Below are 230,686 nucleotides of genomic sequence, written 5' to 3'. Positions count from 1 at the left end.
CACTATTTCCTAAGTCCTTTACATTGTAGGCTATAATAAAATATGAAAGGGCAATAAGCGCTAAACCTAAAGCTTGTTTAAAGGGAGAAATAGGTTCTTTTCCTTTGGCTCTAAGATTATCCCACATCAAACTGAATGGGACAGCTAATATAACTACAAATAAACCATTGAAGATTTGTACCATTGAAGCCGGCATTTGCCAACCGAATAAGAATGTTCTGTCGGTCTGATTCGATGCAATGAAAGTCAATGAAGAACCTGCTTGTTCAAATGCTGCCCAGAAAAAAATGATGAAAAATGATACGATATAAATTACCCAGATTCTTTGTCTCTCCACCTTATTTTCTGCAGAGCTCATAATGAGGAATGCCAAGGAGATACCGGCAGAATAGATGAAAGGATAAATAATTCCTTTAATCAATTGTCCCATTTCTACAGAACTGAATCCGAATTCACCTACCAATATATATCTGAATACAAAAAACAGTGCAACAAATATTAAACCGGTAATACCCAAAGACGCTCCTGAAAACTTGGCAGTCTGAGTTTCTCCTTCTTCGAAATCTGCACTTGTGTTATGTTTTGGCAATCCGCCGATAGGTCTTCCTTCCGGCGTTACCACATATTTATTTTTTAGGAAAAAGAATATAAGAGTACCCAAAATCATTGCTATTGCGGCAAGAAGGTATCCCCATTTAAAAACATAAGGGTCTTGTTTACCATCAACTACAACGTCTGCAATCATAGGAACAAAATACTGACTCAATAATGCTCCGATGTTAATTCCCATATAAAATATAGTAAATGCAGAGTCTAATTTTGTTTTCTCACTAGGTGGATAAAGACTTCCAACCATTGAAGAAATATTTGGTTTGAAAAATCCGTTTCCAAATATAATTACAAGAAGTCCTAGCCAAAATACACTCTTTGATAAATCAAGATTACCATCAAAGGTACTTGCACTATAGAATAATAATAATTGGCCAATAGCCATTAAACTACCTCCTAAAATAATACAGTATCTGTTACCTAGAAATCTATCCGAAATAAAACCACCTAATAAGGGAGTAAGGTAACATAATGCAAGAAATCCACCATAAATGATAGAAGCATTTGATTCACCTAACATTAAAGCGTGAACCATAAATAGACTGAGAATAGCCCTCATTCCATAAAAGTTGAAACGCTCCCACATCTCTGTGCTGAAAAGAACCCACAAACCTTTCGGGTGTCCTTTTTGCTGAACTGTATCCATATTTATTGTTAATTTTTGTTAAGACTAGCAAATATAGTTTTTTTTGAGTTTTTTACAAGGTTTTAATTTTATTTTAAATAAAAAAGCTGTAGAATCTTTCTACAGCTTAATATTTTGTATTGAAAAAATAAATCAATGTCCTTTTTCCTTCATGATCTTATTCAGCCTCTTAAGCATGGAAAGGCCTAAAAAGGTAGCAAAGATCAACAAGGCAAAATTCACAAGGAAGTAGTTCATTTTATTATCATAGCTGTACCATGTACTTGCCAGAATACCGGAAAGCTTATTCCCTACAGAGTTAGCAAGGAAAAATCCTCCCATCATCAGAGCTGTAATTCTTGCCGGAGAAAGCTTTGAAACAAAAGAAAGTCCCATTGGAGAAAGGCATAGTTCTCCGATTGTGATCACTCCATAACTGGCCACCAGCCACCACGGAGATACTTTTACAGCACCGTTATCACCGGCCATTACCGCCAGAACCATTACTAAACAGGATATTCCTGAAATGAATAATCCTAAAACAATTTTTGTAGGCGTTAGAGGTTCTTTTCCTTTTCTTCTTAACAAAGCCCAAAAACCTACTACAACCGGCGTCAGGGCGATCACCCAAAATGGATTGATGGACTGGAACAATTCAGTATTGTATAAATAAACCTCTTTTTCAGGGTTTTTCTCTAATTCCGAGCGCTGTTCAGGAGAAAGATTTCTAAAATAGATATCTTTTCCCATAGTTTTAATGGTTTTTCCATCTTTATCCTTCTGAGATTGATATTGATCATCATAAACAGGAACTTCTTTATCCCCATAGCCTTTTCCGTCTACCATATAAATACTTTCCAAAGGTTTTTCTAAGGCTGCGGGAACACTTCTGTCCGTATAATAATTGGCCCATCTTGTTAAAGCTGTTCCGTTTTGCTTGAAAACCGCCCAGAAAAACATGCTGACCAAAAAAATGGAAAGTAAAGCACCGATAGATGCTTTTTCATCGGGTTTGGCTTTGAAATAAAGAGAAACATAGAAATAAATAACCGGAATACATGCAAAAATGAAGGCATCCGTATTATCACTTCCTATAATATTACCCGGGATAAACCAGCCGATTGCCCCGGCAATGATTGCAGGTAAGAAAACTTTCATCAAAATCTCAGAAAGCTTGGTATCACCTTCCTGTACAGGTTTCATCTGTGCAGCGTGAATGTAATGCTTTCTACCGATCGTGAAAATAACAAGTCCTATCAGCATCCCGACTCCGGCAGTGATGAATGCTTCTCCCCAACCGAATTTATTACGCATGAAAGCTGCGATGATATTGCATATGAAAGCTCCGATGTTGATCCCCATATAGAAAATATTATACCCGGAATCTTTGTTGGCTTTATAAGGCTCTTCTGAATAAAGGTTTCCTAACAGGGTAGAAATGGTAGGTTTAAAGAAACCATTCCCGATTATAATTAATGCTAAAGAAGTATAGAATAATGGAAGTTCTTTGAAAACACCCATCCCAATATATCCGGCAGCCATTAAAAAACCGCCTAAATAAATAGATTTGATATAACCTAAAACCCTGTCTGCCAAAAATCCTCCGATAAAAGGAGTGAGATAAGTAAGGGCAATATACGTCCCGAAAATATCATCGGCTGTTTTATCCGGAAGGCCAAGGCCTCCTTTCATGCCCGTGGGTTCTATCACATAAAGGACAAAAATTCCGAGAATCAAATAGTATCCGAAACGTTCCCACATCTCGGTAAAAAACAGGTAAGGCAATCCTTTAGGATGTTTAGTCTTCATATTTTCAAATTTCAAATCTCCCAAAAATAGGTTTTTAATTTTAATTCATAAAATAAATTATATCTTGTACTTATGATTAATAAAATGAATATAAAAATCCCCTGCAGTAGAGACTATGCAAGGGATATATTAGTTTTAATTTCAAATTATAAATTTTCCAGAATAAAATCTGTCATTTTTTGATATAACTGAGGTCTGGTATTTCCACCATAAATACTATGGTTTTTATCAGGGTAAGCCATAAATTCAAACTGTTTTTTATTTTGGATCAGAGCTTCTGAGAACTGCATAGAATTCTGGAAATGTACATTGTCATCAGCAGTTCCATGGATCATCAGGAATTTACCTTTCAATAAGCCTGCAAACTCTGTCGGTGAATTTTTATCATAGCCGTCAGTATTTTCCTGTGGTGTTCTCATAAATCTTTCGGTATAAACCGTGTCATAAAACCTCCAGTTGGTTACCGGAGCAACGGCAATTCCTGCTTTGAAAAAATCGGCACCTTTTGTCATGGCCAGGCTCGCCATATAGCCGCCATAGCTCCATCCAAAGATCCCTATCCTGCTTTTATCGATATATGGCTGGTTCCCTAACCATTTTGCAGCGGTAATCTGGTCTTCAATCTCATATTTTCCCAGGTTCATATAGGTTACCTTCTTGTATCTGGCTCCTTTATAGCCTGTACCGCGCCCGTCTACACAGGCTACGATATATCCCTTCTGAACGAGATGGTTGAACCATAATGCATTGCCGTTATCCCAGGAGTTTGAAACCTGCTGTGAACCAGGTCCTGAATATTGGAACATGAATAGCGGATACTTTTTATTGGGATCAAAGTTTTTAGGCTTCATGATCCATGCATTCATCTGGTCACCAGTCTCATTGGGAATTGTGATGAATTCTTTCACTGCAAAATTATCTGCCTGAAGTTTTTTCAGCTGGTCGTTATTATTCTGAAGTTCTTTTAAGATTTTTCCATTACTGTCTTTTAAAACAAAGTTATAAGGTTGAGCCGCTGTAGATGATGTTTCTATGAAGTAGTTATAGTTTTTGCTGAAGCTGGCGGAATTATTCCCCTCGGCATTGGAGATCAGCTGAGATTTCCCGTTTTCAATATTGATCTTGGAAACGACCTTATTGATACTCCCTTTTTCAGTGGTCTGAACGTAGATCTCTTTGGATTTTGGATTGTAGCCATAATAGTCGGTTATTTCCCAATTTCCTTTGGTAACCTGTTTTTTCAGCTTGCCTTCTTTGTCATACCAGTACAAATGGCGGTTTCCATCTCTTTCAGAAGCCCAAAGGAAAGAATTATCTTCTAGGAATTCCAGAGTAGGGCTGTCCATATCTACCCATTTGTCATCAGTTTCGGTAAATAGTTTCTGAACCGCTCCTGTTTTGGTGTTGACTTTCAGGACATCCGATGCATTCTGTATTCTTTCAGAGGTGATCAGAACAATTTCATCAGGCTTTGTTGTCTGGAAGACATTAGGGATATAATAATTTTTAAAAGAACTTAAATCCAATGATATTGTTTTCCCTAAATCCAGACGGTATAACTGTGCTGAAACCATTGCATTTTTTTCTCCTGCTTTTGGATATTTGAAACGCATTTCAGCAGGATAGAGCAATTTTCCGTAAACAGGAATATACACTTCAGGAACTTCGCTTTCATCCGATTTTACAAAAACAATTGCATCGGAATTTTCTGTCCATTCATATTGTCGCGCATGTCCGAATTCTTCTTCATATACCCAGTCTGCCAATCCGTTGATGATAGAATTTTTTCTTCCGTCATTAGTGATCTGATTAATCTTTCCTGAATTCAGGTCCTGATAAAACAGATTGTTATCGACAATGAAAGCTACTTTCGTTGCATCTGGAGAAAATCTGGGTTCCTGAACGGCTTTTCCGTCATTAAGATTGATTATTTTACCTGTTTTCAGATCCTTAACGTCAAATTTTCCTAAAAAAGAGTGCCGGTAAACAGGCTCACTCTCTTTCAGAAGTAGGATTTTAGATTCATCATCAGAAAACTCGTAGCTTTCAAACTGTCCATCAACAATATTTCCTTCTTTTTGGAAAGTTTTATAAGAATATTTTGCAATTCCGCCCTGTTCTATTACCAGGTAATTTTCACCGTTTTTCATAGAAGTAATCCCGGCAATGCCTTTTCCGCGGTAATATCCCGAATATATTTTATCTAAAGTAATTTCCTGTGCTGTTAAGCTTTGAAAAACAGCAGCAATGGTAAAAGTGAATAGGAATTTTTTCATTTCTCAATTTATAAAGATCTCAAAGATATAAAATATTTAAAAAGACGGATGCAATTGTTATGTGAAGCATAAAATATGAAATTAATATTTTGATTAAAATATATCAAATAATTGTGAATTTGTTAAATAATTTAATCAAAAATCGTTTTTTTAAGTATAATAATTATTTTTTTTATTCAAATTAATTATTGTATGATGCGGATTTTTTTTACTTTTGTATAAACACTTGATGATTATGGTTCTGGATTACAATTTTAAAAAGGTATTCTGTTTTTTCTTCTTTACGGGGTTCTCATTTTATTTTGCTCAGGTAGGTATGTACTCAACCCCTGAGATCGACAGTCTTCAGAAAAAGGAGTTTTCGAGGCTGCAGGATATTGGGGATTTTAAAGGAATAGTAATACAGGAACAGGAACTGATCCGGAAATCCGGAGAACTTCATTATACTAAGGGAGAGATCACGGGCTATCTGAATATAGCAAGTTCATTGGTTGTTCTGAACAGAAACAAGGAAAGTATGTATTTTCTTGAAATGGCAGAACGCAAATTGAATAGCTACAACGATGCTAATCTCAGAACCAGGCTGAATATTGTGTATGGTAAAAATTATTCAGCATTGGGCTTAAAAAGGCAATCCAATGAAAGATTGAACAGGGCCATACGGTTTGTCGGAAAGATTTCAGATCCTGAAGAAAGAAAAAAACGGCTGTATCTTATCTATACATGGAAAAGAACGAATTTTGTTAAAATGCAGATGATGGACTCTGTGCTCAGAATGGAGCGCAAGAGTTTGCAGCTATCACCCAATCCTGAGCTTTATGCCGAAATTGCTGAGAGAAATCTGTATGATAAAAAACCGGATTCTGCGGAGTATTATCTTGGCAAAGCTTTATCCTCATGCCAAAAATGCCCTGTAAGACAGAAAGCCTCTGTATTAATGTCTTTTGGTAAACTATATATTGAAAAAAAAGAATATGAAAAAGCACTTCAATATTTTTTTGAATCATTAGCAATTTCCCGGAAAGCAGGATTCAAGAAGATGGATCGGGATGCTTACAAGCTGATCTTTGAAACCTACAAGTTAATAGATAACGCACAAGGGGAAAATGAATATTTAAGAAAGTATACGATCTTAAATGACAGCCTTAATAAAGTTGAAAAAGAAATTTTAAGCATTCCTGTAGAGAAATTACTGAATGAGCAGGCCGAAAATGAGAAGAAAAGCAAAAATAATCTTTATTATATGATCATAGGGATTATACTGGGGGGCGTAGCAATAGTTATAATCATTTTCAATATCTATAAAAGAAGTCAGAAAGAAAAGGATATTCTCATTGATCAAAAAGAAAAAGAAACGGATACTCTGAAGAAAAAGTTAGATACAGTATATGAGGAAGTTGTACAGCTTGCAGTGAATGGGGATCCGTTGTTTATTACAAAATTTAAAGAGACCTATCCTGAATTTTATAATAACCTCATTCATAAGTATCCCCAGCTTACTGCCAACGATATAAGATTCTGTGCAATGATGAAGCTAAATTTCTCTAATAAAGAAATTGCGCAATATGGCAATATGTCCATACGTACAGTGGAATCAAAAAAGTACCGGTTACGCAAAAAAATGAAGATAGAATCTGATATTGATTTTAGCAGTTGGATGTCCTCATTAGAGCATTAGAGTACGAAATTTTTTTCTGTCACAATCTTTGAATTATTTGTAAAATTTGATTGGTAATCTTTAGTTAATAGTAATGGTTAAAAATTTACATTGTTCCTTAAAGAAAGTATGCTTTTTTATCTGTCTGATTTTTGTCACGAATCTGGATGCACAAATATATAGCATTGCGGAAATAGACAGCCTGCAAAAAAAAGAATATGAACGGCTGATGAATATAGGAGATTACAAAGGAGTAACCCTGTTGGAGCAGAAGCTTATCAATTATTCTAAGAAGCTGAATTATAGTAAGGGTGAGATAAGGGGATATATTAATCTGGCCGGATCATTATTAGCATTAAACAGGAATAAAGAAAGTCTACATATTCTTGAAAAAGCAGATGAAAAGCTTAAAGCGCTCAATGACAATGAACTAAAAGCCCGGCTATATGATGTGTATGGAAGAAATTATTATTTTTTAGGGCTGCACCGGCAGGCTGTTAAAAGCTTTGATAGGTCCCTGAAGTTCGCCTATAAGATTAAAGACAGGCAGGAAAGCGAAAGACGTAAGCAAAATGTTTATGACTGGAAAAGATCAAGTTTCAGTTACCTGGGGATGATGGATTCCGTATACAGTAATGAACGTAAATGCATGTTGTCTCCAAGGCCTATGTTATATATAGTTATAGCAGAAAGGCATCTGAGCGCAGAAAATATAGATTCAGCAGAATATTATATTAATAAAGCAAACGATCTCGTATTGGCCAGAAAAGCCCCGCTGGAGGGAAAGGCTAATGTATTAAGGGCATACGGTGAATTATACATAGCCAGAAAAGAATATAAAAAAGCGTTGGAATATCTTTTGGAGTCACTGACTATTACACAAAAAATGGGTAACAGAAGAAGAGACCTGGAAGCTTATAAACTTATTGCCGAAGTGTACAGATATTTAAATGATGTTCAGAATGAGAATAAATACCTGATAAAATATTCCACATTGAATGACAGCATTGTCCGGATTGAAAAAAGTATCCTTGATATGCCAATAGAAAAACTACTGAGCGAACAGGCTGAAGATGAGAAGGTAAATAAAAAGAACCTTTACAATATGGTGATAAGTATTATTCTGGCCTGTACTGCAATGATTATGATACTCCTTAACATTTATAAAGGAAATCAGAAAAAGAAGAATTTATTGATTGATCAAAAAGAAAAAGAAACGGATATTCTCAGGAGAAAATTAAATACCACATATGAAGAAGTAGTGCAGCTTGCCATAAACGGAGATCCCTCATTGATGACAAAGTTTAAAGAAACATATTCTGATTTTTATAATAATCTTACCCTCCGATATCCCGGTCTTACTCACAATGACCTGAAATTCTGTGCATTTATAAGGCTTGGATTCTCCAATAAAGAGATCGCACAATACGCTGGTATGTCAATACGCACCGTAGAATCAAAGAAATACAGGCTCCGTAAAAAGATGGATCTACCACCTGACACTGATTTTAATAGCTGGGTACTGTCATTATAATTAAAAGGCTTTCCAATATCATTTTATGAATGACAATATTTATAAGAATTTACCCATAAAAACACTCATAAGTGAGTGTTTTTTATTTTTTTGTAAAAGAATAATTTAATCATAGCGGAGTTTTTGGTATTATTTCTTGTTTCATAAATGAATATATATTGCAGACAAGCGGATCCGAAATTTATTATAGGAGTCCTACTTCCGTAACCTAAAGTTCTATTAAGTTGGTAAAACCCGGATTTTCTGATAAACAAGTTATATTAGTAAAAATATGTACGCTGATGCCATAAAAACACTATCAATTAGCTTTCATATTTTATGACTGCATTTATACTGCGTTTTTTGTTCAGTGTGTTGAAATTCAATTAATTGCGTGTTTGCAGTGTATATGCAGTGAGTGTATTTTTAATTCTACGCATTAGATTTGCTCCCGATTTTGTAGCAGTTAGTATGTTTGGTTTTGTTGCCGGATATCTGATGATCACAAAATAAAGTAAACACTAATTAAGGATTAAAAAAATTCAAATGAAAAAAATTATTACCCTTTTAGGACTTGCTTCTTGCGGAGTCTTTTTTGCTCAGACTGGTAATGTAGGGATTAATACTTCTGTCCCTCAAAAAACTTTACATATTAATGGATCTGTACAGTTGACTAATGAATTCAATGTAGGAGGAACGGCATCAACAGCAGGAAGTGCAGGGTCAGCAGGACAATTTTTACAATCAAATGGTCCGGGTGTAGCCCCTTCATGGACAAGCTATACAGGTTCAGGTACATTGATTTTGGTAAATGGAACTCCTACTGTAGCTCAGGAAATAACAGTCCAGATGACAGCCAACTATACAACTACAAGTACTTCTACGCCACAAGCAATAGGAAATCTTAATAATGAAATCATAGATAATCAGAATCGGTATGTTGGTACTGCTGCTACCAATTCTTTCACAGTAGGTGCTAACGGGACTTATCAGGTTACAATAAATGCACAACTGAGTACGACCCAATTTGATAATCCTGTAGTAGGTATTTGGGATAATACAACCAATGCTTGGGTAGCTAGAGTAAATGACCAATTTATGGCCGATACGGGAGATTTACAAACATATACTCTTATTACTTCTATAGCCATGTTGGCTTCTCATACCTATTCATTTAGGGTTACTAATACCAGTTTTGTTACTGTAAGAGCATTTAGCTCCGGTACTACAGGATCAGGACCAGTAACCCAAGTAACATTGAGACGTTTAAATTAATCGTGGTTATTTAAAAAACATACAAAATATGGTAAATACTATAGATGATACTAAAAAAGTAGACTAAAAGATAAATGTGAACTTGACGAAAGTGCTCTTACCAAAATACTGGTGAACGCAGTAAAAGAGCAGCAGCAGCAAATTGCACAATTAAGAAAAGAAATTGACGCATTGAAGAAGGAGAAATGAGATTCTAAACACACAAGTAATGAAAGATAGGTATAGCTCTTCATAGAGCTGTACCGATTCTAAATTCCGGATCAACTTTAAAATTATACGGCCATGAAAAATTTATTTGTTATTTCAGCTTTAGTGACATTTTCGTGTTTTTTATATGCTCAAACAGGAAATGTTGGTATAAATACAGTTTTACCGGGGAGTACCCTTACAGTAAGTGGTTCCATTGCAGGACGATATAGAAATGTATCGACATCCACGGCGCTGGGGGCAGGTGATTTTTATACTGCTTACACAGGATCGGCAATAGGAACATTTACTTTACCTGCGGCAATAGCGGCAGCTCCTGCTTCCGGAAATATATTGGGAAGGGTTTATTACATTAAGAATGTAGGTGCAGCTAATCTTACTATAGCAGCCAGCGGATCTGAACTTATAGATAATCAGTCCGGTGCGGGAGTTTCCAATGTATCTCTTACACCGGGAGGATATATCATGTTAATCAGCAAAGGGACTGCCAGTGGAACCACTTGGGAAGTAGCACTTCTGATTAATAAAGCGACTCCTACCATAGCGGCTTTGGGAGCTTCGGATACACATACTTATACAGGAGCAGCTTTTACAAATTTTAATAACGGTATTCCTCAGATAGTACCTTTTTCAGTTGGAGATATCATTGTTAATCAAGGAGGCTCTGCTGTGTGGAATGATGCAGGAGATTACTGGGAAATAAAGGAATCCGGGATTTATAAAATAGAAGGTTACGCTTATTTTGGAAGTGGTGGTACTGTTTCCGGTACAAATGCTTTCACGGGTATTAACCTTAATATTACTAAGAATGGTACTGCAATTACGGACATTATTGGAGGAAATAGGGCAAATCTGGACAATGAGACGGCATCGCTGGGAAATTCCCCAATCAATGTCAATTGTATAGTTCACCTTAATACTGGTGATAAGATATATCTTACCATGAACTGGGCAGCATATAATAAACCAACAACAAACGTAGAAATTAATTCGCCTGCCTCTTTATCTGAAAGCAGGAATTTTTCCTTGTTACAGCTATCGGCAACCCCCTGATAAAAATTAAATTCTAAATTCCGCCAGGAATTTAAGGATGATATTTCAAAACATAATTATAGTTTAAAAATGAAAAAAAATACAATTGTTCTCTTTACTGTTTTGTTACCTTTCTTTGCATTTACCCAAGTGGGCATTAACCAGAGTAGTCCTTCTGCAGCTTTAGATATAGTTTCTAAAGGAAATACTTCTTCAACCAAAGCTTTGGAAATCAACAATTCTTTGGGAACGGAGATTTTTACCATTTTAGATAATGGAAATGTAGGTATTAACGTACCCAATCCTACGGCTAAATTCCATACGAACGGGAGCGTCAGGTATGAAAATCTCCCGGTAGTTTCTGGAAATATAACCCCTATGGCCATAAAAGATGACGGAACAGTAGGAACATATGTGCCCGAACCTACCAAATATTTATATATGGAGCTCGCTTCAACTACTGCAACTTCCTCATTTCCTCTGTCTGACACTAATAATTATACTAATATTCCACTGACTTTAGCTGAATCGGTAACCAATACTATCGGCGCAACATTCGGAACAGATGCTTCTGCAACATTGGATGCTTCAACGCTTTCTTATACCAATGTCAGGCATATATCGTTTCCCAATCCGGGTGTATATAAAATAAACCTGAATTATTATACTTCATGTTCCGGGTCACCTGCGGATACCACTGGTACCATACTTGGAGTTGGAACCGTTCTTTTTAAAGCAGCAGCAGGAAGTACCAATTATATAAGGCAAGCCGTCGTACGATATAACGGATTACCCCGAAGAAATGATTCGGGAACCTTAGCAACCAACCCATATAATTTTGCATTGCCGCACACCGTATTCCTAATTTTTGAAACGACAACGGCCAATGAAAAAGTAGCATTATTTGTTAATTTCGGCTTTGGAGATACTTTTCCTTCGAATGTATGCTCATTCGCAACTCCTCCGGGCCTTAGTAATAAAGTAACAATGAATATTTCTAAATTATAGTCTGAACTATTATGAAAAAGGTAATATTTATATTTTTTATTATGGTTTGTACCAGCATATCAGGCCAGGTGGGTATTAATACGGCTGTTCCCTCTGCTGCATTTGATATCGTTTCTAAAGGAAATACTTCTGCGACCAAAGCTCTCGAAATTAACAACTCGGATAATCAGAAGTTATTGGAAATGCTGGATAACGGAAATATGGGAATTAATTTAGGAGCATCTGGTCCAACTGACAGGTTTCATGTAAAAACGGATGTGAAACATCAGAATCTGCCGGTATTATCTCCTCCTTACAGTCCGTTAGGGGCTGATGCTTCAGGGGCTGCAAAAGTAAAGCTTACGGATATAAAATATTTTTATTATAAGAGGACCACAGGTTTTGGCAATTTTTCCCTATCCAATACCAATACTTATACCAGTATACCATTTATCAACGGAACGGATGTTAGAGGAAATACCGTTGGTTTTGGGTTTGGTTCTGAGCCTTCGGGTACGGTTAACGGGCGGGCTGTTAGTAATCTGAACTATCTGATTATTCCTGAGCCGGGGGTGTATCTTTTTGAGATGTATCAGACAGCCCGGTGTGACAGTGTTCCCACCTCTCAGTCAAATACGGGGCAGATCGAACTCAATACTGTTTTTGCAGCAGCAAATGCAGGAAGCTCAGTATACACAACCAATACGATCTTCAGGGATTATCTTGTTGCTAGGAGAAATGCTTCCGGATCAGTGAGCAGTTCCAGATATGCCTATGCTAATCCGCAAAAACTGGTGGTAGCATATCAAAGTACTTCTATGAATGAAAAGGTTGCTTTACTCATCAATTATGTAGGAGGAGATAGCTACGCTGCACAGGATTGTTATATGAATAAGCCCAATAGTAGTGACAATTACGGATATTTAATCGTTACCAAGCTTTAAAGATAAAAATTCAATGTTCCCTGTCATTTTAATTTTCTTCCGGCCATGATAATATTAAGTTTAAATAATAGATCACTTAAAATTATGGAAAATGTCTTATGATGGCATAAAATAAATTCTAAAAACATAAATACACAATGAAAAAAAGATTAATTCTTCTTGGGACTATTTTTGTCTCATTCTTCTCCTTTGCTCAAGTGGGAATCAATACCTCTTCCCCCAATACAGATGCTGCTTTGGATGTGGTATCCAATACCAAAGGTATTCTCAATACCCGTATTGCTTTAAGCTCTACCTCCAGTCCTTCTCCCTTAAGTGCACATGTAGCGGGGATGATGGTCTATAATACGGCATCTGTTTCAGATGTTACCCCCGGATTGTACTATAATGACGGTTCCAAATGGGTAAGAGCCGGCGGATCCTCAGCTTCAAATCCGCCCCTTAATGTTATCTACCAGAATGGCAGTTATACCGCATTGCCTACAGATGATATCATTCTGTACACCAATAACACGGTAGGAACCCGTCTCACCCTTCCCACCACAGGAGTAGCGGTAGGCAAAAAGATCTATGTTTCCCTTATTGGTTCAGAAGATGTTCTGCTCACCCCTGTTCCAAGAGAAACAGCTAACCAATACCTGATCAGCGGGCAGTCCAACATATTGATGTACACCGGTGATGCCACCTCCCCATGGTCCATTATATCAGGCTATTAACTAATAACAAAAGAACACAATACATTAAATTTAAGAAAAGATGAAAAAAGAGATCAGACAGATCATGATGATCGGTGCAATCGTATGGGGTAGTGCAGCCCACTCCCAGATAAGGATTGCCAACAGCACCACCAATCTTGCAGTCACAGGCAGCTCAGCCTTTATAGATGCTTCCTCCAATGCTACCTACAATAGCTCTTCCAATACAGGCAAAGGCTTATTATACCCAAGAGTAGACCTTACCACTTTCACTTCTTTCGGAGGAGCCCCGATAGGCCTTCCTACCTCTTTCCCGAGCTATTATGACGGATTTGTCGTATACAATACCAATACAGGCGGAGTAGCAGGAGTAGGGACAACAGAAGGAACCTTAACCTCCGGTTTCTGGTATTATGATAACAAATCGAGAGACATCAACGGAGGTACGTGGAAGCCGTTTATTCCATCATCCGGTACCATCTCCATTACCAATGTACTGACCAGTACAGGTAATACGGCTACCTCCACGGTGAACGGAATATCCTCCTCCGCACCCATAGTCAACAGCAATGCACTTTCCTTATCAGGGAATAACCTAACCAGCACTGTGAACGGAGTAGCATCTACTGTAAATTTGGCTTCTCTTATTACCTCGGGTACCACTAACACACTGATAAGCGGAGGAGTGGGCAACAATACCCTTACTTCCACTGTGAACGGAGTGGCAGCAAGCACTACAGCGGTGAAGACAGTAGGTAATACAGTTTCCGGAAATACCTTATCAACCACAGTCAACGGAGTATCCGGCACTACCGTTCCCATTATTAATAGTAATACCCTTTCCTTATCAGGTAGCAGTTTGACCAGTAGCGTGAATGGGGTGGCAAGCGGAGCCATTAATCTGTCTCCTGCTATCACAGCGGCTACAACGAATGTACTGAGCAGTTCAGGGAATACCATGACCTCTACGGTCAACGGGATATCCCGTACAGCCCCCATCATTAATAGTGTAAGCAATACCGTTTCAGGAAACACTCTCATCACTAGAGTAAATGGAGTGCCTTCAAGCTCCGTTACCCTTCCGCAGAGTGTTAATATTTACAATTCTGATGGAACACTGACCGAAGACAGGATTGTTTCTACCGATAATAGAATGTTATGGTTCCAAACAAATGCAAATAATCATATTGCCTTTGATGTTAATGCAACTCTCTCAGGATATACCCGACTGATTACCAGAGGAAGTTCCAGTTCTTTGGTGAGAGCTTTGGTTAATTCAAATCGTACGTTGGATATGGAGCTTCTGGCTGGAGGAGCTTCCAGATTATTGTCTACCGGCAGTTCAGAATTGTTTATTGGAACCAATACCTCTTCCGGGCCATTGATATTTGGGGTTGGAACAAATAGGGCCACACTAGATACCAATGGAAACTTTGGTATTGGAACCGTTTCTCCAGAAGCTAAACTGGATGTTCGTGGTGGCGGTATAGTTTCGGGGCGTTTAGGAGTGGGAGTTACTGATCCTTTAAGTAAGCTGGATGTTGACGGTAATGCAAGATTCCGTAGTGTGCCCAGTGGTAATTTGGGAGATACCGACCGGTATTTAGGGATCACAAGTTCCGGAACATTGAAGAAATTTGATATGGATTTACCTTCCTTTGCATTGTATGCTACAAGCACGCAATCTGTATTGAGAAATGCAGACGATGTAAGCAGGCCTTTGGCGATTCAAAATACAAGAAAAATCAATACTGATTATATAGAAAGAGTAGATTCTAACACATTCAGGGTAAAGAAAGGAGGAATATATACCATTGAGGTATGGGGGAAATTTAGTAATATTCCATCTATTAATAATGCTGATGATGGTGCGAATGCACGTTTAGGAGTTACTTTAAAGCTGTCGGTAGGGGGAGATGCTGTTCAGCTGATAGGCTCAAGATGGAAAGAGGGTGAAGGTACAACTAATGTTACCAGAACAGTAATTCTTAATGCTAATGAACAGATAAGCATTGAAAGTGTCCTTTCAAGAAGTAACGGCCAATATAGAGAAACACCAGGTTCCAGCATATTCATAACTTATCTGCCTCTATAATATTCTAAGGTATAAATTTAAAAACTCTTATATGCAATTCAAGAACATTCACATAGGCTCTATAATTAAGCAGAGAGTTACGGAATATGAAATAGGAATGTCCCGTATCTGTAATTTTTTAAAATGTAAAGAGGAAGACGTGAAAATAATGTACCATACAGAAAGCCTGGATTCCGCTCTGCTTTTGCGGTGGAGTAAACTACTTGGATATGATTTTTTCAGGGTTTATTCCCAGCATCTGATCTTATATTCACCCCAGGTAAACATTAAAAGTACAGATGCTTCTCAAAATCATCAGATACATATTCCTCAGTTCAGGAAAAATATCTATACCAAAGAATTGATTGATTTTATTTTAGAATTACTGGAAAATGGAGAAAAAACCAAACAGGAAATCATCGATGAATACAAAATTCCTAAAACTACCTTGTATAAATGGGCCAGCAAATACAAAAAATAATTTCCTGCTTATAGATGGTGCGTGCTTTTATAGCCTCAGTTCTACTGCATCTGTACTTCATATTAAGCAGATTACCCTTTAAAATAGGGATTTCAGAGAATGAAGAGTAATTGAAGTAATGTAATATTCAGATTTGCATTTTACATTTGTCAATAGAATAATACAACCTATGCCTATAAAATACCATAATTTTTATAGTAAAAAAATGAACCGGTATAGTCCGGGAATATTCGGGCTATATTTTCTAATTTTTATTTAAAGATTAAATTTTTAAAATAACTTATACAATGAGCATACAGATACAAAAAGCAGCATCTCCCGATTACAAACGTATTTATCATGATATCATTATAAAAAAATATCCGGATAAGAAAGATAAATGCCAACTGCTACTTGAAAAGCAGGATCTGTCGGCATTAGATATCATTAAACTTAATTCTCTGATATTCGGAAAAACCAACAGGGAATTTAATCAAAGGTATAAATCGTACAGTCGTTCCGCCATTCGGGAAATACTAAAATATCAGGCAGAAAACAATCTCAATAATACTCAGTTGGCCCACCATTTTAAGCTGAGCAGGAATACGGTGACAAAATGGAAAAGACTGCTATTAGGATAACGGCCCTTTGAAACAGCCTGTTATTTTCCTGTTTGATATTATTTTTACTCATAATAAGCAATTGGCAAAAAAATTGAATCCATAATATTATAATCAAATTAAAATAATAATTATGGAAACGAATGCTTACAACCAGAAACTGAACCGTTACGTTTTAAATGATCAGATTATTTATACAGGTTTTGCGAGTTTTAAGGATGCTGAAGAATGTGCCCAAAAGAAGGGAGGAGTATTGGTGGAAGTTGCCTTTAAAGATGGTAATGATAATCCCCAGATAACCCAGGAAGCCGGTCTTATTGAAAAAGAGCTTCATTATTATGTAGATGCGGGTGAAGAATATAAATTTATTCACTCATCTGATCCGGGCTTCAGAAAATATGCAGATGAACTACAAAAGATAAAATCAAGAGAGCGGCAGGATAGCCCGGACGAAAGGTATTTTGCCAATTTTGAGATCGAAAATGCAGAAGACCCGATTGTAGTGATTAAAAATGACCACTTTGAGTCGGTAACTTCAAGAGAGCGTTCAAAATATTTGAAGCATGCCAAAGTTTACGAACTAGGGGTATCCCTGCCCAAATCTTAAAAAATCTTATCATGAGCAAAACAAAATATTCACAAAAAGCTCAGGACAAAATAGGAAAAGTAATGCACGAGTTCAAAGAAGGGAAGTTAAAATCCTCTTCTGGAAAGAAAGTGAAAAGTAGAAAACAGGCAATAGCCATTGGCATTTCCGAAGCCAGGGAAGCCGGTTTGAAAGTGCCTGAAAAGAAAAATAACTAGTTTTTGTATGCCTGAATTAATTAAGCGATTAATTGACAGGACATGAAAAAAATATACCTGTGCTAAATTTCCAAAATATGTGAAGTGGTACTAGGTAATGATAATAAAACATTTTTGAGAGATATTAATTTTAGTAAGTAAAAGTGAAAAAACAATTAAAAAATCCATACAAGTAATTTTGTATGGATTTTAAGTTAATAAACTCTAAAGAGTTATCTCCTTAAGATCAAGGACGAAAAAGATTGTAATTCTGTTTCCAATCCTTGTCAACATCATCAAAAATTCATTTAAATCTATTATCTAACTTTAATTAAAATATAATTTTCAATTATGATATCTGTAGTCATGGCTTCCAAAACGACCAAACAGAACCATTGAATACAGCGAGCTGATGCGCACTGTTATCATATACCATCATTCCTGCACTAGGGCTTATAATATTCAGGTGCGGGCTCGCGACTTTAGGCAATATCATGGCTTTATCGGTATCTGTGAGGACAAGAATTCCCGGGGTAGTATCAGAACCTCCGTTTTTACCTATGGTAACTCTTGCAGTACTGTTTTCCATAAGATTATTCTGGAGGTTCGTATCTGCTTCTCCTGTATTGTTTACACTCAGGTCAAACCATGAGCCTGCTTTTTTATATTTAATTTTTTTGTCACTGGTGTCAAAGATGATAGTTCCATTGACGGCCCCCGTTAGTGCAGAAGCAGATGTTACCCACGGAAGCAGCAGGCCTCTGTTATCATTTCCAAATTCTAAAGATACAGAAATGCTGGTTATGTTATCATTTCCAATCACTACTTGGGAATGAGTGTGAATTATTGCGAAAGCGAATAATATGAAAAATATTCTTTTCATTTTTTATGTGTTTTTTTAAATTGGTTAGAACTAATTATTCGGGGCATGTTTGTGTATTAAAACACTTCCAGCCGAATGTGCTGCCTCCGTCTGTTGTGGTATAAATTTTCAGACAGGCTGCTTCTTCATCATATACCATCATCCCTTCTACAGGGTTTGCGATAGCTGTTACCTGTGCTGTAGAAGGAATTCTGTTAATCACAAAACCTTTGGTTTTAGCCTCTAGCGCAGTCCATGCTCCCTTGCGTACCATCGGCCAGTTATCATTAGTGGCACCTGCTCTTCCTAATGCGGTAATGCCGTGCTTTGTGTCTAAAACAGTACCTGTAGTAGCAGCTGGTCTGTAACAATAACCGGGGCTGGAATCCTCTGATAAAGATATGCTCAAATTAACACTATCTCCAAGGTTACCGGTATAGTCCCAAAGCATTGGAAATGGAGATCTACCATCCCCTCTTATGTATACTTTTAATGTAAGGCTCGTAATTCCGGAACCGCTTACCTTAACAGAACCCGAACCACATCTGTCTGTTCCTGTATTATATATGCTTGAAGCATTATTTAATATTTGATTGGTATTTACCGATAATGCATTGGAACCGGACAATTTCGTGAATGTGACCGGAACATTTGAATTGTCCAAATCAAATTCTGCAGAAAATCCTAATTCCGTTCCCACTGTGGCATAGCTATATCCGCCCATACCTGCTATATGCAGGATAGGATCTTTAACAGGCCTGTTAAATGTAATAACAAGGTTTGCCATATGGTAACGGCCATTGGTAGGGAGGTTTGCGTATCTTAGAGGTCGTGTAGCAGCAGTTAAAGCTATTCCTCTGTTCTCAACTATATCAATACCTGTACCTGGCGTGGAATTGGCTGATGTAAACCATGAAGCCTGGGGTAAGCCAAAATCGTCAAGGTTATCATAAATATTGCTGCTAGCCCCTTGTGACCACCCTATATTAACAGGCCGGCCGGTTGGTATTCCTGAATGTGTAAACTGTTGGTTGGTAATTTGGAAAGTGGCAGTGATTTCTGGTGTATAGGCTTCAAATGTATTCCCTGAAGGGTTATTTATATTTTTTAAAAACTGTATCGTAGTTTCGGCTATAGGTCCGTTACCTGTGGGATTTCCATCTCCGTTTATTTTAGCAAACTCCAATACATTCTGTGCAGAAAGCTGGATGCTGAATAGCTGCATTATTAAGCAGACTATAAGCATATTTTTTATTTTGGAAAAAATATTAGTATTTATCATTATTTTATTCATCATTAGTGTTAGTAAATTGATTGTTTGATACGTAAATTGTATACCTAAACAGGAGGGGGAGACCTTATTTTAAAATTTTTATAAAAAATACGATTGTAGATAGTATTTCTCTCACTAAATAACTTTATAGTGTGATAGTGGATGGATAAAGAAAATAAAGAAGTAAAAAAAGAATAGCCCGGCTTCCTATGCAGTAGAAAACTTTTTGAAAATAAATAAAGTATATTATATATTTGCTTCATTATAATAAGCTTAATGACAGAACAAATTTTGATTTTCTCCCGTTAATAATCAGAGTATTATTCAAATTAAAGTGCAGCACAAAATTTTCACTAACTGTATTCTTATCAGAAAACTGTGCAAAGCAAAAAAAACATTTCTTTTGCAACAAAAAAAGAGCCCCTCAACGAGCCCTCTTTAATGTGTAATGCATTGGTATTCAAAGTTATATGTATTGTTGATTTTGCAGCCATACCAGAAAATCTTCTTCAGGTGCAAGATTTAGTTTTTTTCTTAGATTGTATCTGTTATTCTCAATTGTTTTAATTGCTTTAAATGTGTATGTGGCAATTTCTTTAGTTGTAAAGCCAAGATAAACATAAGCACAAAAAGTAAGTTCAGAGGTTTTAAGTTCGGGGCAATGGGCCAGCAACTTAGTTTGAAACTCCGGATATACTTCCTGGAACCTTGTCCAGAAATGAGGGTGGTTTTCTTTAGCTAACTGAATAATTTCATCAAAAGATTCATTTACTTTTTGCTTTAAAGTCTGGGTTTCCTCCTCTTTTATCTGTAAAAGCTTTTCAGAATCGTATTCAATTTTTCTCCTTTTTCTTTTTTCCTTAAAATAGTACCATGCTAAAAGTATAATGATTGGTATAAACAAGAGCAGGAAAATATACATGTGGCGGGTAGAAGTTCTTTTTTCTTTTTGTTCCTCTTCTACAATTAATTTTAAAGCATAAGACGTATTCTTTTTATTTTCCGACAATTGAAGTTCAGTTTTCTCAGCATATATTTTTAAATATTCTTTCTCTTTCTCTATTTGTCCTAAGTTATGATAACTATCTGCAATATCCTTATAAATGTAAGTAGAATATTCTTCATCCTGAGGATATGTTTTGAGCATTTCCAGAGATGTCAGGTAATATGTCAGAGACTTTTTATATTCTTTCTTAAAATAATAAAAACTTCCCAAAGCTTCATAATGTTGGAACAAAGGATATTGAGGATCATATTTTTTTATCAGTTTTATACTTTGGTCAATGTATGACCATGCAGAATCAAATTTTTTTTCTTCCACAAAACCTTGGGATATTTGGAGATATGAAAGAGAAAGCTCTTCATAAAGATCCTTTTCCGGGCATTTTTTTAGAATAGAGATCGACTTGTTGCAATATTTATAGAGTGAATCGTAGGATTTATTTTCCATACCGTATGATGTGCCAATGAGCTCATAGGCCATTGATAATTGCCGGACAAATGAAGCATCCGTAGTATTGTCTGGAACTAATTTAATAATTTCTCCGTATTCTTTTCTGGCAAACTCATAAAGCCCTAAGCCAGTATATATGTAGCCTTTTCGATTATGCAGGTTTATTTTAAAAATAGTTTTTGATTGCGTAAATTTTTCCTTTTGGGCCTTATCGGCATAGGAAAGGCTCTCTTTGTATAAACCAAGGTTTGAATAGATAGATGAAAGCTCCACATATGCCTCTGCGAGCATTTCAGAACTTGAACTCTTTTGGGCGATCTCAAGAGCTTTTGTAGCATAATTCAGTGATTGGATATATTTATAATCCTGATAGCTGTCCTGTGTTTTTGTAATATAATATTTAAACTGGTCTTTTTCCTTTTTTTGACTATAAATATAAATAGTATAAAAAAAGAATATCAAAAAGTAATATTTGCTTAATTTTATACTCATATGATTATGATTTACCAGATTGCCGGGCATTAAAGACTTTGGACAAACCCTCCGGATCACTGGGCATATTTCTACCTTAGATTTTGTAAAAATATAACATCTTTTATTGTATATTCATATAAATATTGAAAACTTTATAGGTAATAGAAAAATTTTTCCCAAAGAATATTCTTTGGGAAAAATTTTTCTAAACTTTCATAAGAGTATATGATCATTTGATGTAAAATCGGCTCAACATCAAACAATTTTTAAAAGATTTCTACTATCTTTTATAATTATAAAGCACGTTATAATATCCATCCGCCATCCTGTCACTGTTGAATTGGTCTTTAACATCATTCATGGCAGTGTACTGTATTTTTCTCCATTTTTTTGGATTGTCGTAGTATGCAGGAAGTATTTCGTTCTCGAGGATCTCATATAATTTGTTAAGATCATAATTGTCCTGCTCGTAAATGCTCATGTTCATATAATCAGCTTTAGGGACTACAAAAGAATTTTCGCCGTGTTTTGCAAACTCAGGGATCCATCCGTCATCGGTCGAAAGATTTACAGAACCGTTCATCGCAGCCGTCATACCGGAAGTACCTGATGCTTCCCGTGGAACCCTTGGATTGTTTAACCACAGGTCTGAACCCTGTTTCAGAGATTTACTCAGAGAAAGTTCATAGCCCGTTAAAACAGCCATGTTTTTATGATTTTTACTTTCTTCAACTAAAGTGTTGAAAGTGGAGATCGCAGAATAATCCATCGGATAAGGCTTTCCTGCCCAGATAATCTGTACCGGATATTTTGGATGGTTCAATAGCCTGTGGAACCTTTCTTTATCATGTAAAAGGAGATCGGCACGCTTATAGCCGGCAAACCTTCTTGCCCAGACGATCGTGAAAACATTCGGATCGAATAAATTTCCGGTCTGGTCGGCAACTATTTTGAAAAGTCTCTTTTTTAAATGCTTTTTTCGGTAATCGAAGACCGTTTCATCATTTTCGTCCTTAGCATTGTAAAGAGGTTTATCTGACCAGTATTTGAATTCCTGTGCATTGGTAATAGAAGTGATCTCACAGATTCCCTGATATTTGCTCCACATGGTTCTGGAAACCACTCCGTGAAGCTGGGAAACCCCATTGGCAATTCTTGCCATTTTCAGGGCGCAAAGAGAATGATTGAAACGGTCATCATCTGCCCCTTCAATACGTTTTACCTCTTCCATGCTGAAGCCGGAAAAATAAGACATGTCATAGCATAGCCTTAAATTATGCTTCTCATTTCCTGCCTCTTCAGGAGTATGGGTAGTGAAAACCAACTTTTCCTTTACCTTGTTAATATCCCCGTTATACTTTTTCAGTAAATGGAATGCTGCAGGAAGGCCGTGAGCTTCGTTCAGGTGATAGATATCCCTTTCGATATTCATTTCATCCAGCAGTTTTGCCCCTCCTTTTCCTAACAGGATATATTGTGCCAGCTTGGTAGATTCATTGGCATCATAAAGCTTATGGCAAATTGTTTTTGAAATATGATCGTTTTCCGGAACATCCGTAGAAAGGAAAAACATAGGAGCCGTATTGAAAATTTCAGGATCCAGATACCACACCTTTACCCAAACCGGGGCGCTGTGAATCTCGATCTGAAACTTTATTCCCGTGTCTTCAAGAAAGCTGTACATTTTTCTCGTCCATACAGGCTGTAAGGTCTGATCATGATTCCTTGCCTGATCATAATACCCGAATTTCCACAAAATACCTATTCCTATAAGGTCCTGTTTCAGGTTATAAGCACTTCTCATATGAGATCCTGCTAAAAACCCTAACCCCCCCGAATATATTTTTAATACCTGCTCAAGCGCAAATTCCATAGAAAAATAAGCTACTTTTTTAGAGTATTGTGGATCTACGCTATAAGGTATTTTAAAATTTTTAAAATCCATAAATCACAGTTTTATTATTTGAAGGGGCAAAGGTATTAATTATGAAAATAAACTTTACATTAATTATTTAATAAATTATTTTTAAAAATATGCACCGAATGTTTTTTTTGATTACCTTTAAATGTAAATTTTTGATTATCAAAAACTTCACAGGCAATTTGTGCGAGTTATTTGTTACTTAACATAATAAAAAAGTTATGAAAAAGGTATTTTCAGATGAAGATTTGGTCAAGAATCTAAGCTTATATTACCTGAACAGGCATTTGAAAAAAAAGCCCATAGAGAGGTATCATCGTACCATAGATGAATCTCCGCTTCATGACCGGGAGAAGTACAAGAAAAAATCTGAAATTCTGCTGCTCAATTCTTTTATGCATCATTTCCCTGAAGTTAAATTTGAAAACCTTACCTGTGAAAGCCCCGACTTTATTGCCCAGTTCAACAATAAAAAAATAGGAATAGAACTTACTGAAGTGATCAACCATTTAGAAATGAAGAAAGTTGAAAGCTGCTTAAATAAAATTTTCCGTCAGGCAGAAATAGTTTTAGAACAAGAAGACACTACGAAATATCGTGGTGTTTATTTTTTAGAATTCCACTCCAATATTAGATTTGATCATCCGGAAAGCCAGCAGGAAATTATTCTTTCGATCTGTAAAAGTATCAAAAAAAATAAACCGTCCGGATGTATAAAAAGCATCAGAAAATCCTTTCACAGAAGGAATGTCTTTATTACCCATGAATATAGTATGAATTTGTTCGATGAGCTTTGCTCCGAGAAGATCCTGGAACTGATAGAGAAAAAGAATGAAAAATTCCCTTATTATGACACTTCTGTAGATGAATGCTGGCTGGTGATTGTTTCCGATATGAATTCCCTGGCCTCACGATATACCTTTATACAGGATAAGGAACATTTGAACGAAGTGAAAAGCCCTTTTCACAAGATCTTTCATCTGGAAAACCTTTGCGGGAATATTACAAGCATAAAATGATCCGTAAAACCCTGCCATCTACTTGTCATTCTGAACGAAGCGAAAGCGTAGTGAAGAATCTCAATTATTTTAAACGCAAAGGCCGCAAAAATCTTAATAGAAATGATTTCTACAACGATTAAGTTTAATATTAATAAAAAGGTTATATGGATTCCTGACTGTACTTATGCTTCGTTCAGAATGACAATTGTAAAGAATCAAAATAGAATTTTTCAATTCAAATAAACCCAATTTTATCTTTACATTTGAAATAAAACTATATGAAAATGAAAGACCTGTTTATCAAACGTTTCGAATATTACAAATCTCTGGGAGACAAAACCTTTGAGCAGCTTTCCGATGAGCAGATCTTCTGGCAGTATAATGAAGAAAGTAATTCAATTGCCGTTATTGTAAAACATATTGCCGGAAATATGCTGTCAAGATGGACAAACTTCTTAACGGAGGATGGGGAGAAATCCTGGCGCAACAGGGATGAGGAATTTATCAATACATTCACCACAAGGCATGAGATACTGGATTATTGGGAGAAAGGCTGGAAATGTCTTTTTGATGCTTTGCAGCAGATCCATGATGAAAATATGTATTCTATAATTTATATCAGGGATGAAGCTCATTCCGTTATGGACGCGGTGCTTCGCCAGCTGGCTCATTATCCGTATCATATAGGGCAGATTATTTACATTGCTAAAATGATGAAAAATAATGACTGGAAAACACTTTCTATAGCCAGAAACAGATCAGGGAAATTCAACTCCGCAATGGAAAACAAATTTTCTGGAAAAACAGGCTCAAATTCTTCGCCGGTATGTTTTCAGAACAGTCCTGAAGTGAGGGATGAATACAGGCAATAGAATCAATCGATTTAGTATTGTTATTAAAATCACTATCTTTGCACCCAGAAAAATTCAGGATAATACATGGCTCATTTTCACAGGACTGCCGCATTTCATACCCTTGGCTGCAAATTAAATTTTGCGGAAACATCTACTATTGCCCGTCAATTGACAGATGCCGGTTATGATAAGGTAAACTTTGATGATAAAGCGGATATTTATGTGATCAATACCTGCTCTGTAACTGAAAATGCAGACCGTGAATGCAAACTTCACGTAAAAAGAGCCGTGAAGGCCAATCCTGAAGGTCTGGTGGTTATTGTAGGATGCTATGCACAGCTGAAACCTGAAGAGATCTCACAGATCGAAGGTGTAGACCTTGTTCTTGGCGCTAAAGAAAAATTCAATATCCTGAGCTATCTTGATGATCTGGAAAAATCTGGAAGTGAAGGGATTGTTCATTCCTGCGAAATTGAAGAGACCGATTTCTTTATCGGAAGCTACTCAATAGGGGACAGGACCAGGGCTTTCCTGAAAGTTCAGGATGGTTGCGACTATAAATGTACGTATTGTACGATTCCATTGGCAAGAGGGATTTCACGTTCGGATACCATTGAAAATGTATTAAAAAATGCTACGGAGATAGCAGGAAAAGATATTAAGGAAATTGTTCTTACCGGAGTCAATATCGGAGATTACGGAAAAGGAGAGTTCGGAAATAAAAGGCATGAGCATACCTTTTTAGACCTGATCTCTGAATTGGATAAAGTAAACGGTATTGAAAGGATACGTATTTCTTCCATTGAGCCCAACCTCCTGAAAGACGAAAGTATTGAATTGGTTTCCAAAAGCAGAAGCTTTGTTCCGCATTTTCATATTCCTTTACAGTCCGGAAGTGACGACCTGCTGAAAAAAATGAAGCGCCGTTACCTGACAAAATTGTATAATGACAGGGTAAAAAAGATCCACGAAGTGATGCCTGATGCAGCTATTGGTGTTGACGTTATTGTAGGCTTCCCGGGAGAAACGGAAGAGAGATTCCTGGAAACATACAATTTCCTTAATGAGCTGCCAATTACTTATTTACACGTTTTCACCTATTCCGAGAGAGAAAATACGGAAGCAGCTGAAATGGATGGAATAGTTCCTGTATCCGAAAGAAAAAAACGTAACAAAATGCTGAGGATTCTTTCTGAGAAAAAGAAAATGGCATTCTACCAGACCCAGTTAGGAAAGACACTTCCCGTACTTTGGGAACACGAAAATAAAGACGGAAAAATGTTTGGCTTTACGGAAAACTATGTAAGGGTTCAGAAAGATTTTGATGAAAATTCTGTCAATACCATAGAATTCTTAAAACTTGATAAAATAGAAGCTGACGGTACGATTTCCGTATTGAATTCTTTTGAGAGTTTTCTGGAAAGAGCATAGTTGAATTGAAAATTCCGATTCGAATTTAATTTAAAGTGCAGCTTTTCTATTCGTTGTCGTGATTCGTTTCTTTTGTCGGTTTAGTGAATTTTATTCTTTCACCGGTCCAAACTTTCAGGTTGCCTGATGCGTCCATAAACGAAAATTCAACTTCGTAATTATTATTGTCATCAAATTTAAATGCTCCTGAACACATCCCATGTCCAACTCTTATCTCCTTTCCATCAGGTTCAATGTAATAAGTAGTTTCTTTTCCTGTTTTTAAATTCTTTACTGTTGTCTTAACAATTATGTCTGATTTGTCTTTTGCCGGGTTACTAAAAACAACATGAGTAGACGGGCCACAACCATAATGAACAAGTGTTTTTTTTAATTCTTTTGGTTTTTCCGGAATTTGTGGTTTTTCAGTATCATTTTCAGCAGTTACCTTATAGGTTACAGGCTCATATTTGTGGGTTGCTGCATTGTATTTATTGAAGTCTTCGTATTCAGGTAAATTGTCAATATACATTGTATATTCAAGTCCTGCTTCCAGTTTTGTTTCCGGTTTCAATACGGCTTGAGTCAAATAAAATTCTCCAACACAGATTTCAGTAACCAACAGTTTTATTTTTTTAGAACCACTTTTTAAATAAATGTTATGTTTCTTGTTAAGCCCTAAAATCACGTTTTGACTTTCTGCATAACCATCAAGGATGAAAACAGAGTTCTGCTTGATGGTTTCTCTACTTGGAAATATCCAAAGTCCTGTTCCTGCACAATCAGCGTAAACAGTTGCTGTGCAAAAAAATGTAATTATTAATGTTAATAATGGTTTCATAAAGTGATGCATAACGGTTTGATTGACAGTGTGTAAAGTAGCTTAATTATTTTTTTCGTTTATCAACTTCAATGGCAATAAATTCCGGCAAATAACTGGGAGTACATCCTTTTGAGACCATTTCATCTTTGTAAAGGCCCGTTTTCTCGCCCAATGAAATACAGCGTGTCCGATATTGTTCATCATAAACACCAATCCAGCCGGTAGTAAAATTCATGGCCCATTGAACCTCCGGCTCTTCCTTCATAATATGGGCTTCTATTGCAGAAAGCAGATTTGCGGTATTGTCGGGAGGTGCCTGCCCAACCCATCTTAATCTACCCTGGTAATACCAGAAAACCCGTCTTTGAAGAGGGAAAGGGCTATTTTCCCATGATCCGATGAGTGCAATGGTCTTTTTATCTTTCGTGAGCTGATTAGCCATTAACCAATCCATCAATTGATTCCGTTCATCAAAAGAGTGAGCCTGCATATCCTTGCCAAGCTTATCAATCACGTCTTGTAAAAGCACCTTGTTGTCCATAATTAATATGGCTAATTGCCTGGGTAGGAATTCTCCTGTCGACCATAGTTCCATAGCCAGATCATGATCTTTTTTAATATCCTTTGCCATTGTCCGCAAGTCGCCTAGTTTGGTTTTATTATCGATCCGGCTGAGGATATTTTCTGCTTTTGAGGAGAGTTTCATATCAGTTTTGGGGCTTATTTTAGTACAATGGAACTAATTTAATGAAAAATAAAATACAGGATTGAAAGCAATGGTGGTAAAACCGGAGAGAATTGTTAATTTAAATTTCAATTCTTTATTTTGTGTTGTATTAGGGAATAGTTTCTTATTAGCAACAATCCCAATTAAACCACGCCTGGCCAAAATCTTTTTCTTTTAAACTTTTTAGGCTGATGAATAAATTTCCAACACCTGAATCACCAAACATAATTTCATCATCAGTATCTATTTGTAACAGTAAAATTTCTTCATCTTTATCTTTTTCGTAGTCCCTTGGATCCCCTTGTGTGAAATAGGCATATCCGCCAATCTTATGTCCTGTTCCGTCAAGAAGATGATCCATTTCTTCTTTTTGTTCGTCCGTCAGGTCTTCTTGAAAATCATAATAATATTTACCATTAAAGTTCATATCAAACCTCAGATCTTCATATCCTCCATAATCAATGGCTTTTGTAAAAGCCAATGTATGCTCACAATATACCGGGCTTTCTTCATACAGTTTCTCCGTTAAGAAAGAGAAATCTGTCTGGTATTCATTTTCTATGGTTGAGTGAAAAAGAATTTTATAGTCGGTCATATCATACCACTCCGTAGGGGATATGAAAAATTGTAAAATCCCTTCAGTCGGATAATTTTCGAGTTGAGGCATTTCCGCAAAGTTGATTTGTGCTAAAAGTATCATAGGATTTCCCAGCTCATCTTTTGGGTATTCTGATGTGATCGGCAAATAAGGCTTTCCTAAAAACTTACTTTGGGTAAATGTTAAGTTTTCGTCTTTACTGATTGGTGTTGCCTTTATCTTGATGCATTCAAGCCTGAACTTTTCAAGTTCATTTTTAAATTCGGCTAAAAAAGATGGTATCATTACTTTGGTAATTGGTTTCTGGTAAATATAGAAGTTTTTTCACAGAAAATTGAAGCTAAAAGGCGGATTATTACGAATATTCAATCGAAGATTCGTACTTCACCTACCTATAGCGACTTTTTGTGAGCCAGGTTTACTTTTCTTATTTTGATTTTAAGTATTCCAATGATTCAGGACCTTTCAGTATGGAGAAAACAGCACCCGCCACTCCAACAAATACTAATAAAAGCAAGTATCCTAAAATAGTCAATCCCAAAACTCCTATTACCCTAAAAATAATGGATTTCAATGACCGAGCCTTATAAAATTCTCTGAAAAACCAAACCAGTATTAGGGGGATCAGTAAAGCTGAAAGCTGTGTTATGGTAAAAAAGGCATTAGGCGAATGCCTGAAAATAAACATAATAGGATACACTAAAATAATACTGACCAATGTGTAAAATGACAAAATGTAAGCATTCATCACCACATGTTCATAATAATTATGCCCCCATTTTCTAAAAGCAATTTTGGTTGTCAGAGCAAAAAAAGGTACAAGTAAAAGCATTAATATAGAATTGTAGCTTGACATGAGCGACATCATATCGTTCATAAAATTTGAGTTGAGGTGCTGCTGCGAAAAGTATGCACTCATCACTTCTTTTAAGTTCAGAATCTTGTAGGAAATAAAAGTAGCAATTCCACTCAAAACAAATACAAGCAGAATAGGTTTGTAATGGTTTACCCTGTTTCCGTCAATATATTCTTTTGCTGTTTTTCCCGGATTTTTGAGAATGTTTTTTACAGAATACAAAAAACCTTTGTTGGTATGAAGAATTGTATATTGAATTTCATCCCAAATATATTTTTTGTCGATTCGTTTATATTTTTTCTGTCCGCAGTGACTACAAAAACTTGCTGTAATTGTTTCATTGCAATTCTGACAATTTTCCGCCATTCTTTACTTTAAATTACGAGATTTTAATTCCTTTTCTAATGTTTTGTCTTTTTTGATGTGGCTGAATGCAAGATAAGCAAAAAACAAAGGGAAAAATGTAAAAAATCCAATACCGTTTTTTACTGTGCTATATACTGCAACCCCTATCAAAAATCCAATAAGAAATCCATTGATTATATTTTTCGATTTCGCCTTTTTTTGTTCCTGCAATAATTCCTCGTCGCTTAATTCTGTCCAGTCTTTTTGTTCCATTTGTTTAATTGCGATTAATGTTTTTTATGTGATTGTGTAGAAGTTTCTATTATTTTGCTTTTGGGTTGGCCTCGGAGTAAAAATTTCAAGTTTGTATACAGTGTTAATGGTTAGGATTAATCTTCTACAAGTAAAATTTTTATCTTAGGATAGGCAACATTCTTAAAATCTTTATCTATTAATTTTTCTAATGAATCTTTAAAAAGTTTTGCTTCTTTATATATTTCAATGGACTCATCATTCTTTTCTTCTGTTTTGTAAAACCTTGTAAGTGCTGTAAAAATATTTGGAAATTCAATAATGGTTATTGAATTTTCTTCTTTATTATAATTGAAATCTAAAACAAAATTATACTCGGAGATTTTTAGGTTAATTGGATTTTTAATTTTCCTTTCATCTGTTGTTTTTATTGATAAAGGAATTCTTATTTCAATAGTAATTTTGTCAAGTGCAAAAGTGTGTTCTACACTGTCAATATTAATTATTATATTTTGTTCTGAAATTATTGATGCTATTACCTTATTCAGAAAATTGTGATAATATGTCCATGCCAGAATTTTCGCAAATCGTCTGTTTATTCTCTTTAAACCTCGAATTTGAAAATAAAATGCAAAAATAGTTATAGGAAAACATATTGCACCCATTATAAACCCAATAAGTTCAATCATATATTTAATTTGTTGTAAAATGGTGATTAGTAAAGTAACCAAATATACAAAAGTTTTAGAAAAATATAGTACTTAATATAAAATGCCAGTTGGATTTTTAACGGCTTGAACCACCCTAAAATCCTCTGCAATTTCTATCTTTGATAAAAATTATGACAGATGAGAGATAAATTTTTATTTTGGGGAGCTATTATTTTGGTGGTTGCCTGGGCAATTGCTTTTTTGATCAGGGCGGATTGGTGGATTCCTGTTTTGCTTACGATCATTTATGCAATTGGAATTTATAATGTGACACAATCAAGGCATGCTATTTTAAGGAACTTCCCGGTGGTGGGGTATTTCAGGTACTTTTTTGAAAGCATTTCCCCGGAAATGCAGCAGTATTTCATCGAAAGGGAAACAGACGGGAAGCCGTTCCCAAGAAACCAGCGTTCCGCTGTATACAGACGCTCCAAAAACCTGAGTGATACAGTAGCTTTCGGAACCCAACTGGAAGTTAATCATAGAAAATATGAAGGGATCAAGCATTCCATTTATGCCAAATCACCTATGGAAGAACTTCCGAGAGTATGGGTAGGAGGAGAGCAGTGCACTCAGCCTTATCATGCTTCTTTATTCAATATTTCGGCTATGAGTTTCGGATCGTTGAGTGACAGGGCTCAGATCTCATTGAACCGGGGAGCCAAAAAAGGAAATTTTTATCATAATACCGGAGAAGGAGGGATCTCGCCTTACCATATGGAAGGTGGTGACCTTTGCTGGCAGATTGGAACAGGATATTTCGGGTGCAGAGATAACGAAGGGAAATTTAATGCCGAATTGTTTGCAAAATATGCTACCCTTCCCAATGTGAAAATGGTAGAGATTAAATTATCGCAGGGAGCAAAACCGGGGCACGGAGGTGTTTTACCGGGTGTGAAAAATACCCCTGAGATTGCAAAGATCCGCCATGTAACCCCCGGAATGACTATTATCTCACCGCCATCACATTCCTCTTTTTCAGATGCGGTGGGATTATTAAGATTTGTGCAGCAACTTAGAGAACTTTCCGGAGGTAAACCTGTAGGATTTAAACTTTGTATTGGCGATACTAAAGAATTTGAAGATATCTGTGTCCAGATGAATGTATTGAAGATCTACCCGGATTTTATCACCGTTGATGGGGCAGAAGGAGGAACCGGAGCAGCACCGCCGGAATTTTCAGACGGGGTGGGAATGCCCTTGGAGCCGGCCCTCATCTTTGTGAACAGAACTCTTAAAAACTATAATTTAAGAGATAAACTAAGAGTGATAGCCAGCGGGAAGGTTCTTACAAGCCTCGATATCTTACGGGCGATAGCCATGGGAGCAGATATGTGCAACAATGCAAGAGGGTTTATGTTTTCGTTAGGCTGCATTCAGGCTTTAAGATGTAATTCGAATAACTGCCCTACGGGAGTGGCGACTCAGGATAAAATGCTCATTAAAGGCCTTGATGTAACAGATAAAAGCGAAAGGGTATATCATTTTCATAAAAATACCCTTCATACCTGTAATGAATTGATTGCAGCAGCAGGAAGAAGCTCTTATGATGAAGTGGATGCCACCATGTTTATGAGAGGAGACGAATTCGACCATCTTTCGGATCTGTATTTCCCGGATATTTTAGGGAATGTGAAACAACAGGCAAAATACTAGCTACCATAAAAAAGCCGCTTCATTTGAAGCGGCTTTTTGTTATCTGTTTTTGATTTAATACTGGTCTGCAGGTCTTGTTTCTGTTTTATACACCTGGAAGTTAAATACAAAAGTTCTGTTTCTGAAAGAATAACCCGTATAATTATAATGGGCATCTCTTGCGAAAGCCGCTCTGGATGGTACAATGATCACCCCTTGTAAATTATAGGCAGCTCCATTGTCAAGGTTAAAAGCTTTGAATTTCTGTAAAGCTTCCTGAAAACCTTCTATCTCATAATAGCTTCTTTGCTTTGCGGCATCCGTTGAAGCATTGGTTAATACTTTTTCCTTCACATAATAGTACATAGGGTCTACAGCCGGAGAACCTGTACCATCAATAGTATTGAAAAAATCCACACTTGAAGCAAACGCTACATTTCCGTTAGTATTGGCCGCTACGTAGGTTTTGGATTTCATCATTACCCTGATCACATCTTTAGCAGCTATGGGAGTTCCCGGAGTAGTAGGGTCAATATCCACAGGCTGTGCACCCGGTCTTACAATATATATAACACCTGATGATAAGGTTATCGGATTAAGCTGGGACAATTTTTTTTCATTATCATCAGAGGTATCCGAACTGCTGAAAGCTTTTATATTTCCCTGAGCATCCAGATAGTTATCATTCATGAATTTCTGAATGGACTGATTGTCGTAATCGTTTTGTACTGCCACATCTTCAGGCTCCTGGTATACTTCTTCCTCGTCATTATCTTTCTTACAGGCAGAAAAACACAGTGATCCTGCAAGGATATATAAAAATATTTTTTTCATTTCAAAAAACTTTAATTACTTTACAAATAATATAACGGCAAAAGTATAAAAAAATATGAGAATAGATAAATTTTTATGGAGTATTCGTTTTTATAAGACGAGAAGCATTGCATCTGAAGAGATTAAAAAGAACAGAGTTTCTATAGCGGATTCTGTAGTAAAATCTTCTAAGGAAGTGAAGGAGGGCGATGTGATTAAGATCCGTAAAAATCAGATCGACTATAAAATTAAAGTGATACAGATCCCGAAAAGCAGGATAGGAGCCAAACTGGTTTCGCTTCATATCAGGGATGTAACGGATAAAGAACAGTATGAGCTACTGAAATTACGCAGGATGTCCCAGGACTATTACAGGAACAAAGGCGAAGGAAGACCAACCAAAAAAGACAGAAGGGATATGGATGATTATGTAGAGAACGATATCGAATCGGATTTTACGGATTGGGATGATTTTTTTGGTGAAAATGATGAGGCGAATGAAAAGGAAGGTGACCTATAAATATAATTTTTCAATGATCTCGTTCACGATATCCTCAGGGGTACGCAGATCCGTATTCACACTGAATTGTGCCTTGTTGTAAAATATATTTCTTTCGAATAAATGTTTGGCAACAAATTCAGGAAGGTTTTCATCCGGGATATTGGCAATTAGCGGTCTTTTCTCCTTTTGCTTTGAAAGCCTTTCCGATAACGTATTCACGGAAGCCTTTAGAAAAACACTTTTGGAATTATGATTAATGATCTCCATATTATTATAATAGACAGGAGTTCCGCCGCCAAGGCTTAATATGATATTTTCCTGGGTTGCCAGGATTTCTTCCAAAGTTTCCCTTTCCAGCTTTCTAAAGTAGATTTCACCCTTTTTTTCGAAAATTTCCGGGATGGTTAGCTTGTTTCTTCTGGAAATCTCTTTATCAAGGTCAATCAATTTAAAATTCAATTTTTCGCTTAAAATTTTGGAAATGTGTGATTTGCCACTTCCCATATATCCGACCAGTGAAATTATCATGATAAAAATTTAAACAAATTTGCGAAAAAGTTTTGAGAAAATAAAAAAAGTCATATCTTTGCACCACTTAAAACGGAGGACATTATTTCAATGAAAACCGTTTGTACAAGTGGCCGACCTGGTAGCTCAGCTGGTAGAGCAATACACTTTTAATGTATGGGTCCTGGGTTCGAATCCCAGCCAGGTCACAAGCAAAAAATTCATAAGCAATTATGTTTTTTTTTGCCTGCGTGGTGAAATTGGTAGACACGCCATCTTGAGGGGGTGGTTTCCTAAGGATGTGCTGGTTCGAGTCCAGTCGCAGGCACTGCAGAAAAAATTATAATTAAATGGTGATAAATTAAAAAATAATTTTATATTTATCATTATTAATTGTGAGACCGACCTGGTAGCTCAGCTGGTAGAGCAATACACTTTTAATGTATGGGTCCTGGGTTCGAATCCCAGCCAGGTCACGAGTTTACTGAAAAGTAAATTTTTTTCATATTAATATTTTGTGATTTGGTGTTTCAAAGGCTTCCTCAGGAAGCCTTTGATTTTTTATTTACCCGGAATTTAATCCAGATGCATATTGTCGATTAATCTTACACCATCCACCATTACTACTATGAAGGCTCTATAGGTCTTGCCTGTATAAAAGAAATCTGTTTCCTTTAAAGTATCTTCGTCGGCAATCAGGAAATATTCTAATTTCATACCCTTCTGATGGTCAAAAATATCCGTAACCCGGTCTTTGATCTCAGGAATGGTGATGACCCTGAACCAGTCATTCACTTTTTTTAAAGTCTCATAAATAATCTTTGAAGCTTCTCTTCTGTCCTCATGCAGCCTTTGGTTTCTTGAACTTAATGCCAGTCCGTTCTCTGCCCTGTATATCGGGACACCTGCTATTTTTACCGGAAGTTTTGTTTTTTCAACCAGTTTTTTGATGATAGCGAGCTGTTGGAAGTCTTTTTCCCCGAAATAAGCACTATCCGGCTTTACCTGTCTGAAAAGCTCTTCTACTACTGTTCCCACACCGTCAAAATGCCCCGGTCTGGATTTTCCTTCCATTTCGTTTTCCAGGCCATCGAAATCATAATGCCTGCTTTCTGTTTTCTCGGGATAAATATCGGTGACCTCGGGAATATAAACAGCATCTACCAATCCGGAGTTTTTCAGGATCAGAATGTCACGGTCTACATCACGGGGATACTTTTCCAGGTCTTCAGCATTGTTAAACTGGGTAGGATTTACAAAAATGGAAGAAATGACAAGATCGTTTTCCTTTCTGGCCATTTCGTAAAGAGACAGGTGTCCTTTGTGTAATGCACCCATAGTAGGGGCAAAACCTATTTTTTTTCCCATTTCCTTCTGTCTTTCAACAAAGTCTTGGAGCGTTTTTTTATTTTTTAGAACTTCCATAGTTTATTTTAATAGCAATTCAAAAATACTAAAAATATCATATAATACGGTGTGCATTTGATAATTTGGGCATGGGAATTATCGTAAAAAAATGTTAATTAAAATAATGTTGGATGTTTTTTTGTAATTTTGCACATTAAAGCATTTTTACAAAAATTAGATAGAAGTTTATGCCGAATCAAAAAATACTGTACATTACTACAGAGATGTATCCCTATCAGGAAGATACCAATATGGCTGCAGTGGTAAACAAAATGGCGCTTAAGATGCACAATGAAGGCAATGATGTAAGAGTTTTTATGCCAAGATTTGGACAAATAAGCGAGCGAAAATTCCAGCTTCATGAGGTGATCCGCCTTTCCGGGATGAATATTATTATTAATGACCTGGATCAGCCTCTGATCATCAAAGTAGCCTCTCTTCCGGGAGAAAGACTTCAGGTTTACTTTATAGATAACGAAGAATATTTTAAAAGAAAACAATACTATTTTGATGATGAAGGCAAGCCTTTCGACGATAATGACGAAAGAGCGATTTTCTTTGCCAGAGGAGTCATTGAAACCATCAAGAAACTTAACTGGGTTCCGGATGTGATCCACCTGAACGGATGGATGTCTTCATTTGTTCCTATTTACCTTAAAACATATTACGAATCCGATACCTATTTCAAGGATGCCAAAATAGTGCTTTCCCTGTATAATGAGAAAGATGTTGCCCTTGATAAAAACATAAGTGATAAATTACAGTTTGATAATATTTCTGGATTAAAAGCGTTAGATAATCCGAGTATTCAGAACTTTGTAATTGAAAGCATGAACTATGTGGATACTGTAGTAAAAGGAGATGAATTCCTGAACGGAGATCTGGACAAAGCGTTCAATGAGATCACCACTCCGAAATCGGAATATCTTGATGTAGATTCTATAAACCAACTTTATTAAAAAACACTTTAATGACTTATACTATTAAAAGAACTTTCGCCATCCTTTTCCTGGCGATTTTTGGAAGTGTACTGCTTTATAATTGCGAACCGGACCCGGATTCTTTGGGAGAACAGTTGTTTTTGGATGGGGCTGCGCAAGGTAATGAAACTTCTTATGATGTAATAGCTTATAATATTTATAACAAGGACAGCATCAGAAGTGATGCTTCCAAATTAGGAGGAGGTGTTCTGGGAGCTTTCAATGAAGGGCAGTTCGGAATGCAAAAAGCTTCCTATTTCACTCAGTTAAGATTGTCTACCTATGATCCTGATTTTGGAACCAATGCAGAAGTAGATTCTGTAGTGCTGGCGATAAAACCTACTGCTTTTCAGTATGCTCAGGATACTGTAACCACAACTACGGACGAAAACTATATTTTTCCTGATGGTAATGTAGCTGCTAAAAAAGTAGTGAACTCTTACCCGATCAAAAAATATGGAAAGGCAAAAATAGGAGGTACCGTACCTCAGTTTACCATTAAGGTGCATGAAGTTACAGAGTTCCTGAACGGATCAAGTGATGTTGCTTATTCAAATACAGCTTATACCATTGGGCAGGAATTAGGCTCAAAAGTATTTAACGGGAATGTTACGGCAGTAACGATCACTAAGGATTCGGATAACAGCTCTCTGTTCTCATCTGCTGCAGGGATCAGAATTCCCCTTTCTTCCAGCTTTTTTAAGTCTAAGATCATCAATATGAAAGGGAAACCGGAACTTAAGGATGTATCCAATTTCATCAGATATTTCAGAGGTCTGAAGATCTCGGTTGTGGAAAATGACGGATATCTATTCCAGTTTTCTCCTAATGATCTGGAGCTGACGATGTATTATAGATATGACAAAACAGAAAACGGGGTTACTACAAGACCTCAGGTAAAATATACATTCCCTTTGGGATCAGGAAATGCACATATTGGGCATTACGAGTATGACAGAACAGGGGCCCAATTCCTGAATTATGTTTCAGGAAATACCGATACAGGAGACCAGAAATTATATGCACAGGGTATGGGGGGGCCTTCTATTGGGATTAAGTATAAGAAAGAAGAAATCGATAAACTTAGACAATTATATCAGACTGAAAAAGTAGCTATTATCAGTGCCAAAATCAGAATTTATACCGACTTGGATAACTGGAAGAATAAGTATACGAAGCCAGTCGATTTTACTTTTGTACAAAAAGATAAGGACAGCAACGGTAAAGAAACAACTAATTTTACAACAGACCTGCTCAATTTATCAGGCTCAATAAATTTTGCAATGTATAAATTATATAATTTGGACAAAGATCAGGCTTCATATGAGTTTACAGTTACAAAATCAGTTAAAGATATTGTAGAAGGAGGTGAAAATTATGCCAACAAATATTTTAAAATTGATTTGGGTAGCTTCTTGACGACGACGACAGGTGCTTTGGTAGGATATCAGTATACATCAAGGAATTTTGCAAGAGACAGAGCTGTTTTTGTAGGCTCTGATCCTAATAATGTGAAAAAGATACAACTAATAGTTACTTACGGTAAAAAATAAAATTAAAACACAGATAATAATATATGTGCGGAATAGTAGGATATACAGGATTTCAAGACGCTTACGATATTGTAATTAATGGTCTTAGAAGATTAGAATATAGAGGATATGACAGTGCCGGAATTGTTCTGGAAAGTACTAACAATAAATTTGAGGTTGAAAAAACCAAAGGTAAAGTAGATGATCTTGTCAATATCTCCGAACAGCTTAAAGGGACTGCCAAGATAGGAATGGGACATACAAGATGGGCTACTCACGGAGTCCCAAGCGACAGAAATTCCCATCCTCATGTATCCAATAATGGTAAAATAGCGATTGTTCACAACGGGATCATCGAAAATTATGACACCATCAAAACAATGCTTACGGAGAAGGGCTATACTTTCAAGTCCGAAACAGATACGGAAGTATTGGTTAACCTTATCCAGTATTTTACGGATATAAACACTGAAACCGATTTCCCTACAGCAGTAAGATACGCCCTTAATGAAGTGTATGGCGCTTATGCCATTACAGTGATGCACGAAGATTATCCGGGAGTACTGGTAGTAGGAAGATTGGGTTCTCCTTTAGCAATAGGAATTGGAGATAAAGAATATTTTATAGCATCTGATGCGTCTCCGTTCGTAGAATTCACAAAAGAGGCTATTTATCTGGAGGAGGGCCATATGGCTACTATTTCACTGGAAAAAGGAGTAGATATAAGAACCATTAATGATAACTCTAAGATAGAGGCAGAAATTCAGGAACTGAAATTAAGCCTTGAGCAAATAGAAAAAGGAGGGTATGAGCATTTCATGCTGAAGGAAATCTTTGAACAGCCAAAATCTATTCATGATACCATGAGAGGAAGGCTTCTGGTGGACGAAGGAGTCATTAAAATGGCCGGGATCTGGGATCATGTAGAACGGTTTAAAAATGCAAACAGGATCATCATTATTGCCTGCGGAACCTCATGGCATGCAGGTCTTATCGGGGAATATCTTATCGAAGAATATGCAAGGATTCCTGTAGAAGTAGAGTATGCTTCAGAATTCAGATACAGAAACCCGATTATTACGGATAAAGATGTTGTTATTGCTATTTCTCAGTCAGGAGAGACTGCGGATACCATGGCAGCCCTGAAATTAGCTAAAGAAAAAGGAGCATTCATATACGGGATATGCAATGTGGTAGATTCTTCTATTGCAAGGATCACAGACGCAGGTTCATACACCCATGCCGGTCCTGAAATAGGGGTTGCTTCCACAAAAGCATTTACGGCTCAGCTGACCATTCTTACCCTGATCGCATTTAAATTAGGGAAACATAACGGAACATTGGGGAATGCAGAATTTATGAGCCTTATTGCAGAGCTTGATGCTATTCCTAAAAGAGTAGAGGAAGTTTTAGGAACCACCCATGAGCTGGTTCAGAATATTGCAAAAGATTTCGTGAATGCGACCAATTTCCTTTATTTAGGCCGTGGATATAATTATCCTGCCGCATTGGAAGGAGCCTTAAAACTGAAAGAAATTTCCTATATCCATGCAGAAGGATATCCGGCTGCAGAAATGAAGCATGGCCCTATTGCCCTGATTGATGAAAATATGCCTATTGTGATTATCGCACCTAAAAAAGGGCATTATGATAAAATTGTAAGCAATGTTCAGGAGATCAAAGCCAGAAAAGGAAAAGTGATTGCCGTGGTAAACAAAGGAGATCAGCAGGTAAGCTCAATGGCAGATTACGTTATTGAAATTCCTGAGACCTCAGAATGCTTCTCTCCTATTGTTGCATCCGTACCTTTACAGCTGTTGGCTTACTACATTGCTGTGTATAGAGGAGCCAACGTAGATCAGCCGAGAAACTTGGCAAAATCTGTAACCGTGGAATAAAAAAAAACTTGTTAATAAAATAAATTTAGATTTATTTCGTTATTTCAAAAAAAATCTTAAAAGTTTCTTAAAAAAATTATATATTTACGGCTTAATTATAAAAATTAACATGAAAAGGATATTTCTTTTATTATTGTCTGCGTCGGTAGCATCGGTATCTTGTTCAGGTGGTGGTAACTCTTCTGTAGGGAAGCCAGGAACAAAAGGAGAATTGATACCAAGAGAAAAAACAAAATCATTTGTTGCGGAAAGGCCATATGGTATGATTAGCATTCCTGGAGGTTCATTCATTGCAGGTTTGGCAGATCAGGATCTTACCAACAGTCCTGAGAAAACATCACTGAAAACTGTGACTGTTTCTTCCTTCTTTATGGATGAAGCGGAAACTACTAATGCGGAATACAAGGTATTTATCAATTACGTAAGAGATTCCATTGCGAGAACTTTACTTGCCGAAGCAGCCGGAGAAGGCGGAGAAGGTGGAGGTAGGGGCACAGGCATAGGAGATTATGCATACCTTGCTAAAAAAGAAGAAAATTTAACACCTTATCAGGAATATTTAGAAGGTCAGGGTGGCCGTGAAGAAGGTGGCTATGATCCAAATAAGAAACTGGACTGGAAAATCCCTTTACACTGGAATACTTCCAAGTATCCGGATGTGGAATATGCAGAAGTTTTGGAATCCATGTACTTACCTGCATCTTCCAGAGTGGGAAGCGAAAGGATTTTAGATGTAAGTAAATTGAAATACACTTACCAGTGGGGAGATATGGAGACGGCACTTGCTGAAAACGAAAGAGGGGTAAACTATCTTAAGAGTGAAAGCATTGCGATCTATCCTGATACAACAGTGTGGGTAAAAGATTTCCATTTTGCTTATAATGAACCTTTGTTCGAACAATATTTCTGGCATAAAGCTTATAAAGATTATCCTGTTGTTGGGGTAACCTGGGATCAGGCAAGAGCTTATTGTAACTTCAGATCAAAACTTAAGAGTGATTATAACGAAAGCTTAAGAAAGAAAAAACAAAGACCAATGCAATTCCGTCTTCCTACAGAAATGGAATGGGAGTATGCAGCAAGAGGAGGTATGCAGAATGCTACTTATCCTTGGGGAGGTCCTTACCTGATGGATGACAGAGGATGTTACCTGGCAAACTTCAAGCCTAAGAGAGGTAATTATATGGAAGACGATAAAAAGGGCACTTATACATATACAGCTCCAGTAAAGAAATTTAAGAAAAACGGATTTGGATTATTTGATATGGCAGGAAACGTTTCTGAATGGACAGAATCTGCTTATAACAATTCTTCATATGGATTCTCTTCTACATTAAATCCGTCTACTAAGGACAAAACAGATACTAAAAAGTCTGTAAGGGGTGGTTCTTGGAAAGATATAGGCTATATGCTTATGACAGGAGCAAGAGACTGGGAAAGAAAAGATTCTGCAAGAAGCTATATCGGATTTAGAACGGTACAGGATATCCCTGAAGCGGCTGTTAAACCAAAAAGAGTTAACAGATAATCAGATCAGACCATTTATTTTCAATAACAATTTTATTTAACATTAAAAAAAACTAAATATATGTTTAAGACTAAAGATGCTTGGATGAATTTCTTTTATTCGTTCGGTGCTGCAATTGTAATTCTTGGAGCTTGGCTTAAAATTACTCACATTAACCTGGGACCTATTACAGGTAACGTTGCTCTTACTGTGGGACTTATTACTGAAGCTATTATCTTTATCATTTTTGCTTTTGACCCTCCGAAATCAGAGGAATCTTATGCATGGGAAAATGTTTATCCTGAACTATTAGATAAGCATGCAAACCCAAACCCATTACATTCTAATGTCTCTTCTAAAAATAATATTGATCATTTTGCTGAATTGGAAAATTCATTGGCAGGAAAATTAGATAAAATGCTTGCAGATGCAAAGTTGGATGTTCAGTTGTTTGAAAGACTAAGAACAGGTATCGATAAGTTTTCAAGCTCTGTTGACCAGATTAATCAGACTGTTGATGTTTCAGCATCTACCCATAAATATAACGATCAATTGAATAAAGCAGCTCAGCACATGGAAAGCATGAATGCTTTATATACAATGCAGATAGAAAACGGTAAAAAACAGACTGAATTTGCTAATAAATATGTAGCAGATATGCAGAAGTCTGTTGAACAATCTGAAAAATTCAATCAGGAGTTGCTAGGTTTAACATCTAATTTGAACAACTTAAACAGAGTTTATGGCGGTATGTTAACTGCAATGAAGTCTTAATTCCCAACCATTTCTAAAAATTTAACTACTTAATCAAAAACAAAAGAAAAGAGAATGGCACAAGGAAAACAGACTCCACGTCAGAAGATGATCAACCTCATGTATTTGGTGTTCATCGCTATGATGGCCCTAAATATTGATGCGGAAATCATCAGATCATATTATGACTCTACGGTATCATTAAGAGAAACCCGTTTGTTAACAGAAAAGAAGAATGAGGATATTTTTGAGAAAACCTTAGAGGCTAAGGCTCAACAGGTACCGGATACCTATGCTCAGCCTTGGGAACAGTATAAAATATTGAAGCAGAAGATCAATGATTTAGTTTCTCATGCAGAACAGATCAAAGATAAACTGAAAAAAGAATCTGAGTTTATAGAAAAAGATCCGGCGACCGGAAAACCTATAGATGTTAGTGAGAACTTCTCAGCACTTAACAATAATGAAGGTGCAACAGAATATTTCTTCAAAGAAGGAGACGAAAATTCACCTTCAAAAGGAGCAAATGATCTGAAAGCTAAGATTGATGCTGTAAGAGATTATATTAATACTACCTTTGGAAAAAATCCTCAATTACAGGATTTGGTGAACAGAGCCAACAAATCTCTGATCGCTGAATATCCTAAAGGTAAATCACCTAATGAAAAAACCTGGTTTCAGAATAAATTCTATCATCAGCCTTTGATTGGGGCTATCTCTAACTTGGAGATCATCCAAAATGATGCCAGAAATGTACAGTCTGATGCCTTAGCAATGTTATTGCAGGAAAAAGTGGATGCCAGCATCAAATTCAGCAGCTATGAACCGATTGTTTCAGGACCTGTGGATATTCAGGCAGGACAGCAGGCTGAAGTTAAAGTAATGCTAGGGACTTATTCCAATAGTAATAAAATTAATATTACCGGCGTTAGCAAAGTAGAAAACGGAAAAGGTATTATCCCGATTTCCGGAACCGGTGAAGGAAAGCGTACCTTAAGTGGTAATATTACCTTAACTGATGCTTCAGGAAAACCTCAGACATTCCCTTGGACGCATACTTATAATGTAATTGCAGGTCCGCAGTTAGTGAAACTTCAGCAAGGATTAATATTATCTGCAGATAAGATGAATGTAATGTACAGAGGACTTGAAAACCCTGTTACAGGATCAATCTTAGGTGCTGATAATTCTAAGCTGTCATTATCCGCTCCGGGAGCATCTGTAAGAAGTACAGGGCCAGGAAAATGGATTGTTACTCCTACTACAGGGACTACAGTTAAGTTAACATTATCAGGAACAGATCCTAAAGGTAAAACAATTTCTCAGGTATTTGAATATAGAATTAAAGGAGTACCTGCACCACAAGGACAGATGAGAGGACAGAATGTATTGGGAATGCCGGCAACATCAATACCTAACCAAACGGTACAAGCGGCGATCCCGGATTTCGATTTCCCTGTATCATTTACAGTTAACCAGTTCATGGTTAAGGTTCCTGGAAGGGCAGCATTGCTGATCAAAGGGAATACCTTAAGTGAAGCAGGCGGATTAATGAGAAACTTAAGATCAGGTGATGTAGTATATGTATTTGATATCAAAGCTACAGCTACAGGTTTAGGTAACCAGCAAATTAAGAATATAACTCCTGTTGTTATTAATGTTCAATAAGGTTTAATAAGTTAAAATAACATTATGAAAAAATATATAAGCAGTCTTTTAGTATTAGTTTCGGGATTCATGTTTTCCCAGACCATCCTGAATGCTTCATCCCCTGAAGAATTCAGAAGGATGAGAGATGAGAAAAAACAGAAGGTTGGAGATACTATTATAGATAATACGGTTAAACCTTTGGAGTATGGGTTTGTTGAAGAGAAAGACGTTCTGAAGAGTATGTTTGTGTGGGAGATCATTGACATGAATGATAAAATCAACCAGCCTTTCTACTATGATAATCCGGATGGTTTACTTTCTACACCTACAAGATCGTTATATCAGTTATTACTGGATGCAGCCGTTACAGGTAAGATTCAGGAAGTATACGATGATGAGAATTTTGTAACGAAACTTACACCTGATGGTATCCAAAAAAGATTAGAAAGTGTAAGAGTTTCTGATGCAGCAATAGATATCCTTAACTCCGGAAGACAATTAACAGAGCAGGAGAAAAAAGAATATACAGATATTTATCAGACGACTACAGATAAAGTTAAAGTTCTTAAAATAATGGGTATGTGGTTTGTGGATAAAAGAGATGGTCAGATGAAGTACAGACCGCTTGGTATTGCTGCAATGGGACCGGATCCAGCTGTTCAGGGAAGAACGGGACCAGATGGTCAGCCTTTAGCAGGTGCAGATGAGCTTATTGATCTTTTCTGGATTTATTATCCTACAGCAAGAGATATCTTGGCCAATAACTATGTATTCAATAAAAAGAATTCATCTGCAGACCTTTCATTTGATGATTTAATCAATGCAAGAAGATTTTCTTCCATTATTTATAAGTCAACAACCGGTTTAGGAGATGGGACTATCAGAGATTATATTCCAAGAAATGCTGAAGAGCAGCTAGAAGAAAGCGATAGAATTAAAGAGCAGATTCTTCAAATGGAAAATGATATGTGGAATTACTAAATTTCACTTGATATTTATACAAAACCTGAGTATTTTTACTCAGGTTTTTTTATTATGGAAAATGTAGATTATATAATAGTAGGGGATGGCTATGCCGCACTTTTCTTTGCCCATCAGCTAATAAAGAATGAAAAATCCTTTGTTATTTTTTCAGAAGGAAGAAAAAGTGCTTCACAGGTATCTGCGGGGATTATCAATCCTGTAGTGTTGAAGAAATTTACAACATTCTGGAAAGCTCAGGAGCAGATAGATCATCTTAAAACAACGCTTGATGAAATAGAAGTTTATACAGGAAAAAACTATTTGATTGATGCCCCCATCCACAGGATATTTCATGATGAGAACGAACAGCATCTATGGCTGAAAAAATCTGAAAATGAAGATTTGAAAGAATTTTTGAGCAAAGAATTCAGGAAGTTGGATATCATTAAAAATGACTTTGGTTCCGGAAAAGTAGATCAGTCTGCCAGGTTGGATGTAGCAGGTTTTTTTAATGATCTGTTCAGACATTTTGAAGACCATTCAAAATGGGTCAGAGAAAAATTCAATTATGCCCTCTTAAATGTTTCCGGATCGTCTTACAAGAATTTTACATTTAAAAATATTATTTTTTGTGAAGGAATGGGAGTAAAAGAGAATCCGTTTTTTTCAGATATCCAGGTTAACCCGAATAAAGGTCATCATATAAAGCTAAGGCTTTCAAAAGCAATTCCTGATGATATTACCATTAAAAAGAAACACTTTTTATTTCCTGTTAATAATGATCTTCATTTTTATGGAGGTACCTATGACAGGGAGCAGCTGCATCATCACATTGATGATTCGGCGGTTGAGCAATTGGTAAATGGGCTATCAGGATTCTATCCATATGATTTTGAAATAGGTGAAGTTAATTTTGGCTTCCGGCCTACAGTTAAAGATAGAAGGCCTATCATAGGAAAGCATCCCGATTACTCATGTTTACACGTGTTCAATGGTTTAGGAGCCAGAGGAATTTTGAATGGGTGTTATTTCTCTAAAAGTCTATATGATTGCATTGAAAATAATATTCCGTTACCGGAAGAGGTCTCTTTGACCAGATTTAAATGATAAGACTATGAATGAAAATATTTTGGGGATTATTGCGGGAACACTTACTTCCATATCCATGGTGCCACAGCTTGTAAAAGTGCTCAAAGAAAAGAACGTTGAAGACCTTTCATGGGTGATGCTGCTCGTTCTTATTATCGGGGTTTCTTTATGGGTATGGTACGGTATTATTAAAGGCGAATGGCCCATTATCATATCCAATACCTTTTCAGTTCTCTTAAACATTACTTTATTGATCTGCTATATGATTTATAGAAAAAAATAAGCCTCTACAAATTTGTAAAAGCTTCTTTTATTAAAGTTTATGACTTATTTATTCTTGCAGTACAAACTTTGCCAAAGGAGCCATTCTGGCCTTGTTAAGGAACAAAGTATTTCCGTTAAGAGTATAATTGTCAGCAGCAAGCAGGGCTTTAGTGAATAGTTGTTCGGTTTCCAGATCATCGCAGGCCATCATAGTGGACATTCCCTGGTTGAATTTTATACGCATCATTTCAGGCTTTATTTCAAATGTTCCGCTCACACCATTGCAGCCTCCGTGACCCGAATACCGCATTTCAGCTTTATCCAAAGAGAAATAAGGATTATTCTTACTATTTTTAAGCTGTAAAGGCTGTCCGTTAATTTCCATAAGTTTCCAGGTTTTACTCGTAATATCATTAGAGTTTTGGGCAGATGGTGTTTTACTTTTACACGAAATGATGAGAAGGGCTAAAAATAAGAAAGCCAGGTAGAAGTATATCTTTTTCATAGTTATTTATTTTAAGAATACTGAAAAGAATGGTTAGTAAGATGCCATCTTGGCGGCAGCTTTCTCTTTTCCGTTACTTTTGGAGTGAAATAGAACCATATCGACATTTTTTTTCAAAAAAGTGATATTTCCTCTGATATCAGAATACTGATATTCAGGACTGGAAGCTGTATATTCCGGCAGGTCTTCATTCTTTTTCAATTCATAGGATTTACCGTTCAGGCGTATGGCTACCGTATTCCGGGTTTCATTAACGGTAACTTCCATTTGGTCCCCAAAATTGTCGGTGTAGACCTTTTTGACTATTTTATTCGCAGATATGGCAGGAGGGCTTTCTGAGATAGCTTCTGATTCCTTTACAGAGTGTTTACACGCTGCTACAGAAAGTACAGCCAGGCTGATCATCATTGTTTGTAATAATTTTTTCATGGTAATAAGTGATTAGGTGTGTCATGAATGGTGTTAATATTTTATAAAATTACAAATATTTTTGAGTTTTATCTGTTAATTTTACATAAATTAATTTAAAATATAAATATTTTCCGGGTGTGTTGCTACGAAAAAAGGGAGTCAAAAAACTCCCTTTATTGGTTTTGTATCATCTTCAGTCAGTATTAGGGTGCGGTAATCTGATCTATCGTGAAGAATGCTTTTGTTGTACCACATGTTCCTGCAGGGCAATTGGTGGCGTTTCCTACATCGGTGGGCGTTGAAGATCCCATCATGAAGTACATTTTGTAAAACACCTTATCACTTCCGCTGTTGGTGGTCCATGCATAAATTCTTTGTTCCGGCATTCCTCCGGCATACACTCCCGGATCTGCCCAATAAGGATTGGTTGAAGCGGTTTGTATCCTGGCACCTGTTGTTGCATCTACCAGCCCGGAGCTGGAAGTCGCATTATCCCCGGCCCATGCGCTTACGGGTAACCTCAGCTGATTTTGCATATATCCGCCGGCACCACTCCAAAGATAATGGCCGTTAGAAATTATCTCTACGATAGAGGCGCTGTTGTTTCTGATCTGGAGGTTTACATCTGCAAATGCAGTACCGCTAGGAATAAAGCATCGCACCGAAAATTTGCCGTCAGGAGTAGTGATTGCGATGGCGTATCCAGCTCTTCCATTATCGGATGTAGACGTTAGAGGCCCCATTACGGCAATGCTTTCAATACTTGCAATCGGGCCATTGCTTCCGCCGCCGCCGGAAGAAGCTGTATTAAATACTCTCCATTCGGTACCATTCCAGAAATAATATCCCGCAGGCAGTGCCGGGCCCGTGTTATAGATGAGCAGTCCGGTGGCATTGGGATTTGAGCTTAATAGCATGGTGGCAGAAGTTAAAGCGATTCTTGGGCCCAATATTCCTTTGTCGGTAGCATTTACATCCAGTATGGCGGAAGCATTGGGGATGGTTGTGCCTATACCTGTACTTCCGTTGGAAGTCACAATGAAATCGTTAGCCTGCTGTACTGTAGAAGGAGCCCCTGCTGTAGCATTGTCTTTTGCACCGTCTATATGGAAGGTGTTTTGAGGATTAACGGTATTAATGCCTACTTGGCCATATGAGAGCATAGAAATAATAAGGGAACCTGTCAAAAATAGTCTGTTTTTCATGATTAAGATATTTCATAGTTGTTTTGGTTGTGATCAAAATAAAACCCGTGATTTTAAAGATTTATATTCTGATAGTATTTTATATCTACGTTTGATATCTGAATTTAATTCAGAAATAGTTTGCAAACAAAAGGTTAATTGATAAATATTGTAGTAATACATCAGATCAATTATTTTGTTTAATACTTAAATATTTACTAAGACTGCATTTGTGTTATTTATTTCACTTAGAAGAGTATTAAATATGTTTTATATTTAATTTTTTTATATGTATTTTATTGTTTTATTTATATATGTATATTAAATTTTTATAAATATACGAAAATAAATGTTTATTTCGTATTAATTTTTTGTAATTTTTAGCCCTTTATTATAAATGCATAAAGGGGGGGGGCAAAATCCCCCCCCCTTAAATTGTATTTGTAAATAAATTTTACAATGCTTTGATCTGATCTATTGTGAAAAATGCTTTTGTTGTATTACATGTTCCGGCAGGACAATTAGTGGTATTTCCTGCATTGCCGGGAGTTGAAGACCCCATCATGAAATACATCTTATAGAACACTTTATCGTTTCCATCATTAGTTGTCCAGGCATAAATTCTTTGTTCCGGCATTCCTCCGGCATACACTCCGGGATCGGCCCAGTAAGGATTGGTTGAAGCAGTCTGTATTCTTGCTCCTGTTGTTGCATCAATAAGTGCAGCGCTGGAAGCGGCATTATCCCCTGCCCATGCACCGGCAGGCAGCCTCAGTTGATTTTGCATATATCCGCCTGCTCCGCTCCAAAGGTAATGCCCGTTGGAAATTATTTCTACGACGGAAGTGCTGTTATTTCTGATCTGGAGGTTTACATCTGCAAACGCGCTGCCGGTGGGAATAAAGCATCGTACCGAAAATTTACCGTCAGGAGTAGTGATAGAAATAGCATATCCAGCTCTTCCGTTATCAGCTGTAGATGTTAAGGGCCCCATTACGGCAATACTTTCAATGTTGGCCGAAGATTGATTCCCTCCGGATGATGTATTGAATACCCTCCATTCCGAGCCATTCCAGAAATAATAACCTGAAGGAAGAGCCGGTCCGGTATTATAAATTAATAGCCCTGTTGCATTCGGGCTGCTGCCCAATTGCATGGTATTGGAGGATAAACTGATCCTTGGGCCTAAGATCCCTTTGTTAGTCGATTTTACATCCAGGATAGCAGAAGCATCGGGAGATGTGGTTCCTATTCCGGTACTTCCGTTGGAAGTCACAATGAAATCATTGGCTTGTTGTGCTGTAGAAGGAGTCCCCGTAGTAGGATTATCTTTTGATCCGTCTACATGGAATGTATTTTGCGGATTAGAGGTATTTATACCTACTTGTGCAAATGGGAAAATTGAAATAAATAAAAATCCCATTAGAAATAACTTATTTTTCATAACTAAAATGTTTGATAATTTTTTGGACAATGCTGATCAGGCTATGGTTTTCTATAGCTGGGCAATACATCCTTTAAGAAATAATGATATATGGTTTTGTGTTTTATGATTTTTTTGAGATTTGTAAGAAAAAACTTACGGAATTTTTATAATTTCGGATTGACTTAGGGGAAAAATCCGGTAAAAATAGTAGCTAAAATAATTCATCATATTGTGTTTTTAATGTAAATGGAAAATTTAAAAATTGATACTATGTCGTTAATAATGATCTGTTTATAATTTGTATGTTTGATTTGTGTTACAAAATTAGTTGGAGAAACCAATCAAAAAAGTTTATCAGAACCCAAATTCCATATTTCACTTAATATTTTTCATACCTTTGTAAATCAGAGATATACGTAAATCATTTTAAAAAAAACACTATCAAATGATCAGTGAAGGAGAAATGTTGGAAAAGTCTGTGGACTTGCTGAAGAGAAAACTTGTAGCCAGGTATGTATACTTAATGTTAATAATATTGGGGTTATACAGTCTTATCTTTTACTTTATCATACAGGATAAACTATTTGCTTACTATACCTTTATTTATTTTTGCACCCTTTCTTATACATGGCTGCTGCTATATAAATCTTATGATATCAAAAAAGTTGTTCACCTGCATTTGATGTCAGCTCCGGTTTTTGCCTCATTTATTATGCTCAATTTATGGCAGTATTCCATTTCAAGCAGTATGTGGCTGTTGCCGGTACCTTTGGGCGCTTATATCTTTCTTGAGAAAAAGTACGTTTACTTTTATACGTTGTATGTAGTGGCTTTGATTGTAGCGGTGAATCTTTTAACGAGTGTTTACAATTTCAATTATTTTACTTTTAAGGATAAAAACCAGCTCAGGATTTCAGATACATTTGTATTTGTAGCCAATATCATAGTATTTTCCCTATTACTGTATTACAAGGATAAAATAGGAAAGATAGAATTGGAGCAGAAATTTATAAGAAAAAAAGGAATTTCCGAACGGGACAGCCAATCCCCGGTTATTCCTGAAAATGATCCTGCAGAAGCCATTGAGAAATATCATTCCTTATTTGAAAAAATACAGCCGATCGTAGAAAATGATTATTTCAAACAAACAGATTTCACTATTTCTAAGCTGGCCTCATTACTCAATACCAACAATGTTTATATTTCCAAGGCAATTAAGTTGAACGGTTATACCAATTTCAACCATTATCTCAATACCTGCCGGGTGAATAATGTGAAAAAACTCATTCAGGAAAACGACCTCAATAGAATTACACTGATGTATATTTATACAGCTTCCGGATTTTCAAACCAGTCTACTTTTAACAGGGTTTTTAAACAGATTGAAGGAATCACGCCATCGGAATATATAGAAAAGATCCTTAAAAAATAGCCACATTTTGTTTAACCATGCTTATTCAGCTTATTTAAAGGAAAGTTAAACTTTGTTAATCTGCATTCAACTATCCAGATACAGATGTAGATTTGCATCTTCAAATGAGAAATTTTATAGTATATTTTCTGACAGGTCTGTTTCTGCTATTTGTGGTGGAAAGCAGAATGAATGTCAAAACCCTCCAGAATATTGATTCAGGGAATATTTCTCATCACCCTCCAAAAAAAGCTAACCGCCTGAATCAGATCTACGAAAAGCTTTCTGCTCAACAATCCGCAGATGATCTTGGAAATTATTCCCTGGAGCTCAATGAAGATGATTTTCAGCTGTCAGATACTCTGCAGGCAATAGTTGTGCTGGCGGGAGTGTTCAGTATGGTCTATATTTTCGGTTTACGTAGCACTAAGCGGCTCAAACCGGCTGTATATGACTTTCTTTCCCGTTTTTCTACGATAAAAAAATTCATTCTTATACGATCCATTAGGATTTAGAATTTTCTTTTTTTAAATTATTTTTCTGTACGAACCACGAACAGAAATATATTACGTTGTGCATTTAAGTGATTGCAGCGTAATCCCCCGCTATTATTTATCTATTAAACATTAACGAATTATATACTCTGGAATTATGATGAAAAGAGTTGTTTCCGGCATTGCGTTCAGTGCCCTCATGCTATGTCTTAGCTGTAATACTAAAAAACAGGAAAAAGAAGAAGAAGGTATTTATCCGGTTACCGTACCATTGAAGAAGGACACGGTCATCAATAAAGAATACGTTGCCCAGATCCGGTCTGTAAAAAATATTGAGGTCAGGGCTCAGGAAAAAGGCTTCCTGGAAAAGATCTATGTGGATGAAGGCCAATATGTTCATGCCGGGCAGACCCTGTTCCGGATCATGCCCCAGTTGTACCAGGCAGAAGTGATGAAAGCAAAAGCAGAAGTGGAGCAGGCCTCCATAGAATTGAAAAACGCCAGTACATTAGCCGGCAACAATATTGTTTCTAACAACGAAAGAGCAATGGCCAGGGCTAAACTTGATGCAGCCAATGCAGAGATGAAGCTGGCACAGATCCATCTGTCATTTACAGATATCAAGGCCCCGTTTTCAGGAGTGATCAACAGAATTCCCCTGAAGCTGGGAAGCCTGGTGGATGAAGGAGATCTGCTGACGTCCTTATCAGACAACACTGAAGTTTACAGTTATTTTAACGTTTCAGAACCGGAATATCTGAACTATCAGACCCATGTCAATGACAGGGGAAGCAACCAGGTCACCCTGCTCATGGCCAATGGGGAGCCTCTTCCGCAAAAAGGGGAGATCCAGACCATTGAAGGAGAATTCGACAATGAAACCGGGAATATCGCTTTCCGGGCAAAATTTTCCAATGCCGGCGGATTGCTGAGAAATGGGGAAACAGGTAAAGTACAGATGACCCTGCCCGTTAAAAACGCTCTCATCATCCCGCAGAAAGCTACCTATGAGATTCAGGACCAGAAATATGTTTTCGTGGTAGATAAAAATGGAATTGTGAAATCTAAAAATATAAAAGTGGCTTATGAGCTTCCCGATCTTTATGTAGTTGCCTCCGGGCTTTCTGACAATGATAAAATTCTTCTTGAAGGCGTCCAGAAGGTAAAAGACGATCAGAAAGTGAAGACGAAATTCCAGGATCCCAAAAAAGTCCTTCAATCATTGAAACTAAAAGCAGAATAGACTATGTTTAAGAAATTCATCCGCAGACCCGTTCTGTCTATTGTCATCTCACTGATTATTGTATTTTTAGGAATATTGTCCCTTGTCAAACTTCCCGTAACACAGTTTCCATCCATTTCCCCTCCCAAAGTAAATATTACTGCAGAATATCCCGGGGCTAATAACGAGTTGTTGATCAAATCCGTAGTTATTCCGTTGGAAAGAGGCTTGAATGGTATTCCGGGTATGAAATACATGACCTCCGATGCCGGAAATGACGGGGAAGCATCCATCCAGCTCATATTTGATTTAGGGACTGATCCTAATGTTGCAGCAGTAAATGTTCAGAACCGCGTTTCTTCCGTAGTGAATAAGCTGCCTCCGTTGGTGGTTCGTGAAGGTGTAAAAATTACCCGTGAAGAACCTAATATGCTGATGTACATTAATTTGTATAGTGACGATCCGAAAGCAGACCAGAAATTCCTCTTCAATTATGCGGATATCAACGTGATGTCCGAATTAAGAAGAGTGAGCGGAGTTGGTTTTGCCGATATCTTGGGAACCCGTGAATACGCCATGCGTATCTGGCTGAAACCGGACAGATTAACAGCGTATAATATCTCAGCAGACGAAGTCATGGAAGCGTTAAACCAGCAAAGCCTTGAAGCATCTCCCGGAAAAACAGGGGAAAGTTCCGGAAAACGTTCCCAGTCTTTCGAATACATTCTGAAATATCCAGGACGTTTCAATAATGAAAAGGATTACGGAAATATCATTCTGAAAGCTAAATCCGATGGTGAATTTGTAAGGCTGAAGGATGTGGCAGATATTGAATTCGGAAGCTCAATGTATGATATCTATTCTACATTGAACGGAAAGCCGTCTGCGGCCATTACCGTGAAACAATCTTACGGGTCAAATGCCAGCGATGTGATCAAAAATGTAAAGACACTGATGGCTGATCTTGAGAAAAATACATTTCCGAAAGGAATGCACTATGAGATCAGCTACGATGTTTCCCGGTTTCTGGATGCTTCCATGGAAAAGGTGGTGCATACATTGTTCGAGGCCTTCATACTGGTTGCCATCGTTGTATTTCTTTTCCTGGGAGACTGGCGCTCTACACTCATTCCGGCTCTGGCGGTTCCGGTTTCATTAGTAGGAACATTTGCCGTGATGTCAGCATTCGGGATTACCCTGAATATGATCTCGCTTTTTGCCTTAGTCATGGCCATCGGGGTAGTGGTGGATGATGCTATTGTGGTCATTGAGGCCGTCCATGCCAAGATGGAAGAAAAGCATCTTTCACCTTTGAAGGCTACAGAAGAAGCCATGCATGAAATTAGCGGGGCTATTATCGCCATTACTTTGGTGATGGCTTCCGTATTCATTCCCATAGCCTTTATGTCCGGGCCCGTCGGAGTCTTTTACCGTCAGTTTTCCATTACTATGGCTTCTTCTATTATTCTTTCAGGAATTGTAGCATTAACACTTACTCCGGCATTATGTGCCCTGATCTTAAAAAACAATCACGGAAAGGCTAAAAAGAGAACCCCGGTTACTATGTTTCTCGGGAAATTCAATGACCTGTTTACAAAAGGGGCCGGAAGATATGAAAAACTGCTGAACAGGACAGTAACCAAAAAAATGATAACACTGCCCTTACTTTTGGTATTCTGTGTATGTACATTCTTTTTAAGCAATTCCCTTCCTTCAGGGTTTATTCCGGGTGAAGATCAGGGGATGATCTATGCGATTATCCAGACCCCGCCGGGATCTACGCTGGAAAGAACCAATCAGATTGCGAAAGAGCTTTTAAGAGAATCGGAAGATATTGACGGAGTACAGTCGGTTTCCTCACTGGCAGGTTACGAAATACTGACGGAAGGTACCGGATCAAACTCAGGAACCTGTCTCATCAACCTTAAAAGCTGGGAAGACCGTAAAGAATCCGCTGCCGGGATTATAGAGAAGCTGGAAGAGAAGGCTAAAAACATTCCCGGAGCCAATATCGAATTCTTTCAGCCGCCTTCCATTCCGGGCTATGGTGCGGCAGGAGGTTTTGAGCTTCGTCTGCTGGATAAAGCCGGAAGCGGGGACTACCATAAAATGGAGCAGGTAAGCAATGATTTTGTAAAAGAGCTTAAGAAACGTCCTGAGCTGGGTTCTGCATTTACATTCTACTCGGCAAGTTTCCCCCAATATATGTTAAAGGTTGATAATGATCTGGCCGAGCAGAAAGGAGTAACGATTGAGAATGCAATGGACAATCTGTCTACCCTTATAGGCTCAAATTATGAAACAAGCTTCATCCGTTTCGACAGGCCTTATAAGGTGATCGTTCAGGCAGGTCCGCAGTATCGTGCAATACCGGGCGATTTGTTAAAGCTGTATGTCAAAAATGACAAAGACCAGATGGTGCCCTATTCGGATTTTATGAAGCTTGAAAAAGTATACGGCTTATCCGAAATTACCCGGCACAATATGTATAATTCCTCCGAGGTAAGCGGTACTCCTGCGCCCGGGTACAGCAGCGGGCAGGCTATTAAGGCCATTCAGGAAGTAGCGGATAAAACATTGCCAAGAGGCTTCGGGATAGACTGGGCGGGAATTTCCAAAGATGAAGTGAGCCGCGGAAATGAAGCCGTATTTATTTTCCTGGTATGTCTGGGATTTGTTTACCTGATCCTTTCTGCACAATATGAAAGCTTTATCCTGCCGTTACCCGTTATTTTATCCTTACCCACGGGTATTTTCGGGGCTTTTTTATGCCTGAAACTCTTAGGGCTTGAAAACAATATTTATGCACAGGTAGCAATGGTGATGCTCATAGGACTGTTAGGGAAAAATGCCGTATTGATCGTAGAATTTGCCGTTCAGAAGAAGGCAGAAGAAGGAATTCCTGTGGCAAAAGCCGCCATTGAAGGAGCTGCGATCCGTTTTCGCCCTATCCTGATGACCTCATTTGCATTTATCGCAGGATTGATCCCGCTGGTGGTAGCGACCGGGCCGGGTGCTATAGGAAACAGGACGATAGGGACTGCTGCTGCCGGCGGAATGCTTATAGGAACCCTATTCGGGCTGATGATCATTCCCGGGCTCTATTACATCTTCGGACTGATCGCAGAAAAATCGAAACTGGCAAGATATGAAGAAGAAAACCCTTTAACCGAACAAACCGAACCTTACCAACATGATGGAAAATTTGAAGACTAAAAGAATAATCACTGCCATTGCCTTATCACTTGTTTTGGCAGGCTGCAAGGCTCCTATGGCGACCGTTATAAAAGATGAAGTAAAAGAAAATCTGCCTCAGAACTTTAATCAACAGGAACAGCAGGAAGCGGATACAAACAGCGGAACAACTCCCTGGAGACAATTTTTTACTGATCCTGATCTGGTAAATCTTATTGAAACAGCCTTAAAAAATAATCAGGAACTATTGATCACCCTTCAGGAAATAGAAATAGCAAAAAGTGGAGTACTTTATAAAAATGGCAAGCTGAATCCTGCAGTCGCAGCAAAATTAGGAGCGGGAGTCAGTAAAGCAGGACGTTACACCAGTGAGGGTGCCGGGGATGCAACCACCGAAATAGAGCCGGGAAAAGAAATGCCTGATCCGCTGGGAAATTTTGAAGGCGGGCTGGTGGCTGATTGGGAGATCGATATCTGGAAAAAGCTCAGAACTGAGAAGGAATCGGCAATTGCCCATTATCTTTCCACCGTTGAAGGAAAAAACTTTGTTCTTTCTAACCTGGTGGAAGAAGTTGCCCACAATTATTACGAATTGCTGGCTTTGGATAATCAACTGGATATTATTCAGCAGTATATCAGGCTTCAGGAAAGGGCTCTGGAAATCTCCAGGATCCAGAAGCAGGCTGCTGCTGCAACGGAGCTTGCGGTGAAAAAATTTGAAGCTGAACTGGCGAAATCCAAAGCGTCTGAATATACCCTGCGTCAGCAGATTACGGAAAAAGAAAATCAGATTAATGCACTTTTAGGAAGATATCCCCAGCCGGTTGTGAGAAGAAAAGAAAGCTTTATGTCTACTGTTCCACAAGTTGTTTATACGGGGATTCCTTCACAACTGCTGGCGAACCGTCCGGATATAAAGCAGGCGGAATTTGAATTAAAAACAGCAAAACTGGATGTGGAAGCTGCCAGAAAAGAGTTTTATCCTTCGCTTGAGATTTCAGCTGTTTTAGGGCTGGAAGCTTTCAAACCTTCTTATCTGGTTAAAATGCCCGAGTCCGTCGCTTACAGTTTAGCGGGAGAACTTGCAGGGCCGTTAATTAATAAGAGTGCTATCAAAGCTAACTTCCAAACAGCAGATGCCAGGCAGATACAGGCTTTATATGAATATGATAAGACGATTCTGAATGCTTATCTGGATGTGGCCAATCTAATGTCGAAGGTCAAAAACATAGACCAGTACTATCAGCTGAAATCGCAGGAATCCCAAGCTTTAGAGCAGTCCATTGATATTGCTAATCAGTTGTTCCGGAATTCAAGAGCTGATTATTTAGAGGTTTTGTTAAATCAAAGAGATGCGCTGGATGCTAAAATGGAGCTGATTGAGGCGAAAGAAAAACAACTAAGCACAGTAGTAGATATTTATAAAAGCCTTGGCGGAGGCTGGAAATAATCATTGAGTTTTAACTATTGAAAAGGGTTTAATTCATTTTTAGAATTAAACCCTTTTATTTTATAATATTTTTAGGTATTATCACTATCTCCAAAAATTTTACGTTGTATAAGATCTAAAATCCTTCCAGCTGCTTAAAAATAGGGATAAGCGATTCTGCCTTTTCAGTAAGATAATATTCTATATGTAAAGGTTTTTCTTTAATGACAACTTTTTTTAATATACCCACTTCTTCCAGCTCCCTTAATGCTGTTGAAAGGGATTGTTTGTTGGACCCTTCTATCTGGCGCAGCAGGTTGCTGAAACGTAAAGGAGCCTGAATCGCTAAGCTGAAAATTTCAGGTTTATATTTTCCTGAAAGCAACTTTAAAAGAGATTGTGCAGGGCAAATTTCCGCACTCTCATTTTTTTTGGGGTCATCTTTTTTTGACATCTTGTTTTTTTAAAAAAATATTTGTACAAAAATAGTTATTTTAAGTACATGAAATCTAAAAACCTATTGATACATGGTGGTAATTTGACATATTATAGAGTAGTTTGCTTAAGAATGCCAGATTAAATTTCTTAAAACGGCTAAAGATGCTATATTTGCTGATTACCACGCAAATCATTAACCATGAAAAAGATTCTTTTAATAATTCTGGGAGCTCTTATCATCCTCGCTGCTGTTGTGTTCATCAGAACATTTACCTATCCCTTCAAAAAGAACAGCCCTGAAGCTAAAGAAGGCTGGAAGCCCGTAAAAGATGATTCTGCGGTACTTCGGCTTTCAGGAGGAATAAAAATCCCTACGGTTTCTACGGGAGAATTGGGAAGTTTTGATTATATGACTTTTGATGCTTTCAAAGAATATCTAAAAACATCTTATCCGCTGGTTTATCAGAAAACAGAAAACTATGAGATCAATAAACATGGATTGGTTTTCAGGCTAAAGGGAAGTAAACCCGGCCTTGAACCCATTTTGTTTCTTTCCCATATGGATGTTGTACCTCCAGGAAATGCCGGTGTGAAAAATAATGAACAGAATGTTTTCAGACCTAATGATCAGCCGTTACCTGCCGTTAAAAAAATAGCAGAATACTGGGATTATGCCCCTTTTTCAGGAGCGGTGGCCAACGGAAGAATTTATGGAAGGGGTGCAATAGATATGAAAGGAATGCTTTTCTCCCTCATGGAGTCCATGAATAATCTGATCAGAAAAGGATATGTTCCGCAGCGTGACATTTACCTGGCATTCGGTTTTGATGAAGAAGTGGGAGGAATAAAGGGAGCTGCACAGATTGCAGGATATTTTAAAAAACAGGGGCTGGTATTTGATGCAGTATATGATGAAGGCGGATTGATCCTGGAAAAAGGAAGTATTAAAGGAATCAGCTCAGATATTGCAGTAATAGGCTGTGCAGAGAAAGGCTTCCTGTCGGCGAGAATAAAGGTAAAAGGATTGGGAGGGCATTCTTCCATGCCTCCTATGGAAAGTGCTATCGGGAAAGCAGCGGTTATTATGCAAAGGCTGGAGAATGACCAGATGAAACCGATGATCACTCCGCTTATTAAAGAATTTTTCGATAATGTAGGAGGAGCAATGCCGTTTGCCAACAGGCTTGCTATTGCCAACCAATGGCTGCTGAAGCCGGTTCTGTTGTCACAGCTTACGAAAAATAACAGTACCAATGCTTTGGTGCGGACTACTACGGCTTTAACGATGATGAAAGGCAGTGACGGGCCCAATGTTCTTTCTCCCGAAGTGGAATTTGTAGTTAATTTCAGGTTGCTTCCCGGAAATACCGTGAAAGATGTTAAAGAGCACATTGCAAAAGCTACGGAAGGCTTTGATGTTGAAGTAGAAGAGATCGATAATACCAAAGAAGCTTCTATGGTTTCATCGACAAATACAAAAGCTTTTCATTGTATTGAAGACGCCATCAGGGAAATTCACCCCGATGCTGTGATAACCCCTTATCTTACTATTGCAGCTACGGATGCCTACAAATACCAGATCGTAAGTAAAAATATTTACAGGTTCATGCCTGTTAAGATCAATGATCTGGAGAAACAGAGTATCCATAGTACCAACGAATACATCAGTATAGAAAATTATATGAAAATGATCCATTACTTTGAATACATGATGAAAAATTATGATCAGTAAATCATTGATAATCAATTGAATGTATTCTATTTTTAAAGATTTTAATAAAATAAAAATAATGCGTCAAGTTCTGTCGTATTAGCGGAATAGCTTTGTCTTATTAAAATACGAAGCTATGGAATTGCCCTTTTATTTAAGTTTTAAAGAGTTTGAAAAACATTATTATGACCATCTTGAAAAATGGTTTGAAGAATATCATAATGCCAGTGAAATAGATTACCTTAAAAATCTGGCGAAACTCTACAGTCCTTACTTGTATTACAGTTTTGCGAATGACAGGCTTCAGACAGAAGCATCCATTCAGATCAAAGATTGTTTTTTCCCTTACCATGAAAAGATTGGGTTATCTTTCTGTACAAACTGTGAGAATGGAAAGCCTGTCTCTTTCAGGGGAATGAATCATATTTTTGAATGGAAAAACATTACCATGATGGAATATGCCCAGCATATCCTGGATAAGATCAACAGGCATTTTTCAAAAAATAATAGGTCTTCCGGGAAAAACGGAAGTATTCTTGATTATATCAACGATTACGGGATCATTACTTCGCGGGAAGGAGCCGGGTATTGTATCAATTATCATGAGCATCAGTCAACACTCCCTTTTTTAAAAGCTTATCTTCCTTGCCATGGAAGGACCGTTGATATGGCAGTATACAGGGATTTTATGTTTTCAGTGGTTCAGATTGCAGAATTTATCGATCAGAAATTAAAATCCGTACAGGCTTTTGAATATACGATTTACTATAAATTAAAATCAGAAGCGAAATTTAAAATGCAGAGCAATCATCAGTTCCTTACCATGTGTAATTAATGCACCATACAATATGAACATTCATTTTAACTCAATTATAATTACCATCTGATCAATACTCATGTATTTTTTCAGATAAAGAAAGCCCGGTCACTCTGACCGGGCTTTCCTGCACATGCATTTTTATAATTAAGGAGAAGATCTATAGACAGTATATTTATCTACTTATTGCTTTCCAATAAAAGTCTGCTTCAATGACAGTTCCATTTTTTAAAAGACTTTTTATAGGCTTGCTCATCATATAAATTTTGGTATTTATATACAATTTTACATTGTAAGATCTACGCTGGAGGCTAATATTATGTACATCACTGCTTTATGACTCTCTTTGATGAGATTAAAAATATCAAATACCTTTTCAAAACGGCAAAATATAAGAGGCAAAGAAAGGCAGATATAATCTGCCTGATGGAGCTTTTGCTTCATGATCCATCGAAGATGAATCTCTTTGCTTTCTTATACAAAAAAGCATTCTGCTTTTTCTTTGAGTTTTATGGCTTAATATCTTCATTTCACCTCTTTTATTCTCTGTATCCGTTTCAGGCCGGTATAGGAGAATACATAACAATCAAAATTTTAATTGATGGTACAAGAATAGTCAAAATCCATATAAGGTTTTAGCATGAATGTATAAGTGTTGCCGGTTGGGTAACAGGTGTTCCATTATCCCCATAACTGTAATACTTCCATAAATTCCTGCTTCTTCCTAACCGATACATCCAGCACGGAATTATCCGACATGATCACCTGTCCGCCTTTTCCTTTTATATACTCCTTAAAATGTTTCAGGTTAATAAGGTGCTTATTATGGATCCTGAAAAAATCATTTTCCACCAGAGGACCTTCAAATTCTTTAAGGTTCTTTGAAACCACCATTTTTGTCTTGTCGCTTAAATAAAAAGTAGTATAGTTGGCATCTGCTTCACAACGAACGATATCCGCAATGTCGATACTTTTAAAGCCCTGTAGGGTAGGCAGGTTAATTTTACTTCTGATAGTAGTATTAAAGGAATGGGTTTTGTTTTTCCGGATATTTTCCAGGGCTTTGGTTACAGCCGCTACAAAATCCACTTCGTCAATAGGCTTTAAGAGATAGTCTGTAGCCCCGTTCTTTATTGCCATAATAGCGAAATGATCATAGGCCGTAATGAAAATAATCTGCGAAGAAAAATTTCTGAATCTGGAAAGCAGGTCAAAAGCATTTCCGTCAGTTAACTGTACATCAAGAAAAATGATATCCGGCATTTCTTTGGTGAGCTTCATAAAGGCATCTTTTACACTTTCTGCCTGAAATGCTATATGAAGGTCCGGGAACTCATTTTTTAATAAAAGCGAAATATAGTCCCTTCCGTCCTGTTCATCATCAATGATGCATACCTGTGTTTTTGTTCTCATTTTGCGAAATAAAAAGTTTAATCTGTGTTCCTGGTTTTTGTTTAGTTTCTGAAAGATCTGTTATTTCCAATGTGATCTTTGTATTAAATAGCTGCTTAAAAGTATGTATTCTTTTTTGGGAAAGCTTTACCCCAAAAGAATCTATATTCTTTGTCAGCACTGTTTTATCTTTAATTCCTGTTCCGTTATCTTCAATAACAACGCATAAATCGGTACCGGAGTATGCGAAATCAATGGTAATATAGCCTTTTCTGTCCTCTAATGCAGGTATACCATGCTTTATGGCATTCTCTACAAAGGGCTGTATCAATAGCGAAGGAATAAGCCATTCGGGATTCAAATCATCTGAGACGGTGATCTTATAATCAAACTGATCTTTCAGCCTCAGTTTTTCCATGTCAAGATACAGTGTTAAATATTCAACTTCTTCTTTGATCGGCATAAAGGTTTTTTCCGAATAATGTAGCGTTTTCCTGATCATTTGGGAAAAAGTTTTTAAGTAGCTTTCGGCATCCGCATTCTCCTTTTTATACAGCAAAAATTTTATAGAGTTAAGGCAGTTGTATATAAAATGCGGATTGATCTGCGCTTTGATGGCCTGCAGCTCCAGCTCTGCCATTCTTTTTTCTGTAAGTATGTTTTTTAGTTTTTTGTTACGGCTTCTTTGGGAATAGAGTCCCATGATTATGGCCCAGATGATCAGGACGAGTATAGCCACTAGTACCCTGAACCAGACTGTTTCCCAGAACCGCGGTTTTATTTCAAAAGGAATTTGAGTGTATATTACGGATTGTTTACCGTTATATCCCAAACCATAAACTTTAAATATATATTTTTTAGGAGGCAGGGAACTGAAAATTATTTTAGATGAGTTTGTTGTTTCCCAGCTGGTATTTAAACCCTCCAGTTTATATTTGTAGCCTATTTTTCCCTGTGATGCATAGTCCAGGAAACTTAAATTAAAAGTAATATTGTTTTTGGGTGTTTGGGAATGCAAACGATCATAGCTCCCAAAATATTCTTTACCGTCTGTGACCACGGAATTAACGATCACTTTTTTATTAATATATTTCTGCTGGGTAAGCAAATGCTTTATAGAAAAAATTCCTAATCCCCCAGATGTTCCCACAAAAATGCTGTCTCCTTTGATGACCACTCCTGCCACATTATCAGAAGGCAGACCGTCTGTAATGGTGAATTTATTAATGATGGGTTTGTTTCCTGTAAGCTGAACCCTTATAAGCCCTGACTCGGTGCTTGCCCAGAATATATTTTCACTCTCGATCATTATTTTTTTTACCTGGTTATTGCTCAGACCATTACTCTCATCTATTTTACATACTATATTTTTCTTATTGAAGAGGATGATCCCGCTGGTATTGGTAGATCCGGCATATAAGTTGTCTTTGAGCTTTTTGATATCGGTAAAATAATAGCCTTCCAGAAAAAGTTTTGCTTTTTTTGTTTTGATATTGAATTTGTAAAGGTCTTTAAATGTTCCCACCAGTAAAGAGTCTTTATCATAAGGTAATGCCATATAGGTTCTGTGGTCCCAAAGCTCCGTATAAGAACCGGAATTTATATGATAAAGGAATAGTTTCTGGGAGGTACATACTAAAATAGTATCTTTTCCATAAGGAATAAGGTTTTTGATAGTTCCCTTAAAATTAATGAGACGTTGTTTTTTTGTCAGAAGATTGTATTCAAAAACATTGTTGGTTTGTGCGAAGTATACAAATTTTTCATTGGCTGTTACTGCCTTATTTTCATTTTTTTTATTTTCACTAAATGTCAGATTAGTTAGTTTTCCAGAATTGTATATCCCGCCGCCGGTAGTATTGTATCCTAAAAAAATATTCTTACTGTTGGATGAAATGGAAGTGATGTAAGAAGAATTGTTTTTTAAAGGCAGGGTGATATAGCTGCGGAAAGGAGCAGAGCCAATAAAAAACAATCCGTTGTTTCTGGTGGCAAACCAAAGATTGTTATCATGGTCTGCTAAAATATAATTGATGACATAATCTTCAAGGAATTTTACCGGTTTTGATAAGGAATAAGGCGTATATAACGACTGATCAAAATAGAGAGCACCTCCGTTTTCCAAACCTATCCAAAGTTTTTTATTATTATCAATAACGGAGGAATAAATATTTTCAGGCGATTGATAATGTTGTATTTTCCTAAAAGAATAATAGTTTTCCATGAGATATACAGATACTACATTCTTTTTATTATTGATTGTTGTAAATAAATTATCTTTCACAGAAGTAACTACTTCTTCAGAACCAAAAATGAGATTACAGACTTTAATTTTCCGGGTAATTATATCGTAAGCAATGATCCGGTTTTTTGAATCCTTCAGGTACAGGAGATGAGCATCTGTTTTGTAATCAAAGGCATAAACCCGCCCGTACTTAGCCGGATCTATGATAATAGGGATGACCTTTACCTTTCCTTTTTTATAAATATAAATATTTTTCGGATTAGTATAAATATGAATAATGATTTCACCCCTCTTTTTATCAGAAATAAAATTGGGGGCTTCTGCACCGAATTTTATTTTCTTAAGTTCAGAATTCATATCAGAATTAATTACTTTATTGCCTTTCAGGTAAGCAAAATCATCTAAAAACGGAATAATAAAGATTTCGTCTTTCGATACCGTTTCACAGGCAAGGATGTCAACATTTTTCAAGCCGTCTTTTTTGCCGTACTGTTTAAAACTGATCCCGTCAAAACGGAAAAGACCATTGCTGCTGCCAATCCAGATAAATCCTCTCTCATCCTGCCTTAAATTATATATATAGGAACTCGTAAGCCCGTCCGCCTGATTATAATTGATCAATCCCGGGATTTGAGAAAAAAGTCTGCATGAGGAGAGAAATAAAAGAACAATAAATATTTTTTTAATAGATCCTGAAAAAATAGATCCGTATAAGTGACATGAATAGATCATACTGTTGCATCTTATCTGAATACGGCTATTTCGGAATAGTACTTTTTGAAACTGATTTTTAATTGATACTTATAAATATATATTCTCTTCATGTCATGGTTATTTTTTAATCAATTTAAAAAAAATAAATTAAAATATACTATTCGATGTGAATTCAGGCAGTATTTTACAGAAGATGATTCCTGCTACTTTCAATGGGCTGTATGATACGGAATTTTCAATGGGATAAGCTGAAATACAAAAATAAAAAAAGCGCTGTTTACCAGCGCTTTATATTGCAGAGAGGAAGGGATTCGAACCCTCGATACAGTTACCCGTATACTACCTTTCCAGGGTAGCTCCTTCAACCACTCGGACACCTCTCTATTTCGAGACTGCAAAAATAGTGTATTTTCTTGAATTACCAAATTATTCGGGCAATTAGTCTGTAATTTCTCCGCAAAGGCTTTTGGAAAAGTTCTCCTCAAATGTTCCCGGATAGCTGGGATTGCCGATTAAATGCATAGCTTTGGTGATCGCACTTTCGGCGGTGATATCCTTCCCGCTGATTGCCCCTATTTTTGAAAAAACATTGCTGTTTTCATACTTTCCGAATGAGATTCCTCCTGAAATACACTGGCTTACTACCACGATTTCCGTTCCGTTATCCCGGATCTCCTGTAATGTTTCCTGCGTTTTCTCGCTGCTGAATATCGTTCCGGAGCCAAACACCTGAAGGATCAGAACCTTCATTTTCGGGATCTCTTTAAAATGGCTTAAATGCATACCGGGAAAAATCCTCCAGAATAAAACATCGTCCGAAATATGATCATCTACATAAAATTCCGTGTCAGGATCAGAACGGTAAAGATTTTCCTTCATAATGTTCAGATGTACTCCGGACTGGCCGAGAATAGGGTAGTTGGGGCTTGAATAAGCATCAAAGTACTCTGCGGAATATTTTAATGTCCGGTTTCCCCTCAATAATTTATATTCAAAATAAATGGCAACTTCCTGGATAACCGCTTCGTCATTTTCATATAAACTCGCATAATAAAGGCTTGTCAGAAGATTTTCTTTCGCATCCGTTCTCAGATCTCCGATCGGAAGTTGGGAACCCGTTAAAATGACAGGCTTTTTCAATCCTTTTAGCATGAAACTCAATGCTGAAGCAGTATAAGACATGGTGTCTGTACCATGAAGCACTAAAAAACCATCATATTTTTCATAATTCTTATGAATATAATTAGCAATGATCTTCCATTCTTCAGGTCCCATGTCTGAGGAATCCAGCGGTTTTGCAAAAGGATGTACAAAGACCTCACATTCCATTAATTTCATCTCCGGCATTTTCTCAAAAATATTTCCGAAATCAAATGCACGCAGGCTGCCGGTTTCATAATCTTTCTCCATGCCAATGGTTCCGCCGGTATATATTAACAGTACTTTTCGTTTCATGTATACTTTTTGTTAAGAATCTGAGGCCGTTTCCGGTTCATAACCTCAAAATTACGTTAATTTGCAAAGATTTGAAAATGAATGGAAGAATTAGCACAAACTTTTGAGTATTTAAAACAGTTTCTGACGGAAGAAAGACTGTCTAAAATTGAACATTTTTCCCATGAAAGTTCTGATTTTGTACTTCCTGTAATGGAAGATGTTTACCAGTTCAGAAATGCGGCGGCCATTGTGAGGTCGGTAGAAGCATGCGGTTTTCATAAGGTGGTTGCATTAGAAGAGGAAAATGTTTTTAATCCTAATCTTACGGTAACAAAAGGCGCTGAAACATGGGTGGAAGTAGAGAAAATGCCGAAAAATATCTCTTCTTTAAAAAAGATTAAAGAAAGAGGATATAAAATTCTAGCAGTATCGCCTGAGAAAAACGCAGTTATGCTTCCTGATTATAAGATTTCCGGACCTATTGCCCTGGTTTTCGGAACCGAGCTGGAAGGTGTTTCTGATGAGGTGATTGAATTTGCAGATGAAACATTAGCCATTCCTATGTATGGATTTACCAAAAGTTTTAACGTTTCGGTGGCAGCAGGAATATGCATGTATGAACTGAAGCAGAAGCTTATTAATTCCGGTATAGAATACAAACTTGATCAGGAAAAACTTTTAAAAATGAAAATCCGCTGGGCGGTAAATTCCATCAGAAGCGGTAAACAGATTTTTGAAAAATATTTGCAGGACAACAATGTAAACAGATGATCAGATTATGATTCTTTACTTCAATTTTCCTGATGATTGCCGGTAAACAGTAAAAATAGAAGGCTGATAATCATTAAAAATAAATCAGGCCAGCTTATTATAATTCCATGCAGCTACGAAAATACCTGCTGTTTCCGTTCTTAATCTCTGATTTCCAAGAGAAACCGCTCTGATTCCGCTATCTGCTAAAAACTGAATTTCTTTTTCAGAAAAATCTCCTTCAGGACCTATAAGAAAAGTGCTGTTTTCCGATTGTGAAATGTTGTTGAGTTCTATTCTCTCCAGATTCTCGTGACAATGGGCTACAAAAGTGGTTTCCGGGCTAATATTTTTCAGGAAATCCGGTAATTTGATAAAATTATGAATGACAGGAAAATGGAATCTCAGGCTTTGTTTAGATGCGGCAATGCTCTGTTTTCTGATCTTATCCATATTCATATTCTTACGTTCTGTTTTTTCAGTCAGTAAAAACGTGATTTCCGACACTCCCATTTCGGTTGCTTTTTCAACAAAAAGCTCAATCCTGTCAATATTTTTAGTAGGAGCAATGGCAATATGAAGCCTCGGATTGAAGTCCGGCAGTCCGGTTTTAATATCTGAAACTTCAATTCCTGCCTTTTTCCCTTCCAGGATCAATTTTCCGAAGGCAAGGTTTCCTTTTCCGTCCGTAACGTGAATTTCTTCCCCGTCTCTCATACGAAGAACCTTTATGATATGCTGCTGTTCTTCATCATTGATGAATACCTTGTTGTCTTTTATATCTCCGTAAAATAATTTCATAAACTGTTTTTATGGCAAAAAGGCAAAATTGCTGATTGGTAAAATCGTAAAAAATACTAATGAAATTTTCGTCTTTTCAAAATCTAGCTTTTTTGTTTATTTAAAACTTTATTTAATGCATCAAGTTGATTGGTGATGCTTTCTGTTTTTAACCTTAATTCTTCATAATTTATATCATCCAAAAAGCTCAAGTCATTTGAAATAATCAGGAAATTAATTACTTCAATGCAACTCCCAAAAGAAATATTTATAAATCTGGATTTTTCTTTCTCGGTTGATCTGCACATTCCTTCAGCAATATTTGCTGTAATACTCGTACAGGCTCTTCTTATTTGATTTGTGATTCCGAACTTTTCACTATCAGGAAAAGAAGAGGTCGCTTTATAAATTTCTTTAACTAATACTCCTGCCTTATTCCAAGTATCTAATTTTTCGAAATAAAATTTGTACATATTTTTTATTCATTTGTTTTGTGTTTTTGTATAAATAGGTGAATTTTTCAAAGAGAACCTAATAATTTGCGTTTTAGCATTTTTGCGATTTTACCTTTTACAAGTCATATTTCGCCGTAGCAGTCGTTCTTAAATCCGTAAACTCTCCCTTTTCAAACTTGAGCTGTGCCACCATAGCGATCATTGCAGCATTGTCTGTGGTGTATTCAAATTTTGGGATGTAGATATTCCAGCCTGATCTTTCTTCATGATCCTGCATGGCTTTTCTCAAAGCGGAATTGGCGGAAACGCCACCTGCAATGGCCACCTCTTTTATGCCCAGCTCTTTTGAGGCTTTTTCAAGTTTATTCATTAGAATTTCAATAATGGCCTTCTGAACGGAAGCACACAGATCATAAAGATTCTCTTTGATGAAATCGGGATTTTTTCTGACTTCTTTTTGAATAAAATATAGGACAGACGTTTTTATACCACTGAACGAATAATCATAATTTCCTAATTTGGGCTTATTGAACTGGAAGGCGTCGGGATTTCCTTCCTTTGCAAGCCTATCAATGATAGGGCCTGCCGGATAATCCAGATCAAAGATTTTACCGATCTTATCAAATGCTTCTCCGGCTGCATCATCAGTGGTTTTCCCGATAATTTCCATATCGAAATAATCTTTTACGAGAACGATCATGGTATGCCCTCCGCTTACTGTAAGACACAAAAACGGGAATTTTGGCGGCATAGGATTTGCATCCTCAATAAAATGAGCTAAAATGTGTGCCTGGAGATGGTTAACTTCAATTAAAGGAACATCCAGACTCATCGCCAGGGATTTGGCGAATGAGGTTCCTACAAGAAGTGATCCTAAAAGTCCGGGACCACGTGTAAATCCTATAGCAGAAATGGCATTTTGTTGTATATTTGCTTTAGTGATTGATTTTTCAACTACGGGAATGATATTCTGCTGATGAGCGCGCGATGCTAATTCGGGTACAACTCCGCCATATTCTTTGTGGACTGCCTGATTAGCAGCGATGTTGGAGAGAATACGGTTTCCCTTGATGATAGCTGCTGATGTATCGTCGCAAGATGATTCAATACCTAAAATTATAGAGTCGTTCATAATAATGGCAAAGTTAGAGAATAATAACGAGAATGAGAATAAAAAATCAGTAGCTGAAAACCTAGGTAATCAGGTACAGAAGACTGTGGAAAACGTGGGCGATACGGTTAAGGAAACAGTCAAAGAAGCGTCTGAGCTGGCTTCGGATGCTATTCATCATCCCGTAGAAACGGCCGAAGAATTTGGTAAGCAGGCGATGCGTGATGTCACCAGCTATTCGTGGTGGGCAAAACTGCTTTTGATCATTTTCTGGATCAGCCTTTTTCTTGTTACCGCTGTTTTCATTCTGATCAATCTTCCCATGACCAAACAATGGGCGGCAGACCAGGCACTACAGATCGTTAACAAAGACTTCAAAGCCGATATGTCTACCAAAAGTGTGGATGTGGATTACTTTGGAGATGTGACCATTAAAGGCCTGAAAATTAAAGACTATAAAGGAATGGAATTCATCACGGCAGAAGAATTTCGTGCCAATTCCGACTGGATGGCCCTTGCAGTCAATGCTATTTCAGGGAACAGCAATTCTTTAAGCTTCAATGCGCTTACTCTTAAAAATGCTGATATTAAAGTCATTACTTATAAGGGGGACAGCATTTCCAACTTCATCCGGTTTACCAAATTGTTTGACAGTGGAAAACCAAGAGATCCTAAGAAGCCCGCTTTTCAGCTGAATTCACGGTTAGAGATCCTGGATTCAAAAGTTTCCATTGTCAATCAGAATTCCCCGGGAGAAGCCGGGAAATGGTTAACCTCTGATAAAGTCAATTTAAAAGCCCCGAATGTTAAAGTCAATGGAGCTAATATTTCCGCATTGATCAATAATTTCTCCTTCGTTACCACACGCTGGGGAAAATCTCATATTGTAGATACCTTTTCCACCGAACTATCCATGACGGATAATTATCTTGCATTGAAAGACCTTACCCTGAATACGGATCATACTCTGCTGCAAGGTAATATAAAATTTAACCTGAATAAAGGTTCCTGGGCAGGTTTTGCAGACAGGGTACGCTGGGATATGGATATTAAGCAGGGAAGCCAGCTTAGCGGATACGATATCAGCTATTTTGTCACTAATTGGGATAATTTTAAACCCTTCAATCTTTCCGGGAAAATGACCGGCCCGCTGAATAAATTCTATCTCGATAATTTCCTGATCAGAAACCCCGCTGTGAACATTGCTACGCAAACCATGAAAGTGGATAACCTGCTGAAAGGAAATTTTTTGATCGAGACCAATAACCTGTCTACAGACTTCACTTATAAAGACCTGAAAGCAATGATGCCTTCATTCATCTCTAAAAAGATGAAGAACTTTGCAGATGATTTTGGAAAGCTTAAGTATAATGGTGCTGCAAGAGTTACCCCGAATCAGGTATATGTCCCGAACGGAAACCTGATCACGGGAATAGGGCAGGCAAAGATCAGTAAATTTTCCCTTACGGATTACAGTACTGCAATGCCAAAATATTCAGGCTATGCTGAGGTCAAAGATTTAAATACTTCGGTGATTACCAAAAACAAATCGGTAGGGTTAATTTCAGGGAAATTTGATATCAACGGCCAGAGCTTCGATGTCAACACTATGCGCCTGACTACAAAATCACATATTTCCAGTATCGAGATCATGGATAAGGAGATCAATAACCTTTACCTTGACGGTTTGCTTGATCATAAAAAATACAATGGCCTTATCACGGTAAATGATGAGCAGGCAAAGGCATCCGTAAAGGGACTTATCGACTTCAGCACTTCCCGGATCTCAATGAATGTCAATGCAGACGTGGATCATCTGAACATGAATTATTTTACCAATAAGCCGGGGAGTCAGATTGTAACAGGCCAGGTTACAGGTAAGATGTCCATGTCTTCCGTTAATGATCTGAATCTGGATGTTGAAGCCAGCAATGTCAGTTTCGCTACAGCTACTCAAAAATATATTATTCCGAACGCAAAAGTGAAAACTTTCCTTGAAGGCGGTGGAAGAATGATCATGGTAGATGCTCCCGGAGCTGTTAACGGAAAAATTTCCGGACGTTACAATCTTGCGGATTTAGCCGGAATGGTTGAAAACGGATTGGGTAAAATACTGGTAGGACCTCCGCCTAGAAAGCTATACAGAGGGCAGCATTTTACAATGGATTTTGATGTTCAGCAGGGACTGGTGAGCTATTTTATGCCCGACCTGAAATTGCCAAAAGGAGCAGTGGTACAGGGAGAGTACGATGGGAATTCCAATAATCTGATTTTGAACCTCGATGCGGCTTCTTTAAAGTACATTATGACCAAAAAAGAAGAGATCTCGGATGCTGATAAAGCTCTGGCAGCTGCCAATCCTGCTTATAAGATCAATGAAAGGGATAAAATTAGCAGAGACAGTGCCATGGTAGACAGTGTAATGGTAAGAATCAATACAGCTAACCTGAATGAGCAGATCTATGCAAAGATAAACAGGCTGGAATATAATAAGAATATCCTGAAGGATGTTATTTTAAGCGGCAGAAATGAGAATAATACTGTTCTTCACCTGGCAACAACCTTCAAACACGGAAGCCCCGAAGATGAGCTGGATGATAAGCTTAAAGCCTATGCAATCAACGTCAATCAGTCAACCAATCCGGCAGGAGATTATGTTTTCAGGTTTGAGCCCACAGAAGTGAAGTTCAATGATGTAACCTGGGCAATTGATACGGGTGCGCAGCTTGATCATTCCATTACTTACAGGAAAAAGACCGGAGATTTTGATATTAAGAATTTAAGGGTGTATTCTGATGACAGCGCCTTATTTATTAAAGAAGCCACCTTCAAGTCAGCTAAAGACTTCTATGTAGATGCAGACGTTAATAATTTTGCCATTGAAAAACTTCTTGAGATGCAGGCCGGCGGAAATACAATGAATATAAAAGGGTTGGCTAATGGCAGTGTTAAGATCAGGATGGATAAAAACACTTTGCAGCCTTTGGTGGACCTGACTGTTGATGATATCATGATGAACGGGAATGATATGGGGGATATTACCATCTCCGCAACCAACGGTTTTTCTTTAAATGTATATGATGTTGACGTAAAAGTTTCTTCAGCCGGAGTAATAGGTAATAACAACCTGCATTTAACAGGAACCGTGAATAATAACACTTCTACGCCTACTTTGGATCTGGTGGCCGAAATGAAAGAATTTGATCTGGCATTTGCCCAACAGTTTGTACAGACCATTTTTGGTAATTTACGGGGTAAGGCAACCGGAGATCTGAAGATCAGCGGAAAGCTGAGCGATCTTGACTACAGTGGGGATATTGCTTTGAAAAACTTCGGGTTGAAATTGTTGTTTACTGGGGTGGATTACTCTTTTGATGATACTGTGATCCCATTATCCAAAGGCCTGGCTCTTCTTAATAATATTGAAGTACATGACGGAAGATCAAATTCCAAAGGAACTATTTCCGGGGCGATCCAGTTTGAGACTTTGTCTTCAATGGGAGTCAACCTCGTAATGAGAGCGGATAACCTGCTGATGCTGAACACCACACAAAAAGACTTTGATCTTTTCTGGGGAAGGGTTTACGGGCAGGGTGACCTTTATGTGGATGGGCCTGTTTCAGGGCTTAATCTGTCAACCCCTAATATGAAGGCACTGAATGGAAGTACTTTTACCTTCAATTCAGGATCCACTTCCAATGTGGAGGAATTTAAAATGCTGAGGTTCCTGAAAGAAGGCAAAGACGGGCTAATCACTCTGGAAGAAAAGAAAAAAACGGGCGCCAATATGAATATTGACTTCTCTTTGGATGTGGATAAAGGAACCACCGTGAATGTACTCATTGGGGATGACGTAGGAAACATTGCGGTGAAAGGAGCAGCCAATAACCTGAGATTCCAGATGAGCAGACAGGGAAATATTGCCATGAATGGAATGTATAAGGTTGACAACGGTACTTTTACTTCAAAAGCTCTTCTTAACAAAACCTTCCAGATTGAGAAAAATAGCAATATTCGATGGGATGGAGATGCGATGAAGCCTGCTTTGGACATTACGGCAAACTATATGAGAATGGTTTCCAATGCTGCGGAATACCTTAGTATGGGAGGGCTTCAGCCTATCAGTATATTATTACAGGCCAATATTACACAAACTCTCGTGAATCCTAAACTTGAATTTAATGTTACGGCTTTAGATGTATCCAGCCAGGTAAAGGAAACTCTGGCAGCAAAAATGAGTCAGGAAGGGGAAAGGGCAATCCAATTCGGTTCTATTCTTTTATTAAATAGTTTTAACGTATCCAATACAGGAGGAATAGATATAGATGTTGCCAGTGTTGCAGAATCATCAGGATATAATATATTTTTGAAACAGGTTAGTTCGGTTCTTAATACAATGAGCAATGAGTTCCAGATTGACCTGAATTATGTGAAGGGAGACCAGTATTCAAATACAGGAGACAGGGCTAATGCGGGGGTAAGCTTTGCGCTTTCGCCAAGGGTAAAAGTGAAAACCGGCTTGGGTATCCCTTTAACAAAAACTGAAAATCCTGATGCGAATTACTTATCCGGGGAAGGGGCTATTGAATATGATATTTCAAAGAAAAATGACGGAAGTTTGATTTTGAGGGGATATTCCAAACCATCTAATATTGGTATGACGACAGGAGCAGGTTCCAATGGTACTGCTAATCAGGCTTATGGAGGGGGTATTGTATGGACTAAAAGTTTTAATTCTTTATTTAAAAAGAAGAAAAAAGAAAAAAAACAACCGGAAACCAAGACTGAAATAAAAACAGATTCTATAAAATCCGAGAGTAAATAATCAGAATATTTTAATGATTTTTGTCATACGTGTTAATTATTGTTAATATTTGAGATAATTTTTTTAGTTAAATTATTTTTTATAAATTTGCAAAAAATACATTGATTTTTTAAAGAAATTGTAATTTAACTAATATGAACTATCAACTGGACGAAATAGACAAGAAGATTCTTGATTTCTTAGTAGAAAATACAAGAATGCCTTTTACTGAAATTGCAAAGCAGATGGATGTTTCTGCGGGAACAATTCACGTAAGAGTGAAGAAAATGGAAGATGCAGGAATTATTTTGGGATCATCTCTTAACATAGATTATGGTAAATTAGACTATCATTTTACTGCTTTTATCGGGATACTTTTAACGAAATCAAACCGTACACAGGAAGTACTAAAAGAATTATCTACTATTCCTAATGTAATTGAAGCAAGTGTTATCTCAGGAAAATATAATATTTTCTGCAAGGTGAGAGCTAAAAACACTGATGATGCAAAAAGAATTATCTATCAGATAGATGACATTCAGGATGTAATGAGAACTGAAAGTATGATCTCTATGGAAGAGTATTTAAGCGATAAAAACAGATTGATTAACGCTATTTCTGTATAATCAAATTTTAAACGAATAAATATATCAAAGAACTTATGAAAATCCTCATAAGTTCTTTATTTTTGTACCTATGGAAGAATACAGCTACTTTGACGAAGATCCGAAGAAAGGGTTAGGCTTTATTTTAACGATAGCCGCATTGCTATTATTTACCATAATGGGATTGGGGATTGATGTAGACGAATACCTGCAGCATGAGTATCTTAATATCCCCAGGTGGTATTTCTATATTATTTTTACCATTGATGCCTTAATGATGATCAGTCTTATTCTGATGTTCTTTTACAGGAAAGCGGGGATCTTTATGTTCCCGGCACTGCTCATCCTGCATTTCTTTATGCACAATTATTATTTGTCTACATTCTTGTATACGGATGTGACCAATCTTTTTCTTTTTACGGGTTTTGGGATGCTGGCCATTATCCCGAAATGGAAGTTTTTTAAATAAAATATTAAGAAACTGTCCGAATTTCTGCTCAGCCACAAAAGTTGCAAAAGTTTTTTCGACACTTTAGAACACATAAGAGTGGGTAAGGGTAATTTTTTTAAGTATGTACTAATCAAAAAAGTATCCAATATTTTTTAAAACATTAAGGAGAAATTAAGAGATAAAGGATGATTAAGACTAATTATTCTGGTTTTCAAGCCTAAAGCGAAGCTTATATCTTAATAATCATAACAACTTAAATATCTTAATGGTTCAAAAAATAAAAGTTTAGACAACCTTTATATATAAAATAAAAAGGTTCTCATCATCTGAGAACCTTTTTTATGAAATTTTAAACTTTAATCTTAGTTGGCTAAAATTCTTTTCACAGCTTCTTTTACAGCCGTAGAATCAATTTTATATTTCTTCATCAGCTCCGCAGGAGTGGCAGATTCACCGAAAGTATCATTTACCGCTACGAATTCCTGTCTTGTAGGCCTTCTTCTTGCCAGCATTCCGGCAACAGATTCACCTAATCCTCCAAGATAATTGTGCTCTTCCGCCGTTACGATCTTTCCGGTTTTTTCAACAGATTTTAAGATGATCTCCTCATCCAAAGGCTTAATCGTATGGATGTTGATTACTTCACAGGAAATTCCTTCTTTTTCAAGCTCATCGGCAGCAACCAGAGATTCCCAAACCAGGTGGCCTGTTGCTACGATCGTTACATCGGTTCCTTCCTGCAGCATAATTCCCTTTCCGATCTCAAACGGCATGTCTTCAGGAATGAAAACAGGAACAGTAGGCCTTCCGAATCTTAAATATACGGGCCCTTCATGATCAGCGATTGCAATGGTGGCTGCTTTCGTCTGGTTATAGTCGCAAGGATTGATAACCGTCATTCCCGGAAGCATTTTCATCATTCCGATATCTTCCAGAACCTGGTGGGTAGCCCCGTCTTCCCCTAAGGTAAGTCCCGCATGAGAAGCACAGATCTTTACGTTCTTTCCTGAATAGGCAATAGACTGGCGGATCTGGTCATATACCCTTGAAGTGGAGAAATTGGCGAAAGTTCCCGTGAAAGGAATTTTTCCGGTAATACTGAGCCCGGCGGCAATCCCCATCATGTTGGCTTCTGCAATTCCTACCTGGAAGAATCTTTCAGGAGCTTTTTCAATGAATTTCTCCATTTTCAAAGAACCGATAAGGTCTGCACAAAGTGCGACAACATTAGGATTCTTATCAGCAAGTTCTGCAAGTCCTGCTCCAAACCCGGAACGCGTATCCTTTTTTTCTGTGTAGGTATATTTCATTTTTATTTTTTTAATCTAGATTTTTTAAATAATTATTCAGTTTCTTTTGATCAGATTCATCAAGTTTATCATGAATAGTGTTGAGGTACAGTACTTCCCGCCTTATTTCATCCAGCGTGATCTTGATCCCTACATTGTGGGTTTCGGCCTGGGTAAGATACATGTCACACATTTGCCCGACATAATTTCCCAAATGCTTTTTAAGCTCTTTATTTTTGAACTCAGGAAGATCTTTTTCAAAATTTTTACAGTGTGACGGAAGGCCTTTCCATAGTTTCTCATCCGGGATATTGGAGATCGCAAGGCTTCCTTCCTCATCCTTGGCTTTTTTATACTCAGAAGTGTATTCAGGAATGTAATAATTATTGTCAATATCATTCATATAATCGGCCATAGCATCCTTAACTGCCATAGCGGCGGAATCTACTACAGCTGCTGAATCCATTTGAGTATATTCGTCTTCATAATTTTTATAAACAAGCATAAGGGAGTCCATTTTTCTCTGCTGGTCTGTCATTGCCTTTTTATGGTCGAAATAAACAAAATCTTTGGAATCTTTCACTGATGTTAAAATGAAATGCTCCTTATCATAAGTTTTCCCGGGCCCTGCTTTTAAAATGAGCCCGTTCATCCCGAAACTTTTCAGCCTGGATTTCCCCATATACTGATTAAGAAGCCCGGTTAAAACAGAAAAATTATTGAAAGGGGATTTGTCATCAATACATAACTTCAAATCATCATTTTTTTTCTTTTCTCCTGTTTTTGATCTGTAACTGATCAGATAATGAGAACAGGGAATGCCCAAAACGGTTTCTTTTGTATTCAGTTTTTCCGTTTCTAATGTAAATTCTTCCTTATCTTCATAACCATAATCAAATCCGAAATACATCAGATTATTTAAAGATCCGCTGATGCGGTTATTCATTTCCAGGGAAACAACACTTGTCCCTAATCCGTCTGTGTAATAATACATAGGAAATTCCCTAAGATTAAGCTTAGTAAGGAATTCGCTATTTGGACTGGCATACATTTTCAAAGTTGAAAGAGGCTTGTTTTTGTCAGTCATCTGATAATTCAGCTCTTTGGCAAAGGAAATTTTCTTTTCCTGAGCAGCTCCGAATATGCAACTCGTCATAAGACAGATTAAGAAGAGTTTTTTCATGGTAAACTTAAGTAAGATATTAATAGTCTGCAGGTGCCTCCAAATATAATTGTTTGAAAGCGGTTTCCAGCTGCTCATCATTCGGAGCTTTCCCATGCCATGCATGGGTTCCCATCATATAATCCACACCATAACCCATCTCGGTATGAAGGATGATGGCTACAGGTTTTCCTTTTCCGGTTTCAGTTTTTGCTTTTTCAAGAATGGCAATTACGGCCTCAAGGTCGTTGCCGTTTTTTTCTTCCAAAACAACCCATCCGAATGCTTCAAGCTTGGCATGAAGATTTCCAAGGCTCAATACATCGTCAGTATCACCATCGATCTGGCGTCCGTTGTAATCGATAGTGGAGATAATATTGTCTACCTTTTTAGCGGCAGCAAACATCAGCGCTTCCCAGATCTGGCCTTCCTGAAGCTCACCGTCACCATGAAGGGAGTATACAAGAGACTGGTCCCCATCCAATTTTTTACCCAATGCAACACCAAGTGCTACAGAAAGCCCCTGGCCCAGAGATCCTGAAGCAATACGAATGCCGGGTAGACCTTCATGAGTAGTCGGATGGCCCTGTAGTCTTGAGTCTAATTTTCTGAAAGTTCTCAGTTCATCTGCCGGGAAAAAACCAAACCTTGATAAAGTAGAATAGTAAACCGGTGAAATGTGGCCGTTTGAAAGATAAAAATGATCTTCATTTTTGCCTTCCATGGTGAAAGGAAGATGATAGTTCATTACCTTTCCGTAAAGTGCCGTGAAATATTCCGTACAGCCTAAACTTCCGCCTGGATGTCCCGAATTAACAGCATGAACCATTCTTAAAATGTCTCTTCTGATCTGCGTAGTAAGAGATTTTAGCTCTTCAATACTTTTACTCATTATATCTGATTTATTTGCACGCGAATTTACGACTTTTTACCGGCTTACGGAAATGTAAAATCCGGGTGGAAAACCCGGATTCTGAATTATTTAAAGAATTGATTGTTTTAGCAGCCTTCGTTCATATATACGGAAACTTCCGTAACTATATTATCAACGATCTTGAAGGATAATACCGTCCCCGCATCATCATCATTCAATACAAAACGGCTTTCGTTCTTTACCTTTTCACCTTTATCGTTCCATCCCGGATAAGAAGAAAAACTGGAATAATTCTTAAAGGCATTGATGACCTCGTCCCGGGTGCTTCCTACTCCGATTCCGCCTTTTGTCCTGAATTTTTTACTTTTGGTAGAAAGTCCGTAAACACTTAGTTCATTAGGCTTGCTTTCGTTGATATATCTTTCGTAGATGTCGATAAGAATGGTTTCCCCATGATATTTTATTGTGCTTTTAGACTCTCCGTCATTTGGTATTAGTTTCATACCTGCAAGCTTCTCGGCGGCAGCTTTTTCCATAAACATCTTGTAAGGCCCTATCCTTAAAGTAGAAACCTCATAGTTTTCCTGGGCGGAAATAAAGCTGAATGCAAATACGCATAATAGAAACTGAATAATTTTTTTCATGAACTTTATATTTTTATTTTAAATTAATTTATTTTTTTCTGATCAGCCATAGCCCGATGAAGGTCAGCAAGCCGTTGATGATCAGTAATTCAAGCCCGATCTTAAAATCACCGAAGATAGTTCCCTGATACTTGTCGATAAAATACGAAATAACAGGTGCAATGATACAAACGTAAGGAACCAGTTTGTCATTGACTTTATATTGAGTGAAAATACCGAAAGCAAATAGCCCTAAAAGCGGTCCGTAAGTAAATCCTGCAAGCTTCAGAATCAGTCCGATCATTGAATTATCATTGATGATCTTAAAAATAACCACCATAATCAAAAATGCGAGGGCAACGATAAGGTGAACATTTTTTCTGAATTTTTCTTTCTTCTTATCATCCCATTCTTTCTTTTCCTTCATCCCGAAAATATCGATGCATAATGAAGAGGTGAGAGCGGTCATGGCACCATCCGCACTTGGGAATAGGGCAGAAATCAAAGCAATGATGAAAATAATGGAAATAAAACCAGGCATATGGTTCAAAGCAACTTCCGGGAATATCTTATCCCCGAAAATATCTTTCCCGTTCAGTAAAAATTCTTTTTTAGGAACCCCGTCTTTGATTACTTCTACAAATTGGCCACCCTGTCCTTCTCCGAAAAGATAAAGAAGACCACCCATATAAAGGAATAAAGAGATCACGCCTAATAGAATGAAGCCCAACGTAACCATATTTTTCTGGGAATCTTTCAGTCTGGTTACTGAAAGGCTTTTCTGCATCATTTCCTGATCTATCCCGGTCATAGTGATAGTGATAAAGGCTCCCGCAAGGATCTGTTTGATAAAGAAACCGGGCGAATTAAAGTTGGTTTCAAATATCTTGGTATAGCCTTTTTCCTGCATGGCTGTCAGGCTTTCCCCGACATTCAGGTTGAGATGGTTCAGCATATAAAATGTACAAATAATGAGCCCCAAAAGCATGCACGAGGTCTGTAAAGTATCTGTCCAGACGATCGTTTTTACCCCGCCTTCATAGGTATAAAGAATAATCATTAACAGGATGATCAGCGTAGTCACAATGAAGGGTACTCCCAAACTGTCTAATATCGAAATCTGAAGAATGTTTACTACCAGATAGAGCCTTGCTGTAGCACCTACAAGCCGGGAAACAATAAATATCCATGCTCCGGATTTGTAAGAAAGCCGGCCCATTCTCTGCTGAAGATACCCGTAGATAGAGGTCAGTTGCAGTCTGTAGTATAAGGGAAGCAGGACGTAAGCAATGACTACATAGCCTATAAGGTAGCCTAATGTGATCTGCAAATAAGCAAAATTATCTTTTCCCACTGCACCGGGAACACTCACAAATGTTACCCCCGAAAGAGAAGTCCCGATCATCCCGAATGCCACCAGCATCCAATTACTTTTCCGGTTTCCGATAAAGAAACTCTCATTATCGCTTCCTTTTCCTGTTTTATAGGCTACCCACAGAAGCAGCGCAAAATAGACGATAATGATGGACAGTAATATAATCGGAGACATATTTTATCAATTAAAATTTTACAAATATAGTTTTTTTCTGTTCTGGTGAAAAAGAAAAACCTTTCAGAATATATACTCTGAAAGGCTTATAATAGATTTTACGTTTAAACTATCCTAAAACATCCTGAAGCTCTTTGTTTTTCTGGAACGTAGCTTTTGCAAAAGGGCAGAGGGCGATTATTTTCTTGCCTTCCTTCCTCGCAAAATCCACTGCCGCCAGAACCATTTCTTTGCCTACCCCTTTTCCGTTGTATGCTTCTTCCACCTCGGTGTGGTCAATAATGAAGCGCTCTTCTCCCGCCCAGGTATAAGTCATCAGTCCTGCACGGTTTCCGTCTATGAGAGCCTCAAAATTTCCGTGTTTTTCGCCGTTGTTTTGTTTTACTTCGATCATATTATGAAAATTTGGTTAGTATTTCTATATCGTTGGTCAATATTCTGTGAACAGGGCAGGCATCCGCTATGGAGTGAAGCCTTTTCAGTTGTTCCTCGTCCAGATGTATGCCTTCAAAGCTGATGTCCCTCTTAAAGACGGCTCTTTTGGTAAGCGGAAAATTTTCCAGATCTACCTCCACATTTATTTTTTCCACATCCCATTCCTTTCGGTCAATATACATCCTTAAAGTGGCCGCAGTACAGCTTGCCAGTGAAGTAGCCAGGATCTCAAAAGGATTGAATCCTTTATTCTGTCCGCCTTTATCTACAGGTTCATCAGTAATGAGTTGGTTTTCACCTGCAATAACTTCAGTATAATATTTTGTTTTCCCTAAACTGGCTTTTACGGTTATCCCCATTATTTTTCTGTATTGAATTGGTAACTTAATGCCCCGGAAGGACATTGGTCTATTTGATTCCTGAGCTCCTCAGCAGTTGCATTTTCAGCTTTTATCCAGGGCCTGGCCTTTGGATTATACACTTTAGGAAGCATTTTTACGCAGACTGCCGAATGAATACATTTTTGAGGCTGCCAGATAACGGTGATATCACCATTAGGATATTCGTGTTTTTCCATGTTAATTTTCTTTTAATGATTTTTCAATCCTTTTGTCAGGGATAAGCCATATAAGGGCTACCATATAATACAGGCCAACAGCAAGGTACGGATAGAAAAATGAAGTGGCAATTCCTAAAACGTAAAGGACAATAGAAATATATTCTTTAAATCTTGAATGAATAGCTTCTTTTAATTTTGAGTTCTCACCCTCACATTTGATGATTACCGTTTCCAGAATGGTATAGGCGATCGCACACATGATGAGCCCGATACCATAGGCGGCTACCGGATTTTTGGAAAAATTGGTCGTCCCGATCCATTCAGTTGCGATGGGCATCAGTGAGAGCCAAAACAGCAGATGAAGATTAGCCCAAAGTATGCTGCCATTCACTTTTTTCACAGCCTGGAACATATGATGATGATTGTTCCAGTAAATTCCTATATAAATAAAACTGAAAATATAGGCAAGAAATTTAGGGATTATGGGTTTTAGATCCACCCAGCTACTGCCTTCAGGTACCTTGAGCTCAAGGACCATAATGGTGATAATAATGGCTAAAACCCCATCACTGAAAGCTTCCAATCTTCCCTTGGTCATTAGTTTCCGATCTGACTTTTAAAATTTGCTATTTTTTCATTCAGTTCTTTCAGCAGATCCGGATGAATAACACCGCTTTCCATATCAAAGTTTTCATAGAACTTAGGAAGTGAAAAAGTGTCTTTAATTTCAGCCCCGAACTGTGGAAAGAAGGTTTTTGCCGTATTCATCACATTTCCACCACCATAACCTCCGGGAGAAGTACTCATCAGGAACATCGGTTTATTCTGAAAGACTTTTACATTGATCCTTGATGTCCAGTCAAAAATATTTTTGAAGGCCGCGCTGTAAGAACGGTTGTGTTCGGCAAGAGAGCAGATGATCACATCAGAGTCTTCAATGGCTTTTAAAAATTGACGGGCTTCATGAGGAAATCCTTTTTTCTCAAGATCTACGGAAAAAACCGGCATGGAATAATCGTTAAGATCTATCAGGTTGATCTCTTCATCCCGGAAACTTTTCAATACAAATTTTACCAGTTCCCTGTTGATAGAAGTGGAAGAAGAGCTTCCTGCAAATGCTAATATTCTCATAAGTTGTTATTTAGTCATCCTGTTTCTCAAATTATTTTCTGTTCAGAATAGATTTGGGAAGCGGGACATATTCGTGTTCATCGCCCGGAACCAAAGGGAAGGCATCGTGATTCTGGTCGTGCCAGTTTACCTTTGCCTGTTCAATTAATTCCTTGTCTGAATTTACGAAATTCCAGAATATGAATCGTTCTTCGTCGAAAGGTTCTCCACCGAAAAGATAAACCGTCCCGTTCTCGCTCATTTCGAATTCACAGAGCTGAGTGTCTTTCGCGATCAGCAATTGCTTGGAACCATAACTGTTACCTTCTGTATGTACGGTTCCGTCCAGAACATACATGGCAGCCTCACCATACAGTTCTTTTCCGATGCTTATTTTTTTTGCTTCTTTTGTTTTGATCTCAATAAAAAATAAGCGGCTGTGTACCGGAACCGGAGATTTTCTTCCGAAGGCTTCCCCGGCAATTAATTTATACTGTACTCCGTTTTCCTCCCAGGCAGGAATATCATCTGCTTCAATATGGTGAAAACCGGGTTCTGTTTGTTCCAGATGCTTTGGAAGTCCTACCCAGATCTGAAATCCGTGGAGCTTTTTATCTGTACTTCTTAAATATTCGGGAGTTCTTTCGGAATGAACGACTCCCTTTCCTGCGGTCATCCAGTTAACGGCGCCAGGTTTTATTTCAATGGCGCTTCCGATGCTGTCCCGGTGGAAAATGGATCCTTCGAGCAGATAAGTTAACGTTGAAAGCCCGATATGTGGATGAGGCGGAACATCAAGATTCTGATAATCTTTAAGCTCGGAAGGCCCCATGTGGTCAATAAAAACAAAAGGCCCGACTGCCCTTTTTTCACGGAACGGCAAAAGCCTTCCCACTAAAAAATTTCCTATATCTGCTGCTTTTTCTTCGATGATAAGTCCAATGTTTGACATGAGTAAAAATTTTGTAAGGTTTTAATGAATTAAAATTTCAAATTAAAGTTTATCGTATCCTTCAAATTTTTCATCAACGATACGCTTCCATTCCGGATGCTTTTTAATATAAGCAAAAACATACGGACAGAAGGGCAATAATTTCTTTTGATGGCCTTCAATATAGTGTAAGGTCTTTTCTACAACAGCCGATGCGGCCCCGGTTCCGGCAAGCTCCGGTTCGGCTTCTGTATGTACCAAAGCAATCTGATGTCCTGTTTCACGATAATCAATGAATGCAAAATGACCGTCAATTTCTATTTCAAATCTTTTCTTTTCTTCGTTTTTTATTAATGATATGTTTTCAAATTCCGGTTTCATGATTGTATATTTTTAATTTGAATATAGAATTATTTTAATATTCTAAGATAAGATTAATCCTTCATTTTTACCATTTCGGATAAATCTGAATAAAGATTTTAAAAGCAGGCAGTTGAAATTCCTGTGGAATGCAAATGGGCTGCTATAGTCTTTAATTTTCTGATCTATTCTTCCAAGTAACCAAATTTTCCGGTATTGAAATCTTCAAAAGCCTGAAGGATCTCCTTCCTTGAATTCATTACAAAAGGGCCATGCGGATAAATAGGTTCATTTAGAGGCTCCCCGCTGAGGAGTAGCACTACTGAATCTTCACCGGCTTCAATAGTGAAAGTGTCGCCTTCATTTTTAAATAATATGAAGTGATCGGCAGGGGCTTTTTCTTCTCCATTTATTGTGATGCTTCCTTCAATGACGAGAGCTGCCGTATTAAAATCAGCAGGGATGGTAAAATCAGCTTTTCCCCCGGCTTTCAGTTTTGCATTCATCATATTTACCGGACTGAAGGTAGATGCGGGACCTTTCTTTCCCAGATATTCCCCGGCAATGATCTCAACGAGGCCGTTTTCTCCAAGCTCTACTTTTTTCATTTCTGAATTTTTAATAGCCTGGTATTTTGGCGTACTCATTTTATTCTTTGCGGGAAGGTTTACCCAAAGCTGGACCATCTGAAAGATCCCTCCGTTTTTGGACCATTCTTTTTCATGATATTCCTTATGAAGAACCCCTTTTGCAGCTGTCATCCACTGTACGTCTCCTTCACTTATTATTCCACCGCCGCCCGCACTGTCATGATGCTCAACTTTTCCTTTGTAGGCGATCGTTACGGTTTCAAACCCTCTGTGCGGATGTACCCCGACGCCTCTTGGGACCTCTGAACCATTGAAATGAAATTTTGAATTGTAATCAAGCATAATGAACGGATCCATCCTTTTCATATCCAGTCCGTACACGCTTGGAATAAAATTATGAACCCTAAAACCGTCACCTACAAAATGTGCGGGCTTTGGGGATACTATGATTTCTACTTTTTTAGTTGCCATAATACTTGGTTTATTATAGCAAATTTACCATAGCGAAAGATCAATATCGTTGATCTGTGATAAGTTCATAACGGGTAAAATTGTAAAGGGGAATTGCCTTTTTACTCTTCGGATTTCATGTTTTTTCCATCAGAAATATGAAGTCTTCTGAAAACGAATCCTGAAAGAATGGTCAGTATGCCCACCGTAAGGAAGGTATAGCGAAATGCATTATGGATCTCTCCGTTGATAAGGTCTGTGCTTTCAAATAGCTTCAAAACAATAAGCCCGAATGCAATTCCAAAACCAATGGCAAGCTGCTGATTGACCGAAACCAGGGAATTTCCGCTGCTGGTCTGGAAATTCCGCAGATCGGCAATGGAAATCGTATTCATGGAAGTGAACTGGATAGAGTTGAAAAATCCCAGAACGGCAATAATAGGAACAAACCAGTATAAAGAAGTATGGATATCAGGTATGGAAAGCAGGCAGATCAATGTTCCGATGATAAAGGTGTTTATCATTAATGTTTTCCTGTAGCCGTATCTGTTTAAGATTTTAATTACCGATGATTTTCCGAATATGGCCGTAAGGGCCATGGGAGCAATGATCCAGCCAGAAGTAACTGCCGATTGTTTATAAGCGATCTGGATCATCAGCGGAAGAAGTAGCGGAACTGAACTGATCCCCAATCTTGTTGCCAGGTTTCCCAGAATACCTACACGGAAAGTCCTCACCTGAAATAAATTTAACGGAAAAATAGGATTCTCTTCTCTTTTGGCATGTTTGTAATAGTAATACAGAAATAGAAATCCGAAAATAAATACTAAAAGTACCGGTGTGGTATTCTGGATATTTCCGAAAAGTTCCAGCGAAACGGAGAGCAGGAGGGAGGCCGCAGCGAAAATAAAAAAGCCTTTCAGGTCAAAATCCACATCTCCGGTTTTATAATCCGGCATAAATTTCACTCCTAAAATGATTCCTAAGATCCCGATCGGGATATTGATCAGGAAGATCCAGTGCCAAGAGAGGTAATCTACCATATATCCGCCTACCAAAGGTCCTAATACAGGCCCGATGAGTGCCGGGATTATAGCGAAATTCATTGCTTTTAGCAGTTCATTTTTATCAAAAGTTTTAATTAAAGCCAGTTTGCCTACCGGGGTCATTAAACTTCCGCCTACTCCCTGTATAACGCGGGAAATAACCAGATGGGTGAGATTTTGCGATATGGCACAGAGCAAAGAACCGATACTGAAAAGAACTAATGAGAAAATGAAAACCTTTTTCGTTCCGAATCGGTCAGCCAAAAATCCGCTGGCGGGCATGAAAACGGCCAGTGTAAGAACATAGCTGATGATAGCGTTCTGCATATTGAGCGGAGATTCGCGAAGGTCTTTGGCAATGGAGGGCAGAGAAGTATTCAGAATAGTGGAATCCAGCATCTGCATGAAAATTGCGGTGGCAAGGATCAGCGGTAAGATCTTTTTTACGGAAGCTGGTGACGGATTTATTTCAGGCATCCTTTATAGGAATTTAAAATATGATGAAATCCTGTTGTGCATTTCGAAAAACAAAGCCTCAAAATGCACAACAGGTTATAAAATTAAAAAAGTCCCGTGAAATTTCACAGGACTTTTAGATTTATTTTCTTGGTTTTTCAACTCCTTTCCATTCGTCACCGGCTTTTCTGTACTGGCTTAAAACGAAAGTTTTGAAATCCTTGGTTTTATATTCGATATTATCGGTATTCTGCTCAAACGGCATGATGTAATAATATTCTACATCCGTTTTGTCTGTTTTGTTACCTTTTTTCACGGAAGGAACATATTTGGAGAACTTGTAGCTCGGAAGATATTGCTTCAATCTGGCATAAAAAGCTTTGTTGTCTTCTTCATTTGGGATGATGTCTACGATATGGAAGTCATCTTTCTCTTTATTGATCCATAGATAATAGGTTTTTTCTTCGGCAGAATTCCTGTTGTATGAATTGAAGGCAAATAACTCTTTCGGTACCAGTTCTTTGATCTTTTCCGGATCAATCTTTGTGTAATATTCACCTTTAGAGGGGTCTACATAAGTTTCCAGATTGTACATCAGTACAGAATTGTTCTCAAATTTTTTATTTTTAAAATACTGGTTTAAAGATAATTCTGCTGTTTTTCTAAGTTCTTTTCCTCTGTCGTCCAGCTTTTTTGTAGGATTCTGAGGATTCACTTTTTTTACAAATTCATATAACACAACAGGTTTCACATCCTTAAGGTGGGGATATGTTTTTAATTGCTCGGCTTTTACCAGCCAGTAATACTGCTGATAATAATCGTCCTTATCCGCGTCCTTTACACTTTTATAGACCAGGGCCAGTTTTTTTGAGTTGAGATATTTAGCGTATTTCCCTTGTCCAAAAGCAAAACTGATGGATAACAGAGCAAATAAAATAGTAATGTTTCTTCTCATTTTTTATAATTGATTTTTTTCGTTTTCCAAATATAATTATTTATTAGATAATATTTTTGATTGTCAGTTAAATTATATCAATATTGTTGTTGGTAATTCAAAAGAAAATCCTGTATGGCTACAGGATTGATAAATTTATTTTTAGATGTTAGGATTCAGGAGTGAGAAATTAGCCTTGAAAATGCTTGATTGAGATCATACATTACCTAAACCCTTATTCCTTTACTCATATGAAGTTTCATGCACCTTTACCGCTCTTCCGCTTGGGTCATTCATTTTTTTGAAAGCCTCATCCCATTCCAGGGCAATAGGGGTGGAGCAGGCTACAGATGGTACGGATGGTACTGTAGCGGCAGCTGTTTCGCTTGGGAAATGCTCTTCAAAAATAGTCCTGTAACGGTACTCCTCTTTGTTTTGCGGGGTGTTCAAAGGAAATCTGAATTTGGCATTGGCCATCATCTCATCGGTGACTTCTTTTTCAGCTACTTCTTTCAAAGTATCGATCCAGGAATAGCCCACACCGTCAGAAAACTGTTCTTTTTGTCTCCAGGCGATAGATTCCGGAAGGGTATCTTCGAAGGCTTTTCTCAATACCCATTTTTCTATTTTTCCTTCTGCTGTATTGATCATTTTGTCTTTTGGGTTGATGGTCATGGCAATATCCATGAATTCTTTGTCAAGGAAGGGAACACGCCCTTCGATTCCCCAGCTCATTAGTGCCTTGTTGGCTCTCAGACAGTCATAAAGGTGAAGTTTTCCCAGTTTTCTTACTGTTTCATCATGAAATTCTTTTGCATTGGGGGCTTTGTGGAAATACAGATATCCTCCGAACAGTTCATCGGAACCTTCTCCGGAAAGTACCATTTTGATCCCCATCGATTTGATAACCCTTGCTAAAAGGTACATAGGAGTAGATGCTCGTACTGTTGTTACGTCATAGGTTTCCAGATGATAAATAACATCGCGGATGGCATCCAAACCTTCCTGAACGGTAAAGTTGATCTCATGGTGCACGGAACCTATATGCTCTGCTGCTTTTTTAGCTGCGGCCAGATCCGGAGATCCGACAAGGCCTACGGCGAAACTATGCAATCTCGGATACCATGCTTCTTGTGTATCTCCGCTTTCTACTCTTTGTCTTGCAAATTTCGCGGTGACTGCAGAGATGATGGAAGAGTCCAGACCTCCTGAGAGAAGCACCCCGTAAGGAACGTCACTCATAAGCTGCCTGTGAACGGCATCTTCCAGCCCCTTTCTTATCAGGGCGATATCAGTTTTGTTATCTTTTACGTTGTCATAGCTTTCCCAGTCTCTCTGATACCATTGCTGAAGCTCATTGCCTTCCGAACTGAAAACGAAATGACCCGGCAAAAATGTTTCAATGGTTTTACAGATGCCTTCCAGTGCTTTCAGCTCGGAAGCAACATAGTAGTTGCCATTTTTGTCCCAACCCTGATAGAGTGGGCATATTCCCATATGATCGCGTGCAATAAGGTAAACGTCATTTTCAATATCGTATAATGCAAAAGCAAAGATCCCGTTCAGCTTTTCGATGAAATTTTTCCCGTATTTTTTGTAAAGTGCTAAAATAACTTCACAGTCAGACTGGGTCTGAAATTCATAATCAGGGAATTCTTCTTTCAGTTCTCTATGGTTATAGATCTCACCATTTACCGCCAATACTACTTTTCCGTCTTTGGTAAACAAAGGTTGTTTTCCTGAGGTTGGATCTACGATGGCAAGCCTTTCATGAGAAAATAATACTTTCTCGTTCTGAAATACTCCGCTCCAGTCCGGTCCTCTGTGACGGATCTTTTTAGACATTTCTAAAACCTGAGGTCTTAATAGTTCGGTTTTTTGCTTTGCATCAAACAAGCATACAATTCCACACATCTATTTATTGATTTTAATTAAGAGCAAAAATAGGATTGTAATTCAAAAATGACAAGAAAAAATAAATAATGATTTAAATTTTTAATTATATGAATTAATGTGAAGAAAAATGTTAGCTATTTTTAGAGTTATTTATGATTTTAATTGATTTTTTTCACTATTGAAGCCTGTTGAGACTCTTCATACGAAATAAAAATGACATATTTATTAATCTATGATAATTTATTATAGAAATTTTAGTCCTTACTTTGTGGCTCGAAATAATTTTTTTTCATCATTTGTGTTTTTACCTTCTTGCAATTCAGTTTGCAAGAAGGTTTTTTTTTATTCGGAACCCAATAATATACCAGATACGTTCCATGCACTGAAACTTGTTCCTTCAGGAGCACCTTGAGGAATTTTAATCTGTATCGTATGTTTTCCTGCCTTTAAATCACCAAGGGTAATGAAATTGGGATTGGTAACCGTTCCCGGACACCAGTTAGACCTGCTCAGATCTGAAGAGGAAAGCCCGTCCTGGAAATTTCCGGAAGCGGGATTGTATAAACGGTATGAGCCGCAATCTGTTCTCCAGGGGATGAAAGAAAATACCATTTTCCCGTCTAAGAAAATAGAATTGGGCTTAGGAACAAACTCATCTCCGTTTTCCCAGCCGCCATGTCCTGTTGTGGTATACCTGAGCTGGGTGTTTTTTAAATCTTTTTCAAGGGTAAACTCCACAAGAAGTCCTTTATCATTACTGAACATGGTGGCATAATCCTGTCCCGCCATTTCCATGATATTCACCGTATTGAACAGAGGGATGGCTTTATTATTGATATTGATCTTCCTGCCACTCTTATGAATGGTAATGTCTACGCTCACTTTGTGGCCTCCTTTGTCATAGTTGCCTATAAATGTGCCTACCCATAATTCTTTTTCGGATAGTTGGGGTTTCAGTTCTGTAATATCCTGCCGGTAAGGGCTTTGTTCCTGCCATTTTTTTCCTTTTAATTGGATATGATTGAATTTCTGAATCCCAAAAGCGGTAAAAAAACGCATCATTTCTATGGCAGGATTATAATTTTCCGTAGAGGCCACTCCAAAATACTGCTTTCCGTTACCATTTTCATAAGCGGGAAGGATTTGGGCGCCTTTTTCTAGACCGTCAAAAAAAGACTGGGTTTTATCCTGTGGAATAAAGAAAACGGTGCCTGTCCTGTCATAAGCGTCCCCATTGGATTGCTGTTTTAATTCAACAAAGATATTGTCACCATCTGAGATCTTAGGAAACTTAATTTTTTTTAGCAGGATCGTTCCTTTAGCAAATCTTTTTATATTCTCATCAGGTTTTGACTCATCAGAAAAATTAATGGTTTCATCTTCAAATACTTTTAAAGTGGTAAATCTGCTTTTCCATAGCAGATCCCGGTAGCTTAACGGATCTGTTGTGCTGACGGAACCTTTCAGGATACTTTCGATATCATTTTTTTTAACCTTTTTAATTGAGCTGGCAGTTATGGTGGAATTTTTATTTCGTTCTATTTCCAGCACCAATCCTAAATTCTGGCCTAAGGCTGAAGGCCCGCCCTGTATTTTCAGATCGTTGGTATACCATACTTCTATCGTATTAGAGTTGATTTTTGTGACTGCCTTTTTACAGATATAACCCAATATTTTTTTAGTTTTGTTCGTGAATTCAAAGCTTTGCTTTCCTATGGATTCGGTATCAGATGTGGAAATGATTTCTCCGGGTTTTAAAAAAGCATAAGAAACAATAGTATTGGAGGGTTTTTCTACTTTCGTTATTTCAAAAGGATAATCGCTTTTCTGTTCCCTGATCTTATTATTTAAGATAAAATTTTCTTTTTCGGCGGCCCATATAAGAGTAGGTGGCTGTTCTGTCTGTACTTTCCCGTTGGAAGAGCTGATATACTGAATTTCGTAGATCTGTGCATAGGTAAGACCAAATAAAATCACAAATAAACTGAAGAAGGCTCTTTTGTACATAGCAGATAATGGTTTCTCACAAGATAATGTTGTGAATTACAAGTAACGTTTAACATAATAAGTATGAATATAAGGGTAAAAGTTACAGGGGATTAATATGATTTCAATTCAGGATAAAAAGCAAAAACTACTCCGGAAAATAGAGTAGTTTAATATTCTGATATTTCTTACCGTTTAAGAAACCCTCTCTATCAAGGCCATATAAAAACCGTCATAACCTGTACTTGGCATCACTTTTTCATCTTTAAGCATTTTGAAGCCGGGATTGTTTTTCAAAAATTCTTCTACTTGTTCATTGTTTTCCGAAGGTAGAATAGAACATGTGGCATATACCATTTTTCCGCCTTTTTTAAGCATTTTAGAATAATCCTGAAGGATCTGCTGCTGCTCTTTTTTTATCCTGTCTATAAATTCCTGATCGATCTTCCATTTGCTGTCCGGGTTTCTTTTTAAAACTCCCAGTCCCGAACATGGAGCATCTATCAACAGTCTGTCTGCTTTATCATAAAGACGTTTGATGACTTTGTTATCAGAGATCATGCGGGTTTCGATATTGTGGGCACCGGCTCTTTTGGCACGTCTTTTCAGCTCTGCCAGCTTCCATTCGAAAATATCCAATGCGATGATCTGTCCTTTGTTTTTCATTAAAGCAGCCAGGTGAAGTGTTTTTCCGCCAGCTCCTGCACATGCATCAACTACTCTTTGCCCTTCTTTTACATCAAGGAAATACCCTATCTTTTGGGAAGAGGCATCCTGCACTTCAAATAATCCTTCTTTAAAAGCAGTCGTAAGGAAAACATTTTTCTTTTCCTCCAATTGTACTGCATCCGGATAGTTTTTTACGCTGTAAGATACAATATTTTCATCGGATAGGTCCGAGATCAGCTCTTTTGTAGTAGTTCTTAGGGAATTTGCTCTTAAAACCGTTGGAGCCTGTTCGTTTAAAGCTTTCATTTCCTTTTCCCAGCCGGAACCCAGCTCTTTCTCCAAAGTTTCAGCCAGCCAGTCAGGAATGGAATGTTCTATAGCTTTGGTGGGAACTGTATTTTTTTTAAGTTTTGTAAGGATATCTGCGATTTTTATTCCGTCAAATTCTTCAAACTTTTTATAATTGGTTTTGCTCCAGAGCAAATAGGCAATGATAAGTTTATAAATATTATTGGGTTTTACACCTTCCCCCATATAATATTCCAGACGTTTCTTCCAGCGGATGATATTATAGAAAATCTCAGAAACAACAGCCCTGTCCTGGCTTCCCCATTTTTTGTTGGCTTTTAATAGCCTTTCGATCACTTTATCAGCGTATTTGTTTTTCTCAAAAAATGTTTCCTGTAAAGCATCGTGAATTCCGATCGCTAAGTTTCTGTGAATAAGTTCCATAATTGCTTCTGCTATTTCAGTCTGCAAAAATACGAATTAAAGTTGAGAGTTTTTTATTGGTGGTTTTATGAGTTATGAATTAAGAGTTATAAGTTATTAACATGTATTTGGACTTATATTTAATAATTAACAATCAAAAAAACTCTTAACTCTTCATTCATAATTTTTAAAGCTTACCTTTGCAAAAATTAAAAATATGAGTGATACTATACTTTGTCCGAAATGCAGCTCTGAGTTTACTTATCCGAGTGATACTATGATGGTGTGTTCCCAATGTTTTTATGAATGGAATCCGGAAGATGCGGCCGCGGAAACTTCCAACGCAGGAAAGATATTGGATTCTAACGGAAATGAGCTTCAGGACGGGGATTCTGTGGTAGTGATCAAGGATTTACCGGTAAAAGGTGCTCCTAAGCCTGTAAAAGCAGGAACTAAAGTGAAAAATATCCGTTTAAATTTTGACAGTGACCATAATATAGACTGTAAGATCGATGGCTTTGGTTCTATGGCTTTAAAATCAGAATTTGTAAAGAAAGCGTAATTGGTTGCGTCTGTAAAGTGTATTGTTATTTTTCAGGCATAAAAAAAGGAAAGAATTGGACAGTGTAATCTTTCAAAAAACTAGATTGCATAGAATTGCTAATCTTTGTCTTAAAGGCAGAAAGAGAATTAACCAAAAATTTCCTTATGCTGTGGAAATACAAATGTAAGGAAAAGTTTTAAAAACAGGTCTTCGGAATTAAAATTGTTATCCACAAATTAACAATAACTGCTGGCAGATCTGGTGATTAGGATCAAGTTATAAAAAGGTAAAAAAGCAAAAGGGTTAAAAGGCAATTTTGCTTTTTTACCTTTTTACAACTCTGTTTTATTCAAATGAAATATTGATCCGGCCTTCCAGTTTTCTGTCCGAATAAACCGCGATCTCTTTGTTTTTTGCCCTGATCTTGTTCCAGTAATGGTTTCCGGCAAATCTGCTTTCCAGGACTTCTGCTTCAAAACCATGATCAGAAACTTTAATTTCACGGGGATAATAAGAGAATTTTGAGATCTGAAAATCTGACATTTCGTTTTCATTAAAAATGTTGACTTCTCCAAAAAGCTTGGCTACATAAGAATTATAAGGGTTCCTGAATGCTTCCTCGGCAGTGTCGTTCTGAATCAGTCTCCCGTTTTGCAGGATGATGATCTGGTCAAGCCAGGGGATGATATCCTGAAGTTCATGGGTAGAGATGATCAGAGAAATATTGTTCTGTTTTACATACCTGAAAAGCCTTTCCCGAAGTTCTATTTTCCTGGAAAAATCCAGATTGCTGAAAGGCTCGTCCAGAATAAGGAGTTTGGGCATTACAGAAAGTGCCCTGGCAATGGCTACTCTCTGCTGTTGCCCCCCGCTTAAGTTCTTAGGTAAGGTATTGGCAAATTCTTCCAGTCCTACCACTTCCAGAAGTTCTGTTACGGTTTCTTTTTTCTTCGTTAGATTAATATTTGAAATAAACTTGCCTACATTTTCAGCAACAGTAGCATAAGGCATAAGGTCAAAATTCTGGGCTACGAATTTCATTTCAGCTTCACCAGGAACCAGATTCCCTTTGGGGCCCAGAAGATGAGTGCCGTCGAAAATGATTTCTCCGTTTTCCCAATCCAAAAGTCCGTAAATCAGATTCAGTAAAGTAGACTTTCCGCATCCGCTTTCTCCTGCGAGGGCAATGATCCTGCCTGCTTCAAATTTCAGGTTAAGATTCTGGAAAAGAGGCTGCTCCCGGGTATATGAAAAATATAAATTGTTTATTTCTAATAACATACTACAAATGTAATGTTTTTACAAAAAAATAAAATTTTTTATTTATCTTAGCGGGTATAAATACATCAGACAAAAATGAGAAAAAAACTGTTTTCACTCCTTGTTATCCCTGCTGTTCTTGCAGCAACTATGGTGGTTTCCTGTAAAAAGGATAAGCCTCTTACCAGTGAAAGTAACGATGTTACGACCACTAAGGAAGGGACACATTACACCGTGGATACTTTAAACAGTAAAGTGGAATGGAAAGGGTACAAAATATTCAAATCTGAGAACACAAGCCACTTCGGTATCATAAAGTTTGAAAACGGTGATATTACCGTAAAGGATGAAAAACTTGAGAGCGGAAAATTTGTTGCTGATATGAATTCATTGACCTCCGTTGACCTTAAAGATGATGCGGATCAGTTAGGAAAATTAAACGGACACCTGAAAAGCGGCGATTTCTTTGAAGTAGAGAAATTCCCAACAGCTTCTTACGAAATTACAAAGGTTACACCGGCTTCAGAAGGGGATTACAATACATTATTGGATGGTAATTTAACGATCAAAGGCATTACCAAGCCAGCTCAGTTCAAAGCTAACGTTTCCGTAAAAGACGGAGAAGTAAGTATTGCCACTGAACCGAAAGACATTAAAAGAGAAGAGTTTGGCGTGAAATTCCAGGCACCTGCAGCTAATGGGGTTATTAAAGATGAGGTAACTCTTCAGATCAGCGTTAAAGCTTTAGAGAAAAAATAATTTTTTTATTTAAGTGAAATAAGTGATTGAAGTCTGCCTCTCATAAAGGGGCAGATTTTTTATGACAAATAAAGAAAGTTATTAAACGGAAAACCGTATTTTTGCAAAACATTTTGAAAGGGCAAAATAATGATAGAAAAGATAGAAGAACTACTGGTTGAGGTAAACAGTTTCAAGGGTACCTCTAAAGAGGATATAGAGAGCTTCCGGATCAAATACAATGGTAAGAAAGGCGTTTTGAATGATTTCTATGAAACATTAAAAACCGTTCCCAATGATCAGAAAAAAGAATTCGGGCAAAGGATCAATTCCCTGAAACAGGCCGTCAATGTAAAACTGGAAGATCTAAAAAATACTTCAGGATCTTCTATTGTTGCAGAGAAAGAAGATCTTACCAGGCCAGGGTTTCCATTGGATCTGGGATCAAGGCATCCTATAAACCTGGTAAAAAACAGGATCATTGAAATCTTCAAGTCCATTGGGTTTGCTGTGGCAGACGGACCTGAGATCGAAGACGACTGGCACAACTTTACCGCGCTTAATCTTCCTGAATATCACCCCGCAAGAGATATGCAGGACACTTTCTTTATCGAACAAAATCCGGATATTCTTTTAAGAACACATACTTCTTCCGTACAGATCCGTTATATGGAGCAAAACCAGCCGCCGATCAGGATCTTATCCCCGGGGAGAGTGTTCAGAAATGAAGCCGTTTCTTCACGTTCTCACTGTATTTTCCATCAGATCGAGGGATTGTATATTGATGAAAATGTAAGCTTTGCTGATTTAAAGCAGACCATCCAGTTCTTTACCACCGAGCTTTTCGGAAAGTCCAAGATCAGGATGAGGCCGTCTTATTTCCCGTTCACTGAGCCAAGTGCTGAAATTGATGTGTATTGGGGACTGAACTCCGAGACAGATTACAGAATCACAAAAGGAACAGGATGGTTGGAAATCATGGGATGCGGAATGGTAGATCCTGCCGTTTTGAAAAATGTGAACATTGATCCGGAGAAATATTCAGGGTATGCATTCGGGATGGGGATTGAAAGGATCGTGATGCTTCTTTACCAGATGAGCGATATCAGGATGTTCTTTGAGAATGATATCAGAACTTTAGAACAGTTTAAAACCTTATAATAAAAAATCAAACCTCCGGAATTTCCGGAGGTTTTTTGTTTTTAATTACTGACCTAAGAAACAAAACGTAATTAAAAACTGATTTACTATGTTTATCATTTTACTGTTACAGAAAACGCTTCGACTCTGCTCAGCGTGCCACAGCTATAATTTAAAACTATTAGCATTAACTCCGTCACGCTGAGCGGAGTCGAAGCGTCTCAAAATAACTAGTTTTTTGCAGGCTTTTTCTTTATCCAGTTTTTCATACGGTTGTAATCCAGGAAATAAGTGAGTTTTAAAGAAAGATTATTCACCATAGGCTCATTAAAAAGCATATCATAATTGTTTTTAACGTTTAGCCTTGAGGTTTCAAGATAGTTGGAAGTAGCATTTCTGTATAGAAGCGTCAGCTGGCTTCCCGGGGCAAACCACCAGGAGAATCTCAGATCGACGTTCCATGCATTATAAGTTCCGTTCAGGTTATTAGTGAAATTATGAGTATCAGCAAGGCTTCCATCCTGGTTCAAAGTATAGAACTGTTTGTAGGTAACATCTGAAAAATAATGACGAAAAGCCAATGATAAAGCCATTTTTTCATTGAAAGTGTACTTTGAGGTCAGGGCATTCTCATAAGTATTTCTCTGCCTTCTTCCTATGAATATATCCGTATCGTTTTTGCCTGCAAACCCGGTCTCATTATTACTGAAACTAGGATTGAAGCTCCAGTAAATATTGAATTTATCTGAAAACCTGTATCTGAGCCCGAGGTTGGTGAATACCTGGTTTCTTCCTGTCTCATTGTATGCATAATAATCTATCGTGAAATTATATTGAAGCTTCTTTCTGCTATCACTTTCAAACCAGATCCAGGTATCAAAATAGGCGGGTACTTTAAGGTGCCTGCCGGAGGTTCTCGGCTCATAAATATCATTCTGCCCGAACGGGGTGAATTCAATTCCGCCTCCAAAAACCCTGAACTTCTTATCTGTAAAGCTGTTATTGTTATTGAATAACAGATTAGAGTATAAAAAAGGTTCCAGCCTGTGAAAATAATTCAGGTTAAAATTCATATAAATATTATTGAATTTCTCAGTGGGCTGTAAAATTCTGTACCCGTACCAGGCATTATAATTGGCAAAATTGGTTCTTGTTGAAAACCCGAGGTCATTGATGTTCCAGTCTTGTGTGGTCACATTTCCATTAAGTGAAAAGCGATGTTTTCCCGCGATTTTCTCAATTCCTGCTTCTCCACGGGTTCCGAATTGGGTTTCTCCGTTCATTACCCAGCTTCCTTTCAGGCTTCCGAAAGTTTTATACGTATTCTTTTTATTATTGATATCCCATAAGATTCCTGTAGCATTGGCATCCCGGAAATTACCGTCCCTTGTTACATTGGTATTCACCAAAGAAACAGATGAATTTCCGTTGAATCTCTGGTCAAAAACCAGCACACTGTAATTAGTCCACGGTTCCACTACTTCTTTTCTCTTTTCACCGGTCTCAGCATTCAGGATAGTGGCTTCCATTTTCTGCGTGACCCCGTTGAAAAATCCTATTCCCAGTCCCTTTTTCGTTCTTCCGGAGATCTTAAAAGCATTGAACAACTTTACTTTGGAAGGATATTCCAGCACCTCTTCCTTTTCAGAGGTAGCAGGATATACTGTAGGCTCTCCACCGACTCTCCTGGAATAGAACATGCCCCCTTTACTGAAAAGCTCGGTGCCTTCTGTAAAAAAAGTCCTCTGCTCTGAAAATTGCTGCTCAAAAGGGGTAAGATTCAGAATGGAATTATCAAAATTAGCCTGCCCGAAATCCGGGATCAGGGTCATGTCAAATGTAAAAGCGTCGTTGATCCCATATTTCACGTCCATTCCTCCGTTGAAGCTTGATGTGGTTTTTCCGTCAAAATTATTGATATACGTGGAAAAATAGGGGGTGAAAGACAGCCGGGTAGGAGGGTTGATATTTTCTATGCCCTGTAAAATTCCATCAAACAAGGTGTAGGAGTTTTTCTGATTATCCACGAAATTCCAGTCGTAGGATGCTTTTATTCTCTGGATTCTCCGGAACATATTCATTCCCCATTCCTGAACATTGCTATCCGGAAATCTCAGTTCAGAATAAGGGATCTTCATTTCCACGGCCCAGCCCTTATCATTGATTTTGGCTCCGCTGTACCAGATGCTGTTCCATGTAGAGTCTTCGCCATCTGTGGTGATCTTGGCATCAAACTGTACACCGGCAGCCGTAACTACAAATTCCAGGCTTTGCTGCTTATCATTATATCCGTTAAGGGTCACTCCGAAAAAATCATCATTATTAATGCCGTCTCTTTCTGTAAGTTCTTTTGCAATTTTCTGAGGAGTGGGATCATACATCTGGGCCCCGAAATAAATTCCGGTATCATCATACAGTATGCGTACTTCTGTTTTTATAGAGTCTTCCTGCGGTTTTCCGTTATTAGGGTTTCTTTCGATGAAATTGGTTGCAACCGGGGCATTCTGCCATTCCGCGTCGTCGAGGATCCCATCAATTTTGGGAGATGAAGCTGTTTTGGTGACCAGCACTTTCTTTCGTATGATCTCATCTTCTTTTTTCTGGGAGCAGACAATGCCGAAGCATAGTGACAGGATCGTTACGAGCAGTTGGGTGTTCATGTTTCTTAGTTGTTATATAATGATAAACAATTTAGATTATATATCCATTACATGCCATAACAAAAAAAATCCGTAATATTTTTACAGACTTTTTTACTAAAAAACGATAGGGTTATTTTGTAAATTTCAGGGGATATTTTACATTTTTAAAGCTGTCAATACTTGCTTTTAAAGATCCTACAGCCAGTTCGGCTTTTAGCAGCATCGGGATGTGGTTGGCATCATTGGTCACCCACATGGTCACCCCTTCTTTTTCTTTAAAAACCCTTCCGCTTTTTACGGACGGGATGATCTTCAGGCAGTTAATAGTTCCGAATTTGGTCTTTAAATTCTCTGCAGCGGCCACTTTCAGCTGAAAAGGAAACATTTCATCATCGATCCATACATTCATATTGATGATGGTTCCTACTTTTAGTTCACCCGGGCTTTTGCTCCTCAGGTAATAGAAGCAGGAAAGCATATCCTGGACTCCTTTCACCGATTTGATGACTTTAGAGCCGTTTGCCGGTGTTTTCTTATCCGTTAAAATCAATGTGTTATTATCGTGGTTAAAGACGGTCTCAAAATGTTGGCGATAGCCGCCTTCTTTTACATTCCTTACATAAAAGCTGGGAAGGCCGGTTTCTACATTAATAAAACTTTCATATAGGTCTTCCACCTTGAAAAATGCCTTCACGGCACCTGTGGTCTGTCCGGTTCCTTTGGCATAGAGATGAGGTTCCCCTTTATAAGTGGTTTTTTGTGTTGTTAAGGTTGCTGTTCCTGCATTCAGGAAACCATAGTGGATCCTGAACGTAATAGACTCGCCATCTGAGATATTATCTATCTGGCCAAAACCTAAACAGAATATAAACAATGCAACAATATTCAAAAATTTCTTCATACTATGAGTTTTACAAAAAGGTTGCCAAATTTAAATATTATGTTTTTCATACTATTTGACAAATCTCAGGTTTTTATTTAGACTCAATTAAATCCGCTTCGCGTTAAAATTAGTAAATTTGCAGTTACATATAAAAATTATCTTATAATTATGATAACTACGGATATATTGATCATAGGAGCCGGACCCACCGGGCTTTTTGCTGTATTTGAAGCAGGTTTACTTAAAATGAAGTGCCATATCATAGATGCACTTCCTCAGCCGGGAGGGCAATTAGCGGAGCTTTATCCTAAAAAACCTATTTTTGATATACCGGGGTATCCATCGGTAAATGCAGGAGAATTAGTGGATAATCTAATGGAGCAGATCAAACAGTTCCAGCCGGGATTTACTCTTGGAGAAACTGCTGTTTCGTACACAAAAGTGGACAATGAATGGTTTGAAGTAATTACGAATAAAGGTACTGTGCACAGGGCAAAAGCTATTGCCATTGCGGGAGGCCTGGGAACTTTTGAGCCCAGAAAACCTACCATTGAAAATATTGCCGATTATGAGGAAAAAGGTCTTGAATATTTCGTAAAAGAACCTGAACATTTCAGAAATAAAAAAGTGGTTATTGCAGGTGGGGGAGACTCTGCGCTTGACTGGAGCATTTTCTTATCGAATGTGGCAAGTAAAGTAACTTTGATCCACAGAAGAAATGAATTCAGAGGTGCTTTGGACTCTGTAGAAAAAGTTCAGGATCTTAAAAATGAAGGCAAAATTAAACTGATCACTCCTGCTGAGGTTACAGCGATAAAAGGTGACGGAAAGGTGGAAGCAATCACGGTGGAAGTTGAAGGGCAGGATACTTATGATATTGAGACTGATTATTTTATTCCTTTGTTCGGATTGACTCCAAAGTTGGGAGAGATCGGAAACTGGGGATTAAACATCGAGAAAAATGCTATCGTTGTGAATAACGCATTGGATTATCAGACTAATATTGACGGGATCTACGCCATCGGAGATATCAATACCTATCCCGGAAAGCTGAAGCTGATCCTTTGTGGTTTCCACGAAGCTACGTTGATGTGCCAGAGTGTTTACAACAGATTAAATCCGGGAAAAAAATACGTTTTAAAATATACTACAGTAAGTGGAGTAGATGGATTTGACGGAAGCCGTAAAGAAGCTGAGAAAGCGGTTGTGAAAAAAATTGACTAAATTGGTTGTTAGTTGAGGGTTGTCAGTTGCTAGTTATAAAACTGACAGATTACCATCAACTATTAACTATCAACTATCAACTAAATGAGTGATATCAATATAAAAATTACGGATAGAGAAGGGGTAACCCATGAGATTGTAGCTCCTACGGATATGTCTATGAATTTAATGGAAATCATCCGTTCTTATGAATTGGCAGAAGAAGGAACCATTGGGGTTTGCGGAGGAATGGCGATGTGTGCTTCATGTCAGGTGTATGTAATCCATGATCCCGGTTTAGAGCTGATGGGAGATGAAGAAGATGCAATGTTAGGTGAAGCTTTCCATGTAAAGGACAACAGCAGATTAGGCTGTCAGTTGCATATTGTAGAGGAAATGGAAGGGCTTGAAGTGGAAATTGCTCCTTATCCTTAGAATTTTAATTTAAATAATAACAAAGCGCCCGAAATTTCCGGGCGCTTTGTTGCTGTCTATTCTTTGAGCAGTGAGTAGAATGGCTGATTTTGGGCAATATTCAGAAACTCATTATCTGTCACGTTTTTGGGAACCTTTTTGCCATTCTCATCCACGAAAATGATCTGCCTCGCAGTAAAATTGAAATTATAATTAAGGTCTTTAATGAAGGCTGAATAACTTTCTCCATAATCATAATCATTAATTATAGAGACTTTATTAACATTTTTAAAAGCATTTTTCACTTTTTCTTTTCCAAATTTAAGGATCAGGGTTTCTATTTTTAAATAATCTCTTGTATCACAATCAGCACCATAACTGCATTCATCCAATGAGTCTAAAATGTTTAAAGACTGGTCATAATTATTTTCTTTATTCAGTACCTGTACTTCAAGCAATGTAATTTGTGAATTAGCATCTATCCAGGCATTCCCACAAAATCCATAATTGGTCCGCTTTGCTTTATTAATTAAAATTTTTGCACTTTTAATCTTATCTTCTTTGATCATTTTTTGCGCTTCTGCTAAAAATCCATATCCTTCTTTATAAGAATATTTATATTTTTTTTGACCAAAAATAAAAACAGGGAAAATTAGAAAGATAAATAGTTTATGATTGGTTTTCATTGGGTTATATTTTTGTGACTAAAGATATAGATTAAGATTTAATAAGAATTTAAGTTGAGTTCAGGCTGATTGTTATGATTTTAAGAATCATATTAGGCTTCATGCAATTATTTGATTTTACTCATTTCCCAGATACCTTTCGTTCCGAAGGAAATAATAAACATTTTACGTTTAAAACCAATTCCACCTTTAATTTTCCATTTGCCTGAATAAGAGCCTTCTGAATTCAAAGTACCGGAATAATAAACAGGATCGTGTTTTTCATTTTCAAACTCTATTTTTTTTCCGTTATTAAAAGATATGGATTTTACCGGCATTTGCTTTATAAATTCTATATTATTGCCGTTTAGCTTCCCTTCAATAGTTCCCAAACCTCTGGTGCCATAGTTCTCATCCATATCCCGGACGGTTCCAATGAAGTTTTCACCCTCAAATTCTGTGATCTCCACAATGAACTCAACTTCTTTATTATTGAATTTTGCATTCCGTTTCAGATCATATTTATATTTTCCTTTCCAGGTACCTAACATACGCTTAGTTTTATAATCTTTATATATTTAATTATCTATTAACTTGTGATTAATTGATCTTTATATTTCATCTTTTTAAGTAAAGATCAGAGAATAAGTTCATCCTTAATATTCTTAATATCCTGATCAATCTTAACACTTCCGTTCAAACAAAAATATCCAAAATCTGAGATTCCGGATATTCTATGTTATATTTTTTGCTTTTTATTTCTGAGGGATATTAGCTAAAATATCTTTCACAAATCCCCAGAATTTCTGTGCTGAAGGAATATTAGCTTTTTCATCCGGTGAATGCGCTCCCCGGATCGTAGGTCCGAAGCTCACCATTTCCATCTCAGGATAATTGGCTCCGATAATACCGCATTCCAACCCTGCATGGCAGGCTACCACATGAGGTTTTTCTCCGAATTTTTCTGTGTAGATTTTCTCCATCAGCTGTACGATTTCGGAACCCGGTTTTGGCTTCCAGCCCGGATAAGAACCGCCGAATTCCACATTCATTCCAGCAAGTTCACAAACCGATTTCAGCTGTTCTGCTACAGCATATTTTGTAGATTCTACGGATGATCTTGAAAGGTTTAATATTTTCAGGCTGCCACCCTTCAATTCAACCCTAGCAACATTGTTTGAAGATTCCACAAGGTCTTTTACGTCGGGACTCATTCTGTACACTCCATTGTGAAGGGATTTTAATACTAAAATGATCTTTTTGGAATCTTCTTCTGATATTGCCTTTTCGGATGTTGTTGAACTCTCCAGATTGATATGGATGTTCGGTTCAATTGAAGCAAATTCTTCTAAAATTTCTTTTTTAAGACTCGTTGCCTCCTCAATGAATTCATTGGCATTCCGAACAGATACGATAGCAACGGCTTCTCTCGGGATAGCATTTCTCAAGCTACCGCCATCAATAGAGATCAGCCGGATGTTTTCCTTCGCTAACCCGTTGTAAAGCAACCTGCCTAAAATAATATTGGAATTTCCGAATCCTTTATGGATATCCATTCCGGAATGGCCTCCCTGTAATCCTTTCACTTCTATTCTTACAATTTGCCCTTCTGAGGGCTCAACTTCATAATTTTGAGTTACGGTAACATCAACTCCTCCCGCACAGCCTATATCGATCTCATCATCCTCTTCCGTATCAAGGTTTAAAAGGATATCACCTGTAAGCTGCCCCGGCTTTAATCCCAACGCCCCGGTCATCCCTGTTTCTTCATCAATAGTAAAAAGAGCTTCCATAGCAGGGTGTGGGATGTCTGAGCTTTCCAGAATAGACATGATGGTTGCTACTCCTAAGCCATTATCAGCTCCTAAAGTAGTCCCTTTTGCTTTTACCCAGTCCCCATCGATCTCCATTTTGATCCCTTCCGTCTCAAAATCGAAATTAACATCATTGTTTTTCTGGCAAACCATATCCAGGTGAGACTGTAAGATGATGGATTTTCGGTTTTCCATGCCCGGTGTGGCAGGTTTTTTAATGATAACGTTTCCTACTTCATCTACTGTAGTTTCCAGTCCCAGGTTTTCACCAAATTCTTTGATGAATGCTATTACCTTCCCTTCCTTTTTTGAAGGTCTTGGAACGGTATTGAGTTTGGAGAAGTTCTTCCAGATTATTTGTGGTTCTATATTGGATAATTCCATACAATTTATTTTTTTCAAAATTACGAATAAAAAAGGCAAAATGATAAAATCGCAAAAAGGCAAATTTGCAGCTTTACGATTTTACCTCTTAGCATCCACACTCTCCATAAATAGGAAGTGAGACCGTTGTTCCGTCAGCTTTTTCAATGGTCAGGGTACCTTCAAATAATAAAGCTTCTTCGCTTTTTATTTTTTTGCCTTTTACAGAGATTTTATAGTTTTCATTTTCTATTTCTTTACTCAGTTCATCATCTACTTCCAGATCATTTGAGGAGATCAGGTTAAGAATCAGTCTCTGACCGTCTAATTTCATATAAGCTGTTTTTCCAGCATCATCAGCATAGATGTATTTTTCAGCTTCGAAATCAGCCCTGTTTCTGGCAAAATAGCAGGAACATTCTTTAATTTCTTTAGGAAAAGGAAATATTTCGACCAAAATTTTCCCTGAATCTGAAGAACTGCCGGCTTTTGCGGAATCCTGAGAAATAGTCAGGGAATCAACAGGTTTACTATTGGTAAGTGTTTCTTTGTCTTTTTTACAGGCGGTCAGTGTGAGCGCTATAAAAAGAAGGAGTCTATATTTCATTGTTTCTGTTTTATCCGCGGGCTCTTTCCAGAAGTACCATCATCAGTAGTGACAGGACAACCAGACTTTCGTCTTCGTCATCAATATCGATCATTCTGTCCAGCTGAAATCTCCTGCCGAAGAAAGAAGGCATTTTTTTAAGTTTAAAATATTCTTTTCCGTCTGTTCCTCTTACAGTGTAGGAAGGATTCAGGAAATAGCCGGTAAACATTCCGATGACAGGGATCTCACCAACAATTCCGTCAAAGAATTTTACCCATGCGTTATCTTCCGTAACGGTAAATTTAGGCTGGTCGTTGGCGTCCAGAACATCGTAGGAGGATTTCCATAGAGAACGCATCCCTTTTCTGGCCAGTCTTCCGAAGTTTTTATTGTTTACAAGGTCACTTAAAGAATAAGAAGAATTAAAATCGATCCACTGATTGGCTTTAATCCTGAAAAGCTCTTTTGATTTGCTTTCGTCATTAAATACAATAACGTCTTCTTTAAGTTTAAACATTTTCTGACGTACATAGGCCACATAATTTCCATTCCTGTCCGTAATGTTGAAATCACTGGATAATGTTGAGATCTTGAATTTAAAATCCAGAGGATAATTCAGGTTGTTGAGTATCATTTAGTTTATTTTTTTACATGTCAGCCCAAAGATAAATGTTTTAAAGCAAACAGCAGAAGATTTTAAGTTTGATAAACTATAAATACTCATGTTTTTGTTTTATTTTTGTCATTATGGATTACCCTAGTAAAGTTTTGGCAAAAGCGGTGGATGAAATTTCGGGATTGCCGGGAATTGGCAGGAAAACTGCTTTACGGCTGGCATTGCATTTATTAAAGCAGCCCAATTCAAGGGCGGTGAGTCTCGGGAATTCCCTTATTAACCTTGTGAATGATATAAAATATTGCAAAGACTGCCATAATTTTTCTGATTTTGATGTTTGTGAGATATGTAGCAATCCTAAAAGAAATGATGATGTTATCTGTATTGTGGAAGATGTAAGGGATGTCATTGCCATTGAAAATACAGGGAAGTATACCGGGAAATACCTTATTCTGGGCGGCAAGATCTCACCCATGGAAGGGATAGGCCCCAATCAGCTGAATATCCCGAGTATTGAAAGGAAACTGAATGAGGGAAAAGTGACGGAGTTTATATTTGCTTTAAGTGCCACTATGGAAGGAGATACTACAGCCTATTATATTTACAAGAAATTTAAAGGCTTTAGAGTAAAATTTTCAAGTATTGCCCGTGGGATTTCGGTAGGAGATGAGCTGGAATATGCTGATGAGATCTCTTTGGGCAGATCTATTCTCAACAGGCTGCCTTATGATGAAGGAAGTGCTTAATAATGACCATAACTTTTAAACCGGCCTGAATGATTTCCGTAATAATTCCCATGTACAATGCAGAAAAGACCATCATGAATGCTTTACGTTCAGTCGAGGCACAAACGGTCGGGATACAGGAATTTGAAATCATCATTGTGAATGACGGTTCTACGGATAGAAGTGAAGATCTGGTGAAAGATTACATTAAAACTCACCCGGAAATAAATATTCAGCTTATTAACCAGGCTAATGGCGGGGTTTCAAAAGCAAGGAATACAGGATTAAAGGCTTCAAAGGGAGAATACATAGCCCTGCTGGATTCTGATGATGAATGGCTTCCCGAAAAGACTGAAAGACAGATGAAATTTTTGAAGAATTCACTTTTTCATGTAGATTTTATTACCGCCTTAAGAAACGGGGAAAAAATATGGTTTCCTTATAAAAAAGATAAAAATAACCTCGCTGAGATGAGCCTTAAGAAACTTCTTTTAAGAGTAGACGGGCAAACTTCAACAGCATTATTCCAACGTAAAGTCTTGGAAAATACGGGCTTTTTTGATGAGAATCAGAAATACTCAGAAGATGCCAATTACTGGATGAGGGTTTCCAAAAATAATAATATGTATATCTTAGCAGAAGAATTGGCTTTTACAGGAGGAGGAAAAAGATCATACGGTGTTTCAGGGTTATCTGCCGATCTTCCGGAAATGGAAAAGGGAATACAGAAAAATCTGCTGGAAATGTACCGGACAAAAAGGATCAGCTACTTTGAGTATATTTTGTTTTTCTTATTTTCGAAGATGAAATACCTGATCAGGATTTTTAAAAATAAATTATGATTTATAAATATTTTTGGGCACTCAGAGCATTGCTGTATGCACCTTTCTTCGGAAAGTTTGCATTGCCTTCCTATTTGGGCAGGCCTTTGTTTCTGATGGGAACCAAAAAGGTTTTTATAGATAAAAAAGTGCGGATCTTCCCGCATCTGAGAATGGAAGTCCATCGTTCGGGGAACATTCATATCCGGGAGGATGTGGTGATCTCGCAGAACGTGCACATTACTTCGGCAGGAAATTTAGTGATCGGAAAAAGCTCGCTGATCCTGGCCAATGTATTCATTACGAACATCGATCATGAATATGAAGAGATCGGAAAACATGTTGTAAATCAGGAATATAAAATCAGGGATACTATGATCGGGGAGAACTGTTATATCGGAATGGGAGCTGCAATAATGGCAGGAACTAAGCTCGGAAAGCAGTGCATTGTAGGAGCCAATTCCGTAGTAAGAGGTGAGTTTCCCGATTATTGTGTTATTGTGGGGGCACCGGCAAGAATTGTAAAGAAATATAATCCCGAAACAGGTCAATGGGAAAAGTTTAGCTAGAATCATATGAAGAATATTTTAATCACAGGGGGAGCAGGATTTATCGGAAGCAAACTATCGTTACAGCTTAAGGAGATGGGATATGAGGTGACTGTTTTGGACAACCTTTCTTCCCAGATCCACGGGAAGGATCCTGAAACAGATTCCCCTTTGTACAGGAGCATTGCCGGACAGGTCAGTTTTATCAAAGGTGATGTAGTGAACAGTGAAGACTGGGAAAAAGCTGCCGAAGGAAAGGATATCATCGTTCATTTGGCGGCAGAAACAGGTACAGGGCAATCCATGTATCAGATTGAAAAATATACCGGGGTGAATGTTTCCGGGACGGCAAAAATGCTGGATCTGTTGGTTAACAGACCTCACCAGATTAAAAAAGTGATTATAGCCTCTTCCAGAGCAGTCTATGGAGAAGGAAAATACCTGCATCCCGAGTTGGGGCTTATCTACCCGAAACCAAGGAATGTAGAAGCGATGAGAAAAGGGAATTTTGAAATACAATATCCCGACGGGCAGTTCCTTACGGCACTTCCTACAGATGAAGAATCCAAAATTCATCCCACCTCTATTTACGGGATCACCAAATATACCCAGGAGCAAATGGTAATGACCGCCTGCGCTTCCATGGGAGTGGCACCGGTGGCATTGCGGTTCCAGAATGTATATGGAGAAGGGCAGTCCTTATTGAATCCTTATACGGGAATTCTGTCTATCTTTTCCTCACAGATCCTCAACGGAAATGATATCAATGTATTTGAGGATGGTAAGGAGTCAAGGGATTTTATCCATGTGGATGATGCTGTAGAAGCTGTGATCAAATGTATTGAGAATGATGCGGCCAATGGGGAAGTTTTTAATGTGGGAACCGGAATTCCTACCAGCGTAACAGCCGTTGCTGAAAACCTGAAAAAATCCTATAACAGAGATTTTGAGATCAATATTTCGGGGCAGTTCCGTGTGGGGGATATCAGGCATAATTTTGCAGATATCAGTAAAATTAAATCCAGACTGGATTTTTATCCTAAAATATCTTTCGGAGAAGGGATGTCAAAATTTACAAACTGGGTATTGCAGCAGAATGTCCGGGATGTGAAATTCAAAGAATCCCTCGAAGAAATGAAAGTTAAAGGCCTTTTAAAATGACAGGTTTAAAGGATAAAAAGATACTTTTCCTTTCGGTAAGTTTTTTTAAATACGAAAGAGCGATCGCGAAGCGGCTTACCGAATGGGGGGCAGAGGTTGATTTTTATGATGAAAGGCCTTCCAATTCCAATTTCTCAAAAGGAATTATCCGGTTCAATAAAAAGCTGTACCAGCTGCAAATCCATACCTATTATAAAAGAATTTTAAAAGAAATTCAGCACCGGAAATACGATTATTTTCTTCTCATCAAGGGAGAAGCCATTCCTGTTTTTTTTCTTGAAGAAATTAAAAGAAATAATCCCCGTATGGAAATGATCCATTATAATTTTGATCCTTTAACGGAATATCCCGGTCTGGTTGCGAATTTAAAGTATTTTGATAAAAAATTTACTTTTGAGCGCAGTGATGCCCATACCTATCATTTGCATTTCAGACCCTTATTTTATCTGGAAGAATATAAAGACAGAGGAGAAGTTACCTCTTTTGAGTATGATATGGTATTTATCGGAAGTGCCCATACAGACCGTTATGTAGTAGGGGAAAAGGTGAAAGCAGTAGCGGATCAGCTTCATTTGAAATGTTTTTTTTACTATTATGCGATGGGTAGGGCAGCGTTCAGGCTGAAAAAACTTATAGATAAAAACCTTAAGCAGTTCGATCTTAGGAAGGTCAGCTTTAAAAAATTAAGCCATCAGGAGATCATAGCATACTACGGGAAATCGAAGTCGGTTCTGGATATTAATAAACCCTTTCAGGAAGGTTTGACTATCAGGACCTTTGAGGTACTGGCGGCAGGCAGAAAACTGGTGACCACCAATGCGGATATTAAGAATTATCCTTTTTATAATCCCGATAATATTCTGATCATTGACCGGGAAAATGTAAGTCTGAAACCTGATTTTTTCACTACGGAATTTACGAAGCCTGACGAGAAAACACTTTATATGATGTCTTTAGACTCCTTTATCGAATGTTTATTTGTTGAGGATCAGGATCAGTATTGGAGTTTATCTCATACATCTGAAAAATAAAAAGCAACTCAATTTGAGTTGCTTTTCTATATTACTAAAAGTATTTGCTTATTTAGCCGGAGCAGCAGGTGTTTTAGCCGGTGTAGTCTGGGAAGCCGGAGCCGTTTTTGCCGGAGCCTCTTTCTGAGCTGGCTTCTGCTGTACCGGAGCTGCCTGTGATGGCTTACCTGTCATGATCACACTTAGAACGATAAGAACGATGATCACACTTCCTAAGGTCCATGTTGCTTTTTCCATGAAGTCATTGGTTCTTTGCACTCCGAACTGAGCAGATGATGCTCCCCCGAAAGTACCGGAAAGACCTCCGCCTTTTGGATTTTGAGCCATAATGACGATTACTAGCAATACGCTTGCAATCATAACAAGAATCATCAGTAGTGTAAATATAGTATCCATTAACTTTGTTATCTTTTTGAATGGGCAAATTTAGTTTTTTTTTACCGAATGACAAAAAAAGAAGCCGGTAAATATTCATAAAAACAAAAACGGCACCTGAAAGGTGCCGTTTTTTTATAAAATAAGCTTATTCTTATTTAAAATCAGTGTCTTTAGCCTGGTTGATCTGGTAAGATTGTACCGCTAGGTTGATATCCATTCCACCCATATTCTGTATGATTGTGTATGGAAGCTTTACTCCGGATACATCTTTATAATCAGCATAGCTTGTAGGGATAGAACCTCCCTGCGCGGTTTTCACTTCTCCGGTTTTCAAACCTGTTTTTACGCTGTAGTAGTAAGTTGTTTTACTACCTTTTACCACGTAAGAATCTTCATTATTATATTTTTCTATTCCTGCCAGTTTGTATTCAGGAGATTTGGCAAAATTTAATTCAGGGAAAAGTTCGGTTTCCTTAGCCATTTCCGCTTTCTCGGCAGCCGGTAAAGGTACTTTTTGTCCCTGAGCTTCCATATAACCGTCTTTTCCGTCAAATACGATTTTCTGAACGGTATTTCCCATCATACTGATATTCATGGCCATTTTACCACCTTTTGCCTGGGTCATTTTCATGTTCATATCCATTCCCTGAACCTTTGTAGTGGCATCTGTAGTAATTGAAGTGATCTTCTGAACAGCTGCCTGTCCTCCGATAGCATTGATGTATTTGTCAGCAACAGACCCAATGGTTACACTGGCATCCACTTTCTGGGCAGATGGTTTTGCAACAGGATTGGCATCTTTGTCAAAATATTTTACAGTATAGCCGGATTTTTCCAATCCTTCGGAAATATCGGAAGCTTTTCCTGCGATGAAAATTCTGCTTTGGTTGGGAAAAATAGTAGCTTTTACTGCGTTAGAAACATCTGCAGCAGTTACCTTATCAATAGACTTCAGGTAATTGGTGTAGAAATCAGCCGGAAGATCCTGAACTTTTTGATTTAAAGCAAATCTTGCAATGGTTTCAGGCTTTTCTAAAGACATGATGAAATTTCCTTTCAGTTTTGCTTTGGCATTTTCCAGTTCTTCTGGTTTTACGGTAGAAATGGCGTTAAGTTCATTCATGAATTCCTTTACAGCCTTATCCGTAACCTCATTTCTCACACTCGCTTCAGCGGAGAATTCAGGGGAATATTTACTTGCACTCATGCTTGAATAGGCGCCGTAAGTAAACCCGTTCTTCTCACGAAGATTCATGAAAAGCCTGGCTTCACTCCCGCCTCCTAAAATGTAGCTGGCGATCGTAGCTGAGAAATAGTTAGGATCTTTCATCTTCAGACTGTTCAGGTTGCCTACAGAGATCACAGACTGTACGGCAGAAGGAACATCCACCACATTGATCTCAGTTTTTGCGACATTAGCAGCCGGTTCTAAAGCCGTGAAAGAAGTATTTGATTTTTTCCATCCGCCGAATGCCTTTTCGATCAATGGCTTCACCTGATCAAACTTCACATCTCCAACGATTACTAAGTAAGCATTATCCGGAGCGTAATATTTCTTGTAAACATTCTGAACATCAGTCAATTGGATCTTATTGATAGATTCAACGGTTTCGAACTCTCCTCTGGAAGTATTTTTCCCATACATTAAAGCTCTTGAAACCCTACCGGCGATAGAAGATGCATTTTTCTCATCTGCTTTTAGCCCTTCAACAGTTCTTTCTTTAGAATTTTGAATTTCTTCTGCGGAGAATTTAGGATTGATGATAGCATCCGCCATGAGTCCTAATACTTCCGGGAAGTATTTTGAAAGAGAATTGGCGAAAGCACCTCCTGAAGAAAAGCTTAAGTTAGCTCCCAGGAAATCTACTTTTTTGTTGAAATCATCCTTACTTAAATTAGTAGTTCCGTTTTCAAACTGCTCTGCCATAATCTCACTTACTCCGGCAACGTTTCCTTCGTAGTATGGAGGTCTGTCCATAGAAAGATTAGCGCTTACTCGTGGTAATTTATTGTTTTCCACTACCATTACGGTAAGGCCGTTGCTTAGCTGAAAAGTTTTTGGTTTGGCAATGTTGATTGCAGGGGTAGGCCCCGGCTTTGGCATTGCATTAAGGTCAATTTTTTGTGCAGAAAGCATTCCTGCGAATAAAAATGCTGCCGCTATATATGTTAATTGCTTTTTCATTTGTAAAAAATTATTTTTTAATAATCACATTAAAACTCTGTGTTTTATGAGATTACTTTTTTTCAGGTACGTAATTAATGATTATTCTTTGATTGGAATTCAAATACTTTTTAGCAGCATTTTGCAGATCCTGTCTTGTGATAGATCTGTAGATGTCTATTTCCTTGTTGATCAGGTTAGTATTTCCCATCAATACGTGGTTGGTTGCCAGTGAAGCAGCAATTCCCTGAATGCTTGAGTTCTGATTTACAAACTGGTTCTCAAACTGGTTCTGAATTTTCTGATAATCTTCTTCAGAAATTAAAGTAGTCTGAAGCTTTTTAATTTCAGCATCAATATCAGTTTGCAGAGTCTGCTTGGTAGTCTGTCCCATAGGGATCGCAAAGAAGGCAAAAATACCGTAATCTTCAAGTCCCTGATTGAAAGCTGCTACCTGAAGTGCTTTTTTCTCCTGATCTACCAATTTCTTATACAATACCGAAGATTTTCCGCTGCTTAAATAGGATGAAAGCATGTCCAGAACATAAGCATCCTTTTCCTTGTTACCCGGTGTTCTGTAGGCAAAAACATATGCAGGAAGCTGGATGTTAGGATCTGTGGCAGTTACTTCTTTTTCTTTTGTAATAGGCTCATCCTTAGGGAAGTTCTTCGGATATACCGTACCTTTAGGGATACCGCCATAATATTCCTGGATCCATTTTTTGGTCTGTTCAGGTTTAATGTCCCCGGCTACGACCAAAGTAGCGTTGTTAGGAACATAAAATTTCTTATAGAATGCCATAAACTCATCCAGCTTGGCAGCATTCAGATCTTCCATAGATCCAATGGTCGGCCAGTTGTATGGGTGATTGGTGAAAAGGTTCTTCTGAACAGTCGTGAAAAGATTCCCGTAAGGCTGGTTATCCATTCTCAATCTCTTCTCTTCTTTTACCACCTCTCTCTGAGTGTCTACTCCTATCTGGTTGATCACGGCATGACGCATTCTTTCCGCTTCCATCCAAAGTCCTAACTGCTCGTTGTTAGAAGGGAAAGTTTCATAGTAGTAAGTCCTGTCATTGGTTGTGTTGGCATTGTTCTGGCCTCCGTTGGCAGAAACAATTTTCATCCATTCGCCTCTTTTGATGTTAGGCGTACCTTCAAATAAAAGATGCTCGAAAAAGTGGGCAAAACCGGTTCTTCCTTTTACTTCATCCTTAGCACCTACGTGGTACATTACACCTGTGGTAACTACCGGTGCAGAATTATCCTGATGAAGAATTACGTGTAAACCATTTGGTAAGTCATACTCTTCGAATTTAATTTGTTGTGCGTTCAGCATCATTCCAAAGAAAGCCGCAGCAGCAACAGAAAGAAGTCGTTTTTTCATAAAGTAGAAATTGTTTTGACAATTAGTGTTAAAAATAGTCTGATTGTTACAATAATGAATAAGAATTTTTAATAAATCAGAAGCAGGAAATTAATATTCGGTTGTATTTCCTCGCATGCTTCCCATAAATATTAATTTTGTCTAACTTCTAACTTCTAACTTCTAACTTCTAACTTCTAACTTCTAACTTCTAAAATCAAAATTTGAATTCTCCTTATAATACATTAATTTTGTGTTCCAAAAATTTTGCGGTATGGAGGATTATTTGAAAGGATTAAATGAATCACAATTTGAGGCGGTTACCAGCTTACAGGGACCATTAATGGTTCTTGCAGGAGCAGGTTCCGGGAAAACGCGGGTGCTTACCATGCGTATTGCTCATCTGATCACGAATGGGGTAGACCCTTTCAATATCCTGGCACTTACCTTTACTAATAAGGCAGCGCGCGAAATGAAAGAACGTATTGCCAGAGTAGTGGGCGACAGTAATGCAAGAAGCCTTTGGATGGGGACATTTCACTCTGTTTTTGCAAGGATTTTGCGAAGTGAAGCTCATTATTTAGGATACCCTTCGAATTTTACCATTTACGATCAGCAGGATGCCCTGAATGTCATTAAAAAAGTGCTGAAGGACATGAATATTGATGCAGATCTGTATAAGCCCAAGAAAGTACAGGCCAGGATCTCCACTTATAAAAATAACCTGATCACTGTAAAAGCTTACTTCAATAATCCTGAACTGATAGAAGCTGATGAAAAAGCCAATATGAAATTCATCGGGCAGATCTATCAGAAATATGTGGAAGCCTGCTTCAGGAACGGAGCTATGGATTTTGATGACCTTTTGCTGAAAACCAACGAATTGCTGACCCGTTTCCCGGAAGTTCTGGCCAAGTATCAGGACAGGTTCAGATATATTTTGGTGGATGAGTATCAGGATACCAATCATTCCCAATACCTTATTGTAAAAGCTTTGGCTTCGAAATTTGAGAATATCTGCGTGGTGGGAGACGATGCCCAGTCCATTTATTCATTCCGGGGAGCCAATATTTATAATATTTTAAACTTTAAAAAGGATTATCCGGATGCCAAAACGGTTTCCCTTGAACAGAATTACCGTTCGACCCAAAATATCGTGAATGCAGCCAATGTGGTCATTGCCAAAAACCTGCAGCAGTTCAAGAAAAATGTTTTCAGTGATAATGAGGTAGGAGACAGGATCAAGGTGTACCGTTCACTTTCCGATGCGGATGAAGCCAATTTCGTTGCCGGAAATATATGGGAGCTTCGCAACAGGGACCAGAGAAAATACAGCGATTTTGCCATCCTGTACAGAACCAACTCCCAGACCCGTGCTTTTGAAGATGCTTTGAGACGGAAGAATATTCCTTATAAAGTATATGGAGGTTTATCTTTCTATCAAAGGAAAGAAGTGAAAGACCTGCTTGCCTATCTTCGGCTTTTGATCAACGAAAATGATTCTGAAGCATTGATGAGGATCGTTAATTATCCTGCAAGAGGAATTGGTGATACCACCCAGAATAAGCTGATCGTTTTTGCAGATGCACAAAATGTATCGGTTTCCAAAGTACTGGATCACCTTCCGATGTATGCACCGAATTTAGGTTTTAACAATGGTGTGATCACCAAGCTGAACGACTTCTGGTCCATGATCAAGGCATTCCAGGTTCTGCTAAAAACTGAAACGGCTTACAATGTGGCTATGGAAGTGGCCAAACGAAGCGGGCTGATCAAGTTTTTAAAAGATGATCAGACACCGGAAGGAATTTCAAGGGTAGAGAACGTTCAGGAATTAATGAATTCTATGCAGGGGTTCATTGAGGAACAGATGCAGTTGGAAGACGGAGATCCGAGTTTATCTAATTTCCTTGAAAATATAGCCCTTTCGGCAGATACGCAGGATAAAAATAATGAAGATGATATGGTTTCTCTGATGACCATTCATCTTTCTAAAGGATTGGAATTTCCGGTAGTTCATCTTGTAGGCCTTGAAGAAAACCTTTTCCCAAGCTTTATGAGCTCGGCAACAAGGGAAGATCTGGAAGAAGAGAGACGTTTGTTTTATGTAGCTTTAACCAGGGCTGAAAAGCAGGTGTTCTTTTCTTATGCGGTCTCGCGTTTTCAGTGGGGAAAAATTACAGATGCAGAACCTTCGAGATTCTTAAGTGAAATAGATGAAGAATTTATCGAATTTATCAACCCTGCTATTGAAAAAAGATTCATTAATAATTCCGGGATTAAATCCAATATTTTTGATGAATATCCCTCAGAGGAACGGAGTTTCAAAAAGGTTGAAAAGAAAACCATCGAAAGAAACGAAAAGTCAAAACCAATTGCTGAACCAAGGAAACTGAAACCGATAAGTACTGCTAAGATCATCAACCCGAGCGGGGCCTCTTCACAGGATATTGAGGTTGGAGATAAGGTAAGGCATGACCGTTTCGGGATCGGGGAAGTGACTTTCTTGGACGGGACAGATCCTCAGAATATTAAGGCCAAGGTAATTTTCCAGTATGAAGGGGAAAAAAACCTTATCCTGAAGTATGCTAAACTCACGAAAATTTAAAAAATAGAATATAGCAATCAGCATTTTCTGTAAATTATTAGTCTATTAATTTTGTAGACTAATAAATATGATTTACATTTGCTCCTCAAAAAAATGTAATTCATTAAAAAATAACTGGAAAATGTATGAAAAATAAAAAGATAATTATTTCAGCTTCTGTTTTATTTTTCCTGGGAAATTATGCGCATGCACAGGAAAAAGATACCGTAAAAACAGCTAATGTGGAAGAAGTGGTGATCTTAGGATCAAGAAGCGGAGCAAGGTCAAAAGTAGACAGCCCGGTTCCTGTGGATGTATTTAATATTAAAGAATCTTCGGTAGTTTTACCGCAGACCAATATAGGACAGATCCTGAATGCCATCGCACCTTCCTTCACATCCACTATTCAGACCAATGCGGATGGTACGGATCATCTGGATCCTGCCCAGTTGCGGGGACTTGGCCCGGACCAGGTATTAGTGCTGGTGAATGGAAAAAGAAGGCATACTTCAGCATTAGTGAATGTGAACGGATCTCCGGGACGCGGAACTGTGGGAACGGATTTAAACGCTATCCCGTCGTTTGCGATCAGCAGGATAGAAGTTCTGAGAGACGGAGCTTCTGCCCAATATGGTTCGGATGCCATTGCCGGAGTTATCAATCTGGGATTAAAAAGAGATACCGGAAAATTAACGGGACAATTGAGTTATGGCGGAAACCTGACCCCGGCGGCTAATGACCATACCGGCGATTTTGACGGACAAAATATTCAGATCGACCTGAATTATGGAAATAAAATAGGATCTAAAGGAGGCTTTTATAATATTACATGGACTTCACAGTTCCGAAATCCTACCTACAGGGCAGGAACGGAAAGCGGGGCTATTTTTAATGCTTATAATGCCATTGAACGGCGTGCTTTGAATGACGGAGTCAATCTTTCTTCACTTTTCAGTAATATAGGCAGCACTCCGAATTCACAGCAGCTTATTGATTATATCCATCAGTATGCGCAGGATGTAGGTTATTTTTCACAAAGTTTTCAGAACCAGATCCAGGGAGCGAATACCATTGCGGCTTTACAGGGGCTTTTAGGGGCTAATGTGACGGATCAGGAACTGGCCTACCGAGGATTATCCAGGAAAGATTTCAATATGCAGGTGGGACAATCCAAACTGAATAATCATCAGCTTTTTGCCAATATAGAAGTCCCATTGAATGATAACTGGAAAATATATACTTTCGGAGGTTACAGCTTCAGGCACGGTACTTCAGGAGGATTTTACAGAAGACCAAATCAAAACAGGACCTTCACAGGGTTATACAGCAACGGATATCTTCCACAGATCGGGACCGATATTCAGGATCTGTCTGTCTCTGCGGGAATTAAAGGAAAATGGAATGAATGGAATATTGATCTGAGTAATACTTTCGGGCAGAATTCTTTTGATTATACAATCAGGAATACCGGGAATACTTCTTTACGCTTTGTCTCTCCCGATGAGTTTGATGCGGGAGGACTTAGATTTTCCCAGAATACGATCAACCTAGATTTTTCCAAAAAATATGAGGTATGGAGTGGTATTAATGTAGCATTCGGGGCAGAACACCGCTATGAGAACTTTAAAATAACTGCCGGAGAAGAAGCGTCTTATGCCACCTATGATGTTTCAGGAAATGTATGGACGGGGACCACCCAAAGGCCAACAGATTTTTTTGGAAATGTGCTTCCGGGCGGTTCCCAGGTTTTTGCCGGTTTCCGTCCTGCTAATGCGGTGAATAAGAACAGGCAGGCTGTTGCGGGCTATGCGGATGTAGAATTGAATTTTACAGACTGGTTGCTAGTAGATGCTGCGGCAAGATATGAGAATTATTCTGATTTTGGTTCTACTTTTAATTATAAGCTGGCATCAAGAATAAAACTTGATAACAATTTCAATTTCAGATTTGCAGGTTCTACCGGTTTCAGGGCGCCTTCTATTCATCAGATTTATTATAATGTGACTTCCACATTATTTACGGATGGAGTATTAAAGGAAGTGGGGACTTTCAGTAATGATTCCAAAGTAGCGGATCTGCTGGATATTCCGAAATTAAAACAGGAAACCTCGAAATCGGCCAGTGTGGGATTCACTTATAAGATTCCTTCAGCCAATCTTACGTTTACTGCAGACGGGTATTTTACAAGGATTGATGACAGGATCGTACTTACCGGACAGTTTGCCAGAGCTGCGGTTCCTGCTGAGGCACAGGCAGCCTTTGATGTGGCAGGGGTAAATGCTGTTCAGCTGTTTGCGAATGCCATTGATACGGAAACTAAAGGGCTGGATGTGGTGATAAGTCATAATGCAAGATTTTCAGAAATAAAGCTGGATAACAGTTTTGCAGTCAATCTCAATGAGACCAAAAAGGTAGGAGGAATACACTCTTCCGGTTTTCTGCAGTCGACTAACCTAGAAAGTGTGTATTTTTCCGAGGCATCAAGGATTTATCTTGAAGAAGCAGTACCAAAGGTAAAAGCAAGCCTGTCTCACCAGCTTTCATGGGGAAAAGCCCTGTTTTATCTGCGAAATACCTATTTTGGTAAAGTTACAAGTCCTGATATCATAGATGCCAATGGGAACGGAACTATAGAGCCTAATGAGCATCAGCAGATTACGGATAAGATCATTACCGATCTTTCTGCAGCCTATCAGTTTACAAAAAATGTAGGCTTAACGTTGGGTGTGAATAACCTGTTTGATATCTATCCCACCAAAAATCTTACAGCGTCTACGAATAATGATCAGTTCATTTACTCGCGCTCGACATCACAGTTCGGGCAGAACGGTAGATATGTCTTTACAAGGCTCAATTTTAATTTTTAGTTTATTTATATTTCAGGAACGGATTCAGATTGTTGGCTCCGTTTTTTGTTTTGAATATTTAATTCTGGTTAAATATCAATCCGGAGAAAATAATTATTTCACCAGCTCCTCAAAAAGTCTGTCAAAGGTCGTATCCAGATCCTTTGTTTTTCCGGGATGAGGCCTTGAAGTTTGCACTACCGAGCTTCTTACTGCGGTCAGCCAGCGGAAACGTTCCGGAATATCCAGATGAGCAATTGGCCCGCCGTCTTTATCACCATGAGCAATTTTTTGGAAGCTTTCCAGATTCTGAATGACATCATCATAATCCAGCTTACTGTGCATCAGTGTGAATTTATCAGGACACAGATAGAATTCTACACGGATATATTTCTCCTTTTTTGAGAACATAGCAAGTCCCACGTTGAAAAATTCTTCTCTTTCAACCTTTGGAACCAGTCGTATGACAGCGTACTCGTATATTTTATCCCCTTGCATTTTTTGCTTCGTTTACAAAAATTTGAGAATTTTCTAATCGTGTTTTCATAAATTGAAAATACACTTCCCTTATCTGGTCAGGTGTTTCATCTGCATCGTTCCAGTGCAGCCAGTCTTCCGGGATCAGGTTGACTATTTCCCTAAAAACAGTATCATTCAATACTTCATGAGCCCAGCTATCCGCTTCATCAATCATGGTTGCTTTTGAGAGCAGAACGTGGTCTTTTACATACCTGAAAGGTGTTTTCGCGGCAGCATCAAAATTCTGCCATGAATGATGGAAATAAAATGACGCGCCGTTATCTATGATCCAGAGCTCCTTGTGCCACATCAGAAGGTTGGTGTTTTTAAAAGTACGATCTATATTTGTGATAAATGCATCCAGCCAGACAATTTTTGAAGCCAGAAGCGGATCTGTTTTCACACTTGGATCATAAGCAATGGAGCCGGAAAGATAATGAAGCCCTAAATTCAGCCCTTCGGAAAACTTCAGAAGATCCTGAATCTCCTCATCTGCCTCGGTCCTTCCGAAGTCTACATCCAGATTAACAAAAACCAATTCAGGGATTTTTAATCCTAAAACTTCCGTAATTTTTCCCCCTAAAAGTTCCGAGATCAGCATCTTGACCCCATGACCGGCACCACGAAATTTCAGTACATACTTAAAATCATCATCAGCTTCTGCCAGAGCAGGAAGAGAGCCGCCTTCCCTCAAAGGCAGAATATAACGCATGACGGTTACCGTTCTTAGATCCAACATACCGCAAAAATAAGATTTTACTTTGTGAATACTCTTAATTTTAATATTTTTAAGTGGAAAACTGGTTAGCCTGCTGTAAAAAATGATAGAATATGTACTATAGTTTTATCCTCTCTTAGATGTAACGAATAAGTAAAACGTAAACATCTACCAAATCTGCGAGAAAAATATAATTCAGCAATTAATTATTAAAGTAAAATATAAAATGAAACTCATTAAACAACAAAATATTACTATTTCAAATCCGGAAACCAAAAAATTTTTAGCCGATGCATTTTATCCTGAATCTGGTGAAAAGCTACCCTTACTAATTTTCGTTCATGGCTATAAAGGCTACAAAGACTGGGGTGCCTGGAACCTGATGGCTGAGAAGTTTGCAAAGTCCGGTTTTTTCTTTGTTAAATTTAACTTTTCCCATAATGGGACTACTATCGATGATCCTCATAACTTTGCTGACTTGGAGGCCTTTGGCAATAATAATTACTCTAAAGAATTATCCGACCTCGGAGCGGTGATTGATTACTTTATAAAGGACTCTAAAGTGGATGATCAGAAAGTGGTGCTTATCGGCCACAGCAGGGGAGGTGGGATTTCCATTGTCAAAACTTTCGGAGATGAAAGGATCAATGGATTGATTACCCTTGCCAGTGTAGACAGTTTGGAACGATTCCCGAAAGGTGATGATCTTGAAAAGTGGAAGAAAAGGGGAGTTTATTATGTGTTGAATGGAAGGACAAAGCAGGAAATGCCCCATTATTACCAGTTTTACGAAGATTTTGAAAAAAATAATGTGCTTTTTGATGTAGAGAGGGCAGCAGAAATGGCAAAGGTTCATTTTCTGATTGTTCATGGGACTAAAGATGAAAGTGTAAATGTGAAAAGTGCTGATCATCTTCATATATTAAATCCCAATTCCGAATTATTCCTGATTGAAAATGCCGACCATACTTTCGGGGCAAAAGAGCCTTGGGAAGCAACTGAATTGCCGAATGACCTGAAAAAAGCAACAGAAAAATGTATTGAATTTATCAATCAGAAAATAGTCAATGAATAAAAAAGAGTGAAATTTTCACTCTTTTTATCTGGAATACATCCCCAGTCTTTTTCAACATTAAGAAGTTAAGATTTTTAAGAAGCTTTTTGAATTGAATAAACTTAATTTCTTAATGGTAAATAACTTTTTCAAAATACAAATAATAAAACTTTAATAATTCAAAGAATTATTTGCTTAAAAGTTTCCAGGCTTCCTCAACCCTGCTTTCCAGCAACAGTTTCTGTGCATTATAATGAACACTCTCATCATCATGGAAGTTATCTGCAGGCAATATCTCTACATTAGCCAGCATGCCCAGATCGTTGCCCGTAAATACTTTGCTGTATTTGATGGCATCAGGAAGAAGGTCAAAGCCAATTCCCTTCGTGACCAAAGGTTTCGGAACTTCGAAAAGATTACCGGCATTGTTTCTGGAATACCAGTTTCCGCCTAAACGGGCCACCATATCCAGTTTTTTCTGATCCAAAGTTCCTTCTTCATTCAGATATTCTTCCCTGATATGGATTTTCTGAACTTCGCAGATAACAAGGTTTCCTGCACCTCCCTGATCTCCTAAAGGTTTTACTTCCAAAACCCTGCATTCAAAATTGACCGGGCATTCTTCGATCAGCTTCGGTTGTACCAGATCAGCATCTTTCATGGTTAGGCCGGATTTAATAAATTCATTTACTCCATCTTCATATTCTGTGGATGCCAGTGAGATTTGCTGTACAATTGGGAAATTAACGGTTCCTATTACTACTTCAGGGACTTCCAGTACGTTTTCAAGAGTATGCTTTGTTGTATTATCCCGGACTCTTCTCGAAGGTGAAAAGATCAAAACCGGCGGAACCGTGCTAAACATATTAAAGAAACTGAATGGAGATAGATTACTATTTCCGTTTTTATCAACCGTTGAAGCTAAAGCAATCGGACGTGGCGCGACTGCTGTTTGCATGATGGTTTGTAATTGTACGGGAGATATTTCGGATGGGATAACTGTTTTCATTATTTTTTATTAACCACAAAGTCACAAAAGTTAACTTAAAGTATCGTCTTTAATCCTTTTAAGTTCAAAAAAGCATATCGTAATATTGATTTACAAAAGTTTCCTGTCCTTCATGGTATAAATTTTTTACATTAAAGTTTACTAAAATTCCTTTGGGCTTTCTCATTAAATTTATATAGTTTATAACTTGAGCGCGATGGATATTATTGATCTCAGACACTGATTTCAGTTCGATGACGATTAAATCTTCAACTAAAAAATCACAAAAGAAATCACACTGAATTTCTTTTCCTTTGTACACGACCGGAATTTTTAATTCGGATTTATAATTAATATTTCTTAACCTGAATTCTTCTTCCAAACATTTGTGGTATACACTTTCCAATAATCCCGGACCTAAGATTTTGTGGACTTCTATACAGGCTCCATTGATCTTATAAGTCAGGTCGGTCAGATAAGATTGTGTAATCATAGCATTCTTTTGTGGTTAAGATTATTTTGTGGGAATGATTTTACCGGAAACCTCACCGAAACCAACCCTCACGCCATCTTTTTCAGCCCATGCCTTCATTATAACGGTATCATTGTCCTCAATGAATTTTCTTTCCTGTCCGTTGCTTAACTGCAGAGGATTTTGGCCTCTCCAGGTTAATTCAAGCATAGACCCGAAAGATTTTGGATCACTGCCTGAGATGGTACCGCTTGCATACAGGTCTCCAACTTCCACATTACAGCCATTTACAGTGTGATGGGCTAGCTGTTGGGTCATATTCCAGTACATGTGTTTATAATTACTTTCGCAGATTAGGTTTTCCTCGCCATTTTCAGGCTGAATATAAACTTCAAGATTGATATCGTAATTTTTATCTCCTTCAAATTTCAGATAATCCAAAACTTCAGGCTCCTGTACCGGGGAAGAAGTTCTGAATGGTTCCAATGCTTCTAAGGTAACTACCCAGGGAGAAACGGACGAACCGAAATTTTTTGCTAAAAATGGCCCCAACGGAACATATTCCCAAGCCTGAATATCCCTTGCAGACCAGTCATTGAAAACCACCATTCCGAAAATGGCATCTTCAGCTTCTTTGGTAGAGATACTTTCACCCATCTCCGTATTTTTGTTGATAATGAAGGCCATTTCCAGCTCAAAATCCAACTGTTTGCAAGGTCCGAAGATCGGGTTTTCCACATCAGCGGGTTTCATCTGGCCTTTCGGACGGTTGATCTCTGTGCCTGAAACTACAATGGATGAAGCCCTGCCATGATATCCTACCGGCAGATGCTTCCAGTTCGGTAATAATGCATTGGCAGGATCACGGAACATTTTTCCTACATTGGTAGCGTGCTCGATGCTGCTGTAGAAATCCGTATAATTCGGGATGTGCACAGGCATCATCATTTTCACTTTATCCAGGTCGTAGAAAGCTTCTTCAATGGTTTTCTGATCCTTTGACAGGGTAGAACCTTCCTGGAGAAGTTCCTGAATTCTGGTACGGACTGTATTGGTAACAGGTTTCCCAAGCTCAATAAATTCGTTTAAGGTATAGGCTTCAAAAACATTTTCATCCAGCCCTTCAATATCTTCAAAATAGCCAAGGTCGTATAAGGTGGCAAGATCAATGACCTGATCTCCGATCCTTGTACAACACCCGATATATTCTTTATTAAAAACGGTTACTCCGAAAGGAATATTATGTATAGAAAAATCCGAATCTGAGGAATAGTCTACAAATGATTTCATATGGTTTGAATTAATTTTGGATTAGCGATAAATCCGTTATATTTTATGGTTAATAGCCTGAGGAGAGATCTGTATTTTTATTTTTTCCTGGAATAGGATTCTTCATCGATCCATCGGTCTTTGGTATTGACGTCAATGAGATATAAAATATCTTTTTGTTTGGTCAGCAATAGGGTTTTAGTCACGGGAACAGGTACTTTTTTATTTTCAAGCATATCTGCTCTCAAAGAAATAATATTCTTTTTACTTCTGACAATATCACCTGAAAAGACATTTGAACTGCTTTCCCCTGTCGCTTTATCGTCAAAAACCTCTACATAAGTAACCTTGTTTTTTTTGATAACGATAAAATCTCTTTCCGTATGATCTGCTGCATCTTTAATGAAAACAAACTTTTTGTCGTCAATATTTACATTTTCCAGATGCTGATTGATCCCTTTTCTTTCTTCAAGCCTATTAAGGATCTCATTGATCGTCCCGTATTGTGCTTTCAGAGCCAACGCTCCAAAAAATAAAATGCTAATGAAAATTTTTCTCATATGTTGTGTGTTTTATAAAAAAGTTTTGTCAAGATACGGCATCCTGACAAAACTTAATAATTATATTTTAAAATTAAAGATTACCTCTTCTTTCCTGTTCTCTTTCCAGTGCTTCAAACAATGCCTTAAAGTTGCCGGCACCAAAGCTTTGCGCACCATGCCTTTCAATGATCTCAAAGAAAAGGGTAGGGCGGTCTTCCACAGGCTTGGTAAAGATCTGTAACAGATATCCTTCTTCATCATGATCAATTAGTATGCCTAAGTTTTGAAGCTTTTTAATATCCTCATCTATATGTCCTACTCTTTCAGGAACCATTTCATAATAAGCTTCCGGCGGAGCGGAAAGGAATTCTACACCTCGCTTTTTAAGTTCGGTTACTGTATGGATGATGTCTTTTGTAGCTACAGCAATGTGCTGTACGCCTTCTCCTTCGTAGAAATCAAGGTATTCTTCCACCTGGGATTTTTTCTTGCCTTCTGCAGGTTCGTTGATAGGGAATTTGGCATACCCGTTCCCGTTGGACATTACTTTAGACATCAAAGCAGAATATTCTGTGTTGATCTGTTTATCATCAAAAGAAAGAATATTTACAAACCCCATTACCTTTTCATACCATTCTACCGTAGGGATCATTCTGTTCCAGTCTACATTCCCTACACAGTGGTCTACATACAAAAGCCCTGTTTCTTCGGGATTGTAATTGCTTTCCCACTTTTCGTAACCGGGCATGAAAGGCCCTGTATAGTTTTTTCTTTCCACAAACATGTGAACGGTTTCTCCGTAGGTATAAATTCCGGACATTTTTACTTCACCATGCTCATCAGTAAGGGTTACCGGCTCTAAATAAGGTTTTCCGCCTCTTTTTGTAGTTTCCTCAAAAGCTTTATATGCATCATCTACCCATAGTGCCAGAATTTTTACTCCATCACCGTGTTTTTTTACGTGCTCGTTGATAGGAGAGTCAGACTTAAGCCCTGTTGTTAGGATCAGTCTTATTTTTCCCTGTTGAAGAACATAAGATGCACGGTCTCTTACTCCAGTTTCAGGACCGGCATACGCCACAGACTGAAAACCGAATGCGGTTTTGTAAAAATGGGCAGCCTGTTTAGCATTTCCTACATAAAACTCAATGTAATCTGTACCGTTAATCGGTAAAAAATTCTCTGCTTGAGCAATTTTTTCGGCAAATGTAAGTGTTGACATATTTTCTTTTTTACTTTTATTTTATAGGTATGCAAATTACGAAAATCTTAGCAATAGAAAAAGCATAAACGGATATTCCTAAAGTTACTTAATATATCCTTAAAGAAAAGTTCATTTAAGTATGCTTAAGTTTATTATATTATAATATGGATATATACATTTGTAGTCACAAAAGACAAGTGAAAAAAAAATATTTCGAAACAAGAAAGCTGTAGATTACTACAGCTTTTATTTTTTATGGTTCAATCTTCCGGCGTCAGGGTTATAGTTGTCCCATATTTTCCAGACATTATTTATTTTGCGGATAAAATAGATCTGGGTGTTAAGCTGGTTCACGAAATGTTCTTCTCCCGTTTCTCCCACCCTGAATAAAAGATTCCAGAATTCCTGGGATTCCAGTATTTTTTTATCAGGCTCGTCCGTTACAATGTGAATATCAAATACCTCATAATTGGAACGGTTGTTTTTTGTAATTAATTGAAAATCCCTTTCGCATAATTCTTTGCTGAAATGGGATGCCCTTTCTAAAAACGGTGAATCCTCAAAAACTAGATTTTTGAATACTTCGGTCCTGTGATCGGGAAAATTTTTATAGAATTCAAAAACGGTAGCACAGTAATCGTAAACCATTTGAGTAAGAAATGTCCGGTCCCCTGACTGTTCAGGCTGCTGTTTCTTATCCTTTATGGCAAGAATGTATGCGTTCAGATCTTTGTACCCTAAAAAAATGCAGATCTTATCCAGGGTTTTTAAAAACCTCAGGTCGTTATGGGTCTTATCCTGGTAATCATTTTCGAAAAAACGCTGCAAAGTAACATGCGAAATTGTATTTCCTATTTCGAATTTTTTTCCTCCTTTTAATTCCTCAGCTTCAGATAATTCATCTTTTATAATTTCGGAAAGAATGATGTAGTGGCTTCTTTTCCATTCACTCACATTTCCTAAAACAGAGTTGTTTACTTTAGGATGCTTTACAACCTCTTCTCTTATCGAATTATATATAGTTTTCAATTTGCAAGTTTTATAATGGGTTTTATCAAAAATATTGCCAAAACATCAGTGTTTTTTTATATTTTATATATCTTTTATTGAAAAAAGCCTTTTTTGTGTTAAATATTTTATCAATAGGCAAATTTAGTGTAAAATTTTTAATGTTTAAATCTTTCGAAAGCTGCTTTTTCCAGCATTTCCCTATCGTCAGGGTGGGCAATGCTGATAAGCTCCTGGGCCCTTTGACGCAGGTTTTTGCCATATAAATAGGCAGTTCCGTATTCGGTAACCACATAATGGATATGCCCTCTTGTTGTAACCACTCCTGCTCCCTGTTTAAGAAAAGGAACAATCCTGGAAATTCCTTTTTTGGTTCTTGATGTAATAGCGATAATAGGTTTTCCGTCTTCACTCAATGCGGCTCCCCTCATGAAGTCCATCTGTCCCCCGATCCCGCTGTATTGCATGGTTCCGATGGAGTCCGCACAAACCTGTCCCGTGAGATCAATTTCAATAGCAGAATTGATGGCTACCATTTTTTTATTCCGCATAATATTGATGGGGAAATTGACATCACTCACATCCTTGAATGCAAAAACAGTATTGTCATCCACATAATCATACAGTTTCCTTGTTCCGAAGCAAAAGCTTGTGATTGTTTTATTTTCGTTAAATCCTTTGTACTTATTATTAATGACGTCATTTTGGATCAGGTCAATAACCCCGTCACTCAGCATTTCTGTATGAACACCCAGGTCTTTATGATTATTCAGGCATTTTAAAACAGCATCGGGAATAGTCCCGATACCCATCTGCAAGGTAGATCTGTCATCTATGAGCTCTGCAACGTTTTTGCCGACAAGCATTTCCTCCGGGCCTACTTTTGAACCGTAGTCCACCGTTGGAAGCTCTTCTTCGTGCCAAATCAGCTTATGGATCCTGCTGACGTGGATCATCCCGTCTCCGTGGGTTCTCGGCATAAGCGGATTTACCACAGCGACAATGATCTTAGCAGTATCCACGGCAGATCTTGCAATATCCACAGAAGTGCCCAGAGTACAAAATCCGTGTTTATCAGGCGGTGACACGGTTACTAAAGCTACATCCAGAGGTAAGATATTCTTCCTGAATAAGATGGGGATCTCACTTAAAAATACAGGTACAAAATCCCCTCTGTCAGAATTGACTGCATCACGTACCGGAGTGGAGACAAATAAGGAATTAATGAAAAATTTGTCCTTATATTCCGGTTTTGCGATCTCTACATTCCCCTGCTGGGTGATGGAAACCATTTCCACATGATCCAGGCGGTGTGCCTGCCTTGCCAGCTCATCGATCAGATAATTCGGGGTACATGCGCTCCCGTGGAAGAAAACACGGTTTCCGCTTTTTATGGTATATATAGCTTCCTCTGCACTTATATAATTGTACATTTTGAACGTTTTTGAGATTATATGTAATGTGTATAGGTTATTCCTGCGAGCGGTCTTCCAGTGTTTTGTCGTTTTCTTCCAGCCATGAAGTCTTATAGGAAGGATCTTCTACTTTTAGAGCCTCTTCCGTGATTTTCAATGGACGGAACGGATCAACCATTACGGCATACTCTTCAGTAAACTTCTTCCCGATACTTCTTTCCATAGCTCCCGGATGCGGCCCGTGAACAATTCCTCCCGGATGAAGGGTAAAATCCATTAAATCGATATGGTTCCTGCTCATAAAATCTCCTTCCGTATAGAAAAGAACTTCGTCGGAATCAATATTTGAATGGTTGTAAGGAGCCGGAATGGCCAAAGGATGATAATCATACATTCTGGCGCAGAATGAGCAGACCACAAAATTGTGTCCTTCAAAATTCTGGTGAACCGGAGGTGGCTGGTGAATTCTGCCTGTGATCGGCTCGAAGTTTTTAATGTTAAATTTATAAGGGTAAAAATAGCCGTCCCAGCCTACAACATCAAAAGGATGGGTTGCATAGATGAAATCCGTGATCTGGTTTTCTTTTTTTACTTTGATCAGGAATTCACCCTTTTCGTCTTTTGGTTCTACGAAAGTGGGAGCAATAATGTCTCTCTCACAGAAGGGAGAGTGCTCCAGAAGTTGCCCGAACTCATTTCTGTATCTTTTCGGGGTATAGATGGGGGAATGGCTCTCCAATACAAAGAACACGGTATTTTCCGATTTTAATTCAACCTGATAGATCGTGCCTCTTGGGATAATAAGATAATCGCCGACAACAAATTTCAGATCACCCAGGAAGGTCTTCAAAATTCCGTTTCCTTCATGAATATATAAAAGTTCATCGCATTCGGCATTTTTATAGAAATAATCCATTGATTTCCTTGGCTTTGCCAGTCCCATTTTCAGGTCATTGTTCAGTAAAAGGATCTTCCGGCTGTCTAAAAAATCATTTTCCGGGGTTACATTCATTCCTTTGAACATTCTTGGAGTAACATTCTTTTCAACTGCGATCTTTGGGGTCACATCCTTTGGTGCCCCGATAGATTTTATCTGGGTAGGACGGTGAATATGATACAGAAGAGAAGAGATACCATGAAAACCTTCCGTTCCGAAAAGCTGCTCATAATAAAATTTATCTTCAGGAGATTTGAAGATCGTATGTCTTTTTTGTGGGATGTTCCCGGCTTGATAATATCTCATTTTTACCTTTTATTTCCTCAAATTTAATAATTTTTGATGAAATAATTTGGAGGATATTTGTCATATAGTTTTTAGTTTCGAAAATAATTGTTAGTTTTGTCTAACAATTTTAATTTCATGAAGCGAATATTATTTTCTGTTATCTTTTTATCCTCTTATTGTTTCTCCCAGGAAATAGACAGCCTGAATGTAGATCAGATTAAAAAAACTGATTCTTCGGCTGCCGGCAGGAAGGAAATGAAAACAAAACTAATTGATGATGTAGTAATCACAGGAACCATAAAACCTATAAGTAAATCCAAAAGCCCTGTGGCTGTGGAGATCTATAGTCAGAAATTTTTCCAGAAAAACCCTACACCCAGTATTTTTGAGGCAATCGCTATGGTAAACGGGGTAAAACCCCAACTGAATTGCTCGGTTTGCAATACTGGGGATATTCATATCAATGGTTTGGAAGGCCCTTACACTATGATCCTGATAGACGGAATGCCTATTGTAAGCTCCCTTTCAACTGTTTATGGATTAAGCGGGATTCCAAACAGTCTTATTGACAGGATAGAGGTGGTAAAAGGGCCAGCTTCTTCCCTTTACGGTTCCGAGGCCATGGGCGGAGTGATCAATATCATCACCAAAAATGCCCTTACTGCCCCGAAATTGAGTGTTGATGTAATGACAAGCACCTGGAGAGAAAATAATGTGGATGTCTCCACAAAATTTAATCTGGGGAAGAATGTGGCTTCTTTGTTAAGCTTCAACTATTTCAACTTCGGAAGAAAGATAGACCGGAATAAAGATAATTTTACGGATTCCGCTTTACAGAGCAGGGTTTCAGTTTTTAATAAATGGAATTTTCAGAGAAAGGAAAACCGGCAGGCGAGCTTTGCTTTGAGGTATCTGTATGAAGACCGTTTTGGCGGGGAAATGGAGTGGGACAGGACTTACAGGGGAAGTAGTGAGGTTTATGGCGAAAGTATTTATACCAACAGGGCAGAAGCTTTCGGGGTATACCAATGGCCTTTTAAGGAACAGGTGGTTACCCAGCTGTCCTATAATTACCATGACCAGAATTCTTTTTACGGAGCCAATCCTTTTAATGCAACCCAAAAAGTAGCGTTTGTACAAACGTACTGGGATAAGAAACTGGGTGAGCATGACCTGATCCTGGGACTGACTTTTAAGAAAACTTTTTATGATGATAATACACCCGGAACTTTATCGGCAGACGGTTTAGCCAATCAGCCTATGAAATCTCCGATCTGGGGTGCTTTTATTCAGGACCAATGGGAAATTGATTCTAAAAACACATTATTATTAGGCTACAGGTATGATTATGATAAAGTCCATCATTCCGTACATTCGCCGAGGTTTGCATGGAAATTTTCACCGAACCCCTATCATACGCTGCGTTTCAATTTCGGAACGGGTTTCAGGGTAGTGAATTTATTCACAGAAGATCATGCAGCACTCACGGGTTCTCGTGAAGTGGTGATCAGGTCAGATCTGAAGCCGGAAAGATCTGTCAACGGGAATTTGAATTACGTCTGGAAAATTCCCGTTGGAGACCGTCTGATCAATCTTGATGCTTCTGCTTTTTATACCTATTTCAGTAACAAGATCGTGGGAGATTTTGATACGGAACCGGATAAAATTATCTATGATAATCTTCACGGATACGGAATTTCAAGGGGTGTTTCCCTGAATCTGGACTACAGTTTCAGCTTTCCCCTGAGCATCAATGCAGGGATCACTTATCTGGATGTTTATCAGAAACTGGATGGAGAAAGTGAAAAATCACAACAGCTGCATGCACCGAAATGGAGCGGGACTTATAACCTAACTTATAAATTCCCGAATTCTTTTACGGTAGACCTCACAGGACAGTTTTACGGGCCTATGCGGCTGCCTGTCTTACCGAATGACTATCGCCCGGAGTATTCTCCGTTCTATTCTCTGGCCAATATCCAGGTTTCAAAGAGTTTCAGATCAGGATTTGAAATTTATGGCGGGATCAAGAATCTGTTCAATTTCACTCCGAAAGATCCTTTGATGCGGCCATTCGATCCGTTTGATCAGCATGTGAATGATCCGGTGAATAACCCAAATCATTATACTTTCGATACGACTTACGGGTATGCCCCCATGCAGGGAATAAGGGGGTTTTTAGGTGTAAAATATACTTTAAAATGAGAAAGATTTTAATTTTATTTTTAATGTCAGTATCCTGTTTTTGTTTTTCACAGATAAAAACAGGTACTTTTTCTGAGCTTGAAATCCTGAAGAATGAAAACTCAAAGCCGGTCATCATTCATTTGTATACTGACTGGTGCGGTGTATGTAAGATTGAGTCCTTTAAGATGAATAAAGATAAAGATCTTGTAAAAACTGTGAACGAGGATTTTTACTTCATCAATTTCGAGGCGGAAAAGACAAAAGAAAGTATCCGTTTTCAGGATCAGGAGTTTGGATATCTGTCCAATGGAAATTCGGGCATTCATGAGCTGGCTCTGGCTTTATCTAAAAATAAAAACCAGCCTGTTTATCCGTTGTGGATTTTCCTGGACAAAAATCAGAATTTAGTGTATTATCATGAAGGGAATCTTAAACCTGAAGTGATGAAACAGAAACTTTCGGAGATTTCTGCTCAATTCAGATGACATTTAAATGCTTATAGAATATTCCTCTCGCAGATTTAGCAGATTACGCAGATGATTGTGTTAAAATATCTGTGTAATCTGTGGTATGATTAAAAGTTATCGGAAACCGATTATTTTAAAAGGACAGCAATAATGGCCAGAATAGCAGGTAAGGCCTGAACGAAGAATATTTTTCTGGCAGCGGAAACCGCTCCGTAGATTCCTGCTACAGTAACACATCCTAAGAAAAATAAGGCTACATTGGTCTGCCATTGCTCATCTTTGATCAGAAGAGACCAGATAAGCCCGGCAGCAAGGAAACCATTATAAAGCCCCTGATTAGCAGCCAGTCCTTTTGTAGGTTTGAACATTTCTGCGGGTAATGCAGCCTTGAAAACCTCTTTTCCCTTTGTTTCCCAGGCGAACATTTCCATCCAGAGAATATATAGATGTTCCAAAGCTACTAATGCGATCAAAACTTTTGCGACTATTTCCATTATTTATTGTTTTTGAATTGTAAAACTAAAAAAATAAAGTTAAGTTTGGTTACTCAATTTCAAAAATGGATACTTTCAAGGCACATTTAGACAAATTCATCAGAGTGGATGATGAAGAATATGCTTCCATTCTTTCTTTTTTTGAGGTGATGGAAGTAAAGAAAAAACAGAACCTGATGCTTAACGGGGAAGTGTGCAGATGTATGTATTTTGTTTTACAAGGCTGTCTCCGAAAGTTTTTCATCAATGAAAAAGGAGTGGAGCAGACCACAGAATTTGCTATTGAAAACTGGTGGATTACGGATACTTTTGCTTATGAAAGACAGATCTCTTCTGAGTTCTGTATCCAGACGGTAGAACGTTGCACTATTTTGGTTATTGACCTTCAGTCCCAGGAATTATTATTAAAAAAACATCCTGTGATGGAGCGTTATTTCAGGATGATCTACCAGAGGGCCTATGCTTCCTCCGAACGAAGGATCCGCTACCTTTATGAAATGACCAGAGAAGAATTGTATGTGAACTTCAGCACTCAGTATCCTTGGTTTATTCAAAGAATCCCTCAATATCTGATCGCTTCTTTTTTAGGTTTTACTCCTGAATATCTCAGCGAGATCAGGGCAAAATTACGTTCTTAAACCAGTTTAAGATTTTTATAATTAATAAACCGGAACTTTGTCATATGATTAAAAGCCAATACAATGACAGATCCAAAAGTTCAGTTTTCACAATTATTTTTAAGATTAGCCCTTGCAGTGACCATGCTTTCTGCGGTAGCGGACCGTTTCGGATGGTGGGGAAAGAACTCCGCATGGGGAAACTGGGAGAATTTTGAAAAATATACCCGGCAGCTTACTTTCTTTCTTCCCGAGAGTTTAAGCAGACTTTCAGCCTATGGAGCTACTTTTTTAGAGATCATCTTGCCATTGATGTTGTTTTTTGGATATAAAACCAAAGCAGCAGCTTATGGAACCGGATTTCTTCTGCTGATTTTTGCTTTATCAATGACCATAGCTTTAGGTTTTAAGGCTCCTCTTGATTATTCCGTATGGGTAGGAAGTGCGGCTGCATTTTTACTGGCCGGTCAACAGGAATATTCATTCACAATAGATAATCTCAATAAAAAATAGCAATAGTATGAGCACAAGATTAAACATCGCAACAACAGATTCAGCAGCTTACAAAGCAATGATGGGATTGGAAGGCTACCTTCAGACCATTTCTCTAAATCACATCCAGAAAGAACTGATCAAGATCAGAGCTTCACAGATCAACGGATGTGCCTTTTGCCTGGATATGCATACGAAAGATGCACTGAAGTATGGTGAAACCCCGCAAAGGATCTTTCTTCTGAATGCGTGGAGAGAAGCTACGGAATTATTCACGGAAGAAGAGCAGGTACTTTTGGCAATGACAGAAGAAATCACCCTGATCAGTCAAAAAGGATTAACAGATGAAACGTATTATAAAGCTCATCAGCTTTTTGGTGAGGGTAAAATTGCACAAATCATTATGGCCATTGTGACGATCAATGGATGGAACAGGATTGCGATCAGTACCCATCTGCCTATCATGAAGTAGTTTTCGGGAATAAGTAGTTATTTACAAAAAGAGCTTTTCAATCCTGAAAAGCTCTTTTTTATGAAGTACGGTTTTTACCTTTAATTATGGGAGTTCTTTTAGGATGGCTTCTCCGACCCCTTTTGCAGATTGGGGATTCTGCCCGGTGATCACTCTCTGGTCTGTTACTACATGTGGCTGCCAAAGCCCTGATTTTTCAAATTTTGCCCCTCTTTCCTTTAATTTATCCTCTAAAAGGAAGGGAACAATATCCGTTAGCTTCACTTCAGATTCTTCTTCATTGGTAAATGCATTGATCTTTTTACCATCAACAAGATATTTACCGTTGCTAAGCTTAATATTCACTAAACCTGCCGGCCCGTGACACACTCCGGCAACAATTCCTCCGTTCTCATAAATTTTGGAAGCTATTTCTGCTAATTTCGTATTGTCAGCCAGATCCCACATGGCACCATGACCGCCTGCATAAAAAATTGCCGCATATTCGGAAGGATTTACCTGGGAAGGCTGTAATGAATGGTCAATTTTATTTTTATATTCGGGAGTTTCCCAAAACTCTTTATTTACCGGATCTTTAAGGTCGAATCCGTCAACCGGAGGGGTTCCGCCTTTCGGGCTTACAAAGTCGATTTCATAACCTGCATGATGAAGGACTTCCCAGGGATGAGAAACTTCTCCTAAATAGTATCCAGTGCTTTCTCCGGTATTGCCTTTTTTGTCATGGCTGGTCACGACAAATAAAATTTTCTTTTTCATAGGAATGGATTTTTTGTTTTGTGCTTGAAATAATCCTATTGTGAATAAGGTTAATAATACAAATGCTATTTTTTTCATATTTAAATAATGTGTGTGGTATAGATTTGGGGTTTCTCCTGTAGTTTCTCATCAATCAAAGCTCCAAAAGCCTGAATGTACGGTTGCTCGTTATGTTGGGACAATCCATCCGCGTCTTTCCATATTTCATAGAAAATAAACTGGTTTTTATCTTCGATTCCCTGATGAAGGTTATACAATTCGCATGCCTCTTCTTTTCTGGTTTCCTTTACCATATTCCGGAGAACTTCCAAGACTTCTGCCTGATATTCCTCTTTAGATTTTATAATGGCTGTAAGATAGATCTTCATTATACCAACTGGGGTTTTAATTCTTTTTCAAAAACATTTTTAAGATGCTCTCTGTAAAGCTCCATATCGCGTTCTACATTTGCATTCTTTTCTACATCGTGGAAATGAAAGCTTTCCATTTTTTTCAATGATACAAAGGCATTCATTCTGTGGAAGCCAAATAACGGCCCGTTATCCACACTTGTTTCGTTAAAAAATTCTCCGGGGAGGGTAAATGCGGTGGCAGGTGCATTCCAGCTTGTGGTTACCATATATTTCCTTCCGCCCAGCATACCTCCGGTTCCGTAATTGATCTGCGGGTTTTCTGCACTTCTTCCATCGCTCATATAAATTCCTTTGGCGTGCCCTGCCGTGAAAACTTCATCAATATACTTTTTTAAGCCGTTCGGAAGCTGAAACCACCAGATAGGAGTGTGATAGATGATATAATCTGCCCAAACGAATTTCTGGACTTCTTCATCGCCGTTATAGCCCTCATCTACGTTGGTGATTTTCACTTCCACATTTTCAAATCCTTTTAAGACCTCCAGAGTATTTTCCGTGATCGTTGTGTTATATTTTCCTCCGGAATGCCCGAAGTTTTGCCCGCCGTTGATTATCAATACTTTTTTCATTGCTTTTAGAATGTTAAATTTTACAATGCAAAATTAGCTTCGATTTTTGTATAATAAAAATAATATAAATTATACATTTGTATCATAATTATAATAGTTTAATCATGGTTAATTTAGAATGGTATCGAACCTTTAAGGCTATATACAAGACCGGAACGCTTACCGGAGCAGCAGATGCCTTATTTATTTCGCAACCGGGGGTGAGCCTGCATTTAAGTTCATTGGAAGCCTATGTAGGCTACAAACTGTTTGACAGGACAGGCCGGAAAATGATTCCTACCGAAAGGGGAAAAGTTTTGTTCAATGCGGTATTTGAACCATTGGCAAAACTGGAGGATGTGGAAAAAAATTTCCAGAAGTCTACAGAGAAACTTACCCCGACCATCAGTGTGGGAATGTGCTTTGAGACCTTTCAGACCACTTTAGAGCAGTATGTCTCCACTTTGCCTTTCAATCTTATCATCTGTTTCGGAGAATATCCGGAAATGCTGGATCAGTTGGATAAAGGGATTTTGGATTTAATTATTACCCCTAAAAAAGGAGTGTCTCCCAATATCCTGCATGAAGCTTTTTCATCGGAACAGATCATTTTGGTAGGCGGAAAGTATATTGATACGGAGAGTTTTAAAAAAGTAGTGAAAAAAGGAACTGAGCATGCTGAAGAATGGCTGAAACAGGAAAAATGGTACGGAACGACAGGAGATATGGAGCATCTTTTCCAGTTCTGGATCTTAAACTTTAGGCACAAGCCGAATTTCCGACCTAATTATATCGTTCCCAATTTAAATTCTATTATCCGATGCCTGAAGGGTGGAACCGGGCTGGCTGTGGTCCCTGATTTTTTATGCAGGAATGAAATTGAAAGCGGAGAGATCAAATTGATCTGGGAAGGAGAGAAGAAGTTAAAGAATACTTTGTATTTCGGATGCAGGAAAAATACCAATTATCCTACGGAGATCGATCATATCAAAGGGCTGTTCAGGCAGGTAATGAAATAATCCAATTGAGATGAAGAAAATTTTAGAAACAGACAGGCTTCTATTAAGAGAATTAACGACAGATGATGCGGAAAGTTTTTATAGGCTCAATCAAAATCCGAACGTTATAAGATATACCGGTGATGTATCTTTTACAAATATTGAAGAAGCAAGGGAATTCTTAAAAAACTATGGGGATTATCAGATCAATGGTTTTGGGAGATGGGCGGTGATCTGTAAACAGAACCACCAATTTCTTGGCTGGTGCGGTTTGAAATACGATAAGAATTCCGGTGAAACGGACATTGGTTTCAGATTTTTTGAAGAGTACTGGAATAAAGGGCTTGCAACGGAAAGTGCAGAAGCGTGTATCCGGTACGGTTTTGAAGAACTGGACCTGAAAAGGATTATCGGCAGAGCTATGGCAGAAAATGCTGCATCCATCAAAGTGCTTCAGAAGATCGGGCTGAGTTTTGAAAAGGAGTTTGATTTCAACGGGTCTAAAGGAGTTATTTACAAAATTGAAAAATTTTAATCAAAGCAAAGGATAAACTATTATTATTATATCCTTAATTTAAACCATTTATCTGATTAAAATTCCCCTTCTTTGAAGGGGTGGATTTTTGCACAGCAAAAAGACGGGGTAGTTTAAAAATAAAGCAATCAATCGAAAGTAATACAGAATTTCGATTTTTTGTCGCAACTTTGTTTTACGTTAAATAAAAAAATAAAACGAGGAATTATGCAACAGAAAACATACACGGGGCAGCCGGTTGTTACATTGAATAACGGAGTTGATATCCCGGCTTTAGGTTTCGGGGTCTGGCAGATGGAAGATATGAAAGAGTGTGAAAATGCTGTGATCAAAGCTATTCAGACGGGATACAGAATGATCGATACGGCTTCTATTTACCTGAATGAAACGGCCGTTGGAAATGCCGTGAAAAACAGCGGAGTGAGCAGGGATGAACTGTTTATTACCTCAAAACTCTGGGTTCAGGATCACGGGTATGAAAAGGCAAAAAGCGCATTCCGTAGGACATTGGACAGGCTACAGATGGATTATCTGGATATGTATCTGCTTCACTGGCCTTTCGGGGATTTCTTAGGAGCCTGGAAAGCCTTGGAAGAGCTGTATCATGAAGGGAAGATCAAAGCGATTGGGGTATGTAATTTCACGGTTGAAAAATTAGAAGAGCTGAAAGCCAATTCATCAATTCTTCCCGTCATTAATCAGATCGAACTGCACCCGGTTTTCCAGCAAAAGGAACTGCAGGTATATGGCCGGGAAAATAATATCATAACACAGCCGTGGAGTCCTCTTGGAAACGGGAATGCAGAGCTTTTGAATAATGAAGCTTTAAAGGCTGTTGCTGAAAAGTATCATAAAACAACGGCACAGGTCATCTTAAGATGGCATTTGCAGGAGGGGTTTGTAGTTATTCCAAAGTCTGTTACGCCTTCAAGAATTGAAGAAAATTTCAATGTTTTTGATTTTGGGCTGACGGAGGATGAAATGAATGTGGTACGTTCTCTGGATACCGGAAAAAGATTGTTCTTTGATCCTAAAGATCCTGAATGGGAGCAAAAAATGCTGAATTCCGTAGCGGATATTTGATTTTTTTTGTACTCCCGCAGATTTTGCAGATAACGCAGATGATTGCGTTACTGGATCTGTATAATCTGCGGGAATAAAATCTGAATAAAAAACAATTATGACGGCAGAACAGTTCGTAGAAAGGCTTTCATTATTCATTAATGAGAAAGAGATCAATAAGGTTGAAAAATTTTTCAAAGGGAATGATGGGGTTACAAAACACTTCGGGGTGAAATTTGGGGATGTTTTCAACACGGCGAGAGAATTTTCGGCGATGCCTTTGGATGAGGTCAATATTCTATTGGACAGCGATTTCTATGAAGTGAGAATGGGGGCGGTAAGTATTATGGATTTTCAGGCTGGCCATAAAAAGGTTACCCCAGAAAAGAGAAAAGAGCTTTTTGACCTGTATCTCCTGCGTCATGACCGTCTGAACAATTGGGATTTTGTAGACAGGGCAGCAAGGAATATCATTGGGGAGTATCTGATCGATAAACCCAGAGATATTCTGTATGAGCTGGCAAAATCCAAAAGTCCCTGGAAAAGAAGGACGGCTATAGTCAGCACTCATGCGTTTATCAGGAAGAATGAGACGGATGATACATTTAAAATTGCTGAAATCCTTGTTCATGATCCTGATGATCTGGTGAATAAAGCCGTAGGAAGCTGGGTAAGGGAAGCCGGGAAAAAGGATTATAAGAAATTACTCTCTTTTCTGGATGCTTATGTGAAAACAATGCCTTCAGCAACATTTTCCTATGCAATAGAGAAACTGGGCGCAGAGACAAAAAAATATTATAAAGAACTAAGGAAGCAATAAATATTGCTTCTTTTTTTCATATCAATAAAATAAATACTATGCTTTGGCCGGATACTATCAGTAAGAAATTCAATATCAGATATCCTGTTATCCAGGCTCCGATGTTTGGAGTAAGCACACCACAAATGGTCTCTGCCACCGCAAGGGCCGGATGCCTCGGTTCTCTGGCATTGGCGGATCTTTCTGCGGATCAGTCTGCTGATCTGATCAGGCAAACAAAAAAGCTGACCGATCAGCCTTTTGCCGTAAATATTTTTGTGCATCATATCCCTGAAATTACAGAATCGTTAAAAGCCGGGTATATCAGAACAAAACTGTTTATAGAGCAACTTGCTGAAGAAAATAATATAAACGTTCATCTTCCCGGTCTTGAAGACATTAAGATAAATGGATATCATGAGCAGATCGATGTGATTAATGATGAGAACTGCAAGATTGTAAGTTTCACTTTTGGGAACCTTGATGATGAAAGTATCCGGAAGCTGAAAGAAAATGAGGTTACCCTTATCGGGACCTGTACTTCAGTTGAGGAAGCTCTGATCCTGGAGAATTCGGGGATTGATATGATCTGTGTGCAGGGAATTGAAGCGGGGGGACACAGGGGAACGTTTAACGCTGAGGATATTCTCCGGATCGGAGGGTTGTCTTTACTGGCACAGGTTGATGATCGGGTGAATGTTCCTTTGATCTATGCCGGAGGGATCTACAATGCCCAAACATTAAAAGCTTCCAAAGAATTAGGAGCACAGGGGTTTCAGGTAGGAAGCATGTTATTGGCTTCTGAAGAAAGTGCTTTGCAGCCGTTTGAAAAAGAAAGGCTTCAAAATGTGAATGCAAAGGATATTGTTTTAACGAGAAGCTTTTCAGGGCGCTATGCAAGAGGAATTAAGAATAAGTATATACAAGCATTAGAGAGTTCAGAATATATTTTGCCATATCCTTACCAGAATAAATTGACGAATGAGCTTAGAAAAGTTTCAAAAGCTTTGAAAAATACAGATTTCGTAAGCATTTGGGCCGGGCAGTCGATCCATCGTTACAGTGAGCTTTCTACGGAGGATATTTTAAAAAAGCTTATTCGGGAGTGTGAAGAAACGGATAAATTTTAACGCAAAGAAGTATTCTTATTACTGCTGATCTTTAAGAGGTAAAGTTTTTAAATCAATTAAACTTTGCGTTTAGAAAAATCAGCTGTCTCAATTTTGAAACAGCTTTATTACTTAGAGCCTGTTTAAATTTTATTTAAAAGTTCTTTTTGTCATTCTGAATGGAATTTTGCGAAGCATTATGGAATGAAGAATCTATTGAAATTCATATATTTAAGATTTTTTGACTTCACTTCGTTTCGCTCAAAATGACAAACCTGTCAAATTGAAATTAAAAATTTAAACAGGCTCTTAATATCTTTAAAATCTTAAATACCCTTTAATGGTTTAAAATCTAATTGTTAAAGTGTAATTAAAATAATTAGGGTTTTACAATAAGATTCTTCACTCCACTGCGTTCCGTTCAGAATGACAGAGCGTACATTTTATTTTGTTAAATCCAGACCGCCGAAGTTACCGGAACTCATCATCAAATAAACTCCTTTGGTTTTATCTAAAGTTTCCCAGTATGCATGAAGCTCTTCCGCATTGGTAAATACTTTTAAAGCTTCATTTTTGAATTTTTCTTTGATGAGCTCGGGAGATATAGGTTCCATTCTTTTGATCTTTAAAGCATCTTCTGAATAGAAAACCACAGCTTCGTCCAGGCCATCCATGGCGTGATTATACTGTTCTAAAAAGACAGGATTTAAGCTTGAATAGGTATGAAGCTCCAGGAAACCATATTTCTTCTCATTCTTGAACTGTTCCTGAAATGCTTTCACGGTTGCTTTCACTTTACTCGGTGCATGCGCAAAATCTTTGTAAAGCGTTCCTTTATCTTCTCTTTCTACTTTTTCAAGACGTTTTGAGGCCCCTTTGAAGCTCATGATCGCATCATAGAAATCTCCGTCCATAATACCCAGCTGCTGGCAGATATGCCTTGCTCCTTCCATATTCAGAAGGTTGTGGGCACCAAAAACAGAAAGCGGGATGTCTCCCATTTCGGTTTTCAGGTATACTTTTCCGTTACTGATCTCATATTCCGGAGTTCTGTAAGGGATTTTTCTGAAATAATTTTCCGCACCTTCCACTACTTTTACCACTTCAGGGTCTTCCTCGTTATATACCAAAACACCGCCGGGAGTGATGCTTGCTACAAATTTCCTGAACTGTTCTATATAATCATCAAATGTTTTGAACACATTAATATGATCCCATGCAATACCACTCATTAAAGCAATATTGGGCTGGTACAATAAAAACTTTGAACGAAGGTCAATAGGAGAGGAAAGGTATTCATCTCCTTCCAGTACCATAAAATCATTGTCCTGCGTGAGTTTTACCATACAGTCGAAACCTTCTAATTGTGCTCCAACCATGAAATCCACATCTTTTTCATGAAAGCTCAAAACATGAAGGATCATCGAGGTTATCGTAGTTTTTCCGTGTGAGCCTGCGATCACGACACGGGTCTTATTTTTTGATTGTTCGTAGAGAAATTCGGGGTAGGAGTATATTTTTAAACCCAGCTCTTTAGCTCTTGCCAGTTCAGGGTTGTCCTGATGGGCATGCATTCCAAGAATGATGGCATCAATGTCCGGAGTGATCTTTTCCGGGAACCAGCCCATTTCTTCGGGTAGGATTCCTTTCTTTTCCAGCCGGGATTTTGAAGGCTCAAAAATGGCATCATCCGAGCCGGTAACCTGATATCCTTTATCTTTTAACGCAATGGCAAGATTATGCATGGCACTTCCGCCTATAGCAATGAAATGGGTTTTCAATTTCTTTTACTGTTTTTTAACATTGTTATTAATGATTTCCTGAAAAACATTCAGGATATTATCCCAGTTTGTTTTATAATTGGACATGATCAAGCTGGCGTCTGTTTTGCTGCCCGTATTAGGCCCTTTCTTGATATTGATAGAAGTGGTGATATGGTCATACAGTTTTTTACGGTCTTCCTGTATACTTCTGAAATTATTCTGGGAAAGAGTGTTATTCAGCTTTTTTAAATCTTCGCCGGAAATTTTAAAATCCTGTTTATACTTTTTCCCCTGCCCTTCAAAAGAGTAGTGCGCTTTATCATTTTTTATCAATAAATTCTCGTATATCGGAGCAAATCCTCCGCTTCTTGAATAACTTATATCAAAATCCGAATATGCTTTCTGACTGTTGCATGAAACTAATACTATGATCGCAAATAAGATCCCCGCTATTGTTTTCATATCTGATTTACTTTAATTATCTGAGTCCTTTTGTTCTAATTTTTTAGCTTTAAGTTCTTCATCATAATTGTGTAATAAATTGAAATCTTCGGTCTGCTCAATGGCAGTCATGATTTTCAGTAAGATTTCGTGTGCATTTTCGTTATCGTAATCTATATCCAGAGGGGCTTTAAATTCCATGGTCGGTTTTACACCTGTTACCTTTACACGGAGTCCTTTTTTATCAAAAGCCCGCCTGAATCCGTTAATTTTAATCGGGATCACGATCGGGCGCTGGTTTTTGACCAGCTTTGCCGTACCTCTTCTTCCCTGGGCAAAAGCTGATGTGGTACCCTGAGGGAAAGTAGCTACCCAGCCATTGTCTAAGGCCTTCATAATATTATCAACCTCAGTAAGGTCTACCATCCTGTTGACATTTTTGCCTTCAGCCCGCCAGGTTCTTTTTACTGTTACAGCACCGGCAATCTTGAATATTTTTGGAAGAATACCTTTATTCATGGTCTCTTCAGCTGCTACATAGTAAAAGTCGATTTTGGGGTTCAGCAGATAGATCGGGTTTTTAATGGTGTTCAGATATCCGTTGTTTACGGCACAGAATGCATGGTACATGGCTGCTACATCCGCAAAATACGTCTGATGGTTGGAAACAAACAGCACATTGGAATCCGGAAGATCCACAAGGTGCTCAGTACCGGTTATTTTTAATTTATTAAAGCCGTTGAATCTTCTGTAAGAAACCACTCCCAAAATAAAAATAATAAACCTTTTTAAAAAATAAGGTGTCCCGAATGCATCGGTGAAAATATTTTTCTTCGCCATCTCAATTAAACACGATACTGCAAAGTTACATATTTTTCAGTAACTGGCTGAATTCACTTAAGATCATTGCCGTAGCTCCCCAGATAATATATCCGTTGAAATTGATCACAGGAACTTCAAGTCCGCCTGCACCGGGAAGGGTCATTATTTCCGGCTCATCCGATAGGGTAAGAAAACTGGCTACCGGAAACTCGATCATTTCTACCGCTTCGCTCTGTTGTAACACAAAAACGGGATTTTTCCGGGTATAGGAAATGTACGGATAAACATAGAAATTACTTGGCGGAATGTAAATAGGGGACATCTGCCGTACGACCCTTACATAATGCCTGTCAATCCCAATTTCCTCTGATGTTTCGCGCACGGCGGTCTCAGCAAAGTCTTTATCCATCTCTTCCCGTTTTCCTCCGGGTAAGGATATTTGTCCGCTATGTCTGTCATGCTCATGTTCTGTCCTTTGGATCAGGGGAAAATACCATTCGTTGTTTTTTAGATACAGTACAATATTTACGGCTGCGAACTTTGGATTTTTCGCCAGAACCTGATCATAGGTGAAAACCGGACGGTAAGGAGGTGAGAAGATACCATGGGCATGCTCTCCGGGTAACTCCACGTTTGTAATTTTTCTCAGCAGATCTTTTCCAAAACTTTCCATACATCAAATTTAGGAATATATATTTAAGAAAGAATAAGTACTGGTATGAATTAATTATTAGTAATGACCTGATTTTGGTTAATTTTTAACCGTTATTTTAGCTTTTAACGGTAAACGGTGATTTTGAAAACGATAAACGGTGATTTTTAAAATTTACACTTTTTTAGTGGTTTCTCCATTTTGTATAGATTCTATCTTTGTCTCACTATTAACCAATTAATTTTACTAAAATGAAAAACTTTATTACAGGTGTATTTACACTAATGACCATGGGCTTCACTTTTGCACAATTCAATGTTGATGTGACATCTCAAAACGGAAACCTGAATACTGCCACTGTAGACCAGACAGGTTTATTGAACATTAATACCTTAACACAGGACGGAAATCGTAATGATGCTGACATTGACCAGGTGGGGGCATTTAATACAAACGATGCAGAAAGCATCGGAAACAGAAACAATATAGATGTAGATCAAACCGGATTGGGCAACTCTAATGAAGTAAGCCAGCTTGGAAACAGAAACTCTGCAGATACCTGGCAGTTAGGATTATTTAACTCAACAGAACAAACACAGATCGGAAGAAGAAACGAGGCATCTTCTGTACAATTAGGTACCGATAACTCCGTTACCCAATATCAGGATGGTAGAAGAAACAGTGCTTCCGCATGGCAGGTAGGTGATGAAAACCTTGCTATTCAGTATCAGGATGGACGAAGAAATGATGCTTCCCTTATCCAGGTAGGTGATGAAAATATTGCCGGCCAGGCACAGATCGGAAGAAGAAATGAAGCTACCGGATTACAGGTGGGGGACTCTAATTTCCTAGTTCAGTATCAGGATGGAAATGACAACAGTGCATCCAATGATCAGATAGGGGATGGTAATATTGCTGTAGCTTTACAATTAGGAGACGACAATACGGCTATGGGAGTTCAGATAGGTGACGGCAACGAACTGTATCAGGTTCAGTCAGGTGATGACAACACTGCCATCGATGTGCAAATGGGTGATGATAACTATGCTATGGTAAGCCAAAGCGGTGACTCTCACATGCACACAGGAACACAAATGGGAAATAATAACTCTTTAACAGTTACTCAATCTAACTAATACTGTAGATCTGAATATAGTAGCAGGAGAGGCTTTCGGGCTTCTCCTTTTTGTTTTTCCCGGATATTTCAAATGTACCCGAAAACCGTGATTTTTCATTTGTACCTGATTAGTGTGTTTTTCCCGGCTTTCCAATGCTGTAACTTTAATAAAAATTAATACCATGTTTAAATTGGGATGGAGTGTCTCTACACTTTTCTTTTTTTTCTTTGTGAAATCACAACAGGTTGATTGGGACCGTATCAACAGCAATACTATTCTTAACATTATTGCCGGTCATCAGTCTGAGCAAATAATGACCCTTTCTGAGGTTATTCAGATAGGTGATTCCAATAATGCCGATTTGTTTATTAATGCCAAAACTGATGTTTTGGTGAGGCAGATAGGTGATTATAACAGTTTTTACTTCATTAATTCTTTTACGGATACGGAAACAAAAGCTGCAGTTACCACCCAGGGGAACAATAATATCATTGATATTACGGGAAGCAACAGTATTTCGGATGGTCTTAAAATGAATGTGAGGGGGGATAATGTAACCATTTTCATGAGGAACTATTAAAGCGCAAACAATGAAAAAAGTCTTACATTCTTTGATTTTCCGTACTTTCTTCATCTTCTTTTCTGTTTTGATCAACGGGCAAGAGGAGAGGAAAGTAAATGCGAAAATAGAGAGTAGGATTATGGAAGACCAGATCAATCTGAAAGCCGTGGTCACCAACAACTCCGCTATTTATGAAGAACTTGACTATCTTCTGGTTTCCATTAAGAAAGGCGGCAGCGGAAACCTTTCAAACAATCAGCAGAAAGGAAAATTCTCTATTAATCCCGGTGAAGTAAAAGTATTATCTGAGATCAGTGTCAATCTTGAAAAGAAAGACGCATTGAAAGCCTTTCTTTATATAAAAGATGAAGAAACCCAAAAACTGGTGGCAAAAGACAGCCTAGAGCTCAATACGGATCTTTTTAAAAAGAAGGTCAGCAGGGTGGAAGAAGATGCGGTGTTCGAGTTGAGAGGGCTTACTATTGATGAAACCAAAAGCAAGGTAGGGAAGGATTTTTATGATCTGTTTTATATACAGTACAGTCAGCTTCCTGATAAAAGCAATTCCGCAATTACCATCTCTGAGCTTCCGGTACGGGGAACCAGCGGACAGATCAATATTGAGATCGATGATAAGATCGTTTATAGTTTCATCACCAATCCTAATGAAGATTATCTCAAAGAACAGCTATCCCACAGCCTGAGATACATCAAAGAATTTAACGCGAAGAAAAACCTCATTAAGAATGAATTTATATACTAAAAACACCCGCCATGAAAACTATTTTTATTGCTTTGACCTGTATTTTGGGAACATTCCTCGGAAGATCCCAACAGCTCGTGTACAAACCGATCAACCCGGCATTCGGGGGAGATACTTTTAACTATCAATGGCTTTTAAGCTCAGCCAATGCACAGAATCAGTTTGATGAAAAGAATGATTTTGGAAGTTTGCTGGATGATCTGGAAGGTCTGGACAGCTTCAGCCAAAGCCTCAACCGGCAGGTATTGAGCGAACTATCCCGGAAGCTGTTTGAAGATCAGTTCGGAGAAGGGAGCATAAAGCCCGGAAATTATCTTTTCGGTTCATTATACCTTCAAATTACCACAACAGCTCAGGGACTGCTGATTAATATTCTGGATACGGATACCGGAGAGCAGTCCGAGATCGTTATCCCAAAATAAAAAACCAAAAACCAACCAACCATGAGAGTCCATACTTACACCAGAATCTTTTTCTGTGCCGTATTGCTGTGTTTCATACAAGCCTGCAGCTCTTTGCTGGGATTGCCTTCCAATCCGGAAAGATCTATGATGGGCGAGACTACCTACTATACCACAGAACTGAAAAATATGCCTCTGCCTAAAGAAAAAATTGTCATAGGGGTTTATAAATTCCGGGACCAGACGGGGCAGTACAAGCCTTCCGAAAACGGAAATAACTGGAGTACCGCTGTTCCGCAGGGTACTACCACTATTCTTATTAAGGCCTTGGAAGACAGCAAATGGTTTATTCCCATTGAGAGAGAAAATATTGCCAACCTTCTGAACGAAAGGCAAATTATCCGGTCTACAAGACAGGAATATCTTAAGGATGCTGATAAGAACAGCCAGTCTCTGCCGCCGCTTCTCTATGCCGGAATTCTTCTGGAGGGCGGTGTAATTTCTTATGACAGCAATATTATGACGGGAGGTATCGGAGCCAGGTACTTCGGTATCGGGGCTTCTTCCCAATACAGGCAGGACCGCATCACTATTTATCTTCGGGCAGTTTCCACTTTAAACGGTGAAATCCTTAAAACGGTCTATACTTCCAAAACCATTCTCTCTACCAGTGTAAACGGAAGCTTTTTCCGGTATATTGATACGGAGCGTCTTCTGGAGGCTGAGGTGGGGCTTACCCAAAATGAGCCGGTACAGCTTGCAGTAACCGAAGCTATAGAAAAGGCAGTAAAATCACTTATCGTAGAAGGGATCAGGGATAAGATTTGGGGCAAATCTGCTGATGATACCGCAAACTATCAGGCATTGATAGATGAGTACAGCAGGGAACAGGATGTAAATAAAAACAGGGTGATAGGAAATAAATATCCCAATAATTACAGGCAGCAGTTTTCGTTTTTTGCGGCTGTTGAAGGGCAAAAAGTTAAAGATGACTATGTAAATCCTAAAATGGCCTTGGGAGGCAAAGTAGGAGTGAAATATTTTATCAGTCCAAATTTCAATATAGAAGTCAATGCGAATACTTTCACACTGGAAAATGAGAATATCGTCAAAAGGACCTACTATATCCCTGAAGTTAACCTGGAGTGCCTGCTTTTGCCAAGATACAAATTCAGTCCTTATATATATGGTGGCGGCGGTGTGATGTTATCAGATATTAAGCCCCGCTATAAAGGCCAGTTTGGCGGCGGGATAGAATACCTTGTAGGCAAAAATGTTGCCGTAAGGGCCTCCTCTCAGTATGATATTGGCTTTAAAGACGATTGGGAAGGTCTGGTGAATGGTAAAAGGAAGGATCAGGCTATACGGTTTGCATTAGGACTCAATTTTTACATTGGTAATAAATAAAAAACAAACATTATGAAAACGATAATCAAAATTCTCAGCATATTTATTCTTTCCTTTTGTTTATTCTCCTGTAGTGAAGATCTTGTAGATCAGGTTCAGACAGGGGTAGTGAAAGGAAAAGTGGTAAAAAGAGGGACCAATGAGCCGATACCTAATGTAAAGATCTTCACAACACCCAGTACTCAAACCGTATTCAGCGGTGCGGACGGTTCATTCGAAATTACAGAAATGCCTATTGGGAACTATTCCGTAAAAGCTGAACTTACAGGATATGTGACAAGTTTTCAGGGAGTAAATATACAGAACCAGAGCCAGGTAGTGACAGTGGTGTTTGAACTGGATGATGATACATCCCTGAATTCTCCGCCTTCCACTCCGCTATTATTAAGCCCTACGGATAATTCCGTCAATCAGCCTTTAAGTGTTGAGCTTACCTGGAGTGCTACAGATCCCGATACGGATGATGTTCTTAAATATAATGTGACCATTAAAAATAATCTTGATACTAATGTGATCCAGGTTAATGATCTGTCTGCCAATCACTATACCCTTGCCAATCTTAAATATGGGGTAAGCTATTTTTGGCAGGTTTCTGTTTCAGATGGGATCCATTCGCCGGTGCTGAGTACCATAAGCAAATTTACCACAAATACTGTTCCCGCCAACCGTTATCATTATGTTCAAAAGCAGAGCGGGAATTCAGTGATCATTTCCAGTGATGAATTGGGAAATCATTTCCAGTTTACCGGATCTTCCTACAATAGCTGGAGGCCAAGGAAAAACAATAATGCCGGTTTGATTGCTTTCTTAAGGACCGAAGGCGGAAGCTCTCATCTCTATACCGCCAATCCTGATGGCTCCAATCTGTTTAAAGTGACCTCGGTTCCGATAGGGGGATTTAATAATCAGGAAATGGATTTTGCATGGAGAACGAACGGGCAGGAGCTTATTTATTCAAATTTTGATAAATTGTACCGTATCAATAAAGATGGAAGCGGATTGGGCCTGATCTACACCACGCCGGACGGAAGCATGATCTCCGAATGCGACTGGAGCTATGACGGCAGTAAAATCGCTTTGAAAACAAATGACTTTAACGGGTATAATACAAAAATATACGTTATAGATATGGCAGGAAATATTTTGAAAACCGTGCTTACAGGAATGTCCGGAGCCAGCGGCGGCCTTAATTTTTCCGTAGACGGGCAGCTTCTTCTCTATACACGGGATACTTCCGGCTATCAGGACGGATCCGGAAATTACCGGCAGCTGGATTCCCGTATTTTTATTTATAATTTAACGAATAATGTGGTATATGATATATCTGAGGCAAGCGATAAGCCGATGGGAACCAATGATCTGGACCCGAGGTTTTCACCGAATAATGCCCAGATCATTTTCATGAATACTTCCAATGATAATATTTCGCAGAGAAATGTGATGACAGTAGATCTGAACAGTTCCATGACAGATCTTACGAGAACCGCTCTGTTTAGCAATGCGGATATGCCAGACTATGAATAGCCCGATTAGTATAAGCTTTATTCAGAAAAATTCCAAACCGGGAGGTTTGGAATTTTTGGTTAATTAAAGCTGGACATTGGTTATATCAGTCTATGATATGATTTTCAATAGCATATTTTACTACTCCTACTGAGTTTTTTACATTAAGCTTTAAAAGAATTCGTTTGCGGTGTGTTTCTACGGTATTGATACTGATGAAAAGTTTTTCTGAAATGTCTTTGCTGCTCAGCCCGTCACAGATGAGCTTTAATATTTCCATTTCACGTCGGGTAAGCGGGTCTTTGATGTGTAATCTTTGCTGTCCTTCACTGCTGATAAAGTTGATCATTCTTTCTTTAGCGTAATCGCAGATGTAGATCTCATTTAAAAGGAGTGCCTGTATAGATTTCATAAATTCATCGTATCTGCTGTTTTTGTCCAAATAGCTTTTGATCCCCTTATTAAAAAGTTTTCGGATGTCAGTTACATCATAGCAGTTTCCGATGACGATGATTTTGATGTTTTGATTTTTTGAAGTGATCTCTTCTACAGATTTATAAATATCTGTAAGCATTAATATATTGGAGCTGATCATAAGGAGCTCCGGAGGATCCAGTTTTAATTGTTCGAAAAGTGTTTCATAAGAGTTGCAAATATTAATTCCGTTAAAAATTTTACTTTGACTAAGAAGTCGCGATAAGCCTTCGGTATACAACAAGGGCTCATCAAAGATGGTTAGTCTTGGTTTCATGGCTTAGTTTTATAATATATAAAAATATAAAAAAAACTTCACATTTTAAATAAAATATATGCAAAAATGTAATTTTTTTTGAAATGATATATAAAAAATATTGAATTTTATTGAAATATTGATAAATAATTCTCTTATTGTGGAATTTTAATTATTATTTTTAGAGTTATTGTTGTTAAAATTTCCTGTTCATAGGTGTTTTAATAGGATTAAAATGAATAAATTTTTATTTAACTAACACAATGGGGATATGTTTTACCGGAAAATTAACCGAGTTGGCAATGAAACAATATTCGTTGGCTTTATGATGAAGCTGTCTGGCCTTTTCAACCATAGTCTCTTCGGATACGATGACTTCCGGGTTCAAATAAACTTCTTTAAAACATCCGCTTCCATTGGGTGTTTCAGTCATAATTCCGGTGGCATGATCAGTATATGCTGTTACAATAATGCCTTCTTCCGAGCAAAAATGCAGATACCAGAGCATATGGCAGGAAGAGAGTGAGGCGAGCAACATTTCTTCAGGATTGTATTTTGTTTTGTCACCACGGAAGGCGGGATCAGAAGATCCTTCAATAACTGCCTTATTCTCTACGGAAATCATATGGCTTCTTTCGTAGCTTCGGTAGCTGTCTGTTCCTGTTCCTTTGTTTCCCGTCCATTGGATGGTTGCTTTGTAGTGATGCTCTTTACTCATTATTAGGGTATTACTTTATTTTGAAAGGTGTTTTGTAAATCTTGCTTAAGCCGTTTTCACCCTCATTGATGTATTGCTGAAAATCTGAAATATTTTTGAATTTTTGAGGAGACAGGTCATTCCTTTTGCTGGTAAAATACAAAATGTGGTTCTTTTCATCATAAAAAGGGCAATATTCCATAAATTTAGTATTAATTGGAATGCCTAAGTTTTCTGCTTTCTGCCATTTTCCATTGGAATCTTTTCTGGAGATATAAAGGTCACCGCTGCCCTGCCCGCCTTTTTCATTATATTTTGTGAAAAGAATAAAATTTTCCCCTTTTGAAATAAATGCATTGAATTCATATCCGTTGCTGTTGATACCTTCATCCAGTAATTGAGGCTCAGCATATTTGCCGTCCTGCCATTTACAAAAATAGATATCATCTTTTCCGAGCCCTTTGGGAGATTCCATTGTGAAGTAGAGGTTTCCGTTGTCTGAAAGGGAAGGGAAAAATTCATTTAGCTCTGAATTTACAGGTTTTCCTGCGTTAACTGGTTCTGACCATTCGGAATTTTTATCTTTCCGTTCCACATACCAGATATCGAAATCTTTTTTTTCTTTTTTTGTCTTGTCCAAAGGCCGGTCTGAAGCAAAATAAAGCCGGGTGCCGTTGTTGGCTAAAAAAGGTTCCATATATGTATATGCATCATTGAAGGGTAATAACTGCGGGTCTCCCCATGTATTTTTCTTTTTATGCAGATAAGCGATCTGGGAAATTTCTTGATTAGGGCTTTGTACGGTGAAAAACGCTTCGTTACCCTCTCCGGAGATTGAAAAGTCTCTTACATTGAGGAATGAGTTAAGCTTTTTATCGAATAATGTGATTTCACTTTGATCTTGTGCAAGAATTAGACCTGTAGTAAAAAGAGACAGGCTGACCAGTATATTTTTCATCACGGAAATTTTTGTCTAATTTAATTAAATCTGATCTATTGTTCATAGGTTTTTATGCAGTCACGAAATTTACATTTCAGGCAGTTATACTTATCATATTTATAATCTCTACCTGTTTAACTGTGGGAACAACAGGGTCTAGTGAAATTTCAGACTAAATATTTTTACTATTTTTGATAGACCAACTCTAAAATTATTTGTTATGAAAAATTTGAAAAAACTTTCAAAAGAAGAACTGAAAACAGTGAACGGATCAGCTTCAGTATGCCCCAAAGGGTATTACTGGTGCTCCCCCGCAGGAGGCTGTATTCCGGAAGGAAGAACCTGCTGTTTATAGCGGTTGCAATTAAGAAACCTCTGGACAGCCAGAGGTTTTTATCACAATAATGGGAGGTGGCAGTGCAACTTCCATCGATGTATGCTTTACCTGTTTAATTTTTAATAAGCTTCTTACTTACTGTTTTTCCATTCTCAAATGTAACTTTTGTCATATAAATTCCCATTGGAAGCTCAGAAACATCTGAATTATTTTCTTTAAGGGTTTTTACAAGTTTTCCGTCACCGGAATAGACTTCAATTTTACTTATTTTTTCCCGGGTTTTATAAATTAAATTCTGCTTTACCGGATTTTCAAAAGAAATATTCGTATTGGATTTTACGATTTCGCTGGAAGATAAAGTGCCGGAATTCAATAAATACTTTACGATATGTCCGCTTCCGTTTGCTATAATATTGTTATCATTGACAATCATATCACCAACGAGTTCCAGGTTGGGATCAGTCTCTGAAAAATAGCCGAAAACAGGATCTATTGAACCGTTTTGAGTAAGTCTGGAAATGAAATATCTCGGATCACTTCCCTCATTCATTCCCCCAATATAGTAATACCCGTTTTTTTCAATAATATTTAGGATCCATGTCGCAAAAGGAAGAGAAGCAGGATCGAATGTAAAAGTAGGATCTTGCACTCCGTTGGGAGTTATTCTGCCGATTTCGGCATTCAGATTCGAGTAAACAATGTTATTGTTGCTGTCCATATAAGCTGCTCCTATATATCCGTAGGGAATAGAATGAGTTACAACACCATTATTTCCAAAGCCTGTAAGAGGCTGCCCGTTGATATTATACTTTTCAATAGTTGTACCCTCGAGGACTACAGTATTGAGCTGGTTGTCTAAAAATACAAACCTTCCCTGTGTTGTTATGAAACCATTATTCCCAAACGAAGTGTCAATGCTTCCGTTTTCGTTCAGCCTGTAAATAATTCTGTAATGGCTGTAGGTAAAACCAGTAGTGGCCTCTCCGTAAATGATCACTTTATTATTTTGAAGAAGCAGTCCGTAGCCACGGATATTCAGATCTGACCACATGTTTGAAATGGAAGCAGTGCCATTAATACCAAAGGACGTGTCTATCTGGCCATTAGGCAAAAATCTTGTAATGTCAGTATAATTTATGCTGTTCAGATCATCAGAATGAAAGCTTATAATAAAAAATTTTCCGTCAGCTTGCCTTTTCATCTGACTGTCATAAGCACCATATTGAAGCTGGAATTTCCCGTTAATCCCAAAAGTATTGTCTAAAGTCCCATTAGGTGTAAGTTTTGATAAAAAGGAATCAGTTAACCCTGTCGTGCTATTGGTTTCGCCGGATGTGAAATAAATGCTTCCGTCTGAATTTTGGATCATTCTAGACCATGCAATATTACCGGGCATGGAAAAAATGCCATTTGAAGCAAAAGCAGGGTCTTTGGAAGTAATTTGCGCGCACACATGCTGGATTATTAGGATGAAACCTGATAATAGAATTTTTTTCATGGTTTTGTATTTAAAATATTATTATAAATCAATTACACCAATAGGATCTGGTGAAGAGTAAGAAGAAGCCATTTGTGTAATTTTGGGCAAAAGTAATAAAAAACCTCCGGAAAATCAGAGGTTTTATTTTTTTATTCTAATTAGAATATCCGGTCAATTCTTCCTTGTTGGAATTGTAGATCCTGTATTCTAAATATTTAAAGGAATCCCTTGGGATAATGGTGACCCACTTTTTATATTTCATGAACCATTTCATCTGGATGCTTTTGATCCCTTTGGTGAGATAGGCTTCCACAAATGGGTGTACGTGCAGGAAGAGTTTTCCTTTTTCTTTCTGCATAATGTTTCTGAGGGTTTCTCCCATTCTTTCCACAATAACGATAGGAGCTACGATTTCCCCATCCTTATTAGGATTTTCTTCTTTGGTTTCGATTTGTTTTTCCGGCCGGTTCCTTTGTCTGGTGATCTGTATGAGCCCGAATTTGCTCGGCGGTAGGATCTTATGTCTTGCCTTATCACGCTTCATTTCTTCTTTCAGATGTTCATACAGGTCTTTTCTGTGATCAGGATTCACCATGTCTATGAAATCGATAACAATGATACCGCCCATATCACGGAGGCGGAGTTGTCTTGCGATTTCTGTGGCAGCCATTTTATTCACTCTCAGAGCATGCTCTTTGCTGACTGCTGTTCCGGTTGTGATATTGTTTCCGGAGTTTACGTCTATTACGTGCAATGCTTCAGTATGTTCAATCACCAGGTAGGCTCCTTTTGAGCTTGGAATGTTAACGTGTTTTCCAAAACTTTGCTTAAGCTGCTTTTCAACGTTGTAATATTCCAGAAGAGGGATATGGGAGTTATAAAACTGCACAATATTCTTTCTTTCTGGAGCAATCACTTCCAGGTAATTTTTCATTTCATGCACCATCTGTTCATCGTCACAAATGATGCTTACGAAATCCTGGTTAAAATTGTCCCGTATAATTGCTGAAGCTTTATCTTCTTCACTTAGGACTTTAGCCGGAATTTTATTTCTCTGGATATTTTTAAAAGTGCTTTCCCATTTCTGGATCAGCTGATTCATATCATTGTGGAGGTCTGCCACCTTTTTTCCTTCGGCTACAGTCCTGATGATCACCCCGAATCCTTCCGGCTTGATGCTGTCAATCAAGGTTCTTAATCTTTCCTTTTCTTCGGAAGTATTGATCTTTTTGGAAATAGAAACTTTATTGTCGAACGGGATTAAAACCAGAAAGCGGCCCGTTAAAGAAAGTTGTGTTGAAATTCTCGGCCCTTTCGTAGATATGGGTTCTTTAGTGATCTGTAGCAGGACGAGATCGTCCTTGGCAATGACTTTGTCTACGGTCCCGTTTTTATCAATTTCAGGCTGTATTTCAAAGTTTTTTAAGCTTGAAGTATTCTGTTTTTTAGAAATCGTATCTTTTAAAAACTTTCTGTAGGTAAGATATTGAGGACCCAGATCCTGATAATGCAGAAAAGCATCTTTATCATAGCCGATGTTAACGAAAGCGGCATTCAGGTTAGGAGCCAGTTTTTTTACTTTTCCTATGAACAAATCTCCGACTATAAAATCGCTTTTGTCCTCTTCCTCATGAAGTTCACATAGTCTTCCGTCTTCCAGCAGTGCAATCTTTGTAAGTTCATCTTCATGCGAAACTATTAGTTCTTTCTTCATTTTGTTATAAGATAAAATGGTTAAGATTATAGGAAACAGACATATTTTTTTCTTTAATAGTTATGTTCTCAATTTAAGAAAATTACTCATTACAACAGTAATAGTTTAGTAAAAAAGAATAAAATACCCGGTTTCTGCGGAATCTTATTAGCTTCAAAAAACAAAAATATAGTCGGTGAAGTTTAAAAAATTAAAAACACCAACTATATTATTATATTGTAGATCTCGAGAAAAAGAGACTATTTCTTCTTATGTCTGTTTGCTCTTCTTCTTTTCTTTCTCTTGTGTGTTGCAACCTTGTGTCTTTTTCTTTTCTTTCCGCTTGGCATAATGTTAATTTTTTTAGTAACTAGTTAATATTCAGTTAATGTCTTATTTTACTGCAACTTTGGTTTTTACTTTCTCCACAAAAGATTTTGAAGGCTTGAAAGCAGGAATGTTGTGTGCAGGGATCTCAATTGCAGTATTTTTAGAAATATTTCTTCCTGTTTTAGCCGCTCTTGTCTTGATGATAAAAGAACCAAAACCTCTTAGATAAACATTGTCTCCATTATACATAGAAGTTCTGATCTCCTGCATAAAAGCTTCTACAACTTTCTGTGTTTCATTCTTTTCTGTTCCCAACTTATTTGAGATGGTGTTTACCAATTCTGCCTTTGTCATTTCCTTTTTTAATTTTAAATTTTAGGTGTGCAAATTTAGTTAAAAAAATTGAATACTAGCAAATTAGTAAGAAAATATTTTTTGTTAAATAGTTGAGGTATTAATGTTTACTCTATCTTAATAACAGGTTAAGCCTATTTTAAATGCAGAAGTTGTTATCTCCGTTTTCCATATAAAATGAGGATACGATGAAGCTTGTCTTCATTTTCGGTTTTGCCGTAAGTGTGTTTGAGTAAGTATTAGTATTTCTGATACTTATATTTAATTTTTTTCCGCTTTTCATTGCCAAAACCCTTATGACAGAATTTCATTATGACAATTTTAGTATATATAATTCAATAATCCAAATGCAGCGGTGGAAAAACCTCTTTAAATACATAAAGTTTTTAAAAAAGCAATACGGAAAGCCCATCCTTATTCTGAACTTCTTTCTAATTTCATATATTTGTTCATTATCAGAAAATATGGACGCAACACAAGATAAAAGGCTTTTTCTCATCGATGCTTATGCGATGATTTTCAGGGGATACTATGCTTTGATTAGAAATCCCAGATTAACGAGCACAGGAATCGATACATCTGCTATTTTTGGTTTTACCAACTCACTGATCGAACTGATCAGAAAAGAAAAGCCAACCCATTTGGCAGTGGTTTTTGATGTCGGGCGTGCCAGCGTGAGAACAGATGATTACTCAGATTATAAAGCCAATCGAAGTGAAACTCCTGAAGCCATTAAAATTGCGGTACCCTATATTCACCGGATTCTGGAAGCGATGCATATCCCAAATTTAGGGGTTGAAGGCTATGAAGCGGATGATGTTATAGGAACTATAGCCTGTAAAGCAGAAAAAGAAGGGTATACCACTTTCATGGTGACACCGGATAAAGATTTTGCTCAGTTGGTAACCGATAAAATAAAGATATATAAACCGGGCCTGAAAGGCGGAGATATTGAGATTTTAGGCGTTGAAGAAGTAAAAGCCAAATACGAGATAGAAGATCCGAAACAGGTCATCGACTTTCTTGCCATGATGGGAGATGCTGTGGATAATATTCCCGGGCTGGAAGGAGTGGGAGAAAAAACAGCCATGAAATTCCTTAAAGAATTCGGAAGCATAGAAAACCTTCTGGCCAATACAGATCAGTTAAAAGGCAAGCTTAAAGAAAAAGTGGAGGCCTCTGCAGAACGGGGTATCCTGTCTAAAAAACTGGCAACCATTATCTGCGATGCCCCTATAGAATTTCATCAGGAGCAGTATGATCTCGAAACCCCGGATTTTGAAAAAGTAAAGGAAGTTTTTGATGAAATAGAATTCAGAAGGCTATATGAGAACCTTTACCGGGCTTTTGCACCAACAGGAACCGTTATAGTATCTGGTAACAATGTCATACCGAGCGGAACCGAAGCGTCCCAATCAGTAGAAATAGCGCAGCCAAAAGTGGCAAAACAGGCAATGCAACTTGATCTTTTTGCTAATTTTGAAGAACTGGAGCAGGCAACTTCCACAAAATCTACTATCACAGAAAACGATCATTTATATCAGTTTATCAATAACCATAAGGCTCAAAGGATTTTGGTGAACAATCTGTTACAGCAGAAAGTAGTCTGCTTTGATACCGAGACCACTTCATTGAATGAATTGGAAGCGGAGCTGGTGGGAATGAGCTTCTCATATAAAAAAGGCCTTGCGTATTATATTCCGCTTTCAGAGAACAGGGAAGAAGTTTTGCAAACGCTGGAAATTTTCAGGCCGTTTTTCGAAAAAGAAGATTTGCTGAAGATTGCTCACAATCTTAAATTCGATTATAAGATCCTGAAACAATATGATATTACTGTCAAAGGAGCTATGTTCGATACCATGATCGCGCATTACCTCCTGAATCCGGACGGCAGGCACGGAATGGATTACCTTTCGGAAGTATACCTGAATTATAAGCCGGTTTCCATTGAAACCATTATCGGGAAAAAAGGGAAGAATCAGGGCAACTTCAGGGATGCGGATCTGAGGACCCAGACCGATTATGCAGCGGAAGATGCGGATGTGACCTTCCAGCTGTATGAGTTGTTTGCACCGCAGCTGAAAAAAGAAGGTTTAGAAGACTTGTTCTTTAAAATAGAAATGCCGCTGATGGAGGTTTTAGCCAAAATGGAATTGGCTGGAATTTCTTTAGATGAAAAATGGCTGTCCCAGGAAAGTAAAGATCTGGAAAATGATCTTAAACAGCTGGAAACCAAAATATTTGAACTTTCAGGTGAAGAATTCAATATGAACTCGCCAAGACAATTGGGTGATATTCTGTTTGAAAAACTGCAGCTTGATCCGAAGGCAAAAAAGACCAAAACAGGACAGTATGCCACTTCGGAAGATGTGTTGCAGAAGCTGGCCTCAAAACATGAGATCATCCAGCATATCCTTGAATACAGAACCTATCAGAAGCTGAAATCTACTTATGTGGATGCGCTGCCGTCACAGATCGATAAAGATGATAAGCGTGTGCACACCAATTTTTCGCAGACTACGGCAGCAACCGGCCGTCTGGCAAGTGTAAACCCAAATTTACAGAATATCCCGATCAGGACATTAAGAGGCCAGCAGATCCGTGGAGCTTTCGTTTCAGGAGAAGGAAAAAAGATCATTTCTGCCGACTACTCGCAGATCGAGCTTCGTCTTATTGCTGAGATTTCCGGTGAAGAAAATATGATCAAGGCATTCCAGAACGGAGAAGATATTCATGCTTCTACGGCTGCCAAACTGTTTAAAATTCCTCTGGAGGAGGTCTCCAAAACCCAGAGAGGACAGGCAAAAACAGTGAATTTCGGAATTATTTACGGTCAGGGTGCGTTTGGACTGGCAGAACAGACGGGCCTTTCCAGAACGGAAGCCAAACAGATGATCGATGCATACTTTGCGACTTATCCGAAATTAAAGGAATATATGGCAGAACAGGTGAACAAGGCCCGCGAACTGGGTTATGTTGAGACCCTTTTAGGAAGAAAACGACATCTGAAAGATATCAATTCCGGGAATTTTGTAGTCAAAGGCCATGCGGAAAGAAACGCCATCAATGCCCCGATCCAGGGGAGTGCTGCAGATGTTATTAAAATGGCAATGATTAAAATTGATCATGAGCTGCAGACCCAAAATCTTAAGACAAAAATGCTGCTTCAGGTACATGACGAATTAATTTTTGAGTCTCCTACAGATGAGGTGGAAGCTGCTTCAAAACTCATTAAAACCGAAATGGAAAGTGCTGTTAAGACACAAGTTCCTCTTTTGGTAGAAGTAGGAGTGGGGAACAACTGGCTGGAGGCGCATTAAGAAATTTCAATGATATTCAGATGCTTCGGCTTCGTTCAGCATGACAAAAGTGAAATTATAGACTTTAAATGAAAAATCTGTCAAAATGATTATTCATCTATTATCTTTTATCAATCATTTCCTGTCATGCTGAACGAAGCCGAAGTATCTTTTTGAATTACAAATTATAAAATAAGAATATTGATTTTCTTAATCCTGTATTAATTGCTTATCTGTTTCCAAATTAAGGTCTATGATATGAAGTTTTACATTTAAAAATAAAATGCTTAAACAGGTTTTATTTCGTGAAATTCTTCATCAGAATAGATTTCCTCCAGAATATCCCTGAATTCCTCTTTACTGTAATAATCCAGAGCGAAGGAATTTCTGCCGTTTTCATCCATAAAAGAAGGACCGTAAGAAAAAGCGCCGCCATCCCCGTCTTCAATATATAAAAGATGATGGTCCGAAAATACTCTTTCTACCTTTTTATTTTTCCAGGAAGGTTCCTCAACAGGTTCATACATATTGGTGTTTATTTTATCTAACCGTATATAGCCTCCCATTCTGAGCTCATAGTAAGAATTTGTGGTTTTTAACATCATAAAGCCGTCTTCATTGTTGGGTATGAGAATGTCTAAGATTTTTTCTCCGTTCATGTTTTAAAATAATTTCATTTAATCTATGATCAGGACTTGTGTTTCAGTTTTTGTTCTGGCCTTATGCGATGAGATATGATCTCCCAAAACCAAGGAGTTCCCTTTTGAAATGGCAATGCTCGGTCCCTCATTATACTCAATGATCAGTTCACCGGAAACTACATGAATGATATGCCCTTTTTCACACCAGTGGTCAGCTTCATAATCTTCCGAAAAATAAAGCTGCCGGATCTTAAAGTTTTGAAATTCTATAGTTCTGGAAATTACAGATCCTGTAACTCCGTTAGCCTTCTGTTCCGGGATGATTTCCCAATTAATAGCAGTATCTTTTAAAGCCTGTATTTCCATTTTTACTGATCTTTTTTACATTGATATAGCTTCTTGTACTCTAAATACATATTCCGGTTATTTTCCCTTTCTTTTTCAGCTAATTCTTCCAATTTGGGATAGAAGATACTGTAAATAATAAGTTCGTTTACCTTATTGATGTTTTTGTTTTCGTTTACCTGTCTCATATATTTCTTACCGTGATATTCTCCAAAAGTACTCAGAAAATAATTGGAAAAATTTTTATTGAAATTTTTCTTACTTTTTTCGAAAATTAAAGGAAGATTCATTTCATTTTTGGTAAGCTCATTGGTTTTAAGGATTTCCGGATTTTTAAATGATTCTTTTATCACGTGCAATAGAGCTCGTTTCGTATATAAAGACTTTATTTTTTGTTGTTTAAAAGCTTCAATTCCTTCCAATTCTATCAGGTGAAGCGTTTCAATTTTTTTGAGTTCCTTATCAATATCAGCATTGATCTGATCAATGGTCAGAGATTGCATTTCCATTGTGTCCTCAACTCCATACTCGTCAGAATAAATATTGTCGAAATCAAAATATTGTCTGGTGATAAACTCCGAAGTAGCTGCAAGATCTTCGGCACGGTCTCTGTATTTAGGATCATATATGACTTCTTTACAATTATCTCCTGTGTATTCGATTGTGGTTATGGTGTCCAGCATTACAGGTTTACAGGACACGAGGAGCATCATTATGATTATATATTTAAACTTCACGGATTGAGATCATATTTATCCTATAAAAGTAGAAATTTATGAAATGTTATAAAAATATGCGTACATTTTTAATCCATAGTTATTTATAATCTATAGTCCAGTGTAAACAGAAAAAATATAAAAAAATAAACAGGGGTATAAAGAAAAGTGGCAAAAATAGACAATACAGAGAATATCATGGTATAATTGAAATAGCCGTGGACAATAGGAATTTTTTGTATGATATGATTAACGCTAAAAAGAACGGCAATATGTCCGAAAATGAGCAGATGGGCAGCTACCAGCAGTAAAATGAAACCGATCGTATCAGGGATTAGCTTTTCATATTCTATAAAAAAAGCAGTTAATAAGTATACGGTAATAATGGCTGATGTGCCTTTCAACAACCATTTAGCTCTGTTCTTTATATCCTTTTTATTGAAGAATATAAAATAAAACAAATTGGCAATCGCAAATGCCATTAATGGAAAAATTAAAAACTCCAAACTTTAGTTTTTTCGATTTTATTGTAAACGTTTCTGTATTTCACTTTCCCTGATCACTTTTTCAAGCCTTGAAATTCTTGTTTTTTCCTGCTTGGCGCTCATGATCCAATGGGTCATCACTTTTTGGTAGGAGGGAGCCTGCTGTGTGAAGAATTCCCAGGCAGGTTTGTTGGCCTTAAAATGTTTTTCATATGCAGGATCAAATTCAATTGTTTCCTTTTCATGGGAATACACTCTTGATTTTTCTTCTTTTCTCAGTTCAAAAGCTTTTTGTCCTGCAGGTGTCATCAGCCCGGCTGTGGTCAGTTCCTCTACTTTTTTGATATTAATGGCACTCCAGATGCTTGTAGGCTTTCTTGGAGTGAAACGGATAGAATAGCTTTCTTCATCAATGGTCTTCCTTACCCCATCTATCCAGCCAAAGCAAAGGGCCTGATCTACCGATTGTGACCACGTCATAGAAGGTTTTCCGGTACCCACCTTATAGAAACCCACCAAAAACTCTTTTTCTATGGTGTGATTTTCTTTAAGCCATTTTCTGAAATTTTCCTGAGTTGTGAAAAAGGTTGCTGACATCTGGTAAATGTGTTTCAGGTAAAAGTATGAAATATTTGGATGAATTCTTTGGGAAATGGTTTCGGCGGAAAGCGAAGCTTTCCGCCGAAACCTGCAATATAAATAGTTAATTCCAGAGTGTTCCGTCCAACCCCAATATAATTCCCATCCAGAGTGCAATGATGAAAGCAAAGAAGCTTATGATAGATCCCGCAATTTTCTTCCAGTTGGTCTGAATATTCAGAAATTCGGGAACATATAAAAGAAGTCCCCCGAATGCGCCCGCTAACGGGGTTATAATAAATGGCCTCACTATCCAGGATTTTCCCCACGCCGGATCAGGATGATCTACGGAGATCACAAACAAAGAAATAATGAACAGCCCGATTCCGGTTCCGAACAATACTTTTTTTACTACTGATCCAGTTCTGATGTGTTGGGTAGAGTAGGTCATAATAATGTGTTTTTAATTGTTTCAGAAATTTAATTTTAAAAGTGCTTTGAATTACAAAGTAAAAATAAATTTTGAAATTATGCAAGAGATTTTTAGAAAACAATATAATTTTCTACAATAGCGAAAATTGCAAAAGGGTTAAATGTTAGTATTTATCTTCTGATATGCTTTAAGTTTTTTCTTTAAAAGAATAAGTAAACTGCTGGTTTTTACATTAAGGATATCGGTTTGTATTGAATATCGGACATGGGAAAATTGTGGAAAGAACTTTAATAACGTTTTGCTTAGAGAGGTTTTTATCTGCTTAGGATTCTTCATCACAATGTTAATATGCTCTGTTGTTTTAATTCCACGGTGCGTTGTATTGGTTACAAAAAATCCGGAGATATCTTCAAAATTTACATAATCAGCTTTCTTTAATACATTATAAATTATAATCTGTGTAGGAGTTATAGTAAGCAGCGGTTTTCTTCGTAATAATAGAAGTAAACAATAAACAACTCCAAAAAGAAAGAGTAAAAACGCAAGGTGAAGTACGATGACATTAAACATATTTTTATGCTTCAAACCATCATAAAAGTAAACGAAAGAAAAAGTGAAAAGCCCTGAAATAACTAATAGAATAGAGCTTTTAATTTTATTTGAATAAAAATGGACCTCCTTCATACTGTTATTCTTCAGGATTTTTCTCTCTTCTGCCATTTTTAAATCCGCTTTTCTGCTAATATTGGAAAGTTCAGATAGCAATTGAACGGTATCTGTTATTAATGCATTCAGTTTGATGCTAAAGTTTTTAGATTTATTTCTGAGGATCCAGTATTCAGGAATTTCTTTCCTTTCAGTATTGGCCTTAAGGGTCCAGATTATTTTTCTTTTAGCCATTCTTCAATATCCTGATTGGCTTTTTCTTCAGTAAGATACCCTGCATTTTTATACTCTTCTTTCGCTTCTGAAATCCTGTCTCTTTGAGAGGAACTGAGAGTATATTTATTTTTATCCAATTTAAAATCTAAAAGTTTTTGAATCTCTTCTATAAGTCTGGCTTCCTTTAATTGAGTGATCCTACTGATTAGATCAATTTTTAAATCTGATGTATTCATCACAAGTGAATTTAATTCAAATTTAGAAAATATATTTTAAACTAGTTTTCGACCAAAGGCAGCCTAAAATAAAAAGTACTTCCCTGATTCGGAGAGCTTTTCACCCCGATTTCTCCCTGCTGCTTTTCAATAAAATTTTTAGAAATGGCTAATCCTAAACCCGTTCCGTTCTGTTGTTCACCCGGAACCTGGAAATACCGGTCAAAGACCTGTCTGTGGTACTTCTCATCAATTCCGATTCCTGTGTCCTTAACACTGAATATAACAAACGAATCGGACCTTTCCACTGAAATCTTAATATTTTCATCCTGAAAAGAATGCCTGACCGCATTGCTAAGAAAATTGTTCATCACCCAGACCGTTTTATCAAAATCTGCGGCTACAAGATCATTATCCCTTAAAAAATACTGTGTGGTAATGGAAATATTTTTCTCTTCCGCCAGCTTTTCAATATTTTTTATGGATGCCTGAACGATTTCTTTTGGAGAACAGTTAGTTATGTTTAGCCGGATATTGCCTGTTTCCACTTGGGATAAATTAAGCAATTCTCCAGTGATATCCAACAGGCGCTGCCCGTCTTCATTGATGCTTTTCAGAAGTTCTTTCTGCTGGTCATTCAGCTCTCCGAATTTTTGGTTGCTTAATAGCTGAACACCCATTTTTATAGCAGAAATAGGAGTTTTTAATTCATGGGATATGGTAGCAATGAAATTCGTTTTGGCAAAATCCAATTCCTTAAAAGGAGTGATATTCCGTAAAAGGATCACTTTTCCAATATATTTTTTCTCTTTTTCCCCTGTTTTTATAATATTAATAGGGATAATATCCTGTTCAAAATAATTTTCCTTATGATCAGTAACGATCTTAATGGGTTCTTTAATGGGGTGATCAATGTTTTTGAGGAGTTCTCGTATCAGGTCGTTGTTTACGGCAACTTCATGAGCCGTTTTTCCAACGATCTCTTCCCTGCGGAGATTGGTGATCTTTAAAGCTTCATCATTGATCATGTAGATCAAGTGATTCTCGTCAAGTCCTATTACCGCATCCTGCATATTGTCTACCAGAGTTTCGATCCTTTTTTTATCCATCAGTTGCTTGGATAGCGTACTGCTTTCATATTCCTGAAGTTTTTCCGCCATTACATTAAAGGAATCTGCAAGATCACTGAATTCCTCACTTCCTTTGAAATGCACCCTTTCATTGTAATTTTTATTGGCGATCTGCCTGATGCTGAAAGTAAGCTGATTGATGGGCTCTGCGATCGCCTGTGGTAAATTGAAAAGAAGGATAAAGGCAATTAAAAAACACACCGTTCCCAGGCTCACGATCCAGAAAGTGGCATTTTCTGCCGTGATGATGGCAATATCGCTCTTTCTCACGATCCCTTTCATATTCAGGGACATGATCTGTACGAGATCTTCACGGATCAGTTTTTCCTTTTCGGTACCGGGTTGCTTCAGATAATCATTGAAATGCAGGCTCAGGTTTTGGGTGGCTTCTTTTTCCCCGAATTCCGTAAGGTTTTTTTCCTGTAAAGCATTATACTTTTTAAAGTCCTTGATGGCTATCGTGCTGTCAATGCTTATTTTATCCAGGGCAAGAAGCATATTTTTGGAATACTCTATACTGTTATAATTGGCTGTCAGGATCTTTTCCGTATCAGATTTAAGCTTATTAATATAAACAGAACCCATCACCGAAAGTAAAACGATCAGCAAAAATAAAAGCCCTACGCCTAAGGTAAGTTTTGTTTTAAGTTTCATGATTCTTAAGATAAAATAATAATATCAATCTGCTTTTCATTCAGCCTGTTCATCAAAGTATAGATCCAGCTGTATCCGGAGATTCGCTGCCAGAGTTTCGCATGCGGTTTACCAATACAAACTGTAGTGATATTATGCTGTACAACATAATCCAGAATTCCCTGATGAACACTGCTTTCTTTTACCCGGACTACTTTGGCACCCAATTCCTGTGCTAAATTAAAATTATTAATTAAAAATCGTTGTTTGTTCAATGCTATTTTTTCAAGGCTTTCAGAAGGTTTCTGTACGTATAACACAGTCCACGGGCTATTATAATAACTGGCCAGCCTCGCGGTTTTTCTGATGATGTTTTTAGCAATTTTATCATCACTGCTGATGCACGCAAGGAATTTGATAGACTTAAAATTTTCAGTCTTTATCTCAGTCTCTACTTTTCTTTCAACATGAGTAGCCACCTCTTTTAAGGCCAGTTCCCGGAGCTGTAAAATATGTCCGCTTTGAAAAAAATTGTTTAAAGCGGTTTGAATTTTCTCTTTTTTATAGATTTTTCCTTCTTTCAAACGGGTTAGAAGCTCATCGGCCGTTAGATCTATATTCACCACTTCATCTGCAAGAGCAAGAATTTTATCAGGAACACGTTCGGAAACCTCTACTCCGGTAATTTTTCTTACTTCTTCATTCAGGCTTTCAATATGCTGAATGTTCATGGCACTGATCACATTGATCCCGTTGTTAAGAATTTCCAGAACATCCTGCCATCTTTTTTTATTTTTTGATCCTTCTACATTCGTGTGAGCCAGCTCATCCACTAAAACCACTTCAGGATGCTCATTGATAATTGTCTGAACATCCATTTCTTCAAGGCTTTTACCCTTATAAAAGACAGATTTTCTTGCAATTTCGGGAATACCTTCTACTAAAGCTAAAGTTTCTTCTCTTCCGTGAGTCTCTATGTATCCGATCCTAACGTCAATACCATTTCTCAAAAGGGAATGAGCCTCTTGAAGCATCCGGAAAGTTTTCCCGACACCGGCACTCATCCCGATATAGATCTTGAATTTTCCCTTTTTGGATTTCTGAATAAGCTCTAAAAAATCTTTTGCTGTGGACATTGATTTTATCTTTTTTAACTTTATTTTTTGAAGCATACATGCGGTTGGAAGCTTGAAGCTGGGAGAGGGAAGTCAATAACGTATTGCAAAACTTCCAGCCTCCAGCTTCCTTCTTCCTACTTATTAAAACCAAGCAGCTAAGCTTGTCGTAATAAAGAAATTCCCTTTTCTGAAATCATCATTCTTCACAAAAATGGCATCTTTAGAAGTAAATCCTCTTGCTTCCGTACGGAATACCACATTTTTAAGAATAGCATAATCAACATTCAAAGAATACCCAAAGGTTTGAAATCCGTTGGTAGTTCCTGTATTGATAATGACACCATTCTCATCATAAAAATATTCCACTCTCCCGGCTAAGGCCCATTGATCATTGAACTGATATTTCATCAGGATATTGGGAGTATACCAGATGCTGTATTGCTCGTTTCCTTTTGATTTTTGCTCTGCACCGATATCAAATCCAAGAACAGCGGAAAATTCTTTCGTCAGTTGAAAACTTCCATACAGGTCATGGAAATAACGCATCCTTTTTTCTTCTTTAGGCTTATCGTTTCCAATGAACGAGCTGCTGTTCAATGTAATTTTATCATTCGGTTTATACGTTACCTGATGCCCGAAAGAAATACTCTGGTTGCCTCCTGCTTTTGCAATGCGCTGCCATCCGTTTAAGACCAGCCCGCTCAAAAACCATTTTCCATTGTCCGCAGTATAAGAAACTTTAGCCCCGGTTTCAAAATAAGGAGAGTTTTCGGCAGCAAGGCTTCTGGTCAGGTTCATATTATCCTTTCCTATGGCACTTTCCCAACCGATATGGGAAGGCATTATTCCGGCATCGATCCACAGGTTTTTATTTTTAGAGATTTTGATCCCGATATTAGCTTCATTCACATACTTCAAGGCATCCTCTTCTGACGCTAAATTATCCTGAGCATAAGTTCCCGCCATTAAAGCAAGGTTAGCCCGAAGGTATTCACTATGATAGGCTGCCTTTAAAAGTCCAAGATTAAGATTCACTTCATTGTGCCTGTTATAGGAATATAGAAAGTTCTGACGGACATGATTGGCAGGCCCATTAAAATCATACGTATAAAACAACTCAGCGTAGGCAGAGAATGTAGCTTTATTCTTTGTTTGCAATGAATCTGCGGTTTGGGCTTTTGATAAAAATAGCCCCAGAAATACAGGGATGATGATATATCTTTTCATTTTTTTGTAAAATTAATATAGAGTTTACTACTTCCAACCTCGGAAAATATTGAATTTTTGTTTCTTTTATGTTTATTAAAAAAGCTTTTTTTGACACCTAAGTTTATTTTAAAGTTATTATCAATAAGTTCCAAAATAAAACTTTTGTGTCTTAATTTTTTTGATTTTGTTATTTTAACTGATCCAAAGCGATGTTAAGTTTCAATACATTCACTTTTGAAGGGCCAAAGAGGCTTAAAAATGGAGCTTCTGTATGAGATTTGATTACATTTTCAATGGCAGTTTCGGAGATATTTCTCTCTTTAGCAATTCTTTTGACCTGATATAAAGCACCTTTTTCAGAGATATCCGGATCAAGGCCGCTTCCGCTGGCAGTAACCAATTCTACGGGGATTTTAGCTTTATTCATTTCCGGATTCTGCATTTTGAGGGTGTCGATCCTTTTTTTTACGGTTTCCAGGTATTCTTCATTACTTGGCCCTTTATTGCTTCCTGCACTTCCTGCTGCATTATAATCAACAGCAGACGGGCGTCCGTGGAAATATTTTTCGGATTTAAATTCCTGTCCGATGTTGGCATAAAATTTCTGCCCCTTATGCTGGATAATTTCAGCATTGCCCTGTGTAGGCAGTATTTTTGAGCCTGCATATACAATGGCTAAATAAACTCCTACAATAACCAGCATGACAACTGTTAATCTGAATGCTGAATAAATATAATTTTTCATTTTTTTTAATTTTATTTATGGGATGGAAGATAGGAGAGGGATGATGGAAGTGTATACAGCTTATTCACTTCCAGCCTCCAGCCTCATACTTCCAGTCTATTTTAAAAGAATAAGCTAATGCCTAAATCAATCAATTTTATTCCGATGAATGGCACAATAATTCCTCCTAAACCATAGATCAGAAGATTTCTTCTCAACAATGCACTTGCACCAATCGGTTTGTAAGCAACTCCTTTCAAAGCCAGCGGAATAAGGATCGGGATGATGACCGCATTGAAAATAATGGCCGATAATATTGCAGATTCAGGGCTGTGAAGGTTCATGATATTCAACTTCTGAAGTGCCGGAATGAATGTAATGAACAACGCCGGAATGATGGCGAAATATTTGGCAACATCATTAGCAATGCTGAAAGTTGTCAATGTCCCGCGAGTCATTAATAACTGTTTCCCGATTTCTACAATTTCAATAAGTTTGGTTGGGTCATTATCCAGATCCACCATATTTCCTGCTTCTTTGGCAGCCTGGGTTCCGCTGTTCATGGCTACACCTACGTCAGCCTGGGCAAGTGCGGGAGCGTCATTGGTTCCGTCTCCCATCATGGCGACAAGTTTCCCTTCCTGCTGTTCCTTTTTGATGTAGTTCATCTTGTCCTCAGGTTTGGCTTCAGCAATGAAGTCATCTACGCCTGCTTTTTCGGCAATGAATTTTGCAGTTAAAGGATTGTCCCCGGTTACCATGACGGTTTTTACACCCATTTTTCTTAAACGCTGAAAACGTTCCTGAATTCCGGTTTTAATGATATCCTGAAGTTCAATAACTCCCCATACTTTTTCATTCACAGAAACTACCAATGGAGTGCCTCCGTTTTCGGATATTCCGGTTACTACATCCTGAGTTTCCTGTGGGAAGGGATTACCTGCTTTTTCAACCAGCTTTTTAATAGTATCATAAGCTCCTTTTCGGATCCTTGTGTTTTCAAAATCGATTCCTGAAGTTCGGGTTTCAGCCGTAAAATCTATATAAGCAGGATTGGGAACTATGAGATCTTCGGATTTTAACTGACTTAATTCTATGATTGATTTTCCTTCCGGGGTTTCATCGGCAACAGAACTTAATGCGGATGCTTTGATAAAATCATCTGCTTGTATACCGTTGGCCGGGTGAAACTGGGTTGCTTTACGGTTTCCGATGGTGATAGTTCCTGTTTTGTCAAGCAGCAGAACATCAATATCTCCGGCAGTTTCCACTGCTTTACCGCTTTTCGTGATCACGTTGGCTCTTAAAGCTCTGTCCATTCCGGCAATTCCAATGGCAGAAAGCAGACCTCCGATTGTGGTCGGAATGAGGCAAACGAAAAGTGAAATAAATGCCGCAATGGTAATCGGGGTCTGCGCATAATCTGCAAAAGGTTTTAGAGTTACCGTAACAATAATGAAAGTCAGGGTAAATCCTGCTAAAAGTATAGTTAATGCAATTTCGTTAGGCGTTTTTTGCCTTGAAGCTCCTTCTACAAGGGCAATCATCTTATCAAGGAAAGATTCTCCCGGTTTTGTGGTCACTTTCACCTTGATCCGGTCTGAAAGTACTTTTGTACCTCCGGTCACGGAACTTTTATCTCCACCAGCTTCTCTGGTCACGGGTGCACTTTCTCCTGTGATCGCAGATTCGTCAATAGTTGCCAGGCCTTCTATGATCTCGCCGTCCATCGGGATCTGATCTCCTGCTTCACAATAGAAAATATCTCCCAGCTTCATTTCGGCAGATCTTTTCAATACGGTTTCTACCTGAAATCCCGGTTTGTTGTCAATAACAAGCTTTGCAGGAGTTTCTTCACGTGTTTTTCTCAGGGTATCTGCCTGTGCTTTTCCTCTGGCTTCCGCAATAGCTTCCGCAAAATTGGCGAACAGAACGGTGAAAAATAAGATGATAAATACTAAAAAGTTATAGGAGAAACTGCCCTGTGATTGATCTCCAGTTAGGCTATATAAAGATACGAGAAGCATAACCACCGTTCCGATCTCTACGAGGAACATGACAGGGTTTTTAAACATGATCTTCGGATTCAGTTTTACAAAAGACTGTTTGATAGCCTCGTTCACCAAATCTTTTTGAAACAATGTCTGTGATTGATTTTTCATTGTTTTGAAGGATTAAATTTTGATTTTTTATGAACCATTAAGGACAATTAAGTTGTTAAGGATATTAAAGCTGTATATGTTTAGAGTATTAAGCTTAAAAATATTCTTAAATGTTCTCTTCACTGCTAAATTCTTCTTAATGGTTCAATTAATCTTTTAATATTTGAATTTTTAAATCTTTTAATTACCAAAGTATTTTAGTTGCTCCGCAATAGGTCCTAAAGTAAGGGCAGGGAAGAAGGACAGAGCAGCAATAAGGAGTATCACCGCTAAAGTCATAAATCCAAACGTCGCCGTATCCGTCTTCAGTGTTCCTGAACTTTCGGGAATGTATTTTTTCTGTGCCAGTAAACCTGCAATGGCAATAGGGCCAATGATCGGGATGAATCTGGATAGCAGCAGGACAATTCCGGTTGAAATATTCCACCAGGGAGTATTATCACCTAATCCTTCAAAGCCTGAACCGTTGTTCGCAGAAGATGAGGTGAATTCATACAGCATTTCACTGAACCCATGAAAACCCGGGTTATTCAATGTTTTTGCCCCAAATTCCGGGAAATAAGCCGTTAAAGCGGTTCCCACCAGGATCAGGAAAGGATGGAACAGTGCTACGATCATAGCGATCTTCATTTCTTTTGCCTCGATCTTTTTTCCTAAGAATTCCGGTGTTCTGCCTACCATCAAACCACTTATGAATACGGCAAGGATAATGAATATAAAATAATTTAAGATCCCGACTCCGCAGCCTCCATAGAAACAGTTGATCATCATGGCCAAAAGCTGGTTCATGCCGGAAAGAGGCATTGTGCTGTCGTGCATTGCGTTTACCGAACCAGTGGAAATGACTGTAGTGGCAATGCTCCAGTATCCTGAAGCCATACTTCCGAAACGGATCTCTTTGCCTTCCATAGCTCCCAGGTTATTATCGGCTCCCATTTGTGTAATTAAGGGGTTCCCATGGGATTCCATGATGATATTGGGAATGGCCAAGGCCAGAAAACCTATGGTCATCACAGAAAATATGATCCATGACAGTTTTCTTTTATTAAGATAAAATCCTAAAGCAAAGACAAGGGCAAAGGGAATGATCATCTGGGTAACCATTTCCGTCATATTGGTAAAATAATTGGGATTTTCAAGCGGATGCGCTGAATTGGCTCCGAAAAATCCGCCTCCGTTTGTGCCTAAATGTTTGATCGCAACAAAAGCAGCGGCCGGTCCTCTGGAAACATCCGTTTTTTGACCTTCCAAAGTAGTGATATGGTCTTTCCCCTCAAAGGTCATCGGAGTTCCGTTGGCAGAAAGGATGAATGCAACCACAATGCTGATAGGAACAAGTATCCTTGTAATAGATCTGGTAAAAAAGTCATAGAAATTGCCTAATTCCGTAGTCGTTTTTTCTTTGAACGCCTTGAAAAGTATGGCCATTGCTGCCATTCCTGTGGCTGCTGTCACAAACTGTAAGAACATTAAGTATAGCTGGCTTAGGTAGCTTACTCCGGTCTCACCCGAATAATGCTGAAGATTACAATTGACCAGGAATGAAATGGCTGTATTGAAAGCAAGATCAGGAGACATATCCGGATTTCCGTCCGGGTTTAAAGGAAGCCATGACTGGTTCAGTAAAATGAAAAATCCGATGACGAACCAAATTAAATTAATGGTCAGCATGGCGAACATATTCTGTTTCCAGGTCATCTGCCGGTTCGGATTGATTCCTGAAATTTTATAAATAAGGTTTTCAAAAGGCTGAAAAACCGGATCTGCAAATGGTTTCTTATAACCATATACATTGGCAACATATTTCCCTAAAAATATACCGATAACCAGGGTGATAATAAACATTGCTATAATGCCTGAAATTTCTGTATTCATAATTGTTTAAAATTTTTCAGGTTTCATTAATACATAACAGATATACACAAAAGCGAGGATGGAAAGGAAAAATAAACTCCACATAGTCTTATATTTTATCAAAAAATTCAACGGACTTATATAAAATCCAGAACATCACAATACTGAGCAGGATTAAACTAATAAGCATCATATGGCTACAATTAATGTTAAAAGGATAAAAAGTACATACGATACGATTAGCAGGCTGAATCGGGAATATTCCCGTTTTTTTGGCATTTTTCTTGAAATAGTCATTTTATACATATTTTATTCTGAATCAGTAATGCCAAAAGAAATTCCAATCAAAAAATGGTGTATGTAATTGTTTTAATATGAGTGTGTTATGAATTTTTAGGGATTGCTGGAAAATAAAAAAGCCTATCATTTTGATAGGCTTTTTATTAAAATGATAAGATCAGATTTTATCTTAAGCTGTATTCTTCTAACTTTCTGTATAGGGTAGCAATTCCGATTTCCAGTAATCTGGCTGTTTCGGCTTTATTCCCTTTAGTGTACTGCAAAACCTTCTGGATATGTTCTTTTTCCAGGGATCTCATACTTAAAGAATCTTTTTCAGAAACTGTTTTTTCAGAGTAATGTGGGAGGTTTTCAACGTCCAGTAGATTATTGCTCATCAAGATCAGGCTTCTTTCAATAGTATTCCTAAGCTCGCGGATATTTCCTTTCCAATCGTTTTTTTCTAATGTTTTATAATATTCAGGAGTAACCTGAACAGCCGGTAAATGAAGCTTATGGGAAAAAAGATCAATGAAACTTTTGGCTAAAACCTTTAAATCCTCTTTTCGTTCCCGGAGCGGAGGCAGGCTGATCTCAAATACATTCAGCCTGAAGTACAGGTCTTCCCTGAAATTTCCCTGCCTGATCTCATTTTCCAGATCCCTGTTGGTGGCGGCAATCAGTCTGAAATCAGATTTTGAAATTTTGGTTTCGCCCATTTTGATGAACTCCTTTGTCTCCAGAACCCTGAGTAGTTTTGCCTGTAGCTCAATCGGCATTTCCCCGATCTCATCAAGGAATAAAGTACCTCCGTTGGCTTCTTCTACTAATCCTTTTTTATCCTTTACAGCTCCGGTGAAAGCTCCCTGCTTATGCCCGAAAAGCTCGCTTTCCAATATTTCCTTACTGAATGCGGAACAGTTGATAGCAACAAAATTATTTTTCTTCCTGTCACTTCCTTCATGGATGGCATTGGCAAAAACTTCTTTTCCGGTTCCCGTTTCACCGGTTAAAAGTACAGTAGCGTCCGTTAAAGCCACTTTTTCCGCCAGTTTTCTGGCCTGAAGAATAGCCGGAGAACTTCCCATGATCTGGTCAAAGCCTTTTAGGGAAGTGTTTTTCTGAACAATTTTAGACCTGTTGTCCTTAGCTTTTTCCAGGGCTTTATACACCAATGGAATGATCTTCTCATTATCGTCGCCTTTTACGAGATAGTCATAAGCACCATTTTTCATGGCCTGAACGGCATCGGTAATATTCCCGAAAGCGGTCATTAAAATGATCTCCAGATGGGGATATTTGGTTTTGATGGACTTTACCAGCTCAACTCCAAAGGCATCGGGAAGGCGGACGTCACTGAGTACCACATCAAAATCGTATTGCTCGAGCATAGTCATTGCAGAACGCGCCGTTGAAGCTTCTTTTACATTGAAATCTTCCTGGGAAAGGATCATCCCTAATAGTTTCAGGAGTTTTATTTCATCATCGATGATCAGAATGTTTCCATGCATGGTAGTGATTTTTGGAAAACCTATGCAAACTTATTGATTTTATTTGAGCAAAACCGTAAAAAAGCAAAATTGCAGATGTGCTAAGTTGAAACGCAAAGTTTGCAAAGGTTTTAAAAATTAATACTGTTTTTAAGTTCGCAAAGATGCTAATACTTATCAGGGTTATGCATGAAGTTTATCATGCCGGAGGAAACTCAACAGTTGAGTAATACGGTTTAGATTCCACGCTCCATTTTATTCCGCTCTGAATGGCAAACACGCTGTTGATTTTTATCCGGCAAATTTACGATTTTACAATTTTTCCTTTTTGCAATTTCGCTTTTCCTTACATTTGTAGACATTCCGGAATTAAAAAAGGATGAATATGGATTTATATATGATTGACAAAAAGCATAAGGAAACACTTCATACGGATAATAACAACTACGAATATATCACAGTAACCCACGACGAAAATAAGGTAAGGATCTACACCCTGAAAAACGGACTGAAAGTTTTTCTCGCCCAGAATTTTGATGCCCCGAGAATACAGACATTTATTCCGGTAAGGACAGGAAGCAATAATGATCCTTCCGACAATACGGGACTGGCACACTATCTTGAGCATATGATGTTCAAAGGGACTTCAAAGATCGGTACGCAGGATTGGCAGAAAGAAAAAACTTTGCTGGATCAAATCTCAGAATTATATGAAGATCATAAGGCTGAACCAGATCCTGAAAAGAAGAAAGAGATCTACAGAAAGATAGATGAAATTTCTCAGGAAGCCAGTCAATATGCAATTGCCAATGAATATGATAAGCTTATATCTTCCCTGGGAGCAAGCGGTACCAATGCCCATACCTGGTTTGACGAGACTGTTTACAAGAATAATATCCCGAATAACGAGCTTGAAAAATGGCTGAAAATAGAAAAGGAAAGGTTCTCGGAAATCGTTCTTCGCCTTTTTCATACAGAGCTGGAGTCGGTATACGAAGAGTTCAACAGGGCACAGGATAATGATACAAGACTGGTAAGCTACGAACTTATGAGTGCTCTTTTCCCGACCCATCCAAACGGGCAGCAAACAACTTTAGGGCGACCGGAACATCTGAAAAATCCATCTATGAAGGCTATTCATAAGTATTTTGACGAATACTATGTTCCTAATAACTATGCGATGGTTCTGGTAGGTGATCTGGATTTTGAAGAAACCATTCAGCTTGTAGACCGGTACTTCGGAACAATTCCTTACAGGGAACTTCCGGAGAAAACTCCAATTGTAGAAAAGCCAATCACAGAAGTTGTAAAAAGGACCGTAAAGAGCCCTACCACACCAAGGATTCAACTGGCCTGGAGAACAGACAGCTATGGAACCCGTGAGTCTATGCTGGCTGATGTTGTTGCCAATATTTTAAGTAACAGGGGAGAGGCAGGATTATTGGATCTTAATATCAATCAGACCCAAAAAATGCTTTGGGCACAGGCCTTTTCCATTGGTTTAAAACAGTATGGTTATTTTTCAATCGTTGCCGTTCCTAAGGAAACACAAACATTGGATGAAGCAAAAGATATGGTTTTGGAGCAGATAGAGCTGGTAAAAAAAGGGGAATTCCCGGACTGGATGCTTCCAGCTATCGTCAGTGATTTCAGGCTTCAGAGAATGAAAGGGCTGGAAACAGCAGAAGGCCTTGCTACCAATCTTTATGATACCTATATCAAAGGCAGGATCTGGGAGGAAGAGCTAAATGAAATGGAAGAGTACGAACGCTTCACTAAGCAGGACGTTATAGAATTTGCCAATGAGTTCTTTAAAGAGAACTATGTAGCCGTATATAAGGAAAAAGGAATTAATGATAAGCTCGTACGGGTTGAAAATCCGGGAATCACTCCGGTAAAGATCAACCGCGAGACCCAATCTGAATTTTTAAAACAGATCCTGTCTGAAAAAACAGAAGATATCCGGCCGGAGTTTATTGATTATGGCAAAGAGATCTTTACAGATACTGTAAAAGGCAAAAAAATAAGCTTTGTTAAAAATAAATATAATGATATTGCCCAGGTGCATTTTATTTTTCCGTTCGGAAGTGATCATGACAGGGATCTGGGACTTTCAACGCAAATACTTCAATACCTGGGAACAGATCAGTTTTCTCCTGAAGACCTGAAAAAAGAGTTCTTTAAAATAGGAGTTACGAACGATTTTAAGACAGCTTCTGATCAGCTTTTGATCTCGCTGAGCGGACTGGAAGAAAATATTGAAAAAGGAATCGGGCTGCTACAGCACTGGATGTCTGAGGTGAAACCGGATCAGGCTATTTATAAACAGTTTGCTGATACTGTCCTGGAAAACCGGGAAGCTGTGAAAAAGGATAAAGGCCGTATCATGACAGCCCTGACGAATTATGCTAAACTGGGCAGCTTTTCAAGGTTTACGGATGTTATTACTAAAGAGCAATTGCAGAGCAGCAGGGTGGAAGAGTTTACAGACAGGATGAAAAGACTGTTCAGCTATCCTTATGAAATATTTTTTTACGGGAAAGATTTTGACGGCTTTAAGGGATATATCGATACATATGTTGAGCCTGAAAGCCTTACAATTTCCGAACCTAAAAAGTATCCTGAACCTGAAACCAGCGGAAATGTGTATTTTACAGATTACGATATGGTACAGATGGAGATGAGCAAGATAGGAAAAGGGAATAAGGTAAATACGGATAATTTCGGAAAGATTAATGTCTTCAATGAGTATTTCGGAAGGGGTTTATCGTCCATCGTTTTCCAGGAAATCCGTGAGAGCAAGAGTCTGGCTTATTCAGCCTATGTTTCTTATGCGGCCAATCCGGAGCTGGGCCGCCCGGATTATGTAACGACCTACATCGGGACACAACCGGATAAACTACAGATCGCCGTGGATACCATGAATGATCTGATGAGTGAGCTTCCCGAAGTACCGATCCAGTTTGAAAATGCTAAAAATGCAGCCCTGAAACAGATTGCTTCAACAAGGATCACCAGAACGAATATTTTTTTCAATACCTTAAAGCTGAAAAAACTGGGAATTGAGTATGATTTCAGAAAAGATATTTACAGGCAGATCGAAAGCTTAAGATTTGAAGATATTAAACAATTCTATGAGACAGAGATAAAACCGCTACATTTTAATACGGCCATCATCGGTAAAAAAGAAAATCTGAACAGGGATGCGGCCAATGTTATGGGAACTTTTACCGAAGTCAGTCTGGAAGAGATTTTCGGATATTAGGAAAGAGATTTTTAACTTTGGTCCCGGTTGGAAGAAAGATTCCGACCGGGATTTTTATTTATAGAGAAACATCTATATTTCTATCGATATATATCTATTTGAATTTCTGGTAATTTCATTTTAGATGTTGTTACTTTGCAATAACAAAATGATGAAAATTTTTTTAACCTTTATTCTCATCTTGCATGGCACATTAAAAAACACAAATTTTATATGCAAGAGCTAGCAGATTAAAGATTAATAATCCCCCTGAAAAAAAATTATATCTTTGGTTCTGGTCGGAAGAAATTCTGACCAGAACTGTTTTTATGCCCCTTTTTATGTCATGGCACAGTCTCCGTCTCCATCCTGAAAATAGGGTGTGAAGTTTTCCGGGAGCTTTTCAAAAAAACGTTTGTGGAACATATATCTTCTCTCAAAATCACGTTCATAGATCTTTGGGAATCCTTTTGCCGTAATGATCTTTTCATTAAGGGTGGTTTGATAGCTCGTCAGGGTTTTTATTTTTTTCTCTATGATAAAATAACTTAGAAAATCAATATACAGGGTTAAATCTGAGTTTGAAAATAGATAAGGAATTTTAAGGTGGCCGTCACGGATGAATAAAAGTGAGCAGGTCTCCAAAACACCATGATGATCATAGATCTTTACCCAATGATACCTGAAAACCTGGGCAGTATTGGAGAAAAGGTATTTTTCTTCCTTACTTTTTCCTTCCAGCACCCACGGATTTTCCATGATCCAGTTAATTTCCGCAGCATTGCGGTTGCTTTTGAATCGTGAAATGAATTCAGCACTTTCCGTATCTATTTTATCAAGAATCTCAAAAGTAAAATCCGGCTTTTCCGAGAAATAGTTCTTAACCGAAAGAAGTGAATTGATCCCAAGGTCGGTAATCCGGAAAAGAGGTTTCATAGGTTTTGTTTCTGGCTTTTTTGACGGAATAACGGTCGCCAGATCAGACCGGAAATAATACCGCTTGCCTTTTTTAGACTCTATATACTGAAAAACACCTATTTTGTTATACAGGCTCTCTGCTTCTTTGGTAAACTCGGTGATGGAAATGGCTCCGTTATATTCTTCGAAAGCTTTGTTCAATAATGTTTGGGCAATTCTTTTTCCCCTGAATTCATTGCTTACATAGATGGTGCTTAGCCATGCATACTTTACAGGATTTCCATCAATAAGAAAATGATCCGGAAAACACCCCAGATACCCGGCCAGCCGGTCATCATCGAAAGCTAAAATAAGCAAGGCCTGTTCGTCATCCGCCTTTGGGTTCCTGATCTGGGATTTTGCCCTTTGTTCCGTGATCGGAAGAAAATCATACTTTCTGAAATCACCGGATGATACAAATTCTGCAAGCTCTTTTTTATTAAATGTTTTTAGATGGATCATTTTCTTACAATTCTGTTTTTATTGAACAGCTTTTTAAATCTGAAATAGGCAATCTCTTTTTTTAATAGGGTCTCCGCACTTTCACCCGTTTCCATGGGTATTCTCTGGAAATTTCTTTCTACGCTGTCAAGTTTGATACCGGCACCCCCAAAGGTGCACAGGATCTCTCTGTTTCTAAATAGCTCATCAAAAAATGCTTTACTTACCCCAAAATCCGTAAAAGGAAAAGCAAAGCTGTCTCCATGAAAACCATTCTCCTTTAAATAACGAATGCTTCTGTTCGTAGTTTCAAGCTGTTGCTCTGTCGGTAACTCATGATATAAGGGATGATCCCAGCTGTGTGCTGAGATCCCGAAGCCTTTTTGGGTCAATATTCTTAGCTGCTTAAGGCTTAAATAAGGTTTTTGCTCTTTCAGGAACAGGGTAAAATCGAGCTCAAGACTTTCAGCAAGTCTTTCAAGGATTTCTTTTTTCAGGTAGCTGATGCCCAGTATCTTCTTTCTGATCTTTTCCTGTGATTCGTTTTGAGATTGAAGAATATTATAAAACTCAGGGTTTACATCCGTTTTTTTGTCAAGCTCATTAATGATCAGGCTTGCCTTGCAGCGGAACATCAGATCCTGATTATCAATAAAGCCTGGATTCACAAAATTAACAGCATAGATCCCTTTTCTTTCCAGAACAGGTGCCACCACATCATAAAACTCACGGAAACCATCATCAAAAGTAAGCAGAACGATCTTCTTTTGGGGTCTGAATTTACCCTTGACATAGTCTTTGAATTCATCCCAGCTTACAAACTGAAAACATTTTGATAAATAATCAAGATCTTCTTCAAACTGTCTTACATTTTTATACCTGATGATCCTGTTGAGGTGAGGCAGGTTGTCGTCAGAAACACAATGATAAATGGGCAGGCAGTAGTCCAACGGAAATGTTCTTTCGGTATTTCCGTTCTCAAAACCTGCGAGTAAGCTTATTATCCTTTCCTTTATCATATTTAATAAAAAAGAATCTATTTAAAATCATCCGGAAGGAAGAGTTTAAATAGACTCCAGAGTTGATATTTAAAAAATTATTTTATGATCTTCATTTCATCGATCAGCCATTTTGAATCGGCAAATTTATCGATGACAAAAAGAATATACTTGGTATCCACCATAATATTCCTACTGAAACGCGGATCGTAATTGATATCACTCATCGTTCCTTCCCACTGTCTGTCGAAGTTTAACCCAACCAGATTTCCGTAGGCATCCAGTGCCGGGCTTCCCGAGTTTCCTCCCGTAGTATGATTGGTCGCAGTGAAGGCTACAGGAACATCACCTGTTTTATCTTTATAAACTCCGAAATCTTTCTTGCCATAAAGATCGATCAGCTTTTTAGGAACATCAAACTCATAATCTCCCGGTATATATTTTTCGATAACCCCGGCAAGGTGGGTCTGATAATCATAAGAAACCGCATCCCTGGGAGCAGAGCCTTTTACCTTTCCGTAGGTTACACGGAGAGTAGAGTTGGCGTCCGGAAAGAATTTTCTGTCTTTATCCGTTGCCATCTGCTGAGCCATGAACTTCTTCTGCAAGGCATCAATTTTTGCCTGAAGCGAAGTATAGTGAGGATCAGCTGTTTTCATATAAGCTTCTTTTAAGCTGCTGAAAAGTATATAAACAGGATCATTCTTGATGGTTTTGATCAGCTGATCCTGATCTGAGAACGCTTTTTCTATATCCTGCGATAAAGATGCACCGTTCACTTCCGATCTTCCCGTAATCACAGAACTTTTAGAAACTTCCTCTATGGTCTGGATATTCTGAGCTTCATTTTTATATTTTTCAAATCCGGCAGGTAAGAACTGTGGTGCTGTTTTATTAGTGTACAATGCAAGTAATTTTGCCGTCACTTTTGCATCCAGCTCGGCACTGTAATCTTTGTAAAAAGAAGCAAGTCTGCTCTTAAAAGAAGCCAGACTTTTCTCATTCATTTTTCCTGCTTCAACAGCCGAGATATAATTGGAATAAAGATTGGCAAGCGTTAATGTTTCGGCATTTCTTACTACTTCTGAATAATAGGCATTGTTTAAAGCATACGGAGCCTGGTCGTTATACAGTCTGTTTAATTGGTCGATTGTTGTTTTGATCTCAGGATTCTTAGTGATCAATGAGCTTTCGTACATCGATTTTTTCTGTACGGCATTGGATTTCTTCAGCCCTTCAACTTCCCCGATCCACTTCTTCCAGTAATTGGCTACGGAAGCATATTTTGAGGAATATTTGATACGTGTTGCATTATCCACACGCATTTTCTCATCTAATGTTTTCAGAGCTACATCACGTACGGCGATCCTTGCCGGATCAATCTCGGTCATGATCTTTTCTACGGCAATGGCCGGAAGGTACTCTGTAGTTCTGCCCGGGAATCCGAATACGAAGGTGAAATCGTTTTCATTTTTGTCCTTTATAGAAACCGGAAGGTAGTGTTTCGGAACATAAGGGACATTGTCCTTGGAGTATTCCGCAGGTTTATTGTTTTTATCGGCATAGATCCTGAACATGGAGAAATCTCCCGTGTGTCTCGGCCATACCCAGTTATCCGTATCACTTCCGAACTTTCCGATACTTTGAGGCGGGGCACCTACCAGACGGACATCCTTGTAAGTTTCGATGGTATAGGCATAATATTTATTCCCGTAATACATAGATTTTACAGAAATAGTCTGATAAGGTTCTGTCTTTTGAGAATTTTTATAAGTCTCGACATTGCCCGCAATTTTTTTCGAAAGTTCGGATTCCGTAAGGTTGTCCGTACCTTCTAAAATCTGATTAGTTACTTCTTTGATGTCTACAATGAAATCTACGGTGACGCCCGGATTGGGAAGCTCCTGTCCCATGTTTTTGGCCCAGAATCCGTTGGTCAGAAGATCATTTTCAACCGTAGAATGATCCTGGATATTATCATAACCGCAGTGGTGGTTGGTCAGTAACAAGCCTTTCGGTGAGATGATCTCAGCGGTACATCCTCCGTTGAACTGTACTACAGCGTCTTTTATACTTGGTTTTTGAGGGTTGAAGATGTCCTTTGCAGAGATTTTCATTCCCAGGTCTTTCATTTCCTTTTCATTCAGCTCGGTAGGGATCCACATTCCTCCGTATTGTTGCGCAAAAGCCATTGCAGCCGGCAAAAGAAATACAGATAAAAGTATCTTTTTTGTCATAATCAAAATTTTGCCCTAATTTACAAAGAAAATTAAAATGAAAGGGTATAAAATCCCAAAGCAGGCTGATAAAGGAAAAATAAGATCAGTATTGACGGATCGGAATGGTTAAACGATTGGAAAGCCCGATAAATACTTATTTTTTGTTTTTATTCTAAAATTGATAAGCAGTGATTTTAGGATTGTTTCTCAGTTCTTTGACCAGAGATTCATGGTGTTTCTTTTTGCCTGACAATACCCATGTTGTAGTAAGATTTCCCTGTGTATATTGTTGTTTAGATATTTTGAACCTTAAATGGTGTTTCCTGAAAAGTTCTTCACAATATACCGTGTCATTAGCATTTACAGTTTCTATTTTGTATTCTATGATCTTATGGTTTCTGTCGATCACATCTTCCAGGTAAGTAAGAGCACTTAAAATCAACAATACGAGAACGGTCCCCAAAAGTGATAAATAAACATACCCTGAACCCACTGCCATGCCTATGGATGCTGTTGCCCAAATGGTAGTTGCCGTGGTAATCCCGTCAATCTTATTATCTCCTTTAAAAATAACTCCGGCTCCCAGGAAACCAATTCCTGTAATGATATTGGCAGCTAAACGATCCGGATTTTCAATACCGATTTTAATGGAAAGTATGGTAAATAAACAGGAACCGAAACATACTAAAATAAAAGTACGCAATCCTGCAGATTTGTTCCGGTATTCGCGTTCCGCCCCAATAAATAAGCCGAGAAGAACAGATATGAATATCAGCAACAGCTCATTTTGAATAGAATGATCGTTTAAAAATTCCATCTTTTACACTTTTAACTAGCTCAGAATAAAATTACGATAAAATAATCAATAACAAGATTGGATATGCCCGGAAACAGGAAACGTCAAAAAAATAATTAATTTAGAGGCTGTAAAATAAAAATTAAAGTGATACCTGAACTAAAATCAGCCATTGAAAGTTTGTACATGGTATTTTCCATTTATCCTCTGAATTCGAAAATTCAGAGCTGCCCATGCTGTGTTTCAGAGGATGATAAAGAGAAAATTCATATAAAATCTTTGAAAGATCTGGATGGTGAAGATCTTTCAAGATACAGCTTCAAAGCTATGACAACTTGGGGAAGTGTAGATGATTTCAGGCATTTTTTACCCAGGATTTTTGAACTTTTGGCAACGGGTAACCTGGTAGTTTCAGAATTCGTTATTCTCGGGAAGCTGGAGTATGGCGACTGGCAAAGCTGGCCGGATAATGAAAGGGCCGCAATCATCGGTTTCCTCTATGGATGGTGGAAGAACAGCCTTGAAAGCAAACCTTATTTTGAAAAAGAAATCTTTGTGGAAATATATAAGCTCACAAAGAATATGGATCGGCTCTTAGAGTCTTGGAAGGTAGATTTTGACAATAATAGCTTCAAAGCTTATGTCGATCTTATTGAAAATTATTATAGTGAACTTGCTACTGAAAGAAGTGAACTTCGGGATGTAAAGGGAAGTGATAGGGAGAAAATGAAGAGCTGGATCAATACCCATGCTGAAAAGCTTGAGGAAGGGTTTTTCCGTTTTGAGAATACAGATAAGGAATTCGCAGAAAAAATTTCCACGGCTTTATATATCATTGAAACAAGCAGATATAGTGGCATACAGTAGAATTAGTTTCATATAAAATATCACCTTTTTATTTTCTTTGATCCTATATCTGTGTCATCTGTTATCCTGATGTAGAAGGATCTGAATGATGATCAGTTTATACGGATCTTTCTAAAATAAGAAAGACCGGAAGAGAGCTCCGGCCTTTTAAAGTCTTTGATTAGTTTTAAAGATAGTTTACTGTTTCTCAATCAGATCCAAAAACTGCTGCTCATCAAGGATTTCTATGGTCCCGATGTCCTGGGCCTTTTTCAGCTTGCTTCCTGCTTTTTCTCCTACAACAAGGAAATTAAGGTTTTTGGAAACCGCCGAAATATTTTTCCCGCCATGCTTTTCCACCATTTCTTCTGCCAGTTCTCTGGTGAATAATGATAATTTACCGGTGAAAAGGAAGGATTTCCCTTCCAAAACATTCGACAGGACTTCGTTTGTGCTTTCTCCTTTTTCCAGCTGTACGCCATATGATTTCAAACGCTGGATCATTAATATATTTTCAGGGTTTTGGAAGAATTCAGCGATGCTTATGGCAATTTTAGCTCCGATATCCTCTACCTGGCAGAGCTCCTCAACGGTAGCATTCTTAAGTTCTTCAATCGTCGGGAAATTCTTTACCAGTTTTTTTGCCACGGTTTCTCCCACATGCTTGATCCCGATCCCGTATAAAACCTTTTCAAAAGGGATTTCCTTTGATTTTTCGATACCGGAAATGATATTCTGGGCGGACTTTTCCGCCATTCTTTCCAGTGGAAGAAGCTGTTCTTTTGTTAAAACATACAGATCAGCAGGATTTTCTATGAGTTTTTCCCTGTAAAGCTGTTCAATGGTTTCGCTTCCCAGGTTTTCAATATTTAAAGCTTTTCTGGAAACATAATGGATCATCCTTCCCACTACCTGAGGCGGGCAGTGCAGTTCATTGGGACAGAAATGGATCGCCTGGTCTTCAATTTTCACCAATTCTGTTCCACATTCCGGGCAATGCCGGATGTATTCTATCTCCCTGCTTTCTGCATTCCTTTTTTCAGTGTTTACTCCAACGATCTTCGGAATGATCTCACCACCTTTTTCTACATATACGAAATCATTTTCATGAAGGTCCAGCTTTTTGATAATATCTTCATTATGGAGTGATGCTCTTTTTACAATGGTGCCGGCCAATAAAACAGGTTTCAGATTGGCGACAGGGGTAATGGCCCCGGTTCTTCCTACCTGGTAAGCAACACTTTGCAGTTCTGTTTCTACTTTTTCTGCTTTGAATTTATAAGCCATTGCCCAGCGTGGTGATTTTGCGGTGTAGCCAAGCTGTCTCTGCTGTTGCAAAGAATTAACTTTCAATACAATTCCGTCAATTTCAAAAGGCAGGTTGTGGCGTTCTGTATCCCAATAATTAATAAATTCCTTTACTTCATCCATTGTGGAGCAAAGCTTAGCCTGCTGAGAGGTCTTAAAACCCCAGGATTTTGCATTTTCCAATAATTCCCAATGGGTTTTAGCAGGGATTTCTTCTGAAATAAACTGATATAATACTGAGGAAAGCCCGCGTTTTCTCACCTCGGAACTGTCCTGTATCTTAAGACTACCGCTTGCGGTATTTCTCGGATTCATAAAAGGATCCAGGCCTTCTTCTTCACGCAGTTTATTGATCTTGTCGAAATTTTTTCTGGTTAAATAGATCTCGCCGCGCATAAAAAAATGTTCAGGATAACCACCTTTCAGAGTAAGAGGAATATCCGAGATCGTCCGGACATTGGCGGTGATCTCATCACCCTGAAATCCGTCACCTCGTGTCACGGCCTGTGTCAGTTTTCCATTTTCATAAAGGATAGAGATGGAAGCACCGTCATATTTTAATTCTGCAACAAATTCCACAGGCTCATCAATGGTTTTAATGATCCTCTTTTCCCAATCTTCCAGATCATCAAAATCATAGGAGTTGTCCAGGGAATACATTCTGAATTTATGCTGAATGGTAGGGAATACTTTCGTAATGCCTCCGCCCACACGCATGGTAGGAGAGTTTTCATCATAAAATTCAGGATGCCTGGCTTCTAGATCCTGAAGCTCTTCCAGTAACTGATCAAATTCATAATCTGTAATGGTAGGCGTATCCAGTAAATAATAATTTTCATTATGCTGATGAAGCTCTTTGCGAAGCTGTTCTATCTTCTGTTGAATGTTTTCGGACATTGCGGGTTATCTTTTAAGCAAAAATAAATAAACTAATCTCATTTAAAAAATATGGGAATTAAATATTCGGATCATAATGGGTTATTATAGAGTTTCATCATTGTGAAGAATGGTAAAATATTTTGGTAAATAGGTGACGTTTAAAAATCAATTCTGAAAATAAGATTAGTAATATCTATTTTTGTATGATGAAAAATTTTATCTTAGGATTAACTGTTTTAAGTACGGTATTGATGACGGCACAAACTCAAATTATTGCACACAGAGGGTATTGGCAGACGCAGCCCCCTACGACGGAAAACTCGGTCAAAGCGTTGGAGAATGCCCAGCAACTAAAGATTTACGGAGCTGAATTTGATGTAAGAATGTCTAAGGATGGTATTCTGGTTGTGAATCATGATGAGAATCACGGAAAAATGGAAATTACCGGAACGGATTTCAGGGAATTAAAAAAACTGAAATTATCCAACGGTGAAAATCTTCCTATTTTAAAAGATTATCTGAAACAGGGAAAAAAAGACCCTTCCGTAAAGCTGATCATCGAGCTGAAACCTATCAGTTCTCAGGAAAAAGAAAATGAGCTGGTAGAGAAAACTATTAAAATGGTAAAAGATATGAAGCTGGAATCCCAAAGTGAATTTATTTCCTTTAGCCTAAATATCTGCAAAGAGGTCAAAAGAATAGAACCAAAATTTAAAGTTCAGTATCTGAACGGTGAACTGTCACCGGAACAGATCAAAAAAGAAGGCCTTGATGGGATGGATTATCATTACAGTGTTTTCAGCAAAAATCCGACATGGATCTCCGAGGCAAAAGCATTGGGGCTGATCACCAATTCATGGACGGTAAATGATATTACGGTTTACGAACAACTGAAAGCGCAGGGAATAGATTTTATTACGACCAATATTCCTGACCAGCTGAAAGACAAATAACCGGGATAAAAGATAAAGATTTCGGCCGGCCTTTTAAGGCCGGCCGAAATCTTTATAGTATTGGAGGGAAAATATTATCAATAGAGGAATTGGGGCGGGCTTTATCCAAAAACTAAAATAATCTTGCGGACTTCATAGATTAAAGAATATGAATTCGGAAAACAAGTTTTATTTTTGTACTAAATTTATCACATGCAAAATTATTTAGAATTCAATTTCAAAATTTCCCCGCTTCAGCCCTGGAACGAAATATTAATGGCAGAGCTTATTGAAATAGGCTTTGACAGCTTCACGGAAGAGGCAGAAGGTATTTTAGGATATATTCAGAAAGACCTGTTGAATAAGGATGAGCTTAAAGCACTTCCTATTTTTGGGAATGAAGAGGTAAAGGTCGAATATTCATTTCAGGAAATGCCGAATATTAACTGGAATGAGGAATGGGAAAAGAATTTTTCGCCCATCAATATAGATGATAAGGTGCTGATCAGGGCAGAATTCCATGAATCCGTACCCGGAATGCATGAGATCATCATTCAGCCTAAAATGTCTTTTGGGACAGGGCATCATCCTACCACCCACCTGATGATCCAGCAGATGATGGATTTTGATTTCAATGGTAAAGAGGTTCTGGATATGGGATGCGGAACTTCCGTTTTGGCGATTTATGCCAAACAGCAAGGAGCGGATCATGTGAAAGCCATCGATATCGATGAATGGTCTGTAGAAAATTCTAAGGAAAATGCAGAACGAAACGGAGTAAAGTTAGACATCGAACAGGGAACCGCTGACAATTTGGGAAAAGAAAATTATGATATCATTTTAGCGAATATCAACCGGAATATTCTGATCTCGGATATTTCAACGTATGTTTCTGTTTTGAATGATGGAGGGAAACTATTGCTTTCAGGATTGTGTTTCTTTGATGTGGATGATATTATGGAGGTTTGCAGGGAGAATGGCCTTGAATTGAAAAAACAGTTACAGCGCGAAGAATGGGTAAGCCTGTTGTTGGAAAAATAACAGTATTTGATAGTATATGAGATCACTGTTTATCTTTTTATTTCTGTTTTTCATACAGATTTTTTCTGCACAGGAAGAGCTGTATGCCAATGGCATTTTTCAGTTTGAAGAAAATAAAATCCAGAAAATTTTTACAGACCGGACAAGGGTAAGACAGGGCCCGGATATTAATTCTCCAATACTGGATTCGTTGCAGACCAACAGCCGGATTCTGATCCTTAAAAAAGATGACAAGATCATACAATTAGGGGAAAGATCGGCCAACTGGTATAAGATATCTTACCAAAAGGGAGGTCAGACTCGGGAAGGATATGTCTGGGGCGGAAATCTTTGCGTAGGATACAGAAGTAAGAACGGATATGATTTTCTTTTCGGGCTCTCAAAAACTGAACCCAGGAAGGATAAACAGTTTGGCCAATCATTCGGGCAGAATGTAGCAGGAATAAAAGTCGTTGAGGACAATACCCTGATAGATGAGGTTCTCTTTGATACAGGTTCCGGAGAAAGTTTAAATTTTGCAAGGTTCAATATTGAAAGCGGACATAAGCTACAGAATGTTGAACTGACCTTAAAGGCTGCTGTTTCAGGAGAAGCCTGTGGAATTGCAGGCTATGATCAGTATGTATTGTTTAAGGATAAAAAGCTTATTGCTCTTCCCCAGCTGATGAATGTAGGCGATGCTGATGTATATTACCATAGTGAACATTTTATATTCCCGAATGATAAAGGCGGAATTTCCAATGCTTTTATCTGGAAGATGGAAGAAATGGAAAAAGATGAAAAAGATAAAGAGAAAATGAAGCGCTCTTCCAAAACTTATCTTTGGAACGGACACAGTTTTAAATTAAAATGATCACATTTATTATATAAAAAATCTCACTGAAACCAGTGAGATTTTTTTGTTTTTGAAAGTGATGGAAAATATAAGTAAACTCTTTACAATGTGATCAACTGCAGGGTTAAAAAAAATTGTCTAATTGCTTTCGGGTTGAGTTTATAGCCGGGGAAGTCTAAACAAGCTGATTAATCAAAACTCAGGTTTTAAAAAAATACTTTTTTCCATTTTGCCACTGTATTCCTGCTAAGATTAAAATGATTGGCCAATTCTGTATTGTTTAAATTATTCTTTTTCTGATAGTCCAGCATTCTCAGAATATCTGACTCTCTGTAAGAATGAAGTTTGTTATTAAGCAAACTCTTATCTTTGTCAGTCTCCCCATATAATTGATTATTTATAGACAGAATTTCCTCTGCAGAAAATTTTTCCTTATTGATTAAGGGCAATATTTTCTTTTTCTTTTCCGGAAACTTAATCTTAAGAATATCCAGGAATATTTCCTTATAGTTCGGTATTTTAAATTTTTCCATGTGTCAATTCATATTTAATGAGAATATATCGGGTATGAAAATTTGATTAATTGTTCAATATAGTAGAAGTTTATAGACATTGGAAAGAGGTATATATGTTCTTATTTATGCAGATATATATTTGCTTATCCATTTATGAAGTGTTGTTCTGGGGATGTTATATTTCTTTATCACTTCATTTTTTGTCATTTCTCCATTTTGTATTCTTTCCAGAATAAAGTAGATGATTTCCTGAGTATAAATATTTTTTCTGAACCTTGGCAGGCTGAGCCTGGGGTTCTTGTCGTAATCTATGGAACGTCCTGTTCCAGATGGTGGGGAGTACAAGATGAGATGTTGTGTGTAAATTCTAAAAAAATCGTATTCTAACAATTTGCTCCAGCGCATCAAAATTTCTGTGCATATACTCCTGGATTCATACATATCTAAAATCTCTTTTTCAGAACATTTTATAAAATTGCAGATGCGTGCAATATCTATTTCAGTTTCCATTACTGCCTGGTTTATTAATGCACCTATATGTATTTCTTTGAAGTTCATTTGGTAAATTTTTAATTTTTTTCATCAATTTTACAGCTACAGCGGTATTATTTTTAAAGAGAATCATGAAAATAATTTGTTTTGCTGTACAGATATTTCTAAAAATGGCTTATACGACTAATTGTCGTTTTAGCAGATTTTCTTTGTTTGTGTTTATTTTAGCTAATTGCAGAAGAGGTATATACCTGTAAAATCGGTTTTATACCTCCCTGGCTGCAATTAATTTGAATAGTTAAAGTATTAATGAATAATAATTCCATTGTTTTTGGCAAAAACTACTGTGCCAGTTTTGTAATGGTTAATGAGCCTAACATTACTATATTATCTGTGGTAGAGCTGCAGTTAAACCTTATCCTTACCCTGTCTCCGGCATTTAAGTTGCCCGTCCAGTATAAACTGTTACCATTATCTACATTTGTTCCGACTAATGCACTGGTGTCCTTAGTCAGGGTTTGCCAGGTTGTTCCGCCATCTGTGCTCCTTTCATAAAATGCAATGGTATGCCAGTCACCTCCTCCCACTGTATGCTGATTAGAATTCTGCATGGCCATAACATACAGACCGCCCATTTCTGACGGTACTGTAAAAGTATTGCTACCCCAGGCGTTGTACGTATCTATATATTCATTTGTAAACTGGGCGGTAACGGCAGGAGATATCGCATTTCTTATATTTTGGTTTCCCGGTACGCCAACACTTATTACTACCTTCGGAACTCCGGGTTCAGAGGGGGTTCCGTTTATGTATCCCAACACACCATTGGCGTCCGCCACTACCGTTCTCGTTGCATTGAAGGTTTGGTTTTGTATGGGAGATGTGGCTCCGTTTGGCATGGTAAAGATGGCATTTGTTTCTCCATTTAAAGGAAGCTTCTGTAATCTGACATTTCCTCCGGAGACATGAAATATTTCACTTGGAGAACTCATTCCAATCCCCACATTACCTCCTCCGGTGATAATCATTCTGAAAACTCCTAATGCATTCCCCGGATTTGTAAAGAATGAGATTGGGGCAGAGTTTGTGGTCTGGCTGGTGGAAAGATTTAATCCTGTAGCATCATTAGTAGCTATAAGTTGTAACTGGCTTTCAGGATAAATCTGAAGATACCCGTTAGAAGGTATTCCGTTGCTATTATTGTCCGGTGCAGAAACGTTTATACTTGCATTTTTTGTGGAAGACGAGGCAAGGCCAACCTGCCTGAGCCCTGCAGATGAGGAAATCTGTGTCATCTGATTTGATGAAACAAAATCCAGACGGTTTCCATTAAATGTCACGGTACGGTTTCCGGCAAGCGTTCCATTTGCATTATAGATATTGGTATCACTGTCATTTCCGCCTGTAGATACCCATTGAGTACCGTTGAAATAATAATATCCGGGCATTGTTACGTTTATTGTCTGCCCTGCAGGAAAAGGATCTGCTGCTGTTACATATACCAATGCTCCGGTTTGTACTGCTGTATATGTTTTGGCTCTTAGCTGCTCCCCGGTAATTCTTGGTGGAATGATACCATCCATTTTTGAAGTATCGTCAGGTTTTCCCACAACGTCAAAAGTTGCGGAAGGGCTTGAAGTATTAATGCCTACCTGTGAGAAAGCTGTTGTGCTAAACATAGTCATAATTATAATAATGGATTTTTTCTTTCTGTTCATAAGTTTTTTGTTGTAATAATTTGTGTTTTTAGAATCATACAGCTTAGCTTATTATTCCGGATCTTTTAATAAGACCTGATAATATCATATGGCACAAACAGGTTATTGTTCATGCCATATGAAAAAATAAATTATGGCTTCCAGAAAGACCAGACTGTACCATTATAGACCGCAAGCTGTCTGTTAACGGTATCATACACCATCATTCCGGCGCTCGGATCGATAATATTAAGGTGAGGCTCAGCTACTTTAGGAAGTATCATTGCCTTATTATTATCTGCAAGAACCAGTATCCCGGGAGTAGTATCTGCTGCGGCATCGTTGCCTATTGTAGTCTTAGCCCCGGGTAATTCCGCTTTTGAAACCTGTGGTGATAGGTCGGCAGCCCCGGTATTGTCTATGCTAAGGTCAAACCAGGCATTGTTTTTAAGATATTTTATCTTATAATCCGATACATCGTAAATGATTGTTCCGTTTTCCGTAATACTGCTTTTATCCTCAATATAAGGCAGGATTATACCCCTGTTCTCTGTATCAGCAAACTCTAAAGATACTGATGTATTGGTAACATTTTGCTTGCCTATTGCAACTTGGGATTTTAAAGTTGGTGCAATAAACAGAAGCATTGTAATTACTATTATTTTCTTCATTGTAAATATATTTTAGTTAGGCAATAGCAACAGGAGAGTTCCTGTTGCTATTGCTTATACATCATTTTGGTTAATCAGGACACGTCTGAGTGGAAATACAGTACCATCCAAATGTAGTTCCGCCATCGGTGGAAGTATACATCTTTAAGCATTGGTTTACCGTATCATACACCATCATTCCCTCAATAAAACTGGTCGGATCTATTCCAACAGGAACATCAGGAGTTGCAGGATTATTATCTGCGTCTGAGAATGCCACCCTGTTTACGACAAACCCTTTCGTTTTAGCTTCCATAACAATCCATCCTCCTTTGCGAACCATTGGCCAGTTGTCAGGATCGTCTGCTCCGGCTCTTCCCAGAGATGTGATTCCTACTTTACTATCCAAAACTGCTCCTCCTGTAATGACTCCGGGCTTATAACACAAGCTGCTATATGTATTTGTGTCTGTAGCAGTGTTATTATCCGTATCAGGATCATTTATATTCGCAGGAGGTGCTACGATAGCGGTATTTACCAGATTTCCTGTAAAATCAGCAAGAATATCTACTGTAACCGTATAAGTTACTATTCCGCCTGAAGGAAGTGAAACCAGATCGTTAATATCTCCAGTCTGTGTTCCTGTAACATCGGTAAAGCTTCCTGCAGAAGCTACTGCTGTGTAAGAAACATTGGAAGCAGGAATTCCGGCTGGTACGGTATCAGTAACCGATGCGTTCAGTACTCCGAACGGTCCGTTGTTTTCTACAACTATCGTATAGGTTGTGGTAGTACCCGGAACAACAAGATCGATACCGTCTGTTTTGGTTATGCTAAGATCAGCATCAAATAGTATAGGCTGATTGACACAATGTGCACCGTCATTGTTAGTGGAAGTAGGTGAGGCGGAGATCAATACTCTTTCACCAGTTTGTAGGTTGAACTGATAAAAACCTCCTGCATTACTCATACCAAATACATCTCCTGTACTGGACCCAAACATAGCTCCAAATGGTGCCCCGACTCCCGGATCTCCGATTAAAGTTACGAGACCCGTGTTCGGATTTATGGAAATTAATCTTCCACCACCATTTACTCCGTAAAGAAGTCCGGTGTTTGTGTTATATGCCAGATCTGACGGGTCAATCGGAACTGAGCCTGTAAGAGGTCTGGTGGTTGCCGTCATTGTTGGAATATCTATCTTGTACATCGTTGATGTAGGTCCAACCGCAGTAACATAAAAATTCCCCAAATTGTCAATTTCCCCGGAATTAAAGGCTGTGGAGGTTGGTAATCCTGTAATTGCTCCTAAAGTGATATAGGTTCCGTTAGTTTCATCAATTTGAATCAGCTGGTTTGTATTGGAAACTATACCATAAATTTTCCCGTCAATAGGATTAGCACCTATTGCATTATACTGAATGCCGGAAGCACTACCAACTGTAGGATATTCCAACGGATTGTCAGAAGTGTCAATGTTCATAAGCTGAGTGTTCGTACCCTGAGCTAAAAACATTCCCGGAGGACATTCTACTACTTCACAAGCGTTAATTGCTGCGTTTTTTGAACTTCCCACTCCTTGTCCTGTATCGCTGCCTATATCCGCTATACCTCCTGTGTTTACAATATTTGGGACACCGTTTGCATCAATTCCTCCATGGGCACCAGTATTAATGCTGCCATCCGGATTTAAGTGTGGTTGCTCTACATTTTCATCACCTTCTATTGCATCCGGGCAGCCATCTCCATCAGAGTCCAAATCCAAATGGTCAGGAATACCATCTCCATCCGTATCAATAGAAATAGGAATAGAGCAGGGATCATCAAACCCTATTCTTTGATCATTGTAAGCCTCTCCTGTGGAACCCGTAAATCCAAAATAAGCCTTCGTCCCTCCACCTAATATACTTTGTATAGATCTAGGTCCGGAAGCGGGGAAAGTATAACTGGCTACCTGATTTCCATCATAAGTAAAAGTTAATGTTTTAGTAGGAGCTGACCAATATGTTACTACCTCATGCCAAGCACCATTTTCCGCATTTGGGATTGGAGCAGCAGAAGTTAGTCCTCCAACTGAGCTTGTTAAACGTGCATAATTATATCCAGGATCTCCTTGATCCATATTTGCGTAAGTATCCAATCTCAAAACAATTGAATTTTGAATTCCTGCAGCACCTAAACCATTTCCAAAACTACCTACTGCATTATACCCGTCAGGAGAATTGTGAAATACAACAGTCATACCGTCTGCTCCACCAGGGTTATTTCCAAAATACATTTTTATAGGAAATGTAAAACTTTGCGTAAAATCTATTTGTCCATAAGTCCATGCAGTACCTCTTCTAGTCATTCCATTAGGTGTAATTTGAATTTGATAAGCGGGTCCTCCTGCAATATTGGTAGAGGGAACGTTAGCATGGTAATTTAGGTTAAACAAAGATTGAGGATCATCAGAGACACCATTTTCAATACAATCCGGAATACCATCATTGTCGTCATCCAAATCCAAATAGTCAGGTATCCCATCTCCATCAGAATCAAGGTAAGGAACAATAGGTAAAGCATAATCTTCTACTTCCCCATTTGTATCAACAGATCCGTTCAACCCTGTGCTTAGACCATCTCCTATGGAGCGTTCATCCACTCCGTATGTAGAAGCATTATCTGTAAGGGACGCCGTTGTTAGCCTGAGTCTCATGTACGTAGTAGTAGATCCTGTGCTGACAAAGAAGGGGTCATTCCATGTAAGAGTAACAGTCTGTGCACCAGACGTTCCTGTAACTGTGGCAGACGTGTATTCATAAAGTGAAAAATGCCCGTCTCCATCCATATCAATCCATCCATGTAATGTTGCAGTTCCATTGACTGTTTTATATACATTGACATCGACACTGTAAGATGTTGTGTTTTGGTTGAGCTCAGGAAGTGGGAATGTTGTTATTCCATCTTCATCTGCACCATCTCCATTGGAGCCATTGTTGTCTGTTCCTGCCACTACCGGCTGGTTGCTCATTTCACTATCAAAAGTACTTCCCAGATAGAGTGAAGAATCGGTTCTATGTCTTGCAGGAACCGAAATATCAGTATCATTTTCTTCATAGCTTACCGGAGCATCCCCGAAATCAAACCCTGGATTAACCGCTATCCTGTAATCTTCTATTTCTCCTATATTAGGCACCCCGTATTGTCCGTTGGAGTATCCGTCCGCAATGGCACGTTCATCATAACCTGCTGTAGAAGTATTATCCGCTAAAGTTCCTGAAGAAACTCTCAGGCGCAAATATACATTAGGGGTTGTAATATTTGAAATATTAAGGGCTGTCCATGTTAATGTAACCGATCCGTTCGTATTATTGGGTACGTTAGCCTGCGCACGTTCTCCCGTTTCGAATACCCCATTGTTATTGATGTCTATCCAACCATGCAGCACTCTTGCAGCACCAGATGTATTAGTCACATTTACCGGTAAAGAATAAGCGGATCCTACAGTAATGGGATTGGCAACAGGATCTATTCCGTCTTCATCGGTTCCGTCTCCATTGGTACCGTTATTATCGGCGTTGTCTGCAACACTTTGAGCATTGTCTTCTACATCAGGACGTGAGCCAAGAAATAAAGTAGTGCTTTCCATCTGGCGTGCCGGACGGAATGTTCCAGAAGGTTGTTCATAAGAAACCGGAACATCTCCGAAATCGTACAGATCCACAGAAAGCTGATAGTCTTCTACCTCTCCGAAAGGAGTTACGGCTGCGTTTGCTGCATTAGTAGCACTTACGGCACCGTTACCGATACTTCTTTCATCTATCAAGGCTCCTCCGGATGCAGCAGTAGTAAAATCATTTAACTCAATATTAGACAACCTTAATCTTAAATAAATATTAGTTGTTCCGTCCGGAATTGAATTTATCTGAGCGGTACTCCAGCTGAGGGTTCTGGTTGTATTTCCGGTAGTCGTAAATGGTATAGTAGATGTAGATAGTTCTCCAAGCTGGAAGCGACCGTCTCCGTTCAGATCCAGCCAACCGTATAAATATTTATTTCCGGTTAATGTGCTTGGAACATTCACAGGAACGGTAATACTGTACGTAGTTCCTCTGCTGACACTCAGAAGTACTTCAAGGCCGTCCTCATCTGCGTCTCCGATAGTGTTATCTCCTGATACATTGTTTTCATTAGGTGAGGCTACTGAAGCCGGAGCTGGTTCAATGTCCAGCAAACTTCCAATGGTAAACCCTTCAAGTGGAGCATGTAATGCCGGCAAAGGATTACCGTCTTTATTATTTTCAAATGAAACAGGTACATCTCCGTAATCAAAGGTATTAGTAACTTCAATCTGATAATCCTCAACCTCTCCTCCGGCAATTGTACTATGATCATTGGCATTAGCCGTGCTGGTTGCCCCATTACCGATACTTCTCTCGTCCATCAATGCTCCACCCGATGCCGCAGTAGTAAAATCTTCTAATTGCCTGTCAGAAAGCCTGATTCTCATATAGAGTTTGTCTGCTCCGGATGTGATAGTTGAGGTTTGAGCTGCCGACCATGTAAGTGTTCGGGCAGATGCTGTACCTGTTATACTTAAAGTACTGGTCGTCAATTCCCCAACTTGGAATTTCCCGTCACCGTTGAAATCGATCCATCCATACAGATAATGAGTTCCTGTAGGTTTTGTTACTGTAAGATTGAGTGTAAATGGCACTCCCTTTCTTATCTGTATTGCTGAGCCATCTATGGCATCTTCATCGCTTCCGTCTCCGTTAGAACCATTATTATCTGCTCCGGCACCTACACTGTTTGGAGAAAGTTCGGTATCCGGGTTTATGGTTCCTAATGATATTCCCGCGACAGGCAGATGCATTGCCGGAGTAAATACTCCGTCCTTATTATTTTCATATGAAACAGGTACATCTCCGTAATCAAAAGTATTGTTAACTTCTATCTGATAATCCTCAACCTCTCCACCGGCAATTGTACTATGGTCATTGGCATTAATCGCACTGATTGCCCCATTACCAATACTTCTCTCGTCTATCAATGCTCCCCCCGATGCCGCAGTAGTAAAATCTTCTAATTGCCTGTCGGAAAGCCTGATTCTCATGTAGAGCTTGTCCGCTCCGGATGTTATGGTTGAGGTTTGAGCTGCCGACCATGTAAGTGTTCGGGCAGATGCTGTGCCTGTTATACTTAAAGTACTGGTTGTCAATTCCCCAACTTGGAATTTCCCGTCACCGTTGAAATCGATCCATCCATACAGATAATGAGTTCCTGTAGGTTTTGTTACTGTAAGATTGAGCGTAAATGGCACTCCTTTTTTTATCTGTATTGCTGAGCCCTCTATGGCATCTTCATCACCTCCGTCTCCGTTAGAACCATTGTTATCTGCTCCGGCACCTACGCTGTTTGGAGAAAGCTCGGTATCCGGGTTTATGGTTCCTAATGATATTCCCGCAACAGGCAGATGTACTGCCGGGGCAAGTACTCCGTCTTTTGTATTTTCATACGAAACAGGAGCATCACCATAATCAAATACTGCGGAGGTTACACTTTCCCAGGTTCTTCCAATGTTAATGGAGTCAACTTCTAATGTAGGGGCGTTTTCAGCTGTCCCCTGGAAAAGATAAACTACTGATAATGAGGTTACATCTGCAATTGCAGGTGAAGTCACTATATCCGGTGTTACCGGTTCAGCAGACAATGTAGGGTTTACATACAGTTTTACCTGGTCATTGTTTGTACCGGTTACAAATTCGTATTTCAGCACAAGCATGGTGTTAGTATCAAATGGTCTAACAGTCGTTTCATAGTCTGCTGTTGCAGCCGTTTTCCCAACCCCGAAACTAAATCCGGCGCCATTAGAACGTATATAAATACGTGCATTTTGTACAGTTGTGGAATTTCCTAATGCATAAAAGAAATCTCCTGTAGTCTGGGCAGCTGAAACATTAACAATCAGGGAAGAATATACAGCTGGATTCGCAGCATTTAAAGATGCAGCCGTAAAAGATCTGCGTACATCCTGACCGCTGCTTGTAAGAGAGGTTTTATTTCCCATATTATTTCCGATGCTTCCCGGATAAGCAAGATTTCCATCACTTGTAGCTATGGTTGGTGTACCCGAAGCATGTGATATCCAATTTGCATTTGTTAAAAGTGTACCCGAAGCATAGTTAAAATTCTCTGTCAGGATTGTTTGAGCTTTTGTTCTCTCAAATAATCCAAAAATTATCATTATAATAATGATAAAATAGAGCTTAAGCATTATATGCTTTTGGACAATATATTTTTTTAGTATCATATAATTTTTATTTTATATTATATAGTTCAGGGGAGATTCTATCTCCTGAATTATATTTAAATTTCATCCTTATTAAAGAACTAATCCATTGTTTGTAAATTGATAATCATGTAAGTAAGACTGGGGGAGGGCGGATGCAGATGGTGCTGGCAGAAGTGTTTTTTAAAATAAAATATTTATATTCCCTTACTGAAACAGATAAGCAGGGGAATGTTAAAATATATAAAGCACTTGCCGGGGTTCCTGTTGCATCATTTTGTTGATTGACTGGTATGGCTGTGCTTTTATCATGACCTGAAAGAAAGAATGATGACGATTTAAAAGGAGTAGAGTGGAATTGTGTTTTACTAGCGTATATTTTGGTTTGATGTAAATTGTTCTGCTTTTTTATCTCCTTTTTATTGACGATTTTTTTGCATGATGTCGCAAATTTCTTCTTTTTCTGAGCAGTTTGCGTTTGCTTCCCTGAAGTATATATATCTTTACTGTTAAAAACTACAGTGCCTTCTGTAACATATATATAGGGAGAATCCCGGATTGTATCACCGGATGCAAAAACTGAATGTGAAATAAAAAATATAAGAATGCACAAAAACCTTACCCTGAAATCCCCGGGTAAGACTTTGGTATCGTCTGTATTTTTTTTCATCATTTGTGTGTTGAAGTAAATATTTAGTAAATTATTTGACAGTGTTTATTCTCAATTATAGATATGCTGAATTATGGATACTATAATTAACATGCACATAAAAAACTAGTTTCTTACTGGGCAATTTTACAAGTAAATATTTAGGAGCAAAAGAGAAGAGTGATCTCATTTCTGTAAAATAAATCACTATTTGTACCTTATTATTTTAATTGTCGGAGGTTCAGGAAATAGATGCTTTGTAAAGTGAAAATTTTATTTTTAAAGTGTTGATAATCAGTTTTTATTGTTGTTTTTTACAGTACATTAACTATTAATTTTAGCAATAATAATTCTGGAATTTTTAACAATATAATTCCAGAATTCTGAATAACAATTGCTATATTAGCACTTCAGAGCTTTTACCGTTGCTTACCGATCGCCCAAGATGCTATTGGGAATAAAAAATTGACTTTTAAGATATTTTTCAACTTAAGTTTTTCTAAAAAATTAACAATTATGAACAGGATTTTTTATTGTTTTTTACTTTTCATTTTACAGCTCTTTCCGGGGCAATCCTCAAATAGTACGGAACAGGAAATAAAAAAACAATACGACCAGCTGATCGGGCAGGGTTTTAATGATCAAAATTTTGAATTGATAAAAAAGCTCACAAAGGCGTCAGAAAAATCTGGATACAAAGAGGGAATACTCAGAGGGAAAAGAATATTATCAGGCTACCATACTGATCGGGGCGAGCTTCAGGAGGCGTTAGATGTTAGTATTGAAGCAGAAACTATTGCCAAAACCTTAAATAAGCCCAGAGATCTTTCTATGATTTATACCAGCCGTGGGATTGTTTATAAAAAGTTAGGTTTTACCAAAGAAGCTAAAAATACTACGTTAAAATCTTTAGAATATGCAAATAAAATTGAGAATAAAGATTTTATGCATGTTCAGAGGGCCACCGTTTACCAAAACCTTTCCAGTTATTTTGAAAAACCCCTGCAGCAGGACTCGGTTATTTATTATATGAAAAAAAGCCTTAGTGAGGCCGAAATGATCTCAAATATGGAAGACAAAAAGATTGATATGATGATATTTGGGAATATGAATATCGGGAATTTTTATACAGGTATTCATCAACCGCAGAGGCTGGATCTGGCTGAGCCATATTATTTAAAAGCCCTTACATACAGAAAAAGTCATCCTGATATTTTTAGTCTCTCAGATTTATCGGTATTAGGTTCCGTAGGGAGATTTTATTTGGAAAAGGGTGATTATAAGCAGGCAATACAATTCGCTACAGAGACTCTGGAAATAGAAAAATCCAAAAAAAGCCTTATGGCTCGTTTAACAGCCTATATGGTCCTAGCTAATTCTTATGAGGAATTAAATGACCAGGCTTTAACAGTCCGGTATACAAAATTGTATTCCGGCTTAAGTGATACCATTAATGCAGAATCTGAAAAAACTGTTGAAAAGCGGTTTCAAAATGTAATTTCTACGGCAAAAAAAGAGAATAAGAAACAAAAGGCCGGAATAATAACCTTAGCCTTGGCTGCGTTGTCGGTTTCAGGGATCATAATTTGGCTGTATTGGCTGAAAAAGAATAGACTATTAAAGAAGAAATATGAAGCCCAAATCAAAAAACTGGAAAAAGAGAGCACCGATGACGGTAAAATAAATAGCCAATCTGTAGATAAAAGCCTTGTATCCAAAACAGTCAATATCTCGGAAGAAACCATTACATCTTTATTATCCAAATTAGAAAAATTTGAAAAATCTAATAAATTTATCAGACAGGAAGTTAATTTCGCCTATTTAGCAAACCATCTGAATACCAATTCCAAATATCTTTCAGAAATTTTAAAACAGTATAGAGGAAAAACTTTCAGTCAGTACATTAATGATTTAAGGATAAACTACATATTACAGCTCCTCTATAAAGAACCTAAATACCTGGAATATAAGATAAGCTATTTGGCTGAAGAATGCGGGTTTTCTTCCAGGGTTGCATTCACTTTGGAGTTTAAAAAAGTAACGGGCCTTAATCCCTCTTATTTTATTGAAAACCTTAAAAAGGACAGGCATTTATCATAGAGTATATTTCAGATATGTTAATAGACCTATATTATAATTTCATAAAACAGACTATAACAGGAGAAGCTTTCTCCAAATAAAGGCGGAATTTCCAATGCTTTTATCTGGAAGACAGAAGAAATGGAGAAAGATGAAAATGACAAAGAGAAAGTGAAGCGTTCTTCCAGAACTTATCTTTGGAACGGGTACGGTTTTAAAATAAAATAATCACATTCATTATATAAAAAATCTCACTGAAACCAGTGAGGTTTTTTGTTTTTGAACGTGATGAAAAAATGTAAATAGGTTTCTAAATCTATTTGGATTTATAAATTTGTATAATATCTTTTCGCCTGCTCATACACGATAGCGGGTTTTTTCATAGTCACTTTTTTTGACCTGTTTTCTTAAGTATTTTTTTTAAATAAGTTTGTATTGTATCCCGGGTATGGGAATTAATAGAGTTGGGGTCTTTAAATAATGTTAGCACTGAAAAGCAATATTTCAGTAAACCTGTCAGACGAATTAAAAATATTTATAATAGAAAGCTAGTGCACAGTTAAATAATTTATAATACCTAAAACAAGAAAAGCTATGAAAAAAGTCTTATACGTATTTCCGGTGATAATATTTCAGGGTTTGGCTTCTCAGACACTTTCCTTTGAATATGATTCCGGTGGAAATCAGGTGGTCAGGCAGTATTGTGCTTCATGTGCTCCCTATAGCAAAACAGCCACTAATAAAGCAGATTTAATAAGTAAGGAAGAATTTCCACCCCCTGCTTATCAGGCAAAGGTATATCCTAACCCTACGAAAGACAAGGTGAATCTTACCTGGTCTCCCGAATTGGGGGATATGATCCAAAAAATAGAGTATGTTTCTTATAATTTCACCCAATACAGGGAAATCCCATTCAAAAAAGGGGAGCATAGGGTGACTTTAGATCTGTCCTCCCAGCCGGTAGGAATGTATGTGGTCATTTTTCATCTGAACACAGGCGAAAAGCTTACCTATAAAGTTTTAAAGCACTAATCACAAATACTAAAATATGAGAACTAAAATATATTTTTTAATTGCTCTTTTTTTTATAGTAGAGTTATTTAAAGCTCAGGGGGTAGGGCAGACCGGGGGTACTTTTTCGGTCTCATTAACGGGTGGGGCCGGCTATTCGGTTCCCATTAAAGCTTTACCCGGTATTAAAGACATAGTGCCCAATATTTCATTAAGCTATACCAGCCAGGGAGGAAACGGCAGTGCAGGATGGGGCTGGAATATAGATGGTCTTTCTTCGATCACCAGAGTTTCATCAACTAAATTTCATGATGGTGCCATAGATCCTGTGGATATGGATGAAAAAGACAGGTTTACCCTGGATGGGCAAAGACTGGTTTTAAAATCTGGTACATATGGCAGCGAAGCTGAATATCAGCTTGAAAATTACTCAAATATTAAAATAGTTTCTTCTGTTCCTTACTGGCCCAATACCCCTTCCCATTTTTTGGTGTATTATCCTAATGGTTCAGTGGCAAAATATTTATTTGACGGTGCCAATAAATTCGAATGGAGGATCAGCTATATTGAGGATATTAACCATAATACCATTAATTTCAGCTATTCGGCCGGTTTGATCGATAAGATAGAATACGGCGGAAATTCGGCTGCGGGTACTCCCAATATCAATAAGATCAATTTTTATTACAGCGATACATCCCGCAGGGAAAATGCAATGCTTTATGGGGGAATGGCTAAAACTATTTCAAAGAAACTGGACAGGATTGAAATATTATCCGGCAGCCAGCTTTTCAGGAAGTATCAGCTAACCTATAATACAACCTCACTCAACTACGACAGGCTTACACAGATACAGGAATATAATGGCAGTAATGAAACCATTAAGCCCATCATCTTTGAATATGATACTACAGAAAACGGGATCACCAATAATTCCAAGACGGTAACGAATGTATCTCCGGCTTATGATAATAGCAGCTGGCAGTATGTGTCCGGTTATTTTGATAAGGACAGTTCCATAGATTTTATGACGTATCCTAACTCAAAAGATAAGTTATACAGGTTTAATTCAAGCCTTTTGGCTAATTCTACTTCTAATGTATCTGGAAGTTTGATCAATGTTGAAAAATTTACAGATATATTTTCTACCAAATTGGTTTTGCCAAACCAGAAGTTTTATAATCTGGATGCTGTTTCCACTGTGGTTGCCAGCAGTACTACGGTTACCGATGAGGAAGTGATCAAGATCAATAGTTATGTGTCGAACTCTGCCTATAATTCCCTTGATCTTACCTTTAATAACTCTTTTACATTTCCTACTGCGGATAATCAGAGATGTATAGTGATTAACGGCAGCGATATGTACTACTCAAAAATCCCTAAAAAATACTTTTCCGGGGATTTTGACGGGGATGGGGTATCTGATATCATTGCATTGTCCCTTCCTTATTCTGTAAGCTATACCTATTATTGTGACGGTGGTTTTGAGCAGCCTTCGACATCCACAGACATCAGCAGCCGTCCGCCGCCGAATTGCTGTACCCAAACCTCAACCATAGACGGGTCCAATGCTTATTTTTTAAAATTAGATCCGAATAACAGTGCAGTTCAGCAGCCTTTAATGCTGGGGTGGAATAATGTGGTTAAATCTTCATCCAAAATTTATGTAGGTGATTTTGACGGCGATGGGAAATCTGACCTTTACGTTATCAACAGCGGAAAAATATATGTTTATACAGTTGAAAATAATGCCTTAAAGAAAATTCATGAGACTACGGACAGCTGGCTGAACAGTTATGTAAATCCTGATAACCCGTATTACGTTGCAGATTTCAATGGGGATGGCAAAACTGATATTGTAATTCCTGCTGGAAATGCAAATACCAACTGGTTCTTTTATATTGCCAATGGGGAAACCTTCACGGGAACTTTAAGAGACATCGGGACCAATTATTATAAGCCTCAGGTAATCAATACATGCTATCCTGACGGATCAGGAGGACAATTGTGCGGCTATATGCTTCAGCAGTATTATTATACCTTTGCGGATATTAACGGAGACGGAAAGGCAGACCTGTTCTACCATGATATCCTGACTCCTTATAATTACCCGCAGGGAGGACAGTGGAATTATCCTTATAATCATTACGGAGACAATTATTCGATCAGAGATAAAGGAGGCATTAAATATAATATGGGAAGTGATATCTCCGGACTTCCGACTTTCTCTTCTTATATTGATGCCTGGCAGAATAATTATACATATGGCGGAGCTACCAATAAAGGGACGCCTATTTTCTTAAGCAATTCCAATATTGTAAATCAGAATCTGGATTATGCGTTCTTCGGTGGAGACAAGATAAAATATGTCTCTTTCAAAAAAGATAACAGGACGGATGTCACTTTAAAAAGAATAAAGGAAAATGATATCTTAACGACCATCACATACAGCCCGCTTATTGACAATGGAAACGGAATTTATACAGAAGATAATAATGAGCTGTATCCATATGTTAATATCAATGTATCTCCTTCTACCCAGATTGTAAGCAAAGTAACCAAAAGCTTTAACGGAGAAACGAAAATACAGGATTATAAGTATAAAGGAGCTGTTACCAATCTGGAAGGACTGGGCTTCTTAGGCTTTAAAGGAGTAGCGACTTCCTCAGTCTATGGTGGAAGTTTCAATCAGCCTTTGTGGACCATTACTAAGCAGGATCCGCAAAAAAGAGGGGCCAATACAGAGTCTTATCTTTTAAATAATAATGTAGATTTCAATTCCCCTTCCGGTTTCATCACAAAAAGTGTAAAAACCTATAATACTTCCTTATTGCCTAATAAAGTATTCGTCAATCTGCCTTCACAGATCCAGCAAATTGATAATCTGACAGGGGTAACCAAGAATACTTATTTTGATATCTATGACAGTTTCAATAATGTTATAAAATCCCGTGACACAGCTCCAGGAGGTGAAAAAACAACCCTGTTCGAGTTTGAAAACAACTATGCCGGTACCTCCAATCAGTATTTTATTGGAAGACCCATTAAAAAAACAGAAACCCGGACGTTAGGGAATGAGACCTATTCCTCAGAGCAGACCTTTGAGTATGCCAATAATCTTCTCACACAATCGAAGAAAAAAGGCCACGGAACAGATTATATAACCGAGGATTATGAATATGATACTTTTGGAAACGTAACTAAAAAGACATTGTCTACGACAGGCATGGTCCCAAGAACAGAAGAAATGGAGTATGACCCTTCGGGAAGATTTATTGTGAAATCTACCAATATTCTGGGGTTTGAAGATGTATTTAATTACAATACTGCTTTTGGGCTTTTAATGTCGGAGACCAACTATCTTAACCAGACAACATCTTACGAATATGACGGCTGGCAGAAGAAAATAAAAGAAAAAGATATCTATAATAATTATAGGCAATATTCTTATGAATGGATAACCGCAGGAGATTTCATCAATGGGATCAAACTGAAAGTAACCGATCCTACCGGGGCAACAAAAGAGACCTTTACGGATAACTGGGGAAGAAAACGTTTAGAAAGAGTATTAACTCTTAATAATGAATGGCTTGATAAAAGATCTGAATATGATATCCAGGATAGAGAGTATAAGATAAGCGATCCTTATTTTTCTACCAATTCACCTACAAGATGGACGATAACAGAATTTGACGAGTATGGCAGAGTCAAAAAAGTGAGTTTGCCAACCGGAAAAGTAATATCTTCTTCATATAACGGATTATCGGTAACCGTAGTTGACGGCCAGAAAACGCAGACAATTACCAGTGATGCATGGGGGAATAAAATAACAATGACAGATAATGGAGGTACGGTAAACTATAGTTATTTTGCCAATGGAGGATTAAAGTCTTCTAATTATCAGGGTCATGTTGTAAATATAGAACAGGACGGATGGGGTAGAAAGACCAAGCTGACAGACCCTTCCGTGGGAGGTGATTATATGTATGAATATGATAAATGGGGGCAGATGGTGAAAGAGGAAAACCCTAAAGGAAAAACCCATTATATCTATGATCAGTATGGAAGAGTGATACAAAAAACCGTAGCAGGTGACCATACGGATATTAATATCAACTATAGCTATAATAGCTTTGGATTTCTGAATTCTGAAACAGGGACTTCTAACGGAATAAATAATGAATTCAACTACAAGTATGACAATTACCACCGTATAATAGAGAAAAGAGAAGACAACGGAAACTTTATTGTAAGGAAAAACTACACTTATGACGGATATGGCAGAACCTCAGTAGAAGCTACTGAAACCGAAGTAGGCTCTACAATCAGCAATGTTGCCGTTGAGAATATGTATGCTTCATGTGGTGCTTTGGAAAAGATCAAAGAGGTGGGTTCTGGCACTATCATATGGCAGATTAACAATATGAACGAGAAAGGGCAGATCTTGGGTGCGGCTCTCGGTAATGGAACAGAGATTAATAACTCCTATGATTCCGATTATTTTGTAACCAGTATGAAACATAATAATGGAAATAATACCATACTGGAAAACCTGTATAATTTTGATCCTGTTTTAAATACACTGAAAGATAGGACCAATCATGCAATACAAGCCGGTGCCTGGAGTGAAACTTTTGAATATGATAACCTTCAAAGGTTAATTACCTGGACTGATCCTAACGGCACTCAATCCCAATCCTATGATTCTTACGGCAGAATAGATAATAACAGTAAAGTAGGGGACTATAAATATGAGGACGGCAACAGGTACAGAAAAAAAGGAATTAATCTGAATTCTGAAGGAAATGATTATTATAGTGTAAACCAGCTTCAGCAGATCCAGTACAACGCCTACAAAAGCCCGGTTACCATTTCGAAAGACGGGACAGTAATGACAGAGTTTGAATATAATATTCATCAGAGTAGGTCTTCATCCTTATATGATTATCATACAGGCTTTGGTATCTATAGGAGTAATAAATATTATTCTGATGATAAAACAGTAGAAGTCTTGATTAAAAACTCGCTGGGCAGGCCAAATGTTTCGTCTTTAAGAACAAGAATTATCACTTATGTCGGAGGTGATCCTTATACTGCACCTGCGATGCACATAAAAGACTTTAATTTCCTGGGTGAGGAGATCTCTGAGGGAATGCATTATCTGCACAGGGATTATCAGGGTACCATTATGGCAATTTCGAATCAGGATGGAAGTGTTGAGGAAAAGAGGCATTTTGATCCTTGGGGAAATCTGGTATATCTTGAGCAAGACGGTATAGTAGTAGATTTAAATAAAAATACGCCTAATCTATTGATCGAGCGTGGCTATACGGGGCATGAACATTTCTTCCAGGTAGGGCTTATCCATATGAATGGAAGAATGTATGATCCTAAACTTCATACCTTCCTGTCTGTGGATAATCATATTCAGGATCCTTTCAATACCCAGAGCTATAACAGGTTCGGATATGTGATGAACAATCCGTTAATGTATACGGACCCTAGCGGTGAACTTGCATTTATACCTATTTTGATAGGCATGGCATATGGAGCTTTAGTTGGTGCAGCCATAGCGGTAGTCACTTATTCCATCCCGGCCTTATTAAACGGAAGCTGGAATTGGAAAGGTTTAGGTACATCCGTACTATATGGGGCCATATCAGGAGCGATAAGCGGAGGAATCAGCGGTGTCGCGGGACAGATGGTCGGCTCGTTTTGGCAGAGCACTGCTATGAATATGATCACAAGTGTGGCCGCTCAGGTGGGAACCAGCGCGGCATTTGGGGATAGCATAGGTTGGGGTACTATAGCTGGCGCAGCAGTATCCGCATTTATGGGTGCTAAAATGGATGCCTGGTCAGGCATGAGTGGAGGCTGGTTGGCCAATGCAGCAGGTGAGCTGATTTATACGGCAGGAACCGGTGCCTTGGTAGGAGCCGTATCCGGCACATTAGCTGCTGCACTGAGTGGGAAAGATATTGGAGACGGAATGAAGACCGGAATGAGAAACGGAGCCTATGGAGGAGCTTCGCGAAGTATAGCCATGATAGGGATTTTCGGAGCAACTTATAAATTAGAAGGAGAGCAGCTGGAATATGCAACAGAAGTAGCCGATCATGCAGGGTTTGATTTAGATAAAGTGGCTTTCAGAAGAGGTGGACTCTATCAATCATTAATTAGTAGAAGGGAAGTAACATGGGGAAGAAATATTGTCACAAACTCTAATACTGACGGAGGAACAATAGCCCATGAACTGACCCATTACATACAGGGTTTACAGCAAGGATGGGCTGTCTTCCAGGCCAGAGGGATTTATGAACAGTTTCTGGATACTTTCTTAGGGGTTCCTGTATATAATTATCACATATATGGAGATAAATACCAGGAATCACAGGCTCAGAGAATGGAAGTTTATTACCGCAATATTTTTAAATTGGCACAATGAAAAAAATAACCTTAATATTAGTGTTATTATGCCTGTACAGTTGCCTGACGACTTCTGCACCTCACCAGCATGATTATGCGGCAGAAGATACGGCTCCTGTAAAACTGAAAATATTTTGCTCAGCCAATGACAAGTTGTTTCTGATTGAAAGATTAGAGAATGTAAATGACACTGTTTATATCAGGTCAGGCATATTCGAAGATCCGGATAAGTATTATTTGATGAAAGCATCAGACGGTTTCTATAATTCAGTAAAAGAATATAAGATCAGGATGAATGATCACACTTTTCATAAACTGATTTCAACCCATCCTGTTGAATTAAAGATGGTGAAAGCCAGCAAAACTGAAACCTACAAATATGATATTATCAAAGACAGTAGAATAGATTAAATAATTAATGATGCAGGTATTCTTAACCTGAATTAGAATAACTGTAAAATAATTTTAAGGTTAAGGCCGGAAGATTTTTCTTCCGGCCTTTTTGTTTTTGAAAGTGAACAGAAATATAAATGACCTTCTAAAGCGGGTATTATAAATTATGAAACTATAGGATGGCGAAGAATTTCCATAAAGCCGGTTTATACTATCCGTCATACAGATTCCGGGATTTTCTGTTTGGATTTATAAATTTGTACAAGATCTTTTTTCCTGTTAATAGGTGATAGCTGTTTTTTTTATAGTCACTTTTTTTTGACCTATTTTATATATATTTTTTTTTGAATAGGTTTGTAGCAATATCACAAATGCCAGAGATAACAAGAATTGAGGGGTCTTTGAAGAATGATATCACATGAAGATCAATCTTGCCATAAGTTTATTGGGTGAATAAAAATATTTAAGAATAAATAATATACTCTGTTGAATTTTTTTCATAAGGGTACAGACCCTGATTATACATGAAAACCGATATTAATATTACCCATAAAAACAAAAAAACAACTAGCTCATGAAAAAAGTTACTTCCTTCTATCTCAGTGTTTGTCGTACTTAAAATACTTTTCTATACCTTGGGAACTGATTCTTTTCAATAAGAATTTTTTCCGGGAACGATTATTTTTTGTCCTCGATTTAATCTCAGTTTTACATCAATCTTAATTGCTTATGTACAGATCTCTCCGTGCTAAGATACTCGCTATCTTATTTATATCGTGTTCTCTTCCTGCCTTCTCTCAGTTAGTGGGTTCCGATGTCCAGCTTTGGGAAAAAACAGATCCCACAGCCCGTGAAGCCCTGAAATGCAAAGATGAAAATCTTTTAAATTTCCATTGTGGTATTAAAGACAAACTTCTTAAAAAATATATCAAACACAGCCGGAACAAAAGCCATACCCTTACGGTCGTTCATGCTTCCAGAGAAGATGATGCCATATGGGAAAATCCGGAGAAGAATATTTCTCTCAATAATAATGTTTACCGTACCGGGGAAGACAAAAGCATTCAGCTCCGCAAAAGGCCAAGTATCTTTTCATTTATGAATGTGGCGGACTCTAAGAAAGAAAAAACAGACAGTCTTAAAATCAAGTTTAAAGATCAGAATCTGTATGAAATGATCTTCATTCCTAAAAGAACAAAAGGCCTTCCACTCAATAAAATACATTCCTATCTTTCCATAAAGTACGGGATCTCTTTGGATCAGGGGAAATATTTTAGCAGCGACGGCAAAGTGATCTGGGACCCTGAGAAGCATAAAGACTATAAATACAGACCTACAGGTCTGGGAAGGGATGACGGAAATGAGCTGTATCAGAAACAGTCATCCAATCAGGCGGATCAGTTCCTGACAATCGGCAGGAATGATATTATGAGGACCAATACCGAAAATAAAGCACTTCTGGATAATTATGATTTTATGATCTGGTCTGATGATAATAAAGAAATGGCCTTAAACAGAGATAGTGGCCTTGATGTTCTCCAAAGGAACTGGGAAATTAATTTCATAGGAGCAGCAATCCCTAAAACAGATTATAAAGTAAGAATAAATAAAGCAACGGTAAACCCGGGATCAAAGCCTCTTGATTACTGGATGCTGGTAAAAAGTTCCAATGGGGATGTTGCCAAATTTCAGGGAACTGCAGACGAAAATTTTGTAACCTTCAGCAAAGTGGATTTCATCAGTAACGATGAAAAAGCAGATATTACCTACTTCACTTTTGCCGTAAGTCCTTCTAAGGAAAAAGGTTCAGATACAAATGCGAACTTAGGTACACAATATAGTACAAATGATCTTTCACTTGATTTAAGTAAAATTGTATTATATCCTAATCCTGTAAAAAAAGGACAAAATTTTACCATACTTTTCCCACCAATGGAGAACCTTTCAGTCGCTATATATGATGGATCCGGAAGATTGGTAAGGCTGGATAAAATAGACAGAAAGGCCAACCATTATGTCAGTCAGCTCTCTATTCAAAGTGCGTACATTATTAACCTGACGCAGAACGGGAAAATCATAAAAACATTCAAATTAATTGTAGATTAAACTATTACCATGAAAATAAATTATAATCGACTTGCTGTCGCAAAGAAGCCCTTACTGCTCGTTTGCTTCTTTGCCTGTATGTTTGTTTTTGCAAGTTTTACAAAAGAAGACAGGCAAAAAGTAAGGCAATTTAAAAAAGAGTGGATGAGTAAATTGATGCATAAAAGTGTTGATTTGCCGGATAATACAGTTTCTGAGGGTGAAACGGTTGCTAAAAATGAAAAAACATCTTTACCAAAAGATAATCAGGATTCGGATACTACCTTTACAGTTCCGGAAAAGAAAAATATAATATCACTGGAACTTGGTGATAATGATAAAACCCCGGATAATAGTAATTATTACCCGTCAAAAGAAAAAGAAGGGACCATTGGTACTTTTTCAGATAAAGAACAGGACAGGATTTCGGATAACTTCTTTACGATCGACGTTCCGGTGGTTAATAAAAATACGGTAGCTTATCTGGAATATGATCTGTTCGGGCTGGCTTCTCACCAGTCAGTCTCCAGGTCCATTAACCATAATATAGCCATTGGAGGTGAAATTGTAGTTCCTAACGCTGCATGGAGCCACCAGAAAGAAGAGATCAGCACAACCCTTATAAAAAATGGGGTGAATACCATATTATTTACATCCCCGGCCGATGGGATCAGGTATAAAATAAAGAATCTGAGGCTTGTTTTTGGAAAAGAGGGGAAACAAGATAACGGTTTAATTGTAAGTTCAACACTTTCGGGAAATACCCTGTATATAAAGGGGAACAATATTCAGGCAAAAAATCTGAATATTAATAACGAAAATGTTTCTGTACAAAACGGAGAATTTGAAAAAATAATCGAGTTATCTGAAGAAGACAAATTAAAAGGACATTTTTCAGTGACTGCCAGTGGGATCAGCAATACCTATAAGATTCCGGGTGCTTCAAACTCATTTAAGGTCTCCAATAATAACTATTCAGGCTCTAAGGTGCTAGAAATATCGAACGATAAAGAGTTTGATGTAAAATACGAAGACCTGGGCATCAAAGTTGAAAAAGAAACTTCAGAATCAGCCCTTGTGGAAGTTTTGAAACTAAGAGCAAAAGATTTTCCGGTTACCTCGCAGGGAATTAAAAATGTAACGGCCAATAATGCTGCTTACAGAATTTCCTTTACTTCAGGAAAACTGAATAAAAATGTAAAACTGACAATACCTTATGACGAAAAACGTCTTGGGCTGGTTTCCCCGAAAGACATTAAGGTCTTTTTCTTTGATTATGCCAGCAGGCAATGGAAGATAGAACCGTCGGCAGTAGTTGACCAAACTTCAAAAACTGTTACTTTTGAGAATAAAGGAGATAATAATGACTACATCAATGGGATCATTTCTGTTCCTGAATCTCCGCAGACCACTGCATTTGCTCCTACCAGCATCAGTGGTCTGAAGGCAGGAGACCCCGCTGCAAAAATGCAGTTCATGAGTCCGCCGACAGCCAACCAGAGAGGAGATGCCTCCATGTCATATCCTATAGAAATACCTTCGGGAAGAAACGGAATGCAGCCTAATCTGGCCGTGTCATACAGCAGCAGCAGAGGTAACGGCCTGATGGGAGAGGGCTGGGATATAAGCGGAGTTTCTACAATCACCCTAGATACAAGATGGGGAACACCTACTTTTGATTACGGAACAGAATCTGAGATTTATTTGCTGGATGGCGAAATGCTGATGTACGAAGGAGATTATCTTCCGCACAGACATAATACCTATAACCCAAACAGTACTTTTGATACCACAAGACAGGCACGAAACACCTCAGGGAAAAAAAACTTTTATTTAAGAAAAGGAAATAACTTTTTAAAAATAGAAAGATATGGTGTTTCTCCCACAAATTACAGGTGGGTAATAACTACTACTGATGGTACCAAAAAATATTATGGAGGAAATGAGAATGCTATAAATGATAATGCGGTTGTCAAAACAAATAAAGGACAGATTGTACAATGGGGGATTATAAAAGAAGAGGATGTTTACAGTAATAATATTAAGTATTATTATGATAATATGGTATTTACTCCGGGAGTCTCTCCTGCTTTGGGAGATAATGAAAACCTGGGGGGAGGAAGAGATTTCCATATCAAGCAGATTACTTATACTGGACAATATGATTCAGACGGGCCATATATCATCAATTTTTCACGCAAAATGATCAACAGGCCGGATTATTCCATCAGTGCCAAAGAAGGAGTGAAAAGAGTTGAAGTTCATTTGCTTGACGGGATTTCTGTTCTTCATAAAGATTATCTCAACTCTACGATTAGATATTATGCGTTTGATTATACAACGGGACAATTCTATAAATCCCTTTTAAGAGGTATTGAAACAAATGGTATCAAGTATCAGCTTGAGTATTATAATGATACAGGCGGAAGTACGGTTTTCGGACCGGATAAAAATGTTAATGTACCGGGTACAGATGCCTTTTCAGGAGCTGTAAGTGCTGCAACAACGCCTTCTAAAATAAGTGCTGACAATAATTTTGAATGGGGCTGGTCATTGAGAATAGGGGCAGGGCTGGGATTATTCCGCCCTCATAAGACCGGGGATAAAAACTTTATGATCAGCGGGTTTACCGGTGAGTCATACCCTGATAATAAAAGAGCTCAGGAACTTATTGACTTTAACGGGGACGGGGTCGCAGATATCCTGTACAGAAAAAGAAATGGGGACAATGGAATTAAACTGATCCCGGGAAGTCTGGACGGTAGCGGTAACCTTATATTCGGCGGGCAGAAAGACGTACTGAACCTGAAAAGTAATTTTACACGAAGCGAAGGAAGCACCTGGACAACAGGAGCTACTGTGCTGTTCAACTGGTGGAAGATGGGCTTTGATTTCACAAAGAGCTGGTCTCAAAGTGAAAGCAAGACCCCCGTTTATCTGATAGATGCCAATTCTGACGGCCTTCCGGATGTAGTGAATAACGAGAAGGTATGGTTCAATAGGATCAACAGCAACGGGCAGCCGGAAATTGTAACCACCAGTGACCTGACTGAAAATATGGTGATCACAGGGAATAGCCCTGTTCCTTATACCGAACCTCAAGATCCTGCTGATACTGAAGAGCCTGTAAAAGCCAAGAATGATGTGGTTAAGGTCTGGATAGCCCCCAAATCAGGATATATCAGGATCAGTGATCATATTGCCATCTACGGAACACAGGATCCGGCTGCAAAAGCGGTTTACTCGATAGAAACTAAAAATCCTGATAATCTTCCGAAAAACTGCCGGTTATTCTTAACAACACTTGCAGGAGGATCACCTGATCAGGCAATAGAGATAAAACGCTATAACGATTATCCGGGGACTCCTCTGGGAATCAATAATTCTTCAGCAATATATGTCAAGTCCGGGGATAAAGTTTATTTCAGGCTTCATAAGAAGACAGGGATCAACTATATCGTTAAGACCAATCCTACGATCCAGTATCTTGATTCTCATGGGATGGAAATTCATGATACCCCTGAAGAAGAACAGAACGACTTCATGCCGAACAGTACCAATTATGAAGATAAATTCATACTGAATAACCTTTCAAAAACCCTGAAGTTTGATTATATGGGAAGCGGCCATATTGATATTCCGGGGTTCACGGTACCTAAGCTCAATGATGAAGTAACATTCTCTATTACGCTTTCAAAAGCAGATATTAACGATCCCGCAGCAGATGTTCATGTCCTGTATACGAAAACATACCCGGAATCTAACACTCAGGTGGATATAGATCCGGTTGATTTGAATTTCTTTGTTCCACCTGCAACGCCGGGAGGATGGCATTTGAAATTTACTGTAGAATCAGATTCCTATATGAGCAAAGAATTTGAATGGAGAAACATCCATGTTGCTCAGGGAGGCTTTACAAATGTTCATGATGTAGCACAATATCCCTCTTATTATGTAAAAGATTTTAAAAAGAAATTTGATCTTTCAGGCTTAGTAGGTTTACCTCAGGGATCCAATGATTATTCGATCTCTATTAATAAAAACTTCAGCTTTACTCCTAACCTTGCAGGGAACTTCCTGTATGTCATCAGGATAAAAGACAAGATACTGGCCAAAAGAAGAGTGGTTATCCAAAACGGAACCTTGTCTGAATATGATATTAACGGCTCTCTGATTAACGGAACCAGTCCTGTTCAATTTTATACGGGAGATCCGGCTCAGACGGTTCCCGTAGAGGAAAGACCAAACATCATGGTTTTCTGTAATACAGCCAATGACAGGGCAGCCTATGATGCATTTAAAACTCAGATACAGAATAATATCTTCAATATTTATTATGGCCCGAATCACCAGCTGGCAATGTCTACTGTTGAAACTTCAATGAATACAGGTGAATTCAATAGTGTAAGCGCAGTATATCATAACTGGGGACAATTTATTTATAATGAAAGTAAAGATGTTAAAAAAGGAAATAATTCTTTAGCGCCGCCTTCCGGTCCGAGAGATCTGATCATGCAGACAGGCCCTTCGGCGACAAACGGTCCGGATTATACATTAAATCCGGATACCCCTAAAGACCAATATGGAGCACTGATTAATAATGATTTCCTGGATGCTCCGTTCGGACAGTTCAATTATGATTATTCGTCATGTTCAGGAAGCTCGAATTCTGATCAGTATGGAGAATGTGTGGGTGACATTATCCAGGCCAATTTCCAGAACAGTGCCAATAATATTATGGCTGCCTTTTCTCCTATTATTCCTTTAAATACCCATTATAAAAAAGAAAGCAACGGAACATTTACGGAAAGATGGGTGAATAATGTTTTCAAAGAACAGTATTCTGCCGTATCTACATTTAGAGATGAAGAATCCATAACGCCGTTTTTCAATAATGATGATCCGGATGAGCAGGACATAGAGATACAGGGGAACATCAATACAAAGATGTATGCTATTGAGAAAAAACAGAAAAGCAAAGCAAAAACCACCAACTGGGGCCTTGGTATACCGGTAATTTCACAATCTGTTTCAGAACTAAGGGATTACGGAAATATTAATACACAGGACTTCTTCGATGTTAACGGAGACGGATATCCTGACATGTTATACAGAACACAGGCACAGCTGACCAACCCTCTTGGAGGATTGAAAGGCGGTTTGGGAAGAAACATTGAAAACAACGGGGATTCTGTGATCTCCAATAACGACAGTTTCCAGAAATCGAATACGATTGCCTTTTCCCCATCTTCTGTAAAAACAGTGGGTAGAAATACTAGCAATACCAATTCTGATGCTAAAGCAGATACTTCTGTTTCATGGTCAGGAGGGTTGAGTTATACGGATTATCCGGATTCTTATGATAAAGGATTAAAGTATTGGATAGACATCAATGGAGATGGTTTGGCAGACAGGGTAGAGATCAACGGGAATACCTATAAGTATAAACTTAACTATGGAACAGGGCTTGTTGATAATCCGTTCGAATTTTATAAAGGACTTACGACTAATGAATCCAAACCTGTCGGAGCTGCTTCTATAAGTATAGGTGGCGGTCTTTCAGGAGTTATTGATACAGCCTCTACGTTCAGTGCCGGCTGGGGAATTTCGGGAAGTGTAAGTGCTTCATCATCATCAGGAAGCTCCAGGCAGACTTTTCAGGATGTGAACGGAGATGGTTTGGTGGATATCCTTAGCATTGCGGATAACGGGGCTGTGACTGTAGCTTATAATATGGGGAACAAATTTGCTCCTCCTCAGGGATTATCCAAGCAGGGTGGAAACATAGATTTTTCCAAAGAAGTAAGAACCTACAATGGAGCTCTGTCATTAGGAGGAGGTTTCTATATTAATATTCCGCTAATTACCTTGTGGGGAATCACCATATTGTATTTCAGGGCCGGTGCGGACGTAAGTGCTAACATCGGAGTATCTGTATCTGAGATCAATAAAGGAATGAAAGACATTAATGGAGATGGCTATCCTGACCTTGTGGTAAGTACCGGTGACGGACTTAGAGTAAACTACTCAAGGATCGGCCGTACCAATAAGCTTGCAAAAGTAACTGAAAGAAATACCAATGGTACCTTTACTATAGATTACGAGTTTACCAAGCCTTCTTATAATGATCCGAATGCCAAATTGGTGATGAAAGAGGTGAAAATTTTCAATCCTGATGTAAGCTCGGGCACTTATACCCTTTCTACACCGGATAAGGATATTGTGACCCGCTTTAAGTATGAAAAATCAAGGCACGACAGAAGAGAAAGGACAAACTATGGATTTGAGAAAGTCATTACTGAAGAGATTAATGCCGGTAATGTATATAGAAGAAATATCCAGACTTTTTATAACAGTACTTACTTTAACAATGGGTTATTGCGTACAAATGAGACCTATGTTGACAGCGGATATACTTTAAGTTCCAGAAGTGAAAACACCTATAAATTCTATAAGTATGTCAATGGTAATGCACAATTAGAAGAAATACCGTTTTCCCAGTTTGAAACTTATGACACAGGCGGAACAGAAGGGAAAAGAAAAGCAACGACTTTATTGGCAGGGACGACCAATACGGCGTATGAAAATGGAGGTTCTATAACCACCCAGACTGCAATGAAATATAATAATAGGGGCCAGCTTACCAATTATAGCTATACAGGTAATATACCAACAGGAAATTATTCTTCGGAGATAGCCTATCATGATATTTCTACGCTGACAGCTAAGAATATCCTTAATGTGCCTTCGGTCATAAAAGTATATGATAATGGTCAAAATCTTATGCGTCAGAGAGAAACAGAGGTAGATCCTGGTACGGGAGATATTACTCTGGTGAAGGTTAAACTTAATGCAAGCGATATTGCGGAGACATACATCAATTATGATGGCTATGGAAATATTTATTACATTACTTATCCTCAGGGCTATTCCTTGACATATGATTATGATGCCATGGGTAAATATGTGACCAAGGTAACGGATAGTTTTGGAGCTTATTCTTCTGCGATATATGATCCGAGATGGGATGCAATCCTTGAATCTACGGATATTTCCGGAAATGTGATGAAGTATACTTATGATAGTATGGGAAGGCTTACCTCTATTCTGGCACCGAAAGAAGCGGGGGTCTTTCCTTTTACAATAAAATATACTTATTTCCTGTCTCCTATGACTGTTAATAATATTCCTTTGAATTTATTAGGGGCAACAACGGAAAATTTTGATGTGGAGCATCCGGGAAATTCGATAGAAACGATCACGCTATCAGATTTTACCGGCAGGGCGGTGCAGGTGAAAAAAGATATTGAGCTGGCAGGAGCGGAAAAAATGTCAGTTTCAGGAATGACTATGTATGATGCACTGGGCAGAGCAATAAAACAGTACCATCCTACCTATGAAAACAAAGATGCTGTATTGAATAAAAAGTTGAAGCTTACACTGGCCCAATATTTTACTCAAAGCTCTTATGATGCCTTGAACAGGGCTACAGCAACTACGGATGAAGACGGTAATATTACAGATATCGAGTATGGCATTGAAGGCTATTATATGAAGAAAACGATTTCTCAGATGCAGAATATTTCTACACAGATGAAATCAGAAATTCTTACCAATGCTCAGGGCAAAATTGTATCTACAAGAAGCTATATTGGTGGCCAGCCGCTCCAGACTCACTATGACTATAATAACGTGGGAGAGCTTATAAGGGTAGAAGATCCGGAAGGGATAGTGATTACGTATGAGCATGATCTGGGAGGCAGGAGAATCTATGAAAACCACTCTGACCATGGAGCTACAAGATACGCCTATGATCTGGAAGGTCGATTGGTAGAAAGAGTTACTGCTAATCTGGAAAATTCCGGGCTTCCTGATAATTCTATTCGCTATAAGTATAGTGGTAACAGATTAGTAAATATAGGCTATCCAACGCTTCCTAATGGAACACCCAATCCTAATAACGTACAGTATGAATATGGAAGCTCAGGAAATGATACGGGAAAAGTGATAAGGAAAATCGATGGTACTGGAATTACATACTATACGTATGGTAACATGGGAGAAGTAATTTCGGAGGAAAGAAAAGTGATGGGGTATAATATTCCTAACATGACCTTTTTAACTACCTATGAGTATGACAGCTGGAATCGCTTAAGAGACTTAAGATACCCAGACGATGAACGTGTACATTATCGTTATGATCTTGGAGGAAATCTGAAAATGATAGACAGTGATCAGTATGGTGAATATGTAAAAGAGATAAAATACGATGAGTATGAACAAAGAATAAAAATACTGTACGGAAATGAAACATATTCTACCTATACGTATTCACCATCTAATAGAATGCTTGCCACTCATAATCTCGTAAAGGATAATTATGCCACATTCCTTAGTAATAACTATAAGTATGATTTTATAGGTAATATTCTGAGCATCGAGAATACGGCTATTGTTACCCCTACTTCTATTGGAGGAACTTATAAGTTCAATTATGGCTATGATGAGCTTAACCGCCTTACTCATTCTCATGGAAACATGACAACTGAGATAAAAGGAGATCCGGTTCCTGTAAACAATACAGGAAATATGTCCGGAAATTATGAAACCAGTATTTCATACCGTCCGGGAAGCGGTATAGATGTAAAAAGACAACATCATCAGGTAGACGGAAATACCAATCCTGTCAATAGCTATGAAAATCATTATGAATATTTTGATAAAACACATAAGGTAAAAAGGGTGACGGACGCAGCAGGTCCTATTGATGAATTTGAATATGATGATAATGGTAATCTGGTGCATCATATTGCCGCCCTGGATGGAGAAAAATTCTTATTCTGGGACGAAGAGGACAATCTGAAAGCTTATTACCATCCGGAACCTGGTCTCTTCCAGTATTATGCCTATGATGATAAGGGAGAAAGAACTATAAAATATAGCCTGAATGAAGGAGCCGAACTGTACCAGAACGGATCATTGATCAATGGCAATATGGTCATTGGTTCTTATAAAGTATATCCTAATTCTTATGTAGTGGCGGGCTCCGATCATACCTATACCAAACATTATTATGCAGGAACCCAGAGAATAGCCAGCCGTCTGGGGGATGATCCGGGACTCTTTACCAGAATGGCTTTATCCCCAAGGCCGAAAGAAAAAAGCGAAGAAAAACCTGCCGATCCTTCGGTAGATATCAAAACCTATATGGAAAAGGCAGGGATCGATGTTTCTAAAGTGGAAGCGGAATTTGCCAAGGCACCATCTGTACTGCATGGCTTGTATTATCTGCACGGAGATCATCTGGGTACGGCAAGCATGGTAACCGATGAGAATGGTGAGGCTTCCCAGTTTTTCTTAAATTTACCGTTTGGGGAAACATTTACAGAGCAACAGCTTATTGGCAAATATTATAATCCATATAAGTTCAATGCTAAAGAGCTTGATGGTGAAACAGGTTTCTATTACTATGGAGCCAGATATTATAATCCTAGATTAAGTATATGGTATGGAGTAGATCCGATAGCCATTTATAACCCGGTAATGGAGACAGAATTTTATGGGGACGGCCAGCATAATGAAGGAGTATATAATCTTAGAAATCTTAATCCTTACATATATTGTTATCAAAATCCAATTGTTTTGGCTGATCCTAACGGGAAGCAGACGTTGCCAAGTTTACTTGAAGATGGATTAAATTGGCTTCACGATACTAAAATCGGGAGAAAGATTTATCGATGGGGAAATAGTATGGACGAAGAAACGCAAAAAGAAATATTAAAGAAAACCCCTTTAAGAGGATTTGTAACAGTTGGTGAGTTTGTGACTAATTTGCAAAGACCTTATGTTATGCCCGTTCCGGGAATTAACAAGCCTTGTGGTTGTTTCACTTCAGGAACTCAGGTTTTGACTGAAGAAGGATATAAAAATATTGAAGATGTAAAAGAAGGAGATTTTGTCTGGGCTTATGATGATAAAACAGGTGATTTAAAGCTGAAAAAAGTAATCAGTACAACAGTTTTGGAGTTTTCACAGATTTATAAGCTTCATATTGACCATGAGATTATTGAGGCGACACATGAGCATCCGTTCTTTGTAGGTGGAAAATGGCTGAAAGTAGATGAATTAAAAGTAGGGGACTATGTAACATTGTATGATGGATCTACAAAAAGAATAGATAAAATAGAATTTATAAGCGAAGGAAACTTTAAAGTACATAATTTTGAAGTTGAAGATTATCATTCTTATTTTGTAGGGGAAAATAAGATATTAGTTCATAATGGTACACCATGTGATTATTTACCAGTACAATTACCTAAAGATCTGAAAGGAGCTACTCAGCTTAATAAAGCAGTTAAAGACCTGGCTGCAGGAAATTATGTTGAACCAAGGATGGATCCTAGAACAGGGGGGATGACGCAAACCCGGTATGATTACTCACGTGATAGGTCCCCTGATAAAACTAAAAAGACTAAGCTGTTGTTTGATGGTGCTTTAGAATATAAAGTTGATGTACCGGGGGCTGAGGATAATTATAGAATTTTATATAAAGCAGAACTTAATGTAACAACGGGGAAATGGGAAGAACATGTAGGGTATACCTTTGATCACTATGAAACTATTCATGAATTTAAAAAGAAAAAATAGAAGTACGTATATATGAAAAATTTGTTGAAAGTATCCTTAATGATAGATGATAATGAATTTATTAGAAGTAATTATATAGAGCTAATACCTTTCTCTAAAACCTCTATGAGGACAGTTGTTTTCAAAAATGTTAAAGTAATAAATAAACATATTGATTTATTAAGTGGGGAATATGAGTTTAGTATAGCCTTCAGAAATAAAAATTTGGATTGGGGAGCAATACACTGGTATAGCCTTTATATGATTACTTCTGATATTTTTGATAAAGATATTAAAGAAGGAGATGATATCTGTATTGAATCGATATTGACACATAATAAGCATATTTATTATGACCAGGATGTTATAGATGTTTACAATTTATGGCAGAATGAGAAGGTATATGACTGGAATAGTTTTGATATAAATTTTAAACTTTCATATATTTCCGCCTGTTATATATGGTGTGGCTTACCAAAGAGTTTTATCAGAAATCATATTATCTTAGACTGTTTGCTTATTAAGGAACAAATAGATTTGTTTTATTATTTAGGAATAGAAATGTTTGGAGAAAGAGCCTATTGTGGTTCGGGATTTTACCAATTCGAAGACTGTATCTTAGGTATATACGCTAAAAATAAGGAAGGCCTACCATCAATAACTTTTAAAAATTTTAATAGTATAGAACTTAGTAATATAAAAGAGGATATAATGCATTTAGTAGGCTTTTTTAAATCTTTGAAACTTACTTTAATCTTTGAAAATTGATAAAAACAAACCTCAAAAACTCACAAGAAATTGTGAGTTTTTTTGGTCTATAACATAAAAGAATTCAAACCTTTGACCGTCTGCTTAGAAGGCATAATAAAACTAATTTATAATGGTTTGTAATGTTTTTATTTAGCTGATTTTCAAAAAAATGAAGATTTATGATAGATCATTAGAAACCAGCTTAAACCAAAATGTACTTGCAAATTATGTAATTTTTTTTGGTAAGCCCCTGAAATGCCATTGCTTCTCCCCTAAAATAACACTCTTTTTCATTTTTTGTACGGGCTTTATATTCTAATTTAGACTTGATGATTTGAATTGCTATTCCTGAAAAAGATTGGGATTTCAATAAGAAAATAGTTAGTAAACTTATACCGGAACATCATCTGCTACTCATTTAAGTAACTTTCTGAACAAATAAAATATTATTGATCGAATGAAAGAAGAAGATAAACTTTGACTGATGGGCATTACAGCTCCAAATACATTACATAGCCAGATAAAGTCCAATCCAGAAAAACTGATTGAAATGAAAAAGCAGGAAAGATTTGGGAATACTACTGCTTACCGAACCACTATTAACCCTATTGAAGACTTTACAGGAAATGAAGTCCTGTATTTTGAAGAGCTCAATTACAATTTTTCTGATAAAATGCCAAACAGACTTTCTTAATAATAAAAAATAAGAAAACTGATAATAAAATGTACTTAGGTTAGATGTCAATTATAAAACAAAAGGATAACAAAGGATTCCCTAAAGGCTGACGTATACCATCTATTTAAATGAATAAGGGTCCATAATGATTATGTAGGCTCCGGTATTTTCTGTTTAGATTTATAAATTTGTATGCCATATTTTCACCTGTTAATGGGTGATCGCGGCTTTTTTATGGTTGCTTTTTTTTGACTTGTTTTTTTGAATATTTTTTTGAATAAGTTTACAAACAAATCACAAATGCTAGAAATAATAAGAATTTATGGGGTTTTGAAGAATGATTGTATGAGTACCTATTTTGTATAGGTTTATTGGATGAATAAAGATTAAATAGAAATAATTTTCCATTATTAATAAAACCCCAATTACAACCAGTCTATTAAGCCACATGAATCCTGACAATAAGTGAATTAATGATCTTCATCAATTGCTCTCTTTGAGTAGGGTTTAATCTGGAGAATAGTATGTAGAGATAAATGGGATAAGTCTGCATATTCATTTTTCAATGTTATAGTTTCAGCTTTTAAAACAACGGAAAAAAGCCCGGAACGAAATGAATTAGCAATAAGAGCTATATTGATTTTCCCTACTTGCAGGGCTATCATTATTTTCTGTCTGATATAAATGTATATAATAATACCCACTTTAGAGAAAAAATAGATGAAAAGATAATTTTAAAGAAAAGATATTTTCCACTATATCAATGAAATGGGAAAAATAATAGATTAAAATTTTGTTAAAACAGAGTAAAGAGCTTTTTACTTTTGTTAAAATTATTATTTTAGCAAAAAAACACGAGTATCAAGAAAACACCAAAAACACCAAGAAAAACACAAAATACAAATCACAATATTAATTCTATTTTTTAAAATTTCTTAGGAGTACATATCCCGTTTTTTTGAGATTCTTTTACCCCTTTTGTACACTAAAGTGTGACTTAAGAGGCGAAGCTGTAAATTAACCATGACTTTTCGAATATATTATGAATTTCATCCAAGGGTGGTATGTTGTTTATACCAAATCCCGCTATGAAAAAAAAATAGCTCAAAATCTCACTGAGCAAAACTTCAAAGTATATCTGCCACTCAGGACCACAATGTCCCAGTGGAGTGACCGCAAAAAGAAAGTGGAAAAGCCACTTTTCAGTTCTTACGTTTTTGTTTACTTGGAAACACCAAAAGACTATCTGAAAGCCCTTACTATAGAGGGAGTAGTTTTATTTATAAAGTTTGGGGGGAGATTAGTCCGTGTTCTTGATGAAGAAATTAACAGAATAAAGATATTCCTCAATCAATTCTCAGAGGTTGAACTTAAGAATTCCTTAGACTTACAGGTGGGAGAAAAAAAGAAAATTAGCTCCGGGCCTTTTGAAAATTACGAATGCGAAATCGTAAAAATAGATAATAAGCGGAAGATTTGCGTGAGAATAGATTCCTTACAGCAAAGTCTTTTGGCTGAAATACATTCTTATCATTTAATTTAATGTACGATACCCAGATTTTATCCAATATTTTTTGGCAGAATAAGATTAAGCACATAGAAAAAGCTATTTTTTCAAAGAGAAATACTAAAAGTCTCAAAAAAGAAATTTCAGAAAAAGAGCTGGAAAGCTTTATAAAAATTTCAAGAAACAATTCTCTTTCAAAATTTTCAATAGTCTCTTCTGTTTTTTCTTTCTTAGTAAATAAGTATTTTGACAATTATCAGAATATAATTAAAGTATATCCATCTCAAGGGCTTGATTTGGATATATGTTTGTTGTTGGAGATTAAAGATAATACAACAACGTTTAAAGAATTATTACAGGTTACGGCTATTGAAGTTAGAGACGTTTTTTCTCATAAAGATTATAATCGGTCTGAATTAAATTTAGAATCATTTTCTACATTTTCAATTCAGTTCGGTCAAAAGGCAGAAAACTTAAAAGATGATATATCTTTATTATACGAGGAAAGAGAAGGGAAGGCAGTTCTCACTATTTTTCATAAAGAAAATTATCCTGACCATGTGGTTGAGAATTTACTGAATAAGCTTACAGAGATACTTTCTGATTATGAATCTCTTCTAAATAGAAATAAAAAAGAATATTCATTTGTTGATGATAAAGAGCGTCATCAGTTATTGGAAGAGTTTAATGACACAAAGGCAAATTACCCGGTAGACAAAACTATAGTTCAGTTATTTGAAGAGCAGGTAGAAAAAACGCCTGATAATATAGCCGTTATTTTCGAAGAGACCGTGCTTACTTACAGGGAACTCAATGAAAAAGCAAATCAATTAGCCCATTATATAAAGGACAATCATGCTGTTGCTGGTGGCCAAGTTATAGCAACTCTATTGCCTAAATCAATAGACTTGTTGATTTCATTGCTGGCAGTTGAAAAAATAGGGTGTATTTACTTACCCATTGATATTAATTATCCTAAAGACAGAATTGATTACATTTTAGAAGACAGTGATGCGAAGATATTGTTAAGTGAAAACAACAATATTCAAACGTTAAGTATTTATCAATCATACATTTCTTTAAAATCTGATGAAATTCGGTTAGCATCAGGAAATAATCTCAATATCTCAATAAAACCCAGTGATATTGCTTATTTAATTTATACTTCAGGTTCAACAGGAAGGCCTAAGGGAGTTTTGGTTGAGCATCACAGTAATATCAATATGTCTTTAGATCAGATAAAGACTTTTCAAGTAACGTCAGAAGATAAGATTGTATGGTTTGCTTCTGTTGCTTTTGATGCTTCTATTTCGGAAGTTATGATGAGCCTGTATTCCGGTGCGGCATTATGTATTCCGGCTGAAGAAGAGCAAAAAGATATAAGCAGGTTTATTTCATTTTTAGAAAGAACAGAGCCTACGGTTGTTACTTTTCCGCCGAGTTATTTGGATCTTTTGTCCAATGAAGATTTAAAAACCTTAAAAACAATAATTACAGCAGGAGAATCTGCAAACCCGGTAAAAGCAAAAGAAATAGTCGAAAATGGAGTAAACTATTACAATGCTTACGGGCCAACAGAATATTCGGTATGTACAAGTATTTTCAAACTGGAGAGCCATCAGAATTATACTGCTGTTCCAATAGGAAAGCCCATCTCCAACACAAGAGTATATATTTTAGACGAAGACCTGAATTTAGTACCAGTAGGAGTAAGCGGGAAATTGTATGTATCCGGCGCTGGCTTATCGCGCGGTTATCTGAACAAGGTAGAATTAACGGCAGAGAAGTTTGTAGACAACCCATTTGAAGCAGGGAGTAAGATGTATGACACGGGCGATTTAGCCCGATGGCTACCCGATGGAAACCTTGAGTTTTTAGGGAGGAAAGACTTCCAGGTCAAGATAAGAGGATATAGGATAGAATTAGGCGAGATCGAGAGCTGTATAACCCAGTTTAGTTCATCTATCCGTCAGGTAGTTGCCGAATCTAAGGAAGTCAATGGCGAGAAAGTACTGGTCGCTTATTATACGAGCTCTCTAGAAGCAACAGAAGCAACAGAGACGGTAGGAAGTAATGCATCTCAAAGAATAGTCATAGACAAAACGGTATTACGGGAGTATTTGCAGAGTAAGCTGCCGGATTATATGGTTCCGGGTTACTTTGTAGAGCTGGAAGCCATTCCCTTAACCCCTAACGGAAAGATCGACAGGAAGTCATTACCGGGAGTTAGCGGTGAAGATCTGATCAGAAGAGAATATGTAGCGCCTCGTAATGCAACCGAAGAGAAACTTTCAGGGATCTGGTCAGAAGTATTAGGCTTAGAAAAAGTAGGAGTTACCGATAACTTCTTTGAATTGGGAGGCCATAGTTTGATGGTCGCTCAGGTGTTGAACCGTATCCACCGGGATCTCTCAAAGCAGATAAGCTTTCAGGACTTCTTTACCTCCCCTACGATAGAAGGAATTACCAAAAACCTTACAGGTAAAGATTACACCCCTATCCCTCAGGCCCCTGAAGAAGATAGCTACCCTTTGACCCCTTCCCAGCATCGTTTATGGGTATTGAGCCAGTTGGAAGGCGGTTCCCAGGCATATAACATGCCAGCCGTGGTTATCTTACGAGGAGAACTTCATGAAGAATACTTTGAGAAATCCTTCCGGACCCTTATAGAGAGGCATGAGATCTTACGCACCACATTTAGGTCAGATAAAGACAGTGGATCTATCCGTCAGTATATCACCCCTAAAGAAGAACTTCATTTTACCATAGAAGTATTGGACTTTACAGGGAAAAATGAATCGGAAGTAGAAGACTATTTACAGTCAGCCAATAAGGAGGCCTTTAATTTAGAAAAAAGCCCACTCATAAGAGCTTCTTTACTCAGGAGAGAAAATGAAGAACACCTGTTCTTTTTATCCATGCACCACATTATTGGAGACGGCTGGTCCACAGAGGTTTTAGTATCCGAAGTAGTAGAGACGTACAACAGGCTTCTTAAGGGAGGCTATAAAGAGAATGAAAAAGCATCAGAACTAACCATTCAGTATAAAGACTATGCCGTATGGTTAGAGCAAGAAATAAGAGGCGATAAGTACCAGAAAGCCGAGTCATACTGGCTGGAACAATTTGAGGGCGAACTTCCCGTGTTGGAATTACCTAGCTATAAGTCCCGCCCTTTGATCCAGACCTACAATGGCGATAACATCAGCCATCAGTTCTCAAGACCCTTTACAGATAAGCTTAAGAAGTACTCCGGGCAGCATGGCGTGACCCTGTTCATGACCCTGATGGCAGGAGTCAAGGCATTGTTATACCGTTACACCGGACAACATGATATCATAGTAGGTACCCCGATAGCCGGGAGAGATCATCCCGACTTAGAGCAGCAGATAGGACTTTACCTGAATACCTTGGCTATCAGGACCATATTGGAAGAAGAAAGTAATACCTTTACCTCCATACTGGCTAAAGAGAAAGAAACCTTACTTTCGGCATATGAGCATCAGCTTTACCCGTTTGATGAGTTGGTTGGTAAGCTGAACATAAGGCGTGATATGAGCCGATCGGCGTTATTTGATGTTATGGTAGTGTATCAGAGTCAGGGCCGGTTGAGACTGGGCAGCAGGGAAAGTGATGCAGAAGGCTTAGAAGTAGAAGAATACGAATACCGCAGTAAGACCTCCCAGTTTGATGTGAGTTACACCTTTTCAGAAGACGGAGATCAGTTGGGGCTTACCATAGAATACAACACCGATATCTATGATGAGTTTCTGATCGAGAGGATGTTCAGACACTTTGAGAATTTGTTGAGCGGAGTAATGGAAGATGGGTCAGGAGTATTAACCCTTGAAGAGATCGATATTCTTACAGATGCAGAACGCGACCAGTTATTAATAGCGTTCAACGACACGATTGTTGATTACCCTAGGGATAAGACAATGATCGAGCTGTTTGAAGCACAGGCAGAGAAGACTCCTGAAAATATAGCCGTTGTTTTTGAAGACACAGAGCTTACCTACCGGGAACTCAATGAACAGGCCAATCAGTTAGGAGATTATTTGAGAAAGAATTATGACACTCAGGCCGATGATCTGATAGCGATCAAGCTTGATAGAAGTGAGCAGATGATCGTGTCTATTCTGGGAGTTTTGAAGTCAGGTGCAGCCTATGTACCGATAGACCCTGAATATCCTGAGGATAGAATAGCTTACATTGAAGAAGACACAAGAGCAAAAATTACCATTGATGAATCCTTTTTAAAAGCCTTTCAAGCAGAATTACAAAACACACAACATCAATATACGAAAGATAATCTTCCTGTGATCAGCAGGCCGGATAGTTTAGCGTATATTATTTACACCTCAGGAACGACAGGTCAGCCCAAAGGTGTCATGATAGAAAATAAAAGTGTGGTGAGTATCTATGAATGCTGGAAAAAAGAATACGAGCTTGAAAAAATAGATATCAACCTGCTTCAATTGGCAAGCATATCCTTCGATGTTTTTGTAGGAGATATATGCCGGTCCCTGTTGAACGGCGGAAAGATGGTCATCTGTCCCAACAATATCAAATTAGATGTTCAGTCATTATATGAACTTTTGAAAAAGCATCAAATTTCAATTTTAGAAGGAACCCCGGCATTACTCTTAAGCCTATGCCATGAGATCATAGCCAGGAAGCTGGATTTTTCCTTTTTAAAGATCTTTATATTTGGATCAGACAGCTTTAACAATCAGGATTTTTTATTCATAAGAAATAACTTTGGAAAATCCATAAAAGTTATCAACAGCTACGGAGTAACAGAAGCCACAATAGACTCTACCTATTTCGATCAAGACCTGTCCGACTTTCATGGGACAACCCCAATAGGAAAGCCGTTCTCAAATTCTAAAATTTATATCGGAAACAAAAACAGACTCTCACCAGTAGGCGTTTATGATAAACTCTACATATCCGGCGCTGGTTTATCTCGTGGTTATCTGAACAAGGTAGAATTAACGGCAGAGAAGTTTGTAGACAACCCATTTGAAGCAGGGAGTAAGATGTATGACACGGGCGATTTAGCCCGAT

General features: G+C 38.0%; 189 protein-coding genes and 4 tRNA genes (1 of these 193 only partly in view). 86 read left to right on the top strand and 107 right to left on the bottom strand.

All coding sequences use genetic code 11. The annotated features are described in order from the left end of the window. From HNP38_RS15610 to HNP38_RS15600, 3 genes are all read right to left on the bottom strand, one after another. Positions 1–1,255, bottom strand: partial view of a peptide MFS transporter gene (locus HNP38_RS15610; protein ID WP_184191210.1) — the 5' portion only. The gene continues 458 nt to the left of window position 1, outside the view; the window shows 1,255 of its 1,713 coding nt (coding positions 1–1,255); it begins with the start codon at positions 1,253–1,255; the stop codon falls past the left edge of the window. A gap of 132 nt (positions 1,256–1,387) precedes the next feature. Then, positions 1,388–3,043, bottom strand: a complete 1,656-nt coding sequence (locus tag HNP38_RS15605) for a peptide MFS transporter (RefSeq protein WP_184191208.1) — start codon at positions 3,041–3,043, stop codon at positions 1,388–1,390. A gap of 146 nt (positions 3,044–3,189) precedes the next feature. Further along, the gene (locus HNP38_RS15600) at positions 3,190–5,319 is read right to left on the bottom strand and encodes a S9 family peptidase (protein WP_184191206.1); all 2,130 of its coding nucleotides are present in this window, start codon (positions 5,317–5,319) and stop codon (positions 3,190–3,192) included. A 235-nt stretch (positions 5,320–5,554) separates the two neighbouring features. Between HNP38_RS15600 and HNP38_RS15595 the strand changes: the two genes are divergently transcribed. The 12 genes from HNP38_RS15595 to HNP38_RS15540 all read left to right on the top strand — a co-directional run bounded on the left by HNP38_RS15595 (position 5,555) and on the right by HNP38_RS15540 (position 17,587). Continuing rightward, positions 5,555–6,997 carry a tetratricopeptide repeat protein gene (locus tag HNP38_RS15595; RefSeq protein ID WP_184191204.1) on the top strand — a complete coding sequence of 481 codons (1,443 nt, stop codon included), beginning with the start codon at positions 5,555–5,557 and terminating at the stop codon, positions 6,995–6,997. 73 nt (positions 6,998–7,070) lie between these two features. After that, a complete protein-coding gene (locus HNP38_RS15590) occupies positions 7,071–8,510 on the top strand; it encodes a tetratricopeptide repeat protein (RefSeq protein WP_184191202.1) in 1,440 nt (479 codons plus the stop codon). 525 nt (positions 8,511–9,035) lie between these two features. Then, on the top strand, positions 9,036–9,764 hold the full coding sequence (locus tag HNP38_RS15585; RefSeq protein WP_184191199.1) for a hypothetical protein: 729 nt from the start codon (positions 9,036–9,038) through the stop codon (positions 9,762–9,764). Positions 9,765–10,046: 282 nt separating this feature from the next. After that, entirely contained in the window at positions 10,047–11,024 is a 978-nt protein-coding gene (locus HNP38_RS15580; RefSeq protein WP_184191197.1) for a hypothetical protein, read from the top strand. A gap of 69 nt (positions 11,025–11,093) precedes the next feature. Next, positions 11,094–12,011 (top strand): hypothetical protein, encoded by a 918-nt coding sequence (locus HNP38_RS15575; protein ID WP_184191195.1) that lies wholly within the window; start codon positions 11,094–11,096, stop codon positions 12,009–12,011. An 11-nt stretch (positions 12,012–12,022) separates the two neighbouring features. Then, positions 12,023–12,934, top strand: a complete 912-nt coding sequence (locus HNP38_RS15570; RefSeq protein ID WP_184191193.1) for a hypothetical protein — start codon at positions 12,023–12,025, stop codon at positions 12,932–12,934. Positions 12,935–13,071: 137 nt separating this feature from the next. Next, entirely contained in the window at positions 13,072–13,650 is a 579-nt protein-coding gene (locus tag HNP38_RS15565) for a hypothetical protein (protein WP_184191191.1), read from the top strand. Between the two features lie 40 nt (positions 13,651–13,690). Next, a complete protein-coding gene (locus HNP38_RS15560; RefSeq protein WP_184191189.1) occupies positions 13,691–15,724 on the top strand; it encodes a beta strand repeat-containing protein in 2,034 nt (677 codons plus the stop codon). Positions 15,725–15,755: 31 nt separating this feature from the next. Continuing rightward, positions 15,756–16,184, top strand: coding sequence for a helix-turn-helix domain-containing protein (locus HNP38_RS15555; protein ID WP_184191187.1), 429 nt, complete (start codon positions 15,756–15,758; stop codon positions 16,182–16,184). A 287-nt stretch (positions 16,185–16,471) separates the two neighbouring features. Then, positions 16,472–16,804, top strand: coding sequence for a helix-turn-helix domain-containing protein (locus tag HNP38_RS15550; protein WP_184191185.1), 333 nt, complete (start codon positions 16,472–16,474; stop codon positions 16,802–16,804). A 112-nt stretch (positions 16,805–16,916) separates the two neighbouring features. Then, entirely contained in the window at positions 16,917–17,390 is a 474-nt protein-coding gene (locus HNP38_RS15545) for a hypothetical protein (RefSeq protein ID WP_184191183.1), read from the top strand. A gap of 11 nt (positions 17,391–17,401) precedes the next feature. Further along, the gene (locus tag HNP38_RS15540) at positions 17,402–17,587 is read left to right on the top strand and encodes a DUF6496 domain-containing protein (RefSeq protein ID WP_184191181.1); all 186 of its coding nucleotides are present in this window, start codon (positions 17,402–17,404) and stop codon (positions 17,585–17,587) included. Between the two features lie 343 nt (positions 17,588–17,930). Here HNP38_RS15540 and HNP38_RS15535 read toward each other — a convergent pair whose 3' ends face one another. From HNP38_RS15535 to glgP, 4 genes are all read right to left on the bottom strand, one after another. Beyond that, positions 17,931–18,449 (bottom strand): hypothetical protein, encoded by a 519-nt coding sequence (locus HNP38_RS15535; protein WP_184191179.1) that lies wholly within the window; start codon positions 18,447–18,449, stop codon positions 17,931–17,933. A 34-nt stretch (positions 18,450–18,483) separates the two neighbouring features. Next, positions 18,484–19,674: a hypothetical protein gene (locus HNP38_RS15530; protein WP_184191178.1), complete on the bottom strand. Its 1,191-nt coding sequence runs from the start codon at positions 19,672–19,674 to the stop codon at positions 18,484–18,486. A 493-nt stretch (positions 19,675–20,167) separates the two neighbouring features. Next, entirely contained in the window at positions 20,168–21,646 is a 1,479-nt protein-coding gene (locus HNP38_RS15525) for a tetratricopeptide repeat protein (RefSeq protein ID WP_184191176.1), read from the bottom strand. 262 nt (positions 21,647–21,908) lie between these two features. Beyond that, a complete protein-coding gene (glgP, locus tag HNP38_RS15520) occupies positions 21,909–23,573 on the bottom strand; it encodes an alpha-glucan family phosphorylase (protein WP_184191174.1) in 1,665 nt (554 codons plus the stop codon). Between the two features lie 197 nt (positions 23,574–23,770). Between glgP and HNP38_RS15515 the strand changes: the two genes are divergently transcribed. The 3 genes from HNP38_RS15515 (at position 23,771) to mtaB (ending at position 26,835) form a co-directional block, all read left to right on the top strand. Beyond that, the gene (locus HNP38_RS15515) at positions 23,771–24,568 is read left to right on the top strand and encodes a hypothetical protein (RefSeq protein ID WP_184191171.1); all 798 of its coding nucleotides are present in this window, start codon (positions 23,771–23,773) and stop codon (positions 24,566–24,568) included. Between the two features lie 266 nt (positions 24,569–24,834). Continuing rightward, positions 24,835–25,422, top strand: coding sequence for a DUF1572 family protein (locus tag HNP38_RS15510; RefSeq protein WP_184191169.1), 588 nt, complete (start codon positions 24,835–24,837; stop codon positions 25,420–25,422). A 66-nt stretch (positions 25,423–25,488) separates the two neighbouring features. Then, a complete protein-coding gene (gene mtaB / locus HNP38_RS15505; protein ID WP_184191167.1) occupies positions 25,489–26,835 on the top strand; it encodes a tRNA (N(6)-L-threonylcarbamoyladenosine(37)-C(2))-methylthiotransferase MtaB in 1,347 nt (448 codons plus the stop codon). 46 nt (positions 26,836–26,881) lie between these two features. On the opposite strand, the gene HNP38_RS15500 is transcribed toward mtaB, so the two are convergent. The 6 genes from HNP38_RS15500 to HNP38_RS15475 form a co-directional block, all read right to left on the bottom strand. After that, positions 26,882–27,655, bottom strand: a complete 774-nt coding sequence (locus HNP38_RS15500) for a hypothetical protein (RefSeq protein ID WP_184191165.1) — start codon at positions 27,653–27,655, stop codon at positions 26,882–26,884. Positions 27,656–27,701: 46 nt separating this feature from the next. Further along, positions 27,702–28,343, bottom strand: coding sequence for a DNA alkylation repair protein (locus tag HNP38_RS15495; RefSeq protein ID WP_184191163.1), 642 nt, complete (start codon positions 28,341–28,343; stop codon positions 27,702–27,704). Positions 28,344–28,491: 148 nt separating this feature from the next. After that, on the bottom strand, positions 28,492–29,247 hold the full coding sequence (locus tag HNP38_RS15490; protein WP_184191160.1) for a YwqG family protein: 756 nt from the start codon (positions 29,245–29,247) through the stop codon (positions 28,492–28,494). A 142-nt stretch (positions 29,248–29,389) separates the two neighbouring features. Next, the gene (locus tag HNP38_RS15485) at positions 29,390–30,040 is read right to left on the bottom strand and encodes a DUF3667 domain-containing protein (protein ID WP_262888930.1); all 651 of its coding nucleotides are present in this window, start codon (positions 30,038–30,040) and stop codon (positions 29,390–29,392) included. 147 nt (positions 30,041–30,187) lie between these two features. After that, positions 30,188–30,436 carry a hypothetical protein gene (locus HNP38_RS15480; protein ID WP_184191156.1) on the bottom strand — a complete coding sequence of 83 codons (249 nt, stop codon included), beginning with the start codon at positions 30,434–30,436 and terminating at the stop codon, positions 30,188–30,190. Positions 30,437–30,552: 116 nt separating this feature from the next. Beyond that, positions 30,553–31,104: an STING domain-containing protein gene (locus tag HNP38_RS15475; protein WP_184191154.1), complete on the bottom strand. Its 552-nt coding sequence runs from the start codon at positions 31,102–31,104 to the stop codon at positions 30,553–30,555. 159 nt (positions 31,105–31,263) lie between these two features. On the opposite strand from HNP38_RS15475, the gene HNP38_RS15470 reads away from it, so the two are divergent. Next, a complete protein-coding gene (locus tag HNP38_RS15470) occupies positions 31,264–32,781 on the top strand; it encodes an FMN-binding glutamate synthase family protein (RefSeq protein WP_184191152.1) in 1,518 nt (505 codons plus the stop codon). Positions 32,782–32,835: 54 nt separating this feature from the next. Here HNP38_RS15470 and HNP38_RS15465 read toward each other — a convergent pair whose 3' ends face one another. After that, the gene (locus HNP38_RS15465; RefSeq protein ID WP_184191149.1) at positions 32,836–33,594 is read right to left on the bottom strand and encodes a hypothetical protein; all 759 of its coding nucleotides are present in this window, start codon (positions 33,592–33,594) and stop codon (positions 32,836–32,838) included. A gap of 55 nt (positions 33,595–33,649) precedes the next feature. Here HNP38_RS15465 and HNP38_RS15460 point away from each other — a divergent pair, with 55 nt between their 5' ends. Next, positions 33,650–34,093 carry an RNA-binding S4 domain-containing protein gene (locus HNP38_RS15460; protein ID WP_184191147.1) on the top strand — a complete coding sequence of 148 codons (444 nt, stop codon included), beginning with the start codon at positions 33,650–33,652 and terminating at the stop codon, positions 34,091–34,093. Here HNP38_RS15460 and HNP38_RS15455 read toward each other — a convergent pair. Beyond that, positions 34,088–34,603: a shikimate kinase gene (locus HNP38_RS15455; RefSeq protein WP_184191145.1), complete on the bottom strand. Its 516-nt coding sequence runs from the start codon at positions 34,601–34,603 to the stop codon at positions 34,088–34,090. The two genes, HNP38_RS15460 and HNP38_RS15455, sit on opposite strands and share 6 nt — an antisense overlap. 115 nt (positions 34,604–34,718) lie before the next feature. Here HNP38_RS15455 and HNP38_RS15450 point away from each other — a divergent pair. The 3 genes from HNP38_RS15450 (at position 34,719) to HNP38_RS15440 (ending at position 35,058) form a co-directional block, all read left to right on the top strand. Further along, positions 34,719–34,791 (top strand) — tRNA-Lys (locus HNP38_RS15450). A gap of 36 nt (positions 34,792–34,827) precedes the next feature. After that, positions 34,828–34,910 (top strand) — tRNA-Leu (locus tag HNP38_RS15445). 75 nt (positions 34,911–34,985) lie between these two features. Continuing rightward, a tRNA-Lys gene (locus HNP38_RS15440) sits at positions 34,986–35,058 on the top strand. A gap of 100 nt (positions 35,059–35,158) precedes the next feature. Here HNP38_RS15440 and panC read toward each other — a convergent pair. Further along, positions 35,159–36,007 carry a pantoate--beta-alanine ligase gene (gene panC / locus HNP38_RS15435; protein ID WP_184191143.1) on the bottom strand — a complete coding sequence of 283 codons (849 nt, stop codon included), beginning with the start codon at positions 36,005–36,007 and terminating at the stop codon, positions 35,159–35,161. A gap of 170 nt (positions 36,008–36,177) precedes the next feature. Between panC and HNP38_RS15430 the strand changes: the two genes are divergently transcribed. The 9 genes from HNP38_RS15430 (at position 36,178) to HNP38_RS15390 (ending at position 46,644) form a co-directional block, all read left to right on the top strand. Next, positions 36,178–36,948, top strand: coding sequence for a glycogen/starch synthase (locus HNP38_RS15430; RefSeq protein ID WP_184191141.1), 771 nt, complete (start codon positions 36,178–36,180; stop codon positions 36,946–36,948). 11 nt (positions 36,949–36,959) lie between these two features. After that, positions 36,960–38,522 (top strand): DUF4270 family protein, encoded by a 1,563-nt coding sequence (locus tag HNP38_RS15425; protein WP_184191139.1) that lies wholly within the window; start codon positions 36,960–36,962, stop codon positions 38,520–38,522. Between the two features lie 23 nt (positions 38,523–38,545). Continuing rightward, positions 38,546–40,399: a glutamine--fructose-6-phosphate transaminase (isomerizing) gene (glmS, locus tag HNP38_RS15420; RefSeq protein WP_184191137.1), complete on the top strand. Its 1,854-nt coding sequence runs from the start codon at positions 38,546–38,548 to the stop codon at positions 40,397–40,399. Positions 40,400–40,508: 109 nt separating this feature from the next. Next, complete coding sequence (gene gldK, locus HNP38_RS15415; protein WP_184191135.1) at positions 40,509–41,927, top strand: gliding motility lipoprotein GldK; 1,419 nt, start codon at positions 40,509–40,511, stop codon at positions 41,925–41,927. Between the two features lie 60 nt (positions 41,928–41,987). Next, positions 41,988–42,680 carry a gliding motility protein GldL gene (gene gldL / locus HNP38_RS15410; RefSeq protein WP_184191133.1) on the top strand — a complete coding sequence of 231 codons (693 nt, stop codon included), beginning with the start codon at positions 41,988–41,990 and terminating at the stop codon, positions 42,678–42,680. Between the two features lie 54 nt (positions 42,681–42,734). Beyond that, positions 42,735–44,327 carry a GldM family protein gene (locus HNP38_RS15405; protein WP_184191131.1) on the top strand — a complete coding sequence of 531 codons (1,593 nt, stop codon included), beginning with the start codon at positions 42,735–42,737 and terminating at the stop codon, positions 44,325–44,327. Positions 44,328–44,351: 24 nt separating this feature from the next. Continuing rightward, complete coding sequence (gene gldN / locus HNP38_RS15400; RefSeq protein ID WP_184191129.1) at positions 44,352–45,290, top strand: gliding motility protein GldN; 939 nt, start codon at positions 44,352–44,354, stop codon at positions 45,288–45,290. Between the two features lie 54 nt (positions 45,291–45,344). After that, positions 45,345–46,379 carry an NAD(P)/FAD-dependent oxidoreductase gene (locus HNP38_RS15395; RefSeq protein WP_184191127.1) on the top strand — a complete coding sequence of 345 codons (1,035 nt, stop codon included), beginning with the start codon at positions 45,345–45,347 and terminating at the stop codon, positions 46,377–46,379. Positions 46,380–46,386: 7 nt separating this feature from the next. Then, positions 46,387–46,644 carry a SemiSWEET transporter gene (locus tag HNP38_RS15390; RefSeq protein ID WP_184191125.1) on the top strand — a complete coding sequence of 86 codons (258 nt, stop codon included), beginning with the start codon at positions 46,387–46,389 and terminating at the stop codon, positions 46,642–46,644. Positions 46,645–46,692: 48 nt separating this feature from the next. On the opposite strand, the gene HNP38_RS15385 is transcribed toward HNP38_RS15390, so the two are convergent. The 4 genes from HNP38_RS15385 to HNP38_RS15370 all read right to left on the bottom strand — a co-directional run bounded on the left by HNP38_RS15385 (position 46,693) and on the right by HNP38_RS15370 (position 50,169). Then, positions 46,693–47,130: an META domain-containing protein gene (locus tag HNP38_RS15385; RefSeq protein WP_184191123.1), complete on the bottom strand. Its 438-nt coding sequence runs from the start codon at positions 47,128–47,130 to the stop codon at positions 46,693–46,695. Positions 47,131–47,163: 33 nt separating this feature from the next. Continuing rightward, positions 47,164–47,559: a hypothetical protein gene (locus HNP38_RS15380; protein WP_184191121.1), complete on the bottom strand. Its 396-nt coding sequence runs from the start codon at positions 47,557–47,559 to the stop codon at positions 47,164–47,166. A gap of 185 nt (positions 47,560–47,744) precedes the next feature. Next, a complete protein-coding gene (locus HNP38_RS15375) occupies positions 47,745–48,746 on the bottom strand; it encodes a hypothetical protein (RefSeq protein ID WP_184191119.1) in 1,002 nt (333 codons plus the stop codon). 433 nt (positions 48,747–49,179) lie between these two features. Further along, complete coding sequence (locus HNP38_RS15370; RefSeq protein ID WP_184191117.1) at positions 49,180–50,169, bottom strand: hypothetical protein; 990 nt, start codon at positions 50,167–50,169, stop codon at positions 49,180–49,182. Between the two features lie 427 nt (positions 50,170–50,596). On the opposite strand from HNP38_RS15370, the gene HNP38_RS15365 reads away from it, so the two are divergent. The 5 genes from HNP38_RS15365 to HNP38_RS15345 all read left to right on the top strand — a co-directional run bounded on the left by HNP38_RS15365 (position 50,597) and on the right by HNP38_RS15345 (position 57,923). After that, positions 50,597–51,583, top strand: coding sequence for a helix-turn-helix domain-containing protein (locus HNP38_RS15365; RefSeq protein ID WP_184191115.1), 987 nt, complete (start codon positions 50,597–50,599; stop codon positions 51,581–51,583). A gap of 104 nt (positions 51,584–51,687) precedes the next feature. After that, positions 51,688–52,077, top strand: coding sequence for a hypothetical protein (locus HNP38_RS15360; RefSeq protein WP_184191113.1), 390 nt, complete (start codon positions 51,688–51,690; stop codon positions 52,075–52,077). A gap of 139 nt (positions 52,078–52,216) precedes the next feature. After that, positions 52,217–53,299, top strand: coding sequence for an efflux RND transporter periplasmic adaptor subunit (locus tag HNP38_RS15355; RefSeq protein ID WP_184191353.1), 1,083 nt, complete (start codon positions 52,217–52,219; stop codon positions 53,297–53,299). A 3-nt stretch (positions 53,300–53,302) separates the two neighbouring features. Beyond that, the gene (locus HNP38_RS15350) at positions 53,303–56,494 is read left to right on the top strand and encodes an efflux RND transporter permease subunit (RefSeq protein WP_184191111.1); all 3,192 of its coding nucleotides are present in this window, start codon (positions 53,303–53,305) and stop codon (positions 56,492–56,494) included. After that, the gene (locus tag HNP38_RS15345; RefSeq protein WP_184191351.1) at positions 56,475–57,923 is read left to right on the top strand and encodes a TolC family protein; all 1,449 of its coding nucleotides are present in this window, start codon (positions 56,475–56,477) and stop codon (positions 57,921–57,923) included. The genes HNP38_RS15350 and HNP38_RS15345 overlap by 20 nt, the downstream gene beginning before the upstream one ends. Before the next feature lie 115 nt (positions 57,924–58,038). On the opposite strand, the gene HNP38_RS15340 is transcribed toward HNP38_RS15345, so the two are convergent. Beyond that, a complete protein-coding gene (locus tag HNP38_RS15340; protein ID WP_184191109.1) occupies positions 58,039–58,356 on the bottom strand; it encodes a winged helix-turn-helix transcriptional regulator in 318 nt (105 codons plus the stop codon). Between the two features lie 183 nt (positions 58,357–58,539). Here HNP38_RS15340 and HNP38_RS15335 point away from each other — a divergent pair, with 183 nt between their 5' ends. Both HNP38_RS15335 and HNP38_RS15330 read left to right on the top strand, forming a co-directional pair. Next, a complete protein-coding gene (locus HNP38_RS15335; protein ID WP_184191107.1) occupies positions 58,540–60,072 on the top strand; it encodes a M20/M25/M40 family metallo-hydrolase in 1,533 nt (510 codons plus the stop codon). Between the two features lie 115 nt (positions 60,073–60,187). Further along, complete coding sequence (locus tag HNP38_RS15330) at positions 60,188–60,886, top strand: hypothetical protein (RefSeq protein ID WP_184191105.1); 699 nt, start codon at positions 60,188–60,190, stop codon at positions 60,884–60,886. A gap of 663 nt (positions 60,887–61,549) precedes the next feature. Here the strand turns inward: HNP38_RS15330 and HNP38_RS15325 are convergent. The 4 genes from HNP38_RS15325 to HNP38_RS15310 form a co-directional block, all read right to left on the bottom strand. Beyond that, on the bottom strand, positions 61,550–62,281 hold the full coding sequence (locus HNP38_RS15325; RefSeq protein WP_184191103.1) for a LytR/AlgR family response regulator transcription factor: 732 nt from the start codon (positions 62,279–62,281) through the stop codon (positions 61,550–61,552). Beyond that, positions 62,250–65,126 (bottom strand): histidine kinase, encoded by a 2,877-nt coding sequence (locus tag HNP38_RS15320; protein WP_184191101.1) that lies wholly within the window; start codon positions 65,124–65,126, stop codon positions 62,250–62,252. The genes HNP38_RS15325 and HNP38_RS15320 overlap by 32 nt, the downstream gene beginning before the upstream one ends. Positions 65,127–65,515: 389 nt before the next feature. Then, positions 65,516–65,602: transfer RNA gene (locus tag HNP38_RS15315), tRNA-Ser, on the bottom strand. A 55-nt stretch (positions 65,603–65,657) separates the two neighbouring features. Next, positions 65,658–66,674: an asparaginase gene (locus HNP38_RS15310; RefSeq protein ID WP_184191099.1), complete on the bottom strand. Its 1,017-nt coding sequence runs from the start codon at positions 66,672–66,674 to the stop codon at positions 65,658–65,660. Between the two features lie 81 nt (positions 66,675–66,755). Between HNP38_RS15310 and HNP38_RS15305 the strand changes: the two genes are divergently transcribed. After that, on the top strand, positions 66,756–67,427 hold the full coding sequence (locus HNP38_RS15305) for a TrmH family RNA methyltransferase (protein WP_184191097.1): 672 nt from the start codon (positions 66,756–66,758) through the stop codon (positions 67,425–67,427). Positions 67,428–67,511: 84 nt separating this feature from the next. Here the strand turns inward: HNP38_RS15305 and HNP38_RS15300 are convergent, their stop codons facing one another. The 3 genes from HNP38_RS15300 to tsaD form a co-directional block, all read right to left on the bottom strand. Beyond that, positions 67,512–68,207: an RsmE family RNA methyltransferase gene (locus tag HNP38_RS15300; protein WP_184191095.1), complete on the bottom strand. Its 696-nt coding sequence runs from the start codon at positions 68,205–68,207 to the stop codon at positions 67,512–67,514. Between the two features lie 83 nt (positions 68,208–68,290). Continuing rightward, complete coding sequence (locus HNP38_RS15295; RefSeq protein WP_184191093.1) at positions 68,291–68,659, bottom strand: four helix bundle protein; 369 nt, start codon at positions 68,657–68,659, stop codon at positions 68,291–68,293. Between the two features lie 97 nt (positions 68,660–68,756). Next, positions 68,757–69,773, bottom strand: a complete 1,017-nt coding sequence (gene tsaD, locus HNP38_RS15290) for a tRNA (adenosine(37)-N6)-threonylcarbamoyltransferase complex transferase subunit TsaD (RefSeq protein ID WP_184191090.1) — start codon at positions 69,771–69,773, stop codon at positions 68,757–68,759. Positions 69,774–69,777: 4 nt separating this feature from the next. Between tsaD and HNP38_RS15285 the strand changes: the two genes are divergently transcribed. From HNP38_RS15285 to HNP38_RS15275, 3 genes are all read left to right on the top strand, one after another. Continuing rightward, positions 69,778–74,577, top strand: a complete 4,800-nt coding sequence (locus tag HNP38_RS15285; protein WP_184191088.1) for a translocation/assembly module TamB — start codon at positions 69,778–69,780, stop codon at positions 74,575–74,577. A 134-nt stretch (positions 74,578–74,711) separates the two neighbouring features. Continuing rightward, the gene (locus HNP38_RS15280; RefSeq protein WP_029298841.1) at positions 74,712–75,182 is read left to right on the top strand and encodes an Lrp/AsnC family transcriptional regulator; all 471 of its coding nucleotides are present in this window, start codon (positions 74,712–74,714) and stop codon (positions 75,180–75,182) included. A 70-nt stretch (positions 75,183–75,252) separates the two neighbouring features. After that, the gene (locus HNP38_RS15275; protein ID WP_184191086.1) at positions 75,253–75,630 is read left to right on the top strand and encodes a hypothetical protein; all 378 of its coding nucleotides are present in this window, start codon (positions 75,253–75,255) and stop codon (positions 75,628–75,630) included. Between the two features lie 344 nt (positions 75,631–75,974). Here the strand turns inward: HNP38_RS15275 and HNP38_RS15270 are convergent, their stop codons facing one another. From HNP38_RS15270 to HNP38_RS15185, 18 genes are all read right to left on the bottom strand, one after another. After that, entirely contained in the window at positions 75,975–76,922 is a 948-nt protein-coding gene (locus HNP38_RS15270) for a transketolase family protein (RefSeq protein ID WP_184191084.1), read from the bottom strand. A 10-nt stretch (positions 76,923–76,932) separates the two neighbouring features. Continuing rightward, the gene (locus HNP38_RS15265) at positions 76,933–78,057 is read right to left on the bottom strand and encodes a hypothetical protein (protein ID WP_184191082.1); all 1,125 of its coding nucleotides are present in this window, start codon (positions 78,055–78,057) and stop codon (positions 76,933–76,935) included. Positions 78,058–78,103: 46 nt separating this feature from the next. After that, a complete protein-coding gene (locus HNP38_RS15260) occupies positions 78,104–78,958 on the bottom strand; it encodes a transketolase (RefSeq protein ID WP_317166742.1) in 855 nt (284 codons plus the stop codon). Positions 78,959–79,062: 104 nt separating this feature from the next. Further along, the gene (locus HNP38_RS15255) at positions 79,063–79,581 is read right to left on the bottom strand and encodes a hypothetical protein (RefSeq protein WP_184191078.1); all 519 of its coding nucleotides are present in this window, start codon (positions 79,579–79,581) and stop codon (positions 79,063–79,065) included. 28 nt (positions 79,582–79,609) lie between these two features. Beyond that, positions 79,610–81,109, bottom strand: coding sequence for a sodium:solute symporter (locus HNP38_RS15250; protein ID WP_184191076.1), 1,500 nt, complete (start codon positions 81,107–81,109; stop codon positions 79,610–79,612). A 109-nt stretch (positions 81,110–81,218) separates the two neighbouring features. Further along, positions 81,219–81,503 (bottom strand): GNAT family N-acetyltransferase, encoded by a 285-nt coding sequence (locus HNP38_RS15245; RefSeq protein ID WP_184191074.1) that lies wholly within the window; start codon positions 81,501–81,503, stop codon positions 81,219–81,221. 1 nt (position 81,504) lies between these two features. Further along, complete coding sequence (locus HNP38_RS15240; protein ID WP_184191072.1) at positions 81,505–81,903, bottom strand: OsmC family protein; 399 nt, start codon at positions 81,901–81,903, stop codon at positions 81,505–81,507. Further along, entirely contained in the window at positions 81,903–82,121 is a 219-nt protein-coding gene (locus HNP38_RS15235) for a (4Fe-4S)-binding protein (RefSeq protein WP_184191070.1), read from the bottom strand. Before HNP38_RS15235 ends, HNP38_RS15240 begins: the two co-directional genes overlap by 1 nt. A gap of 1 nt (position 82,122) precedes the next feature. Further along, positions 82,123–82,701 (bottom strand): TMEM175 family protein, encoded by a 579-nt coding sequence (locus HNP38_RS15230; RefSeq protein WP_184191068.1) that lies wholly within the window; start codon positions 82,699–82,701, stop codon positions 82,123–82,125. Next, positions 82,701–83,234, bottom strand: coding sequence for an NADPH-dependent FMN reductase (locus HNP38_RS15225; protein ID WP_184191065.1), 534 nt, complete (start codon positions 83,232–83,234; stop codon positions 82,701–82,703). Before HNP38_RS15225 ends, HNP38_RS15230 begins: the two co-directional genes overlap by 1 nt. Before the next feature lie 31 nt (positions 83,235–83,265). Then, positions 83,266–84,165 (bottom strand): pirin family protein, encoded by a 900-nt coding sequence (locus tag HNP38_RS15220; protein WP_184191063.1) that lies wholly within the window; start codon positions 84,163–84,165, stop codon positions 83,266–83,268. 42 nt (positions 84,166–84,207) lie between these two features. After that, entirely contained in the window at positions 84,208–84,525 is a 318-nt protein-coding gene (locus HNP38_RS15215) for a GNAT family N-acetyltransferase (protein ID WP_184191061.1), read from the bottom strand. 164 nt (positions 84,526–84,689) lie between these two features. Next, positions 84,690–85,565, bottom strand: coding sequence for a pirin family protein (locus HNP38_RS15210; RefSeq protein ID WP_184191059.1), 876 nt, complete (start codon positions 85,563–85,565; stop codon positions 84,690–84,692). Between the two features lie 101 nt (positions 85,566–85,666). Then, positions 85,667–87,067 carry an MFS transporter gene (locus HNP38_RS15205; RefSeq protein WP_184191057.1) on the bottom strand — a complete coding sequence of 467 codons (1,401 nt, stop codon included), beginning with the start codon at positions 87,065–87,067 and terminating at the stop codon, positions 85,667–85,669. Between the two features lie 121 nt (positions 87,068–87,188). Further along, positions 87,189–88,001, bottom strand: coding sequence for a hypothetical protein (locus HNP38_RS15200; RefSeq protein WP_184191054.1), 813 nt, complete (start codon positions 87,999–88,001; stop codon positions 87,189–87,191). Positions 88,002–88,223: 222 nt separating this feature from the next. Then, positions 88,224–89,894 (bottom strand): asparagine synthase B, encoded by a 1,671-nt coding sequence (gene asnB / locus HNP38_RS15195; protein WP_184191052.1) that lies wholly within the window; start codon positions 89,892–89,894, stop codon positions 88,224–88,226. A 324-nt stretch (positions 89,895–90,218) separates the two neighbouring features. After that, the gene (locus HNP38_RS15190) at positions 90,219–91,883 is read right to left on the bottom strand and encodes a GLPGLI family protein (RefSeq protein ID WP_184191050.1); all 1,665 of its coding nucleotides are present in this window, start codon (positions 91,881–91,883) and stop codon (positions 90,219–90,221) included. A gap of 174 nt (positions 91,884–92,057) precedes the next feature. Next, on the bottom strand, positions 92,058–93,263 hold the full coding sequence (locus tag HNP38_RS15185; protein WP_184191349.1) for an RsmB/NOP family class I SAM-dependent RNA methyltransferase: 1,206 nt from the start codon (positions 93,261–93,263) through the stop codon (positions 92,058–92,060). Between the two features lie 196 nt (positions 93,264–93,459). Between HNP38_RS15185 and HNP38_RS15180 the strand changes: the two genes are divergently transcribed. After that, positions 93,460–93,804 carry a zinc ribbon domain-containing protein YjdM gene (locus HNP38_RS15180; RefSeq protein ID WP_184191048.1) on the top strand — a complete coding sequence of 115 codons (345 nt, stop codon included), beginning with the start codon at positions 93,460–93,462 and terminating at the stop codon, positions 93,802–93,804. Positions 93,805–94,131: 327 nt separating this feature from the next. Here HNP38_RS15180 and HNP38_RS15175 read toward each other — a convergent pair whose 3' ends face one another. Then, positions 94,132–95,067 carry a sulfate/molybdate ABC transporter ATP-binding protein gene (locus tag HNP38_RS15175; RefSeq protein WP_184191046.1) on the bottom strand — a complete coding sequence of 312 codons (936 nt, stop codon included), beginning with the start codon at positions 95,065–95,067 and terminating at the stop codon, positions 94,132–94,134. Between the two features lie 75 nt (positions 95,068–95,142). On the opposite strand from HNP38_RS15175, the gene HNP38_RS15170 reads away from it, so the two are divergent. Both HNP38_RS15170 and pheS read left to right on the top strand, forming a co-directional pair. After that, positions 95,143–95,805 carry a YceI family protein gene (locus HNP38_RS15170; protein WP_184191044.1) on the top strand — a complete coding sequence of 221 codons (663 nt, stop codon included), beginning with the start codon at positions 95,143–95,145 and terminating at the stop codon, positions 95,803–95,805. Between the two features lie 129 nt (positions 95,806–95,934). Next, on the top strand, positions 95,935–96,945 hold the full coding sequence (gene pheS, locus HNP38_RS15165; protein ID WP_184191042.1) for a phenylalanine--tRNA ligase subunit alpha: 1,011 nt from the start codon (positions 95,935–95,937) through the stop codon (positions 96,943–96,945). 209 nt (positions 96,946–97,154) lie between these two features. On the opposite strand, the gene HNP38_RS15160 is transcribed toward pheS, so the two are convergent. Next, the gene (locus HNP38_RS15160) at positions 97,155–99,584 is read right to left on the bottom strand and encodes a DUF5916 domain-containing protein (protein WP_184191040.1); all 2,430 of its coding nucleotides are present in this window, start codon (positions 99,582–99,584) and stop codon (positions 97,155–97,157) included. Positions 99,585–99,696: 112 nt separating this feature from the next. Beyond that, complete coding sequence (locus HNP38_RS15155) at positions 99,697–100,467, bottom strand: DUF3108 domain-containing protein (protein ID WP_184191038.1); 771 nt, start codon at positions 100,465–100,467, stop codon at positions 99,697–99,699. Positions 100,468–100,617: 150 nt separating this feature from the next. Between HNP38_RS15155 and HNP38_RS15150 the strand changes: the two genes are divergently transcribed. Both HNP38_RS15150 and HNP38_RS15145 read left to right on the top strand, forming a co-directional pair. Continuing rightward, positions 100,618–101,673 carry an NAD(P)/FAD-dependent oxidoreductase gene (locus HNP38_RS15150; protein ID WP_184191036.1) on the top strand — a complete coding sequence of 352 codons (1,056 nt, stop codon included), beginning with the start codon at positions 100,618–100,620 and terminating at the stop codon, positions 101,671–101,673. A gap of 84 nt (positions 101,674–101,757) precedes the next feature. Continuing rightward, the gene (locus HNP38_RS15145; protein WP_184191034.1) at positions 101,758–102,087 is read left to right on the top strand and encodes a 2Fe-2S iron-sulfur cluster-binding protein; all 330 of its coding nucleotides are present in this window, start codon (positions 101,758–101,760) and stop codon (positions 102,085–102,087) included. 56 nt (positions 102,088–102,143) lie between these two features. Here HNP38_RS15145 and HNP38_RS15140 read toward each other — a convergent pair whose 3' ends face one another. The 5 genes from HNP38_RS15140 to HNP38_RS15120 form a co-directional block, all read right to left on the bottom strand. Further along, entirely contained in the window at positions 102,144–102,752 is a 609-nt protein-coding gene (locus HNP38_RS15140; RefSeq protein WP_184191031.1) for a hypothetical protein, read from the bottom strand. Between the two features lie 107 nt (positions 102,753–102,859). Further along, positions 102,860–103,282: a hypothetical protein gene (locus HNP38_RS15135; protein ID WP_184191029.1), complete on the bottom strand. Its 423-nt coding sequence runs from the start codon at positions 103,280–103,282 to the stop codon at positions 102,860–102,862. A gap of 204 nt (positions 103,283–103,486) precedes the next feature. Further along, the gene (locus tag HNP38_RS15130; RefSeq protein WP_184191027.1) at positions 103,487–104,929 is read right to left on the bottom strand and encodes an aminoacyl-histidine dipeptidase; all 1,443 of its coding nucleotides are present in this window, start codon (positions 104,927–104,929) and stop codon (positions 103,487–103,489) included. 88 nt (positions 104,930–105,017) lie between these two features. Beyond that, complete coding sequence (locus HNP38_RS15125) at positions 105,018–105,515, bottom strand: hypothetical protein (RefSeq protein WP_184191025.1); 498 nt, start codon at positions 105,513–105,515, stop codon at positions 105,018–105,020. A gap of 10 nt (positions 105,516–105,525) precedes the next feature. Further along, complete coding sequence (locus tag HNP38_RS15120; protein ID WP_184191023.1) at positions 105,526–106,131, bottom strand: hypothetical protein; 606 nt, start codon at positions 106,129–106,131, stop codon at positions 105,526–105,528. 113 nt (positions 106,132–106,244) lie between these two features. Here HNP38_RS15120 and recR point away from each other — a divergent pair, with 113 nt between their 5' ends. The 5 genes from recR to HNP38_RS15095 are packed head-to-tail and all read left to right on the top strand — an operon-like array spanning position 106,245 to position 110,399. After that, entirely contained in the window at positions 106,245–106,859 is a 615-nt protein-coding gene (gene recR, locus HNP38_RS15115; protein ID WP_184191021.1) for a recombination mediator RecR, read from the top strand. Between the two features lie 29 nt (positions 106,860–106,888). Beyond that, complete coding sequence (locus HNP38_RS15110) at positions 106,889–107,680, top strand: glycosyltransferase family 2 protein (RefSeq protein WP_184191019.1); 792 nt, start codon at positions 106,889–106,891, stop codon at positions 107,678–107,680. Continuing rightward, the gene (locus tag HNP38_RS15105; protein ID WP_184191017.1) at positions 107,677–108,228 is read left to right on the top strand and encodes an acyltransferase; all 552 of its coding nucleotides are present in this window, start codon (positions 107,677–107,679) and stop codon (positions 108,226–108,228) included. The genes HNP38_RS15110 and HNP38_RS15105 overlap by 4 nt, the downstream gene beginning before the upstream one ends. Before the next feature lie 6 nt (positions 108,229–108,234). Then, entirely contained in the window at positions 108,235–109,368 is a 1,134-nt protein-coding gene (locus HNP38_RS15100; protein WP_184191015.1) for an NAD-dependent epimerase/dehydratase family protein, read from the top strand. Next, a complete protein-coding gene (locus tag HNP38_RS15095; RefSeq protein WP_184191013.1) occupies positions 109,365–110,399 on the top strand; it encodes a lipopolysaccharide biosynthesis protein in 1,035 nt (344 codons plus the stop codon). Before HNP38_RS15100 ends, HNP38_RS15095 begins: the two co-directional genes overlap by 4 nt. 48 nt (positions 110,400–110,447) lie before the next feature. On the opposite strand, the gene secG is transcribed toward HNP38_RS15095, so the two are convergent. From secG to HNP38_RS15080, 3 genes are all read right to left on the bottom strand, one after another. Next, positions 110,448–110,795 carry a preprotein translocase subunit SecG gene (secG, locus tag HNP38_RS15090; RefSeq protein WP_184191011.1) on the bottom strand — a complete coding sequence of 116 codons (348 nt, stop codon included), beginning with the start codon at positions 110,793–110,795 and terminating at the stop codon, positions 110,448–110,450. A 133-nt stretch (positions 110,796–110,928) separates the two neighbouring features. Continuing rightward, positions 110,929–112,962, bottom strand: coding sequence for a M16 family metallopeptidase (locus tag HNP38_RS15085; protein WP_184191009.1), 2,034 nt, complete (start codon positions 112,960–112,962; stop codon positions 110,929–110,931). A 52-nt stretch (positions 112,963–113,014) separates the two neighbouring features. Further along, positions 113,015–114,328, bottom strand: a complete 1,314-nt coding sequence (locus HNP38_RS15080) for a M16 family metallopeptidase (protein WP_184191007.1) — start codon at positions 114,326–114,328, stop codon at positions 113,015–113,017. Positions 114,329–114,581: 253 nt separating this feature from the next. On the opposite strand from HNP38_RS15080, the gene HNP38_RS15075 reads away from it, so the two are divergent. After that, positions 114,582–116,915 carry an ATP-dependent helicase gene (locus tag HNP38_RS15075; RefSeq protein ID WP_184191005.1) on the top strand — a complete coding sequence of 778 codons (2,334 nt, stop codon included), beginning with the start codon at positions 114,582–114,584 and terminating at the stop codon, positions 116,913–116,915. Between the two features lie 125 nt (positions 116,916–117,040). Continuing rightward, positions 117,041–119,761 carry a TonB-dependent receptor plug domain-containing protein gene (locus HNP38_RS15070; protein WP_184191003.1) on the top strand — a complete coding sequence of 907 codons (2,721 nt, stop codon included), beginning with the start codon at positions 117,041–117,043 and terminating at the stop codon, positions 119,759–119,761. 93 nt (positions 119,762–119,854) lie between these two features. Here HNP38_RS15070 and HNP38_RS15065 read toward each other — a convergent pair whose 3' ends face one another. Beyond that, positions 119,855–120,238, bottom strand: a complete 384-nt coding sequence (locus HNP38_RS15065; protein ID WP_184191001.1) for a DUF3037 domain-containing protein — start codon at positions 120,236–120,238, stop codon at positions 119,855–119,857. Beyond that, positions 120,225–120,998, bottom strand: coding sequence for a HipA family kinase (locus tag HNP38_RS15060; RefSeq protein ID WP_184190999.1), 774 nt, complete (start codon positions 120,996–120,998; stop codon positions 120,225–120,227). Before HNP38_RS15060 ends, HNP38_RS15065 begins: the two co-directional genes overlap by 14 nt. 187 nt (positions 120,999–121,185) lie before the next feature. Here HNP38_RS15060 and HNP38_RS15055 point away from each other — a divergent pair, with 187 nt between their 5' ends. Continuing rightward, positions 121,186–122,052 (top strand): alpha/beta hydrolase family protein, encoded by an 867-nt coding sequence (locus HNP38_RS15055; protein WP_410493776.1) that lies wholly within the window; start codon positions 121,186–121,188, stop codon positions 122,050–122,052. 166 nt (positions 122,053–122,218) lie between these two features. Here the strand turns inward: HNP38_RS15055 and HNP38_RS15050 are convergent, their stop codons facing one another. From HNP38_RS15050 to HNP38_RS15015, 8 genes are all read right to left on the bottom strand, one after another. Then, on the bottom strand, positions 122,219–123,040 hold the full coding sequence (locus tag HNP38_RS15050; protein WP_184190995.1) for a flavin reductase family protein: 822 nt from the start codon (positions 123,038–123,040) through the stop codon (positions 122,219–122,221). Between the two features lie 64 nt (positions 123,041–123,104). Beyond that, positions 123,105–123,512 (bottom strand): GxxExxY protein, encoded by a 408-nt coding sequence (locus HNP38_RS15045; RefSeq protein ID WP_184190993.1) that lies wholly within the window; start codon positions 123,510–123,512, stop codon positions 123,105–123,107. Positions 123,513–123,533: 21 nt separating this feature from the next. After that, positions 123,534–124,781: a fumarylacetoacetase gene (gene fahA / locus HNP38_RS15040; RefSeq protein ID WP_184190991.1), complete on the bottom strand. Its 1,248-nt coding sequence runs from the start codon at positions 124,779–124,781 to the stop codon at positions 123,534–123,536. Between the two features lie 77 nt (positions 124,782–124,858). Beyond that, positions 124,859–125,320: a hypothetical protein gene (locus tag HNP38_RS15035; RefSeq protein ID WP_184190988.1), complete on the bottom strand. Its 462-nt coding sequence runs from the start codon at positions 125,318–125,320 to the stop codon at positions 124,859–124,861. A 73-nt stretch (positions 125,321–125,393) separates the two neighbouring features. Next, a complete protein-coding gene (gene hppD / locus HNP38_RS15030) occupies positions 125,394–126,524 on the bottom strand; it encodes a 4-hydroxyphenylpyruvate dioxygenase (protein WP_184190986.1) in 1,131 nt (376 codons plus the stop codon). Between the two features lie 228 nt (positions 126,525–126,752). Next, complete coding sequence (locus tag HNP38_RS15025) at positions 126,753–127,535, bottom strand: hypothetical protein (protein WP_184190984.1); 783 nt, start codon at positions 127,533–127,535, stop codon at positions 126,753–126,755. Positions 127,536–127,672: 137 nt separating this feature from the next. Further along, on the bottom strand, positions 127,673–128,947 hold the full coding sequence (locus HNP38_RS15020; RefSeq protein ID WP_184190982.1) for an acetyl-CoA hydrolase/transferase family protein: 1,275 nt from the start codon (positions 128,945–128,947) through the stop codon (positions 127,673–127,675). Between the two features lie 37 nt (positions 128,948–128,984). Beyond that, positions 128,985–130,172 (bottom strand): homogentisate 1,2-dioxygenase, encoded by a 1,188-nt coding sequence (locus HNP38_RS15015; RefSeq protein WP_184190980.1) that lies wholly within the window; start codon positions 130,170–130,172, stop codon positions 128,985–128,987. Between the two features lie 117 nt (positions 130,173–130,289). Here HNP38_RS15015 and HNP38_RS15010 point away from each other — a divergent pair, with 117 nt between their 5' ends. Together HNP38_RS15010 and HNP38_RS15005 are read left to right on the top strand one after the other, a co-directional pair. Continuing rightward, complete coding sequence (locus HNP38_RS15010; protein ID WP_184190978.1) at positions 130,290–132,359, top strand: TonB-dependent receptor plug domain-containing protein; 2,070 nt, start codon at positions 130,290–130,292, stop codon at positions 132,357–132,359. Continuing rightward, positions 132,356–132,826: a thioredoxin fold domain-containing protein gene (locus HNP38_RS15005; RefSeq protein ID WP_184190976.1), complete on the top strand. Its 471-nt coding sequence runs from the start codon at positions 132,356–132,358 to the stop codon at positions 132,824–132,826. The genes HNP38_RS15010 and HNP38_RS15005 overlap by 4 nt, the downstream gene beginning before the upstream one ends. Positions 132,827–132,936: 110 nt before the next feature. Here the strand turns inward: HNP38_RS15005 and HNP38_RS15000 are convergent, their stop codons facing one another. Further along, positions 132,937–133,302: a DUF1304 domain-containing protein gene (locus HNP38_RS15000; protein WP_184190974.1), complete on the bottom strand. Its 366-nt coding sequence runs from the start codon at positions 133,300–133,302 to the stop codon at positions 132,937–132,939. A gap of 65 nt (positions 133,303–133,367) precedes the next feature. Between HNP38_RS15000 and HNP38_RS14995 the strand changes: the two genes are divergently transcribed. The 3 genes from HNP38_RS14995 (at position 133,368) to HNP38_RS14985 (ending at position 134,883) form a co-directional block, all read left to right on the top strand. Continuing rightward, a complete protein-coding gene (locus HNP38_RS14995) occupies positions 133,368–133,940 on the top strand; it encodes a Crp/Fnr family transcriptional regulator (RefSeq protein ID WP_184190972.1) in 573 nt (190 codons plus the stop codon). Positions 133,941–134,003: 63 nt separating this feature from the next. Further along, positions 134,004–134,432, top strand: coding sequence for a MauE/DoxX family redox-associated membrane protein (locus tag HNP38_RS14990; protein WP_184190970.1), 429 nt, complete (start codon positions 134,004–134,006; stop codon positions 134,430–134,432). A 7-nt stretch (positions 134,433–134,439) separates the two neighbouring features. Further along, the gene (locus HNP38_RS14985) at positions 134,440–134,883 is read left to right on the top strand and encodes a carboxymuconolactone decarboxylase family protein (protein WP_184190968.1); all 444 of its coding nucleotides are present in this window, start codon (positions 134,440–134,442) and stop codon (positions 134,881–134,883) included. Positions 134,884–134,967: 84 nt separating this feature from the next. On the opposite strand, the gene HNP38_RS14980 is transcribed toward HNP38_RS14985, so the two are convergent. From HNP38_RS14980 to HNP38_RS14970, 3 genes are all read right to left on the bottom strand, one after another. After that, positions 134,968–135,639: a type 1 glutamine amidotransferase domain-containing protein gene (locus tag HNP38_RS14980; protein WP_184190966.1), complete on the bottom strand. Its 672-nt coding sequence runs from the start codon at positions 135,637–135,639 to the stop codon at positions 134,968–134,970. Positions 135,640–135,719: 80 nt separating this feature from the next. After that, on the bottom strand, positions 135,720–136,007 hold the full coding sequence (locus HNP38_RS14975) for a putative quinol monooxygenase (protein WP_184190964.1): 288 nt from the start codon (positions 136,005–136,007) through the stop codon (positions 135,720–135,722). Continuing rightward, positions 136,007–136,621 (bottom strand): NAD(P)H-dependent oxidoreductase, encoded by a 615-nt coding sequence (locus tag HNP38_RS14970; RefSeq protein WP_184190961.1) that lies wholly within the window; start codon positions 136,619–136,621, stop codon positions 136,007–136,009. Before HNP38_RS14970 ends, HNP38_RS14975 begins: the two co-directional genes overlap by 1 nt. A gap of 104 nt (positions 136,622–136,725) precedes the next feature. Between HNP38_RS14970 and HNP38_RS14965 the strand changes: the two genes are divergently transcribed. From HNP38_RS14965 to HNP38_RS14945, 5 genes are all read left to right on the top strand, one after another. Next, positions 136,726–137,619, top strand: a complete 894-nt coding sequence (locus tag HNP38_RS14965; RefSeq protein ID WP_184190959.1) for a LysR family transcriptional regulator — start codon at positions 136,726–136,728, stop codon at positions 137,617–137,619. A 10-nt stretch (positions 137,620–137,629) separates the two neighbouring features. After that, the gene (locus HNP38_RS14960; RefSeq protein ID WP_184190957.1) at positions 137,630–138,133 is read left to right on the top strand and encodes a GNAT family N-acetyltransferase; all 504 of its coding nucleotides are present in this window, start codon (positions 137,630–137,632) and stop codon (positions 138,131–138,133) included. A gap of 207 nt (positions 138,134–138,340) precedes the next feature. Continuing rightward, positions 138,341–139,216 (top strand): aldo/keto reductase, encoded by an 876-nt coding sequence (locus HNP38_RS14955; protein WP_184190955.1) that lies wholly within the window; start codon positions 138,341–138,343, stop codon positions 139,214–139,216. 97 nt (positions 139,217–139,313) lie between these two features. Further along, positions 139,314–140,015, top strand: coding sequence for a DNA alkylation repair protein (locus tag HNP38_RS14950; protein WP_184190953.1), 702 nt, complete (start codon positions 139,314–139,316; stop codon positions 140,013–140,015). A gap of 38 nt (positions 140,016–140,053) precedes the next feature. Continuing rightward, on the top strand, positions 140,054–141,124 hold the full coding sequence (locus HNP38_RS14945; RefSeq protein WP_184190951.1) for an NAD(P)H-dependent flavin oxidoreductase: 1,071 nt from the start codon (positions 140,054–140,056) through the stop codon (positions 141,122–141,124). A 422-nt stretch (positions 141,125–141,546) separates the two neighbouring features. Here the strand turns inward: HNP38_RS14945 and HNP38_RS14940 are convergent, their stop codons facing one another. Genes HNP38_RS14940 through HNP38_RS14925 form a run of 4 tightly spaced genes read right to left on the bottom strand, consistent with a single transcriptional unit; the run spans position 141,547 to position 144,802 of the window. Beyond that, complete coding sequence (locus HNP38_RS14940; RefSeq protein ID WP_184190949.1) at positions 141,547–142,884, bottom strand: UDP-N-acetylmuramate--L-alanine ligase; 1,338 nt, start codon at positions 142,882–142,884, stop codon at positions 141,547–141,549. 6 nt (positions 142,885–142,890) lie between these two features. Beyond that, positions 142,891–143,328: a hypothetical protein gene (locus tag HNP38_RS14935; protein ID WP_184190947.1), complete on the bottom strand. Its 438-nt coding sequence runs from the start codon at positions 143,326–143,328 to the stop codon at positions 142,891–142,893. A 12-nt stretch (positions 143,329–143,340) separates the two neighbouring features. Continuing rightward, positions 143,341–144,147 carry a lysophospholipid acyltransferase family protein gene (locus HNP38_RS14930; protein WP_184190944.1) on the bottom strand — a complete coding sequence of 269 codons (807 nt, stop codon included), beginning with the start codon at positions 144,145–144,147 and terminating at the stop codon, positions 143,341–143,343. A 25-nt stretch (positions 144,148–144,172) separates the two neighbouring features. Then, complete coding sequence (locus HNP38_RS14925; RefSeq protein ID WP_184190943.1) at positions 144,173–144,802, bottom strand: NUDIX hydrolase; 630 nt, start codon at positions 144,800–144,802, stop codon at positions 144,173–144,175. Positions 144,803–145,032: 230 nt separating this feature from the next. Between HNP38_RS14925 and HNP38_RS14920 the strand changes: the two genes are divergently transcribed. The 6 genes from HNP38_RS14920 (at position 145,033) to HNP38_RS14895 (ending at position 150,556) form a co-directional block, all read left to right on the top strand. After that, positions 145,033–145,917 (top strand): RIP homotypic interaction motif-containing protein, encoded by an 885-nt coding sequence (locus HNP38_RS14920; protein ID WP_184190941.1) that lies wholly within the window; start codon positions 145,033–145,035, stop codon positions 145,915–145,917. A gap of 163 nt (positions 145,918–146,080) precedes the next feature. Then, positions 146,081–146,479 (top strand): hypothetical protein, encoded by a 399-nt coding sequence (locus HNP38_RS14915; protein WP_184190939.1) that lies wholly within the window; start codon positions 146,081–146,083, stop codon positions 146,477–146,479. Between the two features lie 10 nt (positions 146,480–146,489). Continuing rightward, positions 146,490–147,224, top strand: coding sequence for a curli-like amyloid fiber formation chaperone CsgH (gene csgH / locus HNP38_RS14910; RefSeq protein WP_184190937.1), 735 nt, complete (start codon positions 146,490–146,492; stop codon positions 147,222–147,224). An 11-nt stretch (positions 147,225–147,235) separates the two neighbouring features. Continuing rightward, positions 147,236–147,646 (top strand): curli production assembly/transport component CsgF, encoded by a 411-nt coding sequence (locus tag HNP38_RS14905; protein WP_184190935.1) that lies wholly within the window; start codon positions 147,236–147,238, stop codon positions 147,644–147,646. 21 nt (positions 147,647–147,667) lie between these two features. After that, a complete protein-coding gene (locus HNP38_RS14900) occupies positions 147,668–149,032 on the top strand; it encodes a CsgG/HfaB family protein (protein WP_184190933.1) in 1,365 nt (454 codons plus the stop codon). Between the two features lie 12 nt (positions 149,033–149,044). Continuing rightward, on the top strand, positions 149,045–150,556 hold the full coding sequence (locus HNP38_RS14895; RefSeq protein WP_184190931.1) for a carboxypeptidase-like regulatory domain-containing protein: 1,512 nt from the start codon (positions 149,045–149,047) through the stop codon (positions 150,554–150,556). Between the two features lie 85 nt (positions 150,557–150,641). Here HNP38_RS14895 and HNP38_RS14890 read toward each other — a convergent pair whose 3' ends face one another. The 3 genes from HNP38_RS14890 to HNP38_RS14880 all read right to left on the bottom strand — a co-directional run bounded on the left by HNP38_RS14890 (position 150,642) and on the right by HNP38_RS14880 (position 152,920). Continuing rightward, entirely contained in the window at positions 150,642–151,286 is a 645-nt protein-coding gene (locus tag HNP38_RS14890) for a response regulator transcription factor (RefSeq protein ID WP_184190929.1), read from the bottom strand. 226 nt (positions 151,287–151,512) lie between these two features. After that, complete coding sequence (locus HNP38_RS14885; RefSeq protein ID WP_184190927.1) at positions 151,513–151,983, bottom strand: OsmC family protein; 471 nt, start codon at positions 151,981–151,983, stop codon at positions 151,513–151,515. A 10-nt stretch (positions 151,984–151,993) separates the two neighbouring features. Further along, positions 151,994–152,920 carry a PD40 domain-containing protein gene (locus HNP38_RS14880; protein WP_184190925.1) on the bottom strand — a complete coding sequence of 309 codons (927 nt, stop codon included), beginning with the start codon at positions 152,918–152,920 and terminating at the stop codon, positions 151,994–151,996. Positions 152,921–153,122: 202 nt separating this feature from the next. Between HNP38_RS14880 and HNP38_RS18115 the strand changes: the two genes are divergently transcribed. Beyond that, entirely contained in the window at positions 153,123–153,257 is a 135-nt protein-coding gene (locus tag HNP38_RS18115) for a bacteriocin-like protein (RefSeq protein WP_262888928.1), read from the top strand. Positions 153,258–153,351: 94 nt separating this feature from the next. On the opposite strand, the gene HNP38_RS14875 is transcribed toward HNP38_RS18115, so the two are convergent. From HNP38_RS14875 to HNP38_RS14865, 3 genes are all read right to left on the bottom strand, one after another. Further along, entirely contained in the window at positions 153,352–154,737 is a 1,386-nt protein-coding gene (locus tag HNP38_RS14875) for a T9SS type A sorting domain-containing protein (RefSeq protein ID WP_184190923.1), read from the bottom strand. A 136-nt stretch (positions 154,738–154,873) separates the two neighbouring features. Beyond that, positions 154,874–156,433: a ribonuclease E/G gene (locus HNP38_RS14870; protein ID WP_184190921.1), complete on the bottom strand. Its 1,560-nt coding sequence runs from the start codon at positions 156,431–156,433 to the stop codon at positions 154,874–154,876. A 372-nt stretch (positions 156,434–156,805) separates the two neighbouring features. Next, positions 156,806–157,096 carry an HU family DNA-binding protein gene (locus HNP38_RS14865; RefSeq protein ID WP_002984212.1) on the bottom strand — a complete coding sequence of 97 codons (291 nt, stop codon included), beginning with the start codon at positions 157,094–157,096 and terminating at the stop codon, positions 156,806–156,808. A 464-nt stretch (positions 157,097–157,560) separates the two neighbouring features. Here HNP38_RS14865 and polA point away from each other — a divergent pair, with 464 nt between their 5' ends. Beyond that, positions 157,561–160,416: a DNA polymerase I gene (polA, locus tag HNP38_RS14860; RefSeq protein WP_184190918.1), complete on the top strand. Its 2,856-nt coding sequence runs from the start codon at positions 157,561–157,563 to the stop codon at positions 160,414–160,416. A 266-nt stretch (positions 160,417–160,682) separates the two neighbouring features. Here polA and HNP38_RS14855 read toward each other — a convergent pair whose 3' ends face one another. From HNP38_RS14855 to HNP38_RS14785, 15 genes are all read right to left on the bottom strand, one after another. After that, on the bottom strand, positions 160,683–161,054 hold the full coding sequence (locus tag HNP38_RS14855) for a hypothetical protein (RefSeq protein WP_184190916.1): 372 nt from the start codon (positions 161,052–161,054) through the stop codon (positions 160,683–160,685). A gap of 18 nt (positions 161,055–161,072) precedes the next feature. Further along, positions 161,073–161,402: a DHCW motif cupin fold protein gene (locus HNP38_RS14850; RefSeq protein ID WP_184190914.1), complete on the bottom strand. Its 330-nt coding sequence runs from the start codon at positions 161,400–161,402 to the stop codon at positions 161,073–161,075. Between the two features lie 2 nt (positions 161,403–161,404). After that, positions 161,405–162,094 (bottom strand): hypothetical protein, encoded by a 690-nt coding sequence (locus tag HNP38_RS14845; RefSeq protein ID WP_184190912.1) that lies wholly within the window; start codon positions 162,092–162,094, stop codon positions 161,405–161,407. A 107-nt stretch (positions 162,095–162,201) separates the two neighbouring features. Then, entirely contained in the window at positions 162,202–162,603 is a 402-nt protein-coding gene (locus HNP38_RS14840) for a hypothetical protein (protein ID WP_184190910.1), read from the bottom strand. Between the two features lie 18 nt (positions 162,604–162,621). Next, positions 162,622–163,179: a YdeI/OmpD-associated family protein gene (locus HNP38_RS14835; RefSeq protein WP_184190908.1), complete on the bottom strand. Its 558-nt coding sequence runs from the start codon at positions 163,177–163,179 to the stop codon at positions 162,622–162,624. A gap of 106 nt (positions 163,180–163,285) precedes the next feature. Beyond that, positions 163,286–163,612 carry a potassium transporter KefB gene (locus HNP38_RS14830; protein ID WP_184190906.1) on the bottom strand — a complete coding sequence of 109 codons (327 nt, stop codon included), beginning with the start codon at positions 163,610–163,612 and terminating at the stop codon, positions 163,286–163,288. A 138-nt stretch (positions 163,613–163,750) separates the two neighbouring features. After that, positions 163,751–164,494: an STM3941 family protein gene (locus HNP38_RS14825; protein WP_184190904.1), complete on the bottom strand. Its 744-nt coding sequence runs from the start codon at positions 164,492–164,494 to the stop codon at positions 163,751–163,753. Continuing rightward, the gene (locus tag HNP38_RS14820; protein WP_184190902.1) at positions 164,476–164,712 is read right to left on the bottom strand and encodes a hypothetical protein; all 237 of its coding nucleotides are present in this window, start codon (positions 164,710–164,712) and stop codon (positions 164,476–164,478) included. The genes HNP38_RS14825 and HNP38_RS14820 overlap by 19 nt, the downstream gene beginning before the upstream one ends. Before the next feature lie 41 nt (positions 164,713–164,753). Further along, complete coding sequence (locus tag HNP38_RS14815) at positions 164,754–166,475, bottom strand: ATP-binding protein (protein WP_184190900.1); 1,722 nt, start codon at positions 166,473–166,475, stop codon at positions 164,754–164,756. Between the two features lie 5 nt (positions 166,476–166,480). Next, complete coding sequence (locus HNP38_RS14810; RefSeq protein ID WP_184190898.1) at positions 166,481–167,590, bottom strand: sensor protein KdpD; 1,110 nt, start codon at positions 167,588–167,590, stop codon at positions 166,481–166,483. Positions 167,591–167,713: 123 nt separating this feature from the next. Next, a complete protein-coding gene (locus HNP38_RS14805; RefSeq protein ID WP_184190896.1) occupies positions 167,714–168,799 on the bottom strand; it encodes a porin in 1,086 nt (361 codons plus the stop codon). 169 nt (positions 168,800–168,968) lie between these two features. Beyond that, entirely contained in the window at positions 168,969–169,526 is a 558-nt protein-coding gene (gene kdpC, locus HNP38_RS14800) for a potassium-transporting ATPase subunit KdpC (RefSeq protein ID WP_184190894.1), read from the bottom strand. Between the two features lie 101 nt (positions 169,527–169,627). Next, entirely contained in the window at positions 169,628–171,667 is a 2,040-nt protein-coding gene (gene kdpB, locus HNP38_RS14795; RefSeq protein ID WP_184190892.1) for a potassium-transporting ATPase subunit KdpB, read from the bottom strand. Between the two features lie 180 nt (positions 171,668–171,847). Continuing rightward, the gene (gene kdpA / locus HNP38_RS14790; RefSeq protein ID WP_184190890.1) at positions 171,848–173,542 is read right to left on the bottom strand and encodes a potassium-transporting ATPase subunit KdpA; all 1,695 of its coding nucleotides are present in this window, start codon (positions 173,540–173,542) and stop codon (positions 171,848–171,850) included. A 443-nt stretch (positions 173,543–173,985) separates the two neighbouring features. Then, a complete protein-coding gene (locus tag HNP38_RS14785) occupies positions 173,986–175,311 on the bottom strand; it encodes a sigma-54-dependent transcriptional regulator (RefSeq protein WP_184190888.1) in 1,326 nt (441 codons plus the stop codon). Positions 175,312–175,675: 364 nt separating this feature from the next. On the opposite strand from HNP38_RS14785, the gene HNP38_RS14780 reads away from it, so the two are divergent. Continuing rightward, positions 175,676–178,555 (top strand): M16 family metallopeptidase, encoded by a 2,880-nt coding sequence (locus HNP38_RS14780; protein WP_410493775.1) that lies wholly within the window; start codon positions 175,676–175,678, stop codon positions 178,553–178,555. 318 nt (positions 178,556–178,873) lie between these two features. On the opposite strand, the gene HNP38_RS14775 is transcribed toward HNP38_RS14780, so the two are convergent. From HNP38_RS14775 to HNP38_RS14760, 4 genes are all read right to left on the bottom strand, one after another. Further along, positions 178,874–179,953, bottom strand: a complete 1,080-nt coding sequence (locus tag HNP38_RS14775) for a GNAT family N-acetyltransferase (protein WP_184190886.1) — start codon at positions 179,951–179,953, stop codon at positions 178,874–178,876. Beyond that, the gene (locus HNP38_RS14770; protein WP_194299357.1) at positions 179,950–180,951 is read right to left on the bottom strand and encodes a polysaccharide deacetylase family protein; all 1,002 of its coding nucleotides are present in this window, start codon (positions 180,949–180,951) and stop codon (positions 179,950–179,952) included. The genes HNP38_RS14775 and HNP38_RS14770 overlap by 4 nt, the downstream gene beginning before the upstream one ends. Before the next feature lie 77 nt (positions 180,952–181,028). Next, the gene (locus HNP38_RS14765) at positions 181,029–183,167 is read right to left on the bottom strand and encodes a S46 family peptidase (protein WP_184190884.1); all 2,139 of its coding nucleotides are present in this window, start codon (positions 183,165–183,167) and stop codon (positions 181,029–181,031) included. Between the two features lie 154 nt (positions 183,168–183,321). Next, complete coding sequence (locus tag HNP38_RS14760; RefSeq protein ID WP_184190882.1) at positions 183,322–183,966, bottom strand: MgtC/SapB family protein; 645 nt, start codon at positions 183,964–183,966, stop codon at positions 183,322–183,324. A gap of 126 nt (positions 183,967–184,092) precedes the next feature. Between HNP38_RS14760 and HNP38_RS14755 the strand changes: the two genes are divergently transcribed. Then, positions 184,093–184,812, top strand: a complete 720-nt coding sequence (locus HNP38_RS14755) for a hypothetical protein (RefSeq protein WP_184190880.1) — start codon at positions 184,093–184,095, stop codon at positions 184,810–184,812. A 177-nt stretch (positions 184,813–184,989) separates the two neighbouring features. Here the strand turns inward: HNP38_RS14755 and ligA are convergent, their stop codons facing one another. Then, positions 184,990–186,996: an NAD-dependent DNA ligase LigA gene (gene ligA / locus HNP38_RS14750; protein ID WP_184190878.1), complete on the bottom strand. Its 2,007-nt coding sequence runs from the start codon at positions 186,994–186,996 to the stop codon at positions 184,990–184,992. 185 nt (positions 186,997–187,181) lie between these two features. Between ligA and HNP38_RS14745 the strand changes: the two genes are divergently transcribed. From HNP38_RS14745 to HNP38_RS14735, 3 genes are all read left to right on the top strand, one after another. Further along, positions 187,182–187,931, top strand: coding sequence for a glycerophosphodiester phosphodiesterase family protein (locus tag HNP38_RS14745; protein ID WP_228461078.1), 750 nt, complete (start codon positions 187,182–187,184; stop codon positions 187,929–187,931). Positions 187,932–188,123: 192 nt separating this feature from the next. After that, a complete protein-coding gene (prmA, locus tag HNP38_RS14740) occupies positions 188,124–188,951 on the top strand; it encodes a 50S ribosomal protein L11 methyltransferase (protein WP_184190876.1) in 828 nt (275 codons plus the stop codon). A gap of 16 nt (positions 188,952–188,967) precedes the next feature. Beyond that, positions 188,968–189,804: an SH3 domain-containing protein gene (locus HNP38_RS14735; protein ID WP_184190874.1), complete on the top strand. Its 837-nt coding sequence runs from the start codon at positions 188,968–188,970 to the stop codon at positions 189,802–189,804. 188 nt (positions 189,805–189,992) lie between these two features. Here HNP38_RS14735 and HNP38_RS14730 read toward each other — a convergent pair whose 3' ends face one another. The 6 genes from HNP38_RS14730 to HNP38_RS14705 all read right to left on the bottom strand — a co-directional run bounded on the left by HNP38_RS14730 (position 189,993) and on the right by HNP38_RS14705 (position 200,084). Further along, on the bottom strand, positions 189,993–190,319 hold the full coding sequence (locus HNP38_RS14730; RefSeq protein WP_184190872.1) for a helix-turn-helix domain-containing protein: 327 nt from the start codon (positions 190,317–190,319) through the stop codon (positions 189,993–189,995). Positions 190,320–190,424: 105 nt separating this feature from the next. Next, a complete protein-coding gene (locus HNP38_RS14725) occupies positions 190,425–190,859 on the bottom strand; it encodes a transposase (RefSeq protein ID WP_184190869.1) in 435 nt (144 codons plus the stop codon). A gap of 275 nt (positions 190,860–191,134) precedes the next feature. After that, a complete protein-coding gene (locus HNP38_RS18060; protein WP_228461077.1) occupies positions 191,135–192,472 on the bottom strand; it encodes a hypothetical protein in 1,338 nt (445 codons plus the stop codon). Between the two features lie 170 nt (positions 192,473–192,642). Continuing rightward, a complete protein-coding gene (locus HNP38_RS14715; protein WP_184190867.1) occupies positions 192,643–193,161 on the bottom strand; it encodes a hypothetical protein in 519 nt (172 codons plus the stop codon). Between the two features lie 70 nt (positions 193,162–193,231). After that, positions 193,232–199,369: a DUF6923 family protein gene (locus HNP38_RS14710; RefSeq protein ID WP_184190865.1), complete on the bottom strand. Its 6,138-nt coding sequence runs from the start codon at positions 199,367–199,369 to the stop codon at positions 193,232–193,234. A gap of 172 nt (positions 199,370–199,541) precedes the next feature. Then, positions 199,542–200,084: a hypothetical protein gene (locus tag HNP38_RS14705; RefSeq protein WP_228461076.1), complete on the bottom strand. Its 543-nt coding sequence runs from the start codon at positions 200,082–200,084 to the stop codon at positions 199,542–199,544. Between the two features lie 495 nt (positions 200,085–200,579). On the opposite strand from HNP38_RS14705, the gene HNP38_RS14700 reads away from it, so the two are divergent. The 10 genes from HNP38_RS14700 to HNP38_RS14655 form a co-directional block, all read left to right on the top strand. Next, complete coding sequence (locus tag HNP38_RS14700; protein WP_184190860.1) at positions 200,580–202,163, top strand: helix-turn-helix domain-containing protein; 1,584 nt, start codon at positions 200,580–200,582, stop codon at positions 202,161–202,163. Between the two features lie 573 nt (positions 202,164–202,736). Next, positions 202,737–203,174, top strand: a complete 438-nt coding sequence (locus HNP38_RS14695) for a T9SS type A sorting domain-containing protein (protein WP_184190858.1) — start codon at positions 202,737–202,739, stop codon at positions 203,172–203,174. A 16-nt stretch (positions 203,175–203,190) separates the two neighbouring features. Continuing rightward, entirely contained in the window at positions 203,191–209,598 is a 6,408-nt protein-coding gene (locus HNP38_RS14690; protein WP_184190855.1) for an RHS repeat-associated core domain-containing protein, read from the top strand. Beyond that, complete coding sequence (locus HNP38_RS14685) at positions 209,595–209,990, top strand: hypothetical protein (protein WP_184190853.1); 396 nt, start codon at positions 209,595–209,597, stop codon at positions 209,988–209,990. The genes HNP38_RS14690 and HNP38_RS14685 overlap by 4 nt, the downstream gene beginning before the upstream one ends. A 711-nt stretch (positions 209,991–210,701) precedes the next feature. Next, entirely contained in the window at positions 210,702–212,078 is a 1,377-nt protein-coding gene (locus tag HNP38_RS14680) for a T9SS type A sorting domain-containing protein (protein ID WP_184190851.1), read from the top strand. A 9-nt stretch (positions 212,079–212,087) separates the two neighbouring features. Beyond that, positions 212,088–222,704 carry a polymorphic toxin-type HINT domain-containing protein gene (locus HNP38_RS14675; RefSeq protein WP_184190849.1) on the top strand — a complete coding sequence of 3,539 codons (10,617 nt, stop codon included), beginning with the start codon at positions 212,088–212,090 and terminating at the stop codon, positions 222,702–222,704. Positions 222,705–222,716: 12 nt separating this feature from the next. Beyond that, positions 222,717–223,451 carry a hypothetical protein gene (locus HNP38_RS14670; protein ID WP_184190847.1) on the top strand — a complete coding sequence of 245 codons (735 nt, stop codon included), beginning with the start codon at positions 222,717–222,719 and terminating at the stop codon, positions 223,449–223,451. Positions 223,452–223,983: 532 nt separating this feature from the next. Then, positions 223,984–224,127: a hypothetical protein gene (locus tag HNP38_RS14665; protein ID WP_228461075.1), complete on the top strand. Its 144-nt coding sequence runs from the start codon at positions 223,984–223,986 to the stop codon at positions 224,125–224,127. 1,024 nt (positions 224,128–225,151) lie between these two features. Next, on the top strand, positions 225,152–225,652 hold the full coding sequence (locus HNP38_RS14660) for a UpxY family transcription antiterminator (protein ID WP_184190842.1): 501 nt from the start codon (positions 225,152–225,154) through the stop codon (positions 225,650–225,652). 278 nt (positions 225,653–225,930) lie between these two features. Continuing rightward, positions 225,931–230,686, top strand: a 4,756-nt coding sequence (locus HNP38_RS14655; RefSeq protein ID WP_184190840.1) for a non-ribosomal peptide synthetase, incomplete at its 3' end; no start/stop codon positions are given.

Source organism: Chryseobacterium defluvii (genome assembly GCF_014204415.1).
Taxonomy (GTDB): domain Bacteria; phylum Bacteroidota; class Bacteroidia; order Flavobacteriales; family Weeksellaceae; genus Chryseobacterium; species Chryseobacterium defluvii_A.
The sequence above is the reverse complement of the archived record's forward strand: the minus strand, read 5'-3'. Positions and strand labels throughout refer to the sequence as shown.

Excerpts from the sequence above, each read along its gene's own strand:
- HNP38_RS15605 (WP_184191208.1), bottom strand. The coding sequence starts at position 3,043 with ATGAAGACTAAACATCCTAAAGGATTGCCTTACCTGTTTTTTACCGAG.
- HNP38_RS15600 (WP_184191206.1), bottom strand. The coding sequence starts at position 5,319 with ATGAAAAAATTCCTATTCACTTTTACCATTGCTGCTGTTTTTCAAAGC.
- HNP38_RS15595 (WP_184191204.1), top strand. The coding sequence starts at position 5,555 with ATGGTTCTGGATTACAATTTTAAAAAGGTATTCTGTTTTTTCTTCTTT.
- HNP38_RS15590 (WP_184191202.1), top strand. The coding sequence starts at position 7,071 with ATGGTTAAAAATTTACATTGTTCCTTAAAGAAAGTATGCTTTTTTATC.
- HNP38_RS15585 (WP_184191199.1), top strand. The coding sequence starts at position 9,036 with ATGAAAAAAATTATTACCCTTTTAGGACTTGCTTCTTGCGGAGTCTTT.
- HNP38_RS15580 (WP_184191197.1), top strand. The coding sequence starts at position 10,047 with ATGAAAAATTTATTTGTTATTTCAGCTTTAGTGACATTTTCGTGTTTT.
- HNP38_RS15575 (WP_184191195.1), top strand. The coding sequence starts at position 11,094 with ATGAAAAAAAATACAATTGTTCTCTTTACTGTTTTGTTACCTTTCTTT.
- HNP38_RS15570 (WP_184191193.1), top strand. The coding sequence starts at position 12,023 with ATGAAAAAGGTAATATTTATATTTTTTATTATGGTTTGTACCAGCATA.
- HNP38_RS15565 (WP_184191191.1), top strand. The coding sequence starts at position 13,072 with ATGAAAAAAAGATTAATTCTTCTTGGGACTATTTTTGTCTCATTCTTC.
- HNP38_RS15560 (WP_184191189.1), top strand. The coding sequence starts at position 13,691 with ATGAAAAAAGAGATCAGACAGATCATGATGATCGGTGCAATCGTATGG.
- HNP38_RS15555 (WP_184191187.1), top strand. The coding sequence starts at position 15,756 with ATGCAATTCAAGAACATTCACATAGGCTCTATAATTAAGCAGAGAGTT.
- HNP38_RS15550 (WP_184191185.1), top strand. The coding sequence starts at position 16,472 with ATGAGCATACAGATACAAAAAGCAGCATCTCCCGATTACAAACGTATT.
- HNP38_RS15545 (WP_184191183.1), top strand. The coding sequence starts at position 16,917 with ATGGAAACGAATGCTTACAACCAGAAACTGAACCGTTACGTTTTAAAT.
- HNP38_RS15540 (WP_184191181.1), top strand. The coding sequence starts at position 17,402 with ATGAGCAAAACAAAATATTCACAAAAAGCTCAGGACAAAATAGGAAAA.
- HNP38_RS15535 (WP_184191179.1), bottom strand. The coding sequence starts at position 18,449 with ATGAAAAGAATATTTTTCATATTATTCGCTTTCGCAATAATTCACACT.
- HNP38_RS15530 (WP_184191178.1), bottom strand. The coding sequence starts at position 19,674 with ATGCTTATAGTCTGCTTAATAATGCAGCTATTCAGCATCCAGCTTTCT.
- HNP38_RS15525 (WP_184191176.1), bottom strand. The coding sequence starts at position 21,646 with ATGAGTATAAAATTAAGCAAATATTACTTTTTGATATTCTTTTTTTAT.
- glgP (WP_184191174.1), bottom strand. The coding sequence starts at position 23,573 with ATGGATTTTAAAAATTTTAAAATACCTTATAGCGTAGATCCACAATAC.
- HNP38_RS15515 (WP_184191171.1), top strand. The coding sequence starts at position 23,771 with ATGAAAAAGGTATTTTCAGATGAAGATTTGGTCAAGAATCTAAGCTTA.
- HNP38_RS15510 (WP_184191169.1), top strand. The coding sequence starts at position 24,835 with ATGAAAGACCTGTTTATCAAACGTTTCGAATATTACAAATCTCTGGGA.
- mtaB (WP_184191167.1), top strand. The coding sequence starts at position 25,489 with ATGGCTCATTTTCACAGGACTGCCGCATTTCATACCCTTGGCTGCAAA.
- HNP38_RS15500 (WP_184191165.1), bottom strand. The coding sequence starts at position 27,655 with ATGAAACCATTATTAACATTAATAATTACATTTTTTTGCACAGCAACT.
- HNP38_RS15495 (WP_184191163.1), bottom strand. The coding sequence starts at position 28,343 with ATGAAACTCTCCTCAAAAGCAGAAAATATCCTCAGCCGGATCGATAAT.
- HNP38_RS15490 (WP_184191160.1), bottom strand. The coding sequence starts at position 29,247 with ATGATACCATCTTTTTTAGCCGAATTTAAAAATGAACTTGAAAAGTTC.
- HNP38_RS15480 (WP_184191156.1), bottom strand. The coding sequence starts at position 30,436 with ATGGAACAAAAAGACTGGACAGAATTAAGCGACGAGGAATTATTGCAG.
- HNP38_RS15475 (WP_184191154.1), bottom strand. The coding sequence starts at position 31,104 with ATGATTGAACTTATTGGGTTTATAATGGGTGCAATATGTTTTCCTATA.
- HNP38_RS15470 (WP_184191152.1), top strand. The coding sequence starts at position 31,264 with ATGAGAGATAAATTTTTATTTTGGGGAGCTATTATTTTGGTGGTTGCC.
- HNP38_RS15465 (WP_184191149.1), bottom strand. The coding sequence starts at position 33,594 with ATGAAAAAAATATTTTTATATATCCTTGCAGGATCACTGTGTTTTTCT.
- HNP38_RS15460 (WP_184191147.1), top strand. The coding sequence starts at position 33,650 with ATGAGAATAGATAAATTTTTATGGAGTATTCGTTTTTATAAGACGAGA.
- HNP38_RS15455 (WP_184191145.1), bottom strand. The coding sequence starts at position 34,603 with ATGATAATTTCACTGGTCGGATATATGGGAAGTGGCAAATCACACATT.
- panC (WP_184191143.1), bottom strand. The coding sequence starts at position 36,007 with ATGGAAGTTCTAAAAAATAAAAAAACGCTCCAAGACTTTGTTGAAAGA.
- HNP38_RS15430 (WP_184191141.1), top strand. The coding sequence starts at position 36,178 with ATGCCGAATCAAAAAATACTGTACATTACTACAGAGATGTATCCCTAT.
- HNP38_RS15425 (WP_184191139.1), top strand. The coding sequence starts at position 36,960 with ATGACTTATACTATTAAAAGAACTTTCGCCATCCTTTTCCTGGCGATT.
- glmS (WP_184191137.1), top strand. The coding sequence starts at position 38,546 with ATGTGCGGAATAGTAGGATATACAGGATTTCAAGACGCTTACGATATT.
- gldK (WP_184191135.1), top strand. The coding sequence starts at position 40,509 with ATGAAAAGGATATTTCTTTTATTATTGTCTGCGTCGGTAGCATCGGTA.
- gldL (WP_184191133.1), top strand. The coding sequence starts at position 41,988 with ATGTTTAAGACTAAAGATGCTTGGATGAATTTCTTTTATTCGTTCGGT.
- HNP38_RS15405 (WP_184191131.1), top strand. The coding sequence starts at position 42,735 with ATGGCACAAGGAAAACAGACTCCACGTCAGAAGATGATCAACCTCATG.
- gldN (WP_184191129.1), top strand. The coding sequence starts at position 44,352 with ATGAAAAAATATATAAGCAGTCTTTTAGTATTAGTTTCGGGATTCATG.
- HNP38_RS15395 (WP_184191127.1), top strand. The coding sequence starts at position 45,345 with ATGGAAAATGTAGATTATATAATAGTAGGGGATGGCTATGCCGCACTT.
- HNP38_RS15390 (WP_184191125.1), top strand. The coding sequence starts at position 46,387 with ATGAATGAAAATATTTTGGGGATTATTGCGGGAACACTTACTTCCATA.
- HNP38_RS15385 (WP_184191123.1), bottom strand. The coding sequence starts at position 47,130 with ATGAAAAAGATATACTTCTACCTGGCTTTCTTATTTTTAGCCCTTCTC.
- HNP38_RS15380 (WP_184191121.1), bottom strand. The coding sequence starts at position 47,559 with ATGAAAAAATTATTACAAACAATGATGATCAGCCTGGCTGTACTTTCT.
- HNP38_RS15375 (WP_184191119.1), bottom strand. The coding sequence starts at position 48,746 with ATGAAAAACAGACTATTTTTGACAGGTTCCCTTATTATTTCTATGCTC.
- HNP38_RS15370 (WP_184191117.1), bottom strand. The coding sequence starts at position 50,169 with ATGAAAAATAAGTTATTTCTAATGGGATTTTTATTTATTTCAATTTTC.
- HNP38_RS15365 (WP_184191115.1), top strand. The coding sequence starts at position 50,597 with ATGATCAGTGAAGGAGAAATGTTGGAAAAGTCTGTGGACTTGCTGAAG.
- HNP38_RS15360 (WP_184191113.1), top strand. The coding sequence starts at position 51,688 with ATGAGAAATTTTATAGTATATTTTCTGACAGGTCTGTTTCTGCTATTT.
- HNP38_RS15355 (WP_184191353.1), top strand. The coding sequence starts at position 52,217 with ATGAAAAGAGTTGTTTCCGGCATTGCGTTCAGTGCCCTCATGCTATGT.
- HNP38_RS15350 (WP_184191111.1), top strand. The coding sequence starts at position 53,303 with ATGTTTAAGAAATTCATCCGCAGACCCGTTCTGTCTATTGTCATCTCA.
- HNP38_RS15345 (WP_184191351.1), top strand. The coding sequence starts at position 56,475 with ATGGAAAATTTGAAGACTAAAAGAATAATCACTGCCATTGCCTTATCA.
- HNP38_RS15340 (WP_184191109.1), bottom strand. The coding sequence starts at position 58,356 with ATGTCAAAAAAAGATGACCCCAAAAAAAATGAGAGTGCGGAAATTTGC.
- HNP38_RS15335 (WP_184191107.1), top strand. The coding sequence starts at position 58,540 with ATGAAAAAGATTCTTTTAATAATTCTGGGAGCTCTTATCATCCTCGCT.
- HNP38_RS15330 (WP_184191105.1), top strand. The coding sequence starts at position 60,188 with ATGGAATTGCCCTTTTATTTAAGTTTTAAAGAGTTTGAAAAACATTAT.
- HNP38_RS15325 (WP_184191103.1), bottom strand. The coding sequence starts at position 62,281 with ATGAGAACAAAAACACAGGTATGCATCATTGATGATGAACAGGACGGA.
- HNP38_RS15310 (WP_184191099.1), bottom strand. The coding sequence starts at position 66,674 with ATGAAACGAAAAGTACTGTTAATATATACCGGCGGAACCATTGGCATG.
- HNP38_RS15305 (WP_184191097.1), top strand. The coding sequence starts at position 66,756 with ATGGAAGAATTAGCACAAACTTTTGAGTATTTAAAACAGTTTCTGACG.
- HNP38_RS15300 (WP_184191095.1), bottom strand. The coding sequence starts at position 68,207 with ATGAAATTATTTTACGGAGATATAAAAGACAACAAGGTATTCATCAAT.
- HNP38_RS15295 (WP_184191093.1), bottom strand. The coding sequence starts at position 68,659 with ATGTACAAATTTTATTTCGAAAAATTAGATACTTGGAATAAGGCAGGA.
- tsaD (WP_184191090.1), bottom strand. The coding sequence starts at position 69,773 with ATGAACGACTCTATAATTTTAGGTATTGAATCATCTTGCGACGATACA.
- HNP38_RS15285 (WP_184191088.1), top strand. The coding sequence starts at position 69,778 with ATGGCAAAGTTAGAGAATAATAACGAGAATGAGAATAAAAAATCAGTA.
- HNP38_RS15280 (WP_029298841.1), top strand. The coding sequence starts at position 74,712 with ATGAACTATCAACTGGACGAAATAGACAAGAAGATTCTTGATTTCTTA.
- HNP38_RS15275 (WP_184191086.1), top strand. The coding sequence starts at position 75,253 with ATGGAAGAATACAGCTACTTTGACGAAGATCCGAAGAAAGGGTTAGGC.
- HNP38_RS15270 (WP_184191084.1), bottom strand. The coding sequence starts at position 76,922 with ATGAAATATACCTACACAGAAAAAAAGGATACGCGTTCCGGGTTTGGA.
- HNP38_RS15265 (WP_184191082.1), bottom strand. The coding sequence starts at position 78,057 with ATGACGAGTTGCATATTCGGAGCTGCTCAGGAAAAGAAAATTTCCTTT.
- HNP38_RS15255 (WP_184191078.1), bottom strand. The coding sequence starts at position 79,581 with ATGAAAAAAATTATTCAGTTTCTATTATGCGTATTTGCATTCAGCTTT.
- HNP38_RS15250 (WP_184191076.1), bottom strand. The coding sequence starts at position 81,109 with ATGTCTCCGATTATATTACTGTCCATCATTATCGTCTATTTTGCGCTG.
- HNP38_RS15245 (WP_184191074.1), bottom strand. The coding sequence starts at position 81,503 with ATGATCGAAGTAAAACAAAACAACGGCGAAAAACACGGAAATTTTGAG.
- HNP38_RS15240 (WP_184191072.1), bottom strand. The coding sequence starts at position 81,903 with ATGGGGATAACCGTAAAAGCCAGTTTAGGGAAAACAAAATATTATACT.
- HNP38_RS15235 (WP_184191070.1), bottom strand. The coding sequence starts at position 82,121 with ATGGAAAAACACGAATATCCTAATGGTGATATCACCGTTATCTGGCAG.
- HNP38_RS15230 (WP_184191068.1), bottom strand. The coding sequence starts at position 82,701 with ATGACCAAGGGAAGATTGGAAGCTTTCAGTGATGGGGTTTTAGCCATT.
- HNP38_RS15225 (WP_184191065.1), bottom strand. The coding sequence starts at position 83,234 with ATGAGAATATTAGCATTTGCAGGAAGCTCTTCTTCCACTTCTATCAAC.
- HNP38_RS15220 (WP_184191063.1), bottom strand. The coding sequence starts at position 84,165 with ATGTCAAACATTGGACTTATCATCGAAGAAAAAGCAGCAGATATAGGA.
- HNP38_RS15215 (WP_184191061.1), bottom strand. The coding sequence starts at position 84,525 with ATGAAACCGGAATTTGAAAACATATCATTAATAAAAAACGAAGAAAAG.
- HNP38_RS15210 (WP_184191059.1), bottom strand. The coding sequence starts at position 85,565 with ATGGCAACTAAAAAAGTAGAAATCATAGTATCCCCAAAGCCCGCACAT.
- HNP38_RS15205 (WP_184191057.1), bottom strand. The coding sequence starts at position 87,067 with ATGCCTGAAATAAATCCGTCACCAGCTTCCGTAAAAAAGATCTTACCG.
- HNP38_RS15200 (WP_184191054.1), bottom strand. The coding sequence starts at position 88,001 with ATGAGAAGAAACATTACTATTTTATTTGCTCTGTTATCCATCAGTTTT.
- asnB (WP_184191052.1), bottom strand. The coding sequence starts at position 89,894 with ATGTGTGGAATTGTATGCTTGTTTGATGCAAAGCAAAAAACCGAACTA.
- HNP38_RS15190 (WP_184191050.1), bottom strand. The coding sequence starts at position 91,883 with ATGTACAAAAGAGCCTTCTTCAGTTTATTTGTGATTTTATTTGGTCTT.
- HNP38_RS15185 (WP_184191349.1), bottom strand. The coding sequence starts at position 93,263 with ATGGAACTTATTCACAGAAACTTAGCGATCGGAATTCACGATGCTTTA.
- HNP38_RS15180 (WP_184191048.1), top strand. The coding sequence starts at position 93,460 with ATGAGTGATACTATACTTTGTCCGAAATGCAGCTCTGAGTTTACTTAT.
- HNP38_RS15175 (WP_184191046.1), bottom strand. The coding sequence starts at position 95,067 with ATGTTATTAGAAATAAACAATTTATATTTTTCATATACCCGGGAGCAG.
- HNP38_RS15170 (WP_184191044.1), top strand. The coding sequence starts at position 95,143 with ATGAGAAAAAAACTGTTTTCACTCCTTGTTATCCCTGCTGTTCTTGCA.
- pheS (WP_184191042.1), top strand. The coding sequence starts at position 95,935 with ATGATAGAAAAGATAGAAGAACTACTGGTTGAGGTAAACAGTTTCAAG.
- HNP38_RS15160 (WP_184191040.1), bottom strand. The coding sequence starts at position 99,584 with ATGAACACCCAACTGCTCGTAACGATCCTGTCACTATGCTTCGGCATT.
- HNP38_RS15155 (WP_184191038.1), bottom strand. The coding sequence starts at position 100,467 with ATGAAGAAATTTTTGAATATTGTTGCATTGTTTATATTCTGTTTAGGT.
- HNP38_RS15150 (WP_184191036.1), top strand. The coding sequence starts at position 100,618 with ATGATAACTACGGATATATTGATCATAGGAGCCGGACCCACCGGGCTT.
- HNP38_RS15145 (WP_184191034.1), top strand. The coding sequence starts at position 101,758 with ATGAGTGATATCAATATAAAAATTACGGATAGAGAAGGGGTAACCCAT.
- HNP38_RS15140 (WP_184191031.1), bottom strand. The coding sequence starts at position 102,752 with ATGAAAACCAATCATAAACTATTTATCTTTCTAATTTTCCCTGTTTTT.
- HNP38_RS15135 (WP_184191029.1), bottom strand. The coding sequence starts at position 103,282 with ATGTTAGGTACCTGGAAAGGAAAATATAAATATGATCTGAAACGGAAT.
- HNP38_RS15130 (WP_184191027.1), bottom strand. The coding sequence starts at position 104,929 with ATGGAATTATCCAATATAGAACCACAAATAATCTGGAAGAACTTCTCC.
- HNP38_RS15125 (WP_184191025.1), bottom strand. The coding sequence starts at position 105,515 with ATGAAATATAGACTCCTTCTTTTTATAGCGCTCACACTGACCGCCTGT.
- HNP38_RS15120 (WP_184191023.1), bottom strand. The coding sequence starts at position 106,131 with ATGATACTCAACAACCTGAATTATCCTCTGGATTTTAAATTCAAGATC.
- recR (WP_184191021.1), top strand. The coding sequence starts at position 106,245 with ATGGATTACCCTAGTAAAGTTTTGGCAAAAGCGGTGGATGAAATTTCG.
- HNP38_RS15110 (WP_184191019.1), top strand. The coding sequence starts at position 106,889 with ATGATTTCCGTAATAATTCCCATGTACAATGCAGAAAAGACCATCATG.
- HNP38_RS15105 (WP_184191017.1), top strand. The coding sequence starts at position 107,677 with ATGATTTATAAATATTTTTGGGCACTCAGAGCATTGCTGTATGCACCT.
- HNP38_RS15100 (WP_184191015.1), top strand. The coding sequence starts at position 108,235 with ATGAAGAATATTTTAATCACAGGGGGAGCAGGATTTATCGGAAGCAAA.
- HNP38_RS15095 (WP_184191013.1), top strand. The coding sequence starts at position 109,365 with ATGACAGGTTTAAAGGATAAAAAGATACTTTTCCTTTCGGTAAGTTTT.
- secG (WP_184191011.1), bottom strand. The coding sequence starts at position 110,795 with ATGGATACTATATTTACACTACTGATGATTCTTGTTATGATTGCAAGC.
- HNP38_RS15085 (WP_184191009.1), bottom strand. The coding sequence starts at position 112,962 with ATGAAAAAGCAATTAACATATATAGCGGCAGCATTTTTATTCGCAGGA.
- HNP38_RS15080 (WP_184191007.1), bottom strand. The coding sequence starts at position 114,328 with ATGAAAAAACGACTTCTTTCTGTTGCTGCTGCGGCTTTCTTTGGAATG.
- HNP38_RS15075 (WP_184191005.1), top strand. The coding sequence starts at position 114,582 with ATGGAGGATTATTTGAAAGGATTAAATGAATCACAATTTGAGGCGGTT.
- HNP38_RS15070 (WP_184191003.1), top strand. The coding sequence starts at position 117,041 with ATGAAAAATAAAAAGATAATTATTTCAGCTTCTGTTTTATTTTTCCTG.
- HNP38_RS15065 (WP_184191001.1), bottom strand. The coding sequence starts at position 120,238 with ATGCAAGGGGATAAAATATACGAGTACGCTGTCATACGACTGGTTCCA.
- HNP38_RS15060 (WP_184190999.1), bottom strand. The coding sequence starts at position 120,998 with ATGTTGGATCTAAGAACGGTAACCGTCATGCGTTATATTCTGCCTTTG.
- HNP38_RS15050 (WP_184190995.1), bottom strand. The coding sequence starts at position 123,040 with ATGAAAACAGTTATCCCATCCGAAATATCTCCCGTACAATTACAAACC.
- HNP38_RS15045 (WP_184190993.1), bottom strand. The coding sequence starts at position 123,512 with ATGATTACACAATCTTATCTGACCGACCTGACTTATAAGATCAATGGA.
- fahA (WP_184190991.1), bottom strand. The coding sequence starts at position 124,781 with ATGAAATCATTTGTAGACTATTCCTCAGATTCGGATTTTTCTATACAT.
- HNP38_RS15035 (WP_184190988.1), bottom strand. The coding sequence starts at position 125,320 with ATGAGAAAAATTTTCATTAGCATTTTATTTTTTGGAGCGTTGGCTCTG.
- hppD (WP_184190986.1), bottom strand. The coding sequence starts at position 126,524 with ATGTCAACACTTACATTTGCCGAAAAAATTGCTCAAGCAGAGAATTTT.
- HNP38_RS15020 (WP_184190982.1), bottom strand. The coding sequence starts at position 128,947 with ATGTACAATTATATAAGTGCAGAGGAAGCTATATATACCATAAAAAGC.
- HNP38_RS15015 (WP_184190980.1), bottom strand. The coding sequence starts at position 130,172 with ATGAGATATTATCAAGCCGGGAACATCCCACAAAAAAGACATACGATC.
- HNP38_RS15010 (WP_184190978.1), top strand. The coding sequence starts at position 130,290 with ATGAAGCGAATATTATTTTCTGTTATCTTTTTATCCTCTTATTGTTTC.
- HNP38_RS15005 (WP_184190976.1), top strand. The coding sequence starts at position 132,356 with ATGAGAAAGATTTTAATTTTATTTTTAATGTCAGTATCCTGTTTTTGT.
- HNP38_RS15000 (WP_184190974.1), bottom strand. The coding sequence starts at position 133,302 with ATGGAAATAGTCGCAAAAGTTTTGATCGCATTAGTAGCTTTGGAACAT.
- HNP38_RS14995 (WP_184190972.1), top strand. The coding sequence starts at position 133,368 with ATGGATACTTTCAAGGCACATTTAGACAAATTCATCAGAGTGGATGAT.
- HNP38_RS14990 (WP_184190970.1), top strand. The coding sequence starts at position 134,004 with ATGACAGATCCAAAAGTTCAGTTTTCACAATTATTTTTAAGATTAGCC.
- HNP38_RS14985 (WP_184190968.1), top strand. The coding sequence starts at position 134,440 with ATGAGCACAAGATTAAACATCGCAACAACAGATTCAGCAGCTTACAAA.
- HNP38_RS14980 (WP_184190966.1), bottom strand. The coding sequence starts at position 135,639 with ATGAAAAAGAAAATTTTATTTGTCGTGACCAGCCATGACAAAAAAGGC.
- HNP38_RS14975 (WP_184190964.1), bottom strand. The coding sequence starts at position 136,007 with ATGAAGATCTATCTTACAGCCATTATAAAATCTAAAGAGGAATATCAG.
- HNP38_RS14970 (WP_184190961.1), bottom strand. The coding sequence starts at position 136,621 with ATGAAAAAAGTATTGATAATCAACGGCGGGCAAAACTTCGGGCATTCC.
- HNP38_RS14965 (WP_184190959.1), top strand. The coding sequence starts at position 136,726 with ATGGTTAATTTAGAATGGTATCGAACCTTTAAGGCTATATACAAGACC.
- HNP38_RS14960 (WP_184190957.1), top strand. The coding sequence starts at position 137,630 with ATGAAGAAAATTTTAGAAACAGACAGGCTTCTATTAAGAGAATTAACG.
- HNP38_RS14955 (WP_184190955.1), top strand. The coding sequence starts at position 138,341 with ATGCAACAGAAAACATACACGGGGCAGCCGGTTGTTACATTGAATAAC.
- HNP38_RS14950 (WP_184190953.1), top strand. The coding sequence starts at position 139,314 with ATGACGGCAGAACAGTTCGTAGAAAGGCTTTCATTATTCATTAATGAG.
- HNP38_RS14945 (WP_184190951.1), top strand. The coding sequence starts at position 140,054 with ATGCTTTGGCCGGATACTATCAGTAAGAAATTCAATATCAGATATCCT.
- HNP38_RS14935 (WP_184190947.1), bottom strand. The coding sequence starts at position 143,328 with ATGAAAACAATAGCGGGGATCTTATTTGCGATCATAGTATTAGTTTCA.
- HNP38_RS14930 (WP_184190944.1), bottom strand. The coding sequence starts at position 144,147 with ATGGCGAAGAAAAATATTTTCACCGATGCATTCGGGACACCTTATTTT.
- HNP38_RS14925 (WP_184190943.1), bottom strand. The coding sequence starts at position 144,802 with ATGGAAAGTTTTGGAAAAGATCTGCTGAGAAAAATTACAAACGTGGAG.
- HNP38_RS14920 (WP_184190941.1), top strand. The coding sequence starts at position 145,033 with ATGAAAAACTTTATTACAGGTGTATTTACACTAATGACCATGGGCTTC.
- HNP38_RS14915 (WP_184190939.1), top strand. The coding sequence starts at position 146,081 with ATGTTTAAATTGGGATGGAGTGTCTCTACACTTTTCTTTTTTTTCTTT.
- csgH (WP_184190937.1), top strand. The coding sequence starts at position 146,490 with ATGAAAAAAGTCTTACATTCTTTGATTTTCCGTACTTTCTTCATCTTC.
- HNP38_RS14905 (WP_184190935.1), top strand. The coding sequence starts at position 147,236 with ATGAAAACTATTTTTATTGCTTTGACCTGTATTTTGGGAACATTCCTC.
- HNP38_RS14900 (WP_184190933.1), top strand. The coding sequence starts at position 147,668 with ATGAGAGTCCATACTTACACCAGAATCTTTTTCTGTGCCGTATTGCTG.
- HNP38_RS14895 (WP_184190931.1), top strand. The coding sequence starts at position 149,045 with ATGAAAACGATAATCAAAATTCTCAGCATATTTATTCTTTCCTTTTGT.
- HNP38_RS14890 (WP_184190929.1), bottom strand. The coding sequence starts at position 151,286 with ATGAAACCAAGACTAACCATCTTTGATGAGCCCTTGTTGTATACCGAA.
- HNP38_RS14885 (WP_184190927.1), bottom strand. The coding sequence starts at position 151,983 with ATGAGTAAAGAGCATCACTACAAAGCAACCATCCAATGGACGGGAAAC.
- HNP38_RS14880 (WP_184190925.1), bottom strand. The coding sequence starts at position 152,920 with ATGAAAAATATACTGGTCAGCCTGTCTCTTTTTACTACAGGTCTAATT.
- HNP38_RS18115 (WP_262888928.1), top strand. The coding sequence starts at position 153,123 with ATGAAAAATTTGAAAAAACTTTCAAAAGAAGAACTGAAAACAGTGAAC.
- HNP38_RS14875 (WP_184190923.1), bottom strand. The coding sequence starts at position 154,737 with ATGAAAAAAATTCTATTATCAGGTTTCATCCTAATAATCCAGCATGTG.
- HNP38_RS14870 (WP_184190921.1), bottom strand. The coding sequence starts at position 156,433 with ATGAAGAAAGAACTAATAGTTTCGCATGAAGATGAACTTACAAAGATT.
- HNP38_RS14865 (WP_002984212.1), bottom strand. The coding sequence starts at position 157,096 with ATGACAAAGGCAGAATTGGTAAACACCATCTCAAATAAGTTGGGAACA.
- polA (WP_184190918.1), top strand. The coding sequence starts at position 157,561 with ATGGACGCAACACAAGATAAAAGGCTTTTTCTCATCGATGCTTATGCG.
- HNP38_RS14855 (WP_184190916.1), bottom strand. The coding sequence starts at position 161,054 with ATGAACGGAGAAAAAATCTTAGACATTCTCATACCCAACAATGAAGAC.
- HNP38_RS14850 (WP_184190914.1), bottom strand. The coding sequence starts at position 161,402 with ATGGAAATACAGGCTTTAAAAGATACTGCTATTAATTGGGAAATCATC.
- HNP38_RS14845 (WP_184190912.1), bottom strand. The coding sequence starts at position 162,094 with ATGATGCTCCTCGTGTCCTGTAAACCTGTAATGCTGGACACCATAACC.
- HNP38_RS14835 (WP_184190908.1), bottom strand. The coding sequence starts at position 163,179 with ATGTCAGCAACCTTTTTCACAACTCAGGAAAATTTCAGAAAATGGCTT.
- HNP38_RS14830 (WP_184190906.1), bottom strand. The coding sequence starts at position 163,612 with ATGACCTACTCTACCCAACACATCAGAACTGGATCAGTAGTAAAAAAA.
- HNP38_RS14825 (WP_184190904.1), bottom strand. The coding sequence starts at position 164,494 with ATGGCTAAAAGAAAAATAATCTGGACCCTTAAGGCCAATACTGAAAGG.
- HNP38_RS14820 (WP_184190902.1), bottom strand. The coding sequence starts at position 164,712 with ATGAATACATCAGATTTAAAAATTGATCTAATCAGTAGGATCACTCAA.
- HNP38_RS14815 (WP_184190900.1), bottom strand. The coding sequence starts at position 166,475 with ATGAAACTTAAAACAAAACTTACCTTAGGCGTAGGGCTTTTATTTTTG.
- HNP38_RS14810 (WP_184190898.1), bottom strand. The coding sequence starts at position 167,590 with ATGTCCACAGCAAAAGATTTTTTAGAGCTTATTCAGAAATCCAAAAAG.
- HNP38_RS14805 (WP_184190896.1), bottom strand. The coding sequence starts at position 168,799 with ATGAAAAGATATATCATCATCCCTGTATTTCTGGGGCTATTTTTATCA.
- kdpC (WP_184190894.1), bottom strand. The coding sequence starts at position 169,526 with ATGAAAAATTATATTTATTCAGCATTCAGATTAACAGTTGTCATGCTG.
- kdpB (WP_184190892.1), bottom strand. The coding sequence starts at position 171,667 with ATGAAAAATCAATCACAGACATTGTTTCAAAAAGATTTGGTGAACGAG.
- kdpA (WP_184190890.1), bottom strand. The coding sequence starts at position 173,542 with ATGAATACAGAAATTTCAGGCATTATAGCAATGTTTATTATCACCCTG.
- HNP38_RS14785 (WP_184190888.1), bottom strand. The coding sequence starts at position 175,311 with ATGCATGGAAACATTCTGATCATCGATGATGAAATAAAACTCCTGAAA.
- HNP38_RS14780 (WP_410493775.1), top strand. The coding sequence starts at position 175,676 with ATGGATTTATATATGATTGACAAAAAGCATAAGGAAACACTTCATACG.
- HNP38_RS14775 (WP_184190886.1), bottom strand. The coding sequence starts at position 179,953 with ATGATCCATCTAAAAACATTTAATAAAAAAGAGCTTGCAGAATTTGTA.
- HNP38_RS14770 (WP_194299357.1), bottom strand. The coding sequence starts at position 180,951 with ATGATAAAGGAAAGGATAATAAGCTTACTCGCAGGTTTTGAGAACGGA.
- HNP38_RS14765 (WP_184190884.1), bottom strand. The coding sequence starts at position 183,167 with ATGACAAAAAAGATACTTTTATCTGTATTTCTTTTGCCGGCTGCAATG.
- HNP38_RS14760 (WP_184190882.1), bottom strand. The coding sequence starts at position 183,966 with ATGGAATTTTTAAACGATCATTCTATTCAAAATGAGCTGTTGCTGATA.
- ligA (WP_184190878.1), bottom strand. The coding sequence starts at position 186,996 with ATGTCCGAAAACATTCAACAGAAGATAGAACAGCTTCGCAAAGAGCTT.
- HNP38_RS14745 (WP_228461078.1), top strand. The coding sequence starts at position 187,182 with ATGATGAAAAATTTTATCTTAGGATTAACTGTTTTAAGTACGGTATTG.
- prmA (WP_184190876.1), top strand. The coding sequence starts at position 188,124 with ATGCAAAATTATTTAGAATTCAATTTCAAAATTTCCCCGCTTCAGCCC.
- HNP38_RS14735 (WP_184190874.1), top strand. The coding sequence starts at position 188,968 with ATGAGATCACTGTTTATCTTTTTATTTCTGTTTTTCATACAGATTTTT.
- HNP38_RS14730 (WP_184190872.1), bottom strand. The coding sequence starts at position 190,319 with ATGGAAAAATTTAAAATACCGAACTATAAGGAAATATTCCTGGATATT.
- HNP38_RS14725 (WP_184190869.1), bottom strand. The coding sequence starts at position 190,859 with ATGAACTTCAAAGAAATACATATAGGTGCATTAATAAACCAGGCAGTA.
- HNP38_RS18060 (WP_228461077.1), bottom strand. The coding sequence starts at position 192,472 with ATGTTTAGCACAACAGCTTTCTCACAGGTAGGCATTAATACTTCAAGC.
- HNP38_RS14715 (WP_184190867.1), bottom strand. The coding sequence starts at position 193,161 with ATGAAGAAAATAATAGTAATTACAATGCTTCTGTTTATTGCACCAACT.
- HNP38_RS14710 (WP_184190865.1), bottom strand. The coding sequence starts at position 199,369 with ATGATAATTTTTGGATTATTTGAGAGAACAAAAGCTCAAACAATCCTG.
- HNP38_RS14705 (WP_228461076.1), bottom strand. The coding sequence starts at position 200,084 with ATGAAAAAAAATACAGACGATACCAAAGTCTTACCCGGGGATTTCAGG.
- HNP38_RS14700 (WP_184190860.1), top strand. The coding sequence starts at position 200,580 with ATGAACAGGATTTTTTATTGTTTTTTACTTTTCATTTTACAGCTCTTT.
- HNP38_RS14695 (WP_184190858.1), top strand. The coding sequence starts at position 202,737 with ATGAAAAAAGTCTTATACGTATTTCCGGTGATAATATTTCAGGGTTTG.
- HNP38_RS14690 (WP_184190855.1), top strand. The coding sequence starts at position 203,191 with ATGAGAACTAAAATATATTTTTTAATTGCTCTTTTTTTTATAGTAGAG.
- HNP38_RS14685 (WP_184190853.1), top strand. The coding sequence starts at position 209,595 with ATGAAAAAAATAACCTTAATATTAGTGTTATTATGCCTGTACAGTTGC.
- HNP38_RS14680 (WP_184190851.1), top strand. The coding sequence starts at position 210,702 with ATGTACAGATCTCTCCGTGCTAAGATACTCGCTATCTTATTTATATCG.
- HNP38_RS14675 (WP_184190849.1), top strand. The coding sequence starts at position 212,088 with ATGAAAATAAATTATAATCGACTTGCTGTCGCAAAGAAGCCCTTACTG.
- HNP38_RS14670 (WP_184190847.1), top strand. The coding sequence starts at position 222,717 with ATGAAAAATTTGTTGAAAGTATCCTTAATGATAGATGATAATGAATTT.
- HNP38_RS14665 (WP_228461075.1), top strand. The coding sequence starts at position 223,984 with ATGAAAAAGCAGGAAAGATTTGGGAATACTACTGCTTACCGAACCACT.
- HNP38_RS14660 (WP_184190842.1), top strand. The coding sequence starts at position 225,152 with ATGAATTTCATCCAAGGGTGGTATGTTGTTTATACCAAATCCCGCTAT.